At 44.2% G+C, this 230,686-nt stretch carries 234 protein-coding genes, 1 tRNA gene, 2 pseudogenes, 1 riboswitch and 4 other annotated features (1 of these 242 running past the window's edge); of the genes and pseudogenes, 40 read left to right on the plus strand and 197 right to left on the minus strand.

The features are described 5' to 3' along the window. Window positions 1-28 precede the first annotated feature (28 nt). The 15 genes from NST22_RS14420 to NST22_RS14490 form a co-directional block, all read right to left on the minus strand. Window positions 29-211, minus strand: a complete 183-nt coding sequence (locus tag NST22_RS14420; protein ID WP_195727778.1) for a hypothetical protein — start codon at window positions 209-211, stop codon at window positions 29-31. Window positions 212-222: 11 nt separating this feature from the next. Next, the gene (locus NST22_RS14425; protein WP_195727777.1) at window positions 223-585 is read right to left on the minus strand and encodes a hypothetical protein; all 363 of its coding nucleotides are present in this window, start codon (window positions 583-585) and stop codon (window positions 223-225) included. A 57-nt stretch (window positions 586-642) separates the two neighbouring features. Next, complete coding sequence (locus NST22_RS14430) at window positions 643-1,224, minus strand: major tail protein (protein ID WP_095374968.1); 582 nt, start codon at window positions 1,222-1,224, stop codon at window positions 643-645. A gap of 21 nt (window positions 1,225-1,245) precedes the next feature. Next, entirely contained in the window at window positions 1,246-1,635 is a 390-nt protein-coding gene (locus NST22_RS14435; RefSeq protein WP_195727776.1) for a hypothetical protein, read from the minus strand. Beyond that, window positions 1,632-2,015, minus strand: a complete 384-nt coding sequence (locus NST22_RS14440; RefSeq protein WP_163189825.1) for an HK97-gp10 family putative phage morphogenesis protein — start codon at window positions 2,013-2,015, stop codon at window positions 1,632-1,634. The genes NST22_RS14435 and NST22_RS14440 overlap by 4 nt, the downstream gene beginning before the upstream one ends. Next, a complete protein-coding gene (locus NST22_RS14445; protein WP_163189824.1) occupies window positions 2,015-2,341 on the minus strand; it encodes a phage head closure protein in 327 nt (108 codons plus the stop codon). Before NST22_RS14445 ends, NST22_RS14440 begins: the two co-directional genes overlap by 1 nt. Continuing rightward, window positions 2,331-2,624 (minus strand): head-tail connector protein, encoded by a 294-nt coding sequence (locus NST22_RS14450; protein WP_163189823.1) that lies wholly within the window; start codon window positions 2,622-2,624, stop codon window positions 2,331-2,333. Before NST22_RS14450 ends, NST22_RS14445 begins: the two co-directional genes overlap by 11 nt. A 54-nt stretch (window positions 2,625-2,678) precedes the next feature. Continuing rightward, window positions 2,679-3,071, minus strand: a complete 393-nt coding sequence (locus NST22_RS14455; protein ID WP_163189822.1) for a collagen-like protein — start codon at window positions 3,069-3,071, stop codon at window positions 2,679-2,681. 26 nt (window positions 3,072-3,097) lie between these two features. Continuing rightward, window positions 3,098-4,300, minus strand: coding sequence for a phage major capsid protein (locus NST22_RS14460; protein ID WP_163189821.1), 1,203 nt, complete (start codon window positions 4,298-4,300; stop codon window positions 3,098-3,100). A 48-nt stretch (window positions 4,301-4,348) separates the two neighbouring features. Then, complete coding sequence (locus NST22_RS14465) at window positions 4,349-4,945, minus strand: HK97 family phage prohead protease (protein WP_106611094.1); 597 nt, start codon at window positions 4,943-4,945, stop codon at window positions 4,349-4,351. Continuing rightward, window positions 4,938-6,164, minus strand: coding sequence for a phage portal protein (locus tag NST22_RS14470; RefSeq protein WP_195727775.1), 1,227 nt, complete (start codon window positions 6,162-6,164; stop codon window positions 4,938-4,940). The genes NST22_RS14465 and NST22_RS14470 overlap by 8 nt, the downstream gene beginning before the upstream one ends. Window positions 6,165-6,168: 4 nt before the next feature. Beyond that, complete coding sequence (locus NST22_RS14475) at window positions 6,169-6,375, minus strand: hypothetical protein (protein ID WP_085185852.1); 207 nt, start codon at window positions 6,373-6,375, stop codon at window positions 6,169-6,171. Window positions 6,376-6,391: 16 nt separating this feature from the next. Continuing rightward, window positions 6,392-8,125 carry a terminase TerL endonuclease subunit gene (locus NST22_RS14480; RefSeq protein WP_195727774.1) on the minus strand — a complete coding sequence of 578 codons (1,734 nt, stop codon included), beginning with the start codon at window positions 8,123-8,125 and terminating at the stop codon, window positions 6,392-6,394. After that, complete coding sequence (locus tag NST22_RS14485) at window positions 8,115-8,600, minus strand: phage terminase small subunit P27 family (RefSeq protein ID WP_014479865.1); 486 nt, start codon at window positions 8,598-8,600, stop codon at window positions 8,115-8,117. The genes NST22_RS14480 and NST22_RS14485 overlap by 11 nt, the downstream gene beginning before the upstream one ends. A 247-nt stretch (window positions 8,601-8,847) precedes the next feature. Next, a complete protein-coding gene (locus NST22_RS14490) occupies window positions 8,848-9,462 on the minus strand; it encodes a hypothetical protein (protein ID WP_195727773.1) in 615 nt (204 codons plus the stop codon). Window positions 9,463-9,960: 498 nt separating this feature from the next. On the opposite strand from NST22_RS14490, the gene NST22_RS14495 reads away from it, so the two are divergent. Then, complete coding sequence (locus NST22_RS14495) at window positions 9,961-10,185, plus strand: hypothetical protein (RefSeq protein WP_195727772.1); 225 nt, start codon at window positions 9,961-9,963, stop codon at window positions 10,183-10,185. 171 nt (window positions 10,186-10,356) lie between these two features. Here the strand turns inward: NST22_RS14495 and NST22_RS14500 are convergent, their stop codons facing one another. From NST22_RS14500 to NST22_RS14580, 17 genes are all read right to left on the minus strand, one after another. Further along, complete coding sequence (locus tag NST22_RS14500; protein ID WP_160245722.1) at window positions 10,357-10,632, minus strand: hypothetical protein; 276 nt, start codon at window positions 10,630-10,632, stop codon at window positions 10,357-10,359. A gap of 502 nt (window positions 10,633-11,134) precedes the next feature. After that, window positions 11,135-11,347 carry a DNA-binding protein gene (locus tag NST22_RS14505; RefSeq protein ID WP_195727771.1) on the minus strand — a complete coding sequence of 71 codons (213 nt, stop codon included), beginning with the start codon at window positions 11,345-11,347 and terminating at the stop codon, window positions 11,135-11,137. A 237-nt stretch (window positions 11,348-11,584) separates the two neighbouring features. Beyond that, window positions 11,585-11,734, minus strand: coding sequence for a hypothetical protein (locus NST22_RS14510; protein ID WP_195727770.1), 150 nt, complete (start codon window positions 11,732-11,734; stop codon window positions 11,585-11,587). A 483-nt stretch (window positions 11,735-12,217) separates the two neighbouring features. Further along, the gene (locus tag NST22_RS14515) at window positions 12,218-12,652 is read right to left on the minus strand and encodes a hypothetical protein (protein ID WP_182932269.1); all 435 of its coding nucleotides are present in this window, start codon (window positions 12,650-12,652) and stop codon (window positions 12,218-12,220) included. A gap of 92 nt (window positions 12,653-12,744) precedes the next feature. Further along, window positions 12,745-13,122, minus strand: a complete 378-nt coding sequence (locus NST22_RS14520; RefSeq protein ID WP_339232927.1) for an ArpU family phage packaging/lysis transcriptional regulator — start codon at window positions 13,120-13,122, stop codon at window positions 12,745-12,747. Window positions 13,123-13,411: 289 nt separating this feature from the next. Beyond that, entirely contained in the window at window positions 13,412-13,927 is a 516-nt protein-coding gene (locus NST22_RS14525; protein WP_019260090.1) for a putative metallopeptidase, read from the minus strand. A 33-nt stretch (window positions 13,928-13,960) separates the two neighbouring features. Then, window positions 13,961-14,500 (minus strand): ERCC4 domain-containing protein, encoded by a 540-nt coding sequence (locus tag NST22_RS14530; RefSeq protein WP_195727769.1) that lies wholly within the window; start codon window positions 14,498-14,500, stop codon window positions 13,961-13,963. Next, entirely contained in the window at window positions 14,497-14,934 is a 438-nt protein-coding gene (locus NST22_RS14535) for a hypothetical protein (RefSeq protein ID WP_195727768.1), read from the minus strand. The genes NST22_RS14530 and NST22_RS14535 overlap by 4 nt, the downstream gene beginning before the upstream one ends. Window positions 14,935-15,128: 194 nt before the next feature. Continuing rightward, window positions 15,129-17,537: a phage/plasmid primase, P4 family gene (locus tag NST22_RS14540; protein WP_195727767.1), complete on the minus strand. Its 2,409-nt coding sequence runs from the start codon at window positions 17,535-17,537 to the stop codon at window positions 15,129-15,131. Between the two features lie 60 nt (window positions 17,538-17,597). Beyond that, window positions 17,598-18,035, minus strand: coding sequence for a DUF669 domain-containing protein (locus NST22_RS14545; RefSeq protein ID WP_195727766.1), 438 nt, complete (start codon window positions 18,033-18,035; stop codon window positions 17,598-17,600). A 24-nt stretch (window positions 18,036-18,059) separates the two neighbouring features. Next, on the minus strand, window positions 18,060-18,257 hold the full coding sequence (locus tag NST22_RS14550; RefSeq protein WP_019260095.1) for a hypothetical protein: 198 nt from the start codon (window positions 18,255-18,257) through the stop codon (window positions 18,060-18,062). Next, entirely contained in the window at window positions 18,247-19,185 is a 939-nt protein-coding gene (locus NST22_RS14555) for an AAA family ATPase (RefSeq protein ID WP_195727765.1), read from the minus strand. The genes NST22_RS14550 and NST22_RS14555 overlap by 11 nt, the downstream gene beginning before the upstream one ends. Window positions 19,186-19,188: 3 nt before the next feature. Beyond that, the gene (locus tag NST22_RS14560; protein WP_195727764.1) at window positions 19,189-19,743 is read right to left on the minus strand and encodes a host-nuclease inhibitor Gam family protein; all 555 of its coding nucleotides are present in this window, start codon (window positions 19,741-19,743) and stop codon (window positions 19,189-19,191) included. 66 nt (window positions 19,744-19,809) lie between these two features. After that, entirely contained in the window at window positions 19,810-19,947 is a 138-nt protein-coding gene (locus NST22_RS14565) for a hypothetical protein (protein WP_195727763.1), read from the minus strand. After that, window positions 19,937-20,212: a YqaH family protein gene (locus tag NST22_RS14570; protein WP_195727762.1), complete on the minus strand. Its 276-nt coding sequence runs from the start codon at window positions 20,210-20,212 to the stop codon at window positions 19,937-19,939. Before NST22_RS14570 ends, NST22_RS14565 begins: the two co-directional genes overlap by 11 nt. Next, window positions 20,209-20,364, minus strand: coding sequence for a hypothetical protein (locus NST22_RS14575; RefSeq protein ID WP_166638362.1), 156 nt, complete (start codon window positions 20,362-20,364; stop codon window positions 20,209-20,211). The genes NST22_RS14570 and NST22_RS14575 overlap by 4 nt, the downstream gene beginning before the upstream one ends. A 68-nt stretch (window positions 20,365-20,432) precedes the next feature. Further along, window positions 20,433-20,705, minus strand: coding sequence for a helix-turn-helix transcriptional regulator (locus NST22_RS14580; protein ID WP_195727761.1), 273 nt, complete (start codon window positions 20,703-20,705; stop codon window positions 20,433-20,435). A gap of 279 nt (window positions 20,706-20,984) precedes the next feature. On the opposite strand from NST22_RS14580, the gene NST22_RS14585 reads away from it, so the two are divergent. Genes NST22_RS14585 through NST22_RS14595 form a run of 3 tightly spaced genes read left to right on the plus strand, consistent with a single transcriptional unit; the run spans window position 20,985 to window position 23,346 of the window. Then, window positions 20,985-21,419: a helix-turn-helix transcriptional regulator gene (locus tag NST22_RS14585; RefSeq protein ID WP_103330184.1), complete on the plus strand. Its 435-nt coding sequence runs from the start codon at window positions 20,985-20,987 to the stop codon at window positions 21,417-21,419. Between the two features lie 13 nt (window positions 21,420-21,432). After that, the gene (locus NST22_RS14590) at window positions 21,433-21,879 is read left to right on the plus strand and encodes an ImmA/IrrE family metallo-endopeptidase (protein ID WP_195727760.1); all 447 of its coding nucleotides are present in this window, start codon (window positions 21,433-21,435) and stop codon (window positions 21,877-21,879) included. A gap of 48 nt (window positions 21,880-21,927) precedes the next feature. Further along, window positions 21,928-23,346 carry a recombinase family protein gene (locus tag NST22_RS14595; protein ID WP_195727934.1) on the plus strand — a complete coding sequence of 473 codons (1,419 nt, stop codon included), beginning with the start codon at window positions 21,928-21,930 and terminating at the stop codon, window positions 23,344-23,346. Window positions 23,347-23,364: 18 nt separating this feature from the next. Here the strand turns inward: NST22_RS14595 and radC are convergent. The 6 genes and pseudogenes from radC to valS all read right to left on the minus strand — a co-directional run. Continuing rightward, window positions 23,365-23,766: pseudogene (radC, locus tag NST22_RS14600) on the minus strand (DNA repair protein RadC); the annotation flags it as partial. Between the two features lie 36 nt (window positions 23,767-23,802). After that, window positions 23,803-24,372: a Maf family nucleotide pyrophosphatase gene (locus NST22_RS14605; protein ID WP_004398496.1), complete on the minus strand. Its 570-nt coding sequence runs from the start codon at window positions 24,370-24,372 to the stop codon at window positions 23,803-23,805. Between the two features lie 152 nt (window positions 24,373-24,524). Beyond that, a complete protein-coding gene (gene spoIIB / locus NST22_RS14610; RefSeq protein ID WP_004398782.1) occupies window positions 24,525-25,523 on the minus strand; it encodes a stage II sporulation protein SpoIIB in 999 nt (332 codons plus the stop codon). 133 nt (window positions 25,524-25,656) lie between these two features. Further along, a complete protein-coding gene (locus tag NST22_RS14615; protein ID WP_010886586.1) occupies window positions 25,657-26,403 on the minus strand; it encodes an A24 family peptidase in 747 nt (248 codons plus the stop codon). Between the two features lie 139 nt (window positions 26,404-26,542). After that, on the minus strand, window positions 26,543-27,835 hold the full coding sequence (locus NST22_RS14620; RefSeq protein WP_003229640.1) for a folylpolyglutamate synthase/dihydrofolate synthase family protein: 1,293 nt from the start codon (window positions 27,833-27,835) through the stop codon (window positions 26,543-26,545). A gap of 59 nt (window positions 27,836-27,894) precedes the next feature. Further along, window positions 27,895-30,537 carry a valine--tRNA ligase gene (gene valS / locus NST22_RS14625; RefSeq protein ID WP_004398606.1) on the minus strand — a complete coding sequence of 881 codons (2,643 nt, stop codon included), beginning with the start codon at window positions 30,535-30,537 and terminating at the stop codon, window positions 27,895-27,897. Between the two features lie 59 nt (window positions 30,538-30,596). Then, window positions 30,597-30,819 (minus strand) — a binding site (T-box leader). 165 nt (window positions 30,820-30,984) lie between these two features. Between valS and NST22_RS14630 the strand changes: the two genes are divergently transcribed. Then, window positions 30,985-31,176, plus strand: a complete 192-nt coding sequence (locus NST22_RS14630) for a hypothetical protein (protein ID WP_003222590.1) — start codon at window positions 30,985-30,987, stop codon at window positions 31,174-31,176. Between the two features lie 18 nt (window positions 31,177-31,194). Here the strand turns inward: NST22_RS14630 and cotN are convergent, their stop codons facing one another. The 8 genes from cotN to hemA form a co-directional block, all read right to left on the minus strand. Further along, on the minus strand, window positions 31,195-32,220 hold the full coding sequence (cotN, locus tag NST22_RS14635) for a spore coat protein CotN (protein ID WP_004399056.1): 1,026 nt from the start codon (window positions 32,218-32,220) through the stop codon (window positions 31,195-31,197). 32 nt (window positions 32,221-32,252) lie between these two features. Then, on the minus strand, window positions 32,253-33,980 hold the full coding sequence (gene spoVID, locus NST22_RS14640) for a spore coat morphogenetic protein SpoVID (RefSeq protein ID WP_003246083.1): 1,728 nt from the start codon (window positions 33,978-33,980) through the stop codon (window positions 32,253-32,255). A 130-nt stretch (window positions 33,981-34,110) separates the two neighbouring features. Beyond that, window positions 34,111-35,403, minus strand: coding sequence for a glutamate-1-semialdehyde 2,1-aminomutase (gene hemL / locus NST22_RS14645; RefSeq protein WP_004398699.1), 1,293 nt, complete (start codon window positions 35,401-35,403; stop codon window positions 34,111-34,113). 29 nt (window positions 35,404-35,432) lie between these two features. Next, window positions 35,433-36,407, minus strand: coding sequence for a porphobilinogen synthase (hemB, locus tag NST22_RS14650; protein ID WP_003229631.1), 975 nt, complete (start codon window positions 36,405-36,407; stop codon window positions 35,433-35,435). After that, window positions 36,404-37,192 carry a uroporphyrinogen-III synthase gene (hemD, locus tag NST22_RS14655; protein ID WP_003229629.1) on the minus strand — a complete coding sequence of 263 codons (789 nt, stop codon included), beginning with the start codon at window positions 37,190-37,192 and terminating at the stop codon, window positions 36,404-36,406. Before hemD ends, hemB begins: the two co-directional genes overlap by 4 nt. Further along, window positions 37,182-38,126: a hydroxymethylbilane synthase gene (hemC, locus tag NST22_RS14660; protein ID WP_010886587.1), complete on the minus strand. Its 945-nt coding sequence runs from the start codon at window positions 38,124-38,126 to the stop codon at window positions 37,182-37,184. The genes hemD and hemC overlap by 11 nt, the downstream gene beginning before the upstream one ends. A gap of 32 nt (window positions 38,127-38,158) precedes the next feature. After that, window positions 38,159-38,989, minus strand: a complete 831-nt coding sequence (locus NST22_RS14665) for a cytochrome c biogenesis protein (protein WP_003222575.1) — start codon at window positions 38,987-38,989, stop codon at window positions 38,159-38,161. 7 nt (window positions 38,990-38,996) lie between these two features. Then, a complete protein-coding gene (hemA, locus tag NST22_RS14670) occupies window positions 38,997-40,364 on the minus strand; it encodes a glutamyl-tRNA reductase (RefSeq protein WP_004399038.1) in 1,368 nt (455 codons plus the stop codon). A 229-nt stretch (window positions 40,365-40,593) separates the two neighbouring features. Here hemA and NST22_RS14675 point away from each other — a divergent pair, with 229 nt between their 5' ends. After that, complete coding sequence (locus NST22_RS14675) at window positions 40,594-41,091, plus strand: hypothetical protein (RefSeq protein ID WP_003229624.1); 498 nt, start codon at window positions 40,594-40,596, stop codon at window positions 41,089-41,091. A 21-nt stretch (window positions 41,092-41,112) separates the two neighbouring features. Here NST22_RS14675 and yihA read toward each other — a convergent pair whose 3' ends face one another. The 13 genes from yihA to ilvB all read right to left on the minus strand — a co-directional run bounded on the left by yihA (window position 41,113) and on the right by ilvB (window position 58,203). After that, on the minus strand, window positions 41,113-41,700 hold the full coding sequence (gene yihA, locus NST22_RS14680) for a ribosome biogenesis GTP-binding protein YihA/YsxC (protein ID WP_003229621.1): 588 nt from the start codon (window positions 41,698-41,700) through the stop codon (window positions 41,113-41,115). Continuing rightward, window positions 41,697-44,021: an endopeptidase La gene (lon, locus tag NST22_RS14685; protein ID WP_003229618.1), complete on the minus strand. Its 2,325-nt coding sequence runs from the start codon at window positions 44,019-44,021 to the stop codon at window positions 41,697-41,699. The genes yihA and lon overlap by 4 nt, the downstream gene beginning before the upstream one ends. 180 nt (window positions 44,022-44,201) lie before the next feature. Continuing rightward, complete coding sequence (lonB, locus tag NST22_RS14690) at window positions 44,202-45,860, minus strand: ATP-dependent protease LonB (RefSeq protein ID WP_004398923.1); 1,659 nt, start codon at window positions 45,858-45,860, stop codon at window positions 44,202-44,204. A gap of 151 nt (window positions 45,861-46,011) precedes the next feature. After that, window positions 46,012-47,274 carry an ATP-dependent protease ATP-binding subunit ClpX gene (clpX, locus tag NST22_RS14695; RefSeq protein WP_003229613.1) on the minus strand — a complete coding sequence of 421 codons (1,263 nt, stop codon included), beginning with the start codon at window positions 47,272-47,274 and terminating at the stop codon, window positions 46,012-46,014. Between the two features lie 271 nt (window positions 47,275-47,545). Further along, window positions 47,546-48,820 carry a trigger factor gene (gene tig / locus NST22_RS14700; RefSeq protein ID WP_003229611.1) on the minus strand — a complete coding sequence of 425 codons (1,275 nt, stop codon included), beginning with the start codon at window positions 48,818-48,820 and terminating at the stop codon, window positions 47,546-47,548. A 227-nt stretch (window positions 48,821-49,047) separates the two neighbouring features. After that, the gene (gene ddcA, locus NST22_RS14705) at window positions 49,048-50,052 is read right to left on the minus strand and encodes a DNA damage checkpoint antagonist DdcA (protein ID WP_003229609.1); all 1,005 of its coding nucleotides are present in this window, start codon (window positions 50,050-50,052) and stop codon (window positions 49,048-49,050) included. A gap of 118 nt (window positions 50,053-50,170) precedes the next feature. Further along, entirely contained in the window at window positions 50,171-50,770 is a 600-nt protein-coding gene (gene leuD, locus NST22_RS14710; RefSeq protein ID WP_003229606.1) for a 3-isopropylmalate dehydratase small subunit, read from the minus strand. 12 nt (window positions 50,771-50,782) lie between these two features. After that, window positions 50,783-52,201, minus strand: coding sequence for a 3-isopropylmalate dehydratase large subunit (gene leuC, locus NST22_RS14715; protein ID WP_003229604.1), 1,419 nt, complete (start codon window positions 52,199-52,201; stop codon window positions 50,783-50,785). A gap of 49 nt (window positions 52,202-52,250) precedes the next feature. Continuing rightward, on the minus strand, window positions 52,251-53,348 hold the full coding sequence (gene leuB, locus NST22_RS14720) for a 3-isopropylmalate dehydrogenase (protein WP_004399139.1): 1,098 nt from the start codon (window positions 53,346-53,348) through the stop codon (window positions 52,251-52,253). Window positions 53,349-53,368: 20 nt separating this feature from the next. Then, the gene (locus NST22_RS14725) at window positions 53,369-54,925 is read right to left on the minus strand and encodes a 2-isopropylmalate synthase (RefSeq protein WP_009967929.1); all 1,557 of its coding nucleotides are present in this window, start codon (window positions 54,923-54,925) and stop codon (window positions 53,369-53,371) included. Further along, window positions 54,912-55,940: a ketol-acid reductoisomerase gene (gene ilvC, locus NST22_RS14730; protein ID WP_003222549.1), complete on the minus strand. Its 1,029-nt coding sequence runs from the start codon at window positions 55,938-55,940 to the stop codon at window positions 54,912-54,914. Before ilvC ends, NST22_RS14725 begins: the two co-directional genes overlap by 14 nt. A gap of 23 nt (window positions 55,941-55,963) precedes the next feature. After that, window positions 55,964-56,482 carry an acetolactate synthase small subunit gene (gene ilvN / locus NST22_RS14735; RefSeq protein ID WP_004399096.1) on the minus strand — a complete coding sequence of 173 codons (519 nt, stop codon included), beginning with the start codon at window positions 56,480-56,482 and terminating at the stop codon, window positions 55,964-55,966. Further along, window positions 56,479-58,203 (minus strand): acetolactate synthase large subunit, encoded by a 1,725-nt coding sequence (gene ilvB, locus NST22_RS14740; RefSeq protein ID WP_004398643.1) that lies wholly within the window; start codon window positions 58,201-58,203, stop codon window positions 56,479-56,481. Before ilvB ends, ilvN begins: the two co-directional genes overlap by 4 nt. 121 nt (window positions 58,204-58,324) lie before the next feature. Continuing rightward, window positions 58,325-58,571 (minus strand) — a binding site (T-box leader). Between the two features lie 447 nt (window positions 58,572-59,018). Between ilvB and cotQ the strand changes: the two genes are divergently transcribed. The 3 genes from cotQ (at window position 59,019) to NST22_RS14755 (ending at window position 60,983) form a co-directional block, all read left to right on the plus strand. After that, window positions 59,019-59,354 carry an inner spore coat protein CotQ gene (gene cotQ / locus NST22_RS14745; RefSeq protein WP_004398743.1) on the plus strand — a complete coding sequence of 112 codons (336 nt, stop codon included), beginning with the start codon at window positions 59,019-59,021 and terminating at the stop codon, window positions 59,352-59,354. 168 nt (window positions 59,355-59,522) lie between these two features. Continuing rightward, complete coding sequence (locus NST22_RS14750; protein ID WP_004399128.1) at window positions 59,523-59,978, plus strand: GNAT family N-acetyltransferase; 456 nt, start codon at window positions 59,523-59,525, stop codon at window positions 59,976-59,978. 183 nt (window positions 59,979-60,161) lie between these two features. After that, window positions 60,162-60,983, plus strand: coding sequence for a YsnF/AvaK domain-containing protein (locus NST22_RS14755; RefSeq protein WP_003229586.1), 822 nt, complete (start codon window positions 60,162-60,164; stop codon window positions 60,981-60,983). A gap of 63 nt (window positions 60,984-61,046) precedes the next feature. Here NST22_RS14755 and NST22_RS14760 read toward each other — a convergent pair. The 12 genes from NST22_RS14760 to sdhC all read right to left on the minus strand — a co-directional run bounded on the left by NST22_RS14760 (window position 61,047) and on the right by sdhC (window position 69,968). Then, window positions 61,047-61,120, minus strand: a tRNA-Arg gene (locus NST22_RS14760). Between the two features lie 130 nt (window positions 61,121-61,250). Beyond that, window positions 61,251-61,760, minus strand: coding sequence for a metallophosphoesterase (locus NST22_RS14765; RefSeq protein ID WP_003229585.1), 510 nt, complete (start codon window positions 61,758-61,760; stop codon window positions 61,251-61,253). A gap of 15 nt (window positions 61,761-61,775) precedes the next feature. Continuing rightward, window positions 61,776-62,372, minus strand: coding sequence for an XTP/dITP diphosphatase (locus NST22_RS14770; RefSeq protein WP_010886588.1), 597 nt, complete (start codon window positions 62,370-62,372; stop codon window positions 61,776-61,778). Window positions 62,373-62,384: 12 nt separating this feature from the next. After that, complete coding sequence (rph, locus tag NST22_RS14775) at window positions 62,385-63,122, minus strand: ribonuclease PH (protein ID WP_003246039.1); 738 nt, start codon at window positions 63,120-63,122, stop codon at window positions 62,385-62,387. Between the two features lie 110 nt (window positions 63,123-63,232). Then, window positions 63,233-64,333, minus strand: coding sequence for a spore germination protein GerM (gene gerM, locus NST22_RS14780; protein WP_003229578.1), 1,101 nt, complete (start codon window positions 64,331-64,333; stop codon window positions 63,233-63,235). A gap of 114 nt (window positions 64,334-64,447) precedes the next feature. After that, window positions 64,448-65,266: a glutamate racemase gene (gene racE, locus NST22_RS14785; protein ID WP_010886589.1), complete on the minus strand. Its 819-nt coding sequence runs from the start codon at window positions 65,264-65,266 to the stop codon at window positions 64,448-64,450. Window positions 65,267-65,273: 7 nt separating this feature from the next. Further along, window positions 65,274-65,714, minus strand: coding sequence for a MarR family transcriptional regulator (locus tag NST22_RS14790; RefSeq protein WP_003229573.1), 441 nt, complete (start codon window positions 65,712-65,714; stop codon window positions 65,274-65,276). A gap of 243 nt (window positions 65,715-65,957) precedes the next feature. Further along, window positions 65,958-66,182 (minus strand): spore germination transcription factor GerE, encoded by a 225-nt coding sequence (gerE, locus tag NST22_RS14795; protein WP_003184172.1) that lies wholly within the window; start codon window positions 66,180-66,182, stop codon window positions 65,958-65,960. A 115-nt stretch (window positions 66,183-66,297) separates the two neighbouring features. Further along, entirely contained in the window at window positions 66,298-66,741 is a 444-nt protein-coding gene (locus NST22_RS14800) for a thioesterase family protein (protein WP_003229571.1), read from the minus strand. A gap of 60 nt (window positions 66,742-66,801) precedes the next feature. After that, window positions 66,802-67,563 carry a succinate dehydrogenase iron-sulfur subunit gene (gene sdhB, locus NST22_RS14805; protein WP_003229569.1) on the minus strand — a complete coding sequence of 254 codons (762 nt, stop codon included), beginning with the start codon at window positions 67,561-67,563 and terminating at the stop codon, window positions 66,802-66,804. 2 nt (window positions 67,564-67,565) lie between these two features. Then, window positions 67,566-69,326 (minus strand): succinate dehydrogenase flavoprotein subunit, encoded by a 1,761-nt coding sequence (sdhA, locus tag NST22_RS14810; protein WP_003229567.1) that lies wholly within the window; start codon window positions 69,324-69,326, stop codon window positions 67,566-67,568. A gap of 33 nt (window positions 69,327-69,359) precedes the next feature. Continuing rightward, complete coding sequence (gene sdhC / locus NST22_RS14815) at window positions 69,360-69,968, minus strand: succinate dehydrogenase cytochrome B558 (protein WP_003222512.1); 609 nt, start codon at window positions 69,966-69,968, stop codon at window positions 69,360-69,362. A 292-nt stretch (window positions 69,969-70,260) separates the two neighbouring features. On the opposite strand from sdhC, the gene NST22_RS14820 reads away from it, so the two are divergent. After that, a complete protein-coding gene (locus tag NST22_RS14820) occupies window positions 70,261-70,707 on the plus strand; it encodes a YslB family protein (RefSeq protein WP_003222508.1) in 447 nt (148 codons plus the stop codon). A gap of 43 nt (window positions 70,708-70,750) precedes the next feature. Here NST22_RS14820 and NST22_RS14825 read toward each other — a convergent pair whose 3' ends face one another. The 14 genes from NST22_RS14825 to zapA all read right to left on the minus strand — a co-directional run bounded on the left by NST22_RS14825 (window position 70,751) and on the right by zapA (window position 87,126). Beyond that, window positions 70,751-71,977 carry an aspartate kinase gene (locus tag NST22_RS14825; RefSeq protein ID WP_003229564.1) on the minus strand — a complete coding sequence of 409 codons (1,227 nt, stop codon included), beginning with the start codon at window positions 71,975-71,977 and terminating at the stop codon, window positions 70,751-70,753. 125 nt (window positions 71,978-72,102) lie between these two features. Continuing rightward, window positions 72,103-72,282, minus strand: a riboswitch (Lysine riboswitch). 64 nt (window positions 72,283-72,346) lie between these two features. Further along, window positions 72,347-74,119: an excinuclease ABC subunit UvrC gene (uvrC, locus tag NST22_RS14830; protein WP_003229562.1), complete on the minus strand. Its 1,773-nt coding sequence runs from the start codon at window positions 74,117-74,119 to the stop codon at window positions 72,347-72,349. Window positions 74,120-74,254: 135 nt separating this feature from the next. After that, window positions 74,255-74,569: a thioredoxin gene (trxA, locus tag NST22_RS14835; protein WP_003222500.1), complete on the minus strand. Its 315-nt coding sequence runs from the start codon at window positions 74,567-74,569 to the stop codon at window positions 74,255-74,257. 322 nt (window positions 74,570-74,891) lie between these two features. Then, window positions 74,892-76,379, minus strand: a complete 1,488-nt coding sequence (abfB, locus tag NST22_RS14840) for an alpha-L-arabinofuranosidase AbfB (protein WP_026009861.1) — start codon at window positions 76,377-76,379, stop codon at window positions 74,892-74,894. 214 nt (window positions 76,380-76,593) lie between these two features. After that, window positions 76,594-77,571, minus strand: a complete 978-nt coding sequence (gene etfA / locus NST22_RS14845; RefSeq protein ID WP_003229553.1) for an electron transfer flavoprotein subunit alpha — start codon at window positions 77,569-77,571, stop codon at window positions 76,594-76,596. A 35-nt stretch (window positions 77,572-77,606) separates the two neighbouring features. Then, the gene (gene etfB, locus NST22_RS14850) at window positions 77,607-78,380 is read right to left on the minus strand and encodes an electron transfer flavoprotein subunit beta (RefSeq protein ID WP_014480500.1); all 774 of its coding nucleotides are present in this window, start codon (window positions 78,378-78,380) and stop codon (window positions 77,607-77,609) included. A 14-nt stretch (window positions 78,381-78,394) separates the two neighbouring features. Then, on the minus strand, window positions 78,395-79,171 hold the full coding sequence (locus NST22_RS14855; protein ID WP_003229549.1) for an enoyl-CoA hydratase: 777 nt from the start codon (window positions 79,169-79,171) through the stop codon (window positions 78,395-78,397). Between the two features lie 14 nt (window positions 79,172-79,185). Next, window positions 79,186-79,770 carry a fatty acid metabolism transcriptional regulator FadR gene (gene fadR / locus NST22_RS14860; RefSeq protein ID WP_003229547.1) on the minus strand — a complete coding sequence of 195 codons (585 nt, stop codon included), beginning with the start codon at window positions 79,768-79,770 and terminating at the stop codon, window positions 79,186-79,188. 104 nt (window positions 79,771-79,874) lie between these two features. Beyond that, window positions 79,875-81,557 carry a long-chain-fatty-acid--CoA ligase LcfA gene (gene lcfA, locus NST22_RS14865; RefSeq protein ID WP_004399166.1) on the minus strand — a complete coding sequence of 561 codons (1,683 nt, stop codon included), beginning with the start codon at window positions 81,555-81,557 and terminating at the stop codon, window positions 79,875-79,877. 188 nt (window positions 81,558-81,745) lie between these two features. Next, entirely contained in the window at window positions 81,746-82,150 is a 405-nt protein-coding gene (locus tag NST22_RS14870) for a DUF350 domain-containing protein (protein ID WP_003237674.1), read from the minus strand. Between the two features lie 14 nt (window positions 82,151-82,164). Next, window positions 82,165-84,522, minus strand: coding sequence for an endonuclease MutS2 (locus NST22_RS14875; protein ID WP_003229541.1), 2,358 nt, complete (start codon window positions 84,520-84,522; stop codon window positions 82,165-82,167). A 20-nt stretch (window positions 84,523-84,542) separates the two neighbouring features. After that, the gene (gene polX, locus NST22_RS14880) at window positions 84,543-86,255 is read right to left on the minus strand and encodes a DNA polymerase/3'-5' exonuclease PolX (RefSeq protein WP_003229538.1); all 1,713 of its coding nucleotides are present in this window, start codon (window positions 86,253-86,255) and stop codon (window positions 84,543-84,545) included. A 73-nt stretch (window positions 86,256-86,328) separates the two neighbouring features. Continuing rightward, entirely contained in the window at window positions 86,329-86,862 is a 534-nt protein-coding gene (locus NST22_RS14885) for a CvpA family protein (RefSeq protein WP_003229537.1), read from the minus strand. Window positions 86,863-86,868: 6 nt separating this feature from the next. Beyond that, entirely contained in the window at window positions 86,869-87,126 is a 258-nt protein-coding gene (gene zapA / locus NST22_RS14890; RefSeq protein ID WP_003229534.1) for a cell division protein ZapA, read from the minus strand. A gap of 133 nt (window positions 87,127-87,259) precedes the next feature. Here zapA and rnhC point away from each other — a divergent pair, with 133 nt between their 5' ends. Beyond that, the gene (gene rnhC, locus NST22_RS14895; protein ID WP_003245949.1) at window positions 87,260-88,201 is read left to right on the plus strand and encodes a ribonuclease HIII; all 942 of its coding nucleotides are present in this window, start codon (window positions 87,260-87,262) and stop codon (window positions 88,199-88,201) included. A gap of 35 nt (window positions 88,202-88,236) precedes the next feature. Here rnhC and pheT read toward each other — a convergent pair whose 3' ends face one another. Both pheT and pheS read right to left on the minus strand, forming a co-directional pair. Further along, a complete protein-coding gene (gene pheT / locus NST22_RS14900) occupies window positions 88,237-90,651 on the minus strand; it encodes a phenylalanine--tRNA ligase subunit beta (protein ID WP_019712909.1) in 2,415 nt (804 codons plus the stop codon). A gap of 15 nt (window positions 90,652-90,666) precedes the next feature. Next, a complete protein-coding gene (pheS, locus tag NST22_RS14905) occupies window positions 90,667-91,701 on the minus strand; it encodes a phenylalanine--tRNA ligase subunit alpha (RefSeq protein WP_004398818.1) in 1,035 nt (344 codons plus the stop codon). A gap of 81 nt (window positions 91,702-91,782) precedes the next feature. Between pheS and NST22_RS14910 the strand changes: the two genes are divergently transcribed. Continuing rightward, entirely contained in the window at window positions 91,783-91,989 is a 207-nt protein-coding gene (locus NST22_RS14910) for a hypothetical protein (RefSeq protein ID WP_004398812.1), read from the plus strand. A gap of 66 nt (window positions 91,990-92,055) precedes the next feature. Here NST22_RS14910 and NST22_RS14915 read toward each other — a convergent pair whose 3' ends face one another. Next, window positions 92,056-92,802, minus strand: coding sequence for an RNA methyltransferase (locus NST22_RS14915; RefSeq protein ID WP_003246182.1), 747 nt, complete (start codon window positions 92,800-92,802; stop codon window positions 92,056-92,058). 118 nt (window positions 92,803-92,920) lie between these two features. Here NST22_RS14915 and sspI point away from each other — a divergent pair, with 118 nt between their 5' ends. The 4 genes from sspI to NST22_RS14935 all read left to right on the plus strand — a co-directional run bounded on the left by sspI (window position 92,921) and on the right by NST22_RS14935 (window position 97,157). Continuing rightward, window positions 92,921-93,136: a small acid-soluble spore protein SspI gene (gene sspI / locus NST22_RS14920; protein ID WP_003229525.1), complete on the plus strand. Its 216-nt coding sequence runs from the start codon at window positions 92,921-92,923 to the stop codon at window positions 93,134-93,136. Window positions 93,137-93,204: 68 nt separating this feature from the next. Beyond that, entirely contained in the window at window positions 93,205-94,311 is a 1,107-nt protein-coding gene (locus NST22_RS14925; protein ID WP_004398908.1) for a CdaR family transcriptional regulator, read from the plus strand. A gap of 102 nt (window positions 94,312-94,413) precedes the next feature. Continuing rightward, window positions 94,414-95,826 carry a glycolate oxidase subunit GlcD gene (glcD, locus tag NST22_RS14930; protein WP_004398865.1) on the plus strand — a complete coding sequence of 471 codons (1,413 nt, stop codon included), beginning with the start codon at window positions 94,414-94,416 and terminating at the stop codon, window positions 95,824-95,826. Further along, window positions 95,823-97,157 carry a (Fe-S)-binding protein gene (locus NST22_RS14935; RefSeq protein ID WP_003229519.1) on the plus strand — a complete coding sequence of 445 codons (1,335 nt, stop codon included), beginning with the start codon at window positions 95,823-95,825 and terminating at the stop codon, window positions 97,155-97,157. Before glcD ends, NST22_RS14935 begins: the two co-directional genes overlap by 4 nt. Before the next feature lie 38 nt (window positions 97,158-97,195). On the opposite strand, the gene NST22_RS14940 is transcribed toward NST22_RS14935, so the two are convergent. The 14 genes from NST22_RS14940 to NST22_RS15005 all read right to left on the minus strand — a co-directional run bounded on the left by NST22_RS14940 (window position 97,196) and on the right by NST22_RS15005 (window position 112,535). Further along, on the minus strand, window positions 97,196-97,558 hold the full coding sequence (locus NST22_RS14940; protein ID WP_167552224.1) for a VOC family protein: 363 nt from the start codon (window positions 97,556-97,558) through the stop codon (window positions 97,196-97,198). Next, the gene (locus NST22_RS14945; protein ID WP_009967952.1) at window positions 97,498-97,668 is read right to left on the minus strand and encodes a hypothetical protein; all 171 of its coding nucleotides are present in this window, start codon (window positions 97,666-97,668) and stop codon (window positions 97,498-97,500) included. Before NST22_RS14945 ends, NST22_RS14940 begins: the two co-directional genes overlap by 61 nt. After that, on the minus strand, window positions 97,611-99,407 hold the full coding sequence (gene cstA / locus NST22_RS14950) for a carbon starvation protein CstA (protein ID WP_003229512.1): 1,797 nt from the start codon (window positions 99,405-99,407) through the stop codon (window positions 97,611-97,613). The genes NST22_RS14945 and cstA overlap by 58 nt, the downstream gene beginning before the upstream one ends. Window positions 99,408-99,558: 151 nt before the next feature. Next, complete coding sequence (gene abfA / locus NST22_RS14955; RefSeq protein ID WP_004398747.1) at window positions 99,559-101,061, minus strand: alpha-L-arabinofuranosidase AbfA; 1,503 nt, start codon at window positions 101,059-101,061, stop codon at window positions 99,559-99,561. Window positions 101,062-101,079: 18 nt separating this feature from the next. Then, window positions 101,080-101,925, minus strand: coding sequence for an arabinose ABC transporter permease AraQ (araQ, locus tag NST22_RS14960; RefSeq protein ID WP_003229508.1), 846 nt, complete (start codon window positions 101,923-101,925; stop codon window positions 101,080-101,082). Continuing rightward, window positions 101,926-102,867 (minus strand): sugar ABC transporter permease, encoded by a 942-nt coding sequence (locus NST22_RS14965; protein WP_003229507.1) that lies wholly within the window; start codon window positions 102,865-102,867, stop codon window positions 101,926-101,928. Window positions 102,868-102,902: 35 nt separating this feature from the next. After that, entirely contained in the window at window positions 102,903-104,204 is a 1,302-nt protein-coding gene (locus NST22_RS14970) for an ABC transporter substrate-binding protein (RefSeq protein WP_004399072.1), read from the minus strand. A gap of 30 nt (window positions 104,205-104,234) precedes the next feature. Then, complete coding sequence (gene egsA, locus NST22_RS14975; RefSeq protein WP_003229504.1) at window positions 104,235-105,419, minus strand: sn-glycerol-1-phosphate dehydrogenase; 1,185 nt, start codon at window positions 105,417-105,419, stop codon at window positions 104,235-104,237. After that, window positions 105,416-106,234, minus strand: coding sequence for a sugar-phosphatase AraL (gene araL / locus NST22_RS14980; RefSeq protein ID WP_010886590.1), 819 nt, complete (start codon window positions 106,232-106,234; stop codon window positions 105,416-105,418). The genes egsA and araL overlap by 4 nt, the downstream gene beginning before the upstream one ends. Further along, window positions 106,212-106,901, minus strand: a complete 690-nt coding sequence (araD, locus tag NST22_RS14985; RefSeq protein WP_003229501.1) for an L-ribulose-5-phosphate 4-epimerase — start codon at window positions 106,899-106,901, stop codon at window positions 106,212-106,214. The genes araL and araD overlap by 23 nt, the downstream gene beginning before the upstream one ends. A 16-nt stretch (window positions 106,902-106,917) precedes the next feature. Further along, entirely contained in the window at window positions 106,918-108,600 is a 1,683-nt protein-coding gene (araB, locus tag NST22_RS14990) for a ribulokinase (RefSeq protein ID WP_003229500.1), read from the minus strand. 13 nt (window positions 108,601-108,613) lie between these two features. Continuing rightward, window positions 108,614-110,104, minus strand: coding sequence for an L-arabinose isomerase (araA, locus tag NST22_RS14995; RefSeq protein WP_003229499.1), 1,491 nt, complete (start codon window positions 110,102-110,104; stop codon window positions 108,614-108,616). Between the two features lie 177 nt (window positions 110,105-110,281). After that, window positions 110,282-111,253, minus strand: a complete 972-nt coding sequence (abnA, locus tag NST22_RS15000; protein ID WP_003229496.1) for an arabinan endo-1,5-alpha-L-arabinosidase AbnA — start codon at window positions 111,251-111,253, stop codon at window positions 110,282-110,284. Window positions 111,254-111,449: 196 nt separating this feature from the next. Continuing rightward, on the minus strand, window positions 111,450-112,535 hold the full coding sequence (locus NST22_RS15005) for a M42 family metallopeptidase (protein WP_003229495.1): 1,086 nt from the start codon (window positions 112,533-112,535) through the stop codon (window positions 111,450-111,452). A 183-nt stretch (window positions 112,536-112,718) separates the two neighbouring features. Here NST22_RS15005 and ysdB point away from each other — a divergent pair, with 183 nt between their 5' ends. Then, window positions 112,719-113,111, plus strand: a complete 393-nt coding sequence (gene ysdB / locus NST22_RS15010) for a sigma W pathway protein YsdB (protein WP_003229493.1) — start codon at window positions 112,719-112,721, stop codon at window positions 113,109-113,111. Between the two features lie 15 nt (window positions 113,112-113,126). Here the strand turns inward: ysdB and NST22_RS15015 are convergent, their stop codons facing one another. Genes NST22_RS15015 through infC form a run of 4 tightly spaced genes read right to left on the minus strand, consistent with a single transcriptional unit; the run spans window position 113,127 to window position 114,578 of the window. After that, on the minus strand, window positions 113,127-113,396 hold the full coding sequence (locus tag NST22_RS15015) for a DUF1294 domain-containing protein (RefSeq protein WP_003229490.1): 270 nt from the start codon (window positions 113,394-113,396) through the stop codon (window positions 113,127-113,129). Between the two features lie 56 nt (window positions 113,397-113,452). Continuing rightward, entirely contained in the window at window positions 113,453-113,812 is a 360-nt protein-coding gene (gene rplT / locus NST22_RS15020; protein ID WP_003222420.1) for a 50S ribosomal protein L20, read from the minus strand. 31 nt (window positions 113,813-113,843) lie between these two features. Continuing rightward, window positions 113,844-114,044, minus strand: a complete 201-nt coding sequence (rpmI, locus tag NST22_RS15025) for a 50S ribosomal protein L35 (protein ID WP_003222418.1) — start codon at window positions 114,042-114,044, stop codon at window positions 113,844-113,846. 12 nt (window positions 114,045-114,056) lie between these two features. Then, the gene (gene infC / locus NST22_RS15030) at window positions 114,057-114,578 is read right to left on the minus strand and encodes a translation initiation factor IF-3 (RefSeq protein WP_010886591.1); all 522 of its coding nucleotides are present in this window, start codon (window positions 114,576-114,578) and stop codon (window positions 114,057-114,059) included. Window positions 114,579-114,636: 58 nt separating this feature from the next. After that, window positions 114,637-114,767, minus strand: a sequence feature (ribosomal protein L20 leader region). Window positions 114,768-115,023: 256 nt separating this feature from the next. Between infC and NST22_RS15035 the strand changes: the two genes are divergently transcribed. Beyond that, on the plus strand, window positions 115,024-115,689 hold the full coding sequence (locus NST22_RS15035) for a hypothetical protein (protein WP_003229484.1): 666 nt from the start codon (window positions 115,024-115,026) through the stop codon (window positions 115,687-115,689). 31 nt (window positions 115,690-115,720) lie between these two features. Here NST22_RS15035 and lrgB read toward each other — a convergent pair whose 3' ends face one another. The 4 genes from lrgB to lytS all read right to left on the minus strand — a co-directional run bounded on the left by lrgB (window position 115,721) and on the right by lytS (window position 119,496). Next, window positions 115,721-116,416, minus strand: coding sequence for an antiholin-like protein LrgB (gene lrgB, locus NST22_RS15040; RefSeq protein ID WP_003229482.1), 696 nt, complete (start codon window positions 116,414-116,416; stop codon window positions 115,721-115,723). A 21-nt stretch (window positions 116,417-116,437) separates the two neighbouring features. Beyond that, window positions 116,438-116,878, minus strand: coding sequence for an antiholin-like murein hydrolase modulator LrgA (gene lrgA, locus NST22_RS15045; protein WP_004399155.1), 441 nt, complete (start codon window positions 116,876-116,878; stop codon window positions 116,438-116,440). Between the two features lie 133 nt (window positions 116,879-117,011). After that, window positions 117,012-117,737, minus strand: a complete 726-nt coding sequence (gene lytT, locus NST22_RS15050) for a two-component system response regulator LytT (RefSeq protein WP_003229479.1) — start codon at window positions 117,735-117,737, stop codon at window positions 117,012-117,014. Beyond that, the gene (gene lytS, locus NST22_RS15055) at window positions 117,715-119,496 is read right to left on the minus strand and encodes a two-component system sensor histidine kinase LytS (protein WP_003229477.1); all 1,782 of its coding nucleotides are present in this window, start codon (window positions 119,494-119,496) and stop codon (window positions 117,715-117,717) included. Before lytS ends, lytT begins: the two co-directional genes overlap by 23 nt. A 166-nt stretch (window positions 119,497-119,662) precedes the next feature. On the opposite strand from lytS, the gene NST22_RS15060 reads away from it, so the two are divergent. Next, window positions 119,663-120,445: an HAD family hydrolase gene (locus tag NST22_RS15060; protein ID WP_004398978.1), complete on the plus strand. Its 783-nt coding sequence runs from the start codon at window positions 119,663-119,665 to the stop codon at window positions 120,443-120,445. A gap of 40 nt (window positions 120,446-120,485) precedes the next feature. On the opposite strand, the gene thrS is transcribed toward NST22_RS15060, so the two are convergent. The 9 genes from thrS to NST22_RS15105 form a co-directional block, all read right to left on the minus strand. Next, the gene (gene thrS, locus NST22_RS15065) at window positions 120,486-122,417 is read right to left on the minus strand and encodes a threonine--tRNA ligase (RefSeq protein ID WP_003229473.1); all 1,932 of its coding nucleotides are present in this window, start codon (window positions 122,415-122,417) and stop codon (window positions 120,486-120,488) included. Window positions 122,418-122,814: 397 nt separating this feature from the next. Then, window positions 122,815-123,660 (minus strand): putative sporulation protein YtxC, encoded by an 846-nt coding sequence (gene ytxC, locus NST22_RS15070; protein ID WP_003229471.1) that lies wholly within the window; start codon window positions 123,658-123,660, stop codon window positions 122,815-122,817. Between the two features lie 78 nt (window positions 123,661-123,738). Continuing rightward, entirely contained in the window at window positions 123,739-124,380 is a 642-nt protein-coding gene (locus NST22_RS15075; protein WP_003229468.1) for a TVP38/TMEM64 family protein, read from the minus strand. A gap of 33 nt (window positions 124,381-124,413) precedes the next feature. Continuing rightward, window positions 124,414-125,349 carry a primosomal protein DnaI gene (gene dnaI / locus NST22_RS15080; protein ID WP_003229466.1) on the minus strand — a complete coding sequence of 312 codons (936 nt, stop codon included), beginning with the start codon at window positions 125,347-125,349 and terminating at the stop codon, window positions 124,414-124,416. A 27-nt stretch (window positions 125,350-125,376) separates the two neighbouring features. Beyond that, window positions 125,377-126,795 carry a replication initiation membrane attachment protein DnaB gene (dnaB, locus tag NST22_RS15085; RefSeq protein WP_003229464.1) on the minus strand — a complete coding sequence of 473 codons (1,419 nt, stop codon included), beginning with the start codon at window positions 126,793-126,795 and terminating at the stop codon, window positions 125,377-125,379. Between the two features lie 114 nt (window positions 126,796-126,909). Then, window positions 126,910-127,368 (minus strand): transcriptional regulator NrdR, encoded by a 459-nt coding sequence (gene nrdR / locus NST22_RS15090; RefSeq protein WP_003223586.1) that lies wholly within the window; start codon window positions 127,366-127,368, stop codon window positions 126,910-126,912. Between the two features lie 273 nt (window positions 127,369-127,641). Next, window positions 127,642-128,022 (minus strand): adenosylmethionine decarboxylase, encoded by a 381-nt coding sequence (speD, locus tag NST22_RS15095; RefSeq protein ID WP_003223584.1) that lies wholly within the window; start codon window positions 128,020-128,022, stop codon window positions 127,642-127,644. Window positions 128,023-128,260: 238 nt separating this feature from the next. After that, the gene (locus NST22_RS15100) at window positions 128,261-129,283 is read right to left on the minus strand and encodes a glyceraldehyde-3-phosphate dehydrogenase (protein WP_003229459.1); all 1,023 of its coding nucleotides are present in this window, start codon (window positions 129,281-129,283) and stop codon (window positions 128,261-128,263) included. Between the two features lie 205 nt (window positions 129,284-129,488). After that, window positions 129,489-129,869 carry a winged helix-turn-helix transcriptional regulator gene (locus tag NST22_RS15105; RefSeq protein ID WP_003229458.1) on the minus strand — a complete coding sequence of 127 codons (381 nt, stop codon included), beginning with the start codon at window positions 129,867-129,869 and terminating at the stop codon, window positions 129,489-129,491. 183 nt (window positions 129,870-130,052) lie between these two features. Here NST22_RS15105 and NST22_RS15110 point away from each other — a divergent pair, with 183 nt between their 5' ends. Both NST22_RS15110 and ytbE read left to right on the plus strand, forming a co-directional pair. Beyond that, complete coding sequence (locus NST22_RS15110) at window positions 130,053-131,243, plus strand: MFS transporter (RefSeq protein ID WP_003229456.1); 1,191 nt, start codon at window positions 130,053-130,055, stop codon at window positions 131,241-131,243. Between the two features lie 23 nt (window positions 131,244-131,266). Further along, on the plus strand, window positions 131,267-132,109 hold the full coding sequence (gene ytbE / locus NST22_RS15115) for an aldo/keto reductase YtbE (RefSeq protein WP_003229455.1): 843 nt from the start codon (window positions 131,267-131,269) through the stop codon (window positions 132,107-132,109). Between the two features lie 41 nt (window positions 132,110-132,150). Here ytbE and coaE read toward each other — a convergent pair whose 3' ends face one another. From coaE to NST22_RS15165, 10 genes and pseudogenes are all read right to left on the minus strand, one after another. Beyond that, the gene (gene coaE, locus NST22_RS15120; RefSeq protein ID WP_004398928.1) at window positions 132,151-132,744 is read right to left on the minus strand and encodes a dephospho-CoA kinase; all 594 of its coding nucleotides are present in this window, start codon (window positions 132,742-132,744) and stop codon (window positions 132,151-132,153) included. A gap of 15 nt (window positions 132,745-132,759) precedes the next feature. Continuing rightward, window positions 132,760-133,410: pseudogene (gene ytaF, locus NST22_RS15125) on the minus strand (sporulation membrane protein YtaF); the annotation flags it as partial. A gap of 147 nt (window positions 133,411-133,557) precedes the next feature. Then, the gene (gene mutM / locus NST22_RS15130) at window positions 133,558-134,388 is read right to left on the minus strand and encodes a DNA-formamidopyrimidine glycosylase (protein WP_003246122.1); all 831 of its coding nucleotides are present in this window, start codon (window positions 134,386-134,388) and stop codon (window positions 133,558-133,560) included. Window positions 134,389-134,410: 22 nt separating this feature from the next. Next, window positions 134,411-137,053 (minus strand): DNA polymerase I, encoded by a 2,643-nt coding sequence (gene polA / locus NST22_RS15135; protein WP_004398870.1) that lies wholly within the window; start codon window positions 137,051-137,053, stop codon window positions 134,411-134,413. 243 nt (window positions 137,054-137,296) lie between these two features. Next, window positions 137,297-139,036, minus strand: coding sequence for a sensory box histidine kinase PhoR (phoR, locus tag NST22_RS15140; protein WP_004398493.1), 1,740 nt, complete (start codon window positions 139,034-139,036; stop codon window positions 137,297-137,299). Further along, window positions 139,029-139,751, minus strand: a complete 723-nt coding sequence (gene phoP / locus NST22_RS15145) for a two-component system response regulator PhoP (RefSeq protein WP_003229442.1) — start codon at window positions 139,749-139,751, stop codon at window positions 139,029-139,031. Before phoP ends, phoR begins: the two co-directional genes overlap by 8 nt. Before the next feature lie 211 nt (window positions 139,752-139,962). Then, on the minus strand, window positions 139,963-140,901 hold the full coding sequence (gene mdh / locus NST22_RS15150; RefSeq protein ID WP_003229437.1) for a malate dehydrogenase: 939 nt from the start codon (window positions 140,899-140,901) through the stop codon (window positions 139,963-139,965). 43 nt (window positions 140,902-140,944) lie between these two features. Continuing rightward, a complete protein-coding gene (gene icd, locus NST22_RS15155) occupies window positions 140,945-142,216 on the minus strand; it encodes an NADP-dependent isocitrate dehydrogenase (RefSeq protein ID WP_003229433.1) in 1,272 nt (423 codons plus the stop codon). Window positions 142,217-142,380: 164 nt separating this feature from the next. Then, entirely contained in the window at window positions 142,381-143,499 is a 1,119-nt protein-coding gene (gene citZ, locus NST22_RS15160) for a citrate synthase (protein WP_004398810.1), read from the minus strand. Between the two features lie 333 nt (window positions 143,500-143,832). Continuing rightward, window positions 143,833-144,297, minus strand: coding sequence for a DUF441 domain-containing protein (locus NST22_RS15165; RefSeq protein WP_004398695.1), 465 nt, complete (start codon window positions 144,295-144,297; stop codon window positions 143,833-143,835). A 96-nt stretch (window positions 144,298-144,393) separates the two neighbouring features. Here NST22_RS15165 and ytvI point away from each other — a divergent pair, with 96 nt between their 5' ends. Beyond that, window positions 144,394-145,509 carry a sporulation integral membrane protein YtvI gene (gene ytvI, locus NST22_RS15170; RefSeq protein ID WP_004399115.1) on the plus strand — a complete coding sequence of 372 codons (1,116 nt, stop codon included), beginning with the start codon at window positions 144,394-144,396 and terminating at the stop codon, window positions 145,507-145,509. 32 nt (window positions 145,510-145,541) lie between these two features. Here the strand turns inward: ytvI and NST22_RS15175 are convergent, their stop codons facing one another. The 7 genes from NST22_RS15175 to dnaE all read right to left on the minus strand — a co-directional run bounded on the left by NST22_RS15175 (window position 145,542) and on the right by dnaE (window position 155,846). Beyond that, complete coding sequence (locus tag NST22_RS15175; protein WP_003246085.1) at window positions 145,542-145,925, minus strand: FxsA family protein; 384 nt, start codon at window positions 145,923-145,925, stop codon at window positions 145,542-145,544. 92 nt (window positions 145,926-146,017) lie between these two features. Continuing rightward, window positions 146,018-147,775, minus strand: coding sequence for a pyruvate kinase (pyk, locus tag NST22_RS15180; protein ID WP_004398560.1), 1,758 nt, complete (start codon window positions 147,773-147,775; stop codon window positions 146,018-146,020). 42 nt (window positions 147,776-147,817) lie between these two features. Next, window positions 147,818-148,777: a 6-phosphofructokinase gene (pfkA, locus tag NST22_RS15185; protein ID WP_003229420.1), complete on the minus strand. Its 960-nt coding sequence runs from the start codon at window positions 148,775-148,777 to the stop codon at window positions 147,818-147,820. 183 nt (window positions 148,778-148,960) lie between these two features. Next, window positions 148,961-149,938, minus strand: a complete 978-nt coding sequence (gene accA / locus NST22_RS15190) for an acetyl-CoA carboxylase carboxyl transferase subunit alpha (RefSeq protein WP_003229417.1) — start codon at window positions 149,936-149,938, stop codon at window positions 148,961-148,963. Further along, a complete protein-coding gene (gene accD, locus NST22_RS15195; RefSeq protein ID WP_003223544.1) occupies window positions 149,923-150,795 on the minus strand; it encodes an acetyl-CoA carboxylase, carboxyltransferase subunit beta in 873 nt (290 codons plus the stop codon). The genes accA and accD overlap by 16 nt, the downstream gene beginning before the upstream one ends. A gap of 334 nt (window positions 150,796-151,129) precedes the next feature. Next, complete coding sequence (maeB, locus tag NST22_RS15200) at window positions 151,130-152,362, minus strand: NADP-dependent malic enzyme (protein WP_003229415.1); 1,233 nt, start codon at window positions 152,360-152,362, stop codon at window positions 151,130-151,132. 136 nt (window positions 152,363-152,498) lie between these two features. Then, window positions 152,499-155,846: a DNA polymerase III subunit alpha gene (gene dnaE, locus NST22_RS15205; protein ID WP_003229412.1), complete on the minus strand. Its 3,348-nt coding sequence runs from the start codon at window positions 155,844-155,846 to the stop codon at window positions 152,499-152,501. A gap of 139 nt (window positions 155,847-155,985) precedes the next feature. On the opposite strand from dnaE, the gene ytrH reads away from it, so the two are divergent. From ytrH to NST22_RS15220, 3 genes are all read left to right on the plus strand, one after another. Further along, on the plus strand, window positions 155,986-156,327 hold the full coding sequence (ytrH, locus tag NST22_RS15210) for a sporulation membrane protein YtrH (RefSeq protein WP_003229410.1): 342 nt from the start codon (window positions 155,986-155,988) through the stop codon (window positions 156,325-156,327). Beyond that, window positions 156,324-156,827, plus strand: a complete 504-nt coding sequence (ytrI, locus tag NST22_RS15215; RefSeq protein ID WP_003229408.1) for a sporulation membrane protein YtrI — start codon at window positions 156,324-156,326, stop codon at window positions 156,825-156,827. Before ytrH ends, ytrI begins: the two co-directional genes overlap by 4 nt. Window positions 156,828-156,928: 101 nt before the next feature. Beyond that, window positions 156,929-157,120: a hypothetical protein gene (locus tag NST22_RS15220; protein WP_003229407.1), complete on the plus strand. Its 192-nt coding sequence runs from the start codon at window positions 156,929-156,931 to the stop codon at window positions 157,118-157,120. Between the two features lie 17 nt (window positions 157,121-157,137). Here the strand turns inward: NST22_RS15220 and nrnA are convergent, their stop codons facing one another. Further along, the gene (gene nrnA / locus NST22_RS15225) at window positions 157,138-158,079 is read right to left on the minus strand and encodes a bifunctional oligoribonuclease/PAP phosphatase NrnA (RefSeq protein WP_004398971.1); all 942 of its coding nucleotides are present in this window, start codon (window positions 158,077-158,079) and stop codon (window positions 157,138-157,140) included. Window positions 158,080-158,209: 130 nt separating this feature from the next. Between nrnA and NST22_RS15230 the strand changes: the two genes are divergently transcribed. Then, a complete protein-coding gene (locus NST22_RS15230) occupies window positions 158,210-158,512 on the plus strand; it encodes a YtpI family protein (RefSeq protein WP_003229401.1) in 303 nt (100 codons plus the stop codon). Window positions 158,513-158,530: 18 nt separating this feature from the next. Here NST22_RS15230 and NST22_RS15235 read toward each other — a convergent pair whose 3' ends face one another. The 13 genes from NST22_RS15235 to snaA all read right to left on the minus strand — a co-directional run bounded on the left by NST22_RS15235 (window position 158,531) and on the right by snaA (window position 170,015). After that, window positions 158,531-159,850, minus strand: coding sequence for a CBS domain-containing protein (locus NST22_RS15235; protein ID WP_004398641.1), 1,320 nt, complete (start codon window positions 159,848-159,850; stop codon window positions 158,531-158,533). 175 nt (window positions 159,851-160,025) lie between these two features. Further along, window positions 160,026-160,928, minus strand: coding sequence for a sulfite exporter TauE/SafE family protein (locus NST22_RS15240; protein WP_003246070.1), 903 nt, complete (start codon window positions 160,926-160,928; stop codon window positions 160,026-160,028). Between the two features lie 18 nt (window positions 160,929-160,946). Beyond that, on the minus strand, window positions 160,947-162,197 hold the full coding sequence (sndA, locus tag NST22_RS15245; protein ID WP_003229395.1) for an S-alkyl-N-acetyl-metabolite deacetylase SndA: 1,251 nt from the start codon (window positions 162,195-162,197) through the stop codon (window positions 160,947-160,949). Between the two features lie 17 nt (window positions 162,198-162,214). Next, window positions 162,215-162,907: an RNA-binding riboflavin kinase RibR gene (ribR, locus tag NST22_RS15250; RefSeq protein ID WP_003229393.1), complete on the minus strand. Its 693-nt coding sequence runs from the start codon at window positions 162,905-162,907 to the stop codon at window positions 162,215-162,217. A 46-nt stretch (window positions 162,908-162,953) separates the two neighbouring features. Further along, the gene (locus NST22_RS15255) at window positions 162,954-164,282 is read right to left on the minus strand and encodes an LLM class flavin-dependent oxidoreductase (protein WP_004398733.1); all 1,329 of its coding nucleotides are present in this window, start codon (window positions 164,280-164,282) and stop codon (window positions 162,954-162,956) included. Beyond that, window positions 164,279-164,560: a glutaredoxin family protein gene (locus NST22_RS15260; RefSeq protein WP_004399148.1), complete on the minus strand. Its 282-nt coding sequence runs from the start codon at window positions 164,558-164,560 to the stop codon at window positions 164,279-164,281. Before NST22_RS15260 ends, NST22_RS15255 begins: the two co-directional genes overlap by 4 nt. Before the next feature lie 14 nt (window positions 164,561-164,574). Then, the gene (locus NST22_RS15265) at window positions 164,575-165,579 is read right to left on the minus strand and encodes an LLM class flavin-dependent oxidoreductase (RefSeq protein WP_004398798.1); all 1,005 of its coding nucleotides are present in this window, start codon (window positions 165,577-165,579) and stop codon (window positions 164,575-164,577) included. Beyond that, window positions 165,576-166,355, minus strand: coding sequence for a sulfur-containing amino-acid ABC transporter ATP-binding protein TcyN (gene tcyN, locus NST22_RS15270; RefSeq protein WP_004398701.1), 780 nt, complete (start codon window positions 166,353-166,355; stop codon window positions 165,576-165,578). Before tcyN ends, NST22_RS15265 begins: the two co-directional genes overlap by 4 nt. Further along, complete coding sequence (gene tcyM / locus NST22_RS15275) at window positions 166,352-167,059, minus strand: sulfur-containing amino acid ABC transporter permease TcyM (protein ID WP_004398678.1); 708 nt, start codon at window positions 167,057-167,059, stop codon at window positions 166,352-166,354. The genes tcyN and tcyM overlap by 4 nt, the downstream gene beginning before the upstream one ends. 29 nt (window positions 167,060-167,088) lie before the next feature. After that, entirely contained in the window at window positions 167,089-167,808 is a 720-nt protein-coding gene (gene tcyL, locus NST22_RS15280; RefSeq protein WP_004399112.1) for a sulfur-containing amino acid ABC transporter permease TcyL, read from the minus strand. A gap of 21 nt (window positions 167,809-167,829) precedes the next feature. Then, window positions 167,830-168,642: a sulfur-containing amino acid ABC transporter substrate-binding protein TcyK gene (tcyK, locus tag NST22_RS15285; RefSeq protein ID WP_004399116.1), complete on the minus strand. Its 813-nt coding sequence runs from the start codon at window positions 168,640-168,642 to the stop codon at window positions 167,830-167,832. A 13-nt stretch (window positions 168,643-168,655) separates the two neighbouring features. Beyond that, on the minus strand, window positions 168,656-169,465 hold the full coding sequence (gene tcyJ, locus NST22_RS15290; RefSeq protein ID WP_004399114.1) for a sulfur-containing amino acid ABC transporter substrate-binding protein TcyJ: 810 nt from the start codon (window positions 169,463-169,465) through the stop codon (window positions 168,656-168,658). Window positions 169,466-169,478: 13 nt separating this feature from the next. Continuing rightward, window positions 169,479-170,015, minus strand: coding sequence for an N-acetyltransferase SnaA (snaA, locus tag NST22_RS15295; protein WP_003245971.1), 537 nt, complete (start codon window positions 170,013-170,015; stop codon window positions 169,479-169,481). Window positions 170,016-170,167: 152 nt separating this feature from the next. Here snaA and ytlI point away from each other — a divergent pair, with 152 nt between their 5' ends. Beyond that, window positions 170,168-171,094 (plus strand): LysR family transcriptional regulator YtlI, encoded by a 927-nt coding sequence (ytlI, locus tag NST22_RS15300; protein ID WP_004398915.1) that lies wholly within the window; start codon window positions 170,168-170,170, stop codon window positions 171,092-171,094. 50 nt (window positions 171,095-171,144) lie between these two features. Here ytlI and NST22_RS15305 read toward each other — a convergent pair whose 3' ends face one another. The 14 genes from NST22_RS15305 to sppA all read right to left on the minus strand — a co-directional run bounded on the left by NST22_RS15305 (window position 171,145) and on the right by sppA (window position 182,277). Continuing rightward, window positions 171,145-171,828 (minus strand): metal-dependent hydrolase, encoded by a 684-nt coding sequence (locus NST22_RS15305; protein WP_003245964.1) that lies wholly within the window; start codon window positions 171,826-171,828, stop codon window positions 171,145-171,147. 62 nt (window positions 171,829-171,890) lie between these two features. Next, window positions 171,891-172,658, minus strand: coding sequence for an SDR family oxidoreductase (locus tag NST22_RS15310; RefSeq protein WP_004398521.1), 768 nt, complete (start codon window positions 172,656-172,658; stop codon window positions 171,891-171,893). A gap of 126 nt (window positions 172,659-172,784) precedes the next feature. Continuing rightward, window positions 172,785-172,919: a hypothetical protein gene (locus NST22_RS15315; protein WP_004399018.1), complete on the minus strand. Its 135-nt coding sequence runs from the start codon at window positions 172,917-172,919 to the stop codon at window positions 172,785-172,787. A gap of 61 nt (window positions 172,920-172,980) precedes the next feature. After that, complete coding sequence (gene argH, locus NST22_RS15320; protein WP_003246018.1) at window positions 172,981-174,366, minus strand: argininosuccinate lyase; 1,386 nt, start codon at window positions 174,364-174,366, stop codon at window positions 172,981-172,983. Next, complete coding sequence (locus NST22_RS15325; RefSeq protein WP_003229357.1) at window positions 174,363-175,574, minus strand: argininosuccinate synthase; 1,212 nt, start codon at window positions 175,572-175,574, stop codon at window positions 174,363-174,365. The genes argH and NST22_RS15325 overlap by 4 nt, the downstream gene beginning before the upstream one ends. Window positions 175,575-175,743: 169 nt before the next feature. After that, window positions 175,744-176,256 (minus strand): molybdenum cofactor biosynthesis protein B, encoded by a 513-nt coding sequence (locus NST22_RS15330; protein ID WP_004398479.1) that lies wholly within the window; start codon window positions 176,254-176,256, stop codon window positions 175,744-175,746. Window positions 176,257-176,340: 84 nt separating this feature from the next. After that, window positions 176,341-177,528: an acetate kinase gene (locus NST22_RS15335; protein WP_003223511.1), complete on the minus strand. Its 1,188-nt coding sequence runs from the start codon at window positions 177,526-177,528 to the stop codon at window positions 176,341-176,343. A 172-nt stretch (window positions 177,529-177,700) separates the two neighbouring features. After that, window positions 177,701-177,904 (minus strand): hypothetical protein, encoded by a 204-nt coding sequence (locus NST22_RS15340; protein ID WP_119123076.1) that lies wholly within the window; start codon window positions 177,902-177,904, stop codon window positions 177,701-177,703. Next, the gene (locus NST22_RS15345; RefSeq protein WP_003229346.1) at window positions 177,876-178,865 is read right to left on the minus strand and encodes an N-6 DNA methylase; all 990 of its coding nucleotides are present in this window, start codon (window positions 178,863-178,865) and stop codon (window positions 177,876-177,878) included. The genes NST22_RS15340 and NST22_RS15345 overlap by 29 nt, the downstream gene beginning before the upstream one ends. Before the next feature lie 60 nt (window positions 178,866-178,925). Then, a complete protein-coding gene (gene tpx / locus NST22_RS15350; RefSeq protein ID WP_003223506.1) occupies window positions 178,926-179,429 on the minus strand; it encodes a thiol peroxidase in 504 nt (167 codons plus the stop codon). A gap of 109 nt (window positions 179,430-179,538) precedes the next feature. Next, window positions 179,539-179,994: a GerW family sporulation protein gene (gene ytfJ / locus NST22_RS15355; protein WP_004398631.1), complete on the minus strand. Its 456-nt coding sequence runs from the start codon at window positions 179,992-179,994 to the stop codon at window positions 179,539-179,541. A 13-nt stretch (window positions 179,995-180,007) separates the two neighbouring features. Continuing rightward, window positions 180,008-180,688: a DUF2953 domain-containing protein gene (locus tag NST22_RS15360; protein ID WP_004399127.1), complete on the minus strand. Its 681-nt coding sequence runs from the start codon at window positions 180,686-180,688 to the stop codon at window positions 180,008-180,010. A 74-nt stretch (window positions 180,689-180,762) separates the two neighbouring features. Further along, window positions 180,763-181,257, minus strand: a complete 495-nt coding sequence (locus NST22_RS15365; protein WP_003229340.1) for an RDD family protein — start codon at window positions 181,255-181,257, stop codon at window positions 180,763-180,765. Window positions 181,258-181,269: 12 nt separating this feature from the next. Next, a complete protein-coding gene (gene sppA / locus NST22_RS15370; RefSeq protein WP_003229337.1) occupies window positions 181,270-182,277 on the minus strand; it encodes a signal peptide peptidase SppA in 1,008 nt (335 codons plus the stop codon). Window positions 182,278-182,462: 185 nt separating this feature from the next. Here sppA and NST22_RS15375 point away from each other — a divergent pair, with 185 nt between their 5' ends. Beyond that, window positions 182,463-183,266: an NAD kinase gene (locus tag NST22_RS15375; RefSeq protein WP_004399091.1), complete on the plus strand. Its 804-nt coding sequence runs from the start codon at window positions 182,463-182,465 to the stop codon at window positions 183,264-183,266. A gap of 31 nt (window positions 183,267-183,297) precedes the next feature. On the opposite strand, the gene NST22_RS15380 is transcribed toward NST22_RS15375, so the two are convergent. The 5 genes from NST22_RS15380 to NST22_RS15400 form a co-directional block, all read right to left on the minus strand. Beyond that, window positions 183,298-184,887: an amidohydrolase gene (locus NST22_RS15380; RefSeq protein ID WP_003229333.1), complete on the minus strand. Its 1,590-nt coding sequence runs from the start codon at window positions 184,885-184,887 to the stop codon at window positions 183,298-183,300. A gap of 19 nt (window positions 184,888-184,906) precedes the next feature. Further along, complete coding sequence (locus NST22_RS15385; protein ID WP_003229331.1) at window positions 184,907-186,496, minus strand: acyl--CoA ligase; 1,590 nt, start codon at window positions 186,494-186,496, stop codon at window positions 184,907-184,909. Window positions 186,497-186,674: 178 nt separating this feature from the next. Then, the gene (gene sspA / locus NST22_RS15390; RefSeq protein ID WP_003223491.1) at window positions 186,675-186,884 is read right to left on the minus strand and encodes an alpha type acid-soluble spore protein SspA; all 210 of its coding nucleotides are present in this window, start codon (window positions 186,882-186,884) and stop codon (window positions 186,675-186,677) included. A 93-nt stretch (window positions 186,885-186,977) separates the two neighbouring features. Next, a complete protein-coding gene (gene thiI, locus NST22_RS15395) occupies window positions 186,978-188,183 on the minus strand; it encodes a tRNA uracil 4-sulfurtransferase ThiI (RefSeq protein WP_003229326.1) in 1,206 nt (401 codons plus the stop codon). 3 nt (window positions 188,184-188,186) lie between these two features. After that, on the minus strand, window positions 188,187-189,332 hold the full coding sequence (locus NST22_RS15400) for a cysteine desulfurase family protein (RefSeq protein ID WP_004398687.1): 1,146 nt from the start codon (window positions 189,330-189,332) through the stop codon (window positions 188,187-188,189). A gap of 194 nt (window positions 189,333-189,526) precedes the next feature. Between NST22_RS15400 and brnQ the strand changes: the two genes are divergently transcribed. Beyond that, entirely contained in the window at window positions 189,527-190,864 is a 1,338-nt protein-coding gene (gene brnQ / locus NST22_RS15405; RefSeq protein WP_003229322.1) for a branched-chain amino acid transport system II carrier protein, read from the plus strand. Window positions 190,865-190,958: 94 nt separating this feature from the next. On the opposite strand, the gene ezrA is transcribed toward brnQ, so the two are convergent. Next, window positions 190,959-192,647, minus strand: a complete 1,689-nt coding sequence (ezrA, locus tag NST22_RS15410; protein WP_003229320.1) for a septation ring formation regulator EzrA — start codon at window positions 192,645-192,647, stop codon at window positions 190,959-190,961. Window positions 192,648-192,843: 196 nt separating this feature from the next. On the opposite strand from ezrA, the gene hisJ reads away from it, so the two are divergent. Next, on the plus strand, window positions 192,844-193,650 hold the full coding sequence (gene hisJ / locus NST22_RS15415; RefSeq protein ID WP_003229318.1) for a histidinol-phosphatase HisJ: 807 nt from the start codon (window positions 192,844-192,846) through the stop codon (window positions 193,648-193,650). On the opposite strand, the gene refZ is transcribed toward hisJ, so the two are convergent. Next, entirely contained in the window at window positions 193,647-194,270 is a 624-nt protein-coding gene (refZ, locus tag NST22_RS15420) for a transcriptional regulator RefZ (protein ID WP_003229313.1), read from the minus strand. The two genes, hisJ and refZ, sit on opposite strands and share 4 nt — an antisense overlap. A gap of 126 nt (window positions 194,271-194,396) precedes the next feature. Here refZ and NST22_RS15425 point away from each other — a divergent pair, with 126 nt between their 5' ends. Then, complete coding sequence (locus tag NST22_RS15425; protein ID WP_003229311.1) at window positions 194,397-194,888, plus strand: GAF domain-containing protein; 492 nt, start codon at window positions 194,397-194,399, stop codon at window positions 194,886-194,888. A gap of 37 nt (window positions 194,889-194,925) precedes the next feature. Here the strand turns inward: NST22_RS15425 and NST22_RS15430 are convergent, their stop codons facing one another. Beyond that, the gene (locus NST22_RS15430; protein ID WP_003229309.1) at window positions 194,926-196,665 is read right to left on the minus strand and encodes a diguanylate cyclase; all 1,740 of its coding nucleotides are present in this window, start codon (window positions 196,663-196,665) and stop codon (window positions 194,926-194,928) included. A gap of 294 nt (window positions 196,666-196,959) precedes the next feature. Between NST22_RS15430 and rpsD the strand changes: the two genes are divergently transcribed. Next, complete coding sequence (gene rpsD / locus NST22_RS15435; RefSeq protein ID WP_003229304.1) at window positions 196,960-197,562, plus strand: 30S ribosomal protein S4; 603 nt, start codon at window positions 196,960-196,962, stop codon at window positions 197,560-197,562. A gap of 270 nt (window positions 197,563-197,832) precedes the next feature. Here the strand turns inward: rpsD and tyrS are convergent, their stop codons facing one another. Next, window positions 197,833-199,101 (minus strand): tyrosine--tRNA ligase, encoded by a 1,269-nt coding sequence (gene tyrS / locus NST22_RS15440; protein ID WP_003229300.1) that lies wholly within the window; start codon window positions 199,099-199,101, stop codon window positions 197,833-197,835. Between the two features lie 50 nt (window positions 199,102-199,151). Then, window positions 199,152-199,388: a binding site (T-box leader), on the minus strand. Window positions 199,389-199,442: 54 nt separating this feature from the next. After that, window positions 199,443-201,161 (minus strand): acetate--CoA ligase, encoded by a 1,719-nt coding sequence (gene acsA, locus NST22_RS15445; protein WP_004399030.1) that lies wholly within the window; start codon window positions 201,159-201,161, stop codon window positions 199,443-199,445. 160 nt (window positions 201,162-201,321) lie between these two features. Here acsA and acuA point away from each other — a divergent pair, with 160 nt between their 5' ends. Genes acuA through NST22_RS15460 form a run of 3 tightly spaced genes read left to right on the plus strand, consistent with a single transcriptional unit; the run spans window position 201,322 to window position 203,785 of the window. Then, window positions 201,322-201,954, plus strand: a complete 633-nt coding sequence (acuA, locus tag NST22_RS15450; RefSeq protein ID WP_003229296.1) for an acetoin utilization protein acetyltransferase AcuA — start codon at window positions 201,322-201,324, stop codon at window positions 201,952-201,954. 26 nt (window positions 201,955-201,980) lie between these two features. After that, window positions 201,981-202,625 carry an acetoin utilization AcuB family protein gene (locus tag NST22_RS15455; protein ID WP_003229294.1) on the plus strand — a complete coding sequence of 215 codons (645 nt, stop codon included), beginning with the start codon at window positions 201,981-201,983 and terminating at the stop codon, window positions 202,623-202,625. Beyond that, window positions 202,622-203,785 (plus strand): acetoin utilization protein AcuC, encoded by a 1,164-nt coding sequence (locus tag NST22_RS15460; protein WP_004398517.1) that lies wholly within the window; start codon window positions 202,622-202,624, stop codon window positions 203,783-203,785. The genes NST22_RS15455 and NST22_RS15460 overlap by 4 nt, the downstream gene beginning before the upstream one ends. A gap of 10 nt (window positions 203,786-203,795) precedes the next feature. Here the strand turns inward: NST22_RS15460 and motS are convergent, their stop codons facing one another. The 13 genes from motS to NST22_RS15525 form a co-directional block, all read right to left on the minus strand. Then, window positions 203,796-204,524: a flagellar motor protein MotS gene (motS, locus tag NST22_RS15465; RefSeq protein ID WP_003229290.1), complete on the minus strand. Its 729-nt coding sequence runs from the start codon at window positions 204,522-204,524 to the stop codon at window positions 203,796-203,798. Continuing rightward, window positions 204,514-205,332, minus strand: coding sequence for a flagellar motor protein MotP (motP, locus tag NST22_RS15470; RefSeq protein WP_004398692.1), 819 nt, complete (start codon window positions 205,330-205,332; stop codon window positions 204,514-204,516). The genes motS and motP overlap by 11 nt, the downstream gene beginning before the upstream one ends. Before the next feature lie 62 nt (window positions 205,333-205,394). After that, window positions 205,395-206,399 (minus strand): catabolite control protein A, encoded by a 1,005-nt coding sequence (ccpA, locus tag NST22_RS15475; RefSeq protein WP_003229285.1) that lies wholly within the window; start codon window positions 206,397-206,399, stop codon window positions 205,395-205,397. Between the two features lie 275 nt (window positions 206,400-206,674). Further along, window positions 206,675-207,751 carry a bifunctional 3-deoxy-7-phosphoheptulonate synthase/chorismate mutase gene (locus tag NST22_RS15480; protein WP_003223454.1) on the minus strand — a complete coding sequence of 359 codons (1,077 nt, stop codon included), beginning with the start codon at window positions 207,749-207,751 and terminating at the stop codon, window positions 206,675-206,677. Window positions 207,752-207,986: 235 nt separating this feature from the next. After that, complete coding sequence (gene ytxJ / locus NST22_RS15485) at window positions 207,987-208,313, minus strand: bacillithiol system redox-active protein YtxJ (RefSeq protein ID WP_003229280.1); 327 nt, start codon at window positions 208,311-208,313, stop codon at window positions 207,987-207,989. Between the two features lie 23 nt (window positions 208,314-208,336). After that, window positions 208,337-208,792 (minus strand): YtxH domain-containing protein, encoded by a 456-nt coding sequence (locus NST22_RS15490; protein ID WP_004398549.1) that lies wholly within the window; start codon window positions 208,790-208,792, stop codon window positions 208,337-208,339. A 30-nt stretch (window positions 208,793-208,822) separates the two neighbouring features. After that, window positions 208,823-209,245, minus strand: a complete 423-nt coding sequence (locus tag NST22_RS15495) for a DUF948 domain-containing protein (RefSeq protein WP_003229276.1) — start codon at window positions 209,243-209,245, stop codon at window positions 208,823-208,825. Window positions 209,246-209,406: 161 nt separating this feature from the next. After that, entirely contained in the window at window positions 209,407-210,705 is a 1,299-nt protein-coding gene (gene murC / locus NST22_RS15500; RefSeq protein ID WP_003229274.1) for a UDP-N-acetylmuramate--L-alanine ligase, read from the minus strand. A gap of 249 nt (window positions 210,706-210,954) precedes the next feature. Then, window positions 210,955-213,813: a DNA translocase SftA gene (gene sftA, locus NST22_RS15505; RefSeq protein WP_003229272.1), complete on the minus strand. Its 2,859-nt coding sequence runs from the start codon at window positions 213,811-213,813 to the stop codon at window positions 210,955-210,957. A 159-nt stretch (window positions 213,814-213,972) separates the two neighbouring features. Then, a complete protein-coding gene (gene ytpR / locus NST22_RS15510) occupies window positions 213,973-214,578 on the minus strand; it encodes a YtpR family tRNA-binding protein (protein WP_003229269.1) in 606 nt (201 codons plus the stop codon). A 15-nt stretch (window positions 214,579-214,593) separates the two neighbouring features. Beyond that, the gene (locus NST22_RS15515) at window positions 214,594-215,403 is read right to left on the minus strand and encodes a DUF1444 domain-containing protein (protein WP_009967991.1); all 810 of its coding nucleotides are present in this window, start codon (window positions 215,401-215,403) and stop codon (window positions 214,594-214,596) included. A gap of 14 nt (window positions 215,404-215,417) precedes the next feature. Continuing rightward, a complete protein-coding gene (locus NST22_RS15520; RefSeq protein ID WP_003229265.1) occupies window positions 215,418-215,741 on the minus strand; it encodes a thioredoxin family protein in 324 nt (107 codons plus the stop codon). A 38-nt stretch (window positions 215,742-215,779) separates the two neighbouring features. Then, window positions 215,780-215,896, minus strand: coding sequence for a hypothetical protein (locus NST22_RS15525; RefSeq protein WP_004399150.1), 117 nt, complete (start codon window positions 215,894-215,896; stop codon window positions 215,780-215,782). Window positions 215,897-215,975: 79 nt separating this feature from the next. Here NST22_RS15525 and NST22_RS15530 point away from each other — a divergent pair, with 79 nt between their 5' ends. Then, window positions 215,976-216,422, plus strand: a complete 447-nt coding sequence (locus NST22_RS15530; RefSeq protein ID WP_003229263.1) for a YtoQ family protein — start codon at window positions 215,976-215,978, stop codon at window positions 216,420-216,422. A 54-nt stretch (window positions 216,423-216,476) separates the two neighbouring features. Here the strand turns inward: NST22_RS15530 and NST22_RS15535 are convergent, their stop codons facing one another. Beyond that, a complete protein-coding gene (locus NST22_RS15535) occupies window positions 216,477-217,550 on the minus strand; it encodes a M42 family metallopeptidase (protein ID WP_003229261.1) in 1,074 nt (357 codons plus the stop codon). A 158-nt stretch (window positions 217,551-217,708) separates the two neighbouring features. On the opposite strand from NST22_RS15535, the gene NST22_RS15540 reads away from it, so the two are divergent. Then, window positions 217,709-218,026 carry a PepSY domain-containing protein gene (locus tag NST22_RS15540; protein WP_003229259.1) on the plus strand — a complete coding sequence of 106 codons (318 nt, stop codon included), beginning with the start codon at window positions 217,709-217,711 and terminating at the stop codon, window positions 218,024-218,026. Window positions 218,027-218,078: 52 nt separating this feature from the next. Here the strand turns inward: NST22_RS15540 and NST22_RS15545 are convergent, their stop codons facing one another. The 3 genes from NST22_RS15545 to trmB all read right to left on the minus strand — a co-directional run bounded on the left by NST22_RS15545 (window position 218,079) and on the right by trmB (window position 221,418). Beyond that, a complete protein-coding gene (locus NST22_RS15545; RefSeq protein ID WP_003229258.1) occupies window positions 218,079-219,779 on the minus strand; it encodes an NAD-dependent malic enzyme in 1,701 nt (566 codons plus the stop codon). A gap of 81 nt (window positions 219,780-219,860) precedes the next feature. After that, window positions 219,861-220,706 carry an MBL fold metallo-hydrolase gene (locus tag NST22_RS15550; RefSeq protein ID WP_003246020.1) on the minus strand — a complete coding sequence of 282 codons (846 nt, stop codon included), beginning with the start codon at window positions 220,704-220,706 and terminating at the stop codon, window positions 219,861-219,863. 70 nt (window positions 220,707-220,776) lie between these two features. After that, a complete protein-coding gene (trmB, locus tag NST22_RS15555) occupies window positions 220,777-221,418 on the minus strand; it encodes a tRNA (guanosine(46)-N7)-methyltransferase TrmB (protein ID WP_004398646.1) in 642 nt (213 codons plus the stop codon). A gap of 206 nt (window positions 221,419-221,624) precedes the next feature. Here trmB and NST22_RS15560 point away from each other — a divergent pair, with 206 nt between their 5' ends. Beyond that, on the plus strand, window positions 221,625-221,903 hold the full coding sequence (locus NST22_RS15560) for a YtzH-like family protein (RefSeq protein ID WP_003237926.1): 279 nt from the start codon (window positions 221,625-221,627) through the stop codon (window positions 221,901-221,903). Here the strand turns inward: NST22_RS15560 and NST22_RS15565 are convergent, their stop codons facing one another. From NST22_RS15565 to thpR, 5 genes are all read right to left on the minus strand, one after another. Continuing rightward, a complete protein-coding gene (locus NST22_RS15565; RefSeq protein WP_009967993.1) occupies window positions 221,904-222,701 on the minus strand; it encodes a phosphotransferase family protein in 798 nt (265 codons plus the stop codon). A gap of 179 nt (window positions 222,702-222,880) precedes the next feature. Beyond that, complete coding sequence (pulA, locus tag NST22_RS15570) at window positions 222,881-225,037, minus strand: type I pullulanase (RefSeq protein ID WP_003229246.1); 2,157 nt, start codon at window positions 225,035-225,037, stop codon at window positions 222,881-222,883. A 25-nt stretch (window positions 225,038-225,062) separates the two neighbouring features. Further along, window positions 225,063-225,992, minus strand: coding sequence for a diacylglycerol kinase family lipid kinase (locus tag NST22_RS15575; RefSeq protein WP_003229243.1), 930 nt, complete (start codon window positions 225,990-225,992; stop codon window positions 225,063-225,065). Window positions 225,993-226,040: 48 nt separating this feature from the next. Then, window positions 226,041-226,955, minus strand: a complete 915-nt coding sequence (locus tag NST22_RS15580; protein ID WP_003229241.1) for a hypothetical protein — start codon at window positions 226,953-226,955, stop codon at window positions 226,041-226,043. A gap of 25 nt (window positions 226,956-226,980) precedes the next feature. Continuing rightward, window positions 226,981-227,532, minus strand: a complete 552-nt coding sequence (gene thpR / locus NST22_RS15585; RefSeq protein ID WP_003229239.1) for an RNA 2',3'-cyclic phosphodiesterase — start codon at window positions 227,530-227,532, stop codon at window positions 226,981-226,983. A 148-nt stretch (window positions 227,533-227,680) separates the two neighbouring features. On the opposite strand from thpR, the gene cysK reads away from it, so the two are divergent. Next, a complete protein-coding gene (cysK, locus tag NST22_RS15590; protein WP_003229237.1) occupies window positions 227,681-228,616 on the plus strand; it encodes a cysteine synthase A in 936 nt (311 codons plus the stop codon). 33 nt (window positions 228,617-228,649) lie between these two features. Here the strand turns inward: cysK and pepV are convergent, their stop codons facing one another. Further along, complete coding sequence (gene pepV / locus NST22_RS15595; RefSeq protein WP_004399126.1) at window positions 228,650-230,041, minus strand: dipeptidase PepV; 1,392 nt, start codon at window positions 230,039-230,041, stop codon at window positions 228,650-228,652. A 96-nt stretch (window positions 230,042-230,137) separates the two neighbouring features. Between pepV and pbuO the strand changes: the two genes are divergently transcribed. Next, on the plus strand, window positions 230,138-230,686 hold the start of the coding sequence (pbuO, locus tag NST22_RS15600) for a hypoxanthine/guanine permease PbuO (protein WP_003229234.1). 750 nt of this gene lie beyond the right edge of the window; the window shows 549 of its 1,299 coding nt (coding positions 1-549); its start codon is at window positions 230,138-230,140; its stop codon lies off the right edge, out of view.

Raw genomic sequence — 230,686 nt, forward strand, 5'->3', positions numbered from 1 at the left:
CAAAAAGAGCGCCTTTACAGACACCCTTTTACAAAGTTGCACCGAATATTTGATAAGCAGGGACAAGTTTGTTTTCTTCCTGATGCTTGTAAGTTGCAAGATCAAAAAAGCGTTGTACATCCATGTCATCTATTTCATGAAGCTTGTAACCATTTTCCATCAAGTCAAGATACATTTGCTTCATCCTGTTAAGATAGTCCCTGTAGGTCATTGGCTTCCCTGTTATTTTTGAGCTTTCTCGGCCTTCTTCTTCAATTGAGCCTTTTTTTTATCTTTAATCATAACCTGATCAATAATATCTCTGAGCCAGTCAAATAAATCATCAGATTGAACACCGTCTAGAATATCATCAAATGTAAATTGATTTTTGAATATGTCCAAAACAAGAGTCATCATGTCATCCATTACATCATGCTCTGTCATTCCAGATTCTTCATCCATTGCATTTGCATGTATTTCTAAAGCTCTATACGTATATCTTGCTGTAACAATTGGCTGAACAAATGTTTTTTCTGGAACAGATACAATTTCGCCGTTTTCATCTACTTCAGCTAGGGCATAATCTCTTAAAACTGCTTTAACCATTGTGAAACCCACCTTTTAATTTTTATAGAAAAAGCAGCCGCTGTCCGGCTGCCAGTTTTATTTCCCTAAATCTGCACTTACCTCTTCTGTTGTCATGCCATCTGGCAGCATCCCATAAGCACGTTCATAGAATTTTTCTAATGTGAATCCATCGTTTTGATCGTAACCAATCAGGAACACGAGCCCGTCCGATTTACGCGGCAAGAACTGTCCTTCGATCGTGTCTGTTTGATAGTCAATTTTATCTTCTTTCGTTTTCCCTTCCACAGAAGGGATGCCGAATTTTCCTTTTAACAGAGCGTAATACACATAGCCTTTCTCATGGTGTTTTTGACGCCATGTAATGCACACGTAAGGCGGCTCCATATCTTTGTGGTACTCTTCAATACCATCAACAACCTTCACACCTAAAAGAGTTCTTTTCATTTCGGTAGTAAGGTCTGCGACATTTAACTCAAGTTTTGTTTCACTGACTCCTGTACTTTTCACCGCAAAAATGCCGTCATCTGCATAAAGGGGTGATAGTTCAGAAGAAACATCCAGCTTCGCTTCAATTGCCCCAGGCATATCTACGATAGCAGAGGCTTTTTCATCAACAAGCTCGGCATATTTAATGCCGCTTAGTCCCGTCTTAGCCATTCATATCATCCTTTTCTATGTTTATTTTTGAATATCAATTAATTTGGTCGCTCTGTATCTCCGGGCGTACCGGTACAGAGCAATATCTGGGTCACGGTCAAAGGCTGACGCATATTGTTTGTAGTCGTTCTCTGCCATGATCTGATCAATCACAGGTTGAATAGCCTGGGCGTCCTTTATTGTTTTGGTCCATAAATCTATTTGAATATCAACCTCAAATGTTAGGGCCCTATCATCCGCATAGTCTTTTCTGTGGCTCTCAAGCTCGTTAATGCGAATCATTGGAGCCTTTTCTATGTCCTGATCTTCTTCTGGAACAAAGACAAGGAATATCCGGTCACTGTTCACAAGAGAAGTAAGTATTTCGTTTTCACTTAAAAGCTTTTCAACTTCCTGGATGGGAAGCATCATAGTCCCAGCTCCCTCATGTAAACTTGCTGTACAATCTGCAAAACCGTTTGCTCCATTTCGTTTGATGTCCTCTCAATGAAATGCTGCGGGGGCTGCTTGATCGTTCCAAAGTTAGAGAAGTGAAGGCGGGATGCTGTTTCTTTCCCATAACCCACACTTGCATATATCTCCCCGTCTTCCTTCGCCTTTGAATACACCACATTATCTTTCATGTGCATCTTGTGGCTGCTCTCTCTGCCTGGGGGTGTGTTACGTTCCAGCGCCTCAGCAAAAACCTGAGCGCCTGCCTGGACGGCTGCTTTGGCTGCCCTGGTATTTTTTCTTGCAAGCTTATCAAGCTCTTTTTCTATACCTCCGATACCGTCATCTTGCCGCGCCATCAGCTCACCTTTTCCGCAAAAACATTAATCAGGTTTTTGTCCTGAGAGTTTGGGAGAATGTCTTTTATTTCATAAAGCTCATCATCATGAAGAACATGCATGTTATTTGTCGCCTTCTTAATTTGCTGATAGCGAATAATGAACGTAATGCTGTTCTCTAAGAAGGTGCCAGCTGTCGTGAGCTTTTCCCGTAACTTCTGCTCTCTTATCTCAGCCCAGCAAGAAAATAAGGGTTCATTTACCACAATGTTCTCCCTGGTTTCCGGGTCCTTCCCGTTCTTCCGTGTAACAAAAGTGATGCGTGTATTGAGTCGGCTAAAGTCCATCTGTATACGCCCCTCTGAATTGCTGAATAAAGTTTGTTACGCCGAAAGGTATTTCTTGCAACGCTTTGTCCATTGAGGATACGCGCTGTTCATACCAGGCACCGACCAGGAACATGACAGCTGTATCAAATTTAGGGTTGTTTTGAAAGAAAGCATCCCTGTTTGGCGAAAGCGTTACGGCGTCCTTGATATAATCTTCCGCAGCATTTTTCAGCTGCTCGATGAACCCATCATCAAAGTTGTGATCTATCCGCATCGCAAGCTTTAATTCTTCCAGCGTCATCCCATCACTCCTTTACAAACAAAAAGGGACGCATGTAAGCGTCCCATTACGTCATTATTTTGCTTGTGCTGCTTGTTCCAGGGCTTCAATACGTTTAACAAGTTCATTGTATTGCTCTTCCGTCCCAAAGCCGTCTTTACCAGGATCGCCCTTGTCTCCTTTAGGACCTTGAGGGCCAGCTTCACCCTGAGGACCCTGGGCACCGGTCTTTCCTTGAGGGCCTTGTGGGCCCGTGTCTCCTTTCGGTCCCTGTTCGCCCGGATCGCCTTTAGGGCCTTGCGGACCTGCTGGACCTTGTGGTCCTTGTTCGCCCGGCATTCCCTTGATAAACAGGGGATTTTCTTCACTGTTTCCACCGAGGTAAACCCGTGTTATCGGCTTTCCGTCCGTGTCCTTTTCCGATGCTGTCCAAACGTTCCCGCTTTTATTTAGAAATTCTTCTCCCATTTTCAATCATCCTTTTAAATTATTTTTTATTGTCCCACGTCTACCGCTGACTGGTCTTCTGTGCTAGTTGTCGTTTGATTAATAGTGACAAAGTAACCGGCTTTCTCATCAGCCTTTTTCACGTCAAAACGAACTGCCAGAGAAAGGACCTGACCGTAAACGTCATTCTCTACCCATTTCGCCGTAGCCTCCACACGGTTTGCGAAGAAGACGGCTTTTTTCAAGTCTCCGATAAACATAACCGCATCGCCGGCTTTCTCGCCTAAAACAGTATCGTCCACAACATTGACCTGGCTGCCAAGCAGCATCTTTCCTGTTGGCGTAGAAATGTCCTGACGTAAAATGTACTGGCCGTTTTTATCTTTCAACGTATCAAGGAATTGAAACGCTGATGCAGTCGCAACAATATTTCTGGCGTATGCTTGCTTTAAATCAACATTTAAGATGCGTTTGATTTCGTCTGTACCTGTCACTGATTTGGCTGGGAATGACCGAAGAACCTCCGCCACTTTTGTATTTTTCGTGATACGTTTAACCTGCTGCAGATGATTTGCCACGATTGCAGTCAAATCCACACCCGAATCATCAATAGCCTCCTGTGAAATAGGCAGATGACCGCGATATGTTTCTACGGCCCAAGGTACTTTGTTGAACTTAGGTTTCGCCAATTCAGGGTTTTTCTCTAATTCCGCCACAGAGACTAGACCTGTATCAGCATTTGCTAGAACCGGATAACTACCGGAAGCAGTGGTCACATTCACGTTATTAACGATTGCGGCAAGGTCCACAACATCTTCCGGTTCCTGTTGGGGTTTGGTGATTACATCAATTGGAATAATCGCCTCAGCGCCATCAGATTTTAACCCGTCGCGTTTTTCTCCTTTTGATCGCAAAAACTCTTCAAAAGCTCTTACCTCTTCTGTTCTACCTGGTTTGATGATTGTACGGAATCCTCCGCCAGGCATTGATCTTTTCTCCTCGTCGTCTTCTTTACCGCCAGCTGGCGCTGGGTTCTCTGGCTTAAGTCCTGCTAACTCTTCATACTCCGCAAGCTTTTTTTGCAGGGCGTCAAGCTCTTCTTTCATGGAGGTAATTTCACCTTTCAGAGCTGTAGCTTCGTCCAGCTTGTCTTCCTCTGCTCGTTTTTGGGCATCTGTGATTTTTGTATTGATGGCCGTTTGTTTTCTAATAATCTGTGATCGTAGTTCCTTAATTTTTTCAGTTAACATTTGTTTGCTCCTTTTCAAATAAAATAAGCACCCGATTTTCGAGTGCTTTTACAATCCTATTTTTAATAAATCCAGCTGCAGCAGCAGCTTTTCTTTTTCCGGATTCCGGTTTCTTTCCTCGTACTGCTGTAAATTCCGTTTGGCAATTGTCACGTCAGTGTCTTCATAAGCCGGATAGGTAACGACTGACACATCTGTAAGCTTTGAAATGTTTCTCAAGCTCCGCAACGGCAAGCCGGTTTCCTGGTCACGAGTAAAACTGTCTCCATCTTTCCCCAGCATGAAGCCGAAAGAACAATTTGAGATATTGCCAACCCGTAGATTTTCGTATAAATCCGATGCGTACTGTGTATTCGGCAAAGTAACATCGAACCTTAAGCCAATGTCATCAACTTCAAGCTTAAGCGTGCCGGCAGACGTACGGCCAAGAATCTTGGACGGGTCATGGTCAATTAAAGCCCGCACATCGCTCATGTCTGTCTGATCCAGAGCCCTTTTATCAATCATCTCAATAAAACCGCCCAAATTGTGGCTTCGGGTGCCGAACTTTAAAGCATAGCCGCTAATTACTTTCGGGCCGTCATCGTCTGAATGAGCTTTTAACGCCCCTTCCTGCGATGTTCTAATCTCTACTTCCTTAGACATTCCCCTCACCTCCTTCACCTGCTGACGAGATCGGCAGGCTCTTTGCTTTTGCTTTCTGAATCTCGTCCATTGAATCAATGTTCACATAGTTCAAACTCATGTAACGCTTGTCTCCGTTTGGTATTGGCTCGTAACCATACTCAGCCAGGGCATTGTTGAGAGAGAAGATACCGTTTTGCAGCAAGGCAATAACGTTCTCGCGCTTTGTTTTCGCGTCTGTTTCTCTAAATCGCCGTGTGTCGAATTGAAATTTCCGCTGCAGGTTTAAAGGGTACGGCAGCATTTTGAAATTAAGCTCTGAGGCGATGGCCGCAAAATAGTTGGATAGTGTATTTGTCAGATAGTCCAAGTTAGCTTGTTCAAGTGACGTGTTGACCTGCTCAATACCCAGCTTGTGCGCCGGCAGCCCGAACACTTTGGCTATCTGTTTCGTTGAATGCGTGTAGTTATTCACGATCTCAAGCACTTTCGTATTAATTTCTAACTGGCTAAACTCCATATTTTCATCAAGTACAACAACGCGCTGCTGATTCTTTATGCCAGAGTTTGCTTTTTCAAATTCATTACGGATTTTGTCCTTTGCCTCAGGAGACAAATGGCCTTTTTTCATGTTTACAATACCGCTTAAATTAACGCCTCTTCTGAAAAAGTCTGTGACAAGGCGCTTCCCCGCCTCCTGGCTTTCAATCTCGTGCTTAAGACTAGAAAGGGGACTTATACCCGTTATTCCGTCCATGCTGAAAAATTTAATGTGCAGTACATTTTCAGGCTTCAAGACCCTTTCTTTGCTGCCAGACGGATAATACCGGTACAGTATTTCATTCCGGTCCTGCAGCTGCTCGGCATAGACTTCACTGTTCAATAAATGGATAAGCTCTAAGGGCGTGCCCTCTTTATCCCTGACTATTTCCGCATAAGACTGGCCGTTCATTAAAGCGTTAGCCACCAAGATAAATTTAAAAAAGTACCCCGAATAATAATCATTTGGCTTCTCATTCAGTAACCTGAACAGATCGGAATCCTTTTCCTCAACGCCATTTTGGTGAACCATAATTGGCGACGCTGCAATATCAGAGGCTAGGGTAAGAACTGCCGTGAACACATCGCTATTTTTGATCGCACTGACAGACGTGTAAGACAGTCCGTCCAATCCGAGAATGATTTCATTGAACTCTCGTGCTCCTGGGCTCTGCTTATCTAACGATCGAAAGAATGCCACTTAATCACCCCCCTCCCTCTTCTTTTGGATTCAGTAAGAAGGCAATAAGAACGAGAAAAAGACCTGCCACAATAAAGCCGGCTACTGGATGGAGAAAGAAAACCCCATAGTCGATAACAAACAAGCCGGCCAAAAATAAAAGAGTATGCAAGTTCAACTTAATAAACTGACATACTCCCAACAAAAAAGTATTTATTTTTCCGATTTTCATGGCGCCCCCTCCTTCCCTAAAGAGTAAATTCTTCGCTTTCGTAATAAGAGTTCCAATCAAATTCCTCTTGTTTGTAATGGTACATTGCGCCCGTGTGTGCGTTCATCATTGCCGCTGCAGGGTCGATCTTTTCCCTGTTCAGTGCTTTGTCAATTTGAATCGTATCATTTACTTTTTTGAGCATTGCATTGTGCATCGCCGTATCAAGCAATGGATTCTTACTGTGTATGATTTTCCCGTCGAATACATTCAAACGGAAATCTTTTGTTGGTTCAGATAATGTGCGAGGACCTTGACGAACTTCAATCAGCACATCCTCATATCCGTATTTCTCAATTTCATTTAAGAATAAAGAGATATTGTAAGGGTCAAAGAAGATTCCCTTTACTTGTAAATCAAATTCTTTAATATGATTGATCATATAATCCACAACCTGCTGCAGATTAATGATTCCGGATTTTTTGTCCGTAATTGTGCAGTATCCGGCTTTCGCAAGAGTGCGATAGTCCAGTTTGTCACGCTCAATTTTATTATCCAGTCCGCCTTTTGTTCCAACAAATGAATGGCTGTCTACATAAAATGTCTCATTCTCATCCTCTAACGGATAAATGAAGCCAAGGGCTGATAAATCATCAGTTCGTGATAAGTCAATCCCTATGTAAACCGGCTTCCCTGTAATGTCAGGCGCAGCATCCACACCGCGCTTTTTCCAATCGTTCCCGTTGATAAAGCTTTCAGAGGAAGCAGACTGCCATATATTAAAGTTTTTTACGAGTGTACCGTTTAGATCATCTTTATCAAGAGCCTCTTTCAATTTCTTGCGGAGGTTTTTCAAGATTTTCTTTTGTAAACCCTCCACCTCAAGTAGTGGATTACTTTTTATCCAAGTGCTTTCGTCGTAAATTTCCTCTTCGTCATCTTGTTCGTAGACAATTGCAAAATAGTTTTCGTTTTCCTTACGACCACTTAGAATATCATCAACATAAGGATACTCCTGCGAATACATTGGACCATTTAGCTTAAAACCAGCTGTACTAATGATTAAGATAAGGCCCTGGTCCTGCTGACCTTGGGAAGACTCTAGAACTTCCATCATTTTTGTGTTGGAGGCTGTATGATACTCGTCAAGAATCCCGATAAGAACGTTCAAACTGTCCAGGTTATCAGTATCCCTTGATAAAGGCATAATGACGCAGTCATCTTTCAGGTACCGGATTTCATTTTGTATAATCTTTGTCCATTTCCTCATGAATTTCGATTTACTTCGTATCTTCTTAAGCTGCATCGAAATCATTTTAAAGACGGTTTTCGCCTGGCCTCTTGAATTAGCTGTCGCATAAATTTGTCTGTCAAACTTAGGTGCTTCGCCGTAAATCAGCTCATACAATGATAGACCCGCTACAAGTACAGATTTACCGCCCTTTCTCGCCATGCTTATATACGCTTTGGTGAATCGCCGGAATCCGGTTTCTTTATTCCTCCAAGCATAGAGCATGTACACAATGAACTTTTGAAACAAAGCCAGCTTTGTGGGCTTTCCCGTTGATATATCTGGCAGCATTTCAAGAAACTTAATGACTTTTTTTGCTTTTTCAGGTCTGTATTCATATTCATAAGACGGGTCAGCTGCTCTTTCCAAATCTCTCAGGTGACGCTGACAGGCTTTTATGACTTTCTTACATGCCGTTATTTCTCCGCTGACAACCTTTTTCGCGTAAAGCGTGCCGGGGTCAAGATGTTCAATCGTCATCTATCGCCATTGCTCCAAACTCGTCATCTTCTTCGCTGTCGCTGTCGAGGCCGACGATTCGTAGGCGTGAATCCAGAGACAGACCAAGCTGGCCGGCGATGCCCCGGATCTCTTTAGACATGCTGTTCATTATGTCCACAGATGGATTTTTCTTTTTAACCGTCTCACCCCGGCTGTTTTTTTCAAACATGACTTGGCCGTCTTTGGCTATATCGGCCATCGCTTCTCGATACTGTGCATAGCTGTTGCAATAGATCGCAAGCAATGTGGAATCTAATTCAGAGATTGGCAAATTGATAATGTGCGGGTAGATGCGCCGCCATTCATTCTTCGCCATAGTGGACAACCAGTATGGCGGCTTTTCTTGCAAGGGCGAAAAATCTTTCAGTTTTTCTTCCTGCTGCAGACGCTCTTCCCGCTCTTCGTTGGTAATTTGTCCTTTTAACGTTTCCGTTAATTGTTTTCGTCTCGCCAATCAAAACCACCACCTTTCGTCCAAAATACATCACATAAATTTCGGTAAAATCAGCGAACGACAAAAACGCCGATCAACTCATACGAGATAAGGGATCGCGCGTAATATTCCAGTATTCAAAATCCGGCTAAAATAGCAAATTTCAAAATTTCATTTCAACATTTTTTACAAAGTTGAGGGGGCGCCGATGTCCAAGAATTTTTTTTGGTACCCCGTTTAAAGTTGGGGGGACTTAAATTCATTTTTACTAATTCATTTTATAAAGGTCTTTTAAAAATTTTTCTGCAATATTGATAAACTCATAGCAAAATTTTTCATTAAGTATTATCTTGTTATGTCTACCTTCAGAAACATTTTCTAACTCATTCACTGCATTCCTTATTTTTTTTGGAGTTTTAGCTTTCTCTATATCTCCACCACAATGAACAATGCAATTTCTTATTTGGTTAGCATTATTAATAAAGTGCCATTCCTTCGTATCATCAGGAAAATCATCTTTCTTAACTTTCTTAATAAACAAAGATGCTCTCTTTATACCATTACCCTGTAAGTCATCTAATTTGATACTAGTCTCATCTGGCTGATTACATAGATCAATAACCTTTTCCTCTAAAAAAGAATAAACGCTTATAAACAACGAGTTTCTCATAATCATAGGAAAATCATCTCGATATTGTGCTATCTCGTCATAATGCCAATTAACAAATTCTTCTTTTTCATCATCACTAAGTTCTTTCATAGACTCTTCAAACTCATATAGTTCTCTACCTAATATAGACTCAATATATTGGGCATACCCTTCAAACATTTCCAACTGACCTAGTACAAAGAAGCGAAAATTTAAATCTCTTATCTTTTTCATAATCATTTCTCCTTTGTACAAATTATAACCTTTCAGCTTCCAAATGTAATCTGATTATGATGATACTGACATAACACCTCAAGATTATTTAAGTCAGTACGTGCCTGATCATCGTTTAAAACGTCTCTAAGCTCTTTGAACTTGTGATGGACTACTAATCTATGAGACTTATTTAAACGTCCCTGTGAGGCACAGACGGCACAATGATAGTTACTTTCTCTTAGCTTCTGTTCACGAAGAAGCTTCCACTCTCTGGAATGGTAATAGGAATAGAGTTCATTGTTCTCCCTGTTGTACCTCACATCTTTGTTGTACTGCTTGTCAGCATAGCCCTTGTGCTTCTCACAATAGCGCTGTGTCCAGTCCACATAGTTGTGGCAGGCTGGCGCGTTACATCTTTTTAACGGCAGGTCTATCACTTCCTTTTCTTTAACCAACTAGTAAAATATTACACTCCACTTTCCATTTACGATATAATATATCCAGGAGGTGATAAATATGTCTGATATTACTACAAAACCAACCCCTATTCAGCGTAATTCACTAGATGTCGCAATTGAATTAACTCAATTACACGTAGAGCAGTTTGGTCTAGAAGGTAAAGATGATCTAGCTAATACATACGCAAAGTATTATGCAATAGCTAACACTTTAAAAAATAAAAACCTCGAGGCCTTAAAAAAATTTCTTCCTGAGGAAATCAAATCTAAGTTAAAAAAATAATGACCATGCCATCTATACCTTATGGTGTAGATGGATTCTTGTTTAAATTTATCTCTCCTATCATATTCTTTCTAAACCACCACCGCACTCAAGCCGTAAACCGCCAATAGTCTATCCTGAGATTTACCGGAAGCAGTTTACAGGGAACAAAAAAAGCACCCCGATGGATGCTTATAACATTCTATTTATTTCGAGATTCTTTATCTCTTCGTCTATAAGGTCTTGTACTTCTTGTTCATTCAAACCAAAAGGTATTAAAAATCCACGACTCGTCAACTTTGTTTCTTCTTGAGAACTAATTACTACATGGATACCTTCTGAGTCCTTAGAGAATTCATAAGGTGGAGACTTTAAATCCAATGTATAACCTTTTTTTCTTGCAAAATCCATTGAAATTTCTTGTAATCTTTCACTATTACAAAATGAATATACTTTATTTTTCTCCAACTTTATCACCTCCCTTTGATTATTAGTATGGACATAAAAAAATAAATATATACATAGGAGAATTGTATTTTTAGATAATAATTTATGTTTATTAACTATATAAAAAGCATTCCGGGCATTGTTCGATTATCCTTTTGAATTACGATATTCCCTCTGGCTCCTTTCCACAACTAGTTTTTGTATTTCTTGAAAATACTCATGAGAATCTAACTGAGTCCATCCAATTATTGTTCCCTTGATTTTCTCTTCTGCCATCCCAAAATAAGTAAAACCTTTACAAGCAATATAGACGTCCCAATTCCAAATATCCTTTACATTACCGGCGCAAGTCTCTTCAACCGGCATATAAAAATGGTTTATTACATTATAATATTCAATATTACTGATCTGTCTCACCTCCCACCATATTATCGGTGAAAGAGTATTACAAAGGAAGTATTTGCAAAATTTGTCGAACGAAAGTACCCTTCATAAAAAAAGCACCCTTTAGCTACGGGTGCAATCAACGTTTCTTTTTATAGCCTTCAATATCTTTTCTCAAGAATAGGCGATCTCTATTTGTTGTTTTAATCGGATTCAATGTCTTGTAATCAACCAGCTGCTTGAGATTCTGCCGGCTGCATCCGATAATCTCAATGGCTTCAGATGTCGTAATGACTTCTTTATCCATGAATTCTCTCAACTCGTCAATACTTTCAAAAACAAACCTAGTCATTCCGTGTGTTCCTCCATCTAAGGATAATATTAATAATAGTGATTACCAACCAACCAAGAGCCAAAACCATTGTAATGATATCCAATGTACTAAGATGATCATAATCAAAGTTTGCAAACACTGTCACGAACAGAACAAAGAATATTACCGTTGACCCGTCTACTAGTTTTTTCATATGCTTGAGCATGGAACACAAAGTGTTATAATAAGGTGAGGGGAATAAATCCCCTCGGTGACTTATTTGCGACGTTTCTTCTTGGCGGGAGAACGTCGTTTTTTGTTTTTGCTTTCCTTCATCTCCTTGATATTCTTGATCATGGTTGTGATTCCTGTAAGGATAGCAACCAGCCAAGCCAAGTCCCGAAGAATAAGCTCAACCATTTCCATGCTCTCTCAACACCTCCTTTCTATACTCTTATTATAACACTTATATTTACCACCGTCAATATAAAATTTGGTTTTATTTTCTTATATTCACTCCTTATGCTAATCGCTTTTTTAAGATTGATCTCACCCATACTCCGAGAGGAAGCCAAGTATAGCAAGATCGCACAATGAAACACGATATCACTATTCTCCCGATACGGACGCCTCAGACTAGCTGCTATCCAGGCTCAGAATGCTCCTCTCGTTTTGGCTTCATTCCTCAACACCTTTGTTCCGTATCCGAATTCGTCTTGATAAGGGAAAGACGCATCTCCCGTGTATTTCGATAAGTCTTATTTATCGTATTTCGTTGATAGGTTAAGTTTATCGGGATTTCAAACATAAATAGTCCCCCTTTTTGTCCCCTAAAATGTCCCCTGTTTTGTCGGGAATTTGTCGAAAAAAAAACGCCCTGCTAAAAACAGGGCGCAAAGAGGTATTTTATTAACGTGTTACTGTAAACTCAGACGTAAACCAGTCCCCATACCAAGTGTCATAATCACCATACTTGTAAGCTTTAAAGAGAACTTTAAATTTCCCACTTTTTCCTTTTCCCAAAAAATCACTAATCAATATCTTTCTATCAATGTTACCATTGGCATCAATCGTACCTCTTCTTTCTGCAAGTAACTCATGTTTGTTAACATCATTAATCATTAGTTGATAGGAGAGTTTCTTAGAATACTGGGTTTGAATGTTTATCCCGATATAAGTATCAGTTGAAGGATAATCACCTGAACGATCTGTAGTAATTTTAGCTTTTACTCCATTATGTGTCTCCCACCCGGAAGTTGCTGCAAAAGCCTGCCCAGGTTTAAAAATTCCTAAACCACCTAAAGTCAAAGCAAAAACAGCGAAAATCATCATAACTTTCTTCATGCTCCTCATCTCCTTTTTTTATTTACACTTTTATTAAACCAATTTTTTCTACAAATAACCATATTTTTCTTGTCAATTTAGTGAATATTTCGTCAAATAACCCCAAGTGCTGTGGCAATCCGCAGGATAGCACGCTGTTTTATTTCATAATAGGTATCCTTCTTCATGCCTAGTTCCATATATATATGAATGTCTTTTGTTTGGCTGGCGGTTAAGTATTTTTTCTCAATGATCATGCGTTCTTCATCGTCCAGGCTGTTTTTTAACGCCCTTTCCATCTGTTTTACTTTCAGTTCATTTAATATGAAAGAATCTCTGATAGAAGGAAACGGGCTGATGCCAGCGTCAACCGATTCCTTTTTATTCTCAAGCTGTACTTTCAAAGCTCGATAATCTTTGAGTTCTTTGATCACGATTTTTCGGACTGCCTTTAAATCCACAGGATGAAGGAATGAAAGTTGTTCTGTCACACCCGTCCTCCTTTCCTCTATTTTTCGCGTTCCCATTTTTGTATACAGCGTTCTGTAAAGCAAACCCATAAGGCAAGAGCCACTGAATTAATAACGAAGAGTGAGCCAATAAATATAATCATTTCGCTGTCCTTTCACTTTTCAAGCCGCATTCCAACGCATACAACATGGCTTTAAACTTGCTGTTATCATAAGGACCGTATATTTTATTTTTCATAATCAATACAAACTCACGTTCGGTTTCAATGCATGCAAAATCTCCTAGTATAAAGTTTCTAACTACCCCCATTTATTTCACCCTCGATAGACGCTGTACGTCTGAAATAGTCATTTGGTGATCAGCTTCACGTACTGCCTCGGCAAATGTTTCAATACCGGTATCCCATAAACCATGGCGCTCGATAATTTCAGAGAATTCCTCAACGTCATGTTCGCGAATTCCCCAGCTGTCTGGATCAGTTGCAGCGCCGTACACAGTCACCCATTTACTTTGGTCTTTCGGATCCGGTTCTTCCCATTCTTCTCGAGTAAAATGGCAAAGCTCATGATCTACTAGGGCAGCGCGTTGTTCCTCCGGCATCGTCTTCCATGCAGCTTTATTGATAAACACGAAAAGCATATAATCTGTCATATGACGTTCGAATGCTGTGCATTTTTTCGCCTTTCCTGCCCACTTGCTGTTCCCTTCCCGGAGATAGAAACCAATTTGCTGTTTAGCGTCTTTTAAATGTGGGTGATGCTCGTCAATTATGCTTTCAGCCAGCTGCCGTACTTCCTTCGATTCTTCAAAACCTACAAATGCCATGTTACTTCCTCCCTTTGATTGTTTTATTCAGATTTACACAAGCCCACCTTTCAGCAGTTCCCGGGCCATATAATGAAAGTGATGGTAAATGTAATTTCCGGTAGCGTTAGGGCTAAGAAAAACAGTTGAAAAGCCGTAGCGAACTTCAAATGTTTTCAAGCTGCCCAGCAGCGCTTTCGGTTCATACTTTGAACGATATTTTCCGTTTAGTATCTTTTGGTATCCTTCTAGGTCTTCCACGAGAAGGGTGAATGGATGCCTGGACGCCCTAATCAATTCATTTTCAAAACGAGAACGGTCTTTAATCGACTGCACCAGCTCGTCCACTCCATTTTTCCGTTCAATGGCTGCATTCAAATACATATCACGGCTGATTCCAAATTCATCATTCCTGGGAATCATGGCCGAGTAATCGCCAGTTTTCATTCCTTTGAATTTGATTGCCACTTTCTTTTTACGGAGATAATCAAGAACATGCTGATTCTTTTGCTCTCTCGTATCCACAATAATGATCATGCTGTCCAGAATCTTTTTTAACTCAGTTTCCGAATAGTTATAGTGAATAATTGTCATGCTTTCTTCCCCTTAAAATACGACATGGCCCGATCATAGATTTCTTTGGAAAGCTGGTCCGTTTCTTCACTTTCAAAGTTTGAAACGGACTCCTTTAGCTCCCTCCAGCCGTTCTCCCAAAAGAGAACAAGCAATTTCATCACCTTCATAACTGATTCATAATCATGATTGAACCAGTCATCTATTTTTCTATTTATATCTTGATCAATGCCCATGAAATAATTAATGATTTTATCTATGGTCTGTTTCACATTATGTTCATGATCCGAATATTCGCCTTTTAAATACCGGATAATTCGCTTTTTGTAAGATTGGACAAATGCCTCAAGTTCCGGATAGACTTTTTCAGGATTCTCAATATAAAGATCGTTTCCATCGAGAACCAAACGAGAGCCCAATAACTCTAAATCGGAACAAATTTGTTTTGGGTGCAATTTTCTCACCTCTTTATAAAAAGGGTTAGTGAGTTAGTTAGGGTTATATATTTTTGTATTAAAGCCCTATATATATATTTATTTTTTATTAATTAATTTTCATGTGAGAGGAACATATAAATTAACTAACCCATCCTAACCCTTCGTTAAATTTCTAATGAAAAAACATCATTTAAACCCTTATATACCAAGGCTTATAGCTTTTTCCTTGTCATCGGCGTTACGTTATTTTTTGCTGTTGATTCACTAACCCTTTTACTAACCCCATCATCAAAATTAAGATGACTTTGAAATTTTTGTAAGCCAACACCAAAGAAAAACAATTTATTTTTTGCTCCTACTTCCTTTTTAAAACCCCGAATCTCGAGCTGTCGATAAAATGCCCGATTTTTTAGCTCTACATCATCATTTTCGAAACACCAATTTTTGTATTCCTTATAAATCTCTTTCGACTCAATCTTTGCGGCCGGGTGAATAACACACCTCTCAGCAAGAAATGGTCCAAGGATGTCCATATCCTCCCGGTAACCTTCCGTAGCTTTTCGAATTACTTCCGGCTCCTTGAGCCCTTCCTTCTGCCACTTCAAGCAGCCTTCCACCGCCCACCTGAGAATGCCAGGCATTTCTGCAGCAAGTTTCTGCGGGAGCTTTTTGTCCACTTTTTCTTTCGGAATAGTAACAGTGAATGGAACAAGCCGGATACGGCGCCAGATACCCTCATCGCTGCCTTTTACAATTGGTTTATGGTTTGTCGTAAAGAACACTTTAAATTCTGGGGTAAACTCAAAATACTCCTGGCGTAAGAAACGCGCGGACATCTTTTCGCCCCCGGTGATCTGCTTCACCAAAGACTCAGACAGTTGCTGACCTTCTTCACTCTCTACAGCCGACACAAAGCGCGCCCCGTCGAGTCGGGCTATGTCATTGTTGATGCTGCTATCATTCTTCTTTTTTATGAATGTGTCGCTGTTCGTCTGCCGACCATAGTCACCCAGGAGCTGCTGGACTGTATTGATAAACGTTGATTTACCATTACGACCATTACCAAACAGAAAGAACATGACTTGTTCAGTAGTATCCCCGGTCAACGAATAACCGATAGCTTTCTGCATAAAATCAATAATTTCATAGTTTGGCTGCCCTTGTTCATCTATAAAAATACTTTCTAAAAATGCCTTCCAGTTTGGGCAGTCGGCATCCTTTTGATAAGCCACTGATGAAATTTTAGTAAACAGAAACTCACGATCATGCGGCAACAATTCACCAGTCTTTAAGTCGATCACACCATTCTCACAATTAAACAGATATTTATGAGAGTCGAGTTCTTGTTTTCTTACAGCAACCATCGGCCGGGTATCCAGTATAGTGTTCATTCGAATATTGCGACGCTCGCATTTTTTAGCCCAATCATTAAGCTGCTTTTTTCTATAGCTGTCTTCCATGGCTTTCGCTTCACCGTAAATAGCCCGGAGGGTTTGGGCAGTTAATGCCTCAATCTGCCTTTTGCTGTCTTCCTCCCACATTTTTCCGTTCCAGATTAACCAGTCAAGCTCGTTACAATATCTGATATTCTTGCCATGGTAATATACTAGTCTTTCAGCGTTTCCTAGCTCAGTCAGGTGAAAGACCGGCGGCGTGTCTATGATTTCCTCTGTGTCAGCAACCTGTGAGGCCGGCGGCTGCGAGAAATACACTTCATACGGCTGCTCTTGCTGCTCCATCAGGTCGGATATTGTGGGGCCGGTCGAGTAGATAGCTGCAGCAATTGTCATTTCTCCATATGTAGCCCCGTCTGCTGAATGCTGCCGATCCCACTTTTCGCGAAACAAATTTGATTCACGAAACATGGAATCCATTTTCGATGCGTCCTTATCCGTCCAGAATGCCAAGTGATTACATAAAGCCATATCTGTGGAAGAATGATCGCCATTAATCAGCTGGCCGTTAAAAAGGTCCTGAATGCTTTTTCCATTTTTACTGTTGAACATTCTTTCCCAAATTTCTTTATTTGAAAGATTACTCATATCGCTTCCTGATTGTGATCGGGCGCTGACTGATTTTGCTTCTTCCCTCTCTGTTAGATATTTATCAAAGATGGTTTTGATCTCTTCCGATCGTTCCTGCACAGGTCCAACATCAAGACTGTTTCCGGTGAACGTGAAATAACGGCCATGCCTGTATACTTCCAGGCCTTTATCTATATTTTTTCTCCCTGTGCCCGGTCCGCGTAATGGAAGCTTACCTTTCGCAATAATATGAACACCCTCACCACTCGGAGAGTATTCAGTATAGCTGCTGATCGTCTGGATAATCTCTTGAGCGAAAGGAGACAGAACACCATCATTTACACAGTGATCTATATCTATTCCGATGAAAGGATCATCTTTAGAAAACATGAAGCCGATACCGTCATACTCCTGTTCATTGAAAAACTTCATGATAGTTGCAAAGGTGGACCAGGTTCGCTTATTGCTTGATTGAGCCATGCTGCCATCAATCTGATATGGCACTTTCGTTTTTTTGCCGTTACGCTCTTCCGAACGCCATAGAATCCACTGAGGGGCGTTTTTTAGCTCTTGTGGTATATTTTTAAAGTCGTACATGTATTAACTCCCCTTTAAAAACGAGGGAGCTATACACTCCCTCAAATGTATTTCTTGTGATCAAAATGGTACATCTTCATCGCTCACTGTAATTGAGCAGTTATCCGGCGCCGGCGCTTCTGACAGCTTAAACGCTTTGACTTCTGGATATTTTTTGCCGTTATGCTCTCTTTCTCCGACAACTAGGCGGATCGGTTTATTGAGAAAAGCATTTGCCCATTCAATATGGTCCTTAAATTTCATTCCGTTCGGAAAGCCCGCGGCCTTTGATGCTTGATGAAATCTCCACATCGCATTATCTGTAACAGTGAAATTGTCGTATAGGATTTTCTGGCCCTGGCATGCCTGCTCAACGTCAGAGCGAATTTCATAATCTACGACAAGACGCTCATTACCAGATGCAGCCGTTTTTGCTTCAAAGTTAATAACCGTCGCCTCATATTCTCCTGGTTTAATTGGTTCAAATGCTTCGCCTTTGCTGTGGTCTACTGTGAACATATTTAATTCCTCCAATTTTTTGTTTTATTTGCCGTTTAGTACAGCTACAAGATTTTGAGTAATTGAATCCACTACATGCGGATCGGTGATGTCTTCATTTCGCAAATCATAAATTACACTGTCTATGCCACTATTCAATCTATCAATCTCTGAAATTAACCAGGGCACATCAGATATAGTCGCATGCCCCCGAATCTCTTCGAGCTTTGAATCATTTTTCACCTGGTTCACCTCCAAGTACGCTGTTTAATCTATCAATAGCAGCATTAGCAAGTTTGATATTCCATTGTTCAAGCTTCTGATTCGCTTTGATCTGGAACTCCTCAATCATTTGCGCAGCCTTTTCATTGCTCTCAATCATCATTTTGATGTGAGTAATCAACCCGATGCGTTCTGTTTCTTCCTCCGCCTTTACGTCAATACCGAGCTCAAGCCACTGATAAAGTTTGCGGCCGACTTCCGGGTTTAGCTTGATTGACGAGCCTTCAAACATTCGCGTATTGTCTTTTGAGGTCTCAGCCATATGATCAATGTCAATATTAAAGTTGAGCATAAACTCGTATTCCATTTCATCTTTCTGTACAGGTTTTGTCCCAACCTTACGAGGAGCCATTTTGCCGTTATTATCAGGCTCCACTACATACTCCGTTTTTGTTCTCAATGTCGCTAAGATGTGAACATCATTTTGCGTTAACGTCTTAATGAGCTTGGTTGTTTCCGGCGCAAGCTTGCCCCAGTTTTGAAAAGAGTTACCGGACATGCTGCCATGTGTTTCAACTATTCCGCCTTCACCCTGCCAATTGTGTGAGAGTGAATCAATTACGACAACCTCAGCACCGGCGTTCTTAATCGCTTCTACAGCCATTTGATAACGCTCAGTTGTATACGGCGGTGTAAAATCAATATGCTTAAAGCTACCGATGCGAATATCATCAAACTGTAAATTAGCGTACAGTTTTGCGCGTCGGTGCTCAGTATCAACGACACCGATCTTTGACCAGATTACCTCATCGCTTACTTCTGGGTATGCTTCACGCATCATTCCGTAAGCTACCAGTAGGGCGCCGGCTGTTTTACCGGAACCACTCGGACCGATAAAGCCGACAATTGCCTTTTCCTTTTCACGCTGTGCGTTTGTGACTTGAAACATCTATCACACCTCCACTTTGAAACTGACTTTTTCTGGCTGCACTTCTACGCCGGGGACAGCTTGTCCATTTGAATCAATTACGATCGGTTTACCTTCAAGCTCAGTGACAGTCAATGTCTTCTTAAGATCACCCCATGCCACAGACTCTTTTATAAACTCCTCCATACCGGCATCCTTCACATGCTGCAGAAGTTTTTCCTTGTCCACTTCTTTAGGCGCTGCTTTTGTGGTCCGGCTTTTAGATTTCCCATAAGGTGTGGAAAGCGTTTTTGCCTTCGGGTCTTCCTGCAGCTGCTTTGTATGATAGACACTCACCAGGTTTTCAAAGTATGAAAGACTGTCAGCTAAAGGCTTAAGTTCCTGCCTTTCCCATTCTTCAATACGTTGCTTTTCTGTGGCTGCCAGTGCTTTGATTTCCTTTTCCTGCGACTTAAGTGCAGCTATTTTCCGGAAAGCCCAGTTCAGGCTGTTCATATCAGTAATTTCAAATTGTGGACGGTTCCCCGGCAGTTCGCCGTTATTAATTTCATTTAGTTCAAAGTCCTCTAATGGATTCATATGAGACACCTTCCTCTATTTGATTTTGTTGAGAGTTCCATTTAAAATGAAGTTGCTTGTTTGTTTTTAGTCCACATTGCCGTGTGGGCTTTTTTTATTTATTTCTTCATCGGCATCCTCTTCCCGATCCCGGTCATACTGCAGATACTCTTTCGGATAGCCGTAACGGTTAATTTCTGTTATGATTGGATGCTCAAGATTCATATACTGGCCTCTTTACGATTGAGACATCAAGACCTTTACTAAGAAATTGAGTTGCAATTTCATGTAGCTGGACGACTTGTTCAGGATGATGCATCCGTTTGATTTCCTTGAACATTTCAGCAGCTGACAAACAGAGATCAATACATTCATCGAAATTGTTGTCCTCTATTTCATCTGGAAGCAATTCGTTCAGCAGAAACTGTGCGGATGCCAATTTACGTTTAGCTTTTTCCTTATCTGATTTAAGAAATTGATTTAGATTCATGCTTTTACTCCCTTCATTTCTAAATAGACATGACAACATTTGACCATTTGTTTGTTAGAGAAATGAGCAATTTTAAATCGGTTCTTTTTGATCATCTTCTGCTCAAATTCAGCGAAGAAGGCTGCAAGTTCAATTGCCTTTTCTTTCGTCATTTGATTTGTCTCCTTTCTCCAATGCCTCTTTTTCGAGAATCCTTGGAACCGATAACTTCATGAAAATTTCATAAAGCCTGGCTTCTACATGTGCTGGTAGCTCTATCATATCCACCCTCCTCAACTACTTGTATTTCCGTCATTTTTAACACGTTTAAATCCAGATTTATGAAAATCGCTATTCTGGAAAGTGTCTTTGTACTTGGCAGATATCTTCCGTTTTCAATGTCAGAAAGATAAGTCCTAGACAGGCCTAGTGCCTTCGCCATTTCTGTCTGTTTCAAGTGCTTTTCTTTCCGTTTGTCTTTAATTAAAGCCCCAAGCTTTTTCCCATCCAACACGTTTATCACCTCCCTTTAAGGTATGGCTAAATTGTACGGTATTCACGACATTTTGTAAAAGTCGAAATATGACGAAAATCAAGCATTTTAAAGATTTAGAGAGTATTCATCTTGTATTTCCGTCATTTTACTAAAAAATACTTGTATTTCCGTCATTCTTAGTATTGTATTTCCGACATTTGGGCACTATAATTGGGACATATCAAACGACTCGTGTAACCTCGTGTAAGCTCGTGTAATGCAGTGAGGTCCACTGTGTTGTAAAGGAGATAACCGATAATGACTGTAGGGCAAAGAATTAAAGCTATTAGGAAGGAACGGAAGTTAACTCAAGTACAACTGGCTGACAAAGCTAATCTTTCTCGTTCATACCTTGCAGATATTGAAAGAGATAGATATAACCCAAGCCTTTCCACCTTAGAATCTGTAGCAGGTGCACTCGGTGTGCAGGTCTCTGCAATTGTTGGTGAAGAAAACCTTATAAAAGAAGAGCCTGCAGAATATAACGCTAAAGAAGAAAAAGACATTGCAAAGCGTATGGAGGAAATAAGAAGGGACTTAGAAAACTCGGATGGACTAAGCTTCTCTGGCGAACCTATGAGCCCTGAAGCCATTGAGTCCCTCATGGAAGCAATGGAACACATCGTCCGTCAAACGCAAAGAATCAATAAGAAATACACTCCAAAGAAATACAGAAAAGACGATCAAGACTAGGGGGCCTTATACTTTGATAAAAGCAGCTGTGCAAAAACTGATTAAAAAGTATAAAACCAGTAATCCTTATGAACTTGCATCATATTTAAATATCAATGTTTTTCAATGGGACTTACACCATGAAATAATGGGGTTTTATAAATATGACAAAAGAAACAAATATATCGTTATCAATTCAAACTTAAGCCAAGGTGAAAAAACATTTGTCTGCTCTCATGAACTGGGGCACGCACAATTGCATCCTCGCGCTAATACCCCTTTCATGAAAGAACATACTCTTTTCTCAGTTGATAAGGTCGAAGTTGAGGCAAATACTTTTGCCGTTGAACTTCTCCTTCCTGACTGGGTTATAAGCCAGTATAAAACTACAAACTTTACCCTAAAAGACGTTGCTGTGATGAATGGGGTACCTGCAGAGCTAGCACATTTAAAGGATTTATCTGAGTTTAAAAATTTTTAACCTCGAAACAGAACATACGTTTCCGGAAAGGAGCTTCACTTGAATCTAATGGAAGAAAGCAGCCAAAAGAATGTAGGAATATACGTTAGAGTTTCTACAGAAGAACAAGCAAAAGAAGGTTATTCAATAGCTGCCCAAAAGGAGAAACTAAAAGCCTATTGCATTTCCCAAGGGTGGGCAAACTATAAGTTTTATATAGACGAAGGAAAATCAGCTAAAGATATACATAGGCCCTCACTTGAATTAATGCTCAGACACATAGAACAAGGCATCATTAACACAGTGCTAGTATATAGGCTCGACAGACTGACCCGGTCTGTTCGTGATCTTTATTCTCTTTTAGACTACTTTGACAAGTACAATGCCGTTTTCAGGTCCGCCACTGAGGTCTATGATACGGGGTCAGCAACTGGCCGGCTTTTTATCACGTTAGTTGCCGCTATGGCTCAATGGGAAAGAGAGAATTTAGGGGAACGTGTAAAAATGGGTCAAGTTGAAAAGGCTCGACAGGGACAATATAGCGCCCCTGCCCCCTTTGGTTTCACAAAAGAAGGTGAGTACCTGGTAAAGAATCCACAAGAGGGCGAAATTCTTTTAGATATGGTAGATAAGATAAAAAAAGGCTATTCACTTAGAGAGTTGGCAGACTATCTCGACGAATCAGATGCTATGCCACGAAGGGGTTATAAATGGCACATAGCCTCTATACTCGTAATGCTGAAAAATCCGGTACTGTACGGCGCTTTTCGGTGGGGTGATGAACTAATTGAAGATGCTTTTGAGGGCTATATCTCTAAAGAGGAATTTGAGCAGCTACAAAAAATATTGCATGATCGGCAAAATTTTAAAAAAAGAGAAACCTACTCAATTTTCATATTCCAAACAAAAATAATTTGTCCCAATTGCGGAAACCGGCTAACAAGTGAGCGTTCTAAGTATTTTCGGAAAAGAGATAATAAGCATGTAGAAAGTAATCACTATAGATGCCAAGCCTGTCTTTTGAATAAACGCCCTACCATCGGAGGCAGTGAGAAAAAATTCGAAAGAGCCTTAGTTGAGTATATGCAGAATGTAAAACCAAGACTCGAACCGAAAATACCGGAAGAGAAACAACAGGACTATGACAAGCTCCATCAAAAAATACTCAGTATTGAAAAACAAAGAAAAAAATATCAAAAAGCTTGGTCTATGGATTTAATGACAGATCAAGAATTTGAGCAGCTAATGGCAGAAACAAAAGAGGCTTTGCAGAAAGCGCAAACTGCCTTAGAACAAGAGCAAACTTTGCATAAACCTAAAAACCCTATTGATATAGAGCGTGCTAAAGAAATTGTAACTATGTTTAACAAAAGCTGGTCTGTCTTAACCAGCGAAGAGAAAAGACAAATAGTCCAAGAATTAATAAAGCAGATTGAGTTTGAGAAGAAAGATCGTAAAATCAAGATTTTAGACATCCTATTTTATTAGTGTTTATGTAAAGTATGAGCAGACAAAATGCTCCTGGGTTAAAAAGCGCATATCCTCCATGACAAGATTAGCGCCGTCTTCCGGGGAGCGAATAACGAAATGTTCTTCGTTGGCTAATTTATGAATCCGGCTTCCAAGCTCAACTGCTGCCAGTATTTGAATCGCTTTTACCATACCGATTCCCGGGATGCTTGACAGCTCTTCAACCGATGCTTCCTTGAGCAGGCGCAGCCCGTCAAATGAGCGCAGCAGCCGGTTTGACAGGTCCAAAACAGATTCGTGTTTAGTCCCTGTCCGCAATAATATAGCCAAAAGTTCATGATTCGCTAAGTTCTCGGCTCCGACTTTCAGGAGCCGTTCCCTTGGCTTTTCTTTCATTGGGAAATCTTTGAGTTTTAATGGCAGATCGTGTATGACCAAGCACTCCTTTTCTTTCCCTTCCCGTTTATAGAACCGTCATGCCCTTATATCAAAATGGCGAAGAGCTCTCATTGTTTTTGATATAGGAAGGCCCATGACTGAATAATAATCTCCGTCTATTTTCTTTACAAAAAGCGCGCCTCTTCCTTGGATGCCGTATGCACCTGCTTTATCCATCGGCTCTTTTGTTTCAATATATGTCCAAATCTCTTCTTCACTGAGGGACCAAAACGCAACTTCTGTCTTATCATAAAAAGTCTCGCTGTGATTTTCAGCTTGAATGCTGACCGCGGTTATTACTGAGTGACTTCGGCCTGAAAGCCTCCGCAGCATAGAAGCAGCTTCTTCTTGATCCTGCGGTTTGCCAAGACATTCGCCGTCAAGGCATACCATTGTATCAGCACCGATAACGATTGCATGCGGGTGGAGATCAGCTACAGCCTTAGCTTTTTGTTTTGCCAACCATTGGACGTTTTCTTCTGGTGAAAAGTTTCGATTTAATTTTTCTTCTACTTCACTGACAATAATGGAGTAGGGCAGCTGGAGAAGATCGAGGAGTTCTTTCCTGCGCGGAGATTGTGATGCAAGTATTAGCGGTTTTGTCATGTTCGTCATCCTTTCAGGGTTTGCTTAAGAAAAAAAGATACTCGTTTATCCTACCAAATCACGAGGCTTGTCACAATTTCAGAAAAATAACTTTTTCATGACAAAATAAAAAAAGCCTGTCACTAAAGGACGAAGGCTCAGGGCACTATCTCTTATTTTACGACGGCTAACAGCTCCTGCTGAGCCTTCCACCCGGCTTCAGCACTTGGATCCTCTAATTCCTTTAAAGCCTGCAAAATCGCTTTTTTCTCTCCTGTTTCTGACGCTTTTGTTTCACCAAGCGACTTTTCTATTTTCTCTACACTCGCTTTTGTAATGTCTTCGTCGAGAATCGCCTTTGCTGCAAGCTCCGCTGTTTCCTTAAAAGAATCTGTCATATCTGACTCTATTGATAAGGAAAGCTCCTTGCCTCCCCAGGCTTCAAAATCACTGTCGATTAAAACCTGTCCTAACTGCTGTGAGACCTCCTTTTCACTTGCTAAGCCTGCAATAACATACGTATACCCGTCATCCTTTGACAGTGACACGGCGGAATATCCTTTTTCGGTCAATTGTTCTGTTAACGTTTCGGCGCCCTTTTCATTTGAAAATTTTCCGGCTTGCACAGCGTATGTTTTGTATGTACCTTCAGTTTGTGCCGCTTGTTTTTCTGCGCCTGAGGTTTGTTTATCAGCAGAAGTATCCCCTGCTTTTGCCGTTTGGCTGCCTAAAGAATCCTCTAAAGAGGCCGGTGCTGACGCTTCTTTATTCCCCGATATGTTTAACGCGAATAACCCTAATCCAGTGCCAATGACAGCCGCGAAGGCAATCGTCGCGGCCACTCTTTTTACCGGTTTGGCAGCCCCGGTCTTTCCTTTTGCGTAAAGCTTTGTTTTTTTCTTTTGAAAAGGAGGAACAACTTTAGGGTCCTCTTTAAACACCTTGTCCTCCTCGGAATCCCAATTGAATTCATCTTCATCAGGGTGTTCCTGGGATGCCGCAACCTCTTGTTCTGCCTGTCTTTTTTCCTCCCAATTTGAAAATGTCATGCTTTTATTCGCCTCTGTCTCAGGCGTCTCTTGTTCGTAAACCGTCTCTTCTTTTCCATTAATCGTCACCTTGAGGGCTTTTTCTGCGGCTTTACTGTTTTTTTTATTCTTTCTTTTTTTCAATTCCGCTTCCTCCCTTCATTTGCTTGACCGTTCTTGTCGGCTTTTCATGCTACACACTTTAGCACAGGCAAAGAAAAAAAGAACAAGACTTTTGTCGCCTTGTCCAAAAAACGTTCGTCAAATTTTTCAGCAGTCAGCCCAATGCCATTTTGATATAAAAAGAAATGATAGAGTCACCGTATAAATAGGCTAAAATGCTCCCTGCGGCTATAGCGGGGGCGAAGGGAAGCGGCTGCCTTTTAGCGAGTCTACCAGTCAGAACAGCTGCCGCTCCATATAATGCACCTATCAAAACTGAAAAGAAAAAGGCAGCTGCCAGCATTTTCACACCAAGCACAAAGCCAATCACCGCAAATAATTTAATATCTCCTCCCCCTACTCCCCCATGGGTGATTGCGGCAATTACAGCCAGAAACAAAAATCCGGCTGCCGCACCTAACAGGCCTGCATACCAGGAATCAAGCGGAGAAATCAATCTCGCGGCCGCCAAAAAGGGAAGAAAGAAAATCAATATTCGATTTGGAATCAGCATAAAATGAATATCTGTCACTGCAACAATAATGAGAAGAGAGATAAACACCACAGCGGGAAACAGTTCCAGCGATATGCCAAAGCGTATTCCTGCGGCGGCAAATAAACACGCTGTCACAAGCTCTGCTGCGGGATACATAAAAGAAATCCTATGCCCGCAGCTTTTACATTTACCTTTTTGAAATAGGAATGACAGGATGGGAATTAATTCTGCAGGAGTTAATGTTCGCCGGCAAAACGGGCATGATGAACGGGGCGCAATAATAGATAGATGTAAGGGGATACGGCACCCGGCCGTATAGTAAAAAGAACCAAGGATAAGCCCGAAGATAAAAAGAATGGATAGCATAGACAACACACCTTTACTCATTGAGTTCTGGTATGGATTGTAGCAAAATGGACATCCTGAGCTCCAATTGGGAATATTCAATTTTACACATGAAAAAAACGGCAGAATCTTTTTTTGATTCTGCCGGAGCCGGATGCTTTTATTTCAACCTTTTTCGAATGTCAGAAATAAAGTAAAGAGATCCGGTAATCAGCACAATTTCATTTGAGCCCTTTTTACTTTCTATGAATTTGATTACATCGTCTGGATCTTCACTCCAGCTTTTATTGCTGATTTCACTTGCATCATAGAGATCTTTTGCAAGGGAAGCACGCGGGAAATCAAAAGAAGCAAAATGAATCGCATGAGCAATGGTTTCCAGTCTTTTAATCATGTTCTGATACGGTTTGTCCTTTAACGCGCTAAACACCACAGAAATGCGTGAATTGGCGAAACGCTGCTTCATCGTTTCCGCCAGCTTTTCAACACCTTCTTCGTTATGCGCACCGTCTAAATATACCGGAGGATGTTCCTGAACAAGCTCTAACCGTCCCGGCCAAGCAGCCTTCACAAGCCCGCTCCTTAACGCTTCGTCACTGATATGGGCGATATTCTCCTTATTGAGCCACTCCGCAGCCAAAATGGACAAAGCAGCATTTTGTCTTTGATGGGTGCCAATCAGAGATGTCCGAATATCTTCATAGCATTTCTCTTCCGTTTTGAATGAAAACTGTTCTCCTGCAGGCAGAGCCTCTTCATTGAAAATAACACATGCATCATGCAATGACTGGAACGGCGCAGCATGCCGTTCGGCTTCATGGCGGATGACCTGTAAAGCTTCCGGCTGGGTAACTGCTGTAACGATTGGAATACCTTCTTTAATAATGCCGGCCTTTTCTCCTGCAATTTCTTCAATGGTGTTTCCCAAAATGTTCATATGATCGTGTCCGATGCTTGTAATCACAGTTAAGAGCGGTTCAACCACATTAGTAGAATCGAATCTACCGCCCAGACCTGTTTCAAAAATAACAAAATCGACCTTATGAAACTCTGCAAAATATAAAAATGCACAAGCTGTCATAATTTCAAATTCTGTCGGCTGTCCGTATTCCGTTTGATCAAGGGCTTCAACGTGCGGTTTCATTTGATTGACGAGTGCTGTCCATTCCTCATCTGAAATCGGTATCCCGTTTACGCTGATCCGTTCATTAAACGTAATAATATAAGGCGATGTAAATGTTCCAACCGTATATCCGGCTTCCTGCAGCATAGAACGGATAAAAGCGACAGTTGATCCTTTACCGTTTGTTCCTGCGACGTGGAACGCTCGGATTTTTTTTTCAGGATGTCCTAACCGCGCCATCAGCTGTTTCATTCGACCAAGTCCGGGCTTCACCCCGAATTTCAGCCTCCCGTGAATCCAGCTGCGCGCATCTTGATATGCAGTAAACAATGATAATCCCCTCTTTTATAAGACAAGGCGGTTTCTCTAGAAACCGCCCCGGCTTTTCATTAACCCTTCAGCTCAGCCATTCGTTTTTGAACAGCGTCACGCTTCGCCACATAATCTTTTTCTTTTTCACGTTCTTCATCAATTACGTGTGCAGGCGCTTTTTTCATAAATCCTTCATTTCCAAGTTTCTTTTGGACACGCTCAACTTCTTTTGTCAGTTTATCAAATTCTTTTTGCAGACGGGCAATTTCTTCATCAATATTGATTAAGCCTTCAAGCGGAAGAATAACCTCTGCTCCTGAGACAACGGCCGTCATCGCCTTATCAACAGCCTCAATATCGGTGCCGATTTTAAGCACGCTCGGATTCGTAAAGCGTTCAACATATGAACGGTTCGCTTCGAGGCGGGACGCTATTTCGTCTGTGCTTGTTTTAATGTACAGTTCAACCTGCTTGCTCATTGGCGTATTGACTTCACTGCGGATATTGCGCACAGAACGGATCAGCTCAACAAGAAGCTTCATGTCAGCTGCCGCTTCAGTATCGGTATGCTCCGGCACTACTGCAGGCCATTGACTTACTGTAATCGATTCCCCTTGGTGAGGAAGGTGCTGCCAAATTTCCTCCGTTAAGAATGGCATAAACGGATGGAGCAGACGCATCGTTTGATCAAGTACGTAAGCAAGGATGGAACGGGTAGTTTTCTTAGCCGCTTCGTCTTCTCCATAAAGCGGAAGCTTCGCCATTTCAATATACCAATCACAGAAATCATCCCAAATAAAGTTATATAAATGGCGTCCTACTTCACCAAATTCATATCGGTCAGCAAGCTGGGTCACGTGCTCGATCGTTTCATTTAATCGCGTTAAAATCCACTTGTCAGCGACTGACTTTTCACCTGACAGATCAAGCTCATCGTACGTCATGCCATCCATATTCATTAATGCAAAACGGGAGGCGTTCCAAATTTTATTGGCAAAATTCCAGGTCGATTCCACTTTTTCATAGCTGAAGCGCAGATCCTGGCCAGGAGAGCTTCCAGTCGCAAGGAAATAACGCAGAGAATCGGCTCCGTACTTGTCAATCACATCCATCGGGTCGACACCGTTGCCAAGAGATTTACTCATTTTCCGGCCTTGCTCGTCACGGATTAAGCCGTGGATTAAAACATCTTTGAACGGGCGCTCGCCTGTAAATTCAATGCCTTGGAAAATCATGCGTGATACCCAGAAGAAAATGATATCGTACCCTGTCACGAGAACATCTGTCGGATAGTAGCGTTTAAAGTCTTCAGCCGTTACATCAGGCCAGCCCATTGTGGAGAAAGGCCATAGCGCAGAACTGAACCATGTATCCAGTACGTCTGTATCCTGTTCCCAATTTTCGCTGTCTTCCGGCGCTTCAAGTCCGACATATAGCTCGCCTGTTTCTTTATGATACCAGGCAGGAATACGATGGCCCCACCACAATTGACGGGAGATACACCAGTCGCGGATATTTTCCATCCAGTGTAAATACGTTTTTTCGAAACGGTCAGGCACAAAGTTGACCTTTTCTTCTTTTTTTTGCAGCTCAATCGCTGCATCAGCAAGCGGCTGCATGCGCACAAACCATTGTGTAGAAAGATAAGGCTCCACAACAGCCCCGCTTCGTTCACTATGGCCGACAGAGTGCATATGATCCTCGATCTTGAAGAGAACTCCCGCCTCCTGTAAATCTTTCACGAGCTTTTTGCGGCATTCAAAACGATCCATACCTTGATATTGGAGCGCATTTTCATTCATCGTGCCATCTTCATTCATGACAAGGATGCGTTCTAAATTGTGGCGGTTGCCAAGCTCGAAGTCGTTCGGATCATGAGCAGGCGTAATTTTCACGGCACCTGAACCAAATTCCATATCAACATAGTCATCACCGACAATCGGAATTTCACGATTTACAATCGGCAGGATCACCGTTTTTCCGATAAGGTGTTTATAGCGCTCGTCTTCAGGGTGAACGGCAACAGCTGTATCACCGAGCATTGTTTCAGGACGTGTCGTCGCAATTTCAATTGAGCCTGAACCGTCAGCAAGCGGATAGCTCATATGATAGAATGCGCCTTGAACATCCTTGTAAATCACCTCAATGTCGGATAGGGCTGTTTTTGTCGCTGGGTCCCAGTTAATAATATATTCGCCTCTGTAGATCAGGCCTTTTTCATAAAGCTTAACGAATACTTCCCTTACCGCTTTGCTCAAGCCTTCATCCAGCGTAAAACGTTCACGGGAATAATCTAGGCCAAGACCTAATTTCGCCCACTGGCTGCGAATAAAGTCAGCATATTCTTCCTTCCACTTCCACGTTTCTTCGAGGAATTTTTCACGGCCTAAATCGTAGCGGGATTTGCCTTCTTCACGAAGTTTCGCCTCCACTTTAGCCTGTGTCGCGATGCCGGCGTGGTCCATGCCAGGAAGCCACAGCACATCATAGCCCTGCATGCGTTTCATTCTTGTTACAATGTCTTGCAGCGTTGTGTCCCATGCGTGGCCAAGGTGAAGTCTCCCTGTTACGTTTGGCGGCGGGATGACAACAGAGTATGGCTCTTTTGTCTGGTCACTGCCCGCTTCAAAAAATTTGCCTTTTAGCCAAAAATCATATCGGTCTTTTTCAACCGCTGCCGGATCATATTTCGTCGGCATTGTTTGTTCATTCGTTTCCATCATAACCCTCCAGCATGTTTAAAAATGGCTGAGAACGAAAAAAGAGCTCTTCATCCCTGTAAAAGGACGAAAAGCTCTTTCGCGGTACCACCTTTTTTCATGAACTCAATCAGTTCATGCACTTATAACGGATAACGGGTGTTTCCCGAATTTCTCTACTCTTCTTTCAAGAAATTATGCTCCCGGGCGACCTTCCAATCAGACAACATAAGAAGCCTTTCAGCAAACGGCTTCTCTCTCTGCATGCGCCTTTTTTGTACTCTTCCCGTTCTAAGCAGGTGTATTTATCAGCTCATTGTATACATTATTTATGTTCTTTATTATAGTAAAAGTGTTTTTGATTCGTCAATCATCTTTTCCAAAAACACCGCTTTCTATACAGATGGGCAGGCACCTATTGCCCAAGTTTACATATGATGCTTGTAAATGCGTAGAGGAGGATGCACCGTGAAGAAACGTTTCAGCTCTTATTCGCTGCCGCCATGGGTAAGGCAAATTCGGCTTGTATCCGCACAAGTGATTATTCCCATTACGATTTTTCAAGGAATCAGAACCATTTTCTTTCCGACAACCTTTGATGTTTTGCTGCTCGCAATCCTAATCTTTTTAGCTTGCGCCCTTCATTTAGAATGGATATAAACAAACAAGTCCGCGCCATTAAGACGTGGACTCGTTTTCAGCCTGAAATTTTTTCTCTTGTTCAATCTGATGAATTTTCATCACAAACGGCTCTATGTTTTTCATTTGCCAATAAGCCTTTAATAATTGTGTACATTCCTCTTTTTCATGCTGTCTTTTCCCAGTTTGATAACCGTTCAGCACCTTGTACATGGCTGCCGGATATGCCATATAGCTGAGAAAAAGGCTGACTTCCGCTTCACGCAAAGGGAATGATTTCGTATATCCATAAAACCATTCGACGCATTCCGGACAAGCTTTCGGAAAGCCTCTGAACATTTTTGTATAAAAGCCGAGCAGGTCGTTTTGCGGCGGACCGACAGATGCTCTTTCGAAGTTTGTAAAATATCCGGTCCCGGCATCATTATACAGAAAATGGTGTATAGACAGGCTGCCGTGGTTCATTACAACCCTTGAAACGTCCTTTTCCTTTGCGGACTCATACCAGTCCTCCAGCCGTTCCAGCGCAAAGTTCACCGCGGAAATGGTTTCAGAAAAATAGGTTATGGCCTGGAGTTCAAAGGGAGAAAGGTACCATTCCTTCTCCGCTCTATCCACAAACTGCTCATAGAAAATTTTATCTTGTTCCCACTTTTTTTTCGTTTGCCCGTAATAACGTTCAATCTCATCACGTCTAACCTTTAGTTCCTGCGCGGTTCTCTCGTGAAGACGGGCTGTTTCTCTAAATAAATAAGCATGTTTTTGATCCCGTTCTTCCTCTTGGTCAAATTGGAGCCAAGGCATTAAATAGTAGATATCTCCGTATTGTATGCCTGCTGAGAAAAACTCACCGCTATTTGTTCTGTAAACGGGAACGAATGAACGAAAGCCTTTTTCCTCAATCGCCACCATATGATCTGTAAAATGCTTGCCGCGACCTTCTTTCAATTTTTTCAGGGCAAATATGCCGTAGTCTGTATACACTTTCCAAACAAGAGGACTGACAGGCTCAATAAATTGAGCAGTCAGTCCGTATTCCTGAAGAACCGATTGGGTATCTTCCATTTCATTCACCACATTTTCCGATCACTTACGGTTTACGCATGGCTATTTTTATATTGAGGAATATAGAGAATCTGTCCTGCTTTTAATTCATCATCCAAGGCTAAAGAATTCATCCTGATCAGCTGCTGGGATGTAATTTCATACCGTTCGCATAAACGCTCGATCGTATCTTCCTGCTGCACAATACAAATTTTCATTCTCGAAAACTCATCCGCTTCTTTTGTAAAGAGTTTTGTTAAATAAAGAGAATTATCACTTTCCTTTGTTTGAGGTTCCTTCGTTTCAGCAGCAGGAGCAACCCTAGGAACAGCATCCGTTTCCTTCCTTTCAGTCTCAGAAGATTCAGGCAGCTGGAAGGATTGAAAAGGTGTTTCTTCCTTAGGCTCTTCAGCTGATGGTGTTTTTCTCACTTCAATTTCGAAGCTCTCTTCCTCTTGTTCTTCCTCCTCCAGCAGCTTAGGCGCTGAATAAAAAGAATCCTCCTCTTCTTGTTCAGGCAGGAAGGTACGGTATGCCGGTTCAGGCAATTCTTCTTGAGATGCCTCCTCCGAGCTTGTTTTTTGATTGAAATGGAAATGTAAATCGGCATTGTCATTCTCCATATATACAGCTGAAGCTGTTTCTCTGCTATCTTCTATGGAGAGAGCGGCCTCTGATACACTCTCCAAAGCTTCATCCGGTTCCGCCTCTTCTTGGCAAAGCGCAGGATCAGCCTGATCCGATTGAGCTGCTTCTTCATTTTGAGCCTCTTGGCGCAGCGCATATTCATGATTAGGAGACACTGTTGTTTCCTCTTTTTCCTTTGCAATCACAGTCTCTGAATGAAGCTCAGCTTCCAAAGCAGGCGATTCTTCTGCTCCAACGTGTTCACGAAGCTCAGTCTCCGCTGGAGAGTCTGCTTCTTCACGAACATCCGCTATTGCAGCTGCCGGCTCTGCCGTTTCTTTTTTTGCTTTAACGATCTCTTGAATCTCTATTTCTGAAGGATCAGGTTCTGGCTCAGATTCTTCTGTTTCCGATTCAGCACGAACCTCCGTTTCCGGCACAGCAAGCTCTTCTGACTCTTCTTCCTCTTTCACATCTTCTCTGGCCTCTGGTTCTGAAGCAACCGATTCAGGCGGCTCAGATTCTGCTTTTTCTGTCTCCAGTTCTTCACGGAGCCCCGCTTTCGAGATAAAAAGTTCTGGCGGTTCGGCTGGCGGTTCATGCTGAAGAACTGCTTCCTCTGCCGATGATGCACCCGGTTCTTCTACTACACTATGTGCCGGCGGCTCTGAAAGCTCTTCCTCCCTGAATGCCGCAGGAGCTTCATATAAAGGTATCTCCGGCTCTTTGTCTTGCGTATCGTCCAAAAGCCCTTCGATCGCTAAATCAGCTTGAATTGTTAAAATGCGCGAATCCGTCAATTGATAGTCAAATGCGTCAATAAAGACGAAGACATCCTGTAAATGGCTCACTTTATTTTTCGGAATGGTAATATCCACAGGAAAACAGTGAGTCAGTTCCGCACTTCCATCCTCTCTCTTTCTGACTTGTTCAACAAACCGCTTATCTGTATAAATCTCTTCGGTATGTTTGTTTTGATCTATGTTGTACTCACCTGTAAGTTCAAGCGATCCTATGATTGATACATAATCATTTACTTCCTGAACCCTAATATCAGGATCTAATGAAATAGAAAGCAGTTCAGAAACTTCCTGTCCTTTTTGGAAACAGATCGATTCTTCTACAGAAAATTGCAATCGATGATTTTGCGGCAAGTTCATATCCTCCTTTCATCTAATCCTTAAAATTAGATGTCACTAAAGGTGTATGTATGAACTGGAGAAAATATGAGTGGGAGAGCACGAAAAAACCGGCACAAGGAGTCCTTGATACCGGTTTTCACTCTTATCTGCGGCTGATCTCAGCAAATACTTTCTCAGCTGCCTGGATTGTGTTTTCAATATCTTCATCAGTATGGGCCGTTGAGAGGAAAAGACCTTCGAATTGTGATGGCGGAAGGAATACCCCTTCATTTGCCATCCCTTTATAATAGCTTGCGAACAGCTTCAAATCAGATGATTTCGCTGTTTCATAATTGATGACTGGTTCGTTTGTAAAGAAGAAACCGATCATCGAACCTGCACGGTTAAAGGTATGCGGAATGCCATGAGCCCCGGCGGTTTTTGAAATTCCTTCTTCCAGTCTGTCGCCTTTTTTGATGAAATTCTTGTAGGATTCAGGTGTCAGCTGTTTCAATGTCTCTAAGCCAGCCGTCATCGCAAGCGGGTTGCCTGACAATGTACCAGCTTGATAGATCGGACCGCTTGGAGCGATCTGCTCCATGATTTCTGCCTTTCCGCCATAAGCGCCGACAGGAAGTCCGCCCCCGATTACTTTTCCTAAACAAGTCAGATCAGGCGTTACGCCGAAGTAGCCTTGAGCGCAGTTATAATCGACCCGGAAGCCAGTCATCACTTCATCAAAAATCAGCAGGGAGCCGTACTGCTCAGTGATATCACGCAGACCCTGAAGGAAACCTTCTTGCGGCGGAACAACACCCATATTTCCGGCAACTGGCTCTACAATGACTCCCGCAATGTCTTCACCGAATTGCTGGAAAGCAAGCTTTACACTTTCTAAATCATTGTACGGAACGGTGATGGTGTTTTTCGCAATGCCTTCAGGCACCCCCGGGCTGTCAGGCAGACCGAGAGTGGCAACACCTGAACCAGCTTTAATCAAGAGAGAATCGCCGTGTCCGTGGTAGCAGCCCTCAAATTTTAAAATCTTGTTGCGGCCCGTATAGCCCCTTGCCAAACGGAGGGCACTCATTGTAGCCTCTGTTCCGGAGCTTACCATTCGTACAATTTCTACAGATGGCACACGATCAATGACGAGCTTAGCCAGTTCATTTTCTACTTCAGTCGGAGCACCAAAGCTTGTCCCGTATTCAGCCACTTTTTTGAGGCTTTCTACGACGCGGTCATTTGTATGCCCTAAAATTAAAGGCCCCCATGACAAGACGTAGTCAATATATTCATTCCCGTCAATATCAAAGATTTTCGAGCCTTTTCCGCGCTCCATAAAAATCGGGTCCATGTCTACCGATTTAAATGCGCGAACGGGACTGTTCACACCGCCCGGCATGAGTTTTTGCGCTTCTTTAAAAGCCGTTTTTGATTTTTCATAGCTTCTCATCTGCCTCAACTCCTGTCAACTGAATAAAATTACTCCGCAAGCCATTTCGCTGCGTCTTTCGCATGATACGTAATAATCAGGTCGGCACCCGCGCGCTTCATGCTTGTCAAAATTTCCAACACAATTTCTTTTTCTTTGATCCAGCCGTTCTGCGCTGCAGCCTTCACCATTGAATACTCTCCGCTTACATTATAAGCGACGAGCGGCAAAGTAAACTCATTTTTTACGTCACGCATGATATCCATATAAGAAAGCGAAGGTTTGACAATCAAAAAGTCCGCGCCTTCCTCAACATCTGATTGTGCTTCGCGGAGTGCCTCCATACGGTTGGCAGGGTCCATCTGATATGTTTTGCGGTCTCCGAATTGCGGTGTGCTGTTTGCTGCATCACGGAACGGACCGTAAAACTCACTTGAATATTTAACAGCGTAAGACATGATGGGAATATTGACGAATCCTTCTTTATCAAGTGCTTCTCTGATCACTGTAACAAATCCGTCCATCATGTTTGATGGCGCAATGATATCCGCACCTGCTTTCGCTTGGCTGACAGCTGTCTGCGCCAAAAGCTCCAGCGATTCATCATTGAGAATGACTCCGTCTTTGACAAGTCCGCAATGGCCGTGGTCTGTATATTCGCACAGGCACGTGTCAGCGACAACAACCATTTCAGGGAAGTGTTCTTTAATTTCTGTGATGGCTTTTTGGACAATTCCGTGATCATGGTACGCTTGTGTTCCGCAATCATCTTTTTCTTCCGGGATGCCGAACACGATAACAGATTGAATGCCCAGTTTGACCAGCTCCGCTACTTCATCCTTCAATAAATCTAATGATACATGGTGAACATCAGGCATTGACGGAACAGCTTTTTTGCCTTCCAGCCCTTCAACGACAAAAATCGGATATATAAAATCTGATGGATGCAAACGTGTTTCCTTTACCATTTCTCTCATTGCTTTTGATGTCCGCAGGCGGCGGTGTCTATTAAATGATTGACTCATATTCTCTCTTCCTCTCTTGACATGCTGCACATTAACTCAAGCATGCCATCTATTGTAAATGTATCAGGCGTATGCGATGTGATGCCGTACGTCAGAAGGGCATCATTTGTTAAAGGCCCAATGCTGATACAGGCCGTCCCATTCGCCTTCCACTTTTTTAATTCTTCTCCCAAGACATGCATAAACGTATGTACGGTTGATGAACTCGTAAATGTTACATAGTCAAAGGAATATTGACCCGCAGCGTCTTTCAATGCCTCAATGCCTTCTTCATCCGGAATCGTTTCGTAGAGAACCCATTCCTTTACTTCAAAACCGAGCGGGACAAGCTCTTGTTTTATCACATCACGTGACAAATTCCCTTTCATCACGGTAATGGTCTCCCCCGGTTCAGCATGCTGCTTAAGAGCGTCAGCCAATTGTTCAGCAATATACTCCTGTGGCATCACATCAACCGATACGTTATGCATTTTTAAACGGCGCGCGGTTTTTTCACCGACGGCTGCAATTTTTTTATGCGCAGGGAGAATAAGCTGATTTTCCTTCAGATAAGAAAAAAAGAAGTCTGCCCCGTTCACACTTGTAAAAACAAGCCAGCCTGGCGCGGCAAGATCCTCTCTTACCTGTTCCGCAACATCATTCGGCAAAGCGCGGCGAAACGTAATCAAAGAGGTTAAAACCGCTTTACCGCCAAGCGCCTCCACTTTTTGCTGAAATGATGCTGCCTGTGCCTTATTCCGGGTGACAAGCACTGTTTTTCCTTTCAACGGAAAATCATTTTCCATCCTCGTCAAGCTCCCGTTTTACACGATCAATTAAATCTTTTGCTCCTTTGTCAGCCATAAGAGCGGCACAGCGCTTTCCTACTTCCTCCGGATCGTTTCCGGTGACGGTTTCTTTAAAAATGATTTTGCCGTCAGGTGAAGCGACAAGACCTGTCATTTCAATTTCATCCTGTCCATTTAACACGGAGTAGCCCGCGATCGGAACCTGGCAGCCGCCCTCCATCGCGTTTAAAAAAGCACGTTCCGCTAAGACAGTCCGTTTTGTATATTCATCTGTAAACTGAGAAAACAACGCCAACAGCTCTTCATCCGATTCTCGGCACTCAATCGCCAGGGCTCCCTGCCCCACAGCAGGCAAACAGCGCTCAGGCTCAAGGAATTCGGTTACGACATCTTGCTTCCAACCCATTCTGGAAAGGCCGGCAGCCGCTAAAATAATTGCGTCATAATCCTCTGTTTCCAGCTTTTGAAGTCTTGTATCTATATTACCTCTAATCCATTTAATTGTAAGGTCAGGGCGCTCAATCAAAAGCTGCGCGCTTCTTCTTAAACTGCTTGTGCCAATGACAGCACCTTTCTTCATTTCTGAAAGCTTTACGCGATTCTTTGAAATAAGGGCATCACGCGGGTCCTCCCGTTCAGGAATACAGCCGATCACAAGGCCTTCAGGCAAAACAGCAGGCATGTCCTTCATGCTGTGCACTGCCATATCAATCTCTTCGTTTAAAAGCGCCTGTTCAATTTCTTTGACAAAAAGCCCTTTTCCACCCACTTTTGAGAGTGTAACATCGACAATCCGGTCGCCCTTTGTCACGATCTCTTTAATTTCAAAAGCAAACGAAGGATTGATTTCCTTCAGTTTTTGAATAACCCATTTTGTTTGAGTCATAGCGAGTTTGCTCCGTCTGGAACCTACTTTAATCGTTCTCATCATTTCTTTCCTCCCGAATCTGCTTGGGACATCGTTTAACTGAACCAATGGAATTGCGACAGGCTTCCAAGCAGGAAATAATTGATCATCAGCACCAGAAAACAAGCCGTATTCCACAGTGCAGCGACCTTTCCTTGCAGCTCCTTAATCAGCCTGATATAAAGATAATAGCTGTACAGCAGCAGGACGACAAACGAACCAAGCACTTTGGCGTCAAACCAATACAGCGTTTCTAGTGAGACATACGCCCAAATGACGCCGAGAATCAAACTCAGCAGCAGCATCGGAACCCCAATGACATTTAAAACATACGCCATATAATCAAGCTTAGATAAATCTTCTATTCTCAACAGCCATTTTCCCCACTTTTTCTTTTTCAGCAGATGATATTGAAACATATATAGCACAGAAAAAACGAAAGAAAGGGAAAAAGCGCCGTATGAAAGAATCGCCATTGTAATATGAATCACCAAAAGCTCGGATACAAGCTGCCCGGAAAAAGCAGCTGACTGCTGCTCTGTCGGTGAAAATGTGTGAATGGCGATCATAGAAAATCCTATAACATTTGTAAAAAACACGATAAAGTCAACACGTAAAAGCTTTGTCAGTACAAGTGACAGCGTGACAAGCACCCAGGCATAAAAATAAAGTGCCTCTGTCACATTTAATACCGGAAACCGCCCCGTCACCCACATAAAATAGGCCAAATACACGGTTTGCAGAGTCCAGACAATAGAAAGCAACCAGAAGGCCATTTTTCCAGCCTTCCGGTTGTGTTGAAGAAAATCTATAAAATAAAAGAGTACACTTAACGCGTAAATGACGATTGTCCCCTCATTAAGTCTTGCCATTGCAGTATCAATCATTCAGCTTTCACTCACTTACAAGTGGGCTAAAGCCCGCTTTTGATTCAGCCTTCTTAAAAGAGTGGACCTTCTGGCTGCTTTCAACGGTTTTCATCATTTGACGGCCCGCAGCTTCTTCAATATCAAAAATCTGCATAAACAACGCGAGCTTTTCTTCAGAATCAGCATCTGCCGCAAGCTCTTTCACCTTTAAAATCGGATCACGAAGCATTTGGTTAATAATACTTTTGGTGTGTTTGTTCAACAGTTTTTTCTCTCTTGTGCTTAAGTGAGGCAGCTTACGCTCAATGCTGTCCATCGTTTCTGACTGGATGGCAAGCGCCTTTTCGCGCAATGCAGAAATAACAGGCACAACACCAAGTGTATTCATCCATTGTTTAAATTCCACAATGGTTTCTTCAATTAACAGTTCAACTTTTTCAGCTGTTTCTCTCCGCTCTTTCATGTTCGCTTCTACAATGCCTTCCAGATCGTCGATATCATAAAGAAAAACACCTTCAAGATCATTCAGCGCCGGATCAAGATCTCTAGGCACGGCAATGTCGACCATAAACAGCGGACGTCCCTTGCGAAGCTTATTCGCGTTTTCCATCATCTCTTTGGACACGACAAATTCACTTGCACCGGTTGAACTGATTAAAATATCAGCCTCCGCAAGCGCGCTTTCAAGCTGATTCAAGCTTCTCGCTTCACCTGAAAAACGGTCTGCAAGCTCCTTCGCTTTCAAGTATGTTCGGTTAATGACAGTGACCTTGCCGATTCCCTGTCCGTGCAGGTTTTCCGCAGCAAGCTCGCCCATTTTTCCCGCACCGAGAATCAATATGTGCTTGCTTGAAAGATTTCCGAAGATTTTTTTGGCAAGTTCAACTGCAGCATAGCTTACTGACACCGCATTTGAGCCAATGTCTGTTTCGGCGTGAGTCCGTTTGCCCACTGTAACTGCCTGCTTAAACAGCTCATTAAAAATAGTCCCGATCGTTTTTTCTTGCTGAGCTGTTTTAAAGCTGTCGCGTACCTGTCCGAGAATCTGCGTTTCGCCAATCACCATAGAATCAAGTCCGCAGGCTACACGGAATAAATGCTCAACAGCGGCATCGCTCTCATAAAACGTTAAGAACGGTGACAGCTCTTCTTTGCTTAATTGAAACCAATCAGCTAAAAACTTTTTTATATAATAACGGCCGGTATGAAGCTGGTCGACTACCGCATAAATTTCAGTGCGGTTGCAGGTTGAGACAATGATGTTTTCAAGAATGCTTTTCTCTTCTTTCAGCTGCACCATTGCTTCTGCCAGCTCATTCGGCTGAAAACTTACTTTTTCACGTATCTCAATAGGGGCGGATTTATAATCTACTCCCACAACAAGTATATGCATCGCTCTAATTACACCCCCAACACCCAATCTTAATTTATAATCATTCTAACATAGAACTCATTATTTATAATAATTATAACATAGTTTCTTTCACAAAATGTGAACAGATTTTAAAATTCTTATGCTATATTAGAAAAAGCTTCAGGGAAAAGAAGCATTCCTATTGACAATACCAAAAACAGCAGAAATTTACTACACATCAGCTCTAAAAAACAAGAAGGTGATATGCATGAAACAAAAATCAATTTTATTCCCTTGTCTGCTGCTTGCCGCTTCTGTATATGCATGGCTAGAAAGCGGCCAAGCCGAACTGTTTTCAGGGCAGGATCAATGGCCTGTTCTCCTCATGCTGTTAGGCGCAGCCTTTGTATATCAAGGAAAAAAAGAAGCCGTCACACCCCATTTTTTTATCGGTTTGCTTCTCTTCGGGATCGGTTTACACTTTTTTGCCAAGCCGAAATGGGTATGGTGGCCGGATGATTTTGAAATGCTCCTCTTTATGATCGGCTTCTCACTTCTCGTTTCAACCGTTCAAAAAAAAGAATATGTATATGAAGCTGTGTCGATGATTTGTTTTTCCCTGTTTTTGTACTTTTTCAAACAAATTATGGCATGGCTTGAGTCTGCGCATATTCCAACAGCGCTTCTGAAGGAGTATTGGCCGTTTGTCTTTATTGGAATCAGTTTATTGTTATTATTGATAAAACGAAAAAAATCTATACGATAAATAAAACCGGTAGAGGATCCTCTACCGGTTTATCATTTTTTTGATCGCTCCCCAAGCTTCGTCTTTTCCCTTTTTCGTTTCTGAAGAAAAGAGGATCAGCTCGTCTTCCGGATCAATATTTAATGTTTGTCGGACAACCTTCGCGTGTTTGTCCCATTTACCTTTCGGGATCTTATCCGCCTTTGTAGCGATAACAATAACAGGAATGCCGTAATACTTTAAAAATTCATACATCTGTACATCATCATTAGATGGCGCATGCCGCAAATCAACGATCTGCACCACAGCTTTTAATTCCTCGCGTGTCGTGATATAGGTTTCAATCATTCTGCCCCATGCTTCACGCTCAGACTTTGACACTTTGGCAAAACCGTAGCCCGGCACATCCACAAAATGCAGCTCATCATTGATAATGTAGAAATTAAGCGTTTGTGTTTTTCCCGGCTTTGATGACGTTCTCGCAAGATTTTTGCGATTGATTAATGAATTGATAAAAGACGATTTTCCTACGTTCGATCTTCCGGCCAATGCGATTTCCGGAAGCCCCCCTTCAGGGTACTGTTCCGGTTTTACTGCACTGATCACGATTTCTGACTTTGTGACTTTCATTTCTTCTCTCCTACTAAGGCATGTTCCAAAACCTCGTCTAAGTGGGACGCCAATATAAATGTCAGCCCCTCCCTGACGCTTTCCGGAATATCCTCTATATCTTTTTCATTATCTTTAGGCGCAATAATGGTCGTTAATCCCGCTCTATGTGCGCCAAGCGCTTTTTCCTTTAAGCCGCCGATCGGCAGCACGCGCCCGCGAAGCGTGATTTCCCCAGTCATGCCGACTTCACGCGAAACCGCCCGTCCCGTTAAAGCAGAAACAAGCGCTGTTGCCATCGTAATACCGGCTGACGGACCATCTTTTGGCACCGCACCCTCTGGTACATGTATATGAATATCATACTTCTCATGAAAGTCAGGTTCAATGCCAAGTTCTTCTGTTTTGGATCGCACATAGCTGAATGCAGCCTGAGCAGACTCTCTCATAACATCTCCGAGCTTTCCTGTCAGGATTAATTTCCCTTTTCCCGGTGAAAGCGATACTTCAATCGAAAGCGTATCTCCGCCAACGGTTGTATACGCAAGCCCTGTCACTACACCAACTTGATCCTCTGTTTCAGCTTGTCCATATCTGAAAATGCGTTTTCCGATAAAATCTTGAAGGTTCTTCTCAGTAACCGTAATTCGTTTTCGCTCTTCAGCAACAATGGCTTTTGCAGCTTTACGGCAAATTGCGGCAAGCTGGCGTTCAAGGCTTCTTACACCCGCTTCTCTCGTATAGTAACGAATAATATCAAGAATCGCCTGATCACGCAGCTGAAGATTGCTTTTCTTCAGCCCGTGTTCTTTGATTTGCTTTGGAAGCAAGTGATCCTTTACAATTTCAAGTTTTTCTATTTCTGTGTAGCCTGCGATATTAATAATTTCCATTCTGTCTCTGAGCGGGCCCGGGATTGTGGCCAAATTGTTCGCCGTTGCGATAAACAGCACTTTGGATAAATCAAAGGTTTCTTCAATATAGTGATCACTGAAGCTGCTGTTTTGCTCTGGATCAAGCACTTCAAGCATAGCGGATGATGGGTCTCCTCTAAAATCAGATGACATTTTGTCAATTTCGTCTAATAAGAAGACCGGATTCAGCTTGCCCGCTTTTTTCATCCCTTGAATAATACGTCCAGGCATTGCTCCGACATAGGTCCGTCTGTGTCCGCGTATCTCTGATTCATCCCGAACTCCTCCGAGTGAGATTCTGACGAATTTGCGTCCCAAGCTTTTTGCAATTGATTTGGCTAAAGACGTTTTTCCGACACCTGGAGGTCCTGCCAAACAGAGAATCGGGCCTTTCAGGGATTTTGTCAGCTTCTGGACAGCCAAATATTCTAAAATACGTTCTTTTACTTTTTCAAGCCCGTGGTGCTCTTCGTCCAAGAGACGTCCTGCTTCTTTCAAATCAAGCTTATCATCTGTTTCATCCGTCCACGGAAGAGCAACCAGCCAGTCGATATAGTTGCGGATCACAGAGCTTTCCGCAGAACTTGACGGAATTTTTTCATATCTGTTCAATTCTTTAAGCGCTGTTTCTTTCACATGATCAGGCATGCCTGCTTCTTCGATTTTTTCCGTCAGCGTCTGAACTTCGCCAGTTTTGCCTTCTTTATCGCCAAGCTCTTTTTGGATCGCCTTCATTTGTTCACGCAAGTAGTATTCCTTCTGCGTACGCTCCATCGAACGTTTGACGCGCTGGCCGATTTTTTTCTCAATCTCCAGCACTTCTTTTTCATTATTAATAAAATCAATGACCTTGTTCAGCCTGTCTTTGACATCAGCCGTTTCTAAAATATCCTGCTTATCCTTTAGTTTAAGGGGCAGATGAGAAGCAACGATGTCTGCCATTCTCCCCGGCTCTTCGATATCAGTAACCGCAGCGTACGTTTCGGCCGAGATTTTTTTAGAAATTTTTATGTACTGATCAAAGTGGTCTAGCAAAGTCCGCATCAATGCTTCGTCTTCTGTATCTTTTGAATCATCTTCATGAATAAGTTGAATGTCAACCGACGTGTAATCCTCGTGTTCATTGTATTTGACGATATGGGCGCGCTTGAGGCCCTCCACCAACACACGAATCGTACCGTTCGGAAGCTTCAGCATTTGCTTAATTTTTGTATAGGTGCCGACAGTGAAAATCTCGTCTTCACCAGGTTCGTCTATCGAAATATCCTGCTGAGTGGCTAAAAATATCATATGATCATGCATCATTGCCTGTTCAAGAGCCTGAACCGACTTGTCACGTCCTACATCTAAATGCAAAACCATCGTCGGGTACACTAATAAACCTCTTAAAGGGAGGAGCGGGATGCTGCGTTTTAATTCTTCTGCCATGTGACTGACACCTCCGTGACTTTAGTATGAACCATTATAATACAACTTTTTCATCCTTGTACAATAAACGGCATGGTTCCATTTTCTATAAAACAGTCTCCTCGTAGTATACCCTTTCTTTCTGATATGAAAAAGGAAAAGATGTCCTTCATGAAAAAAACCCTATTATCAAAATAGGGTTTAAACGGATTCTTTATTGATTTCGATATGAAACGGTTTTTGTTCCGTTGGCGGATTCACCAAAATTTCATCAAGCACTTCTTGGAACGTCTTCACTGCAATAATCTCGATCCCGTCAATCTGCTTTAAGATGGCCTGCTGATTTTCATATGGGATAATCACCTTTTTCGCACCGGACTGCTTGGCCGCTTTTATTTTCGGAATGACGCCTCCGATGGGTTTCACAAGACCGTTCAGGCTGATTTCGCCCGTCATCGCAACGGTATTGTCAATAGGAATTTTGTGTATCGCCGAGAAAATCCCCGCCGCCATCGCAATGCCTGCTGACGGCCCATCAATCGGAATCCCTCCTGGGAAATTGATGTGAATATCATAATCAGAAGGCTTCATTCCCATTGTCCGGAGCACGGTTAATACATTTTCAACCGAACCCTTCGCCATGCTTTTTCGCCTGATCGATTTTGATTGGCTGCCGATGCTTTCTTCTTCAGCTATTCCTGTGATGTTAATTGATCCTTTATCTTGAGCCGCGGTTACACTTACTTCGATTTCCAGAAGCGATCCGCTGTTAGGCCCATAGACTGCAAGCCCATTTACAATGCCAACCTGTGGTTCAACACCGATTTTTTGCTCGTGCTTTGGAGTAAGCTGACTGGAGTGAATGACCCATTCAATATCCTCAATCGTAATGTCCTTTCGATTCTCCGTTACAGCCATCCCCGCTGCGATTTGAATCATATTGACGGCTTCCCGCCCGTTCCGCGTGTAGCTGGTCAAAAGATCCAGTCCTTCTTCGGAGATATTTTTTTCAATTTTATCCGCTGCTGTTTTGGCAACCGTTTTCAGCTCGTCCTTTTCAAGCTCGCGGAAAAAAACCTCCAAACAGCGGGACCGGATAGCTGGCGGAATTTCGTTTGGCATTCTCGTGGTCGCGCCAATCAAGCGAAAATCAGCCGGCAGCCCATTTTGAAAAATATCATGAATATGATTCGGAATTTGTGTATTTTCCTCACTGTAATACGCACTGTCTAAAAAGACTTTTCTGTCCTCAAGCACCTTCAGCATTTTATTCATTTGAATAGGATGCAGCTCCCCTATTTCATCAATAAACAGCACACCGCCATGGGCATGGGTGACAGCTCCCTGCTTCGGCTGCGGAATCCCAGCCTGTCCCATCGCTCCGGCCCCTTGGTATATCGGGTCATGGACAGAGCCGATGAGCGGATCGGCAATTCCTCTTTCATCAAAACGGGCTGTTGTCGCATCGAGTTCCACAAAGACAGCCTGCTCTTTAAACGGTGATTGTTTATGTTTTTTTGCTTCTTCCAACACAAGCCGCGCAGCAGCCGTTTTCCCAACTCCCGGTGGCCCATAGACAATCACATGCTGAGGATTTGGCCCGCATAAAGCCGCCTTTAATGCTTTAATGCCGTCTTCCTGTCCGACGATATCTTTAAAGCTTTTGGGGCGGACCTTCTCAGATAATGGCTCGGACAAGCTGATAGCGCGCATTTTCCGAAGCTGCTCCATTTCCTTCTTTGATTCTTTATCTATCGTGACCTTTTGTGTCCTTTGATTTTTAAGCAAATTCCAAAAATACAAACCGATGATGATCCCAAAAAACAGCTGAATAAATAACGCGATCCCTGTCCAACTCATGGTGGTCCCTCCTGAAAAACAATTTATGTATCCAATTCATTCCTCTGATTGCTAGTATCTCCCATAGAAGACGGGAATAAACGTTTTTCCGGAAGAGTTGCATGCAAAAAAACCTCCTGAGTGTTACCACTCAGGAGGTTTGTGCTTATCTTTATGCAGATGTTTTATCTTGGCTTACCTCAGTGCCGTCTTTTAATAAGAGGCGAGGAGGCTCTCCGTGTGTCACAGTTGCCCCGGTGATTACACATTTTTCAATGTCATCACGAGAAGGCAGCTCAAACATCACATCAAGCATGATGCCTTCAATGATAGAACGGAGTCCGCGTGCTCCAGTCTTGCGTTCAATTGCTTTTTTAGCAATTTCAGAAAGCGCTTCTTCTTCAAACTCAAGCTCAACGTTGTCAAGCTCAAGCATTTTCTTGAATTGCTTAACAAGAGCGTTTTTCGGTTTTGTTAAGATCGCAACCAATGCTTCTTCGTCAAGCTTTTCAAGGCTTGCAATAACCGGAAGACGTCCGATAAATTCAGGAATTAACCCGAAACGGAGCAAATCTTCTGGAAGCACTTTTGAAAGAAGATCTTCTTTCTCAAGATCAGCAGCTTTATTGTCGGCACCGAATCCAATCACTTTTTGGCCTAAACGGCGTTTGATGATTTGTTCGATACCATCGAAAGCTCCGCCGCAAATGAACAAAATATTTGTTGTGTCAATTTGAATGAATTCTTGATGAGGATGCTTACGTCCACCTTGAGGCGGTACGCTTGCCACTGTACCCTCAAGAATTTTAAGCAATGCCTGCTGTACACCCTCACCTGACACATCACGTGTGATAGACGGGTTTTCAGATTTTCTAGCCACTTTATCGATTTCATCAATATAGATAATGCCTTTTTCGGCTTTTTCCACATCATAATCAGCAGCTTGGATGAGCTTCAAGAGAATATTCTCTACATCTTCACCCACGTATCCAGCTTCAGTCAAAGATGTAGCGTCCGCAATCGCAAACGGCACATTTAAAATGCGAGCCAATGTTTGCGCCAGAAGGGTTTTACCGCTTCCCGTAGGGCCGATTAATGAAATATTACTTTTTGAAAGCTCAACATCATCAACTTTGCTGTTGGAGTTAATGCGCTTATAGTGGTTATACACAGCAACAGCAAGTGATTTCTTCGCTTGATCTTGGCCGATGACATATTCATTCAAAATTTCGCGAATTTCCTGAGGCTTTGGTACGTCTTTAAATTCTACTTCTTCTTCTGTTCCGAGTTCTTCCTCTACAATTTCAGTGCAGAGTTCGATACATTCGTCACATATATATACACCAGGTCCAGCTACAAGCTTACGAACCTGATCTTGTGTTTTTCCACAGAACGAGCATTTTAATTGTCCTTTTTCCTCGTTAAATTTAAACATTCTTTCACCCCTTAATCTTGTCTCACTTTTTCTTTTACCGGCAGAGCAAAAGAAAATGATTCTTGAAACGAACGAGTATGTATTGCATTTTACCATACTTTCCAAAAAGACGGTAACAATGTGTTTCTGACTTGCACATTCTATATGTATGACAAAAAACAGCCCTGCATTAACTATATTGCCCCAAGAAAAAGAGATAACTCATAATTGTACAAAACAAGGCACGAATGATTCGCGCCCTGTTTTATTAGTACTATTATTATGCACCATATTAACGGTTTTCTACAAGAAAATCAATTGCTTTGCGAACTTTTAAATCTTCTTTCATCGCGTCAGTAGAACCGATGGCTTGTTTAATATTTTCAACAGGCATGTTGTATGCTTCAGCCATTTTTGTAAGCTCAGCATCAACTTCCTCATCTGATACTTCAAGGTTTTCCGCTTTCGCAATCGCCTCAAGAGTCAGGTTAGATTTTACGCGTTTTTCAGCATCTTCTTTCATTTGCTCTTTAAGCGCAGCTTCATCTTGGCCTGAGAATTGAGTGTAAAGCTCAAGGTTCATGCCTTGCATTTGCAGACGCTGTTCGAATTCTTTCAGCATGCGGTCAAGCTCAGTGTCGACCATTGCTTGAGGCACATCGATTTCAGCATTTTCAGAAGCTTTCAGAACAAGCTCTTCACGCAATTTAGCGTCAGCTTCGTTTTCTTTTGCTTCTTCTAAACGTTTCTTTGTTTTTTCAGTTAATTCAGCAAGTGTTTCCACTTCTTCATCGATATCTTTTGCGAATTCATCGTCAAGCTCAGGAAGCTCTTTCGCTTTGATTTCGTGAATTTTCACTTTAAACACAGCTGGTTTGCCTGCAAGATCTTCAGCGTGGTACTCCTCAGGGAATGTCACTTCAACATCCTTCTCAGCACCTGCTTCAAGGCCAACTAATTGATCTTCGAAGCCAGGGATGAATGAACCAGAACCTACTTCTAGAGAGTAGTTTTCAGCTTTTCCGCCTTCGAAAGCTTCGCCGTCAACGAATCCTTCGAAATCAAGAACAACTGTGTTTCCTTCTTCAACGGCGCCTTCTTCTTTTACAACAAGCTCAGCTTGACGCTCTTGAAGGGCTTTTAGTTCGTTTTGAACATCTTCGTCAGTTACAGTTGTGTCGTCTTTTTCAATGCCCAGGCCTTTGTATTCGCCAAGCTTCACTTCAGGTTTTACTGTTACTTTCGCAGTGAAGATTAAGCTTTCGCCTTTTTCGATTTTTTCAACATCGATTTCAGGACGGTCTACAGGCTCGATTCCAGCTTCTTCAACCGCTTTAGGGTATTCTACAGGAAGAAGAATATCCAAAGCATCTTGGTAAAGAGCTTCTACGCCAAAGCGCTGTTCGAATAATCCGCGAGGAATTTTACCTTTACGGAATCCAGGAATTGAAACTTGTTTTACTACTTTTTTAAATGCATCATCAAGTGCTGTTTTAAACGTTTCAGCATCAACTTCAACCGTTAAAACGCCTTCGTTGCCTTCTTGTTTTTCCCATTTTACAGACATGTGTTTCCCTCCAAAAATCTATTCAGGTTGTGTCGGTCTTCCATTCTAAAGCAATCATTCGGCTTCGTCCAACAAAAACAAAGCTGCCAAAGATCAGAATCATTATGTATAGATGTTAATAATGAACTGCAAAGCCTGTCCAACCGTATTTCTTATAACCCGTTATACACAAATACAACCACTATATTATAACATAACACATAGCGCTTTCAACTATATGGCGCGATTTACAAATAAGAAATTTCTTCAATATCTTTTAACATTGTGCAAGCTTCATCGAGTTCTCTGTCTGTAAATTCATACATCATATGAAGTTCTTCGCTTTCAATTTCAATCCCGTGCATCTCGTAACCGACTTTATGAAGGGCAGCCGCCCAAAGGTCAGCCGACAGCAATTTCGGCTGGAACGGATATAAAACGTACAAATGTCTTCTCCACAATTCTTCTACTGCTGCATATAAGGTTGGATTTTCATTTCCAAGTGTCTCATCTAGCACCCTGAGAACACGGTGAAGAATCGGCGCGGCATCAGGCGGAACAATCTCTGACGGTTCAATTGTCAACGACTCGCCAAATTTACTAATGTGTACAGGTTTACTGTACTCATGCTCAGCCAACAGCATGACAATCATCGTTTTGATAATCGGATGGGCTGAGGGGTCTTGGAGGATTGTTTTGAGCAATCCTGTATACTTTGCTACGTTACGGTCTTTTAAGGAATGAATGAGATTCATTTGCTCCTCAGGGCTTGCCAGCACTTTCTCGGTGTCAATTGTATCCTCATATTCTTCGGCCCAAGCCTCGTCCTCACGATCCGGATCGGTCATTTTCCGGCTGAAATCCAGCAGCTTATAAAATTGCTCGGCACTTTCTGCCGGCAGCTGATTTTCTTCCAAAACGGCTTCAATGGTGCTTTTGACTTCTTCGTACTTTTTGAGCTGAATTAAGATGGTCATGTACACCTGCAAAACCGTAAAATAATGGCCATAACCTTCTTTGAGCATCTTCTCGCACACGCTTTCTGCCTCTTCCAGCTCGCCCAGCTCTAAAAAGCAGATGGCCATCCCTAAGTGAAGATCGGATTCAGTATCATCATATTTCATCGCTTCTGAAAACAGTTCAAGCGCTTCTTGATACTTTTTTTCCTTGAGTGATGACATCCCTTTTTCCACAAGGCGGTCTTTCAGATGAGGAAAAGGAATAATTTTTGCGTTTTTCTTGTCATGCGTCATACCTATATTCCTTTCAGGCATTTATTTTGTTCAAGTGTATCAACACCTGTGAACAAAAACAAGAAATGAAAGGTTTCACCAGGCAAAAAAAGCCGCCGGACAAATACCGGCCGCTTTTTCAGGCTTGAAGCCAAGAGCTTCTTTGTGATTCAAATTGCTTGATTTCATCTTCCAGCAGCAGCGTTAATGAAATTTCATCATATCCGTTGATCAGCATCTCTTTCCAATGCGGATCAACTTCAAATGAAATTTGATTGCCTTCACTGTCATGAATCAGCTGATTTTCAAGGTCAACAGTCATTTGCAATGACTGGTTTTCATACTGGCCGACAAGCTGTTTCCAATTGTCATATGGCATGCGGATCGGAAGCATGCCGTTTTTAAAGCAGTTCTGATGGAAAATATCAGCGAATGACGGCGCAATGATAATTTTAAACCCATAATCATCAAGTGCCCACGGAGCGTGTTCACGCGATGACCCGCAGCCGAAGTTTTCTCCTGCTATTAAAATGGAAGCTCCTTGATAAACAGGCTGGTTTAATTCAAATTCAGGGTTCGGTTCACCATTCGCATCATATCTCCAGTCAAAGAATGCAAAACGTCCGTAGCCTGTTCTTTCAATCCTCTTCAAAAATTGCTTAGGAATAATCTGGTCTGTATCCACATTGATCCGATTTAATACGGCTGCTTTCCCCGTATGTGATTTCAAAGGTTCCATCTCGCGCACTCCTTACACAACTGTTTTTTCCTGATAAAACTTTCTGACATCAACGAAGTGTCCGTGAATGGCAGCCATCGCAGCCATTGCCGGGCTGACGAGATGTGTTCTTGCACCTTTTCCTTGTCTGCCCTCGAAGTTGCGGTTAGAGGTTGATGCACAGCGCTCTCCCTCAGGAACAACATCATTATTCATACTCAAACACATGCTGCAGCCTGACTCTCTCCATTCAAATCCAGCTTCCAAGAAAATCTGGTCAAGCCCTTCTTTTTCAGCCTGAAGCTTCACGCTTTGGGATCCGGGCACGACGATGGCCCTTACGCTGTCAGCTACCTTCTTCCCTTTGATCATGTCAGCAGCCTGTCGAAGGTCAGTCATGCGGGAATTTGTGCAGGAACCGATAAATACGTGCTCCACTTTAATGTCTTCAATTTTTTGGTGAGGAGTCAATCCCATATATTCATAAGCACGAATCGCTTCTTTTTTATCGTCTTCTGCAGAAAAGCTTTCCGGCGCAGGAACTTCAGAATCGACAGGAAGAACCATTCCCGGGTTAATGCCCCATGTCACCATAGGGGAAATTTTGTTGCCGTCAAGGACGATAGATTTATCGTAAACAGCGCCCGGGTCTGTGCGCAGCGCCTTCCATTCCTCTACGGCCTTGTCAAATTCTTCGCCTTTTGGCGTGTACTTGCGATTTTTGCAATATTCAAACGTCACCTCGTCAGGTGCAATCAAACCTGCTCTTGCTCCTGCTTCAATTGACATGTTACAAACAGTCATTCGTTCATCCATCGTCATATTTCTGAATACTTCCCCAGTGTATTCAATGACGTAGCCTGTGCCGAATTTCACACCGTATTTGCCGATGACAGCAAGGATGACATCCTTTGCCGTTACCCCTTTTTGAAGCGTTCCATCTACGCGCACTTCAAGTGTTTTTGGACGCTGCTGCCAAAGTGTCTGTGTGGAAAGGACATGTTCAACTTCACTCGTCCCGATTCCAAATGCAAGAGCGCCGAAAGCGCCATGTGTTGATGTATGACTGTCACCGCACACAATCGTTTTCCCTGGAAGCGTTAAGCCTAGTTCAGGTCCGACGACATGGACAATCCCTTGATCCACACTGTGAAGATCGGCAAGGCGCACGCCAAATTCCTCACAGTTTCTTTCAAGCGCCGTTACCTGGCGTTTCGCAACTTCATCCTTTATCTCAAAACGATTGACAGTCGGGATGTTGTGGTCCATTGTCGCAAATGTGTTTTGGGGTCTTCTGACCTTTCTTCCCTTTTGTCTCAAGCCTTCAAATGCCTGAGGAGACGTCACCTCATGAATGAGGTGCAAATCAATATAGAGAAGATCCGGCTTTCCCTCACCATGTTTTACAATATGCTGATCCCAAATCTTTTCGATGATTGTTCGAGGCATCATCTTTTATTTCCTCCCTCTACCTAGAGCTAAGACCGCTTAACGTAAGCTGTCACACATTAGAAATTGTATTTTCACTCATGATTGCTGCCTTAACTTCCTCTGTAATGGCCTGAGTGCTGCTGAACTCTTCACTCCGTGCCAAGTCTCTTGTTCTTTTTCCAGAAGCCAAGACTTTGTTTACCGCATCTTCTACAGCTTTCGCTTCCTCTTCAAGCCCGAAAGATGTTCTCAAAAGCATTGCCGCTGACAATATGGCTGCGAACGGATTTGCCATCCCTTTACCGGCAATATCAGGCGCGGAGCCATGAACAGGTTCAAACAGATGAAGGCCAGAGCTTGATAGGCTGGCTGACGGGAGCATTCCGAGCGAGCCTGTAAGCATGGACGCTTCATCGCTTAAAATATCACCGAACATATTTTCAGTCACCACGACATCAAATTGATTCGGTGCATAAATTAGCTGCATGGCCGCGTTATCCACAAGCATGTGCTCAAGCTTCACATCAGGAAATTCTTGTGCAACGTCCTCAGCCACTTCACGCCACAGCCGGCTTGATTCAAGAACATTCGCTTTATCTACAGAGGTCACTTTGCCTTTTCTGGCTGCCGCCATTTTGAAGCCCTCTCTGATCACTCGTTCAATTTCCGTTCGCTTATAAAACAGTGTATCTACTGCTTCCTGCTCACCTTCAGTGTTTACATAACGTTTGCTCGGCTGGCCGAAATACAAGCCGCCTGTGAGCTCACGAACGATAACGAAATCAACATTATCTATATATTCTTTTTTCAAAGGCGAAGCGTCAGAAAGGCTTTCAAATACCTTCACAGGCCGCAAATTCGCAAACAAATCAAGCTGTTTTCTGATGCTGAGCAGCCCTTTTTCCGGTCTCAGTTCCGAAGGATTTTGATCCCATTTCGGTCCGCCGACAGCACCAAGCAATATCGCGTCTGCATTTTTACAAGCAGCAACGGTTTCCTCCGGGAGGGGGTTATGATGTTCATCAATAGCCGCCCCTCCAATCAGGCCATATTCAAATTCAAATTCATGGTTAAAGCGTTCGGCAACACTTTTCAGTACGTCTGTCGCTGATTCTAATACTTCAGGGCCGATCCCGTCTCCGGGCAATAGAGCAATACGTTTCTTCAAGTTAACCGTTCTCCTTTCTTTTATGATCCGACAGCTGTGTGGTTTTTCAATCCGCTCATATTCGACTGGAAAACCAATTGACGGTTTACTGCGTTCAAATAGGCTTTCGCTGATGCTTCTAATACGTCTTGCGCTATGCCCCGCCCTGCTGATTCTTTTCCGTTCACCAAAACTCTTACATACACCTGGGCAAATGCATCTTCGCCTTTTCTATTAGACTGAATGCGGTAGTCTAAGAGCTCCACATCCTTATCGATGCAGCGCTCAAGCGTATTGTAGATTGCTTCCACGCTTCCAGCTCCAGTTGCAGCTTCCTGAATAAGCTGTGCGTTTTCTTGATTTTTCAAAGATAGAGTAGCCGTAGGGACCTGACTTGTTCCGTAATGTACTTGCAGAGAAAGAAATTCATACCCAATCTTGCGATCTGTTACTTTTTCTTCTAAAATAAGAGAAACAAGATCCTCATCAGTGATTTCTTTTTTCTTCTCAGTCAACTCTTTGAACATCGTAAAGAATTTATTAATCTCTTCACTGTCAAATTGGAATCCTAAAGCAGTCAGCCGGTCTTTAAATGCGTGGCGTCCGGAATGTTTACCTAGGACAAGCGCATCTGCGGTTACGCCGACAAGCTCCGGTGAAATAATTTCATAAGTCGATTTTTCCTTTAAAAAGCCGTCCTGATGGATGCCTGATTCATGAGCAAATGCATTATCTCCAACAACCGCTTTGTTGCGCGGGACAGCCATGCCTGTCAGTTTGCTTACTAAATCACTTGTTCTCTTAATCTCGTTCAGCGTAATACCTGTTTCGACTTGGTAGAAATCTTTTCTGGTATGGAGGGCTACGGCAATTTCCTCTAATGCCGCGTTTCCGGCTCTTTCACCGATCCCGTTCACAGCGCATTCGATTTGATCAGCGCCATTTTCAATCGCAGCAAGAGAGTTTGCGACTGCCATTCCCAAATCATCATGACAGTGGGCTGAAAGCTTTGCTTTGTGAATGTTCGGAACGTTTTCTTTCATATATTTAAAGATATTTCCGTATTCCGCCGGGGCCAGGTAGCCGACAGTGTCCGGAAGATTGATAACACTGGCGCCTGCGTCAATCACTTTCTCGACGATTTCTGCTAGAAACGGCAGTTCAGTGCGGCAGGCATCTTCAGCTGACCATTGCACAATCGGAAAACGTTCTTTTGCGTATTTCACCATTCCAACTGCTCTTTCAATGACTTGTTCACGTGTCATTTTCAGCTTGTGCTTCAAATGAATGTCCGATGTCGCGATAAATACATGAATTCTTGGTTGAGCGCCATCCTTTAACGCTTCCCAAGCAGCATCAATATCACCTTTTACACAACGGGCCAGACCAGTTACTGAACAATTTTTAATGGTTCTTGCGATTTCCTGAACAGCTAAAAAGTCACCTCGGGACGAAGCGGGAAATCCCGCTTCAATGATGTCTGCCCCGAGTCTTTCGAGCTGCTTAGCTATGGCAAGTTTCTCCTGTGTATTCAAGTTCACTCCAGGGGACTGTTCACCATCACGAAGCGTCGTATCGAAAAAATTAATTTTGCGCAACGGAGACCACCGCTTCCTTCTTCTTGCCTTGTTTCACAAACGGCATCATTTCACGAAGCTTTCTTCCCACTACTTCGATTTGATGTTCGTTCTCGCTTGCATTGATAGCGTTGAAACGAGGACGGTTTACTTGGTTTTCGACGATCCACTCTTTTGCGAATGTACCGTTTTGGATATCTTTTAATACTTCTTTCATAGATTCTTTTACTTTAGCGTCCACAACGCGAGGGCCTGATACGAAATCTCCCCACTGTGCTGTGTCAGAGATTGAATATCTCATTCCTGCAAGTCCTTCTTCGTACATAAGGTCTACGATTAATTTCAGCTCATGAAGACACTCGAAGTATGCAAGTTCAGGCTGATAACCTGCTTCAGTTAAGGTTTCAAATCCGGCTTTGACAAGCGCGCTTAATCCGCCGCAAAGAACTGCTTGCTCACCGAACAAATCTGTTTCTGTTTCTTCTTTAAATGTCGTTTCTAATACGCCCGCTCTTGCGCCGCCGATTCCTTTAGCATAAGCGAGGGCTTTGTCTCTTGCTTCTCCAGTCACATCTTGATAGATTGCGAACAATGCAGGTACGCCAGCTCCTTGCTCATATGTTCTTCTTACCAAGTGTCCCGGGCCTTTAGGGGCCACTAAGAATACATCTACATCCGCCGGAGGAACAATTTGATGGAAATGCACGTTAAATCCATGAGCGAATACTAATGATTTTCCTGCTGTCAATTCATCTTTGATTTCAGCTTCGTATACTTTTTGCTGCTGCTCATCCGGAAGCAGAACCATGATGATTTCGGCTTGGGCTGCCGCTTCTTTTACTGAAAATACTTTATGTCCGTCTTCTTGGGCTTGAGTGAAAGATTTTCCTTGTCTAACACCGACGATCACGTCTACTCCGCTTTCTTTAAGGTTCAGGGCATGTGCGTGGCCTTGCGAACCGTACCCGATAACCGCTACTGTTTTTCCAGCCAATACGTTCTCTTTGATATCACCGTTATAATATACTTTTACCATTTCAATCTCTCCCTTGTTATGTTTTATACAATAGATATTGTTTTATTGGATGACGCCTTTTGCTGGGTTCCCCTCGCAAAAGCCGTTGTACCTGTTCTCGCGATTTCTTTAATGCCATAAGGTTTTAATAACTCAATAAGCGCTTCAATTTTGTTAGATTCACCTGTCACCTGAACAACGATGCTGTCTCTGCTGACATCAACGACAGAGGCTCTAAACGGTTCTATGATTCCATTAATCTCTGTTCTTGTTGAAGGTGCGGAGACAACCTTGATTAAGGCCAGCTCCCTCTGGACAATCGATTGATTTGTGATGTCTGTGACTTTCAGCACATCAATCTGTTTGTTGAGCTGTTTCGTTAACTGTTCAACATCATTTTCACCTTCAACATGAACGACGAAGGTGATTCTGGAAACGCCGGCTGTTTCTGTGTGTCCAACTGTAATGCTTTCAATGTTGTAATGCCTTTTTGTGAATAGACCGGTGATCCGGTTTAACACCCCGGAGCGGTTCACCACAGTCAATGTGATAATTCTTTTCAAGGTTTCACCCCCACCATTTCATGCAGCCCTTTCCCCGGAGCCACCATCGGGAATACTTTTTCTTCGCTGGCAACCCGCACGTCAATGACAACAGGTTCTCTTGATGTTAATGCCTCTTCCAGCTTTTCCTTTGCTTCCGCTTCTGATGAAATTCTGATGCCTTTAATGCCGTATGCTTCGGACAATTTGACGAAGTCAGGCTGAGAAGCGAATTTAGATTCTGAATAACGTTCTTCATAGAAAATTTCCTGCCACTGTCTGACCATTCCGAGACAAGCGTTATTTAAAATCACTACCTTGACCGGAAGATTTAATTCGCGAATAACATCGAGTTCTTGAAGCGTCATTTGGAATCCGCCGTCTCCGACAACCGCGACAACAGTAGCATCTTTTTCGGCCAGCTGTGCGCCGATCGCCGCCGGAAGACCGAATCCCATCGTTCCAAGTCCGCCTGACGTGACCCATTTATCTGCTTTTTGGAACGGATAAAATTGCGCTGACCACATTTGATGCTGGCCTACATCCGTTGCGACAATGGCCTCTCCTTTTGTAAATTGATGAATATATTCAATCAATTTCTGAGGTTTAAAACCTTCTTCTTCATTATCTACATACCAGAGCGGATACTCTTCTTTCCATTCTGCGAGCTGTTTTTTCCATTCGCTTGAATCGCTTTGTTTGCCGTCTTGTTTGATCAGCTCCTGCAGGACAATTTTGCTGTCTCCGACTACAGGAATCTGTGTTTTCATGATTTTTCCGATTTCAGCTGGATCAATATCGATGTGGGCTATCTTTGCGTTTCTGGCAAAGTGTTTCAGGTTTCCTGTGACACGGTCATCAAAACGGGCGCCGATACTGATTAATAGATCACATTCATGAAGGGCCATATTGGCTGTATAAGTACCGTGCATTCCCGCCATCCCTAGGAAAAGCGGATGGTCAGCCGGGAAGCCTCCGAGCCCCAAAAGGGTGTGTGCCACAGGGATTTGCTGCTGTTCAGCATAATTTTTTAATTCTTCTGACGCTTTTCCGTGCAGTACGCCCGCACCCGCCAGGATCACCGGTTTTTTCGCACTGCTCACGGCTTCCACAAGCTTGCGGATCTGCAAATAATTCGGCTCTGTTGTCGGCTGGTATCCCGGGAGATTCATCTCATGATCGTAGCTGAATTCTCCTTCAATTGTTGCTACATCTTTCGGAATATCAATCAATACAGGTCCGGGTCTTCCAGTTGTTGCAATATGGAACGCTTCTTTAATGATGCGCGGCAGATCTTCCGGCTGGCGAACCTGGTAGCTGTGTTTTGTTACTGGCATCGTAATCCCTAAAATGTCTGCTTCCTGAAATGCATCGCTCCCGATTACAGAGGTTGCTACCTGCCCTGTAAAGACGACTAACGGCAATGAATCAATCATGGCATCAGCAAGGCCTGTAACAAGGTTTGTCGCTCCCGGCCCTGACGTGGCAATGACGACACCCGGTTTTCCGGAGACCCTTGCGTATCCCTCCGCTGCATGAATTGCTCCTTGTTCGTGACGGGGAAGGATATGTACCAACCCTGAATTGTATAGCTTATCGTAAATCGGAAGCACAGCCCCGCCCGGATAACCGAAGATCATTTCTACTTTCTCTTTTTTTAATGATTCAATCAGCATTAATGCTCCGCTCATCGTCTGTGTACATTCGGCAGATGCTGAATCCACCTGTACATTAGTCCCCATTTTAGTTCCTCCTTTTGGATTTTCATCCTTTAAAGATCATCTTTTCATTAGCTAGATAGCTGATTATTCAATAAAAAAAGCCCTTCCGCCCACAATCAGCCGCGCAGTAACTGCGATAGCTAAAAGGGGCGAAAAGGCTTTTCTTTCCGCGGTACCACCCTTGTTTACGGCCTGTTAATCGGCCGTCTCATGGATATTTCTATCCGCTTTAGTAACGAGTGAATCAAGTTCACCCGGCCAAGTCCTACTGTCATTTCAGACTGGCACTCTGAGGCGAGTTCACCTTGTAAAGCTTCGCCGGTTCTCAGCTAACCCGGTTCTCTGTGGAAAACTTTATCAAGGCTACTTATCCTCATCTGCGCTTTTCATATTCAGCCTTCGGAACGGCTTTCCAGCTGTTCAAGAAGGTCGTTTGTTTTTCATTTTTTTAGAATCATACTGCGATGATTTTCGCTTGTGAAGCTTGCATTTATCTTTTGTTGAACTCATATTACGCCGCTTTGGACGCAGTGTCAACAGCATTTTTTAAAATTATTAGACAATTTTGATTAATCAATCTATATTGTATACGCTTTCATTATTGGTACAAAAGGAATTGCAAATGTTAAAAGTTTTTATAATTTTTTTATTAATCTATCAAGAATACACCAGAATTATTTAATTTTATATAAACATGGAAGATTTTATAACACGATATGGTTCGTATATGGATTGAGTCTGACAGATCATCTTGCAATCCATTTCAATTTCGGATAGGCACTTCTCTTGTTCCCTCGGCATACATTAATGATATCTTGCAAAGAAAAGGTGATACGATGAATAAATCATTTGCAGACATGCAAGGATTTCCTGCGGGCTTTCCAAGCTTCCCCAACTTTCCGCAGCAGTACTATCCTGCTGTCCCTCCCTTTTACCAGCAAAGCCAGCAGCCATTTGGAGGCTACGGATACGGACAGCCGTTCAGTCAGGCATACAGCCCGTTAACCACTCCCTCTGGAATGTACTCCTCATTCCCATACGCTTCAGGATTTTACGGACAGCAATTTTCAGGTGCAGGCTTTAGCGGCCATGGCGGCAGCTTAAGTGCTCCAGCGATACATGCCGGCGGATTCAGCGGGGCGCCAGGCGTACACGGAGGCTTTAGATATTAAAGAATACCACAAGGGCCGAACATCTATTGCGGTCCTTTTATTGTTTTAAAACGACTTCACAAGTACAGTCACATTTTCTGTCTTTATATTTGGAAACAGGATGGAATATGATTAAGATGAATTGAACGATATTCTGCACAATCCGTAAGTTTTCGAGGAGGAATAAAATTGCATATAAAAATAGACGATTTAACTGGACGTCAGGTGGTTTCACTGGTGAATGAGCATTTACATAGCATGACGCTTATGTCCCCGCCAGAAAGCATTCATGCCTTAGGTCTAGAAAAACTAAGAGGGCCTGAAATAACATTTTGGAGCGCATGGGAAGGTGATGAACTAGCTGGCTGCGGAGCGCTAAAAGAACTGGACACCCGGCATGGAGAAATCAAATCAATGCGAACATCTGCATCACATTTAAGAAAAGGCGTTGCCAAACAAGTTCTCCAGCACATCATTGAAGAAGCCGAGAAGCGAGGCTATGAGCGGTTAAGCTTAGAAACGGGTTCAATGGCTTCATTTGAGCCGGCAAGAAAATTGTATGAAAGCTTCGGTTTCCAGTATTGTGAACCGTTTGCAGACTACGGTGAAGATCCAAACAGTGTGTTTATGACGAAGAAATTGTGAGACGGCTTTATAAGGATAGATAAGTGCAGGGGAAGGTCTGTCTTATCTATCTTTTTTTATATTCACACATTTTTCACCTTTATGATACACGCCAATGTTTTCAATTTTGTTTAATTCAAAGAACAGCGGGAATTACAAACGACATGAACGATATCATGCAAATTCATAAAGGAGGAGATTGATATGAAAAGCATAGTTGGTGTATATGAAACTCCGCAGGAAACCATCGCAGCGATTGAAGGCTTACTTACAAAAGGCTATGATTCTGATGACATTTCTGTTGTGACAAGCCGGCGAGATACAGATTATTTGGAGTCACGTACAGGAACAGAAGTCAATCAAGCTATCGATGCACATCAGGACGAATCTGAATCTTTTTTCGATAAACTGAAAGATTATTTCACAATGGATGATACTGCTACACACAGCAAAGCATTATCCGACTTGGATATTAAAACTGATGAAATAGACAAGTATCAAGAAGATTTGGATGACGGAAAACTTCTGGTAGCCGTCGATACAGATGCAGATGTAATTGCTCCTATTGATAACGGCAATGCCCTTTCAGGCGGCTTTTCAAGCACAAATGAATTGGATTATACAACGAAAGAAGAAAAAACGATGCCGCTCCGGGAAGAACAGCTGAAGGTCGATAAGGAAGACGTTCAAACCGGCGAAGTAGAAATAGGAAAAGAAGTGAAAACAGAAAAAAGAGATATGGACATTCCGGTGAGACATGATGAAATTTATGTCGAACGCCGTCCAGTGGATGAAAATAAAACGGACGCTGCTCCCGTCAACGATTCGGAAGAGATCAGAGTTCCAATCGTTGAGGAAAAGCTGGAAGTGACTAAAAAACCGGTTGTCACTGATGAAGTGGTTGTCGGCAAACGCACTGTTGAAGAAAATGAACATATTTCTGAAACTGTGAAAAAAGAAGAACCTCGTCTGAATAAAGAAGGAAAAGTTGACGGCTTGGATGATGATCCGTTAAATAACAAATGAAAATCATAGACCGACAACAAAAAACCTCAAATCCTAAATGGATTTGAGGTTTTTCTTTTGGTACGTCCCAGGAGAGATTCGAACTCCCGACCGACGGCTTAGAAGGCCGTTGCTCTATCCAGCTGAGCTACTGGGACACGTTTTGTTTTTTTGTTTTTCGCTTTAACTATCAGCGACAAGATTTATTATATATGGGATGCAATAATAAGTCAACGGTTTTTTAGAATTTTTTTCATGAGGAAGAAAATTTTCTTCCTCATGACATTTTCATAGTGTGACTCGATTTTGCAGATCCTCAATTTCATTGCCTGCTTGGTCGTAAAAACGGACTGTCGCAGCATCATTTTCTAATGTCAGTATAGCATAGCTTTCTGTCCTGCGCACCCTCGGAAGCCGGATGCTGCCTGGGTTAATCATCAGTTTTCCGCGCAGCACTTCGCTTCCCGCGATGTGCGAATGCCCGAAGCAGATAACATCCGCCCCGAGCTCCTCTGCACGATAGTATACGTTTAACAAGGTCTGTTTTATACCGTGAAGGTGGCCGTGTGTGACTAGTATTTTTCTTGAGCCGGCAGTCAGAAGAAGCTCGTCCTTAAAATCGCCGGCAAAATCGCAATTGCCTTTTACAACCGCATAAGGCTCCAATGCAGGATGCCTCGTCTCAAGCTCAGAGTCCCCGCAATGAATCATGAGATCAACTTCTGCCTCATGCCGTTTCGCAATGGTTTGGAGTTCTTCTTCAAGCCCATGGCTGTCACTGATAATCAGCACGTTCATGTACAAGCTTCCTCCTTATGCCTCCAAAAGCTTAGACAGCTTTTTAAGCGCGTCAGCCCTATGGCTGATTTTATTTTTTTCATCACTTGTCAGTTCAGCCATCGTCTTATCTTTATCTTTCACGATAAAAATTGGGTCATAGCCAAAGCCATATTCTCCTCTCGGTTCTTCAGCAATATACCCTTCAACATGGCCTTCGACTGTTTTTGTTTCCTCTCCGGGAATACTCACGGCCAGTGCGCAGCGGAAACGGGCGGTGCGCTGTTCTTTTTCGATACCTTTCAGCTCGCTGAGCACTTTTTCGATATTTGCCTGGTCGTCTTTCTGTTCCCCTGCATAGCGGGCTGAATAAACCCCGGGTCTGCCGCCAAGATTATCGATGGATAGTCCGGAGTCATCCGCAATCACCATTTTGTTCACTGCTTTGGCAACAGCTTCCGCTTTCATAATGGCATTTTCTTCAAATGTATGGCCTGTTTCTTCAATTTCCTCTGTGAATCCAATTTCAGCTAAAGATTTGACATCATAGCCTCTTGGCTCAAGAATTTCTTTGAATTCCTTCACTTTTCCCGGATTATGTGTTGCAATAATTGCTTCTTTCATGATGATCAAGCCTTTCTGTCTTTATTTCAGTTCTGGCAGAGAATCACCCAGCACTTCTTTTTGCTTGTCAATCAGCTCTTGGATTCCTTTTTCCGCAAGACCCAGAAGACCGTTCAGATCCTCTCTAGAAAAAGTTGCCTCTTCCCCGGTTCCCTGCAATTCCACAAAACGGCCGCTGCCTGTCATGATGACATTCATGTCAACTTCAGCAGAGGAATCTTCTTCATAATTTAAATCTAACAAAATTCCCTGTTCCTTATCAATTCCAACAGAGATTGCAGCAAGAAAATCAGTGATCGGATTTGTCTTGATTGTTCCTGCTTTGATCAGCTTGCCAATCGCAATCGCCATAGCAAGAAATGCGCCTGTAATGGAAGCTGTTCTAGTTCCTCCATCAGCTTGAATGACATCACAGTCAATCCAAATCGTCCGTTCACCGAGCTTTTCCAGATCTACAACAGCTCGAAGCGCGCGGCCGATCAGGCGTTGGATCTCCATTGTTCTGCCGGAAATTTTCCCCTTAGAAGATTCTCTGATTGTTCTTTGGTTTGTTGCCCGCGGCAGCATGCTGTACTCTGCTGTAATCCAGCCTTTCCCTCCGCCCCGCAAAAACGGCGGTACGCGGTCCTCAACAGACGCGTTGCAGATTACCTTTGTATTTCCCGCTGTTATTAGAACAGAACCTTCCGGATGGCTGATAAAATCCAAATCGAATGTGATTGGACGCAGCTCATCGTGTTGTCTTCCGTCATGTCTCATGTTTTACCTCCGATTGTATGTACATAAACCATTTTTGTCCCGGAATTGAATAAAGAAAGAGGCAGCCGGAACGCTAACCTCTTTCTTCCTAGTATATCAAAAATCCCAATTTAAAAACTACCCGTATTCACTTGAGATGGTCTGGAGACCGGTTCTGTGAGCTTTTCGCCTTTTTCATTTACCAGCTCTGATTTTCCGTTCACTTTAACAGAGACGCTTTTTACATCCGGCTGCTCCGTTAACGTCAGCACAATGCTGTTCAGCACTTCTGAAGAAATCATTTTCGTCTTCTCATCGGCGCTGCCGAATATAGATTGATTGAAATCCAACGTCACGCGCCCGTCTTTGATTTTCGGTTTGCTGACCAGCTTTACATCTTCACTGAAGTCTGTTAACAGCCCGCTCACCTTGCTCGGCCCTTTAGCCAATTCATTAATGGCTGCTGTGATGTCGTCTTTTTCCGAATTGTCGATTCGTTTGGTCACCGGCACGTAGTATTCACTGTCTTCATTTTCCGCCAAATAGTAGACTGTCAGCGGATGGGTAGCAGTGAGATCATTTACACCGGCTGTTTCCAAATTAATGCCGTCTTTGCGGCTTAAATCATCTGAGATCGGCGTCCCTCCTACAGGCATCTCCTTCAGTTCATGCCCGTTTATTCTCAGCTTCACTTTATCTATCGAACTAAATTGCGTCAGCGTCCACGTCACAGATTGAACGATTTTCTGTTCGTCTTCTTTCTTATAATTTTTGAACTCATTAGAGAAATCAGCTATCGCCGTTCCATCTTTTTTGATGTCAACGTTAACGGTGGTGTCAGCCGGCAATACAGCTCTGAAGCCATTCGGAAGAATTTCAGACACAGGCCCGCCCTGTACGAGGTATTCAAGCGCCTGCTTAGCCGTGCTCTCACTTTTAGGAAGAGGCAGCGTTTGCGCAACAACATACCCGTTTTTATCAATGAGATAAAGCTCCCTCATAACAGTAGATGAGGCTTGATCCGCTTTTGCGGTATCGCTTTTTTCACTTTCTGTTTTTTTGGCTGCTGTTGTATTTGAATTGGCACCCGCTTCATCGTTCACGAATGTAACGTCTTGAGGCGGATCAATTTCCTCGGCTGCCTTATCAGATTGAAACAAACCGCATCCGGATAAAAGCAAGGCAGAGGTGAGACAAGTGGCACCAATGACTGCAGGTCCTTTTTTCAGCATACTTTTCCCTCCTAAGGATGTTTGTACTATTATGTATACGAGCCTCTTTAGGAAATAGACCGAAGAATTCCGGCAAAACAGAAAAAAACCCGCAACATACCGTTGCGGGGAAAACTATCTTTTAATCGGTTCTTGCAGTGAGATACATTCCACATGCCCGACTTCATGGCCAAACCAATCGTCTGCGATTTTTGCAAACTGATCACGCGCCCCTGTTGTCAGGAACTGATGATCCGGGGCAATCGGAGACTGGTTCAGCAGCCCTTTATAAGAGAGAATTGTGCTGACTTCCCGGGCTGTTTCATCGCCGGACGAAATAATGTTTACGTGCTCTCCCATATATCTTTGAATGGCTTCTTTTAAAATAGGGTAATGGGTGCAGCCTAAAATCAGCGAATCAATTGATGTGTCTTTTAACGGATACAGCGAGGTTTTAACAATCTCGTCTGCTGTTTTGTCGAGAAACTTCCCGCTTTCCACAAAAGGCACAAGCAGCGGGCAGGCAAGGTTTTCAACCTTCAAATCAGGGTTTAATGCCAAAAGCGCTTCTTCGTATGCATTGCTCTTAATCGTATTCTCTGTGCCGATGACACCGATATGCTGATTATCCGTCACTTTTATCGCTGCTCTCGCACCAGGCTGGATGACTCCGACCACCGGTATACCGACGCTGCGCTGGATGTCATCCAAAGCGATCGCTGTTGCTGTATTACAGGCGATCACGAGCATTTTGATGTGGTGGTTTTCGAGTAAATAATTCGTCAGCTCCCACGTATATTGAAGCACCTCTTCTTCAGGGCGCGGCCCGTAAGGACACCGTTTCGTATCCCCGACGTAGATAATATTTTCTTTAGGTAGCTGTCTCATGATTTCCTTCGCAACGGTTAAACCGCCAACCCCGGAATCAATGACTCCTATTGGTTGTTCCAACAAAATCGCCTCATTTTCTCTTCATTTCATGCTGCAGTTTCATCAAAGATTTTTCGAAGATGGCTATTTCTTCATCTGTAAACGATTCGAACATATCACGCAGATATTCCTGTCTTTTTGTAATGACCTCTTGGATAATCCGTTCTCCTTCAGGCAGCAGATGTATCCTGACAACACGTCTGTCCGCCGGGTCCTTGACCCGCTCAACAAGCTCATTTTTTTGCATGCGGTCGATTAAGTCCGTTGTCGTGCTGCATGCCAGATACATTTTGCCCGATAATTCACCGATTGTCATATCTCCTAATTCATAAAGCCATTGCAAGCCGACAAATTGCGGCGGCGTAATCGCATATTGGTTAAGGATTTCTCGTCCTTTTTGCTTAATGATCGCGGCAATGTGGCGGAGTGACTTTTCAATATCCGCAACATGCTCCAAAGGTTTTGATGTCATTTGTCCATCCCTCACTCAAGGATCTCTTACGCACAAAAGCGTTCCGTGTCTATTTTCCTTCTTTTTTGAAGAAAATGCAAGACTCGCAGGAGAGAAATAGAGGACTTTAGTCAAACAACATCAAGAAATAAAATTTAATTTATGACTTGCCTACGTTTTGCACAGCATTCCAAATATGGTTTCGAATGTTCCAAACAAACAGCAATAACCGGCTCCTTCCAAAAGAAGGAATACCGGCAAGGATTAAAGCTCTAGCTCACCCATTCTAAGAAGCTCAACAACGGCTTGCGAACGCCCTTTCACACCCAATTTCTGCATGGCATTTGAAATATGGTTTCGAACGGTTTTCTCACTGATAAATAGCTCGCTTGCAATCTCCTTTGTTGTCTTATCTTGAACGAGCAATTCGAACACTTCTCTTTCTCTTTTCGTTAGCAGCGGCTTCGATTGAAATTCTTTCTCCTTCAAGTATTGTAACCCTCCTTGCTAAGGTGAGAGCGAATCAGAAACGAATGGGTTTTGATATAGTCGAGATATCATATGTAAGAAGGGCGCAGGAGGTGACGTTTACAAGATAATTAGTTTATCGTGTATGAAGAAGCGTTTCTTTCTCCTCATCCGTCCAGCTGACAGCCTTGCCGCTTTCCTTTGAGACTTGAACCATCACGACTGCCCCGGTGAAGCAGGGTTCGCCTTCGAGGTTCTCTCCGAGATAGTGCAAGGTAAGAGATGAACTGCCGACTGCGCTTATTTTCACATAGATGCGCAATTCTTCATAAGGCATGACTTGGCGCAAATAATCGCATTGCTGGCTTGCCACGACTGTCATGGTCTGTTTGTTTTCACTCATCATATTCAGCTTTTTAAAATAAGAAATCCGCGCCTCCTCAAAATATATAAAAGGGGTTACATTATTCATATGCCCAAACATGTCTGTCTCGGAAAATCTTACGGATACCTCATTAACAAAAGAAAAGGATGTTTTCCATTCTTGAAACGGCATATCAATATAAGCGGGAAGCTTCATCTTTTTTCATCTCCTTATTGTTTAAAAAAACCTCTCCCATGCGGAAGAGGTTTTTTCTTCTTATACTCTGTCGCTTCCGAAGAAATTGCGGAACGCTTGTAAGTTTGTATCTCTATTCAAGGCTGCAATCGAAGTGGTAAGCGGAATCCCCTTCGGACAGGATTGAACACAGTTTTGCGAGTTGCCGCAATCTGCAAGGCCGCCTTCATCCATTAATGCTTCTAATCGTTCAGATTTATTCATGGCGCCTGTCGGATGCGCGTTAAACAGGCGGACTTGCGACATCGGTGCAGGCCCCATGAACTTCGATTTGCTGTTCACATTCGGGCAAGCTTCGAGGCAGACGCCGCATGTCATGCATTTTGATAATTCATATGCCCATTGACGGCGTTTTTCCGGCATTCTCGGCCCCGGTCCTAAATCGTACGTACCGTCAATCGGTATCCACGCTTTTACTTTTTTCAATGAATCAAACATTCTGCTGCGATCAACCTGCAAATCACGAACAACTGGGAATGTTTTCATTGGTTTTAAACGGATCGGCTGTTCAAGCTGGTCGATAAGCGCCGTGCAAGACTGGCGGGGTTTTCCGTTTATGACCATTGAACATGCGCCGCATACTTCCTCAAGACAGTTCATATCCCATGTGACAGGGGTTGTCTTCTCACCTTTGACATTAACCGGATTCCGGCGGATTTCCATCAGAGCGGAAATGACGTTCAGATTCGGGCGGTATGGAATCTCAAATTCTTCATCGTAAGGCGTGCTGTCGGCTGTATCTTGACGTGTGATAATAAATCGTATGGTTTTTTGTTCACTCATGATTATTTCGCCACCTTCTTCTTCGAGTAATCCCGTTTCCGAGGCGTTATCAGTGATACATCGACATCCTGATACTCAAATTCCGGCGCTTCATACGGGCTTACATGTTTAGCCATTGTTGTTTTGAGCCATTCGTCATCATTACGTTCAGGATAATCCGGTTTATAATGGGCGCCCCGGCTTTCATTACGGTTGTATGCGCCAAGGGTAATCACCCTCGCAAGCTGAAGCATGTTCGAGAACTGGCGTGTGAACATCGCTCCCTGGTTGCTCCATTTTGTCGTGTCATTGATGTTGATCTTTTTGAAGCGCTCCATTAACTCCTGAATTTTGTCATCCGTTTTCAAAAGCTTGTCATTATGGCGGACAACCGTTACGTTCGCCGTCATCCACTCACCGAGCTCTTTGTGAAGAACATAGGCATTTTCGGTTCCGTCCATACTCATAATATCAGCCCATTTTTCTTCTTCTTTCTTAACGTGAGCGTCGAATAAAGATGAAGACATGTCTTCCGCTGAAGATTCTAAGCCGTTTACATATTTCACCGCATTCGGACCGGCCACCATGCCTCCGTAAATCGCAGACAGCAGGGAGTTCGCTCCCAAGCGGTTGCCGCCGTGCATAGAATAATCACATTCCCCAGCCGCAAACAGTCCAGGGATGTTTGTCATTTGATCGTAATCTACCCATAAACCGCCCATAGAATAATGGACCGCCGGGAAGATTTTCATTGGGAGCTTACGCGGGTCGTCTCCCATGAATTTCTCATAAATCTCAATGATGCCGCCAAGCTTAATATCAAGCTCTTTCGGATCTTTATGAGACAGATCGAGATATACCATGTTTTCACCGTTAATGCCGAGCTTCTGGTTCACACACACATCAAATATTTCGCGTGTCGCAATATCACGCGGCACCAGGTTTCCGTATGCCGGATATTTTTCCTCCAGGAAATACCATGGTTTGCCGTCTTTATATGTCCACACGCGCCCGCCTTCACCACGCGCTGATTCACTCATCAGTCTTAATTTGTCATCGCCCGGTATGGCTGTCGGGTGGATTTGAATGAATTCTCCGTTTGCATAATACGCTCCCTGCTGATAAACGATTGATGCAGCAGATCCTGTATTAATCATGGAGTTCGTTGATTTTCCAAAGATGATTCCCGGTCCGCCCGTCGCCATAATGACAGCGTCTGAACGGAAGGATTCAATTTGCATGTTTGTCAGGTTTTGTGCAACAATTCCACGGCAGGTTCTGTCATCATCTAAAACAGCGCCAAGGAATTCCCAGCCTTCGTATTTTGTGACCAGACCCGCAACTTCGTATCTGCGCACTTGCTCGTCCAGTGCGTAAAGCAGCTGCTGTCCCGTCGTCGCACCAGCATAAGCAGTTCTGTGGTGCTGTGTACCCCCGAATCGGCGGAAATCAAGCAGGCCTTCAGGCGTCCGGTTAAACATGACGCCCATCCGGTCTAATAAGTGGATGATTGAAGGCGCCGCTTCACACATCGCCTTGACCGGCGGCTGGTTGGCAAGAAAGTCTCCCCCGTATACCGTGTCATCAAAATGTTCCCACGGAGAGTCACCTTCCCCTTTTGTATTGACCGCTCCGTTTATGCCGCCTTGCGCACAAACCGAATGAGAACGTTTGACAGGAACGATGGAAAACAACTTAACCGCCATTCCTGATTCCGCTGCTTTAATTGTCGCCATGAGGCCGGCAAGACCCCCGCCGACTACGATAATGCTTGATTGACTCATGATAGCCCCTCTCCCTCTAGTAATCTAGTACTCTTAAACAAATGCGAAAATCGCTTTTAAGCCTACGTATGACAGTGCAACAAAAATAATCAGCGTAACGTATGTCGAAATTCTTTGAGAACGAGGCGTTACCGTGATGCCCCATGTAACAGCGAAAGACCATAAACCGTTCGAGAAGTGGAAAATTGTTGATAAAACACCGACAATGTAAAAACCAAGCATAGCCGGAGAGCTCAAAATATTCGCCATCATGTCGAAATTGACCTCAGCGCCCATTTGTGCGGCAATGCGGGTTTCCCACACGTGCCAGCTGACGAAAATGAGGGTGATGATACCGGTTACACGCTGCAGGACGAATAGCCAGTTTCTCATGTAGCTGTATTGACCTGCGTTATTTTTCGCAGTAAACGCTATGTACACACCATAAACTGCATGATAAATTAATGGTAAGAAGATAATAAAAATTTCCAAGGCATACCTGAAAGGCAGACTATCCATAAAATGAGCAGCGCTATTGAATGCTTCAGCGCCCCTTGCGGCAAACTGGTTGACGACTAAATGCTGAATAAGAAAGATGCCGACCGGTATGACGCCAAGCAAGGAATGCAATCTTCGAAAATAAAACTCTCTGTTCCCAGACATTACTTTACCCCCTGTTTGATAAGTGCGAAATGTGCTAAATCTCTTCCCCCACTTCTTTCAATTGTAAGCACTTTATTAAGATTTATTGACAATTTCATTTTACTCCTCCCTCAAAAGGGCGTCAAGAAAACGCGTACATAAATTATAATTTTCCGAATTGGTTAGTTGATTGAAAAATTTTATTTTATCAATATATATTTCTTACTTAATTTTTCATAAGAATTACAGGATCATTCTGTAATCCTCCCCCCTGTTTGAGCTATAATATACGCAGGAGAGAGGGGAGACAGATATGAAGTCTAAATTTGAAGCATCTATTGACAACCTAAAAGAAATTGAAATGAACGCCTATGCCTACGAACTAATACGAGAGATCGTTCTCCCAGATATGCTTGGCCAAGATTACTCTTCCATGATGTATTGGGCAGGAAAACATCTCGCCCGTAAGTTTCCTCTTGAATCATGGGAGGAATTTCCGGCCTTCTTTGAAGAAGCGGGCTGGGGAACCCTCACCAACGTAAGCGCTAAAAAACAGGAGCTTGAATTTGAACTTGAAGGGCCGATCATTTCCAACCGGCTTAAACATCAGAAAGAACCTTGCTTTCAGCTGGAGGCTGGTTTTATCGCTGAACAAATTCAATTGATGAATGATCAGATTGCCGAATCATATGAACAAGTGAAAAAGAGAGCCGATAAAGTGGTTCTGACTGTGAAATGGGATATGAAAGACCCAGTGTAATCAAAAAGGCGGTGACTGCATAGTCCCGCCTTTTTGATTGTCATTACACAGCTGAAGGGTGTTTTGAAAGCTCAAATGCATCGTGAAGCGACTCGACTGCTTTCACCATGTCATTTTCGCTTACGACTGTTGACACTTTGATTTCAGATGTGCTGACCATTTTGATTAAAATGTTTTTTTGCGCCAGTACAGCAAACATTTCAGCCGCTACACCGGGATTTGAGACCATGCCGGATCCAACAATAGATACTTTAGCCAATTTGCTTTCTGTCTCGATTTTCTCAAATTCCAGCGCGTCTTTATACTCTTCAAGCACCGCAACGGTTTGGTCTGCATCTTCTGTTTTGACAGAGAAGGAAATTCCAGTCTTGTCCTCGGCCTGCGTTTGGATAATGATATCCACGTTTATGTTTCTTTTGGCAAGTGTTGTAAAAATAGTAGACAAAGTTGTCAGGCCGCTAGTCAGCCCGTAAATGGTTACTCTTGTGATTTGATCTTCAAATGCAATGCCTCTGACAATTAAATTCTGTTCCATGGATGATTCCTCCTCAATTAATGTTCCCGCTTCGGTTTCTGTACTTGAACGCACTTCTAACGGCACTTGGTAATTTTTCGCGAACTCAACTGCTCTCGGATGAAGAACACCGGCGCCTAAATTGGCAAGTTCAAGCATTTCATCGTATGAGATGCCCTCAAGTTTTCTCGCTGATTTCACATAGCGCGGATCGGTTGTAAACACGCCTGGCACGTCTGTGTATATGTCACATTTATCAGCTTTTAAAGCGGCAGCCAAAGCAACTGCTGTTGTATCTGAACCGCCCCGGCCCAATGTCGTAATTTCACAATCCTCTGTCATGCCTTGGAATCCTGCAACAATGACAATTTTTCCTTTTTCAAGCTGGTCTGCTAAAACCGAAGTGTCGATATCTGTAATTCTGGCGTTTCCGTGAATGGCCTCCGTACGGATTCCCGCCTGCCAGCCAGTATAAGACACAGCGTCATAGCCTTTTTCCTGCAATGCCATTGAAAGGAGTGAAATCGTGACCTGCTCGCCTGTCGCCAGCAGCATATCCATTTCGCGTTTGCTCGGCTGGTCAGAAATAGCTTTTGCAAGGCTGACCAATTCGTCAGTGGATTTTCCCATTGCTGAAACGACGACAACGACTTGATGGCCTTTCTGTTTTTCTGCAATTGCGCGGTTTGCCGCATTTTGAATTTTTTCGACTGAGCCGACGGAAGTGCCTCCGAATTTTTGTACAATAAGACCCATGTATTACCACCCTTTACATTTTGGTTCGTGCGGGTGAGGAGAAAGAGCGCTTTGTCCACAATAAAAAAAGCAATGAGAGGAATACTCTCATTGCTTATCAATTAATCATCATAAATGATTATGAACAACGAGATAGCCCTCCAAGAAAATGATTTCTTGACAGCCTTACATTTATTCAATGCACGGCCAGCAAATAATACCGATGGGGTTTTATTTGCTTCGGCGACGCTCCCCTTTCAGCCTTTTTCACAGAATCCATCTTTCTCCAAAGGCATACTCTTGAAGTTCGCACCTCTATCTTCACCATATAACACGATCTAACTATGAAATTAGTTCACATTTTATCAGATCTTATTTAAAAGGACAACATTATTTTTGCAATTTGTCGTAAAGGAGCTGAGCCGCCGCTGTGGGAACACCGGCTTTTTTGATGTCCTCAAGGCTTGCTTCCTTCATTTTTTTAACGGAACCGAAATGCTTTAACAGCATTTTCTTTCTTTTCTCTCCGATACCCGGGATGTCGTCCAAAACGGATTGAAACGCGCTTTTTCCGCGGATTTGCCTGTGAAAACTGATTGCAAAACGGTGCACCTCGTCCTGAATGCGCTGCAGGAGGTAAAATTCCTGGCTGTTTCGTTCCAGATACACCACCTCCAGCGGATCACCGATCAGTAAATTTGAGGTTCTGTGTTTTTCATCTTTCGCTAAACCGGCGATCGGGATATCCAAGCCGAGTTCATTTTCAATGACATCCCTTGCTGCGTTGATCTGCCCTTTTCCTCCGTCAATGATGATCAGATCGGGCAGCGGCAGATTCTCACGAAGCACTCTCGTATAGCGTCTTCTGACAACCTCTCTCATAGAACCGTAATCATCCGGCCCTGTAACAGTTTTGATTTTATATTTGCGGTATTCCTTTTTGTATGGTTTGCCATCGATAAACACAATCATCGCGGAAACCGGGTTTGTCCCCTGTATATTTGAGTTATCAAACGCTTCAATTCTGTGCGGCGTATAAATATTTAATGCCTCACCTAGTTTCTGCACTGCCCCGATTGAACGCTCCTCGTCCCGTTCGATTAAAGAGAATTTTTCTTTCAATGCGATTTTCGCATTTTTATGGGCAAGCATGAGCAGTTCTTTTTTCGGGCCTTTTTTCGGCTGGTGAACGTTTGTTTCCAGCAGCTGCTCGATCATAGATTGATCTACGCTGTCCGGAACTAAAATCTCCTTCGGAAGGAAGTGGTTGTTTTTTGAATAGAACTGCCCGATGAACGTGAGGAACTCTTCATCTGCTTCCTGATAAAGCGGGAACATGCTGACATCGCGTTCAATGAGCTTTCCTTGGCGGATGAAAAAGACCTGCACGCACATCCAGCCCTTATCGTACGCGTACGCGAACACATCACGGTCGACTAGATCGTTCATCGTCATTTTTTGTTTTTCCATCGTTGATTCAATATGGGCCATTTGGTCACGAAGCTCTTTTGCTCGTTCAAACTCAAGATTCTCAGCAGCTTCATGCATTTTCTCTTCAAGCTCTTTTTTGACCTCATTATAGCCGCCCCTTAAGAAACGTGTAATGCTTTCAACCAGCTCTCTGTTCGTCTCTTCGGAAATATCCTTTACACACGGAGCGAGGCATTGGCCCAGATGATAGTAAAGGCACACTCTGTCCGGGAGCTTGGAGCATTTTCTGAGAGGATACAGACGGTCGAGCAGTTTTTTTGTTTCCCTTGCTGCCTGTACATTCGGATACGGCCCGAAATAGCGCCCTTTGTCTTTTTTGACATTGCGGGTGACAATCAGCCTTGGGTGGCGTTCATGGGTGAGTTTTATGAAAGGATAGGTTTTGTCGTCTTTGAGCATGACGTTGTATTTCGGATCATGCTTTTTGATCAGATTCATTTCTAAAATAAGCGCTTCAAGATTGGAGGACGTCACGATATATTCAAAATCCTCGATTTCCGTCACAAGCCTTTGGGTTTTCGCGTCGTGAGAACCGGTGAAGTAGGAGCGCACTCTGTTTTTCAGCACTTTTGCTTTCCCTACGTAGATCACAGTCTGCTGCCGGTCCTTCATGAGATAACAACCCGGTTGATCAGGAAGGAGAGCGAGTTTTTCTTTCAGTTGTTTGTTCATATGTTACCCTTCCTTATGTTTAATCCTTTATTTCCAGTTTAACACGAACGTTTGTTTTTCTCTATGGTTCACAATTGGCGAATAAAAAAAGCGATCCCTCAATCGGAATCGCTCTGGCATGTAAGCAGCGGAAAATTAAAGATGTTTGTTTACAAGCTCTTGAAGCGCTTCTTTTGGTTTGAAGCCGACTGAAGTTTCAACTACTTCGCCGTCTTTTAACACAAGAAGAGTCGGGATGCTCATAACGCCGTATTTTCCGGCAGTTTCTTGGTTTTCGTCTACATCGATTTTTACGATTTTCAGTTTGTCTCCCATTTCTTGATCCAATTCTTCAAGAACAGGTGCAATCATTTTACAAGGTCCGCACCAAGGAGCCCAGAAGTCTGCCAGTACGACGCCTTCGCTTGTTTCAGCTGAGAAAGATTGATCAGTTGCTTTTACGATAGCCATTATTGAATTCCTCCAATGTGAAATGATGATTTTTAGTATAGCATCTCCCATTCGTTCACGCTATTTTAATGCTTACAAATTATTTTTTCCTGATCACAGCCGGTTTACTCATTTTTATATGGTTGAATGGGATATGCTCTTTTTTTAAAACACAAATCTGATAATGGCCCCGATCACTACAATTGCCCCAATAATCATTAAAATGGTACGAAGCATAAGATCACATCTCCTCTTCACTGTCATGTACTTTACCATGCCCTGCCGGAGCTGTTTTAAAACCTGAAAAAGAGCGCCGGCATGAAGCTCCGGCGCTCTTGCGCGATTAAGAATCAGCACGCAGCGTAAGTAAGACGACTGACATTGGCGGGAGTTTTACTTTCAGTTTGTTTTTGCTGAGCGTGTATTGTCTGAAGGATTCCGGTTTGACATGATGAGGATCGTCAAACGTGTTATGCGCATTCATTTTTTCTGCCGTAAGAATGACTCCGGAATGGTCCGCTGCCTTGTGTAGGCCTCTCAGCTCGATTTCCGCCTCCGCTTTGTTTTGGTGATCGATGTTGCAAATAGTGATATTGATATCACCTTCAGCTTGTTTCGACGCTGAAATGCTGATTTGCGGAAGCGTTTCACCCTTCCATTCATAGTCGGCAGACATTGTCTCTGTTGCTAAAAGAGAAGCGTCCTGGTGCACCTTAAACATATTGAATACATGGTACGTCGGTGTCAAAAGCATCCGCTCGCCCTCAGTCAAAATCATCGCTTGTAGAACGTTTACTGTTTGGGCGATGTTGGCCATTTGCACCCGGCGGCAATGCTGATGGAAAATGTGGAAATGAGAAGCCGCCACCAGTGCATCACGAATGGTGTTTTGCTGATATAAGAAACCGGGATTCGTGCCTGGCTCGGGATCAAACCAAGTGCCCCATTCATCAATAATCAGCCCGACCCGCTGCTCCGGATCGTACCGGTCCATGATCGTGCCGTGTTTTTGAATCAATTCATCGATGTATTTGGCTTTTTTCATCGTAATAAACCACTCATCTTCCGTGAATTCTGTGGCTGATCCTTTGCCCTTCCAGAAATCCCCCGGAATCGTGTAATAATGAAGACTCAACCCGTCCATCAGGCCAGCGGCTTTTTTCATAAGCACGTCCGTCCAATTAAAATCATCCACATTTGCGCCGCCTGCAATTTTATAAATGTCATTCCCGCTGTAATTGCGGACATAAGTCTGAAAACGCCGGTACAGATCTGCGTAGTATTCGGGATGCATGTTGCCGCCGCAGCCCCAGTTTTCATTGCCCACGCCGAAATATTTCAGCTTCCAAGGCTCTTCTCTTCCATTTTGCTTTCTCCAGTCTGACATCGGCGTGCCTTCTTCAAATGTCATATACTCAATCCACTCCGACATTTCCTGAACGGTTCCGCTTCCGACATTGCCGCAAATATATGGCTCGCATTCAAGCAGCTCGCAAAGCATCATAAATTCATGCGTTCCGAATTCATTTGATTCAATTGTACCGCCCCAGTGAGTGTTCAGCATTGTCTTACGGTCACCGACACCGTTTGCCCAATGGTATTCGTCCGCAAAACACCCGCCCGGCCACCTGAGGACAGGAATGTGCAGCTGTTTGAGCGCCTCCAGCACGTCCTTTCGTATCCCGTTGATATTGGGGATGTCTGAGTCCGTTCCAACCCAGATCCCCTCATAAATCCCTCTTCCTAAATGCTCAGCAAAATGACCGTATATATTTTTGTTAATGGTTCCTTTTACGATATCTGTTTGAATCACTGCTTGATGTTCAGACATGCCTCTGATCATTCCTTTCATACGGATATGAAAAGCACCACAGTCAAATATGTGATCTGTCTTTTGCCTGAGGAGTCAGCATGAATGTAAGCGCTTTTAAAGTAACCATATTATATATGTTCGTACATGTCAACGACATTTTCTATCTCATTTATATTTGTACGTATGTATTTACAAATATAAAAACCCGGACTTTTAAAGTCCGGGATTTCCTTTATGAGTGTATATTCAACTGTTTGAATTCCTCAGTTAATAACGGGACAACTTCAAATAAATCACCGACGATGCCGTAATCCGCTATTTTAAAGATATCGGCTTCGGGATCTTTATTGATGGCGACGATCACCTTGCTGTTTGACATGCCGGCCAAATGCTGGATGGCACCGGAAATGCCGCATGCAATGTACAAATCCGGAGTGACGACTTTCCCCGTCTGCCCGATTTGAAGAGCGTAATCGCAATAATCAGCGTCACATGCCCCGCGAGAAGCCCCGACTGCGGCCCCTAGCACCTCTGCAAGCTCCTGCAGAGGCTGAAATCCCTCCTTGCTTTTGACTCCTCGGCCGCCCGCAACGATAATTTTCGCTTCGGAGAGATCAACACCGTCCGCCGTTTTTTTCACGACCTCTTGAATCACGGTGCGAAGGTCAGTAAGAGAGACATTTATGCTTTCGATGCTTCCCGACCTGCTGGTGTCTTTTTCTGAAGCTTGAATGTTATTGGGGCGAATTGTTGCAAAGATCATCGGATCGGTTGAAATGACACGTTCAAAAGCTTTCCCCGAGTAAATCGGCCGTGTGAACACAACATTTCCTCCGGTAACGCTTACATCTATAGCATCAGAAATTAAGCCTGTTTGCAGCCGGGCAGCAAGCTTCGGTGAAAGATCCTTGCCCATTGCCGTATGCCCGAAGATGACTGAATCAGGATTTTCTTGCTCGATAACACCTCTCATGACCTGGCTGTACCCGTCTGCCGTGTATGTTTTCAGCTTCGGGTCCTCAGCGGTAAGAACTTTATCTGCTCCGTAATGAATAAGCTCTTGTGCAATGCTTTGTACATTTTCACCGATGAGAACACCGATGACTTCCCCATCTCCTGAAATGGTTCTTCCTGCAGCTATTGCTTCAAAGGTGACATTTCGCAATTCCCCATCGCGTATTTCTCCAAGCACGATCACTTTTTTTCCCATTCTAACATCCCCCTGTTTCTTTGAATGTCCAAGTTTTAAATGACTTTAGCTTCGCTGCGGAGCAATGAAACAAGCTCTTTTGCCTGTTCAGCAGGCTCACCTTGGAGAAGCTTCCCGGCTTCTTTTTTCGGCGGCAGAAAACGTTCAATGGTTTTCAGCTTTGGTTCAGCATCCTCTTCGTCCAGATCAAGATCATCAAGTTCAAGCTCTTCAAGCGGCTTTTTCTTAGCCTTCATAATTCCCGGAAGCGATGGATAGCGCGGCTCGTTTAAGCCCTGCTGAGCTGTGACAAGCAATGGGAGCGTCGTTTTGATTTTTTCAACATCCCCTTCGACGTCCCTTTCTGCTTCTGCATCAGTGCCGTTGATTTCGAGTTTGGTGATCGTAGTGATACACGGAATGTCCAGTAGCTCGGCAAGCCGAGGCGCCACTTGTCCTGATCCTCCGTCAATGGCAACATTTCCGCCGAGAATCAAATCAAACTCCTGATCCTTCATATAGTGGTATAAAACTTGAGAAATGGAATATTGGTCGGGTTCTTCAAGATCATCTTCTATGTTGATTAAAACAGCTTGGTCACAACCCATGGCAAGCGCCGTACGCAATTCTTTCTCCGCTTCTTCACCGCCGACCGTGACAGCGGTGATCGTGCCGCCATGCTTTTCCTTCAGCTGGATGGCTTCTTCTATCGCGTACTCATCATATGGATTAATGATCCATTCCGCTCCGTCATCCTGAATCTTTCCTGTTTCAATGACGATTTTTTCTTCTGTGTCAAACGTCCGTTTCATCAGTACAAATAGATTCATGATCATATCCCCTTTTATTCGCCTTTGAACTGAGGCTTTCTTTTTTCGAGAAATGCCTGGATGCCTTCCTTGGCGTCCTCTGACTCAAATGCTTCCCCAAATCGCTTTGCTTCAAGCTTTAAGCTGCCTTCATAGGAATACACCTTGTTGGAATAAAGAAGTTCAAGCAAAGATGCCAGCGTTTGCGGGCTTTTCTCTGCAAACTTAGCGGCAAGTGCTTTTGCTTTTTCAATCACTTCTGCCTCATCTTTCGCTCCAATTGAGACAAGTCCGAGATCAAGCGCTTCTTTTCCGGATATCGGTTCTCCTGATCCGATGAGCTCCAGTGCTTTGGCTGTACCGACATATCTCGGAAGGCGCTGTGTCCCCGCAAAACCTGGAATGATACCGAGATTAAGCTCCGGGAGCCCCAGCTTAGCATCTTCTGCCGCGATTCTGATGTGACAGGCCATTGCAAGCTCCAGCCCGCCTCCGAGAGCAGCGCCGTGAATCGCTGCGATAATCGGTTTTGGAAAACTTTCGATTCTCTCCATTAACTGCTGGCCGCGCTCAGCGAGCAATGAGGAATCCTCATTGCCTTTAAGCGATGTAAATTCTTTAATATCAGCGCCGGCTGAGAAAAATCTTCCCTCGCCGTGAATGATAATGCTTCGTACGCCTGCATCTGTCTCACATTGATCAAGACAGGAAGACAGCTCTTCTAATATCCGGCTTGAAAGCGCGTTTGCCGGCGGATTGTGAATCGTCAAGACTGCCACAAATTGATCAACCGCAAGTGAAATTGCATTCATAGGACAGAACTCCTTTACTTATTGTGAATTCCGGATACCAATAATTCTAAAACGCTGTTTGAAAGCGCAACGAGATCGTACTTTTGGTCATTCATCACCCAAGTTGTCACAGTTTCGTCAATCGTTCCAAAAATCATCTGCCGGGCGAGGCGGACATCGAGGCCTTCTTTTATTTCGCCTGATTGTATACCTTCCGTCAAAATGCCATCCAAAATATTTAAGTAGCCTTTTAATATTTCGTTGATTTTTTGGCGCAGCTCCAAGTTGGATTGGCGGAGCTCAAGCTGCGTGACAATGGCGAGATTATGGTCACCCGCTAAAAGGGAAAAATGCTTTGAAATCACAAGCGCCAATTTCTCTTTCGCTGTTGCTTTTTCTTTAATGTCCTCTTCCATCCGCTCAATAAATTGACCCATTTTTTCTTTGAAAAGAGAAATTAAAATATCTTCTTTGTTTTTAAAATAGAGATAGATGGTGCCGTCCGCTACCCCGGCTTGTTTGGCAATTTTGGATACCTGTGACTGGTGGTAGCCGTTTTCTGCAATGACTTCTACTGCTGCATCAATAATCTGCATATACTTTGGCCGTTTTTGCTTCAATGTTCATCGTTCCTTCCTATAGAAATGAATGACTATTCATTCATAATTTCATGATAAGAAGGATTTTCAGGTTTGTCAAGTTTATTCATAGGCGTTCTCTTTTTTTATTTGATATGATGATTTTCGGTTTCTTCTTCAAGTAAACGCCTTCTTAAAATTTTTCCCACCGCCGTTTTCGGCAGCTCCTTTCTGAACTCATAGGCTTTGGGCACCTTATAGGGAGCTAGACGTGATCTCGCAAAAGCGTCCAGTTCTTCTGTATCGGCTTTTGCGCCTTTCTTTAATACGACAAATGCTTTTACTGTTTCTCCCCTGTAGGAATCGGGAACGCCTGCGACAACAATTTCCTGGATGGCTTCATGTTCATAAAGCGCTTCTTCTACCTCACGCGGGTAAATATTGTAACCGCCGGCAATGATGATATCCTTCTTCCTGTCAGCAATATAGAAAAAGCCTTCTTCATCCATATAGCCCATGTCCCCGGTGAACAGCCAGCCATCTCTCAGCACTGCGGCGGTTTCCTCTGGTTTATTCCAGTATCCTTTCATGACTTGCGGACCTTTTACAATGATTTCTCCATGCTCATACGGAGCGGCAAGCTCACCCGTCTCTTCAGAATAGATCGCAGCGTCCGTACTCGGCCAAGGACAGCCGATACTGCCCGGCTTGTTTTTTCCCCAGATAAAGTTGGCGTGCGTCACTGGGGATGCCTCAGACAAACCATAGCCTTCCACAAGCTTTCCACCAGTCACCTTTTCAAATTTCTGCTTTACCTCCACGGGGAGCGCGGCTGATCCGCTAAGACAGCTTTTAATGGATGACAGATCATAATGCTGCAATTCAGGGTGATGCAAAAGGCCAATGTAAATTGTCGGTGCGCCAGGAAAGAGCGTCGGTTTGTGTTTGTCGATGATTTTAAGTGTTTCGAGCGGATCAAACTTAGGAAGAAGAATCATTTCGAAGCCTAGTTTAATCGAATAGTTCATGACTGCCGTCAGTCCGTAGACATGAAAAAATGGAACGATGCCCAGCACTTTTTCAGCGCCTTCTTTCACGTCATACATCCAAGCGGCGCACATTTCAGTATTTGCCAAAATATTTTGGTGCGTGAGCATGACCCCTTTTGGAGCTCCGGTTGTTCCTCCGGTATACTGGAGGACAGCGATATCATGCTCAGGATCGATCTTCGGGATTGTCAGGAGTTCAGTTTTTTCCTGCTTCATACAGGAAGCGAACGTGTGAATGTTAGCTGTTTTGTCAAAGTCGATATGCACTTTTTGTTTTTGCGTCAGCGGGTAAAGAATATTTTTCGGAAAAGGCAAATAGTCTTTTACACTGGTTATCAAAATCTGGTCGACTATTGATAACGTTTTCATTTTTATTGCCTTCGGGAAAAGCAAATCTAAGGTGATGATTACACTTACCTGAGCATCTCTAAGCTGGTATTCAAGCTCATGCTCGGTATAAAGCGGATTCGTCTGCACCACGATGCCACCGGCAAACAAGACGCCATAATAAGAAATCACTGTTTGCGGGCAATTGGGCAGCATAACAGCCACTCTGTCTCCTTTTTGCAGGCCATTGCACTGCAAAAAAGCTGCAAGTTTAAGAGCATCCGTCAGAATGTCATGAAAGGTGAGTTTTTTTCCATAAAACGATATTGCGGTTTTATCAGGGAATCGTGCGGCGGAGTCTGTCAGGATGGATTGCAGGGTTTTATTCGGCAACGGAAGCTCATGCGGGATATCGTTGGGATACTCGGCAAGCCACGGCTTTTGAGACTGCATAAAACCTCCCCTTTCGATTTTAGAGATCCACCTTATCATTATAGCAGATGGACGGCAAAAAAAAGAAAAAGAAAGGTAAATCTTTCTTTTTCTCATAATATGAACAGATATATAAGACCAATTAACAAAAAGATTCCCGCTGCGGCGAGCAGTATTTTCGCAAGCTTTTCCATCTATTCTCCGTCCCCTTATATTCCGGCTGCCACCACAAAAGAAAGCCCGACAGAAATGACAAATGAAATAAAGCCGACAGCCCGGTTATCATTTTCGATTTCCTGATCAATTTTAAACCGCGGAGTCAAAAACTCAAAAATAAAGTAGCTGATCAGAAGCATAACAAACCCGTAAACGCCCCAGCCGATCATTTGCAGCAGCGAATTATGCTGGGAGATGGAATGCTGAAATACGTTTGCGATTCCCAAAATTTTTCCGCCGGTCGCCATTGCCACCGCAAGATTTCCTTTTTGAATCTCTTCCCAGTTTTTATAAGCCGTCACCAGCTCAAACACAGTCAAAAAGAGGACGAGGCAGAGAACCGCGACACTGTAATATGCCGCGATTTCCACAAGCTCGTTTTCCCAAAAATCACTCATGGCCATACTCCCTTTTATTTTAGTTCAACAACCGTAACGCCTGATCCTCCCTCACCTGCTTCACCGAAACGGGAACTTTTGACGCTGCGGTGGTTTTTCAGAAGATCCTGTACGCCTTTTCTTAAAGCGCCGGTTCCTTTTCCGTGGATGATTGACACTCTTGGATATCCGGCTAACACCGCATCATCCAAGTATTTTTCAACCCGGCTGAGGGCATTTTCATAGCGTTCGCCGCGAAGATCAAGTTCAAGCGATACGTGATAGTCCTTTCCTTTGACCGCTGTAATCATTTTTTCTTTTTTTGGCTCCGGAGCTGATTTGATAAACTCCAGATCTTTTTCTTTTACTTTCATCTTTAAAATACCGATTTGAACGTTCCATTCATTGCCGCCTGTTTTTTCGAGCAATGTTCCTTTTTGCCCGAAAGTGAGGACTTTCACCTCGTCGCCAGGCTTAAAGTCGCGTTTTTGCGTTTTCGGCTTTTCCGGTTTCTTGGACTTTTCAAAAGCAGGCATAGCGCCTTCTAACCGTTTCTTCGCGTTAATCAGCTCGTGATCCTTGAAGGATTTGTGTTCTTCTTTTATGGTGCGCAATTCATGAATAATGTCCTCGGCTTCTTTCATTGCCGCTTTTACTTTTTCAGCAGCCTGCTGTTCTGCCTCTTCAAGCATTTTGTCTTTTTTGCTGTTAAGCTCGATGATTTGCTGCTGCAGCTCTTTATGCAGTTTTTCCGCTTCTTTTCTGATTGATTCTGTCTCAGAAAGCTCTTCTTCCGCACGTTTTTTGCTTTGTTCCAGCGACGCAATCATCGTATCGACTTCGTTATGCTCGGCCGTCATTTCTGACTTCGCCTGCCCGATGATATGGTCCGGGAGCCCGAGGCGTTTTGAAATTTCGAAAGCATTGCTTCGACCCGGCACACCAATTAAAAGTTTATAGGTCGGTGACAGCGTTTCGATGTCAAATTCAACGCTGGCATTCATGACGCCTTCTCTGTTATAGCCGTACGCCTTCAATTCCGGATAATGCGTCGTAGCTAACACTCGTGCATTGGTGCGATGCACGTCATCCAAGATGCTCATGGCGAGGGCCGCCCCCTCCTGCGGATCTGTCCCTGCACCAAGTTCATCGAAAAGCACAAGGCTGTTTTCATTGACCTGTTCTAAAATGCCGACAATATTCACCATATGGGATGAGAACGTACTTAAACTTTGCTCAATCGACTGTTCATCACCGATATCAGCGAATACGTGCTCAAATACTGCCGCTTCTGACCCTTCATCTGCCGGGATATGAAGACCTGACTGCGCCATTAAGGTTAGCAGGCCTAACGTTTTAAGGGTGACTGTTTTCCCCCCGGTGTTTGGCCCTGTGATGACAATGGTTGAAAAATCGCGGCCAAGCTCGATGTCATTGGCAACAACCTGATCAGGCGGAAGCAATGGATGGCGGGCTTTTTTCAAACGGATAAAGCCGGTGTCGTTCATAATCGGTTTTGTCGCTTTAACCGCTTTTGCATATCTAGCTTTTGCAAAAATAAAGTCAAGCGTCTGCAGCACTTGCAAATCTAGAAATAGCTCCTCTGTATACTCTGCCGTTTTCTCTGTCAGCACACGCAAAATCCGTTCAATTTCTTGCTTTTCTTTCACTTTCGCCTGCTGAAGGGAATTGTTCATATCTACAATCGCCTGCGGTTCAATGAATAGTGTCGCACCAGAGGATGAGGTGTCGTGCACAATTCCTCCATAGCTGGATCTGTACTCCTGTTTGACCGGGATCACAAAGCGGTCATTCCGAATCGTAACAATCGTATCAGACAGCATTTTCGATGCGGAAGAGGAACGCAGCATCGACTCTAACCGGTCTCTGACTCTTGATTCGAGTGTTCTGAGCTGTGTGCGGATTCCTCTTAATGTTTCCGATGCATGATCAAGCACTTCTCCGTGATCATCAATGCAGGAATTAATGTCCCGCTCTAAATCGGACAGCGTGATAAGCTGTTCAGCATGCTGATGGATCAGCGGAATGTCGACACCGTCTTCAGCCATTTGCGTGATAAAATGTTTCATTTGTTTAACTGCATAAAGCAGGCCTGAGATTTCAGTGAATTCAGAAGGACTGAGAACGCTGCCGATTTCCGCCCGTCTTAACGCTCCTCTGATATCTACAAGGCCGCCAAATGGCGCTTGGCCTCTCAGCCGGATAATGTCAGAAGCTTCGTCTACTTCATCCAGCTGTTTTTTGATTTCGTCTATAGAAGCAGAAGGCTTAAGCTCGAGAAGCATTTCTTTTCCGAGCGATGAAGCGGCATGCCCAATAACCTGTTCTTTCACTTTATGAAATTCAAGAGCTGATAATACTTTTTGCTGCACGATTGTGTGAGCCTCCTTACTTAATCGTTGCGCTTCAGAAATGCCTCTACGTCTTTAAGCGACCGGGCATTCAGAACGTTTTTCGTTTCCGTCCATCCTTTGCGCGCGGCAGTAACGCCAGTTTTCATATCGTCTAACATCTCAATATTATGGGCATCAGTATTAATCACCAATGTAACCCCTTGTTCGTTTGCTTTCATTAAATGCTCTGTGCGCAGATCAAGGCGCGCAGGGTTGGCATTGAGTTCAAGCGCCGTATTTGTTTTCCTCGCAAGCTCAATCAGCTGATCAATATCGATTTCGTAACCGGCCCGTCTGCCGATAAGGCGCCCGGTCGGGTGTGCGATAATGTCAACATGCTTGTTTGTCAGTGCCGTCTCAAGCCGTTTCATAATCACGTGTTCCGGCTGATTAAAACTGGAATGAATCGATGCAATAACGATATCCATTTCCGCAAGCACATCGTCATCATAATCGAGCGTACCGTCAGGCAGGATATCCATCTCAACGCCTTTCAAAATACGGAAGTTTTCAAACTCTGCATTCAGCGCGTCAATTTCTTTTGCCTGCTGCTTAAGTCTTTCTGCAGTAAGCCCGTTGGCGACCTTTAAATATTGTGAGTGATCGGTGATCGCCATGTATTGATAGCCTTTTTTGATGCAGGCTTCAGCCATCTCTCTGATCGAAAATGCGCCATCGCTCCACGTTGAGTGCATGTGGAGATCACCTTTGATTTGCCCGAGCTCTATCAGTTCAATGCTGTCGCTGTAGGTTTCCACTTCCTGTCCGCTTTCACGAATTTCCGGCGGAATCAGCGGCAGGCCGAAGTGCGCATAAAATTCACGTTCACTCGGAAATGTTTTGATCTCTCCGGTTTCAACTGTCTCAACGCCGTATTCACTGATCCGCTCGCCGCGTTCTTTGGCGATTTGGCGCATCTTAATATTGTGATCCTTTGATCCCGTAAAATGATGGAGTGTTGTCGGAAACTGCTCTTCCGTCACAAGACGGAAATCGACGCTTGTTTCATATTCAAAGGAAAGGATGACGGACACCTTCGTATCTCCGCTTGCGATCACGCTTTTGATGTTTGGCAGCTCAAGAAGCTGCTCTCTTACTTCAGCCGGATGATCTGTAGCAATGATATAATCCAGATCCTTCACCGTTTCCCGCGCTCTGCGGAGACTTCCGGCACGAGAAAATTTGATGATATGCGTAAATTGAGAAAGATGCTCCTCAATTTCCCGCGCGATCCGGAGGGCGTAGCCGATCGGGAACCGTTCAGGCTGTTTTCCGGCTTCCCCGAGCGCCTGTAATATTTTTTCTTCCGATTTTTTGCCGAAGCCCGCAAGACCCTGGACCTTTTGCTGCTCACAGGCTTCCTTCAGAGATTCTGCATCGTGTACGCCGAGCTCTTTATACAGCTTTGCGATTTTTTTGCCGCCGAGCCCCGGCAGCTTCAATAAAGGCACGAGTCCTTCCGGCACTTCTTTCTGAAGCGATTCGAGCGTGCTTGACTTTCCTTCATCTATATACTCTTTAATGACGCTGTACGTTCCTTTTCCAATGCCGGACAGCGACATCATATCGTCCATTTCTGATAAGCTTCGGTCGTCCTGTTCCAGAGCTGCCGCCGCTTTTCGGAAGGCGGATACTTTAAACGGGTTGTCCCCTTTGAGTTCCATATAGACTGCAATGGTTTCAAGCAGCCGGATAATATCTTTTTTATGCATATCATAACCCCCAGACGTTCACATATGTTTCCATCATACTTGAAAAAAACTTCTCCGGACAAGAGAAGTTTTTTTATGCCCCGTACTGTGTCCACAGCTCTTGTAAAAGCCCTGACAAGTACGGTGTATGGTTAATGATCACATTTGCGAGAGACGATTGCCCCATCATTTGCTGCAACGCGTCTACCGGCAGAACGGATGCGACATACAGCAGCACAAATGTAAATAAATAGACTTCTAGAAAACCGAGAACGGCTCCCAGCATCTGGTTGATTTGTTTAATCACCGGAATGCCGGCTACAATACTCAGGAACGAGCCGATGATTCTCAGTAAGATTTTAGCAATGATAAATAAAACGATAAACGCAATCGCATTATAGTACGCTGCTTCCAAATTCCCCGTAAAAAAAGAAAGAGCCGGCTGTCCCGCTGAAAAATCGGGTGCGGGAATCCAATGTAAATGCGGTGCCACGTTTTTATAGAATAAAGCCGCAAAGGCAATTGATAAAATAAAGCTCGTCAAGCGGATAAACTGCAGGATAAAACCGCGTTTTAACCCCAGTAAAGTCCCCATCAGGAGCAAGATTAAGATGATGATATCTAGCATAGTTGTTCAATCCTTTTCTTTAAGCTGACGCTCCAGTTTTTCACATTTCTCTTGTAATTTGACATAATCGTGCACCACATTTACCGCTGTCAGCACTGCAAGTTTATTTATATCAAGGTATGGATTTTTTTCATTGATTTCTCTCATTTTATCATCAACAATTCCGGCGACATACCTCATATGGGCTCTGCTTTCTTCACCGACAATCGTGAAGTGCTGGCCGTAAATGTCAACGGTTGTTTTTGTTTTTTTGCCGTCAGACAACGTTTCTCCTCCATTCCGCGAGAATCCTAGTTCTTATCATAACACGTTTATTAAATGAATGGAAAGACGAGCCTCCCGCTGTTATGATACACTGGTATATACAGCGAAAAGTGTAAAAAAAGGAGATTATTACGTGTCCCATTCAGTGATAAAAGTATCGTTGTCTGCTATTGACCAAATGAAAATGACGTACAGCGGTTCACTTACAGCCTCTGTTCCGCAGGGAGCCGTTTTTCAGGCAAAACCGCCCGGCTGTACCATTACAGCATATCAATCAGGTAAGGTCTTGTTTCAAGGAAAAAACGCTGCGGCAGAATCCGCGCGCTGGGGAACAGCAGAGCCTCAGGAAAAGAAGAAAACGGCCAAAAAGCCGGCTGATCCCCGCTATGCCCCTCCGGCAGATATCGCCGGAATGTCTGTTATCGGTTCTGACGAAGTCGGAACCGGAGATTACTTTGGCCCAATGACGGTTGTATGCGCGTACGTCGACAAAACCATGCTTCCTTTAATGAAGGAACTCGGTGTTAAGGATTCTAAAGATTTAAAAGATCCGCAAATCATCGAGATTGCCCGAAACCTGATCAAAACTATTCCATATAGCCTCCTGGTTTTAAAAAATGAAAAGTATAACAGCATGCAGGAAAAAGGCATGAGCCAAGGGAAAATGAAAGCTTTGCTGCACAATCAGGCGATCACACATTTATTAAGAAAATTGGATGGAGTAAAGCCTGAAGCCATTTTGATTGACCAATTCGCTGAGCCAGGCGTCTACTTCAATCATTTAAAGGGCAGAGACATTGTGAAGGAGCGGACCTATTTTAGCACAAAAGCTGAAGGCATTCACCTGGCTGTCGCCGCTGCTTCAATCATTGCAAGATATTCGTTTTTAATGGAAATGGATAAACTATCACGCGCGGCAGGAATGACGCTTCCAAAAGGCGCCGGTCCGCACGTCGATGAAGCGGCCGCCAAGCTAATCCTCAAAAAAGGGGCATCTGCACTCAGAACCTTTACAAAACTCCATTTCGCCAATACGCAAAAAGCGCAGCGCCTTGCTGATAAAAAACGCTCATAGAAAAAAGCTTGCAGATTTCTCTGCAAGCTTTTTTATCAGCCTCTTAAAACAGCTTGATATGTGTCTTCTAACGCTTTCAGCACTTTGCTGTGCGCCTTTGTCACTTCTTCTTCAGTCAGTGTTTGTTCAGGGTTGACATACTGGAGTGAGAAAGCGACTGACTTCTTGCCTTCCTCCATATGCTCTCCTTCGTATACGTCAAATACGGTTACCTCTTTCAGAAGCTTGCCCCCGGCCTCTTTAATAACGCTCTCGAGCTGTCCGCTTGTGACGGTTTTATCTGTTACAAGAGCAATATCACGTGTCACAGACGGATATTTCGGAATCGCCGTGTAAACAAGAGGTGCTGTTTCTGCCGCGAGCAACGCATGAAGATCGAGCTCAAATACGTATGTTTCCTTTATATCCAGTTCTTTTTCCAATGAAGGATGGACTTGGCCGATGAAGCCGATCAGAGAACCATTCAATAAAATGTTCGCTGTTCTGCCCGGATGCAGCTGTTTGCGTTCAGACTGTACAAATTCAATGCTGTCTAGGACGTTGAGTTTGTCTAACAGCCCTTCGACAATACCTTTGACAACAAAGAAATCAACTGGTTTCTTCTCACCCTGCCATAGCTGCTTGCGCCATAATCCGGTAACAGCTCCTGCCACGCGTTCTGTTTCAACAGGTTTTGTGTCCTCTTCCTTCGTCAGGAAAACGGAACCGACTTCGTACAGTGCAACTGAGTCAGTCTGTCTCGCGAGGTTGTAAGAAACAGAATCAAGCAGATTCGGAACAAGACTGTGTCTGAGAATGCTTCTTTCTTCACTCATAGGAAGCGCAAGCACAGTGTTCAGTGATTTTTCAATCGCAAACGCTGCCGCTTTCTTCTCGTTTGTCAGTGAGTAAGTGATGGCTTGTGATAAGCCTGCGCCTTCAAGGAAGCGTCTGACTTTACGGCGTTTTGCCTGATATGGCGTTAATCCGCCTGTAGTTCCCGCTGTCTCAGGAAGCGTAGACAGAATGTTATCGTAGCCGTACAGTCTTGCCGCTTCTTCGATTAAATCCTCTTCTATTGTAATGTCGCCGCGGCGTGATGGGACAGTCACAACGAGAAGTTCACCCGCTTCACCGACCGTAAAACCGAGACGTTTATAAATGCTGATCAGTTCTTCCTTGCTGATCGTCATGCCTAGAACGCTGCTCACTCTGTCAGCAGACACGTGAATGTTATTTGCTTCGATTGTCAAGTGATCTTCCTCAACTGTTCCAGCAAGCACCTCACCGCCGGCATACAGATGGATCAGCTGTGCAGCCCGTTCTGCTGCAAGACGCACGCGCGCAGGATCAATTCCTTTTTCAAACCTTACGCTTGATTCACTTCTCAAACCAAGGTCTTTGGAAGCCTTGCGAACCGTCTGCCCGTTGAAATACGCAGCCTCAAGCAAAATCGTTTTCGTATCTTCCTGAACCTCTGACTCTGCTCCTCCCATGACACCCGCAACGGCCTGCGCTTTCGTTCCGTTTGTAATGACAAGGTGATCGGCGGACAGCTTACGTTCTTGATCATCAAGAGTGACGATCATTTCATTCTCAGCTGCTTTTCTTACTACCACTTCCTTAGAGCCAAATCTGTCATAATCAAACGCATGAAGCGGCTGTCCGTATTCCAACAGGACAAAATTTGTGATGTCAACGACGTTGTTGTGCGGACGAATGCCTGCATTCATCAGCTTTGTCTGCATCCAAAGCGGTGACGGAGCAATCGTGACATTTTTAATGATTTTTGCAGTGTAAAGCGGGTTCGCTTCTTGATCTTCAATTTTGACTGAAATGTAATCAGACGCTTGTTCTGAAGCAGCCGGGTAATCCGTTTGCGGAAGCTTTACCTCAGTATCTAAAATCGCGGCAACCTCGTAAGCAACACCAAGCATGTTCATGGCATCCGCGCGGTTTGGCGTTAAACCCAGCTCAAGAATCGCATCGTCAAGCTGTAAAGCCGCTAATACATCGCTTCCTGTTTCAGCGTCATTCGGGAATACGAAAATGCCTTCTGCATACTCCTTCGCCACAAGTTTGCTTTCAATACCAAGCTCCTGTAAGGAACAGATCATGCCGTTTGATTCTTCACCGCGAAGCTTAGCTTTTTTGATTTTGAAATTGCCCGGCAGCACCGCTCCGACTGTTGCAACTGCGACTTTTTGTCCCTTATCCACATTCGGCGCACCGCAAATGATTTGTACAGGGGCTTCAGCTCCGATATCCACAAGGCACTTATTCAGCTTATCAGCATTCGGGTGCTGCTCGCGCTCCAGCACATGGCCGATGACAACGCCTTTGATGCCTTCTCCTTTGTATTCAATTCCTTCAACCTCAATACCGGCTCTTGTAATTTTTTCAGCAAGAACAGCCGGGTCCATGCCTTTTAAATCAACATAATCCTCTAACCATTTATAAGAAACAAACATCCTTGCATCCTCCTCTTACGCCTGTTTAAACTGCGAAATAAATCTGACATCGTTTGTATAGAAGTGGCGGATATCATCAATGCCGTATTTCAGCATCGCGATGCGCTCAACACCCATTCCGAATGCGAAGCCCTGATATTCCTTCGGATCAAAGCCAGCCATTTTAAGCACGTTCGGGTGAACCATGCCGGCGCCGAGGATTTCAATCCAGCCTGTTCCTTTACAGACTGAGCAGCCGTTCCCACCGCATTTAAAGCATGTCACATCCACTTCTACTGAAGGCTCAGTAAACGGAAAGAAGCTTGGACGGAGTCTGATTTCGCGGTCTTGCCCGAACATTTTTTTCGCAACGAGTTCAAGCGTTCCTTTTAAATCACTCATGCTGATGTTTTTGTCAACGACAAGCCCTTCAATTTGCATAAATTGGTGAGAGTGCGTCGCATCATCGTTATCACGGCGATATACTTTACCCGGGCAAATGATTTTAACGGGACCTTTGCCTTCATGCTTTTCCATCGTACGTGTTTGGACAGGAGAAGTTTGCGTTCTCATCAAAGTTTCCTCTGTGATGTAAAAGCTGTCCTGCATATCGCGCGCTGGGTGTTCTTTCGGAAGATTGAGCGATTCGAAGTTGTAGTAATCCGTTTCAACCTCTGGCCCTTCCTCGACTGTGTAGCCCATACCGATAAATAAATCTTCAATTTCTTCAATGACAACAGTGAGCGGATGGCGGCCGCCGACTGCAACAGGGTTCCCCGGCAGCGTGACGTCAATTGTCTGTCCTGCAAGCTTCTGTTTCATTTCCTCTTCTTCAAGCTTCTCGTTTTTGTCAGCAATCGCATTGGCAATACGCTCCCTTACTTCGTTCGCGAGCGCCCCCATTTTTGGACGTTCCTCAGCAGAAAGCTTGCCCATTCCGCGCAGCACTTCTGTAATCGGCCCTTTTTTTCCGAGATATTGCACCCGAATATCATTGACAACCTTCAATGAGCTTGCCGCTTCTACTTGTTCTAAAGCTTCTTGTTCCAGCTGTTTTAGCTTTTCTTCCATTTTGCATCCTCCTTTTATGTAAACAAACCGGCATATGTCTTTGGAAAATAAAAAAAACCCGTCCCTTGTACAAGGGACGAGTTGTGGCCGCGGTACCACCCTTATTTCAGACAGACTGATGCTGTCGTCAGCTTCATTGACATAACGGAATCAGATTCCGGTTCACCTTTACGCGCAGTGTACGCGGTCCCGGCGACAACTCAAGAGGTGAAGCCAATTTCCGGCTGCGTTAAAAATGCTCTCAGTCAGCGGCATTTTCTCCCTGGAAAGCAGTTGATCAGAAATTGAGGTCCTCTGTCACGGTTTTTGAAATATTATGTTCTATTATAGAGAAATCCAACGCTTGGCGCAACACTATCCTCGCAAGTGATACACGAGGATGGCAGCCGCAACCGCAACGTTTAGTGATTCAGCCTGTCCGTAAAGCGGCACGTACAGGTTCAAATCCGTTTTTTCCAGCAATGCAGCATCCACCCCTGCACCTTCATTTCCTACAATGAGCGCAAAGGATTCAGACTGAGGAATCTCCTGGTAAGGCGCTCCGTTTTGCAGCGCCGTGCCGTATACTTTTACGCCCTCTGCCTTCAATTCGTCCACATATGAAGGCAGGTTTCTTCTCACAACAGGAATATGGAAGTGAGATCCTTGAGCAGATCGCAGTGTTTTTCCGTTAAAGGCGTCCGCCGTGCCGTCACCGAGTACAACCGCATCCAAACCGGCCGCATCAGCCGTTCGAATCATTGTGCCAAGGTTTCCCGGATCTTGAACAGCGTCAATCAGCAGCACCTTGCGTGCCGTTGCCAGCTTTTCTTCAGGCATATGGCACACAGCGGCAATCTGCTGCGGCGTTTCGGTTTCAGTCACAGCTGAAAACGCATCTTCACTCAGCATATAGCACTGGATACCAGTCTCAAGATCTGAAGGAATCCTCGTTTCATCCTTTACAAGGATTTCTTTCACAATGCCCGGGCTTTTCAACGCCTCTTCAACGAGGTGTTCTCCCTCTATCAGAAATGTATTTGTTTTTGTTCGTTCTTTTTTTGTGTGAAGCTTTTTCCAATCCTTCACTTTTTGGTTTTTTGCCGATTCTATTTGTTTCACTGTCTATGTGGCGCTCCTTTTTTTAACATGATGTTATTATATCGCAAGAACAGCACATAATAAACCAGGTGCAGGGTTAGAATATACGTATTACATTTTAGAAAAAGGAGCGTTTTACATGGATCTTAATTTACGTCATGCCGTCATTGCCAATGTCACCGGCAATAATCAGGAGCAGCTTGAGCATACAATCGTAGATGCGATTCAAAGCGGTGAAGAAAAAATGCTTCCAGGGCTCGGCGTTTTATTCGAAGTCATTTGGCAGCACGCATCCGAAAGTGAGAAAAACGAAATGCTGAAAACGCTTGAAGGCGGATTAAAACCCGCCGAATAAGACATGAAACCGGGTGACAGCGCCCGGTTTTTTTCTTATATAATAAAAACATGATGAGGGGGAACGCCATGTTTTTACAGCCGTTATTAGCGAAAAAAATTATTGCTGAAGTTAAAAAAATGTACGAACGTGAAGTCATTATTGTAAACACGGACGGTCTTATTATGGCAGGCACAAACGATGAGCGTGTCGGACAATTTCATGAGGGAGCGCTTATCTGCGCAAAAGAAAGACGCAGCGTGATTATTACAAAAGAAGATGAAACAAGGTTAAAAGGAGTGAAAGCAGGCATAAACCTCCCTGTATTTTTTGACCATGATGTGATTGCCGTCTTCGGGCTGACAGGTGAGCCTGCAGAGATTCAGCCATTCGGAGAACTGCTTCGAAAAATGACAGAACTGTTCATTAAGGAATCGCGGCACTTAGAGCAATCCCAGTGGCGTGAGAGAATGCTGGAGTCCTTTATGATCGATTGGCTGCAATTAAAGGAGTGGTCTCCCAGTTTTCTTGAGAAAGCTCAGCTTCTTGGTGTTGACCTTTCTTCCCGGCGCCAAATGATTCTTATTCAGGGGTATGAGTGGTCACCTCATGATATTGAACAAATGGCACGCAGCTGGAAATCCTCGTACCCTGCGGATTTGTTCATCAGGTGGGGAAATGAACGGATTTTGATTAATCATGAAGTGCCGCAGCATGAACAAAGGGATCGGCTTTTGCGGAAAATCCTTCACATTTGTTCGTTTGCCAATACCGCAAGCAGCCAATATACAGCAGCTGGCGCCGGAAGGGCTGTCGCAAGCTCCAGCCTGACAGATTCATACGAGCAAGCGGAAAAAGCGCTGGCTGTCAGCCTTAAGCGAAAAACGCCCATATTTGAAGAGGATCTGAAGCTTGATATGTGTCTGACGGAGATCAGCCCGGGAACCCGAAACGAATTTCCGCAAAGAGTATTAGGAAAGGCGCTAGAGCATCAGGAACTTATGAATACGATACGGACTTTCTTTCATCACGATTTGTCTTTGAAACAAACCGCTGAAGACATGCATATACACATCAATACATTGCGTTATCGTCTGGCTAAGGCTGAACAGCTGACGGGATTACGTTTTGACCGTACCGAGGACGTCGTCACGATGTACGTCGCACTCTATTTTTTAGATCAAGATACAAAATAGAGAGAGTTTCAGTTTCATTTTTTGTATGTTTCTCCATGGAAGGCTTTGCTTTTTTTCTTTTACAATAGATTGAAAGCGTTTTTTGACAGGGGGATGGGTGAAATGATCACCAAGGATGTAAAGGAGCAGCTGATTCAGGTCTCCGGACCAGAAAACTTTGATGACTCGAATGCCGGCCGTCTCGTCTATTCATATGATGCGACGCCTCAGTATCAGTCTATGCCTGATGCCGTGATTGCTCCGAGGAATACTGATGAAATATCACGCATTTTAACAATTTGCAGCGAACATCGAGTGCCGATCGTTCCAAGAGGATCAGGGACAAACCTGTGCGGCGGCACGTGCCCGACTGAAGGCGGACTTGTGCTTCTCTTTAAGCACATGAACCAGATTCTTGAAATTGATGAAGAAAATTTAACTGCCACAGTTCAGCCGGGCGTCATTACGTTGGATATGATCCGGGCAGTTGAAAGCAAAGGTTTATTTTATCCGCCTGACCCGAGTTCTATGAAAATATCAACTATCGGGGGCAACATCAATGAAAATTCCGGCGGGCTACGCGGATTAAAATACGGTGTCACCCGCGACTATGTTATTGGACTGGAGGTTGTTCTCGCAAATGGTGACATCATCCGCACCGGCGGAAAACTCGCAAAGGATGTGGCCGGATACGATCTCACACGTCTTTTTGTCGGCTCAGAAGGAACACTCGGCATTGTGACAGAGGCAATCGTCAAACTCGTTCCAAAGCCGGAAACAAAGAAGACGCTGCTTGCCCTTTATGAAAACATCGATGCCGCTGCTCAAACGGTATCGGACATTATTGCCGCAAAAATTATACCCGCTACGCTTGAATTTCTCGATCAGCCTACACTATTGGTGATTGAGGATTATGCCAAAATCGGACTTCCGACAAGCGCAAAAGCAGTTCTGTTAATTGAACAAGACGGGCCATTTGAAACTGTTGAACGGGATATGGAAAAGATTGAGGCGATCTGCAAAAAAGGCGACGCCGTATCCGTTCAGACCGCACAAACAGAGGAGGAAGCGTTTGCCCTGACTGAAGCCCGGCGTTCTGCACTTTCTGCCCTAGCCCGCCTCAAACCGACGACGATTTTAGAGGATGCGACCGTTCCTCGCTCAGAAATCGCCAATATGGTTAAAGCGATTAATGATATTGCTGCTAAATATGATATTTCCATCTGCACCTTTGGTCATGCGGGAGACGGGAACCTTCACCCGACATGCACGACAGACATAAGAAATAAGGATGAAATGGAACGTGTCGAACAGGCTTTTGCCGAGATTTTTGAGAAAGCGATTGAACTTGGCGGGACGATAACCGGAGAGCACGGAGTCGGGGAAATGAAAGCGCCTTACTTGGAAATGAAGCTGAAAAAAGAAGGCATTGATGCGATGAAAGCGTTGAAAGCGGCATTTGACCCCCGGAACATATTAAATCCCGGCAAAATGTTTGCGAAAGATGCCAGAAAACGTGTGGTGGCGGAAAGATGACAACAGAAAAAGAAATGAAACAGATCCAAAATGAATTTAAAGAGCGTATGGATGAAGGAGAGTTATTAAATTGTATGCGCTGCGGCTTCTGTCTTCCTTCCTGTCCGACCTATATCGAATCGGGATTTCAGGAAACACACTCTCCGCGTGGGCGCATCGCCTTAATGAAAGCCGTAGCCGACGGTATGATTGAACCGGATGAAGATGTCGAACGGTCGCTGTCACTTTGCCTCGGCTGCCGCGCCTGTGAGCCTGTATGCCCGTCTGGCGTGAAATACGGGCAGCTGCTTGAGGAAGCCAGAGATATTATCCACCAAAATAAAAAACACTCTCTTGGTGAACGTGTCATGCGAAAGACGGCTTTTCACGAGCTGTTTCCGCATCAAAACCGCATGCGCTCAGCTGTAAGCCTTATCGGTTTGTATCAGCGTTCAGGACTGCAAACCGCTGTGCGAAAATCAGGCATGCTTCGGGTCCTGCCTGAGCATTTGCGGACGATGGAAGCTGTTCTTCCTGATGTTCCAAAAAGCAAAGACATGAAACATCGGCCGCGTTTCCTGCCTTCCATTGGCCCCATGAAAAAACGGGTCGCCTTTTTTTCGGGCTGCTTAATGGATACAATGTTTTTACCGACCAATAACGCCACATTGAAGCTTTTACAGCTGGCAGGCTGCGACATTGTCATTCCGCCTGAACAGGCTTGCTGCGGGGCGCTTCATGGACACAGCGGTGAAAAAAACACAGGGAAAGAGCTCGCGAAACAAAATATCGCTGCTTTCGAAGCATTAGACGTGGATGCAGTCATTACAAACGCAGGAGGATGCGGAGCCTTTCTCACTGAATATGATCATTTGCTGAAGGATGACCCTGAGTGGTCGGAACGGGCTGCCGCTTTTGTTCAAAAGCTGAAGGATTTTTCTTCTGTTTTGGTTGAACTCGATTTCCATCAAATGGATCTAGCACTCGAGACGCCTCAGGTCGTTACCTACCAAGATTCATGTCATCTAAGAAATGTGATGCATACGTCACTCGAGCCCCGCCAGCTTCTTAAAAGCATCAAAGGGGCGGAATTCAAAGAAATGGAGAAAGCAGACAGCTGCTGCGGGTCAGCGGGAATTTACAACATCGTCGAAGTTGAAATGTCTATGAAAATACTGGACAGCAAAATGGCTGCCGTCAAAGCAACCGAAGCGATCCTCATTGTAACAGCAAATCCTGGCTGCCTGCTGCAGATGAAGCTCGGCATTGAACGCGAAGGACTAAGCGGTAAAGTCAGAGCCGTTCACCTGGCTGATTTGCTATTAGAAGCAGCCGGGCACAAAACATCATGAGAAAGCCCAAAACAGACATTGTTTTGGGCTTTTGTGCGTTATTCCATCGGACTGCAAATTTCGATATAATGTCCATCCGGATCAGCGATATAGGCGACCGTCTGCCCCCATGGTTTCACTTTCGGCTCCCCGATAATCGATACGCCTTGTTCTCTCATCCTTTTGATGACCGCTTCTACATTTTCAGTAACAAACCCGATTTCAAATGTGTTTGAAGCAGATGTATCCGGAATGTCCAGCGCCGTGATGTCTCTGGCGCTTTCCCGGGTATTAAGCGCCAATATCGTAGACCCTGTATCAAATTCGACATACGTGCCGTGTTCAGCACGAATCGGCAGTCCTAAAATATCCCGGTAAAAAATGAATAGCCCGCTTGCTGTCCGATACGTATAGAATAAGATATTTCATTGATAGATTCATTGCCAACCCCTCTCAGCATTTTCAATAGTCCTTCTAGCCCGGTATAGATGCTTCCATCCTTAAGCTCGGATCTTTCCACATCTGCGCCCATTTTTTCACAGCCGCCACGATAATGATGAAGCCTAACACCAGCATGATGATAGATAATACGCCATTCAATACACTATATCCTGCTGCTTCAGGATTGAGATACACATTGCGCACCATCCAATAGCCCGCATAATTGACAGTGACATATAAATAGGCAAGCGGGATAAGGCAAGTCAGAATGTACCGGCGTTTATCGGCGATTTTCAGCACGATCGTCGCTCCGATAATCAGCCCCACTGAAGCCATCAGCTGATTAGAAACGCCGAAGAGCGCCCAAATGGAACCGATATCTCCTGAATACAGCAAGTACCCCCACATCAAACAGGCAAGCGCGCTGGCAAATACAGAGCCCGGAATCCAGTCTGTTTTCTTCAGCGGCTTATACACCTCCCCGAAGAAGTCCTGGATCAAATAACGGGCGACACGTGTGCCGGCGTCAATCGCTGTTAAAATAAAGACCGCTTCAAACATAATGACAAATTGGAAAAAGTATGAGGCCAAATGGCTGAAAAACGGCATTCCGGTAAAAATATAAGTCATCCCTACCGCAAGCGTGACGGCTCCCCCTGTTCTTCCTTCTAAGTCCAAACCGATTTCCCCGCTCAATTCAGGCAAATGTACGACATTCATGCCAAGCGTACGGAAAACCTCAGGCGTGCTGTTAATCGCAAAGTAATCAGCAGGCTGTAAAGCGGTCGCTGCAATCAGCGCCATGATACCGACAAGACACTCAACAAGCATTGCGCCAAACGCAACCGGCTTCATATCACTCCATTTATTCAGCATTTTCGGTGTCGTTCCTGAGCCGACAAAGGCATGGAACCCAGAGATCGCCCCGCAGGCGATGGTTATTGAGATGAACGGCCAGACAGGTCCTGCCAGCACCGGCCCTCCGCCTTTTACGAATTCTGTAAACGCAGGGAACGGAATGGACGGATTGACGACAAACACACCAACAATCAAAGCGATAAAAACACCGATTTTCATAAAGCTGCTTAAATAATCACGCGGAGCCAGAAGCAGCCAAACGGGAAGCGCAGCCGCAAAAAACGCATAAACAGGAAGCGCGATTGCAAGCGTTTTCGTATCTAGCGTTAAAAAGTCACCGAGCGCGGTAGTCTGTACCCATGGACCGATAAAGACTCCTGCCATTAAAAAGAGAAAGCCGACCGTTGAAGCGAGCTTTAAATTTCCCGTTTTCTTATAAAATAAGCCCACACCCATCGCAATCGGAATCGTAATCCCCACCGCAAATGTTCCCCATGGATTACGTTCAAGCGCATGCAAGACAACCATCGACAGGCCCGCCATTGTGATCGTGATGATAAACAGCATGGACAGTCCTGTACAAAATCCTGCAACAGGGCCAAGCTCATCCTTCGCCACTTCCGACAGCGATTTTCCGTTTTTGCGCATCGATGCAAACAACACCACAATATCATGGACGGCTCCCCCAATTACCGCCCCGATTAACAGCCACAATAATCCCGGCAAATAGCCAAACTGCGCCGCCAGAATTGGTCCGACCAGCGGCCCGGCCGCTGCGATCGCGGCAAAGTGGTGGCCGAACGAAACCCATTTATTTGTAGGCACATAGTCTTTCCCATCCTCAAGCGCATGAGCAGGTGTTGGCTTGTCATCATTCACTTTGAGAACCTTCACCATCATAAATGTTCCGTATAAACGATAGGCAATAGCCAAAATACACATTGATGCTATCACAATTGTAACCGCATTCATTTTCTCCCATCCCCTTTTCTGTTTTTCATAAATATATCATAATTTCATGGTGAAAAGCGGTCATTTTTTCCTATACAAAAAGCCGGCTGGAATGGGCCGGCTCGTGGCAGTTGAAAGACAAGCCGGAGAGAAATCTCCGGCTTTGCTATTCTTATGACTGTTTTTTCAGGCGGATCACATTCCAGGAAAGCGGCGTGAAATGAGCAGTTAAGCCGTTTTCGCTGACAGACGATGATCCGTTGGAATGCGGAACGACATTTTTTCTGTTATGCTGGTTTGTTGCTTTGATATCCTGATGCTCAAGTACGATGTGCTCTGCGATTTGGTAGGATTCAAAGCCTCTGAGCGAAATCTCCGTCTCCATCTGATCCTCAGCCTTGTTTACCGCAAAAATAGTGAGTGTTTCTTCCTCTTCAGAGTACACAACAGCAGCATCAACATATGGCACATCAGTGAAATCAGAACAATCGTACTTAGGAGAAGAAATAAGCGGTTTCAGTGACTCGCCCCTTCCGTAAACAGAAGCATGCATGTATGGATAGAAAATCGGCTGTCTCCATGCTTCTCCGCCTTTTTCCGTCATGATCGGCGCGATGACATTAACAAGCTGTGCAAGACACGCAATTTTCACACGGTCTGCGTGCTGCAGCATCGTAATGAGCAGAGAGCCGACTAATAAGGCATCTTCAAAATTGTAAATATCCTCTAAAATCGGACGCGCAGTGATCCACGGCTCGACTTTTTTATCAGCCTCATTTGAGTGGTACCAGACGTTCCATTCATCCAGAGAGAGATTGATAGTTTTCTTGCTGCGTGTTTTTGCTTTTACATAGTCACAGGTCGCAGCGACTGATTTGATAAAATGATCCAAATCCATAGAACGTGCCAAGTAGTTTGGCAGATTGTTATCCCGGTTTCCGTAGTAAGTGTGAAGAGAGATATAGTCGACATGCTCATACGTATGCTCAAGCACCTTCGCTTCCCAATCGATAAAGGTCGGCATACCGCTGTTTGAGCTGCCGCAGGCAACGAGTTCAATTGATGGGTCAACCCACTTCATGACCTTTGCTGTCTCTGCGGCAAGCCGTCCGTATTCATCAGCTGTTTTGTGGCCGATCTGCCATGGTCCATCCATTTCGTTTCCTAAGCACCATGTTTTGATGCCATACGGCTGTTCATAGCCATGCGATCTTCTTAAATCACTCCAGTAAGAGCCTTTCGGATGGTTGCAATATTCAACGAGATTACGGGCGGCATCTATGCCTCTTGTGCCAAGGTTGACGGCCATATTGACCTCAGTGTTCACCTTTTTTGCCCAAGATAAAAATTCATTTGTTCCCACTTCATTGGTTTCTGTCGTTTGCCATGCCAAGTCAAGCCGTCTCGGGCGGTTTTCGACTGGTCCGACACCGTCCTCCCAGTTGTATCCGGATAAAAAGTTTCCGCCCGGATAGCGGATGATGGGAACCTGTAATTCTTTGATCAGCGACTGGACATCTTTTCTAAATCCATCTTCATCCGCTTCAGGGTGATCAGGCTCGTATATGCCTTCATATACCGCACGACCCATATGTTCGATAAACGAGCCATAAATCCGTTTATCTACTTCACCGATTTTATATTCTTTGTCTACAATCATTCGCGCTTTTTTCATCACACGTTTCCTCCTTCATTAACCTTTGACTCCCCCTACCGTCAGGCCGGAGATAAAGTACTTTTGGAAAAACAAGAAAATGATAATCACCGGCAAAATCGCAAATACTGAGCCGGATATAAGCATGTCGTAATTATTTCCATAAGGGCTCAGCAAGCTGGACAGCCCTATTGGAAGCGTAAACATTTCTTTCGACCGAAGCACAATCAGCGGCCACAAGAAGTTGTTCCAGCTGTTTAAGGACTGAAGGATAATCATCGCACCGAAAGCCGGTTTCATCAGCGGTGCCATAATCCTGAAAAAGATGCCGAATTCCGTACAGCCGTCCATCCTTGCAGAGTCCAGCAGATCTCTTGGAAGGCCAAGAGCATATTGCCTGAAAAAGAAAACAGCAACAGGTGAAACGATAAACGGCAATATGACACCCGTATATGAATCGATCAAGTGCAGTCCGACAGTAAGTTTAAACAGAGGAAGCATCATCACTTCCAGCGGAACCATCATAATAATCAGCACAAGAACAAAGATGATATTTCTGCCCTTAAAATCATAAACCGCAAGCCCGTACCCGATCATCGAAGAAAAAAACAGAGTGAGCACAGTCGTAAAAAGTCCGAGTACAAGACTGTTAAAAAACCATTTGAAATAAATGCTGCCGCCATTAAACAGAAATGTGTAGTTATCAAAACTCATCACTTTTGGATCAATATCAAGATTCAGCCCCACACGCAAAAGCTCAGATGACGGCTTTAATGATCCTAAAAGCAAACAGAAAATCGGAAAAAGATACAATAGGCTCAGCATCATAAAAAACAGGGTCAGCGCAATTCTATAAACGCTAAACTGAGGACTGTGCCGCAACATTTATCCCTCCCCCTTAAACGAGCCTGACAGCTTTAATGAAATCAGGCTGACAACAAGGATCACAATCAAAAGCACAATGCCGATGGCCGCTCCGTATCCCATTTCATTGTAGGCAAGTCCCTGCTGATACAAATATCCGACAAGCGTCAGACCAATATTACCCGGGGAATTATTCTGCCAAAGGACGTAGCTTTCCTCAAACATCCTGAAGCCGCCGATGATGCTGATGGTCAGCACATATACGGTTACAGGCTTGAGAAACGGCAGCGTGATGTGCAGAAATTTTTTCATTGTATTCGCGCCGTCTATATCAGCGGCTTCGTACAGCTCTTTCGGCACATTTTGCAAACCTGCTAAAAAGTAAAGGATGTTGATTCCCATCCATCTCCATGAAGCAAGCAGCACCATCAAAAACATGCCGGTATGTTCATTGTTCATCCAGTTCTGAGGTGAAAAGCCGAGTTTAAGTAGGATGGAATTGGCCAGAGACGTTTCCATTTCTCCGAAGATCAGCCGAAAAATGATCCCCGCGACAATGGTTGAGGTCAATGCCGGGATAAATAATGCTGATTTAAATATATTTCTAAATTTGACCAGCTTTGAATTCAGGAATATGGCCAGAAGCAATGGAACAGGAATCAGCACGATCAGCGTCCAAAAGGTGTATTCCAGCGTATTCCAAAGGGCGGTATAGAACGTCGGGTTGTTTAGCGCTGTATAATTAGACAATCCGACAAAGGACACCTCTCCCGGCAAAATTCTTTGGAAGCTCATGATGAAGACACTAATGATGGGGTATAGAAAAAATACGAGAAAGGATAAAACGAATGGCGCTGTAAACAGATAGGGCGCCGCTTTTTTTGAATAAAACAGATCTCGCCAGCCTGATTGTTTCGCAGCTGAAGGAACGGGATGAACCGTTCCCGTTTTCACAGGTTTCATGAGAACCTCCCCGCTTTCACTTTTTGAATGGGATTCTATTTCTGTTTCAGTTCACCTGCCGCTCTGTCCAAGGCTTGTTTAGGCGTTTTTTGCTGAGATTTAAGCGCGTCGAACAATACGCTTCTGTTGACAAGGTCTGAAGCCTTGGCAAAATCCTCATGTAAATAAATTGGATTGATTTCATCCTTGATATCGAGCAGCACAGAAAAAATGCCTGTTCCGTTTTGGAAGTAATCCGTGTATTTGTTTTTCTCTTTCAATTCCTTGGAGCTCCAAACATCCCAGCGAAGCGGGTCAAAGCCGAGTACGCTCCAGAGTTTTTTATTTCCTTCTTCAGAGCCCTTCGCAAAGGCCAAAAACTCTTTTGCTAACTCAACATGCTTGGATTGCTTCGGTACAACAGTTGCCGTACCGCCCAAACCTGCCGAGCGGTCGCCCCCCTCTTTCCATGCCGGGAGCGGTCTGATGGCAATCTTCCCTTTCAGATCAGGCATATAATCGATAAATCTTCCCATATACCAAATCGGCATGAGAACTGAAGCAGCTCCTCCTTGGTTCATAAAGCCGTAGTATTCTTCACTGTGATGCCCGCCGCCCGGCGCAGGAATCATCGTTTTATCATTGATCATGTCTTTTAAATATTGAAGTGTTTTTACGTTGGTGTCATTATTGAGGATCAGCTTGCCGTTTTTATCAAAATAGCCTGAGTTTTGCTGTGAAATCATAGATAAGAACGTTGCGGAATCATTTGTTTCCACCGTTCCCATCGGCTTCCCGGTCACTTTGCGCACTTTCTGTCCGGCTTTATGGTAATCATCCCATGTTTTAATATCGTCAGGATTGACGCCGGCTTTTTTCATCACATCCATGTTATAAAACATGACCGTTGTCCCTACATGTGTATCGAGTCCGTAAAGCTTTCCGTTTTTGCTGTACAATGTCAGCCGCGCCTCAACGAATTTATCGCGATCCTTTTCAATCAGCGGAGTCAAGTCGGCAAGCGGTATGTCAGAGCCCTTCAAAAAGTTTGAAAAACGGGCCAATTCGACATCTGCAATATCAGGAACGCCTTCTCCCGCTATTAGGGAGATAGATAAGTTATCGTGCATTTGTCCATATGGATAAACGACCGTATTCAGCTTAATTTTGCGGTCAGGATATTTTTTGTTCCATTCCTTCACCATTTCCACATAGAACTGCTCATGAAGCCCGTTAAATGTCCAAAAGGTCAGCTCAGTTTCACCCGATTTGCCGGATGATTTTTCTGCTGAACACCCGGCAATGACTAATGTCAGCAACATCATGAGCACAAGAAAACAGACAGTCATTTTTTTCATCTGCGTTACCCCTTCCATTCGAGGTGCGGGCTATTCATATAGACCATGGTTGATCAGCGTTTTGTTTTCATTGATGATTCTTAATCCGGTGCATCGGTCTCTTAAGGTGTGCGCGTGTCTGAAGGCATTTTTGACGGAATCCTGCCCGACACCGATTTCGTCAAAATACGCAGGGCCTCCGGCTGATCTCAGCCAATCAGCCAGCACTTCTCCTCTCGGGAGTGTTTGATAAGCCGATTGGATGGCTTCCCGGCGGCTTGGTGAAAATTCGTTCAGCCCGTCATCCTGAGCGAGCTTTCTGTATGTGTCAGTTAATAAAACAGCGGCACAGCCCACCTTTGCCCCATGAAGAATCTGAGGCCGTTTTTTCTCCATTAACTCCATTTCAATCCAATGTGAAATATGATGCTCGCCGCCTGATGCCGGTCGGGAATGATCTAATGCCAGCATGACAAGCCCCGATACAAGTAAAGACTCCATCAAAACCCGTATGCCAGTTTCCGTTTTCATCGCAATGTCTTCTGTGTGTTCAATGCAGGCAGCAAGCGCCTCCTGAACGATCTTAGCTCCTGCAGGCGAATAAGGCTCACCGGCAAGATGCCGGGATATTTCCCAATCTGCTAAAGACGTGATTTTACCGAGCATGTCACCAAAGCCAGCCGCCACCATTGACTGCGGTGCCGCTTTTAATAGATCCAGATCAGCGAACAGCGCAGATGGGGCCTTCGTTTGAATGGTTGTTTTCGTGCCGTATAAAATAATCGGCGCACCGGCTGATGTAAAACCGTCTACAGATGGAGCAGTCGGATAAGAAATAAACGGCAAATCTCTTTGAAACGCCGCAAAGCGGACGATATCATGAATCGTGCCCGAACCGACTGCGATCATGACATCCGTTGGTTGTTTCGTATGGATCAGCACATGAATGAGCGATCGTTCATCAGCTGTCACATCTCCGGCTTCATTTTCTGGAATGATCAGGCACTCGGCCTGAAATCCTTCTTGATTCAGTCGGTTTTCTAAATCAATTCCTGCAATGCGGTGTGTATTCGCGTCGCAGACAAGGACAATATGTTGATTGTTTTTTCGTTTTACATAATCCAAAAGCGAATCAGCTGCTTGCTTACCGAGAACAATTTCTTCAACTTTTATAGGCAACGTCTTTTCTCCGGCGTTTTCAAAAGCACGCTGAACGTCAGCTGCGATACGATTCATATCAGAATCCCCTCCTCAGCCAATTTGGTTACATCCTTAATAGAATCCAGCACATAATCCGGCGTGTACAAACGCTGTTCACCCTGTTTCGCAGAACCAGTTAGCACTAAGGCGCTTTTCATGCCATAAAGCTTCCCCATCGCAATGTCAGATTCAATGCTGTCTCCTATAATCATGCATTCATGTGCGGACAGCCCCATTGCTGTACAGGCAGCCTCCGCCATCAGCCATGACGGTTTTCCGACAACAAGTTCAGTCTTCGCTTGTGCAGAAGTCTCAATTGCCCCGATCATTCCGGCCACATCAATGGCATTTCCGTCTTCGTTCGGAAAAGAGCGGTCTTTGTTTGTAGCGATAATACGAGCGCCGCCGGCAGCCGCTTGAAAGGCTTGATTTAAATCGTCGTACGTGAGCGTTTCATGAAGGGAGATCACGAGCCAATCCGCTTCCTTCGGTTCGCTCGCGTTCTGCACACCGGCCAGCCTCAGCTCGTCAACCAAGCCTTGCTCCCCAAGCACCCATACCTTTGAAAAACGATAATGTTTTTTCAGAAAAGCCGCTGTCACGCTTGATGACAGAACAATGTCGTTTACGTCCGTTTCAATCCCCGCGCCAAGAAGTTTTTTTCTGCACATGGCACGGGAGATATTCCCCCGGTTGCTTAAAAAGACGATTTTCTTTCCCATTCTCCTAAGCGTTTTGATCGCTTCTCTTGCTCCTTCGATCAACTCATTTCCTCTGAATACAGTACCGTCCAAGTCAATCAGAATGCCAGCCGGTGACACAGGCGTATCATGACTGGCCATAATACGCATTTGCTCCGTGTTTTCGATAAAAATGCTTTTCATGCAGGACTGTATTGATTGGGGTTACATCCTTGTTCAGCATAATGGAGTGATAGGCCATTTCGGCAACCGTTTCTAATACAACTGCGTTATGAATGGCATTTAAGGCGTCAGTGCCCCAGCAGAACGGTCCGTGATTATTCACGAGCACACCCGGCACCTGTTCGTAATTATGATGCTGAAAGGTTTCCGCTATGACTTTTCCTGTATTCAGTTCGTAGTCATGAATGATTTCTTCATCGTACATTTCTCGAGTACATGGAATCGCACTGTCAAAATAATCAGCATGGGTCGTGCCTAACGGAGGGATGTCTCTGCCCGATTGCGCCCAGCTTGTCGCCCATTGAGAATGGGTATGGACAATTCCCCCGATATTCGGAAAGGCTTTATATAGATAAACATGGGTAGGTGTATCTGAAGAAGGTTTAAGCGAGCCTTCGACGACCTCTCCATCAAGGTTCAAAACAACCAAGTCATCGGCTGTCAGGTCGCTGTATTCGACTCCGCTAGGTTTGATGACAATTCTTTCTTTTTCACGGTCAATGCCGCTGACATTTCCCCACGTAAAGGTTACCAGCTGATGCTCTTGAAGCTTCAGGTTGGCAGCCAGCACTTCTTTTTTTAATGTTTCAAGCATGCTCCATCACCCTTTATCAATTCTTTTTGGCGGCAGATGAAAATTGAAGATTTTTGATCGTTTTCAGACGCTTCATGACATGGTTTTCTTTTCCGAAATAATGAACCAGCTCTTTATATTCAGCGTACAATTTTTCATAAACCGCGGCGTTTTCGGCATTTGGCGTATAAGTTATATCTTTCAGTTTTCCCATGTTCGCCGCTGCCTTTTTGATATCATCGTAGCCGCCTTTTTCTTTGCCTGCTGCAAGCGCGCCGAAAATGGCAGATCCTAAGGCTGGGGCTTGCGGTGAACCAGAGATTTTAATGTCCATGTTTGTCACATCCGCATAAATCTGCATGACAAACGGGTTTTTCTCAGCTATTCCGCCGGCTGCGAACAGTTCCTCAATCGGAACACCGCTTTCTTTGAATGTTTCGATAATCATCCGGGTTCCGTAAGCTGTCGCTTCAACTAACGCTCTATAAATCTCTTCAGGCTTCGTCAGCAGTGTCATGCCAAGCAGCATCCCTGTTAAATCTGCATCAACAAGAGTTGAACGGTTTCCATTCCACCAATCTAAAGCAAGCAAGCCGCTTTCACCAGGCGCTTGATGGTTTGCTTTCTCACTCAGCAGCTCATGAACGCCAATGTTTTTTTCCTTTGCTTCCTCTTGATAAGCTGGCGGGACACATGTTTTCACAAACCAGTCAAAATGATCGCCGACACAGGACTGCCCGGCTTCATATCCCGCATAGCCCGGGAGAATTCCGTTGTCCACAACGCCGCACATTCCTGGAACGATATGCACCTCTTCACCAAGTAGAACATGGCACGTCGAGGTTCCCATAATCATCAGCATTTTCCCTGGCTCTGTAATGCCGACCGCCGGTACCGAAACATGAGCGTCCACATTGGCAACCGCAACAGCCGTTCCCGGGAGAAGCCCTGTCAGCTTTGCCATTTTTTCAGTCAGACTGCCGGCTTTTTCTCCTACTGAATGAATAGAACCTGACAATTTGTCCTTTGTAATCGTTTTCATTGAAGGATTTAATTTCTCAAAGAAATCATCTGACGGATACCCCGCTTTTTCACTCCACATCGCTTTATACCCTGCGGTACAATTGCTTCGCTTGAGCGAGCCGCACAGCTGGTACACGATCCAGTCCGCAGCCTCGATGATCCGGTCAGCCGCTTCATAAATGTGAGGCGCTTCCTCGGCAATTTGCATGACCTTTGGAATCATCCATTCTGATGAAATTTTTCCTCCGTACCGCTGTAAAAAAGCCTCTCCTTCTTCTTCCGCGATTTGATTGAGCCGATCAGCATGTTTTTGGGCCGCATGATGCTTCCAGAGCTTCACATAGCTGTGCGGCTCCTCTTCATATTCAGGCAGCATGCATAACGGCTGCCCGCTGCTGTCAATAGGAAGGATCGTACATGCCGTGAAATCAATTCCAATCCCGATAATGTCTTTCGGGTCAACGCCCGTCTGTTCGAGTAAAGACGGAATGGTTGTTTCCAAGACTTCGAGGTAATCAGCAGGGTGCTGCAGCGCCCAGTCACGCGGCAGCTTTTGACCCGTTTTTGGAAGGACGGTATCAATGACAGCATGCCTGTATTCTTTTACAGCAGCCGCAAGTTCCTCCCCTGTTTGGACATGAACGAGCACTGCTCTTCCTGATAAAGTTCCAAAATCAACCCCTATTGTGTAAGCCATGTGACATCCCCCTCTACTTTTGAAGCCGGTAAAGCGCCTCGTTCCATTTTAACTCGTGTTTCAGTTTATGAATTGTCGTATCACGGGAAATGAGAACACTTTCGATTCCCGCCATTTCCGCCCAATCAAGCATTTGCTCCGCTGTCAGTTCATAAGACAGGCAGGTATGGTGTGCACCGCCGGCTAAAATCCATGCCTCCGCTGCTGTTTTCAATGACGGCTCCGGCTTCCAGAGAACACGGGCAACCGGTAAATTCGGCATGTCTTTTTCAATTTCCTGGCCGTTGACTTCATTCAGCACAAGGCGGAAACGCCCGCCAATATCAACAATGCTAGCTTGAATGGCAGAACCGCTGATGCCGTTAAATACCAAACGCGCAGGGTCCTCTTTGCCGCCAATCGAAAGCGAATGAACCTCGATTTTCGGCTGATCCAAAGCGACAGTCGGACACACTTCAAGCATGTGAGAGCCCAGAATCATTTCATTTCCCGGTTCAAAATGGTACGTGTAATCTTCCATGAAGGAAGTTCTTTTTCCTTTAGCCATGATTTTCATCATCCGTACAAGGGCCGCTGTCTTCCAATCTCCTTCACCGGCAAACCCATAGCCTTTCTCCATCAGGCGCTGAACGGCAAGTCCCGGCAGCTGTTTCATTCCGTGCAGCACTTCAAACGATGTCGTAAACGCTGTGTATCCGCCTTGCTCAAGAAAAGCGGTTAATCCAAGTTCAATTTTCGCCTGTTCTTTAATGGACGCTACCTTTGCTTCGTCACGTTTTGTTTCCTCACTGATCACATATAGTCTGTCATACTCGGCATAAAGCGTGTCAACCTCGTCGTCCGTAATGCGATCCATCACTTCAACGAGATCCCCGATGCCATATCCGTCAACCTGCCAGCCAAATTGAATATGCGCTCCCACCTTGTCTCCGTCCGTTACCGCGACATGACGCATGTTATCTCCAAATCTGGCAACCTTAATATGTCTGCTTTCATTTAATGCAGCCGCCGTATCCATCCACTGGGACATTTCTTTTTTCACTTCTTCATCATCCCAATAGCCGGCAATGACTTTTCGGCTAAGCCCCATTCTCGAGTTGATGTAACCGTACTCTCGATCGCCATGCGCGGATTGGTTGCTGTTCATAAAATCCATGTCAATCGTACCCCACGGGATATCGCGATTATATTGGGTATGCAAATGCATAAGCGGTTTTTGATAAGAGGAAAGGCCTTCTATCCACATTTTTGCAGGGGAAAATGTGTGCATCCATGTAATGATGCCAGCACATGTCTCACTGTACTCCGCTTCTCTTAACAGCTCTCTAATGGTTTCCGGTGAAGTGACGACGGGCTTATGAGTGATTTTATATCTGGAAGAAATCCCGCTGAGCCCCTCACAAATGCTTTTAGCATGCTGATCTACGAGTTCCAGCGTCTCTTCCCCGTATAGGTGCTGGCTTCCTGTCACAAACCAGAATTCATAATCCTTTGTCTGAAGCATGTAAACTGCCCCTTTCTCATAAAATAAAACGCTTTCAAATACAAAAGATACGTACTAATGATAGAAAATAAACCTATAAATAAATATTTGTACGAACAATTTTATTATAGTAATTGACTATTATACTGTCAATCTTTTCTTTTAAAAAAAGCCGGGGGCAGAGCCCGGCTTTTTAATTCAATAGGACGGCCAGCCCGAGCTCCAATTCAAATCATTGATGAGAAGCTTTGGAATGCCGTTGTCATTGGCATCATAGGCATGGCGAACAAGAATGTTTCCGTTCACAATATCCTGGCCTCCAGGTCCTTTCCATTGGTCATTGCCCGAATCCAAAATGGTGCCTCCGCCTTCAAGCATGCTTTTTCCGCTTTTATCAAGATAAGGGCCTGTAATGCTTTTGGATCTTCCGTAAGCAATTTTGTACGTACTGTTTACCCCGTCACAGCATTTATCAAATGAAACCATTAAATAGTAATATCCATTTTGATACGTAAGAGTAGGAGCTTCTAAGGCACCTCCATTATTCGGTCTAGCTGCAATCGAATAGAGCGAGCCTGTAGGCTTCATTGTACTCTTATCGAGCTTAGTCAGCTTAATGCCGCTCCAAAACGAGCCGAATGCAAGCCACGGGTTGCCATCCTTATCGAATGTCAGCTCCGGATCAATGGCGTTATAATTATTTGAGCTTGTCGAACGGATCACCAAGCCCTCGTCCTTCCAGCCCCCCGAACTGATGCTTGTTGAAGATGCCAGGCCAATGGCAGATGTATTGCTTCCAAAAGAAGAAACGGAATAATATAGCCAGTACTTGCCGTTATAGTATTGGATGTCCGGCGCCCACTGGTTTTGGCCATAATTCGGCACATAATTGGACCACCACGATAGCGGTGTAGTGAAAATGGATTTTTGTACGGTCCAATTTTTAGCGTCTGAAGACTTCAAAACCCGCAGTCCCCGTTCTTCAGTAAGCCCTGTTCCGAGCGCATACCATGAGCTCCCCTCTTTAATCATAGTCGGGTCATGAAGCAGCTCATTGGATGCACCCCAAAACGCTGCCTCTGCGGGAGCAGCAGAAGTGAATATCAAACCTGCAGCCAGAGCTGCACTCGAAAAGTGTAAGAAGCGTTTCCATGTTTTTTTCTTTTTCAATTTTGTTCAACCTCCTTTATTTTAGAAAGCGCTTACAAATTAGATTATTTATCCTCCCTTCCTGTCAAATCGACTGCGTATCGTATATCGTCATGTTCAGGAAATTTTCGGTATCCCCTTTATTGTAGTCACTATGCTGTAATTTGTACAGACAAAAAAATAGAATCCACCTCAATAGGCGGATTCTTCCGTATCTTTATTGGTACGTAATTTCGTCAACCGTTTTTCGGTCTAACTTCTTAATGACTTCTGTAATTAACTTTACCGCGTTTTCATAATCATCACGATGCAGCATGGCCGCGTGCGTATGAATGTAGCGGGTTGCAATGGTAATGGACAGCGCAGGAACGCCATTTGCCGTCAAATGGATGGCACCCGAATCAGTTCCGCCGCCGGCAATGGCATCAAATTGGTACGGAATGCCGGCTTCCTCCGCAGTGGCTACAACTGCATCGCGCAAACCTTTGTGAGAGACCATGGATGCATCGTAAACGATAATCTGCGGGCCTTTGCCCATTTTGCTCTGCGCTTCCTTCTCGGAAATGCCAGGCGTGTCTCCTGCTATCCCTACATCAACACCAAACGCAATATCAGGCTGAATGGTGTGTGCAGCCGTTTTCGCTCCCCTCAGCCCGACTTCCTCCTGCACGGTTCCGACGCCATACACTATATTTGGATGATCTGTGTTTTGTAAGTTTCTTAACACATCAATAGCAATCGCACAGCCGATGCGGTTGTCCCAGGCCTTTGCGAGTAGGAATTTTTCATTGTTCATGACCGTAAATTCAAAATGCGGAACGATCATATCTCCCGGAAGTACACCCCACTCCAAGGCTTCTTCCCGGCTTGAAGCTCCAATATCAATAAACATGTCTTTTATTTCCACTGATTTTTTTCTTGCTTCAGGAGACAAAATATGAGGCGGCTTAGATCCGATAACCCCTGTGATTTCTCCTTTTTTTGTGACAATGGTGACGCGCTGAGCAAGCATAACCTGAGCCCACCAGCCGCCAACGGTTTGAAAACGGATAAAGCCTTTATCTGTGATTTGTGTCACCATAAAGCCGACTTCATCCAAATGTCCGGCGATCATAATTTTCGGGCCGTTTTCTGCACCAGTTTTTTTGGCAATTAAACTGCCCAGGCGATCTGTTGTCACCTCATCAGCAAATGGTTCTATGTATGATTTCATCACTTGCCTTACTTCTCTTTCATTGCCCGGTATGCCTTTTGCATCTGTTAAATCTTTCAGCATGGTCAATGTTTCATCTAATTTTGCCATGTTCCAAACCCTCCTTCATCAGTCCTGCATTCTTATTATACAAAACATGGCGCTAACCATACGACTATTTCACTTGAAAATCGGGTATATGTTTTTACAGCTTTCTTTTAGAAAAAGTGAAACCTTTTTCTATGCTTTTCGTATTACATCAGATCATCACCATAAGGGAGGTGCCTTCACACAATGTTTGTCATGGTTCTAAGGATTATTTTGCTTGCACTTTTTGCTTATTGTATTTATGCCGTGGTCAAATATGTCGCGAATCCTAAGAGAAGGCTTAAGCTGGCCCAATCAAAAGAACATTTTTATATTATTGATGAACAAAACAATACCCGGAAGAATTTTCAGCTGACGTATAAAGGCGTGCTTTTTGAGGGAGAAAAGCATATTCCTTCCAAGGATCATCCGCTGTTTATTCACACGATCTTTGTCTGGACAGAATCTCCTGAGAAGCTGAAACATTTCTCTGCAAAAGATTTTGAGAACATTGAAGAAAAAGTGCTGGAACGATATCCAAATTGTAAGATTGACTGGGACCAGCCCATTAAACTCGCAAAAAAAGCAGAAGAGCGTTAAACGCTTTTCTGCTTTTTATAAATCAAACGGGCTGTAGTAAATAGCGATGAGAATCGCTTCTATTACCAGAAGAAGCGGTACTCCGTACTTAAAAGAAGCGTGTTTCGTTTTATGTCTGAAGGTTTGCATGCCAAGCCAGACACCGAGCGCTCCAAACACGATGGCTATCAGCCACAGCCGGTCTTCAGAAATTCTCCACTTGTGCTGCTGCGCTTTGCGTTTGTCAATGCCCATCACCCAAAAACCGCACAGATTAATCAACACCAAATAAGCAGCAATAATCATGTTGCCTCATCCTTTATATAGAAAAAGCCGCTCTGCTGGAGAGCGGCTCTATATGATTACTTGTTTAATTGAGCTTTAGCAGCATCAGCAAGCTGATTGAATGCAGTAAGATCGTTTACAGCAAGATCAGCAAGCATTTTACGGTTTACTTCGATACCAGAAAGCTTAAGACCGTGCATTAAACGGCTGTAAGAAAGGCCGTTCATGCGAGCAGCTGCGTTGATACGAGTGATCCAAAGTTTACGGAAATCACGTTTTTTCTGACGACGGTCACGGAAAGCATAGTTTCCAGATTTCATGACCTGCTGGTTAGCTACTTTGTATAATGTATGTTTTGAACCGAAATAACCTTTTGCTAATTTAAGAACCTTTTTACGACGCTTACGTGTAACAGTTCCGCCTTTTACTCTTGGCATTGAATTTCCCTCCTAATTGTTCCTTATCCGATTACTTGATGTTAGCAAGCATTTGTTTGATACGTTTGAAGTCTCCTGCGCTTACAACAGCACTCTTGCGAAGCTTACGCTTTTGCTTTTGAGATTTGTTGGCGAATAAGTGACTTGTGTACGCGTGAGAACGTTTTAACTTCCCAGAACCTGTCTTTTTAAAACGTTTAGCAGATCCGCGGTGAGTTTTCATTTTTGGCATGGGATTTCCTCCTTATTGCTTTTCGTTTTTCGGTGCGAGCATTAAGAACATGCTGCGGCCGTCCATTTTTGGTTTTGTTTCGACTGTCGCAACCTCAGCACATGCTTCGGAGAAACGGTCTAATACACGCTGACCGATTTCTTTATGAGTGATTGCGCGTCCTTTAAAGCGGATAGAAGCTTTCACTTTATCGCCTTTTTCAAGGAATTTAATCGCATTGCGCAATTTCGTGTTAAAGTCATGCTCATCGATTGTCGGACTTAACCGAACTTCTTTTAAGTTAATGATTTTTTGATTCTTGCGTGCTTCTTTTTCCTTTTTCTGCTGCTCAAATCGGAACTTACCGTAGTCCATGATTCGGCAGACAGGCGGTTTTGCATTCGCTGCAACTAACACAAGGTCAAGATTTGCGCGGCCGGCGATTTCAAGTGCTTCCTGACGGGACTTGATTCCAAGCTGGTCGCCATTTTGTCCGATTAAACGGACCTCACGTGCACGGATACCCTCATTAACCAATTGATCTTTGCTAATAATGAGCCACCTCCATAGTTTCTTCGAATTGATTCACAACTCATTTTGAATGCATTTTGCAGGCAAACAAAAAGTGTGGGCATTATAAAACACCCACACTACGAACATCTGTATCAATAAAAATGTACGGTCAACCTGCCAACTACATGCATGTGTCAATCAGGTGAGAAGCGGGTGCTTCTGCTTGTGATTTATATTCAATTCAATAACTATTCTACACAATACCGGATCTTTAGTCAAGGACGACTTATCCGGAACAACTTTTACATTGTAACATGGGTTTTCTATGAGCGCAAGAGAGAAAAAGAAAATCTTTCATCCCCACCCAGAATACAAAGAACCAACAATTCCCCCTTATTACGCAATTTACAACAAAACCACCGACAGGAAGAAATGTAAAACAAAGTTAATCTCTGACCGATATAAGGAGCAGAAGGGAGCCTGACACATGAACAAACTGATACAGCTTGCTTTATTTTTCACATTGATGTTAACCGGTTGCTCGAATAGCAGCACATCTTCCGAATCAAAAGTCGAAACCACTGTTAAGACAACGGCAGCATTTCCTCAAAAGGAGCTGGAGAAAGAGCTAAAAAAACTAAAACCCGTTTCATTGGACATGAAGTTCGAGAGTCCACTCGCTACCGAGTTAGGAAAGCGGAAGGCAAAAGAGGAAGCTGAAAAGCAAAGACAAATCGCCGCTGAGAAAAAGCTTGAAAAAGAGCGGGAGGCGAAACGAAAGAAACAGCAGGAGGAAAAAGCGGAGAGACAGCGATTAGCAGAGCAGCAGGCTGCAGAGAGACAGCGATTAGCCGAAGCGGAAAGACAAGCTGAACTTGAAAGACAGCGGCAGGCAGCAATCCAAAAAGAGCAGAAAGCGAACGCTGAGAAAAAGCGGCAATCGCAGGCACAACGGCAGCAGACTGAGGCACCCTCATCTAATAGTCAAGATCCACCATCTTCCTCGAGTCAGACAGATAAAACCATTCAACAGCCAGCTTCAGAGCTTCCTGATGACGATGGTTATGGTTATGAAGAACGAAAAAAGTGGCATGACGATCAAGTAGAATGGGGCATTAAACAAGGGTATATCGATCCCGAAGACGCACCATAAAATAAAAAAAGCCAAGGCATTCAGCCTTGGCTTATCCTCCGATCAGCTGCACGAACACAGGGATGACCAGAACCGTTACCACTCCTACTACGACAACAGCAATACTTGCCATCGCAGCTTCAACTTCTCCCATCTCAATCCCGACCGCTACACCAAGTGCATGTCCGGATGTTCCAAGAGCCAATCCTTTAGAAATCGGATTTTTCACTTTAAACACCTTCAAGAACAATGCTCCGAGCGCATATACGATGACAGCGTTAAAGATGACCGCAAAGGCTGTGATGTCGCTGATGCCCCCGATGCCTTTTGATAAAGGAAGCGCAATTGCCGTTGTAGCCGCCTGCGGAAGCATGCTTTTCATTACGGCCGAATCGAGATGAATGCCTTTAGCGAGCAGATAAACAATCGTGACAGAGCAGATAGAGCCGGCAATAATGGAGGCCATGATTTGCCACCAGTACTTTTTAAGCTTATCTCTTTGTTTGTACAAAGGAATTGCAAATGCGATCGTTGCCGGTTCAAGAAAAAACTTAATGATCTCTCCCCCGTTATTATAATCCGCGTAGGAAAAACCGCCGATTTTTAAAAATGCGATCCCCAGCACCATGGCAACAAACAAAGGAGTGAAAAGGAAGAAGCCTTTCGTTTTCTTAAATAAAAAGGTGCCGATGCCGAATGCAGCAAGTGATACGACAATCCCAAAATAAGGACTCATTGTGCTTTCCATGTGAAGAACCTCCTGTTTCCCTTAATGGTGAACGAGTTCGTTATTGTTCTGCGGGCTTTGCACTGTTTTTGTTTTCATGTCCGCTTCGGTTTTGCGTTTTCCGCTCAGCGACAGAATCAGCTGAGAAAACAATCCCGTAGCCCCCAGCAAAATAATCGTTGCGAGCAGAATGACAAGAACAATTTGCAGGCCGTATTGCTGCATCACACCAAGCGAATTCATAACAGATATACCTGATGGAACAAATAAAAATCCGATCAGAGAGGTTAAAGACGTTCCGAGCGTCTCCACTTGTTCCAGTTTAATGACTTTCAAACATAATAGGAGAAATAATAAGACCAACCCTACAACCGATGCCGGGATAGGTATTGGGACAATAGCGGCAATCATATTTGAAACCAGCATAATGACGGCAAAAATAAATGCTTGTGTTAAAAACCCGTACACTTTTTTAGCACTCATTTTCTTCACCTCTTTCTCTTTGGTACCCTCATTATAAATAAGAATTCCCTGTTATAAAGCGCTTACAAGATAACATGCCGTATAGCGGGTCTGAGTTGCAGAATCAAATGGCTGAAATGCAAAAAGCCGCCCATCAAATATGGAGCAGCTTTTTCAATTCCTTCGCATATGTCCGGCTGACCGGTATTTTCGATCCGTCTTTCATGATCAGATTATACGTTGAATTAAACCATGGCTGAATTTCTTTAATATATTCAGTATTCACGACAAAGCTCCGATGGACGCGGATAAAATCAGAATCCGGCAGCTTTTTCTCAATCACAACGAGTGTATCGCTGACCGTATAAGAATGATCGAAGGTTTTTACATTGACATGACCATCTTCTGTTCCGGCATAGATAATGTCCTTCGTATCCACAATCACAATCGATTCCCCCACAGATAGCGCGAGCTTGTGCTGGCCGGCATGGCTGTTTTGCTCTGTTTCTACAATATCCCGATTGACTTTTTTATATTTTTTCAGCGTTTGCTGAATTCTTTCTTCATCGAAAGGCTTGGTTAAATAATCAAGAGCGTCCACCTCAAACGCTTTGAGCGCATACTGGTCATACGCTGTCGCAAACACAATAGCAGGAGGATGCTTCATTTTCTTCAATCGCTTTGCGATATCAAAACCGTTTTCTCCGGATAAATCAACGTCTAAAAACAGCAAATCAGGTTTTTGATCCATCATTTGGTCAAAAGCGGATTCGATATTTTCCGCTTCATTGATTTCCATTTCATCATTGGTCCGCTTAAGCAAGTAAGCCAGTTCATCCCTTGCCAGCATCTCATCATCAACTATTAACACCCTGAGCATGTTCTTCTCCCTCTTTCATCTGTTGCATTGGCACTTGAAAGGAAACCTCTGTCCCTTTATGAACCTCACTGCTGATATGCAGTGCAGCCTGCTGTCCGAATAAACCGATCAGCCGCTGATTTAGGTTATAAAGCGCTGTACCGGTTCCCTCCTTAGACGGAAACGGTTTCTTCCCCAGTTCCGGCAAGACGTCCGGCGGAATTCCGCGTCCGTTATCCGCCACCTTCATATAGACGGATGCATCATCAGATAAGACACAGACTGTAACCTTGCATATGTCTTGTTTTTTCGGAAACGCGTGCCGAAGCGCGTTCTCGACAAGCACCTGCAAAACAAACGGAGGGATTTCAATCTGCTCCAGTCTGCTGTCGATATTAAGCTCAATTTTATATTTCCCGGGAAAACGCGCCTGTTCTAATGACAAATAGGCGTTAAGATGGTTCAGCTCCTTTGAGAGCGGAATCAGCAGCTGTCTCGCTCCTTGAAGGTTTGAACGAAAATAAACACTGAGCTGCAATAGGAGCTTACGGGTTTTTTCAACATCTGTACGGCATAACGCAGAAATCGTGTTGATCGCATTAAATAAAAAATGCGGATTCACCTGTGCTTGAAGCGCTTTAATTTCAGCATCCTTGAGAAGTTTGCTTTGCAGCTCTGCTTCCCCAAGCTCAAGCTGTGTCGAAAACAGCATGGCCAGCCCCTCGGCAAGTTCCTCCTCTACCTGACTCAGGCCTGCCGGGCTTTTAAAGTACATTTTTAAGGTGCCGATTGTATTGCCGTTCGATGTCAGCGGTAGGACAATTGCAGCGTGCAAAGGGCATTCAGCATGCGTGCATTCAATCTCTTCCTGCGAAATCGCCTTCATAATATGCCCTGTTTTAATCACCTTTTTGGACAGGCCGGTGATCAAGCTTTTCGATGGGATGTGGTGATCCATTCCCGCACCGACATGCGCAAGGATCTTTTCTTTGTCAGTGAGAGACACCGCATCTGTTCCTGTCAGCTTATGGATAATAGCCGCTACACTTTTACAGGAGTTTTCATTTAATCCTTGGCGGAAAAATGGAAGTGTCTGATCAGCAATCGTAAGCACTCGATGCGTTTCGAGAGCCCTTGCCTGTTCTTCCTTGCGAATGATCGCTTGAATAATAGACAGAAAAATAAAACTGCCTGTTCCATTGATGAGTATCATCGGAATTCCGATCATGCTGACAAGCTCCCAAGCGTCACTGAACGGCTTTGCCATCAGCAAAATAATGATCATTTGCAGTGACTCCATGCCGATTCCCACAAGAGCGGCGATGCGCGGTGTCGGCATTCGATATCGCTTCGTAAAATACCTGCCGATCAAGCCTGCAAGAACACCCGCTAAAATAGATGAGACGGCACAGCTTAAGGCCGTGCTGCCACCGAGTGAAAAACGATGCAGGCCCGCAAGTATGCCGATCCCAGCCCCTACAAAAGGACCTCCGAGAAGGCCCCCGATTTCCACGCCCAAAATACGGGTATTCGCGATAGAGCCCGATGGATCTATCGTAAACACCCAGTCATTGTTTACAATCATATTTCTTTGAATTTCGATGCCTGTATAATTGCTGATGATGCTGAAAAGAGAAAAAATAGAAATTAAAATCGCTTTTCCTTTATAGCCGTCCTGATTCTGAAGAGCTTGTCTGAAAAGTTTCGTATGGGCGAGAATGAACCCTAATATAACAATAATCCCCACTCTCTCCAGCATCATAATCATTAAATGAATCATTCATGTCACCTGTTCTTTCCGTTTTCATTCTAGCATGTTTTCGTTTTGCGGCTGACTGTTTTTTTAAAATCGTCTGAAAACATATTTCACAAGGCTTTTATCTATTGTAAAATAAAACATGAGCCTTTTGGCAGAAAGATTTGAATCTGAAGCAGAGGAGAAGATCATGAAAGCCGTATTTTTTGATTTAGATGATACACTACTTTGGGACGAAAAAAGCGTCAGAACAACATTTGCAGAAACTTGCTTACAGGCGGAGAAAAAATATGGCCTTGCCCCTGAGGAATTCGAAGCAGCTGTTCGCGAAGCGGCGAGAGAATTGTACATGTCATATGAGACGTATCCATATACAGTGATGATCGGCATTAACCCGTTTGAAGGACTGTGGTCCAATTTCTCAGAGCCAATCAGTGAAGGCTTTCAAAAGCTGAACAAGATTGTGCCGGAGTACAGAAGAAATGCATGGACCAACGGACTGAAAGCGCTTGGGATCGATGATCCTGCATATGGCGAATACTTGGGAGAGTTTTTTGCGGCAGAGCGCAGAAAGCGCCCGTTTGTATATGATGAAACTTTTGCTGTACTCGATCAATTAAAAGGCAAGTATGAATTATTGCTTTTGACAAATGGCGATCCTAGTCTGCAAAAGGAGAAGCTTGCCGGCGTGCCTGAGCTCGCTCCTTACTTCAATGAAATCGTCATCTCGGGCGCATTCGGCAAGGGCAAGCCGGATGTTTCAATTTTTGAACACTGCCTTAAGCTGATGAATATTGAAAAAGACGATGCCATCATGGTCGGCGATAATTTGAATACTGATATTTTAGGCGCTTCAAGAGCCGGAATCAAAACCGTTTGGATCAACCGGACTGATAAGAAAAACGAAACTGACGTAAAGCCTGATTACATCATCAGCAGCCTTCATGATTTGTTTCCTATATTAGAGAAATAAAAAAAGCATGATCTCTTCAATGAGATCATGCTTTTTTATTTTATTTTTTCGCTTCAGCTACTGCCTTTTTCACAAACTCATCAAGTGAAATGGTTTCAGAGTTCTGTTCTCCGTATTTACGCACGTTTACCGCTCCGTTTTCTGCTTCTTGGTCACCGACCACCAGCATGTACGGGATTTTTTGCATTTGCGCTTCACGGATTTTGTAGCCGATTTTTTCATCGCGGCTGTCGACTTCAACACGCAGGCCTTCACATTGCAGGCGTTCCTGCACTTTTTTCGCGTAGTCTAAATGCACAGCCGGAGAAACCGGGATGACTTGGAACTGAACCGGTGCAAGCCATGTCGGCAGCGCGCCTTTGTGTTCTTCGATTAAGAAAGCAACAAAGCGTTCCATTGTTGAAACGACACCTCTGTGAATGACAACCGGACGGTGCTGCTTGCCGTCCTCACCGATGTATGTCAGGTCGAAACGTTCCGGCAATAAGAAATCAAGCTGAACCGTAGACAGTGTTTCTTCTTTTCCGATCGCAGTTTTCACCTGAACATCAAGTTTAGGTCCGTAGAATGCCGCTTCACCTTCTGCTTCGTAATAGTCGTGGCCGATTTCGTCCATTGCCTCTTTCAGCATGGATTGCGCTTTGTTCCACATTTCATCGTCATCAAAATATTTCTCTGTATCTTCCGGATCGCGGTAAGACAGACGGAATGTGTAATCACTTAAACCGAAGTCTTCATAAACATCCTGGATTAAACGGACTGTACGGATAAACTCATCCTTAATTTGATCCGGGCGCACAAAGATGTGTGCATCATTTAACGTCATTCCGCGTACCCGTTGAAGTCCTGACAGCGCACCTGACATTTCATAGCGGTGCATCGTTCCAAGCTCTGCAATACGAATCGGAAGCTCGCGGTAACTGTGAATGTCTTGTTTGTAAATCATCATATGGTGCGGACAGTTCATCGGACGCAATACAAGTGTTTCATTGTCCATTTCCATCGGAGGGAACATGCCTTCCTGATAATGATCCCAGTGTCCTGATGTTTCATACAGCTCTTTGCTGCCTAGCACAGGTGTGTATACGTGCTCATAGCCGAGGCTGATTTCTTTATCGACAATGTAGCGCTCGATGACGCGGCGGATTGTTGCGCCTTTTGGCAGCCAAAGCGGCAGGCCTTGTCCGACTTTTTGAGAGTTCGCGAACAGCTTTAATTCTTTGCCAAGCTTTCTGTGGTCGCGTTCTTTCGCTTCTTCTAGCATACGAAGATGCTCTTCAAGATCAGCTTTTTTGAAGAAAGCTGTACCATATACGCGCTGAAGCATTTGGTTTTTGCTGTCACCGCGCCAGTATGCGCCTGCAAGGCTTAACAGCTTAAATTCTTTGATTTTTCCGGTTGAAGGAACATGGACGCCGCGGCACAGGTCAAAGAATTCGCCTTGCTCATAGATCGAAACGGTTTCTCCTTCAGGAATCGCATCCAATAGTTCAAGCTTCAGGTCGTCGCCGATTTCCGCAAAACGGGCTTTCGCTTCTTCACGGCTGACTTCTTTTCGAACGATCGGAAGGTTCGCATTAACGATTTTTTTCATTTCTTTCTCGATTTTCGGCAGATCCTCCGGTGTAATCGCTTCGTCCATTTCTACATCGTAGTAAAAACCGTTTTCGATAACCGGACCGACGCCGAATTTAACATCCTTGTAGATGCGTTTAATCGCTTGAGCCAGCAAGTGAGCCGCACTGTGGCGCATAATTTGAAGACCTTCTTCTGAGCCTTCTGTAATGATTTCCACTGTACCGTCTTCATTGATCGGCGTTCTCAAATCGATTTCTTTTCCGTTCAGTTTTCCGGCTAATGACTTTTTCTTTAATCCCGGACTGATGGATGCCGCGATATCTTCTGTTGTTGTTCCTTTCGCAAACTCCTTGACTGCTCCATCAGGAAATGTGATTTTTACCATATCTGACATCTTTGTCACTCCTTTTTTTGCATATAAAAACCCCGCCCCCTATGAAAGGGACGAGGTTGAATAAACGGAATCGTGGTTCCACCCTTTTTTCCGCAAAGCCAATACACGGCACCTGCGGCTCTAAGCTCTGTAACGGGAGTTCCCGTCAGCCATTACTGTTCCTTTTCAAGAGGTTCACAGCTGAAGTTCAAAGGCGGTAAAGCGAATGGTCCTTAGCTGGGAAGCTTGCAGCCAGGGCTTCCCTCTCTTTGAGCCGGTATCATTCCTTCGTGTCCTTATCAATACGTGTGTCTTTCTTAATCTCCTATGTATTATAAATTGTTCAATCCAAAAAATCAACACGATCGCGTTTCCTTTTTTTTAAACCGACAGCCTTAAATAGACAGGCTGCCGGCCCTCATCCTTCCGAGTGCTTCACCGGTATTTCTGCATCTGTAAAAGCATGCAGCGGGAGCATTTCCACTCTCTCTTGAAATACGTTTTGAATGGTCCTTGCCATCATGTGCTCGGGCTGGTCGGTATAAAGCACGACTTCATCAGGCGCAATGGAAATCAGCGGCGCGAGCAAATGAGAATCAATATACATAGGATGATCCCGGACAAATCTTCTGTCTATGTATTTCATTTTTTCCCGTTCCGGCACATAGCGCAGCTCCCATAATGTAAAGGAACCATCATGGACAATATGCACTTTTTTGATTCGCGGCTGTTTGGCGTCCACATAGTCTCTGAGTGTTTGAATAAAGTTTTGATATTCCTGTTCCATCTTATATTCATCAATCGCTGCTTCTGTAATATCTCTCAGCTGCTTATAGTATGATCCAAGTCGGAAGGTCTGAAAGGAGCGAATGTAAAATACTCCTTCCTCTAAACAGATCGTTTGGAGTTCATCCAAAATTGATTGTTTCCGTGAAAGCTTCAGCGGCTCAAACGGAAGATCGTCTGCTTCACCTTCAATAATACTGTGTGCGAGCTGAAGGATTTGCTGCTGTTCATCCTGGTCCGTGAAACAATACGTTTCCTCAATCAATGACAGCATATGCTCGTCTTCTTTGCATTCCAAAAAAAATTTGACCAGAATCGGCTCCATAAAACGCTGAATAGGAAAAGCCGGATTCGCTTTTTCAATCCCGATTTTTCGTATGCCTTCACGGACAATGATATTGTTCCGATCGTCCGAATGCTGAATGAGATGTAAAAAAGCGGCTGCATCATGGTCATCTTCAAAGATTATTTCAAGCATGTTTGTCCCCCCTTACGGCATCTGTTACAAGTATATGGGGGATGTTTTTAAAATAGACGTAAAGGTCATTGGCAAATCTTAATTTGATTCTTGGAACAAGTTTTGCATTTTCTTTCTGAAGATGAACGGCAATGAGATAAACACGATATACAAAGCGAGCACCATAAAGAAAGCGGGCAGATTGCCAGCCAAAAAGCTCGCACCCAGCACATTAAGCGCAATCGTCCCAGGGATGATTCCCACAGCCGTTGCGGCAAAATACGGCAGCGCTTTGACATTGGAAAGGCCTGCCGCATAGCTGACGAAATCAAAATTGATCGGCAGGATTCTCAAAAGAAAGATATAGAAAAATCCGTTATCCTCCATTTGCTTCTGTATGGCTTCAAGCCTTTCGTAATGCCCGTTCTTTTTCGCCGAAAACAAACCAGCCGCAAAAAACGAAACAGCTGAAGCGCACATCGAACCGAATAACGTATAAAGCGTGCCGAGAAGCGGGCCAAACGCAAGTCCGCCAGCTATTGAAATAACAGACACCGGAAATAAAACAAGTGGCCTGACGATGGATATCCCGATAAACATCAGAGGTGCAAAGACTCCGAACGACAATACCCATACCCTGATTTCTTTCGGCGATACATTCAAATACGTTTTATTTCCCCAATAGAGTAAACCAGCACCTGCAAGCACTGCCAGCCATTTGACAGCCGTTTTTCGTTTCATACCCTCAGTTCCTTCCCCTTTGAACCACAGCAATTATGGATGTCGGCGGTTTTCTCCGTCAAGGCGGATCGGAGCAGCCAAATATAATATCCGCTCCATTAATCTTGCAGCTTTTACTTCTTCTTTTTCTCCCCTCTGCGAATACGTAAAATGATGCTTCAGCTCGTCAGGTGAGAAATTAGAAGAAAAGAACGTTGGCAGCTGCTGGGACATTCTGTGCTGAAGCACCGTTCCGATGACCTCATCCCTTACCCAGCTTGTCATTGATTCTGCTCCGATGTCATCAAGCATTAATACGGGTGTGGTCTTTACCATATTGAGCTTCTCTTCCAATGTCTGGTCTTGCAGCGAATTCTTAAGCTCTCTCACAAATTCAGGCACATAAACAATCATGGAGGAATACTCTTTTTCCGCCAGCTCATTGGCAATTGCAGCGAGCATAAACGTTTTTCCTACCCCAAATTTCCCGTATAAATATAATCCTTTCCCTTTTCCCGTCTCATTATAGCTTTTCAGGAAGTCTGTAACATGCTGAAACATCGCGAGTCTGCTTGGGTCACTGATATCAACTTGCTGGAACGTCGCTCCAAGAAGATCCTGCTGGATATACATGCTTTTCATAAGAGACTGTTGTTTCTTCTGCTGGTCGAGCTTCCGTTTGACTGGACATTCGTAATACTCGATATCAATAGACCTCCCATTGACAACAAGCTTCGGATGGTAGCCCTCCAACAAATTGTTGCAGTTTTCATCTTCCGAACAATAGGAGCAATTCTTGCTTTGTTCGATATATTCATAAAGCTTATTTAAGCTCTTTTCGATCATTTTTTGGTCAATCACTTCTTCGTTTTCCTTCAAAAATGCTTGAACATCTTGATCTTTCATGACTTTTTCCTTCATTTGTTCAAGACGTTTTTGGAAATCCGGCCTGCCGGTTACGCCCTGCAGGGAACGGCCGATTGGTTCCATCTATTCCTTCACCCCGCATCTCTGTCTTTAATAGGCAGAGTATTTTTTCAGTTTTTGCATTTCTTCCATCATCTTTTTCTTCTGTTCTTCCAAATCCTGCGGATGCAGCTTCTGCTGTCCGGATTCTGAATCGGACGCTGTTTCCTTTTCTGTCATCCAATCAGGAAGCTTTTCTTCACGAATCACTTTTTGGTTTCGTTTCGAAGACTTTGTTTTTCCCTCAGCCCATTCAAGATACTGGCGGTTTTCTTCTATTGCGAGCTTCATCGCTTCCCTGACCGTTTTCACCTTTTTGCGTGCCCAATGCGAAGCGATTTTTTGGATATAGTTTTTCGACAGCTTCATGTCGGTTTTCAGCATGACATAATAAATTAACACATTTGTGACGCCTGGCTCGAGCTTCTGTTCGAACATAATTTCTTCTATGATCTTCAGATCAGCTTTTGACGGCTCTGTTCCGTCAGCAATGTCCTGCAGAAGCTTCTTCGGGGAAATCGCCTCCAGCAATGCAATCAGCTTCCCATCCAGAGAATCCTCTTCTGCCGGTTGTTCGCCTTCACGCAGATGCACCGGCTGTGTTTTTTCCACCAAATCGGGCAGCTGTCCGTTTCTTTCAATTTGATACCAGTCGCTCGCCGCTTTTCTTAATGCCTCCGTCGTAATGACGTCACGCTCATCAATTGCGCTCATCACAACATTTTGCATTTGCAAAGGGTCAATTCCGTACAGATAAGAAAGCTTTTTGATTGTGTCCCGCACCTGCTGGGTCATCGCTTTTCTCGGTATCATCGTCTCAGAAAGTCCCGCTAAAAACAAATCAAAATCAAACACATCCTCCGTTATGGTGTAGGACGGAGACTGTCCGACAGAAGTATACTCGGACCCCTCGGCAAGCCTTACCGTTTCCTCCATATCGGATGTGAGCTTCCATTCACTCGGCTGCAGCGATTCAAACGCATGATTAAACGGACGCGTAATGTCCTTCGCATCTTCTGAAATGGCCGGGTGCGTAAAAAATTGTTTTAATTGCTGATATTTCGTTTTTCCGACCCTATTATACAGAAAAACATTCAGCATTCCGTCTTCAAAAAATTCATTTGGTCTGAGCGGCGGAAGGAGTTCATATATAAAGAGGCGCTCCTGCCGCTCGGATTCTTTCATATATACTTTCAGCAATCCGATGCCCTCGAGCTTCCCCTGTTCCTGATGGATCGTTTTTAAGTTGGACTGTGTCATCCCCATCAGCTGTCTATGTGTGGACTCTCCGCCCCACAGACGGTTTTGTTCAAGCTCTCCCCACAATGTCATATAAAGAGAGAATGCAACAGGGCCGATTAAGGGCTGGTACAGTTGTGTAATAATTTGTCTGTCAATATCCTGCAGCATCGATCTGCTTTTAACCACATACGGGTCTACAGGCAGTACATCTTTCCAATAGTCAGCCATACATTCTCAAACCTTCCGAATTTGTTTCTACCTTTCATTTTACACCGTTTCTTATATCTATCAAATGCCAATTTTGCACATGAGAAAAGAGCTAGAAGAATCCTCTTAGCTCTTTTAACGCTCTTTCTTTATTAAGTCTTTTAATTCATCGATAAAGACGTTTATATCTTTAAACTGCCGATAGACGGACGCGAACCGCACATATGCGACTTCGTCAATCTTAGCCAGCCGGTCCATGACCATTTCTCCGACGAGCTCACTCTTCACCTCGGAGCAGCCTTGATTGCGAAGTTCTTTTTCAATATCAAAGCACATGTCTTCAAGCGTTTTGAGTGAAACAGGCCTTTTTTCACATGCTTTTATGAGGCCGCGCAGCATTTTTTCTCTGCTGAATTCCTCACGCACACCTTCTTTTTTCACAACGATGAGCGGGGTTTCCTCCACTTTCTCAAAGGTCGTAAACCGGTAGTGGCAGGATTCGCACTCGCGTCTTCGGCGAATCGACTTTCCGTCATCCACAGGCCGTGAATCAAGGACTCGTGTTCCGTTATGCTGGCATGAAGGACATTTCAATAAAATCAGCTCCCAACTATATCGTTCCCTGCAATGTATTTTCGGCAGCCTCCGCCTTTTAAAAATAGATGTGACAGCATCTGTCGGGAGAGCCGTTGTTAAATTTGTTTCTATAGCATTAGGTGGTTTGTGAAAATCTCCTTCTTATTTTACAAAAAAAATGAAAAAAGAAAAAGCTGACACTCTCGTTTCTTTATAAAAATAAAAGGAGCATAAGCTAAAAAGCGCATAATGGCTTTCTAGCTTCAGCTCCCTTTGTGTTCGCAATTTACTTTATAGTACTTTCGCTTGCGCCTGTTTAATTTGCACAGGCCCCATTCCTCTTGGTATTTCAATGTTTTCTCTTGTATCAGCATGTAATGCCTCTGCAATGTAATCAGCAGCGACATTAGGATCTAAGTCTCCACAAGTATAAACATCAATGCTCGCATATCCGTGCTCAGGAAAACTGTGAATCGTTAAGTGTGATTCAGAAATAATCACAACTCCGCTTACGCCTTGCGGTGCAAATTTGTGAAATGCAACCTCGCGCACCTCAGCACCTGATTTTAGAGCAGCATTTACAAACGTTTTTTCAATAAAATCCATGTCATTCAGCTTATCAAAATCGCATCCCCATAGCTCGGAGATAACGTGACGCCCCATTGTTTCCATAGTCATGGACCCCCCTTAACAAGAATTAAAAAGTGAAATTCCAACAACTGGGTCGGCCATTTACCACGGGGGAAAGTTAGTCCGGAGAGGTCCTAACCCTTTAAGTAATTCCGAAACAGTCTCAAGCAAGAAGTTCACGAAAAATAGTATACTGTGTTTAAGTCTAATTTGCAAGGTGCGTTTTTTCAGAAATATGCTGTTAAGGGTTTTTTCTTTAAAATGTGTCCATGACCTTATTTTATACAGCAGACGGATGTTTCATTCGTGCCGCTACATGGCGGATTAGATCAACAACTCTGCAGGAGTAGCCCCATTCGTTGTCATACCACGCCAGCACCTTTACTTTCCTGTCTTCCATTACCATTGTTGTAAGCCCGTCAATGACCGCTGAATGCGGATTCGTATTATAATCAGTCGAAACGAGCGGTTCATCTGAGTAATCAAGTACACCGTACATCGACGTTTTGGCAGCGCGTTTAAATGCCTCGTTTACTTCTTCAGCCGTAACATCCGTTTTCAGATCAACAACGAGATCAACCAATGAGACGTTCGGAACAGGGACACGCAAGGCGAGGCCGTGAAGTTTTCCTTTCAGATGCGGCAGCACAAGCGAAAGCGCCTTTGCCGCTCCTGTTGTTGTTGGAATGATGGATTCACCGCAAGCCCGCGCCCGGCGCAAATCTTTGTGCGGGTTATCAATATTTTTTTGGTCATTCGTATACGCATGAACTGTAGTCATCAGACCGCTCTCAATGCCAAACTCTTCATCCAGCACTTTTACAACAGGCGCAAGGCAATTTGTCGTGCATGACGCATTTGAAATAATGACATGGCGCTCAGCGTCGAATTGGTCCTCATTTACGCCCATCACAATGGTAACGTCTTCATTTTTTCCCGGAGCGGTCAAAATCACTTTTTTTGCACCTGCTTCTATATGGCCCATCGCTTTATCTTTAGCATTAAACTTCCCTGTTGCTTCGACGACTATGTCAATATCATATTCCCGCCAAGGCAGCTGTTTTGGATCACGGCTGTTTAACAAAAGCACTTTCTTTCCATTTACGATCAGGCTATCTTCACCAGCCACAACCTCTTTGTCGTATCTGCCGTGAATTGTGTCATACTTTATTAAATGAGCCAGCGTTTCTGCGGAATAGCTGGCGTTAATGGCCACTACTTGAATTTGATCGTCTAACATCGCTTTTCTAAAAACCATTCTTCCGATTCTTCCAAACCCGTTGATCGCTACTTTTACCTTCATGTTGGACACCCCTTATCAATTATGCCATCCTAATTTGTTACTATCTAAAATTAGTATAACACATTAAAACAAATTCGCCAGTACATATTGATAAAAATCAACGATTATAACGCTAATTTATGATGCATCTTATGTTTTCTTGCACAGAATATCAGGCGTAAGAACCAAAAAGCAGCCAGCGCTCCGCACTGACTGCCCTCATGCTTTATGATTCCTGTTTTAACTTATCATTGAGCACACTTTCTTCTAGCACAGAAAATGTATCCCCGTACACTCTGTTAATATGATTCGCTCCCCAAGCACACAGCATATCTAAAATCCCTTCTAAGCTGCGGCCGTATTCGCTGAGCTCGTATTCCACTTTGGGAGGAACTTGATTATATACGATTCGGTTAATGACACCGTCCGCTTCCAGCTCGCGCAGCTGCTGAGTCAGCATTTTTTGCGTGATATTGGGCATTAGGCGTTTTAATTCACTTGTGCGTTTTTTTCCGTGCGTCAGATGGCATAAAATGACGCATTTCCATTTCCCACCGATCACTTCAAGAGTCGCTTCAACAGAAATGTTATATTTTTTCTTCTCCATACAATCCATTCTCCTCACAGGCACCAAAAAGTGACTATAGCACTTCAAAGTACGTACTTTTATTTCTTAACGATATGTTTCATAATCACATTTGCCGGCTGATTTGAATCTGCTCTTTTTTATTTATATAGCTTACTCGGCAGAATTTCAATCATACAACACATCTTACAAAGGAGGAACATCATGACTTCAGCCAATAAAAGCAATATTCCTGCACTACTGGCTTTGGCCGTAAGTGCATTCGCAATAGGGACAACTGAATTTATCAGTGTCGGCCTTTTGCCGCTCATTGCTGATGACCTGGATATTCCCGTCACGACAGCAGGATTGACCGTTTCCCTTTATGCGCTCGGCGTTACATTTGGGGCACCTATATTAACTTCATTGACCTCAAGCATGTCACGTAAGACACTATTGCTTTGGATCATGTTTATTTTTATTGCCGGTAATACGATGGCAGCAACCGCTTCAAGCATCGGGATTTTACTAGCAGCACGTGTGATATCGGCATTTTCGCACGGTGTGTTTATGTCGATCGGTTCGACAATCGCAGCGGATATTGTCCCGGAGGATAAAAGGGCTAGCGCGATTTCAATTATGTTTACTGGCCTCACTGTGGCAACTGTAACCGGAGTTCCTTTTGGGACATTTATCGGCCAGCAGTTCGGCTGGCGTTTCGCCTTTATGGTCATTATCGCCGTCGGAATCATTGCTTTCATTACAAATGGCATTCTTGTACCGTCCAAATTACGAAAAGGGACGAAAACAACGATGCGGGATCAATTGAAGCTTGTGACAAACAGCCGGTTATTGCTTTTATTTGTCATTACAGCGCTTGGATACGGAGGAACATTCGTTGTGTTCACGTATCTGTCTCCCCTGCTTCAGGAAGTAACAGGCTTCAAAGCCGGGACTGTTGCAGTGATTCTGCTCGGATACGGAATAGCTATTGCTATCGGCAATATGATTGGCGGAAAGCTGTCAAACCGAAATCCGATTGCCGCTTTATTCTATATGTTTATCGTACAGGCAATCGTTCTATTCGTACTGACATTTACAGCCCCGTATCAAGCAGCAGGGCTCATTACCATTCTCTGTATGGGATTGCTGGCCTTTATGAACGTGCCCGGCCTTCAGGTGTATGTCGTCATGCTGGCTGAGCGTTTTGTCCCGAGTGCAGTTGACGTCGCATCCGCGATGAATATCGCTGCCTTTAATGCAGGGATCGCGCTTGGGTCATACCTTGGCGGTGTGATCACCGATTCAATCGGATTGATTCATACCGCTTGGATAGGCGGATTAATGGTGGTCGGTGCAGTCATTTTAACAGGCTGGAGCCGCTTGATGGAAAAACGAGATCGGCAGGAAGCCTGACAATTTTAAAGGAGGAAATAAACATGACAACACATTTACAAGCAAAAGCAACACTTCATAATGGGGTAGAAATGCCTTGGTTCGGCCTCGGCGTGTTCCAAGTGGAAGAAGGATCTGAACTGGTAAACGCAGTTAAAACTGCCATTGTTCACGGGTACCGCAGTATTGATACTGCAGCAATCTATGGAAATGAAGCTGGAGTCGGAGAAGGGATTCGGGAAGGCATTGAAGAAGCAGGCATTTCAAGAGAGGATCTGTTTATCACATCGAAAGTATGGAATGCGGATTTAGGCTACGAAGAAACACTCGCCGCGTTTGAAACAAGTCTGTCCAAACTCGGTCTGGATTATTTGGATCTATACCTCATCCACTGGCCTGTAGAAGGAAAGTATAAAGAAGCTTGGAGAGCGCTTGAAACGCTGTATAAAGAAGGCCGTATCAAAGCGATTGGCGTAAGCAACTTCCAAATTCACCATCTTGAAGATCTGATGACGGCAGCTGAAATTAAGCCTATGATTAACCAAGTGGAATTTCACCCGCGCCTCACACAAAAAGAGTTGATAAGATACTGCCAAAATCAGGGCATCCAGATGGAGGCTTGGTCACCTTTAATGCAGGGACAGCTGCTGGATCACCCTGTATTGGCTGACATCGCTCAAACATATAATAAATCTGTCGCACAAATTATTTTGCGCTGGGATCTGCAGCATGGCATTATAACGATTCCTAAATCAACGAAGGAACACCGCATTAAAGAAAATGCAAGCGTATTTGACTTTGAATTAACGCAGGATGACATGAACCGAATCGATGCACTGAATGAAAACTTGCGCGTCGGTCCTGATCCGGACAACTTTGATTTTTAATGGCCAAAAAACACCGTTCAATATGAACGGTGTTTTTTGTATTATGCCCAGCTGTTCATGATTTCATCAAGCTGCCTTTTGGTCTCTTCAAGCGTGCCGCTGTTATCAATGACTTGATCTGCTCTTGCTGTTTTTTCCTCTAAGGGCATTTGAGAGCGGATACGGCTGACTGCTTCTTCTTCTGTCAGCTGATTGCGCTTCATCAGACGTTCCAGTTGAAGCTCTTTTGTCACACTGACCACAATAATTTTATCAACCAATGATTCCAATTTGCTTTCGAACAATAGCGGGATATCCAATACAACAAATGCCTCCCGATTTGCAACGGCTTCATCACGGCGATTGAGCATTTCCTGCCTGACTGCGGGATGAACAATTGCATTTAAAGCGAGACGTTTTTGTTCATTTGTAAATACCAGCGCTCCAAGCTTTTTTCTATCTATATCGCCATTTGAGAGCAGTATGTCTTCACCGAATTCGTCAATGATTTGCCGGTAGGCCGGCATCCCTTTTTCTACCGCTTGTTTTGCAATGATATCTGCATCTATAACTGTTATTCCTTTTTCAATCAGCATATTGGCTACCGTGCTTTTGCCGCTAGCTATTCCTCCCGTTAAACCAATGACTAAGGTCAAGAGATCCACTCCTTTTTACAATTTCCAGAGCCCAATCGTGATTAATAGAAGCCCCGGCAAAAACGCCATTTTATCGATCCATTTCCACTTAGACAGAAAATGGCCGGCATTGATTCCAATTGATACAAACAGCGAGCTCATGATTGCCACGGCGATGCTCATCACAATCGGCGAAAAACCGAGAATGGCTGCGCCTATACCTGCTCCAAAGGCATCAATCGATAAGGCAAATCCCAATAAGACCGCCTCAATTCCGTTGATCACACCCGATTTGTCGATATCCGCACTCATGGGTTTTCTCAAAATATGAATCACAATTCCTAATGACCGAACCTCTAGATTAAGCAGTGTTTTTTCATGCAATAGGTATTCTTTATCTTTTGCCGGTTTGAAAAATTGATACAGAACCCACGCACCGATTCCAACCAATATCAAACCGCCAAGCTTCTCCGTCACATATACAGGAAAAAACTTCGTGAGAAAGCTTCCGATCAGCATGGATATAAACATGACAGCACCGGAACAGCAGGCGATAACCAAAATCGCTTTAAACGGTATTTTCATTTTTCTCAATCCGTACGTAAATCCGACTGAAAAACTGTCCAAGCTGACAGCCAACGCCAGCAGCAGTATAGAAACCATTTGCATATCCGTTTCTTCCTTTCTGTTGGTGCTCTTGTATCAGATGTGAAATGCCCGGGATTCATCACAATCATATATATGGGAAAGTGAAAAATCCGTGTTTCGAAAATGGCATCCTTAATCCAGAGTTACTGATATATGCACCGACAGCTTGGACAATGAAGCATTATGCTACTTTTTTGTCTGGCACTTTGCGCAAAAATGCGTGCCTCTTCCTCCAACGACAATTTTCGAAATCATCGTTCCGCAATTTTTGCATGGCTCGTCTTTTTTTCCGTACACAAAATGCTGCAGCTGGAACATTCCGATTTCCCCTTGGGAGTTGATATATGAACGGACTGTGCTTCCGCCCGCATCAATCGCCTCCTGCAGAGTGTTTTTGATTTCAGCGTGAAGGGTTTTGATTGTTTTATCTGATAATTGATTTGCTTTTGTCTCGGGATGGACACCCGCTCTGAAAAGAGCCTCATCCACATAAATGTTCCCGAGTCCAACTACCGTTTTTTGATCCAGTAGGGCAGTTTTGACAGCGCGGTTTGTTTTCGCAAGCCGGTCTTTTAAATACGCACTTGTAAATTCTTCTGCATCCGGCTCCGGCCCTAACTGAGAAAGCGGGAGCTCGCCCGCTTCTTCTCCCGGTTTAAATAAGTGCATGGTTCCAAATTTCCGCACATCCCTGTACCGGAGCTGGGTTCCATCCGTCATCGTGAATATGACATGCACGTGTTTATCGTCAGGCTCCTCGGCTTGATGAAGACCGTATTTTCCTTCCATTCGAAGGTGAGAAACCATAACATAATGATCTAAATGAAACAGTAAAAACTTTCCCCGTCTTCCGATGGACTGTATCGTTTCTCCTGCTAGTTTTCGCGCAAATTCCTCCGGTTCGGCAGGCCGTTTGATGATATTCGGCCATCTGATCTCTACCGATTTGATTGTTTTTCCCTTTACAAGCCCGGTCAGAGTGCGCCGGACCGTCTCAACCTCTGGTAATTCCGGCACATCCATCACTTCCTATCTCTGTTTATTTCGCATCGTACCAAGATGGGCCTGATGCAAAGTCCACCTTTAACGGCACATCTAATGCAAGCGCATGCTCCATCACTTCAGGAACAAGCTTTTCAAGAATTTCAATTTCTTCCTTTGGCGCCTCAAAAATCAATTCATCGTGTACTTGAAGCAGAAGCCTTGCTTTCAACTGTTTTTCTTTCAGCTTGGCAGCCATGTCAATCATGGCTTTTTTGATAATATCAGCGGCGCTTCCTTGAATCGGCGTATTCATGGCCGTCCGCTCCGCAAAACTTCGGATATTAAAGTTCCGGCTCGTCAGCTCAGGGATGTAGCGGCGGCGATGCATAAGCGTTGTTACGTATCCTTTTTGTTTCGCTTCCTGTACTGAATCTTCCATGTACGCTTTTACGCCTTGGAAGCTTTCCAGATAGCGGTCGATAAATGCTCCCGCTTCCTTCCGGGTAATGCCGAGGTTCTGTGACAGACCGTAATCGCTGATCCCGTAAACAATGCCAAAGTTGACCGCTTTCGCCTGGCGTCTCATCGCAGATGTCACTTCATCCTTAGCGACATGGAACACATCCATTGCCGTTTTCGTGTGAATATCCATATCATTAGTAAAAGCTTCGATCAGATTTTCATCCTTTGAAATATGGGCAAGCACCCGCAGCTCGATTTGTGAATAATCGGCTGCAAAAATGAGCCAGTCTTTTTCAGACGGCACAAAAGCTTGGCGAATTTTCCGCCCTTCCTCAAGCCTGATCGGAATGTTTTGCAGGTTCGGATCAGTCGAGCTGAGACGGCCAGTTTGCGTTAAGGCCTGGTTAAATCGCGTGTGCACTTTATGCGAATCCGGTCTCGTCACCTTTAAAAGCCCTTCGATATATGTTGATTGAAGCTTGCCAATTTGTCTGTACTGTAAAATATAGTCGACAATATCATGCTTGTCAGCCAGCTTTTCAAGCACATCGGCAGACGTAGAATAGCCTGTTTTCGTTTTCTTTACGACAGGAAGGCCGATCTTTTCAAATAAGATGACGCCTAGCTGTTTCGGAGAATTGATGTTAAACGGCTCTCCCGCAATCTCATGGATTTTTTCTTCATATTCCTTCAGCTTCGCACCCAGTTCTTCACCCATCCGTTTTAAACGGTCAACATCGACCTTGACGCCAGTTGATTCCATTTCGCCAAGAATAAGCGCAAGAGGCATTTCCAGCTCTTCAAACAGTTCAAGCTGGTCGTTGTTTTCCAGCTCTTGAACGAGCTTTTCCCGAAGGCTTTGAATCGCTAACGCTTTTCGGCCAAGGTGCTCAGACAGTACGTCTTCTGACGGCACTGCCCGTTTTGCTCCTTTTCCATAAACTGATTCATCACTTGAAACGATATGCAGGCCGTAATCCTTAGCCACACTCGCAACGTCGTCATATGAATTGCCCGGGTTGATGATATAAGCCGCAAGGAGCGTATCAAACTCGGCTCCTTTCAGCTCAATGCCCTGCCAGCGCAAAGCGACAACGGCCCGCTTGCTGTCGAAGACCCATTTCTTCTGCTCGTCATTTTCCACCCATTCTTTAAACACCTCAGACTCAACGGCAATGTCTTTCGGAATGAAATAAGCTCCCGTTTCATTTACGATCGAAAATCCGAGGATCGGCTCTTCATGATAATTATCGCCAATCTGTTCAACGACAAATGCGGATGGAGAAACCAATATATCGCTTGTCACGTCTGTGACTGTTTTGACATTAATGTCTTCCAACGATTGATCCTGTTCTGCTTCTGCACTGTCTTCTCCAAGCCGTTCAAGAAGCGTGTTGAAGCCAAGATCTTTAAAGATGGCAATGACCTGTTCACGATTAAAGCCTTGATATTCCAGGCCGGAAACAGATACCTCAATCGGAGCATCCGTCATAATTGTCGCAAGCTCCTTGCTCATCAATGCCTGATCCTTAAACTCCTCAAGCTTTTCCTTCAATTTCTTTCCGCTCACCTCGTCAATGGACTCCAGCAGCTTTTCAACGGAATCAAATTGTTTTAAAAGCTTAATCGCAGTCTTTTCTCCGACGCCGGGCACACCCGGAATATTATCTGAGGAATCGCCCATCAGACCCTTCATGTCAATGATTTGTTCAGGCGTAAGCCCATATTTCTCTTTGACATGCTCCGGTGTGTAAAATTCAACATCGGTAATTCCCTTTCTCGTAATGGCAACTGTCGTTTTGTCCGTTGCCAGCTGGGTTAAATCCTTATCTCCTGAGAAAACCTTAACTTCAAATCCGTCTTTTTCAGCCGATTTGGCCAGTGTGCCGATAATATCATCCGCTTCATATTGTTCCAGTTCATAGCGGCTGATCTGGTAGGCATCCAGCAGCTCGCGGATAAACGGCATTTGTTCGGAAAGCTCAGGCGGGGTTTTCTGTCTGCCGCCTTTATATTCTTTAAATGTGCCGTGACGAAATGTTGTTTTCCCGGCATCAAACGCAACCAGCATGTGCGTCGGTTTTTCATCCTCAAGCATTTTCATCAAAATCATCGCAAAGCCGTATACAGCATTCGTATGAACACCTTTATCATTGCTTAACAGCGGCAATGCAAAAAACGCCCGGTAAGCCAGACTGTTTCCGTCTACAAGCACTAATTTTTTTCGTTCCGTCATTCAATTTCCTCCTAAGAAGCCTCAGGCTTCCATTCATCTCTTACATAGTCATTAGCTCCTCTTATTTTAACAAAGTTCAATTTGAAAGGAAAATACGTGAACTATAAGAGAAGACACAAAAAAGGACGGGAACACAAATAGGTTCCCGCCGTCAAAATTGGCTCCTTGGATGAAGGGGTTCTACTACATCCTACCAGCATAGGTTTAACAGTGCATGAAGATATTGTTAAACCTTTGTAAACATTAGGCGGACTTTTCAGCGGCCCGTTTCAGCGTCACGGTAAAGACAGTTCCCCGTCCAAGCTCGCTTGTGACATCAATTTTCCCTTCATGAGCCTCTATTAAATGCTTGACAATCGCTAGGCCCAGCCCGGTTCCGCCCGAATTTCTGCTTCTGTCTTTATCTACACGGTAAAAGCGTTCAAAGATGCGCGGAATTTCTTCTTTCTGAATTCCGATTCCAGAATCGGCAACCTCAATCTGAATGTCTTTTTCTCTGGGCTTTACATTGATAGCCACGGAGCCCCCCTCAGGCGTGTAGGTTAATGCATTGTTTACGAGATTAAGAAATACCTGTTTCAGCCTGTACGGGTCACCAGATACATATTGAGGGTCTTTCGGGACATTCAGGTGCAAGGAGATGCCTTTCTCATCCGCCTTATGCTTCAGAAGCGTTTCAATCTCACCAAGCATTTTGGCCGGCTCAAACGTTTCGATACTGAGCGTGAAATTTTGCTGCTCGATTTTTGAGAGATCGAGCAAATCCTGAACCAAAGACTGAAGCCTTTCGCTTTCCTTAAGAATAATAGAGAGAAATTCAGAAAGCGCCTCTTTGTCTTCCATCGCCCCGTCCAATAACGTCTCCGTAAACCCTTTTATGGACGTAATCGGTGTTTTCAGCTCATGAGAAACATTGGCCACAAAATCCTTCCTCATCTGCTCTAATTTCTTCGTTTCCGTCATGTCATGGAAAACGAGCACAATTCCTTTCCATTCATCGTCCGGCCCCATAATCGGAACGCCGTCCACTTCAAAATAACGCCGTTCTATTTTGATCGGCAGTCTTAACAGCTTGCATTTCTTTGTCTCCGTCATAAAAATGTCTTCGACAAGCTGGATCACTTCTTCATGTTCAAATGCATCGTGATAAAGACGGCGCAGCATATGATTCGGATTGATATGAAACTGCTTGGCGTAAGACCTGTTTACGAGATTAATAAAGCCTCTTCCGTCGATCATAATCAGCCCGGAGCCAATGTTTTCAATGACTGTCAGCAGCCGATCCCGCTGCATTTCCTGCGTTCGCGTCATTTCCATCAGATCAATGGCAAGGCTGTTCATCGCATGTCCTAGCTTATCAGAACGCCTAATATAGCCGCCGTACGTCCGTGCATCGTAGTTGCCCTTAGAGAGTTCTGTGGCTACATTTGTCGCTGACTCAATTGACCTTTTATAACGTGAGGTCATGCTGGAATAAAAATAAACAATGACGATAAATGCGGTACAAAGACTGGCCGTCAGCATCCCCCACAATTCGCCTTTTAAGCCGTCGCTTTTTTCAGAGGCGGAAAGCAGCACATATCCTGTTTTTTCACCTTCGCTTCTAAGTGAAAGTCCGTAATAAAGCTTGTTATCTGTTGTTGACAGAATACCCTCATGGCCAGAAACAAGCGCCTGCACCTTTTGGGAATCAGCCGATCTACCGTTTGACCCATACAGCACCTTACCGTCTGTATCGATAACGGATGCGCTCACATCAAGCGCGCCGCCTGCATCTTTAATGATTTTCTCATTTGCTTGATTATTCAGATTGCCGGCATCAAGAAGCGAAGCCAAGTATTTTGCTTCTTTTTCAATGTGTTCCTCTGCTTTCCTTTGATCAGATGTTTCAAAAAGCTGCTGTAAAAACAGCCCGAGGACACAAAACACCAGAATCATACAGACAACGAATACAGAAAAAAGGCGCACACGGTATTTATTCATTCATTTTTGGCTCCTCCAGTTTATACCCCAATCCCCTAATCGTTTTAATGTAGATCGGTTTTTTGGTATTGTTTTCAATTTTGTCGCGAAGATGGCTGATGTGCACATCAACAATTCTCGTATCTCCGGCAAAATCATAATTCCAGACTGCGCTCAGCAGCAGGTCTCTTGTCAGAACTCTGCCTTTATGTCTGCCTAAATAGAGCAGCAGTTCGAATTCTTTCGGTGTCAGTTCAAGCTGACTTTCTTTAAAGTACGCTTCATAATGATCAGGCAGGATTTTCAGATCGCCGATTACGATCTGGCCTTCCATTTCATCGTTCTTCATCTCACTAGAGGGCGCAGCTATTTCCGAACGCCTTAAAATCGCTTTGACTCTCGCATTTACTTCCCTTGGACTGAACGGCTTGGTCATATAATCATCAGCACCGAGCTCCAGCCCTAATACTTTGTCGAATTCCTCATCCTTCGCTGTCAGCATTAAAATGGGAAACATCAGTTTTTGCTGTCTCAGCTGCTTGCATACTTCGATTCCGTCCAATTTTGGAAGCATCACATCAAGCACAATCAAATCAGGTTTCTCTGTTTCCGCTTTTTTGAGTGCTTCTTCCCCATCCGAGGCGGTAATGACATCATAGCCTGACCGTTCCAAATTGTACTGTAAAAGAGTAACAATAGATTCTTCATCATCCACAACTAAAATTTTCTTGTTCATGCTGTGCCTCCAGTATTATAATTCCCCGACATCCTATTTCTCTATTTTATGTCATCTTAACATGTTTCATGATTTTATTTTAGCGAAAGCAGGACATTCCGACAATTCGCCTTTTACATCATTTTTAAAAGAAATAAAGACGTTTATGATAGCGCTTTCATTTATAGTAAAAAGAGAAAGGCTGTATTAAGCAAGCCTTTCTCTCTTTTTATTAGGATAATACTTTCATGACATTTTTGACAGATTCAACTGATTTATTCAGCTGCGCTCTTTCATAGTCTGTCAGTTCAAGTTCAATGATTTGCTCAAGACCGTTGCCGCCTACAATTGTAGGAACACCAAGGTAGATGCCTTCATAGCCGTATTCCCCTTCAAGATAAGCAATTGTAGGAAGGACGCGGCGCTGATCTTTCAAGATCGCTTCGACCATTTCTGTCAGAGAAGCCGCAGGCGCATAATACGCGCTTCCGTTTCCAAGAAGATTCACGATTTCGCCTCCGCCTTTTCTAGTGCGCTCCACAATTGCGTCAATCCGTTCTTTCGGAATAAGAGTTTCAAGCGGGATACCGCCAGCATAAGAATAACGCACAAGCGGAACCATATCGTCACCGTGTCCGCCGAGTACGAAACCAGTCACATCTTTCACTGACAGGTTTAATTCCTCTGCCACAAATGTTCTGAATCTTGCCGTATCAAGCACACCTGACTGGCCGATTACACGCTCTTTAGGGAAGCCTGATTCTTTGTACACCGCGTATGTCATTGCATCAACAGGATTTGTCAGCACCACAATAATAGAGTCAGGAGAATATTTCACGATTTCCTGCGTAACGCTTCTCATAATCTTTTCGTTTGTAGAGACCAGATCATCTCTGCTCATACCAGGTTTTCTTGCGATACCGGCTGTAATGACAACAATGTCAGAGCCGGCTGTATCCTCGTAATTGGATGTTCCCGTAATTTTTGCGTCAAAGCCTTGAACCGGGCTTGCTTCAAGCATATCAAGCGCTTTTCCCTTTGTCGGGTTCTCCAATTGCGGAATGTCAACAAGAACAACGTCTGCCAGCTCTTTTTGAGCGATTAAAAATGCAGTTGTAGCTCCGGTAAAACCTGCTCCGATAACAGAAACTTTTTTACGAGTATTTCCCATGTCTCTCTTCTCCTTTATGGCTAGTTTTAGGCTTTTTCCTTGCTTAGTCCATGTTTTTGATCAGTTCTTCTCCGAACTCTGAACATTTCACTTCAGTCGCCCCGTCCATTAATCTGGCAAAATCGTAAGTTACGACTTTAGAAGCGATTGTTTTTTCCATAGATTTGATAACCAAATCAGCCGCTTCGTTCCATCCTAAATGCTCAAGAAGCAGAACGCCTGAAAGAATAACTGAAGATGGGTTTACTTTATCAAGGCCTGCATATTTAGGAGCCGTTCCGTGCGTCGCCTCGAAAATCGCATGTCCTGTTTCGTAGTTGATGTTCGCTCCAGGAGCAATGCCGATTCCGCCGACTTGCGCAGCAAGAGCATCAGAAATGTAATCTCCGTTCAAGTTCATTGTCGCAACGACATCAAACTCGTTTGGACGCGTTAAGATCTGCTGAAGGAAAATGTCAGCAATGCTGTCTTTGATAATGATTTTTCCTGCTGCTTCCGCTTCGCTTTGCGCTTTGTTGGCAGCGTCTTTTCCTTGTTCTTCAGCAATGCGGTCATATTGAGCCCATGTGAAGACTTTATCTCCGTATTCTTTTTCAGCAAGTTCATAGCCCCAGTTTTTGAAGGCGCCTTCTGTGAACTTCATGATGTTTCCTTTGTGAACAAGTGTTACAGATTTGCGGCCATGCTCGATCGCATAATCAATGGCAGCTCTGACCAAGCGGCTTGTTCCTTCTTCTGAAACAGGCTTAATGCCGATACCTGATGTCTCAGGGAAACGGATTTTATTGACGTTTAACTCATTTTGAAGGAAGCTGATAAGCTTTTGCACTTCTTCAGAGCCTTTTGCATACTCGATGCCTGCGTAAATATCTTCTGTATTTTCACGGAAGATGACCATATCAGTATCTTCAGGGCGTTTTACCGGTGACGGCACTCCAGTAAAGTATCTTACAGGTCTTAAGCAGACGAATAGGTCAAGCTCTTGTCTGAGCGCTACGTTCAAAGAACGGATACCGCCGCCGACAGGTGTCGTTAACGGGCCTTTAATCGCGATGAAATATTCGCGGATCACATCTAATGTTTCAGCAGGGAGCCACTCACCTGTTTTATTATAAGCCTTTTCTCCGGCGTAAACTTCTTTCCATGTAATTTTCTTTTCGCCTTTGTATGCTTTTTCTACTGCTGCTTCCAAAACCTTCGAAGCCGCGTTCCAAATATCAGGACCGGTTCCGTCTCCTTCGATAAATGGGATAATCGGGTTGTTTGGTACGTTTAATACTCCGTTAGAGACTGTAATTTTTTCACCTTGTGCCACAATAAAAACCTCCCAGTATGTAATTCATATTTAGAAAACATTTTATTTTTCTTATATAGAAAATAAAATGATTTTTCCTAACATTCAATTTAAAGTGTAACCCAATTTTGATGTTCTGAACAAGAGGCTAACCTCATTGACGCAAGCCAGCCTCCAATGGTTCTTTAGGCTCTTTCTTCAATCGGAACGAATTTTTGTTTGTCAGGGCCTGTGTAATCTGCCCGCGGGCGGATCAGACGGTTGTTGTCATACTGCTCAAGAATATGAGCGAGCCAGCCGGACATTCTGCTTACAGCAAAAATCGGTGTAAACAAATCATGGTCAATACCGAGGCTGTGATATACAGAAGCCGAATAGAAATCAACGTTAGGCGGAAGCTTTTTCTCTGATGTGACGATGTCTTCTATACGAATCGACATCTCATACCATTTGCTTTCGCCTGTCAGGTTGGTCAGGCGCTTGCTCATTTCTTTCAGATGCTTCGCGCGCGGATCACCATGCTTATACACACGGTGGCCGAATCCCATGATTTTTTCTTTCTTTTCAAGTTTAGCGCGGATGTACGGCTCAGCGTTTTCCACTTCACCGATTTCTGTCAGCATTTTCATAACGCCTTCATTCGCTCCGCCGTGAAGAGGCCCTTTCAGCGCGCCGATTGCTGCAGTAATGCCTGAATAGATGTCAGAAAGTGTTGCGACGCAGACCCTCGCTGTGAACGTTGACGCGTTCAGCTCATGGTCAGCATGTAAAATCAATGCTTTGTTGAAGGCTTCAACTTCAATTGGTGAAGGCTCTTCACCGTTTAATGTGTAAAGAAAATTCTCCGCAATACCGTAATCTTCTCTCGGTTCAACAGGCTCAAGACCCTTGCGAATTCTGGAAAACGCTGCAACCAGGCCAGGCACCTTTGCCTGAAGGCGGATCGCCTTTCTGTAGTTGGCTTCCGGGTTCATGGTATCAGCCTCGCTGTCAAGCAGGCCTAGTAATGAAATTGCTGTCCGAAGAGCAGCCATGGGATGAACATTTTCGAGGGAATAAGATTTGAAGTGCTCAATAATTTCTTGCGGAACGGCAGCTTCCTTTGCAAGCTGCTGCTTTAACTCTTCAAGCTCTTTTTTGTTTGGCAGCCTTAGATGCCAAAGCAAGTAGATGATTTCTTCAAAACTTGCATTCTCTGTCAAATCATCGATATCATACCCCACATATGTAAGGGTATCATCAATAATAGAACTAACAGATGATGTTGTTGCTACAACCCCTTCAAGACCGCGTGTCGCTGTCATATATAACATCTCCTTTTCAATAAATTTCCCCTTTAAGAGTGTTGTAAAAACATGAGGCTTACTTAAAAAGCACGATGCAAGTATTTCTCTCCCCCAAAAAGAAAATGCTTACATTTTACTGGCTGCTGGAACTAAAACCCTTTGCTTATGAAAGAACATAACAAATTCTTATAAGCTTATTTAAGTTTAAGCCTATTCTCATTATAAACAATAATCAGACATTTGTTAAATGTTTACCTATAATTTTTTTTTTCCATTCTGTGATTTCCCCGAAAAAACGCCTTTATTTGCGGGTTTTTGCATAAAAAAAAGCGGCTTTAAGGCCGCTTTTTTTTATGAAGTGAACAGTTTTACGATCTGCATGGCTAAATAAGCAATCCCCGCTCCGATCAGCGGCCCCACCGCAACTCCTCCAAAAAGCGCGACTGCAAGAATGGTCCCGATCACGAGAGCAGTTGTAATATGCGGATCATTTTCAAGCAGGGTCAGGCCGTTTTTTGCAATCAGCGCCACTGCGATCCCCGCTCCAAGGGCGATCCATGCGTAGGAAGACCGCATTGCTTCTCCAAGCTGCTTAAATCCGATTTCTCCCGTGGCAATCGGGACAAGAACGGCGATGGTAATAATGGTCACACCCCAGTTAATGCCTTTTGACTGGATGGTCGGAAATAATTTCTGATCAAGCCCAACGATTTTGATGATCAAAAGGACGGATACAGCAAAGAGCAATGATTGGTTTTTTGCGATAAGTGCGATAGCCAAGAGTAAAATTAAAAATAAATTCGCTTGTGTAAACACATGCCATCCCTCCTTTAAGATGAATGTATTCATATTCAGCCGCAGCGTGAATACATATAAAAAATAGGACATGCTGACGAGAGGAGGACCGTTTTTGTGAATCAATCTTATATCACTATTTTTTTCAGAACCCTCTTTGTCATATCAATGACCGCAGGGTCGATAGCTGCGGCCTATTATTCGTTTCCGTTAACTTATCCGTTCCTGATCGCCCTTATTCTATCTTCAGTGATTCATCCTGTTGTCGATTATTTGGACAAAGTGACAGGATTCCCCCGAACGATAAATGTTCTGGGCGTTCTTGCTTTTTTTCTGCTCGCAGCCTTCGGCGTGCTCACCATTCTGGTAGCCGAAATCGTAACGGGAACAGCCTATCTAGCAAAAACGCTGCCTCCGCATATCAGCACGTTTATTTCATATTGCGAAAAATTGTTTACCACTCATATTCAGCCGCTCTATAACGAGTTAACTCTTTTGTTTCAAGAATTGGAAACGAACCAGCAGGCTTCCATCGTCACTCATATCCAGACACTCGGTGATTCTGCCGCTAAAAATGCCGGGCTCCTGCTGTCCCACATTCTAGAGATGATCCCGAGATTTTTCGCTCTTCTTCCCAATACGGCGGCGGTTCTGATTTTTTCTCTTCTGGCAACCTTTTTTATGACAAAGGATTGGCATAAGCTGAAAGCCATGCTTGTTTTAATTCTGCCGGATCGTGTGACAGCTAACAGCAAAGCAATCAGCAGCGAATTAAAAAAAGCAATGACTGGTTTTATCAAAGCACAAGCCGTCCTCGTTTTCATCACGATGGTGATTGTATTTATCGGCCTTTCTCTCTTAAAGGTTGAACACGCCGCAACAATTGCTTTTTTAATCGGGCTTGTAGATCTTCTCCCTTACTTAGGTGCCGGCTCCGTATTTGTGCCCTGGATTTTGTATTTATCGATTACGGGCCAGCTGCCCCAAGCAATCGGAATTGGTATCCTGTACCTCGTCGTTCTTATTCAGCGGCAGCTGACAGAGCCCAAGATACTAAGTAAATCTATCGGGATCGATCCGCTGGCAACACTCATCGCCCTGTTTGCCGGCTTTAAATTATTCGGGTTTTTAGGACTGATTGCGGGACCGGCTGTACTCGTCATCATCCAAGCTTTCATCACAACAGGCGCATTAAAAGAAATATGGTCCTATATCACCGTTCAGCAAAAATAAAACGGCAGCCGTTTTTTCATGGCTGCCGTTTTTTATTTGATGATGATCCGCTTATTCTTCGACATTCCTCTCAGCCATTTGAACAGAATCGGCTTACACCAGCCGCGGGTAAACGGGATAAGAAGACAGGCGCCGGCCAAATCTGATAAAAAGCCCGGAAGCATCAGCAATAGACCGCCAATGAAAATGCACAGACCGTCAGCAATCGCTTCTCCCGGCATTTTGCCATATTGAAGATCACGCTGAACCTTATAATACACTTCGGTTCCTTGTTTTTTTGCAGCTGCTGCGCCGATAATGCCAGTCAGAATCATGAATAGAACTGTCGGCAAAATACCAATCAGATTTCCTAAAAATAGGAATATACCGATTTCTATTGCCGGAAACACAATAAAAAGCAAAAACAAAAATCTCATATCCAAGCCCCCCACACGTGTAACACGTTCTGTTCAACAAAAGGCATGATAAAGAGAAAAGGAAGGGATTCCCCTTCCATTTTCACCTGTAATTAAAGAACGCTCGCACGGCCTTGATAGACTGCGCCTCTGGAAGCGTCAACTGTAATATCCTGGCCATCTGTCAAAATAGATGTCGCATTTTCCAGACCCACGATAACCGGGATGCCAAGGCTTAATCCGACTACCGCAGCATGGCTAGTCAAACCGCCTTCTTCTGTAATAAGAGCAGACGCTTTTTCAAGGGATGCAATCATATCACGGTCAGTGCTTTTGGTAACAAGTACCGCACCGTCAGTCATTTTTTGCTCAGCTTCTTTTGCATTTTGTGCAACGACAACCGGACCGTAAGCTGATTTGCGTCCAATGCCTTGGCCTTTAGCGATGATATCGCCGACAGTATGAACCTTCATTAAGTTCGTAGTGCCGGACTCACCGACAGTGCCAGCTGTAATAACGATAAGATCGCCGTGTTTTACAATTCCGCTGTTCAATGATTTTTGGACAGCATCCTCAAGCATCTCATCTGTTGAGCTCGCATTTTGGCCGCTTTCCGCGAATACGCCAGATACGAGGGCAAGCTTTCTGGAAATAGAGTCATTTACAGTAACCGCAACAATCGGAGCCTGCGGACGGTATTTTGCAATCATACGTGCTGTATGGCCGCTTTCTGTCGGCGTTACGATCGCAGCAGCATTCAGGTTAATCGCCGTATGTGCGACAGATTGTCCAATTGCGTCTGTAATTGTCATGCCCACTTGGTCTCTGCGTTTTGAGAGAATTTCTTTATAATTTAATGCTTCTTCAGAACGGGACGCGATGTTATGCATTGTTTGAACTGCTTCAACCGGGTAACTTCCGGCAGCAGTTTCACCAGAAAGCATGATCGCATCTGTTCCGTCGAAGATCGCGTTTGCAACGTCACTTGCTTCCGCACGAGTCGGACGCGGGTTGCGCTGCATGCTGTCAAGCATTTGTGTCGCTGTAATAACAGGTTTGCCCAGCGCGTTGCATTTTTTGATCAGTTCTTTTTGCACAAGCGGCACTTCTTCAGCTGGAATTTCCACACCTAAGTCTCCGCGTGCAACCATTAAGCCGTCAGACACTTCGAGAATCGCATCGATGTTGTCAACGCCCTCTTGGTTTTCGATTTTAGGGATGATTTGAATATCCTGAGCGTTGTGCTCTTCAAGAAGCTCACGGATTTCGAGCACATCCGTAGAACGTCGAATGAAAGATGGTGCGATGAAGTCTACTCCTTGCTCAATACCGAAAACGATGTCTCGCGCATCCTTTTCAGTAATCCCCGGAAGATTGACACTTACGCCCGGTACGTTAACACCTTTTTTATTTTTGAGTGTTCCGTTGTTTAATACTTTTGTTTTGATTTCGCGTTTAGCGGCATCTACATCAAGTACCTCAAGACCGATAAGGCCGTCATCTAACAGAATCGTTGAACCTTGTTCAACGTCATGGACTAAACCTTCATATGTCACTGAAATTTTATCTGTTGTTCCTACAACCTCGTCCATTGAAATAATGAGCTCTTTGCCTGTTTCAAGCTCAATACCGCCGTTTTCCATTGTATGTGTGCGGATTTCAGGACCTTTTGTATCAAGCAGAATTCCAACGTTCTTGCCAAGTTTTTTACTTGCTTCGCGGATATTTTTAATTCTTGCACCGTGCTCCTCAAAATCTCCGTGAGAAAAGTTTAATCGAGCCACGTTCATTCCTGACTCCATTAATTTCGTAAGCATTTCAATACTTTCACTTGCCGGACCGATGGTACAAACAATTTTAGTTTTTCTCATTTGGTTCACTTCCTTCTGAAATCTTCAGCCTTCAGCTGTACATTAGATAGACAGTTCTTTTGAAAGCTGATACATGTTTTGCTCAACTGTGTGTTTTGTCTCAAGTATTTCTATAATATCATGGTCTACAAGCTTATTGTTTTGTATACCTACACAGCGTCCGCCTTTTCCTTCAAGCAGCAGTTCAACTGCATATGCGCCGAGACGGCTTGCCAACACACGGTCAGCAGCACTCGGAGAACCTCCGCGCTGGATATGGCCCAATACAGATACCCTAGTTTCAAGATTTGTTTCTTCTTCAATGCGTTTCCCGAATTCAACACCGCTGCCTACACCTTCGGCAACAATAATAATACTGTGCTTCTTGCCGCGTTCGTGGCCGCGTTTTAAGCGGGCAATGATTTCGTGCATGTCATAGTCTGCCTCAGGGATTAAGATCGATTCTGCGCCCCCTGCAAGACCGGCCCACAATGCGATATCGCCGGCATGACGGCCCATTACTTCGATTACATATGTACGTTCATGAGAAGTCGCTGTATCGCGAATCTTATCAATTGCGTCAATTACTGTATTTAAAGCTGTATCGAAACCGATTGTAAAATCAGTGCCCGGAATGTCATTATCAATTGTACCCGGTACACCTACACATGGAAACCCGTGTTCCGTTAATTTTTTCGCACCCATATAGGAACCGTCTCCACCGATAACAACAAGGCCTTCAATACCAAGCTTCTTCAAGTTTGCTATCCCTTTTTCACGGCCTTCAACTGTTTTGAATTCAGGACATCTCGCCGTATAAAGCTTAGTCCCTCCACGATGTATAATATCGCCTACTGATCCGAGTTCAAGCTTTTCAATCTTTCCGCTGATCAATCCCGCGTATCCGTTGTAAATACCGTAAACTTCAACGTCATGATAGATCGCTTTTCTGACTACTGCGCGAACTGCTGCGTTCATTCCCGGGGAATCCCCGCCGCTCGTTAATACCCCTATTCGTTTCATTCTCCATTCACCTCAGCAACATATATGATTAAACATAACATGATCATTGCCCTAAAAACAATGAAAAGGGATCTCCATCCTCCCTATGAAACCTTACCTATTATACAATTAAATAAATTGTTTTTAAATAAAATTTAAGGAATGTCACAAAAAATAAACGTGAGCCAAAGGCTTCACGTTTATTTAGTTTACCCCGATATATTGATCTTCAACCGAGACTTTGCCAATTGCTTTATATTTTTCATAACGCTGCTGAACTAATTCTTCTTCGCTCAGCTTCAGTAAAGTTTTTAACGATTGTTTAAGGGTTTCGTCCATATAGCTTGCCTGCAGCTTCACATCATGGTGCGCTCCGCCTTTTACTTCTTTAATCATATGATCTATAATACCTAATTCTTTTAAATCCGGCGCAGTGATTTTCATTGTTTCTGCTGCTTTTTTAGCAAGACTGGAGTCCTTCCATAAAAGTGCCGCGGCACCTTCCGGAGAAATAACAGAATAAGTAGAGTTTTCCAGCATATGCAAGTGATTGCCTACACCCAGACCAAGGGCTCCGCCGCTTCCGCCTTCACCAATGACGATGCAGATAACAGGCACTCGAAGGCCGGCCATCTCAAACAGGTTTTTGGCAATAGCTTCACTTTGTCCTCTTTCTTCAGCTGCTCGTCCAGGGTATGCCCCCTTCGTATCAATAAAACAGATAATTGGTCTGTTAAATTTGTCAGCCTGTTTCATCAGACGAAGCGCTTTTCTGTAGCCTTCTGGATGCGGCATCCCAAAATTGCGGACTAGGTTTTCCTTCGTGTCTTTGCCGCGCTGATGCCCGATTACCGTTACAGGGAGGCCGTGGAACTTCGCAATCCCGCCGACAATGGCTTCATCGTCCCCGTACGCTCTGTCTCCGTGACATTCAAAAAAGTCGGTAAACAGGTGTTCGATATAATCAAGAGTTGTCGGACGGTCCGCCAGACGCGCGATTTGAACCCGGTCCCACGGCTTCAAATTTTTGTAAATATCATCCTGAAGCTTAGCGAGACGGTCTTCGAGCCGTTCGATTTCCGCACTTAGATCCATATCGGAATCTTGGGTGAATTTTTTTAGTTCGGCGATTTTGGTTTGCAGTTCAATCACCGGTTTTTCAAATTCTAATCTTGGAGCCACTCAATGTCACCTCCTGTTTGATGCATATCCAGCAGATTTTCTAACGTTTTTTTCATATCGTCGCGATGAATAACCGCATCAAGCTGTCCATGTTTTAATAAAAACTCAGCCGTTTGGAAGTCCTCAGGCAGTTTTTCTCCTATTGTCTGTTCAATAATCCGTCTTCCGGCAAAACCGATCAGCGCGCCAGGCTCAGCGAAATTGTAATCGCCAAGGGATGCAAAGCTTGCTGATACGCCCCCGGTAGTCGGATGCGTCATTACTGAAATAATAAGACCCTGTTCTTCACTGAACAGTTTTAACGCAGAGCTTGTCTTTGCCATCTGCATCAAACTTAATACGCCTTCCTGCATTCTAGCACCGCCTGAAGCCGTAAAAATAATAAACGGAACTTTATCAGCTTTTGCTTTTTCAATCGCAAGCGTGATTTTTTCACCGACGACTGAACCCATGCTGCCCATTCTGAATGAAGAGTCCATGACGGCGACAACAGCCGGGTGTCCGCCGATGGTGCCCTTGCCTGTCACAACAGCCTCGTTTAAGGATGTTTTCTCGCGATCTTTTTCAAGCTTTTCCAGATATCCCGGGAAACCAAGCGGATTTTCCGAGAGCATTCCCTGATTAAATTCCTCAAAGGATTGTTCATCCATCAAGCTTTCGATACGCTGTTTTGCGTTCATTGGGAAATGATAATCGCAGTTCATGCATACCCGCATATTTTTATCCAACTCTTTAGTGAGCATGATTTTTTTACACTTAGGACATTTTGTCATAATGCCTTCCGGAACATCGTGCTTCGCTTGATCAGACGGTACGGAAGCATACTTTTTCTTTTTCGTGAATATATCCTTTAACAAATGATTACCTCCCTTTTGTGAAGGGTTCTCTTCACCGCATGTCATCAAACAGATAGACTTGCTAATAACTTTACCGAAACTATTGTACTTTTTTTGTCAAACGCTGTCATCCTCAATTCGACAACTTTTTATTCGATGACGTGCTCGGAAAGGCTTGTATGAAATCAGATAAGGTGTTGAAACGACAAGGTTGACAGCGCATTCAAAAATAATGTTAAACCCGGCTGAAATTTTTTTAAGGCTAACCCCCTAAAAAAATTTCAGCCGTCAGTTTAACTTGAGAACAGCGCGCCGGTCTCCGCCAACGCGCTGCCATTTTTGGAATGAATTAAAATTATTCACCAATAATCGTAAGTTTTCTTGTTTTTTCTGCGACTTCCTCAGGGTCAACAGTGATTCTTGCAACACCTGTTTCCATCGCAGCTTTTGCCACAGCCTTCGCAACAGCAGGCGCAACACGTTTATCAAACGGTGCAGGGATGACATAGTCTGCGCTAAGCTCATCTTCTGAAACCAGTGAAGCAATGGCTTCAACCGCTGCGATTTTCATTTCCTCGTTAATATGAGTGGCACGCACATCAAGCGCTCCGCGGAAAATACCAGGGAATGCAAGAACATTGTTTACTTGGTTCGGGAAGTCAGAACGGCCAGTTCCGACAACGCTTGCTCCGGCTTCACGCGCATCTTCCGGCATGATTTCCGGATTTGGATTTGCCATTGCAAAGATAATCGGATCTTTTGCCATGCTTTGAACCATTTCTTTTGTTAACGCGCCTGCTACAGAGACACCGATAAATACGTCAGCATCAACGATAACATCTTTCAGAGAACCGTCTTTGCGATCTTGGTTCGTGAACTTCGCCACTTCATTTTTGACATCGTTCATGCCGTTCGGGCGCCCTTCATAAATGGCCCCTTTGGAATCGCACATCACAATGTCGCGAACGCCATAATGATGAAGAAGCTTGATAATCGCAATGCCAGCCGCACCCGCGCCGTTTGCGACAACTTTAATGGATGACATGGATTTTCCAGACAGTTTCAGCGCGTTCACAAGACCTGCTACGGTTACAATGGCAGTACCGTGCTGATCATCATGGAAAACCGGGATGTTTGTTTCTTTTTTGAGGCGCTCTTCAATGATAAAGCAGTTTGGCGCTGCAATATCTTCAAGGTTGACGCCGCCAAATGTCGGTTCCAGCAATTTTACAGTTTCAACGATTTTATCAACATCGTTTGTGTTTAAAGCAATCGGGAACGCATCTACGCCCGCAAAGCTTTTGAAAAGAACTGCTTTCCCTTCCATAACAGGAAGCGCCGCTTCAGGGCCGATGTTTCCAAGGCCAAGCACAGCTGTACCGTCAGTTACAACTGCTACCATGTTCCCCTTCATTGTATAATCATATACTTTGTTAATGTCTTCATGAATATCCTTACACGGTTCTGCAACACCCGGAGAATACGCGAGGCTTAAATCTTTCGCATTTCTGACCTCTACTTTTGATTTAGACTCCAGTTTCCCCTGGTTGACTTTATGCAGGTGTAATGCTTCTTCTCTTAATGACATTCTCCTAAACACTCCTTATGGATATTTTTTGATTCGTATACTGCTGCGTTGATTGCTGCATTCTGCGGAGTAAATCTATCTGAATATTTAAACAGGATCACATAATTGCTCCAATTGTATAACAAAAAGCGAATCGTTACCACTGTTTTAAAACGACGTTTTTTTGACCCAACAGCTCTTTTAAGCGATATAACACCTGGTGATCTGCATTGATATGGAACGACTCAGGTAGCTTAATCGTCTGTTTTTGCCTTTCATAATAGAGATAAACGCCTGTTTCCCCTTTATGCTCCAGCAAAATGCGCTTAATCTTTGCCAGGATCTCCTGGCTGTGCTGACTGCTTTCTATTTTTATATAAACCGATGGCGCTTTTTCTGCATCCATATCTTCTAATAATTCTGCCCGGGACATGATGAATTGGATCTTATCTTGTCTAACTTCACATTTCCCCGCAGTGAACAAAAGAGCGCCTTCTCTTAAAACGGGAGAAAGCTGTCTGAATTGTTCAGGGAAGACTACGGCTTCCATCTCGCCGGTTTCATCACTGAGCGTTAAAAACGCCATGTTTTGACCTGTTTTCGTCCGAATCGTTTTGATCTTCGACAGCAGAACGCCTAGTGAAAGCTGCCTTTTGACTGCCCGCTGAGCCTGCAGAATGGAGACTGCTCCTTGCGCAGTGAGCTGTTTTCGGAAGGCGGAGAGGGGATGATTTGAAAAATAAATGCCAAGCGTTTCCTTTTCAAACGCAAGTAAATCCACCAGAGGAAGCTCCTCCGTCTCCACATACTTCGGCTTAATTGAAAACGATTCATCTAAAAACAATCCCATTTGGTCATCGTCCGCGGCGAATAGCTCAGCATGTTCCAAAGCAACATCAATGGATGCGAGCAGCGTGGCCCGGTTTTGGCCGAATTCGTCCATCGCACCAGAAAAGATAAGTGCTTCAAGCATTTTGCGATTTACGCTTTTTGACGGCACGCGAAAGCAGAAATCGAAAAGATCTTCAAATGGTTTCTCTTTTCTTGCTTTATATATATCTTTGACTGCTGAGACGCCTACACTTTTTATCGCGCGGAGGCTGTATCTGACAGATCCGTTTTCAACTGTAAACGGAAAACTGCTTTTATTCACTGACGGAGGAAGGATACGAATCCCGCTCCCCTTTGCTTCGTAAAGATATTGAGAGATTTTATCCTCATTGCCAATGACGCTTGTCAGCAATCCGCACATAAAATATAACGGATAATGAGCTTTCAAATACGCAAGCTGGCACCCGATCATGCTGTATGCCACCGCATGGCTTCTGTTAAAGCCATAGTTTGCGAATTTGACGATTAAATCGTAGACCTCATTTGCAGTGTCTACAGAATACTCCTTTTTTAAGCACCCTTCAACAAAATGGCTTCGCTCTCTGTCCAGGATTTCTTTTTTCTTTTTGCTGACCGCCCTTCTCAATAGGTCCGCTTCGCCTAAAGAAAACCCCGCCATACGGGAAGCAATCATCATAATTTGTTCCTGATACACAATGACGCCATATGTATCTTCCAAAATGCTCCTTAAATCTTCATGAGGATAGTGAACAGGCGCCCGACCGTGTTTACGGTCGATAAATAACGGAATATTTTCCATCGGACCCGGCCGGTACAGTGCATTGACCGCCACAATATCTTCTAGGCCCGAAGGTTTCAGCCGTTTCAAGACGCTTCTCATCCCTGCAGATTCAAGCTGGAAAATGCCTGTCGTATCCCCTTTTGACAGCAAGGAGAACGTTTTGTCATCGCTGTAGGAAATACTTGAAAGGTCTATTTTAATATTTTCTTCTTTTTCAATCATTGAAGTGATGGATTCAATAAGTGTCAGATTCCTCAAACCTAAGAAATCCATTTTTAAAAGGCCCAAGTCTTCAAGATGGTCCATCGCGTATTGCGTTAAATAGATCCCTTCATGCCCTTCTTGAAGCGGAACAACATCTGTTAACGGTTCTTCACTCAGGACAACGCCCGCTGCGTGGGTTGATGCATGCCTTGGCAGCCCTTCTATTTTCCGGGCAATTGAATAGACTTGCTGAAGCAGGCTTGACTCCCGAAGCCGCTTATCCAGCTGCGGTGACTGCTGTCTCGCTTCATCCAGCGTCATTCCCGGTCTTGAAGGAATGAGTTTTGCAAGCTGATCTGCCTCCTTCGGGCTGACGCCGAATACTCTGCCGACGTCCCGGAGCGCCGCCTTTGCCGCAAGTGTTCCAAAGGTGATAATCTGTGCGACGTGCATTGCACCGTATTTCTGCTGAACATATTGAATGACTTCATCCCTTCTAGTATCGGGAAAGTCAATATCAATATCCGGCATGCTGACGCGTTCGGGATTTAAAAATCTTTCAAACAGAAGGTGATGCTTAATCGGGTCAACATCTGTGATATACAGCACATATGCCACAAGAGAACCCGCCGCAGAACCCCTTCCCGGTCCTGTAACAATCCCTTTTTCATGGGCGTGCTTCATAAAATCCCACACGATCAGAAAGTAATCGCTGAACTTCATCCGCTTGATGACATCAAGCTCATATTGAAGACGGCGAAGGTATCGTTCATCAGGCTTGCCGAAACGGCTGCGGAGTCCCTCCATACAGATATCCGTTAAATAATCATCAGCGGACGTTCCGTCTGGGGTCGGAAAAGACGGTAGACGGGTCTGCCCGAGACTGACGTCAACCCGGCATTGTTCCGCGATCTCTACAGAAGCTTGCAGTGCCTCGGGATGCTCTCGATAAATGTTTTGCATTTCTTCGAGTGGTTTCAAATCGAGATCAGGCAAATCTTCAGCGGGTGCATCCGTCAGTTTTTCCCCCGCTTTAATCGCTTTCAAACAACGGTAGGCAGCCTTATCTTCCTTCCTTATGTAATGCACATCGCCTGTGGCCGTAACAGGGATACCCGTTTCTTCTGACAGCTTTAGAATCTGCTCAGACAAGACTTGATTCCCTTTAAAAGGCTGATAGGAGAAATAAAAAGCTCCCTTTCCGAATATAGACTGAAATTCCAGCGAGGCTTGAGCAGCCTGTTCGAACAGCCCTCCTTCAAGAAGCGTTTCAATATATCCTTTTTCGCCGGGCGTTATTGCGATAATCCCTTCTCGATAACTGTGAAGCCATTTCGGCTTCAGTCCGCCTTTTGATTTAGATTGCAGAACGCTGCTGATTTTCAGCAGGTTTTGATAGCCTGTATTCGATTTTGCCAGCAGGACGAGCGGGTATGCTTCAAGCTCGCTGTCATCTGTAAAAACAGAAGCCGTCAAACCGATTATTGGGTTGATCCCTCTCGCCTTGCAAGCTTTATAAAATTGAATAGCTCCGTACATGACATGATCATCTGTCAGCGCCAAAGACGCATATCCGAGCCTGTCAGCTTCACTGACGAGTTCTTCCACAGCCGCGGCGCTGTTTAGCAGGCTATACCCGCTATGCACTTGCAGGTGAACAAAAGACATGCTATCACCTCTTTCTCATTACGATCCATTTCTTCCTTCATTATAAGGCCGGTTTCCAAAAGAAACAAATGTTCTTTTTTGACTCATCATCATACTTGTCCTGAAAGCTCAATATGATATAAAAGGTGAGGTGATAAAGATGGATCAGGAAGCAGGATTTATGGTGAATTTTATCAATAGCTACTTCATTGCGTTAGGGGTGCTGATCGGGGGCGCACTCATCGGAGGGCTCGGAGCATACTTGGCAGGCGAACCCCCGCTTACAGCCATTACAAAGCTTGCCAACCGGTTAAAAATATGGGCGCTTGTCGCAGCTATCGGAGGCACCTTTGATGCGGTATACAGCTTTGAACGCGGCATACTCGAAGGCAATACGAGAGATATCTTTAAACAGCTTCTTTTAATTATTTCGGCCATGGGGGGCGCGCAAAGCGGCTGGCTTATTATATCATGGCTGACCCAGGAGCATCTTTCTTCATGAGGGTCCCCCAGCATTACAAAAAACCGGGATGGCAGCGTTTTTTCGCGGGAATGATGTGCGGAGCCGTAATCAGCTGGTTCTTTTTCCTGTTTACTTACGGAACATTCCAAGAGGAGCAGGTCAGCCTCATCGAAAAGCAAAAAGAGCATGTAAAAGACTTGAACAATCAAATTTCGATCTATCAGGAAGACCTCCATAAACTGAATGAAGATAATAAAAGAAAACTGCTGATTCAAAGCGTCAGCGTCAAATTGCTGAATGGGGATAAATATAAAATATCACAGCCGGATAAAACGAAATTCGAGGAGCATGTAAAGGATGATATTTCAGAGGTGATTACAAAAGACATAGAGAGCGTCTATCAAACAAAGGATCTCTTGAAGCGGACAATTGAAAATAAAGTCTATATGATCAATGAAAAAAAATACGAGGCAACCGTCAGAGAATTGATTATTTATACGAGGCTGACAGTGGAACTTGAAATTTCTTTCGCCACATAATTATGGATTTTTTTTAAATTCTCCAAACTTCTGTCGCTTTTTCCCATTCTTTTTTATAAACTATATGTGAGGCTTAATGGCGAAAGGAAGGAGGAAGGGAAATGGAGGTTTACAGTGACCGTCAGTTAGCAAAAGATCAAGCAGCCCGTCTCAGACAAGGTTTTTCTGCATATGCCGAAACAAACTCACTCGCTTCCCTCATCAAAAAAGAACTTCAATCACACAATCTCCAAGTCTACGAGGACCTTACTGATTTCGGCTGCTGGTTCATCCCCGTCACAGATGAACACTAAGAGAGAGGGTCTCCCCTCTACTCGTGTTCTTTACATAATGTTTCCAGATCAGCTAAAATACGATCAGCTTCATCCCAGCTGTAAATAGAGGCGCCTGAAGCTAACGGATGCCCTCCGCCGTTATATTTCCGGGCAAGTCCGTTAATGACAGGCCCCTTCGAACGGAATCTGACTCTGATTTGATCGTCTTCTTCTACGAAAAACACCCAGGCGCGAATACCTGAGATATTGCCAAGCGTCCCGACAAGCTGCGACGCTTCAGAAGCCGTTGTGCCGAATTTTTCAAGCGTATCCTTTTTGATGAAAACAGAAGCCGCCCCGTTTTCGGACAAAGACACATTTTGAAAGATAAAGCCGTTAAGCTTCACCACATTCAGTTTTGTTTCATACAATTGATTAAATAACTCTGAGGAAGAGAATGGATACTGAATGAGCTCGCCTGCATATTTTAGTGTTTTTTCCGTGGTATTCGGAAATAAAAAGCGTCCGGTATCTCCAACAATGCCGGCGTAGATCAGCTCTGCCGCTTTCGTATTCAGCTTCCAGCCGTGCTCTTTTCCTTCTAAATACAGCTCGTAAATCATTTCACTTACTGAGCTGGCGCTTGTATCGACCCAGAGAAGGTCACCGTATGGATCTTCGTTCGGATGGTGGTCGATTTTCATTAGTTTGGCGCCTGAAGGATAACGCTGATCGTCGATTCTTTCCTGATTTGCCGTATCGCAGACAATGACAAGTGCGCCTTCATATGTTTCATTGTCCACCTCATCAAGGGAATATAAGAAAGAGAGGGACGGTTCAGGCGTGCCGACCGCAAAAATATTTTTTTCAGGATATGTTTCACGCAGGATTTCCGTAAGCCCACACTGTGATCCGTAGGCATCCGGATCAGGACGCACATGTCTATGTAAGATAATCGTGTCATATAATGATATGGTTCTGATCAATTCTGTTTTCATTTGATACTCCTTTATTGTTTTTATTCATTAAATCACATTCTCTGCCGACGGAAAAGAAAAATAACGTCAAAACCAAGCCCGTTTTTGTATAAAATGGGGTTGTAAACTTTTACGATGGAGGATTTCATTTATGCTGGTTCTTGTTTTTTTGATTGGGCTTTCAGCCTGCTTTTATGTGTACTATAAAGTAAAAGGCGTACGGGCAAAGCCATCTTTGGCAAAAGAAATATGTTCAGCAAAATCAAGCATGGCCTTAGGGTCACTAGTCCTGTTCTACGGGCTTAACCAAATGATATTATTCCATTCAGTATTAACGTTAGTAATCGGCGGTATCTTTATCGTCATAGGAGCAGGAAGCGCTTGGGCAGGTTATAAAGCCTTCAGGCATTACAATCCCCTTCACGCCAAAGAAGCTGAAAGAGATCACGCGTAAGGGGCGCCTGAACGTCCCTTAGCTTCTTTCCATCAGCTGAACCATCAGCATCGCTTTAGACACGATATGACCTTGGCTGTGCACTTCCACTTCCATTTTCCCAAACTTTCTGCCGGCCTCCAAGATGCGAGGTTTGACTTCGATGACTGATTCCATCTGCACAGGCTTCAAAAAGAAGATGGTGATGCTCTCTATGACGAGTTCGCCGCGTTTTTTCGAGCGCAAAAATCGGTTTGCCGCTTGCGTCAAAATGGTCGTAAATACGCCATAAGAAATGGTTCCAAGCTGATTTGTCATTTGCGGCGTGACTTCATACTCGTAAACCGTTTGATCTTCTTTATCATCACCCTCATCTTTAAACCCCCTTGAAACGATATCATCAAGCTTCTCCCCGACCTGCGGCTGCTTTTGAATCATTTGAAGAGCTTTCAATACGTCTTGGCGGCTGATCATGCCGATGAGTTTTTGGTGGCCGTCAGTGACGGGAAGCACTTCGATCCCTTCCCATACCATCATTTGCGCAGCTGAAGCGACAGATGTTTTCCCAATAACCGTGACGGGATTTTTGGTCATGACTTTTTCTATAGATGCATTTCGGTCATGGCCAGCAATATCTTTTGATGTCAGAATGCCATGGATTTTCATTTGATCGTCGACAACCGGGAAGCGGCCGTGCCCCGTTTCAAAATTTTTCTCATACCATTTTTCAAGTTTATCCTTAGGCGAAAGATATACCGTGCGGTCAGCAGGTGTTAGGATGTCCTCCACCAAAACAATTTCTTTTTTGATCAGCTGGTCATATATTGCCCGGTTAATCATCGCGGCAACTGTAAAGGTGTCATAGCTCGTGGATAAAATCGGCAGTTCAAGCTCATCTGCCAGCTGCACAATGCTGTCATCCGTGTTAAAGCCCCCGGTCACCAATACGGCCGCGCCCGCTTCAAGCGCCTGCCTGTGTGCATTGATTCTGTTTCCGACAATCAAAAGATTCCCCGCTGCGGTGTAACGCATCATCGCGTCAAGCTCCATCGCGCCGATGACGAATTTATTCAATGTCTTATGGAGCCCTGCCCTGCCTCCGAGCACTTGTCCGTCTATAACATTTACAACCTCTGCATAGGTAAGCTTTTCAATGTTCTCTTTTTTCTTTTGTTCAATTCTGATTGTGCCCACACGTTCAATCGTGCTGACAAACCCTTTATTCTCTGCTTCCTTGATCGCTCTGTACGCGGTTCCTTCGCTTACTTTCATTTCCTTTGCAATTCTTCGGACAGAAATTTTTTCACCGACAGGCAGTGAATCGATATACGTTAAAATTTGTTCATGCTTCGTTGCCAAGCCTTTCACCTCTAAGGACAGTCTTCTTGTTTTTATTATAAGGTTTCAAAGGATTTATACGCAATGAGGCTGGAAAATAAAAAAGAAGCCCGACCGGCTTCTTACAGCGTTGATTTCGTTCCAGTCAAACGCAAGGACCACGTGATTCCTTTTACATCGTAAAGCGGAAAAACCTTTATTTTTCTTTTAAATGGACATCAACCGCTGTCTTAACAATATTTCGATTCCCTATTTTAGATAAAACAAATAAAACTGCGGATAGCCATATCGCCCCTATGGCCGTATAGATCAATGGATGAACAGCTGTGTTTGCGATCCATTCATTTATTAATGTTCTGGCATTTACCAGAATAATAAATCCTCCTACAAGCACACCCATCAATTGCGGATGAAACTTCTGCACCAGCCATGCTGCGATAGGGGCAGCGATAATTCCGCCGGCCATTAGTGAAAACACCCATAACCAATTGACGTCCTCCCATCCTAATGAAATAAGAAAACCGGCGGTTGCAGATACGGCGATGGCAAATTCACTTGTGTCTACAGTCCCGACAACTTTCCTCGGGCTCAAGCCTTTGCGGGATAATAAAATCGGAGTGGTCACCGGTCCCCAGCCGCCTCCGCCTGTGGCATCTGCAAAACCAGCGATCACTCCCAATGGGATGGATTGTTTTCGGTTTAACGGCACATGCTTCTTCTCAAGAGCCGGCTTATATTGAAATAAAAACCTGATCAATACATATCCGCCCAGAAGGAGCAAAAACAAAGAAATATAGGGTTTCGCCACATCTCCAGGTAATTGGCTGAGGAATGCCGCGCCTAAAAAAGCGCCTATAGAGCCGGGAATGACAAGCTGATAAACGGTTTGTTTGTCAACATTGCCAAATTTAATATGCGACACTCCCGATGCGGCAGTCGTTACGACTTCCGCTAAATGGACAGAAGCCGAAGCCACAGCAGGTGTGATGCCAAACGCCAATAACAAAGAAGTTGAGGTAACCCCATAAGCCATACCTAACGAACCGTCTATTAACTGCGACAATAAACCAATAAATGCAAAAACGATTAATTTCTTCATCAGAACACCCCATCTATATCAATCAGATATTTTTGACTCTTCATTCGAATCTAACAATCTCTTGGCGCTTTCATATAAAAAATAAGAGGCTTTGATAATTGCAGTTTCATCTATTGTAAATGCAGGGTGGTGCCAATCATGATCACCGTCTGTTCCAAAAAACGCAAAGGATCCCGGAATATGCTCAAGATAATAAGCAAAATCTTCCCCCGCGGTTGATGGGGCGGGATCAATGACTTGAAGTTTCGCTTTATGTGCAGCGTCTCGCACCAGCCCCGTAATTGCCTCATCATTACAAAGCGGCGGCGGTCCGGAATGCCACTTCACATTTGCCTTTAACGAGAAAGCGGCAGAAATCTGCTCTGTGACTGCAAAAAAACGCTGTTTCACTTGATTACGAACCTCTGAATCAAATGTACGAACAGTGCCCTCAATGACCACTGTATCCGGAATGACATTCCAAGTGCTGCCGCCGTTGATTTTCCCTACGGTTAAAATCGCGCTTTGCAGCGGGTTTACATTTCTGCTTACAATCGTTTGCAGGGCGACAATAAGCTGAGAGGCGCCGATAATTGGATCAAAACCATTATGCGGCAATGCTGCATGAGCACCTTTCCCTTCTATCTCTACTTTAAATCGGTCAACAGCAGCCATAAGCGGGCCTGTTTTTAACCCTACAGTCCCAACCGCGATATCCGGTTTATTGTGAAGGCCAATAACCGCATCAATGCCATCCAGTTGGCCGTCCTCTATCACTTTTGTAGCGCCTGCACCCGCTTCCTCTGCTGGCTGAAATAATAAACGAATCTTTCCTTTCAGACTGTCTTGATTTTCCTTCAATAAAAAGGCCGCACCAAGAAGCGCTGCCGTATGAAAATCATGACCGCACGCATGCATGATCCCTTTATGTTTAGACGCATAAGGCAATCCTGTTTTTTCTTCAATTGGCAAGGCGTCAATATCAGCCCTCAAAGCAATCGCCGGACCTTCTGACTCCCCTGCTATGTCTGCGAACACACCCGTTTTTAGAGCAGTAGGGCGAATCTGTATCCCCTTTTCTTTAAGGCATTTTTTTATAAAAGCAGTTGTTTCAAATTCTTCTTTTGACAGTTCAGGATATTGGTGCAGGTGCCGGCGAATGCCGATGAGCTGCTTTTCTAGCGTTGAGAGATTTACGGGATTAGACTCCTCTTTCAACGTCAGGATGTCATTTCCTGTAGTCTGATATGGATAGGAGCCTTCTATATTTCTCCAATAATCCAAAGACATATGTTCCGCTCCTTTCCCTATCCCAATATATTTTCTTCAGACTCTTCAACATAAGATGAAATAAATCGGTTCAATTTATCAGCAAGACCGCCCGCCCCAAATCTTATATACTTGCTGGAAACTTTCGGATTATCTTCTTTCAAAAAGCTTAAAAAAGATAAAATATAAATGCGCCTGTAAGCTACTTGTGTAATTCCGTACTCAAAAAACCAGTTATCAATGACATTGTATACGCCTCGGTTGACGCCATATAGGTTATTACATTTCTTGTAAAAGCAGAGATCCGGAAGATTTAACTCCTGATGGGAAAGAAGGCTTTCTTTTTTGTTTGGTGCCATAATCCCAATCAGCTCAAAGCGTTTTGCAACGCACGAAATATCCTTTTTAATTTGCTTTGTTAAAGACTCCAAAGAATCAAACCTTCTTTCTTCTCTAATTTTAAAGAGAATGCTGCATTCGATTTTTTCTCCATAAATGTCTCTATGAAAGTCAAACAAAAAAATCTCCAATGTCTTTTCAAGGTTAGAGCCCACCGTCGGTTTCACACCGATATTCATAACCCCTAAATGAAATTGATGATTGACTGTCGCCAGAACCCCATAAACTCCATTACGCAGCCCATGTATTTTTGCATCTACATTTGCCGTGGGGAATCCAAGCTTTCTGCCTAATTGTTTTCCTTTCACAACCGTACCGGCAATGATCGTCAAAAAAGTCAGCCTCCTCTCTCAGCTTCCGCATTCGATCAGACGAAACCTAATGATGTGATGAATGTAAAACGGATTGATGCTGCGGAATGCCAAGACCGAGATTTTCCCGCAATGTCCCGCCGCGATAATCTTGACGATAAAGCCCTCTTTCTTGAAGAATCGGAATCACCTTTTCTACAAAAGCATCAAGTGTTCCCGGTATATCCGACCCAACGATAAACCCATCCGCCGCCTCAGCGTTGAACCAAGTTTCAATTAAGGATGCGACACGCTCTGGTGTTCCGATGAATAGAGTCCGTGGAAAAGCCATTTCCTGTGCTACCTCCCGCAATGTCAGATTTCTGGCTTTTGCTTCTCTCTTAATCCGGTCTGTTGTGCTTTGAAACGCATTCTTTCCCACATCGCCAATATCGGGAAATGGCTCATCCAACGGGTAAACACTCAGATCATAATCATCAAAAAAACGGGCCAAATAAGTAACAGCATTTTCAATCGGTATCAATTCTGCAAATTCACGATACTTCTTTTCCGCCTCTTCTTCCGTATCTGCCACAATCGGGCTGATCCCTGGAAAAATCCGCACACTTGAAGGATCACGCCCTTCATCAGCAGCTCGGCTTTTCACATCCGCATAAAACGCTTTTGTCTCTTCTAATGAATTGGAATGGGTAAAAATCGCATCCGCATTTTTAGCAGCAAACTGCCGGCCTGTTTCTGATGAACCCGCTTGAAACACTACAGGCTCTCCCTGCTTAGAGCGCCCGATATTCAAGGGCCCCTCTACTTGAAAATACTTTCCTTTATGATTCAGGCGATGAAGCTTCGCCTGATCGAAAAACTGCCCTGTTTTCTTATTGTGTATAAATGCGTCATGCTCCCAGGAATTCCACAGCCCGCGCACAACATCCAAATGCTCTTGTGCGATCTCGTAACGTTCAGTGTGTTCTGGCAAATTAGACTTACTATGGTTGCGCGCCGCTCCTTCCTGCGGCGAAGTAACCAGATTCCAGCCGGCCCTGCCCCCGCTGATATGGTCCAGCGACATCAATTGTCTGGAGATAGTGAATGGCTCAGTAAAAGATGTAGAGAACGTCCCTACTAAACCAATATTTTTGGTAACCGATGCCAGCGCAGATAAAATGGTGATCGGTTCAAAACGGTTTAAAAAATGAGGAATCGATTTTTCAGAAATAAATAAGCCGTCTGCAATGAAAATAAAACTAAACAAACCTTTTTCAGCTGTTTGCGCCTTTTTCATGTAAAATTCAATATTCGTGCTGGCCGAGGGATCAACATCGGGATGACGCCAGCCGTCAGTTGTTCCCCCGACACCGTGAATCATGGCTCCAAACTGAATAAAATCTGCACGTGTCATCTTTTTGCCTCCTTTATCTGTGCATGATTAGCAAGTGCAAGATCAAGGTGTTCAATGCCGATTTCAGTTATCCCTTGATACTGATTGCCGCGCCCGATTTCGACCACAGGCACATGGCGCACCCCATATTTCACCTGTAAAATATCCCGAAGCTTTTCTTTCTCTGAAACATCGATATTTTGGAACGGGAACCCTTTTTCATTCAAATAATTCTTGACTTCCTCACAATACGAACAGCCTTTTTTACTCCAAACCACAATGTTCACAACATCACTCATTCTTCTGTCCCTCCTTAACGTTTTGCAGCTAAAACTGCATCGCTCAGCAGCTGATAAGACAGCTGTTTTTCTACAGCATTTTTGATCGGTGTAAAAATAACAAAATCATTGATTTTGTATGTGCCTGATAAACGTGTTAATTCTTCTGCCACTTCTTCCTTTGTTCCGGCAATAATCCCGGTTTTTTGCACGATGATGTCATAGGGCTCTGTGACGTTTTCCAGATAGGCCTCAGCCTGTTCGCGGGAACCGACGTTGACCTTACGCCCGTCTTTCAAAACCACTTTTATCGATTCACGCGACACAATATGTTTTTCCGCTTCTTCTTTTGTATGTGCCGCAAAAACAGCGGGGGCAAGATGAAATTCAGCCTCAGATCCTGGCGGGAGATGCGCGTCAAATGCTCGGCGGGCTTCCTTCAGCACTTCCTCTTCACCGTTAATAAAGTAAGCAAAGACAAAAGAGATTCCCAGTTTTGCAGCAGAAATGGCACTCTCTGTGCTTCCTCCCAATAGAAAAATACCCGGCTTCCGATCAACCTGCGGCCTAGGACGCAATGCGGCATAGCGGTGGGTATCAGGAAAATCATCCCGAACGAAATGAGTAAGCTCCTCCAGTTTTTCATCAAACTGACGCACCGGTTTTTTATATTCGGCCTGCAGCGCGTCTGTGGACAGCTGAAACCCGCCGGGCGCTTTGCCCACTCCAAGATCTATACGGCCGGGAGCTAACGCTGATAGAAGATGGAATTGCTCCGCTACTTTATAAGAGCTGTAATGCTGCAGCATCACTCCGCCTGATGCTAAACGAATTTTTCTTGTGCTTGCAGCAAGATAGCCTAAAAGAACCTCGGGTGCAGACCCTGCAATCTCATCATTGTTGTGATGTTCGGCCACCCAAAATCGGTGATATCCACATTCTTCAGCCATTTGTGCCAATTTCACTGTATGCTGTAATGTATCAGCTGCTGTCTCCCCTTCACCAATCAAGCTTTGGTCTAAAATACTTAAGCGGATCATATCACCGGCTCCTTTATGTGTTCTTTTGGTTCAAATAAATATTCCGGCGAAACACGGCGGAGAAACTGCCTCGTTCTGTCTTTTTTGGTATGGCGGAAGACTTCCTCCGGGGTTCCTTGTTCAACAATGACTCCTTCATCCATAAAAACAACTTGATCAGAGACCCTTCTTGCAAACTCCATTTCATGTGTAACAACAATCATGGTGGCTCCGGTTTTCACGATTTCCAGCATTACCTCAAGCACTTCACCGACCAGCTCCGGGTCAAGCGCTGCCGTCGGCTCATCGAACAGCAGCACATCAGGATGAATGGCAAGCGCCCTTGCTATCCCTACCCTCTGCTTTTGTCCTCCCGATAACTGACTCGGATAAGCGTTCAATTTATCTTGAAGCCCGACCTTTCTCAGTTCATTTTCCGCTACGGCATACGCGTCTTGTTTTCTCATTTTCCGGGCAATCGTCAAGCCCTCCATGACATTTTCAATCACCGTTTTGTGAGCAAACAGGTGGTATTGCTGAAATACCATTGCCGTCTGTTTTCTGAGCCAGTGAACCTCTTTTTTGGACGGAAAGCGGCAATTAATCACTTTGTCATGTATAGAAATGATCCCTTCGTCTGGACGTTCTAATAAATTCAGGCACCGTAAAAAGGTGGTTTTCCCTGATCCGCTCGGCCCGATAATCGTCACAACTTCTCCCTTGCGTACCGTGAGATTTATCCCTTTTAATACATGGTGGATGCCAAACTGTTTATGGATATTTTTAATCTCAATCATAAAGTGCCTCCTTGAAATCTGGCTGCCTTTCTCTCTAATACTCCATTTGCGGATTCTAGGATTAGAGTCAGCACCCAATAGATAATCGCTGCTCCGATAAACGCTTCTAAAAATGCATAATTATCAGAAGCAACGATAGTCGCCGTCCCTGTAATCTCTGGGACAGCCACTATAGCCGCGATAGAGGTGGTATGCAAAAAGCCGATACCCAAATTTGTGAAGTTTGGGATGGAAACCTTCAGCGCCTGCGGCAATATTACACGCCGAAAGGTTTGGCTGTATGTCAAGCCGATTGAATAAGCCGCTTCGACCTGTCCGGTATCCATCGCCAGAATGCCCGACCGGATGATTTCTGTGAGATAAGCTCCGGCAGTTAAAGACAAGGCCATGATGACAAACATGGAGACCGGTATCTCATTAGCGGACCAGCCGAGATGAAAAAAACTGCTGACTTGATCTGCAACAGGCGGTATCCCTAAATAAATCAACATAATGTGAAGAATTGCAGGTGTACTTCGAAAGAAAGACACATAAAACCTTGAGCAAGCCACCAAGCCCTTAATTCTAAAAATTCTAACAATTATATTTCCAAGAGCCACGAGAAATCCAAACACAATCGGCAAAACAGCCATCATCAATGTCAGAGGAATGGTCTTTACCATTTCTTTCATGGCGGAAACGATAAATGGAAAGTCAAATTGCAATCTTCTCCCCCCTCATCCGAAGAAATATATCAATGTATGTTCATGTCAAAAACAGTAACAATCCTTGTTTGATTCTTCTTGATTCGTTTTTCTGCCACTCGAAAGAACCATTCGAATAAAACCGCTACAGCATAATAAACAATCGATAGCGCAATGTAAACTTCAAGAGAATGGTTGCTTGAGGTAATCAGTGTTTGGCCCCTTCCGGACATATCCATAACACCTATTGAAAAGGCTAGAGACGTATCTTTTAAAGAACTGATCACCATGTTTCCCATATTCGGAAACGCCTGGACAAGTGCCTGGGGCAGAACGATTCGCCTGAAGGCCTGACTACCGCTTAAGCCAATACTGTACGCCGCTTCCGTTTGGCCTTTATCTACACTGCCCACCCCCGCTCGAATGATTTCTGCGGCTGCCGCTGCATTGCTTAACGCGTAGGTTGCGACAGCAGCATAAAACGGGTCCATTTTTGATGTATCAATCCCGATAAGCCCCGTAAGCGCCGGGATCCCGTAAAACACGATGAAAAGCTGCACCATGATAGGCGTTCCCCTGAAAAACGAGATATACACTTTTGCCAATTGATTTACAATTGGAATATTATAGATGCGGGGCAGTGCCAGAAAGAGTCCTAATACAAAACCGAAAAGCAAGGACAGTGTTAAAATGTATAATGTAACCGGTAAATAAGCGGTTAACGTCGGCACAAAATCTCCAATCATGTTCATATCAAACGCTTTTTCCATCACTGCTCCCTCTCTTTTTACCTAATACTGCTCTTTGGAATAGTCGTCACCAAGCCATTTCAAACTGAGCCTTTTCAACGTTCCGTCATCAATGATTTCCTGTAAGGCTTTATCAATATCGTCACTTAACGTTTGTTCATTTTTGTTAAACATAAAATACACTTTGGCATTTGAAAGCACATTACCGACGGTTTTTTCTTTAATAGTGCTCGTCTTGTTTTGAAAGTCTACTGCAAAAGGCGTTGAGATCGTTGCGTCCGCACGCCCCGATTTCAGCTGATTCGCAGTCTCATTTGCGCCTTGGCCCTCATAGGCAATCTCAAACGGCCGTCCATTATCCTCATTCCATTTTTTCAGTACAAGCGCTCCGTTGGAGGTTGCACTCGTAATCACCCGTTTTCCTTTTAAGTCTTCAATTCCACGGATCGTATCGTTATTTTGAAGCACAGTAATTTTTAAAGGAAAATGGTTGTAAGCAACCTTGTTAAACAGAAATTTTTTCTCACGCTCTTTGCTTTTCTCCATTTGATGTGCCACGATATCGACTTTATGCTGTCCGAGGCTGACAAGCAGGTTGGAAAATTCCATCGTTTTAAATGTGAATTTATAATGTGGCAGGCGCTTATCAAGCTCTTTGATCAGTTCGACATCATAACCGGTTAAATCGCCTTTTTCATCGATAAAGCAAATATTCGGAAATTGGGTTCCAGTTCCGACCGTGATCGTCTGTACCTTCTTTTGCCCGGCTCCCGTCGTTTGACTGCCTGCACCGCAAGCTGACAGAACTGTTATAAGCGAAAATAATATTGCCATGAATGCTGTTTTCGTTTTCATCTCATCGCCCCATTTATTTTTCAAAACTTGATTTTGAATAATCTGCCCCGAGCCATTTTCGGCTTAGTTTTTTTAGCGTTCCGTTTTTCTCCAGCTTTTTAATCGCTTGATCCGTGTCATCCGCCAAGGTTTGGCTGCCTTTATTAAACATAAAGTACACCTCGGTATCTAATAACACGTCACCGACTGTCTTTTGGCGGAAGGCGTGCGTTTTATTCTGAAAATCGACGGCAAACGGTGTAGCTATCGTTGCATCTGCGCGCCCGGTTTCAATTTGATTGGCGGTATCATTGCTTCCCTGTCCCGCATATTTCAAATGAATTGGGCTGCCGTGCGTTTTGTTGTACTTTGTAATATAATCTGCCGCATTTGACGTGGCGCCAACTATGACTGTTTTTCCGTGTAAGTCTTTTAATGTATGAATCTTGTGATTATCCTCTTTCACCGTGATGTACATCGGCGAGTAGTTATATGGGACTTTATGATACAAAAAACGCTTTTCTCGTTCTTTATTTTTGGCCATATTGTGCGCAATCACATCAATTTTTTTATTTCCGAGACTCGTCAGCAAATTTGAGAAATCCATCGTTTTAAATTCAAATGTATATTGAGGCAACTCCTTATCGATGGCTTTCATCACTTCAATGTCATACCCGGTCAATTCACCTTTTTCATTTAAAAACGCAATATTCGGAAAATCTGTTCCAGTGCCGACTATGACCGTTTGAGCCTGACGATCTGTTTTGTTATTTGTTTGCGAACATCCCCCGCCAAGTAATGCAAACACTGACAGCAGCAAAACCAATCCTTTACGCTTATTCATAGGCTGCCTCACATCATGCCCAGCTGGGCGCACCTAAAAGCGTTGGGTTAAATCGTTCCGGAATCAGAACCTTGTGCATCATCACACCTATGTCCCCGTCTTTTTCCTGCTCAAAATACACTTCATACCCTCTCCTTCTGTACATGTCAGCAAGCCAAGGATGCTTGCGCGCCGATGTGCCGAGTGTCAGCGCAGGAGCCTTCAGCATATCTCGAAGCACTTTTTCTTCAACATACGTAAGCAGCTTACTTCCGGCGCCTTGCCCTTTATATTCCGGCAGTGTCGCAAACCACCACACAAATGGATATTTTGAAGGAGGCGTCTCACTCTCCCACGGGAACCTGATTGTAATCGTTGAAATCAGCTTCCCATCCCGCTCCAGCACAATCGCTGAATGATGTTCAATATTTTCTGATACCATTTGGATATCAGCTCTCGTGGATGGCCAATCAATATCCAGCTGCCGAATGGGCTGAAATGCGCTGTTAACCAGTTTCAACAGCTCCGATGCATCTTCAACAGTTGCCAGTCGAAAAATATCATCACTCATTTTTGTCACTCCTCTTCACAAAATATATAATTCCTATTTGTTTACTAAGCTTTTATTGTTTATACTATAAAGCATACTCTGATCTTTGACTAATCAAAAAAAGTAAACCTTCACTTCAGTAATTTTAATGATGAAAAACAGGAGGGAGCACATTGGAGTTACGCTCAATCAAAACGTTTCATACGATTGTAAAATTTGGAAGCTTCTATAAAGCTGCAGAAATACTCAACTACTCGCAGCCGACGATATCGATGCGTATGAAGCAATTGGAGCAGGATTTAGGCGTACTGCTGTTTGAAAGAGGAAAAAGCCTGCAGTTGACAAAAGCAGGGAAGCTTTTTTATGAACGAACAGGAGATCTTTTGATGCAATACGAGGCGCTTAAACACAACCTCTCCGACTTAAAGGAAGAAGAGGCAGGCATTATCAACATAGGGGTTTCAGAGCCAACCGCCAGTCTGATATTCCCCGAGATTTTAAAGGATTTCTTAATGGATTACCCAAAGATAACGGTTAATATCAAGGTTGATGACGCCAATACCTGCAGTCAAAAGCTCTTAGACGGGACGATTGATTTTGCAGTCTGCGGCGAGCCGGAGCTGATTCTTGAAAATTACTACCATCCATTTTTTTATGACACATTAAATGTGATTGTATCTGATCAACATCCGCTCGCTGAGAAGAAGGCTGTCCATTTGTCTGATTTAGCAGAAGAGCGCTTCATATTTACGCCCGCCAATTGCCCCATTCGCTTACAAATTGAACAGCATTTACATAGAGAACTCGGGAATCGCTACAAAAAAATGGAGCTCACAAGCAGCATGTCACATGAATATTACGTACGTGAAAACATCGGAATTTCAATCTTTACCAGCACCGCACATTCTAAACCGTTCAACGGCACTAAAGTCATTCCAATTCTGAACCTGGATATCACCCCGCCCATAGGGCTGTTGACAAATCAAAAAGAAGTTCATTTTGACCGCGCCACGAAGGACTTGATCGCCCGGATAACCAAACGTTTTCAGCAGCGCAGCAAAGAATTGGAAGGAACCTCTGATAAGACCATTACAGGATAACTGAAAAAATAAAAACCACCTCCTGATTCATCAGGAGATGGTTTCACGGTTTAAAGCTCGATCGTCTCACCGACCGACATGACTTTGCCGACTCCGCCCGGCAGGCTGTCAGCGAATGCTTCTGGGTCTTGTTCGATGACCGGGAATGTATTGTAATGCACCGGCACGACCTGTTTTGCGCGCAGCCATTCAGCAGCAAGCTTGGCGTCTTCAGGCCCCATTGTAAAGTTATCGCCAATCGGAAGGAAAGCAAGGTCGATATGATTCAATTCGCCAATGAGTTTCATATCAGAGAAAAGTGCCGTATCGCCCGCGTGGAAAATCGTTTTATCTTCTACAGTCAGCAAAATACCGGCAGGCATGCCTGTGTAAGTGATCGTTTTGTTTTCTTCATCTGTGATGGCTGATCCATGAAAGGCCTGTGTGAGCTTCACTTTTCCAAAATCGAACTGGCGGGAGCCGCCAATATGCATTGGATGAACATTCAAGCCTTTCCAGCCTAAGTACACAGCGAGCTCGTTCGGGGCTATAACCAGCGCGTTATTTTGCTTGGCGATTTGTTCAGTATCACCGACATGGTCATTGTGGCCGTGCGTTAGTAAGATGACATCCGCTTTTACATCCTCCGGCTTTATATCCGTTAATGAATTCCCTGTTAAAAACGGATCAAAAATAATATGATGGTCCTTCGTTTCCACTGTGATTACAGAATGTCCGTGATATGTCACTTTCATTTCTTTCACCTCGTCACATGATTTTGTTTTTTTTATTTTCCCTTTTTAAAAAGCTGAAAAACTTATGTTGTTTGATTCTTGTTAATGACATTGAGGCCTCCGGTGGCTTCAATGACAGTCCCTGTCACAAGGTCTGAGTTCTCCTCACACAAGAAAGCGATAATCCTGGCAATATCCTCGCCTGTACCGGATCTTCCTATCGGCGTTTTTTCTTTGCCGATTCGCATTCTGGCTTCCTCTATCGATGCTTCTTTCATGTCGCCGACAATGTCTCCTGGGCAAACCATGTTGGCGGTTATGCCGAATTCGGCTTCTTCAATGGCAATTGTCTTCGTCAAAGAAGCCAAGCCCACTTTCGCAGCGCCAAATGCCGATCGGTGAAGCCAGCCGGGCGCGTGAGCCGCACCTTGGAATCCGTACGTAATAATGCGTCCAAATTGCTGTTTTCTCATAATAGGAATAACCGCTTTGAATAAATGAAAGACGGCGCTTAAATTTCCTTCCAGCATGCCATACCATTCATCATCAGTATAATCGGCTAACTTTTTACGTTCAAATATGTATGGTCCAGCGTTGTTAATCAAAAAGTCGATCCTTCCGAAGCGGTTTAAGGCAGCCTCTGCAATACGCAGCAGATCTTCTTTTTTGGTGACATCACCTTTTACAAATTGCAGCCGGTCAAGACAATCGGGACAGGCTTCCTTCAGGCGGCTGACTGCCTCCTCATCCTGTCTGTAATTGACTGTTACTGAATACCCCTTTGCAAGCAACGTTTCAGTCACTTTGCGGCCTAAACCCTTCGAACCGGCAGTAATTAAAGCATGTCGCACATGAATACCTCCCAAAGCAACGTCGCCGCTTTCAATAAAGTGTTTCTTCTTCTACTTTACTATAAAAGGCTTGCAATATCACTTTTTACACTTTGGCATACAAAAAAAGCTGCCTGTACAGACAGCTTATTCTGCAGGAGATGAAGACTCCTGATCAGGCATATCGACATAACCGCTTTGATATGCTTCTGAAATGAGCCTTGTTGTCTCCTGGCTTTCTTGTTCATCATAAATATAGCGTTCCGGTTCTTTTTTCATCATTCTGCCTCCCATCATTATAGAGGTAGGTTGGCTATAATGACGGGATTTTATGAAGGAAATTTTAACAAACTCCTGCTGCCACGCAAGCTTTCGCTTTTTCAAGCGCCTGTTCCACCTGTTTGAATCCGGTGCCCCCGGCGCTCATTCTTTTTTCAACTGCGTAGTAAGGGTCTAACACAGTGTAAATATCTTCTTCAAATAGTGTGCTCGCCTGCTGAAACTCGCCAAACGGCATATCGCTTAAATAGATCCCTCTTTCGATGCATGTGTACACAAGTTTCCCGACCACTTCATGCGCTTCTCTGAACGGCATTCCTTTTTTAGCTAAATAATCGGCCAGTTCCGTCGCGTTTGAAAAGTCTTGTTTTGTTGCTTGCTTCATGACGTCTTTGTTTACAGTCATTGTTTGGATCATGCCTGTGAAGATTTGCAGGCTGCCCTCCACCGTTTTCACCGTGTCAAACATGCCCTCTTTGTCTTCCTGCAGATCTTTGTTGTAAGCGAGCGGAAGTCCTTTCATGATCGTAAACAGCCCCATCATATCGCCGTATACGCGTCCTGTTTTGCCGCGGATCAGCTCCGCCATATCAGGGTTTTTCTTTTGCGGCATCATGCTGCTTCCTGTTGCGTACGTATCGTCAAGCTCGATGAATTTAAACTCCTGCGAGCACCATAAAATGATTTCTTCAGAGAAACGGGATAGGTGCATCATCAGCATACTGCTGTTGCTTAAAAACTCCAAAATGAAGTCTCTGTCGCTGACGCCGTCCAAGCTGTTTTCATAAATGGCATCAAAGCCGAGCAGTTCCGCTGAATAATCACGGTCAATTGGGAAGGTTGTTCCCGCGAGCGCCCCGCAGCCGAGCGGAGATTTGTTAATCCGCTTCATTGAATCCTGAAAACGCTCCTTGTCGCGCTCAAGCATCCAGAAATACGCAAGCAGATGGTGAGCGAATGAAATCGGCTGGGCGCGCTGCAAATGTGTGTAGCCCGGCAGAATCGTTTCAACGTTCGCTTCCGCCTTTTCAATCAGCGCACTTTGGAATGCCTCAATCAGCTCGATGATGTGGCCGACATGATTCTTCAAGTATAAATGCATGTCAGTCGCCACCTGGTCATTCCGGCTTCTGCCGGTATGCAGCTTGCCGCCAAGAGGACCGATTTCGTCAATGAGCATTTTCTCAATGTTCAAATGAATATCCTCATAATCGACTGAGAATTCCAATGCTCCCTCCTCTGCTTTTTGCAAAAGGGTATTCAGGCCCTCTCGGATTTTCAACTCTTCTTCTGCTGTCAGAATACCGCATTTTTTCAGCATGGCAGCATGTGCGAGAGACCCTGTAATGTCTTCAGCAACTAAATTTTGGTCAAATGATATGGACGCGCCGAACTCGTCGACCCATTTTTCCGGTGTTTTTTGAAATCGGCCTCCCCAAAGCTTCTTCATGCTTTAATCTGCTCCTTCTTTTTCACGATGCTGTTCACTTTTGTCGGAAGTCCCCAAAGCTCGATAAATCCGATTGCTGCATGGTGATCAAATGCATCGTCTTTTGTATATGTTGCAAGTTTTTCATCATATAGAGAGTATTCCGATTTACGTCCTTCTACAATTGCATGGCCTTTAAACAGCTTCACGCGGACAATGCCTGTGACATGCTTTTGCGTTTCTTTTAAGAAAGCGTGCAGCGCGTCTTTTAACGGTGAGAACCATAAGCCGTTGTAAATGATTTCTGACATTTTTTGCTCGATGATCGGTTTAAAGTGGGCTACCTCTTTCACCAGTGTCAAATCTTCTAATTCTTTATGCGCTTTGATCAGTGTCATCGCACCAGGGCATTCGTATACTTCCCGGGATTTAATGCCGACGAGGCGGTTTTCCACGTGGTCGATACGTCCGACACCGTGCGCGCCCGCCATTTCATTCAGCTTCAAGATCAGCTCAGAAAGCGAGTAGGAAACACCGTCAATGGAGACAGGCACGCCCTGTTCAAATGCAATTTCAATCACTTCCGGCGTGTCCGGCGTTTTTTCCAGCGGAGCTGTTAAATCGTATGCACCTTCTGGCGGCGCCGCCCATGGATCTTCTAAAATGCCGCACTCATTGGCGCGTCCCCAGAGGTTTTGGTCGATAGAATACGGGCTGTCAAGATTGATCGGAATCGGAATGCCGCGGCTAGCCGCATATTCAATTTCTTCTTCACGTGACCACTGCCATTCGCGAACCGGCGCGATGACTTCTAGGTCAGGGTTTAATGATTTAATGGAGACTTCGAAACGAACCTGGTCATTTCCTTTCCCTGTGCATCCGTGGGCAATCGCCTGTGCATCTTCTTTTTCCGCAATTTCAACCAGTTTTTTCGCGATCAGCGGTCGAGATAATGCCGAAACAAGCGGGTATTTTCCTTCATACATTGTGTGGGCCTGCAAAGAGATAAGCGCGTAATCCTGTGCAAATTCTTCTTTTGCATCGATCACGTAGGAGTTTGTCGCGCCGACTTCAAGCGCTTTCTGCTGAACAAATGCCAAATCTTTGCCCTCACCGACATCCAGGCAGCAGGCGATTACATTATATCCTTGCTCCTGAAGCCATTTTATTGCGACGGAAGTATCAAGACCTCCTGAGTATGCTAATACGACTTTTTTCTGTTCTGACATGATAAAAATCCCCTCTCAACCGTGTTTCTATTTTGTATAAAAATAAATTATATTTAATAAAAATACATTTTGTATGTATACACTTTAACAAGTACGTTTCGTTTTTTCAAGCCTTTTATAAAAAAAACTTCACCTAAATTTCAGGTGAAGTTTCATAGTATTTATTCATTTACTTGTCTTTTCTGATTTCTCTGACCACATGCGCAAGTTCGGGAATAATCAGCTTATTCATTGCCAGCTTTACTGCGCCGCTTGAGCCTGGCGTTGAGAAAACAGCGGTATGCTGAATGACGCCGGCAGTTGCTCTCGACATGATTGCGGCAGAGCCGATATCCTCTGTATAACTCAGCATCCTGAATATTTCTCCAAAGCCGGGCAGTTCTTTCGAAAACAGCGGCGTTATGGCTTCAATTGTGACATCCCGATCTGCTATGCCTGTCCCTCCGTTTAAGAGTACCGCGTCTGTCTGTTCATCCATGCAGCCCGCAAGCACTGACCGTTGCAAAGCATCCTTTTCGTCTTTTACAATTTCATATGCGGCAATATGATGACCGGCTTCTTCTAAAAATGAGATCATCAGCTTGCCGCTTTTATCGGTTTCATCTGTCCTCGTGTCACTGACAGTAATCACTTTGCACCGAACGATATCGGGAGCTTCTTGTTTATGCTCTTGAACGCTCATTGGCCCACCTCTTTTATGTTTTCTGTCTGTCACTATCATGCATCAACAAAAAAGCACATTCAAGAGAATGTGCTTTCATGCGATTTATTTTGCTAAACGAACAACGTCGCGCGCAATCATGACTTCTTCATCAGTCGGGATGATCATGACTTTTACTGGAGAATGCGGATAGCTGATGAAAGCTTCCTCGCCGCGCACGTTATTAAGCGCAGGGTCCCAGTATACGCCCATGAATTCTAAACCGCGAAGAACGCGTTCTCTGACTTCCACACTGTTTTCACCGATACCGGCAGTAAAGATGATCGCATCTACACCGCTCATTCTTGCAGCGTAAGAACCGATGTATTTGTGGATTCTGCTTGCGAATACTTCAAGAGCCGTTTCCGCGCGCTCATTTCCTTCTTTCGTAGCTTCAACGATGTCACGAAGATCGCTTGAGAAACCGGAAATGCCGAGCAGTCCGCTTTTTTTGTTTAATGTATTCAGTACTTCGTCAGCCGTTTGGCCTGTTTTCTCCATGATGTATGGGATCAGGGCAGGGTCGATGTTTCCAGAGCGTGTGCCCATTGCTACACCGGCAAGCGGCGTAAAGCCCATGGATGTGTCAATAGATTTTCCGCCTTCAACAGCGGCAATACTTGCTCCGTTTCCAAGGTGGCAGGAAATCAGGCGCAAGTCTTTTAACGGACGGCCGAGAAGCTCTGCCGCACGCTCAGTTACATATTTATGTGAAGTGCCGTGGAAGCCGTATTTACGGATGCCGAATTTTTCATAGTATTCATACGGCAAGCTGTAAAGGTAAGACTGCTCAGGCATTGTTTGGTGGAATGCTGTATCAAATACAGCTACCGCAGGAACATTTGGAAGCACTTCTTTGAACGCTTTAATTCCAACGATATTTGCCGGATTGTGAAGCGGTGCCAATTCAGAAATATCTTCGATTTCCTTAATGGTTTCATCCGTTAATAAAACAGAATCGCTGAATTTTTCTCCGCCGTGAACGACACGATGGCCAATTCCGTCAATTTCATTCAAGTCTTTAATAATGCCGAATTCCGTTAACTTATTCAGCAGCATTTTAACAGCTACCGCATGATCTGGAATATCAGTTACTTCTGTATTTTTTTCGCCGTTCACAGAAATTGTGAATACGCTGTCGGCGATACCGATTCGTTCAACTAAACCCTTCGTTAAAACGGTTTCTGAAGGCATTTCGAAAAGCTGAAATTTCAAAGACGAGCTTCCTGCGTTAATTGCAATAATTTTGGACATGATTGACGCTCCTTTATACTCTGTATCAACAACTTCGTTTTTCGTACTTTTTTCCCGGTGAATATCAACATCTTCTCCGAAAAATATCTGACTTTTCCATTTAAACATTGTCATGTCGGCTTTTCAAGTCAACTTGCGTATTGATAACGCTTACAATAAGAAGTCGTTATTTTCAGACACATTCACTATAGGTTTTGTATTGATGAACGCTTACAATTTGCGGTTTTTCCCTCTGTATTTTGTGTTTCAAAGCTGGATTCAATTCGTCAAGTCCGGTCTTCAAAAGCATAAATAAAAGCAGCTTAGGCATCGACCTCATACGGCTGTCTAAGCTGCTTTTAAAACACTTACTTTTCTTTTTTAAACCATTCATCAAATTGAGCCATCATATCAAGCATCGCCTTTTGATTGGAGAAAGACGGAAGATTCGCAAGCAGAATTTGCCCCGGCGCTTTCGTATTCTCTCCTTGTTTCTGAAGCACAAGGATGCTTTTGGCATGAGCTTCGTCTTTAAAAATAGATTTTGGCAGCTGCAACAGTGCGTTGATATGAACCTTATCTTTGAAAAACTGTTTCAGCTTGCCGCTTTGGGAGCTCTCAAACAAATGATTCGGAATCATAAAAAATAAGTAGCCGCCCGGTTTGGTATGCTTGACGCTCTGTTCAATAAACAGATGATGAGCGAAGGAATGGCCTTCGTCAGCTTTGAGCTCAAACGCTTCTGCTCCTTCGTCATTCGGATAATAGCCGACTGGCAGATCACAAATGACCGTGTCAACTGGATCGATAAACAACGGCTCAAGGCTGTCCTGGTGGAAAAGCTCAAGCTCTTTTTTCAGAAGGTTCGCTTGGGCATAGGCGATCTTCAAGAGCACATCATCAATTTCAATGCCAAAGCTGTTTGCCGTTTTTTCAGACAGCTGGTTCAGCACGGTAAACAGAAGGTTCCCAGTTCCCAGGGCTGGATCAAGAATGGTCAGTTCCTTTTTGTCCGCCATAAATTTATTCACCAAATAGCTGATGAAAAGCCCGATCGTATCCGGCGTCATTTGTCTGTTTGGATGCGAGATATCTTTCATTCCTTTAAGGACGGCAAGCTGAAAAGCCTTGCGTACCCACTCATGCTCATACGTGCCGAATTCCGCTTTTTCAAGCAGAGCCTGAAGTTGTTTGGTTTTCTGATCAGCAGGCAGTTTCAGCTGATCCGTTTTTTCAAGAAAATACATTTCTCCTGCTTCGGCCAGCGCCTCTATATATGAAATCTGCAATTCATTCTTTATCATAATCGCGGCTTCGTTTAACAGCTCATACACCGCACCTACATGGTCTTTTTGCATATTGTGTTCCTCCTTGCCATGAAAAAAGCTCCGGCGGCAGCCTGGAGCTTTTTTCCCTGCTTACTTTACTAATGCCTTAGCAGCCTCAATTGGCTTTTCATAGTTCGGGTGGTTTGTTGCTTCGCTTACATATTCAGCGTAAACGACTTTTCCGTTCTCATCAAGGACAAATACGGAACGCGCAAGCAGACGAAGTTCTTTAATATACACACCGAACGCTTCGCCAAATGACATATCTCTGTGGTCAGACAGTGTTTCCACTTTGTCAATTCCGTTAGCGCCGCACCAGCGCGCTTGCGCGAATGGAAGGTCTGCACTGATTGTGTAGACGTTGACATCTCCAAGCTTTGCAGCTTCTTCGTTAAAACGGCGTGTTTGTGCATCACAAACACCTGTATCAATTGAAGGGATAACAGAAATAATCGTTACCTTTCCTTTCATGTCAGCTAACGATTTTTCTTCAAGGCTGTTAGTCAGCACTGTGAAATCAGGAGCTTGATCTCCTACCTTCACTTCTTGTCCGACAAGTGTAACCGGACCGCCTTTGAATGTAATTTCAGCCATTATAATTCCTCCCTTTTGTATGTATGTCTCTATCATAGTAAAGTTTCCTGCAAACTGCAAAGTTTATGCCAAAAAAAAGTTAACTGCGGCCAGCGCAGTTAACCTTTTTTTAATAATTCATATTGTTCATTTGGTTTTGATTTTGGCCTTGGCTTTGGTTTTTGTTATTTTTCTTGAACATTTGCTGGATGCGCTCGAGTGTTTGAGGGGCTGCGTCTAAAATTTTCTCTATTAAATGGGTATTTTCATCTAAATGAAGCATTCTGATGCCTGTCGATCCGACAATTAAAAACGCGATCGGCGTAATGGACACACCGCCCCCGCTTCCGCCTCCGAAAGGAAGTTTCTGTTCTCTTGTCTCATCGTCTTCCGATTTCTTTTCGGCCGGCTTTCCGCCAAACTCGCTTCCGCCTGCGGCGAATCCGAATCCAACTTTAGAAACAGTTAAAATCACACTTCCATCAGGCGTTTCCACTGGATCTCCGATGATGGTGTTAACATCAATCATTTCCTTCAAGTTTTCCATTGCGGTTTTCATTAAACCTTGGATGGGATGGTCTGCCATATACGCTTCCTCCTTAAACTGATGAATCATTCTTTGAAGTCATTCTAGCCGACGGATTCTTCTTTAATACGGATAGCTCCCGTCCGTATTTGACGAATTTGAAAGCTGCAAGCATAGCATGTCCAAAGCGAAAAAAGAATATACACTGAAAATGGGTCTTGGAAACAGGGACTTGAAACGACGGGATCACCTCATAGACAGGTTTATTCACAAAGTCCAGGTGGTCGTAGAGCATTGCTGCGATACCGCCCTTCACGCCCCATACAGCACCGGTTAACACACCTGTCACTGCCGCGTCCTGAATTCCGATTACTGTAACCCATTCTAGTTTTGTGATATGTAAATGCGCGAGAAAAGACGCGCTGATTTTCCGCAGTCTGGTGACCTGATGCAAAAGCATTTCGATTTTATTAATGCTTTGCTGCACATCGTTTTGTGTAATTTTTTTCTTTCCGCTGCTTTTTTTCATTTTGGATTCAGTTTTTTGTTTGATATCCACTGTTCCGTCTTCTTTGTTCACCTTAATCGCCGGGATTGTTTTTTTGATCCTTATAAGGCCAAACAGCGCCGTAATCTTCAAGGTCAATTTGTCATTATCATCGGCATGAAGATACTCCAGCGCGACATGGATTTTCATTCTGAGAAGCAGTACGATCCCTATGAGAATAAGAATGGCTGTCAGTACATACACCATATTCTTCACTTCCTCTAGGAGCATTATCGCCAATTCCTAAAAAAATAAACCCGGACGGAAGTCCGGGTTATCGGTTATTTGCGGTATAATTTTTCATGCACCACGGTGGTATCCGCGATGTAATCATGAATCCCTTGTTTTGTAGGTGAAAAGGCAACAACGATATATAAAATCCAAATCTTATCAATATACCGTCCAACCACTTCACGAAAAATCACTGTACTCCATGTCAGCTTGCTATCTTGCTTCACAGAAACCACTTTGAGGCCGAACACCATTTTACCAAGCGTCTGCCTGAAGTATTTTGTCATGAGTGCGAAATAGGCAAGATACACAATAAGCGTTGTCACACTGTAGGCCGAGAAGGTAAACATGCCGGATGTTTTCGGCAGATCCAATACGGTAAAGAGGGGAGAAACGAGCAAATGGTTTAATCCCCATATCACGAGCCAATCAAGCAGGAAAGCCCAGAAACGAACCCAAAAGCCAGCATAGGCATGTGTCAGCAGCTCCGCTTCTTGCGGGCCTTTGATGTCATTGCGCTCTAACTCTTCATATGTCGCGTCCATTATTGTTCCCTCCTACTTCGCATAGAGATACATCATTCTCGGCGAACCGGATTGCGATAGAATTTCTCTCATATTCAAAAAATCAATTTCACTTTTAAACATTTTGTTCGCGCCCATGGAAAACAGTGAGCCTAATCCGAAGCTTTCCTCATAAGAAATGACAGAGGCGTTTTTCAAATCCTTGTGATCCTTTTTCATGGCCGTAATGGTATCGTCATAAAAACCAAGCTCATCAACGAGGTTCAGTTTTTTCGCCTGCCGTCCGTCATACACGCGGCCGTCCGCAATTTTCTTTACCTCTGCTTTCGGCATGCCGCGCCCTTTTGAAATGACATCAACAAAGCCTTCATACGAATTATCAACCATCGATTGCATGATGTTTTTTTCTTCTTTCGTCATCTCACGGGAAGGAGACATAATGTCCTTATGGGCCCCGCTCTTAATCGTTTCAAAAGAAATGCCAAGCTTGTCGGCAAGCTTTGAATAATTGACGCTTTCCATAATGACGCCGAGTGACCCGGTCAGGGTTTCCGGTGTCGCAAAAATCTTATCAGCCGCTGTTGAGATGTAATAGCCTCCTGATGCTGCCATCGAACCCATTGACACGTAAATCGGTTTTTTCGTTTCTTTCTTGATTTCTTCCAGTTTCTTATGTATTTCAGCACTTTCATACACTCCGCCACCCGGAGAATTCACCTTCAGAACGATACCTTTGACCGTCTTGTCATCTTTTGCGCGCTCAAGGTTTTTTAAGAACGTTCTGTGGTTATATCCGTCTGCACCAAGCAGACTGCTTGAGTCCCCATTATCCTGAATGGTGCCGCTGACCTCTAATACGGCAATTTTACTTGAGGGACTGCCGTTTTCCAGCGTCTTCTCCTGCGATTCATCCGTCAGTGATGTGAGATCCGTTTGAGCGCCTTTGACGCTTTCAAAGAAACTCATAGAGATGCTGACGATAATAGACACGCCGAAAATCCCCAGAGCAATCACTAATGCAATCCATCTTTTTGCATTCATTTTTTCTCCTCCTTTTTCCTAAACTCTCTCATTATACGATTCAATATGAAAAATGTTTCACTTCATGAGAAAGCTCCGGCTTAACGGGCTGCCGGCAAACGTGGTACACTTATGGCCAAAGGTATTTTATCACAAATACTGGATGGCAGAAAAACTTAAATATGACAGCAAAGGGGAAATGGGATATGACCGATCAACGCCGTAATGTTTATTTTTTTCACAAACAGGATCAGGAAACGAACGAACAAGCCCGCTCGTTAACACAATTAGCGGAAGAGCATGGATTTACCGTTGTGAACCAGCACTCAGACGCCAATATTATCGCTAGCATTGGCGGGGACGGCACATTTTTGCAGGCAGTCAGAAAGACGAATTTTCGTGACGACTGCTTGTACGTCGGCATTACCAAAAAGGGGAAAGCTCATTTATATTGCGACTTTCATAGTGATGAGCGAGAAAAAATGGTCGATGCAATGACGTTTGAACAAATTGAAGTGAGAAAATACCCGCTGATTGAAGTGACAGTGGATCAAGCCAGTCCTTTTCACTGCTTAAACGAGGTATCCATCCGCTCAAGCATCATCAAAACCTTTGTGATGGACGTGCTGATTGACGATCTGCACTTTGAAACGTTTAGAGGTGACGGAATGATTATCTCAACGCCTACAGGGAGCACCGCCTATAACAAGTCTGTTGCAGGAGCTGTTGTTGATCCATTGCTTCCATGCATGCAGGTATCAGAGCTTGCATCCCTTAACAATAATACCTACCGGACACTCGGCTCGCCATTTGTCCTCAGCTCTGACCGAAAGCTGACCCTTCGTGTGGTGCAGGACGGCAACGAACACCCAATCATCGGCTTGGACAATGAAGCACTCAGCACGAGAAATGTGAAAACGATCGAAATCAAACTGTCTAATAAGAAAATCAAAACAGTCAAACTAAAGGACAATTCATTTTGGGAAAAAGTGAAGCGTACTTTTTTATAGAAAATAAAAGGACAGGCTGCTGCCTGTCCTTTTATGATTTCTCATATACAATCTGGCCGTTAATCACGGTTTTTTTAATCTCTAAAAGATGAAGCTGTGCGGGGTCAATGGCAAACGGATCACCACTGAGAACTGTAAAATCCGCGTCATAGCCTTCCGCAATTTTTCCGCGTGACTTCTCTTTATAAATGATACCGGCGCTACCTTCTGTATAAAGCTTTATCGCTTCATATACAGGTAAACATTCACTTTCATTATAGCTTGGCCCGTTTTGCTCATGACTGCTTTTCCGGAGGACCGCGGACTGGATCCCTAGAAGCGGGTCAACAGGCTCAATCGGGGCGTCTGAACCGCCCGCGCATAAAATGCCTTTAGATATGAGGGTTTTCCAGGCAAATGCAGTCTTCATCCGGTCTTTTCCGAGACGGTCAATGACCCACGGAAAGTCGCTTGCAACGAAGTGCGGCTGAAGGTCAAGTGCGATCGGCATGCGTGCTGCTCTCTCGATTAATTCGTTATCAAGCACTTGAGCATGAATAAGCCGATCATGCCGGCCGTTTTTGGGCGGATGCTTTTCTATTGCGTTCAGCACTTTTTCAAAAGCAAGATCGCCGATTGCATGAACAGCAACCTCCATCCCTTTTTCTCTCGCTTTGCGAATGAGCCGGCCAAGGGTTTCGTCATCGTGAACCTGAACACCATTTGTTGATGGATCATCCTGATATGGTTCTTTCAATAAAGCCGTTCTCCCGCCAAGCGCCCCGTCCGCAAAGATTTTCATAGCACCGAACTCCACATACGGGCCGGACAGCTTCTCCAGCTGCTCCCATCGATCGACAGCTTCATGATGAACGAGCAAATGGCAGCGAAACGGATACTTTCCGCCAGCGGCAGCTTTCTCATAAGCTTTCATCGGCACCGAAACATCACCATAATAGGACAAGTCTTCCGAATGACCGCCCGTCAGGCCTTTTGTCCAGCAATCCTTTATTGCAGCCGTTAATGCCTCATCAACATAGTGCTGGGAGACTGGCGGGACAGCCTTCAGAATCAAATCCTGCGCCTTATCAAACAGGAGTCCGGTCGGCTCGCCATTTGCATCTTTTACGATGACTCCGCCGTCAGGATCAGGAGTATTTCTTGAAATTCCCGCTGCTTGAAGAGCCGCAGAATTGACAGCTATTGCATGCCGGCATATACGCTTGAGCAAGACGGGCCTGTCAGGAAACAGGCGATCAAGATCATGCTTAGTCAAGTAGTCAGGTGTCTCAAACTGATTTTCATTCCAGCCTTCTCCAATGAGCCAATCGTTTTTAGGAAGCTGCCGCTCTCTTTCCTTCGCAGCCTGTAAAATTGAATCTTTCGACGTCAGTGCGGACAGATCGAGCTGAAGCTGTTTCTCACCGTGGCCGATCAAATGTAGATGGCTGTCAACAAAACCGGGGAACATCACTGCTCCGTTCAGGCTGATTTCTTCTGTTTCCGGCGACCCGTACTTTTCCTTCAAACGTTCATAGCTGCCGGTGCCTTTTATAACACCATCCTCAACATAAACTGCCTCAGTCCGATCGCCTTCTTCGAGCATCGTATAAATGAAACCGCCGTGCCATATCGCCTTCATTCACGTTCACTCTCTTTCTTTACGCCTTTTTATTGGCTTTGAGCTGTTCTTCACGTTTTCTTAATTCCACTCGTCTGATTTTTGCAGAAGCCGTTTTCGGCAGGCTTTCCACAAATTCAATTTCTCTAGGATATTTGTATGGAGCGGTAATCGTCTTCACATGGTTTTGCAGCATTTTGACAAGCTCATCACTGCGTTTTTCATGATTTTGCAGGACAACATATGCCTTTACGATGGAGCCTCTGATTTCATCAGGGCTTGCGACAACAGCACATTCTTTTACTTCTGGGTGCTTAACAAGCGCGTCTTCCACCTCGAAAGGCCCGATCGTATAGCCGGAGCTGATAATAATATCGTCATTTCGGCTTTCAAACCAGAAGTAACCTTCCTCATCTTTTCTTGCTCTGTCTCCCGTTAGGAAATAATCGCCGCGAATTTGTGTTTTCATTCTTTCCGGATCTTTAAAATACTCTTTAAAGAGCGCAGGCGTACTGAGGTGAACAGCGATATCGCCAACCTCACCAGGTTTGCAGATTTCACCGTCTTCATTTATGATCTCCACCTGATTTCCCGGTGTCGGTTTTCCCATGCTTCCCGGTTTAATAGGCGTATCTTTCAAAACACCAACCAAAAGCGTGCTTTCTGTTTGGCCATATCCGTCCCGTACCTTAATGCCAAAGTGCTTTTGGAAAACATCAATGACTTCACGGTTGAGCGGCTCACCTGCGGAAACAGCGCTGTGCAGGGCAGAAAGATCAAAGCGTTTCAAGCCTTCAACCTTCGCCATTAAGCGGTATTCTGTCGGAGTGCAGCAGAAAACATTGATTTTGTAGCGATTTAAAAGCTCTAGATATTTTTCTGCTTTGAATCTGCCGTGGTACACAAAACCGGTTGCTCCGCTGCCAAGCACCGCTAAAAACGGACTCCATACCCACTTTTGCCAGCCAGGGGCAGCAGTTGCCCAGACGATATCCTTTTCAGAAATGTCAAGCCAAGCGCCGGCAGAAGTTTTTAAATGAGCAAATGCCCATCCATGTGTATGTACAACACCTTTCGGCTGACCTGTTGTCCCGGATGTATAAGATAAGAAAGCCATATCATCTCTTGTTGTGTCAGCTGTTTTAAATTGGCTTCCGTCCGCTTCAATTGATAAGAGGTTTTTCCAGCCGGCATCATTTTCACCAATAGACAGTGTAATCAGTTTGTCAGCCGTACTGACATCCCGGAAAGCGCCAATAAATTCGGAGTAGACGATAGCGCCTTTTACCTCTGCATGTTCAATCCGGTATTCAAGATCTTTCGCGCGAAGCATTTCGGAGCACGGAATGACAACCATTCCTGATTTCAGGATAGCCAAATAAACAGCATAGGCTTCAAGCACCCGCGGAACCATTACAATCAGCTTGTCTCCCTTTTTAAATCCAAGATCAGCTAAGGCCGCTCCGATTTTATTTGTTTCTTCCATCAGCTTTTCATACGACCAAGATTCTTGCTTGCCCGACTCGTCCTCCCAAAGAAGAGCGGTTTTTTGTCCAGCAGCACTGAACTTTTCCATTTCATTCACTAAATTATATTGCACAGGGGCAATTAAATCTTCACGTTTTAACACGAACAACTCCTCACTTTCTCCACCCATTATACATAAATACAGGCTCTTTCCGTAAGGATATGCCTAAAAGCAACCTCTGTAAACATAGATTTTATAGGCCGCTGGTCCTTTTTTATATGTAAAAAATGAAAAAGAGTGGGGATACCCCCACTCCTAAGCCATTATGTGAAATTGTAAATTAGAATTGTCCTCCGCCCATGTTTTGTTGAGCAAAAGATACAAGACGTTTTGTGATCTCTCCTCCAACAGAACCGTTAGCGCGAGAAGTTGTGTCTGCTCCAAGGTTTACACCGAATTCAGAAGCGATTTCTAATTTCATTTGGTCGATCGCTTGAGCAGCTCCTGGTACTAAAAGGTTGTTGCTGTTACCTGAGTTATTGTTAGCCATGTGTCTCACCTCCTTGTGAGTATAGAATGTGTCAAAACACATGGCTTCATTCAGAAAAACTTTGGTAATTGTATACAGGAGCTGAAAATTGATTTAAAAGAGTTCAGCGAATTTATCGTTAGCTTCTTGTTCGCTATAAAGGGTCATTGTCTCAATGTTATCTACCGCTTCTTGAATATACGGCTCGAAATCAACAAAGCTTTCAAAGTGTTCAATTTTCTCTTTTTTAGGGCGTGTTTTCGGGCTTGGCGGTGTAAAGATCGTGCAGCAGTCTTCAAACGGCTGAATACTTGTCTCATATGTGCCAATTTCCCGTGATTTTTCGATGATTTCTGTTTTGTCCATGGCGATTAGCGGACGCAAAATCGGTGTTGACGTCACCGCATTAATTGCATACATGCTTTCAAGCGTTTGGCTCGCTACCTGACCGAGGCTTTCTCCCGTAATAATGGCAAGCCCGTTTCTCTTTTCTCTGATTCTGTCGGCTATCTGAAGCATGAGGCGGCGGGTTGCCGTCATTGTGTAATTTTCAGGAATTTGTTTTTGGATGAGCTCTTGCGTTTTTGTAAATGGAACAATATGAAGTGTCATGCTTCCCCCAAAACGGGACAGACATTTCGCCAGATCCATTACCTTTTGCTTTGCGCGCTCGCTTGTGTATGGCGGGCTGAAGAAATGAACAGCTTCTACCGACAATCCCCGTTTCATCGCATAAAAACCGGCCACAGGGCTGTCAAAACCGCCAGAAAGCATCAGCATCGCTTTTCCTGCTGAACCAACTGGCAGCCCGCCTGCACCTTTTTCATCACGAATTGTCAAAAATGTTGCTTCTTCCCTGATTTCGATTCTGAGCGGGATGTCTGGGTTGCGAACATCGACCGTCAATCCTTCTGTATTTCGCAAAATATGGCCGCCGATTTCAGCGTTCATCTGGTTTGTATCTAATTCAAATTGCTTATACGCTCTCTTTGTCGCGACTTTAAACGTATCACCTGGTTTATACTGATCTTTGATAGCCTTTAGTGCGGTTGCCTTAATATCATCAAGGCGGCTGTCACACTTAATTGCCAGGCTGAAGCTTTGAATCCCAAACACTTGCTTTAAATGAGGAAAAAGAGCCTCAGGATCCTCTCCATTTAATGTAATCGTCATACGATCCCTGTTGGAAAAGTATTTTAAATTCGGATAGTCTTTCAAAACGAGTCTGATGTTTTGTTTTAAGCGCTCAATAAAGCTTTTTCTGTTTTTGCCTTTGGTCGAAATTTCCCCAAAACGAATTAATATATGATCGTAATTCATGTTCTACCTCATCATTTCCCTTAATTTTTTGATGCCAGGACGAAGCGCGTTCATAAACGGTTCTGCCACATCGCTTGTCTGGCTGTAATTTAAACTGATTCTGATGCTGCTTCCGGCAATCTGCTCTCCTTTGCCCATCTCTAAGAGAACCTTGCTGGGCTTATGTTCTTTTGCCGAGCAAGCCGATGTTGTGGAGACGAATATATCCTGTTCCTCAAGCATGTGTAAAAGCACTTCCGCTTTAATCCCCGGTACAGAGAAATTAATAATGTGCGGCGCGCTATTCATTTGAGGCGTGTTGATAACGACGCCCTCAATTTCACTCAGCCTATTCATAAACAATTCCTTTACGGCAGTCATCGTGTCAAGCCGTGTGTCAAAATCAGCAGAGGCCAGATTAATGGCCTTGGCAAGCGAAACCGCACCAGCAGTATGTTCTGTTCCGGCCCGTATGCCTTTTTGCTGAGAGCCTCCCGTTATGAGCGGAATAAGGCGTGTTCCTTCTTTTACAATAAGTGCGCCTGTCCCCTTTAGGCCGTGAAATTTATGCCCCGAAATTGAACATAGATCAATGCCGGCCTTTTCAATTGCCAAGGGCACTTTATAGATGCCCTGCACATAATCGACGTGAAACAAAATGTTCGAATGCTCTTTCAGCACTTCTCCTGCCGCTTCAATCGGCTGCACGGAACCGACTTCATTGTTCACATGCATCATGCTGACAAGCACGGTATCGGGACGGATGGCTGCTTTTAGATCTTCAATAGAAACAAATCCGTCTTCATTCACAGAAAGATAAGTGATATCAAACCCGAACAACTCTTTCAGCTGTTCTAACGATTCCGTAACGGATGGATGTTCAATAGAAGTGGCAATGATATGTTTGCCTGTTTTTATCTTTGACAAAGCCGCTCCTTTTAAAGCCGCATTATTGGCTTCTGTGGCGCCTGACGTAAATACAATATCATATTTTTTTAGGCCTAAGGACCTTTTGATTTGATTTTTGGCTGCTTGAAGCAGCTGTTCCGTTTCGGCTCCATATCGGTGCAAAGATGAAGGATTGCCAAAGTATCGGCTGCTCGTCTGTTCATATACGTTCAAGACTTCATCGTAAGGCTTCGTCGTTGAACTATTATCTAAATATATCATCTTTTTTACTCCTTTATGAAAGCGGTACAAGGTATGATATTTATGTTACCATAACAAAATTTAATAGAAAATTACGAAAAACTAGTATTGACTTCTAATTTTTTTACCATATAATAAGATTTGTTCGTTTCGTCATATTATCTGACAATTAATTGACAGAATATTTTAACATAATTATTAGGAGGATTTTTTTCATGAAACACTCACTGCCTGTCAAAGATACCATTATTATTGGTTTCATGCTATTTGCGTTATTCTTTGGAGCAGGAAATATGATTTATCCGCCGGAACTTGGACAAGCAGCCGGACACAACGTCTGGAAGGCCATCGGCGGATTTTTACTGACAGGGGTAGGCCTGCCGCTTCTCGGCATTATCGCCATCGCATTAACCGGTAAGGACGCTAAAGGCCTTGCTGACAAAGCGCACCCTGTTTTCGGCACAATCTTTACTGTCGTGCTTTATTTATCAATCGGACCATTATTCGCCATCCCGAGAACAGGAACTGTTTCATATGAAATTGGCGCTGTTCCGTTTTTGACTGGTGTACCAGAAAGACTTTCTTTATTAATATTTACACTTATCTTTTTCGGCGTTACGTACTATTTAGCGTTAAACCCATCTAAGGTTGTGGATCGAGTCGGAAAAATTCTGACTCCCATCAAATTCACAATTATTTTAATCATTGTTCTCAAAGCCATCTTCACGCCGATGGGCGGATTGGGCGCCGTGACAGAAGCATATAAAGGAACACCGGTTTTTAAAGGATTTTTAGAAGGCTATAAAACAATGGACGCACTTGCTTCAATTGTATTTGGCGTTGTCGTTGTAAATGCTGTAAAAAGCAAAGGCGTTACACAGTCTAAAGCTCTTGCTGCAGCCTGCATTAAAGCAGGTGTGATTGCCGCTTTAGGCCTGACTTTCATTTATGTATCCCTTGCTTATTTAGGTGCAACAAGCACAAATGCCATTGGTCCTGTTGGTGAAGGAGCTAAAATTTTATCTGCGTCTTCCCATTATTTATTCGGTTCATTGGGCAACATCGTACTCGGAGCAGCGATTACAGTCGCATGTTTAACAACAAGCATCGGCCTTGTCACATCTTGCGGCCAATATTTTTCAAAACTTATTCCGGCATTATCATATAAAATTGTCGTTACGATTGTCACGTTATTCAGCTTGATCATTGCGAATTTCGGACTCGCGCAAATTATCGCGTTTTCTGTTCCTATTTTATCAGCTATCTATCCGCTTGCCATTGTCATTATCGTTCTTTCCTTCATCGATAAGATCTTTAAAGAAAGACGCGAAGTGTACATCGCATGCTTGATCGGTACAGGACTTTTCAGTATTTTAGACGGTATCAAAGCAGCCGGTTTTTCACTTGGATCTTTAGATGTGTTTCTAAATGCGAATCTTCCTCTTTACAGCCTCGGCATCGGCTGGGTGCTTCCAGGAATCGTCGGAGCGGTTATCGGCTATGTGCTGACCTTATTCATCGGACCATCCAAACAGCTTAATGAAATAAGTTAATGTCACAGAACGCCTGCGTTATTGCGCAGGCGTTTTGTAATAAAAAAAGAGCCTGCTCATTACACTGCGGGCTCTTTTTCATGGTCGTGATTATCTAAGCGGATATGTCAGCTTTGATTTTTTCAACTGCACCTGGCGCAGCCTTTTCTACAGCGGCAGCGGCAATTTCATAAGAGTCGTCATAATCAAAAGCATAAAAACGTCTTTCCGCTTCTTTCAGCTGTTCAGATAAAATATGATTCTGGCTTCTGAACCGGTTTCCGAACTGAATGATTTTTTCAATGAGGATGACCTGCTCGACAAGTTCCTCTGATTCCCGGCTTGCCCTGTTGACGATATCTTCTGCTTGTTTCAAATGGGCTCCGGCTTCTTCCATATTTAATGGAAGTTCGTTTAGTTGATTGACCGTTTCTTGAATATGATGATGCGCGTTCTCCAGCATCTCTTGAATATGGCTCGGAATGCCTGGAATGTTGCTAGTCTTCAGCAGTCTTGCTGTCTCAGAAATTGTTTTTTTCAAATTGCTGAGCGTCTCCCTCGCCTGAAGCTCTTCTTTTCTCAGCGCTTGCAGATTTTCACGATACTCGGCATGCTCTTTTTTCACTTCTTCAATTTGCTTCTCTATTGAAGCAACTTCTTCTACTAAAAGTGAGTAGGCGACATGCTCTGCATCAAGCTTATCTTTAACGGATGATAGCAGCTTTCCAATTTCATCAAGGCGCTTTTCAAAAGCCTGCTGTTTGCCGAGCTCACCGGCTGTCAGCCTGTAGCTTTCCTTCACCAGCTCAGTTTCCGCTTTCGTATGCTCTTTCTCTTCTTTAAGCTTGTCGTAAGCAATAATCAATTCAGGCATTTTGCTTAGTACGGATTGACCGGCTTCAACTTCGCCCTCCAGCTGCTGATAAACAGATTGAATATTTTCGTCAATGAGCTGCAGGATTGCGGACGCTTCATCAATATCCAGTTCAGTCATCAGGACATGTTCCGCTCGTTTCAGCTGGTTTGACAGATTTTCTAATTCCTTATCAAGCTGGATATGCTCAAGCTTGTACCCTTTTTCTTTCATTTCGCCATAGCCATCCTTGAGCTTTGCAATCTGTCCGGGCACCGTCTGTTTACAGTCAGCTAACAGCTTCGGCACATCATCTATGTATGACTGAAGCCGTTCAAGATTGCGGTCCTGCTCAAGCAGTACTTTTCGTGCAGTAATATAGTTTCCGCCTTCTGTTTCTTCTTCAAATTGTTTGATGCCGCTCCAAATTTCGTCCAGATCCTTTTCAAGGCTGTCATAAAGCTCCCCGTAAAGGTGGCTGTAAGCCAGCAGGTTTTTTCGAGATTTCGAATAGCGCTCCCTCACCTGTTCAATCTCTTCACGGCTCTTTTCCTCACTTGTGACAAGATCGCTGATTTCCCGAAGAATCTTTTCAATGCTTGATTCAGCCGCTGTCAGCAGGTCGTCGATATGAACGAGCACTTGATTGGCCTTTTTAAACCGGTATTTGTCTGCATTTTCCTCGGCATCATAAAGGAGCTCTTCAACTTTCGGCATGTGGGCTGTGACAATCTCATCCCATTCTTCACGCCACTTCTCAAAGAACTCTTCTGTCTGACCCGTCATTTTTAAATGTTTTATTTTAGACATTTCTTCCACGATCGACCGATTCAGAATTTCAATCTTCCACGATTCCAGCCGGTCGATTTCGGCGTAGATTTTTTTCCTGAAAAAGTAGCCTGCCGCAAACAGCGCAAGCAGTACAATTAATAATCCAATGACAAACTCCATAATGAGCCCCCTTGCTGTTTACCTTAATCTGTCAGGGTGTTTTATTTATTCAGAAAGATTTCAGGATATGTATTGAGAAAAACTGTCGTTTTCATTGTTATTATGATACCATGTAACAAACATTTTTTGACCAGAAATCAAAAACTTTTTGTGCAAAATCGGCAGGATTTGACTATTTTTTCATGGGGTGACATCAATGCAAAAGCGAGACGGACATATTCACACACCATTTTGCCCTCACGGCTCCAATGACACACTCAGACAATATGCAGAAGAAGCCTTAAAAAAAGGGTTCGAATCGATTACTTTTACCGAACACGCCCCATTGCCGCCATCTTTTACCGATCCCACGCCGCTGAAAGACAGCGCGATGGCGCAAGCTTCTTTGGAACGCTATATTCATGAAATTTCCGGATTAAAAAAAGAATATCGCGGACAGCTTAGCATACGGACAGGGCTTGAAGTCGATTATATCGCTGAATTTGAAGACGAAATTACATTATTCCTAGACACATACGGGCCATATTTAGATGACAGCATCTTATCCGTTCATTTTTTGCGCACAGACTCTTCCTATCTATGCCTTGATTATGACGAGCATACCTTCAAAGAGCTGATTTCAGCCTGCGGAAGCATTGAAGCGGTATATGAACAATATTACCGGAGTATCTATTCTTCCATTGTAGCATCTCTCGGCGTTTATAAGCCAAAAAGAGTCGGTCACATCACACTCGTCCAAAAATTCATCAAGCTGTTTCCATACAGCATGTCAGAGCATATTCGCGGCCTCGTTTCTCTGTGCCTGAATGCCATTGAAGAAAACGGAATGGAGCTCGACTTCAATACTTCCGGCTTAAGAAAAACTTACGCTGGCGGTATTTATATCGAGGATTGGATGCTGAATGAAGCGAAGCAAAAGAAGATCCCGCTTGTGTTTGGGTCTGATGCCCATCAAGCGGGAGATGTCGGATATGCGTATGAGGCGTTTTTGGAACGGTGCTAGTTGGTGAGCGCCACGTCTCCTGTCCGGAAGACGCTTCTGATCCAAATCTTGATTTCTTCAAAATACATTTTATAAAAATACGGCTCGTGCGGCTGCATGTAGAGTACTTCTGAAATATATTGAGGCTGGAGATAGGGCATCATCAAGAGAGATTTTAATTGGAGAATAAAATGAGGCAGCGGCAGCGTTAAATATTCACGCTGTTTTTCTCCTTCCTCAATGATCAGCTGGAAGATATACTTTTCCTTCATTAGATATGTCGACATAATTTCCCTGATTAATGTGGAGTCAATTGTGACTTCCCGGTAGACAAAACGAGTTAATTGACGATGATTATGCTGATAGGATAAAATATCGAAAACCAATTGAAGAAGCTGTTCCTGCGTGCTTTGAGTAGAGATATTGCTTGCCGCTGTTTCAAGCGTTTTGCTGTAGCCTTCGTAAAACTCTGAAACTAAGTGTTCCATCAAGCCTCCTTTGCCTTTAAAATAGTAGGAGATGTGCGCAACATTTACATCAGCTGACTTTGCGATTTCACGGACAGACGTGCCAGAAAATCCTTTTTGGTTAAAAAGCATGACAGCAGATTCAATAATTTTGTCTTTGGTGCTTACTTTCATACGGCTCACTCCTTCCTCTTGATACTATTCAAGCAGAAAGCCGCTGTTCCTGTAAGAACTTATCGACAAATGCCGGCAGAAAAGCCGGAACTTTGTTTTATATTATAGAAAAAGTGAGGGTTTTCCATGTTCCATGTCGAAAAACAATCTGGAGATAAAGAAAAAGACTATCAGCTTCTGCTAAAACAGCTCGAAGCCATGACCGAAGACGAAACAGACCAAATAGCTAACTATGCAAATGCCTCAGCACTGCTGTATCATTCGCTGCCTGAAGTCAACTGGGCGGGTTTCTATTTTGCCAAAGAAGAGGATGGACAGCTTGTGTTAGGTCCGTTCCAAGGCCTGCCGGCATGTGTTCGGATTCCTTTCGGCAGAGGGGTTTGCGGCACAGCGTACGCAAACGGAAAAGTGGAACGTATTGAGGATGTAAACGCGTTTCCGGGACATATCGCCTGCGATGCAGCGTCTCAATCAGAAATTGTGCTTCCGATTCGTGTAGACGGAAAAATTGTCGGCGTCTTGGACATCGACAGCCCAGTGAAAAACCGTTTCGACGAAATTGATGAAAAATACTTAACTCAATTTGCCGAAACGCTAGAAAAAGCGTTAGCGCAGTAATATAAAAGCCCAAAACTGATATCGTTTTGGGCTTTTTTTATTTTATTGAGTCATGAATCATCAAGCGGTTTTTCCCGCTCCGTTTCGCGCTGTAGAGCGCTTCATCTGCCTCATGCACAAGCTCTTTCAGCGACTTTTTTGTTTCTGTCGTCCAGCAGGAGATACCGCAGGAAATGGTTACCTCGGGTTTCGTATTTTTTCTGACCGCGTAAACCAGTCGCTCGGTAATCCGTTTCCCCACTGCAACCGGCACATTTGGCAAATAAATCGCCAGCTCCTCTCCTCCCCAGCGGGCACCGACATCATGCTTTCGGATGTTGCTTTTAATCACTGAAGCGACTTGAATTAAAATCTCGTCCCCAGTCTGATGGCCGTACGTATCATTTACATTTTTAAAATTATCAATATCAACAAGAATAAAAACACCCTTTTGATGGATTTTCATGCTGTATTGAATTTTTTCATCTAAATACGCTCGTGAATACAGTTCAGTCAGCTGATCTGTTTTCACGAGATGCTCAAGGCGGTCGCGAAGCATTGAATTGGTTACAGCCAGTGTCGCGTGATGAATCAGCGCCTGAAACAGCTTGTACATTTCAAATGTAAAAGCGTACAGCTCCTGTTTCAATAAAACCGCAAAGCCTAAAAGCCGGTCGTTTTGAATCATCGGAGCAGCCATCAGCGAGCCGTACCCCGCCTTCCCAAAAACAGACTGGCCATTCCCGATGAAAACCCCTTTTTCACCTTCATACAGCTTTTCTTTCAGCTCATTATAAAAATCTGACGGCTTCGCTTCTTTAAAAAATGCTGTGCTGCCTGGGAGCAATGTTAGGTTTTCAAAATGGTCTATATGAAAAAATCCCACTTCTTCTGCCTGAAACGATTCTGCCATTCTCACAGCCAGATCATTCATTGTATCAGTCAATGTCAGCCGCTGATTCAGGCGTCGTGATGTTTCATTAATCAATTCCAAATTTGCGATGCTTGCTTTGGATTGTTCGTAGAGCTGGGCATTTTCAAACGCTTTTCCCGCGGCGTTTGCTAACAGCGACATTTCATCAAGGCAGGCATCAGTAAGAAAGCTGTCACCCGTTCCTTCAGCCTTCAACACCCCGTATGTGCCCTGCTGTCCTTTGATCGGAATATAGGCGACAGATTCATTTTTCCGCAAAATGTCTCCGGACAAATACACTTTGAGCGCAAAGGAATCGGATTTTTCCCCTTCCATATACAGCTCTTTTGCAGGAATCCCTAAACATTGGTCTTGATCGTGCGATATAAATAAAGAAAACTCAAAAAGAGAAAATGTGCTTGTCAAGCTTTCTAAAAGCTGCTTCAGCACATCTGTCTGATCAAGCAGTGAATGGAACAGCTCTGTCATTTTGTATATCTTTTTTTGGTAGATCGTTTTGTTATAGAGTCTTTCCTGTTTCATCGACTGGTTTAAAAATGAAGCAACCACGTCCGGAAGCCCTTCAGGAATCTCTTCATCCTGCCTGCACGCAAGATGGAAACGCCTGCCGGAGCCGTCCTCAATCAGATAACATGAAGCGTTTATTTTTGAAGCGGAAAAACGCGCTTCACCATCTGCCAGTTTTGTCACAAAGTCTGATGGTGACGGTGTAAGCGAAACACAAAGGGTTGAAAAATAGGTTTGAATAGCCGAAGTCAGCCATATGAAAGAGTCGGTGAATGTGACTTTTTCAGATTTGGTTAATAAAAAATCGAGCATATGATAATGAAAGGCGGATAATTGATCTTTAGTTTGTTCTACCATGTTTTTATCACCTAAAAGTTTACCACTAATTTTTGTTTATTATATCATAAACGGTGAAGCAATAATGGAGGAATGGTTGACTTCAAAACAAATAAATTATATAATGACCTTTGTGTGAAATATTGCAGCCTTTTTGTTCAGCTTCTATGTTTTCATTTTGTTCCTTATCAATAAGGTGTATCGTGTAACTCTCTGCTGCTGGAGCGAGGATACATGAAAACAAAATGTGCATGGTCGAATAGAGCAGACGGTTTTTATTTTCCACAAAAATAAAACCAAAGGAGGAGTCACATTATGGCTCGCTATACAGGTCCATCTTGGAAACTGTCCCGCCGTCTAGGAATCTCTCTTAGCGGTACAGGAAAAGAATTAGAAAAACGCCCTTACGCTCCAGGTCCACACGGCCCAGGACAACGTAAAAAATTATCAGAATACGGTTTGCAATTGCAAGAAAAGCAAAAGCTTCGTCACATGTACGGTGTAAACGAACGTCAATTCCGCACTTTGTTTGACAAAGCTGGCAAACTAGCTGGTAAACACGGTGAAAACTTCATGATTCTTTTAGATTCTCGTCTTGATAACGTTGTGTACAAGCTAGGTTTAGCACGTACTCGCCGTCAAGCTCGCCAATTGGTTAACCACGGTCACATTCTTGTAGACGGAAGCCGCGTTGACATCCCGTCTTACCTAGTGAAACCTGGTCAAACAATCGGTGTTCGCGAAAAATCAAGAAACCTTTCTATCATCAAAGAATCTGTTGAAGTGAACAACTTCGTTCCTGAATACCTTACTTTCGACGCTGAAAAGCTTGAAGGTACTTTCACTCGTCTTCCTGAGCGTTCTGAACTTGCTCCGGAAATTAACGAAGCGCTTATCGTTGAGTTCTACTCTCGTTAATCGTTTTAAAAACCCCTGCCGCTATGCGGTCGGGGTTTTTTTATCGGCTTTCGCCTCTTGCTGGCCAACACTATCTTGCGCCTGCTGCTCCCAATGATCCCGCTGCAGCCGTTCTTTTGCAATCGTACACATGAGATTCACGCTTTAGCGCTCCTTTCATTTAAAAGGTGGTGATTGGTCGTGTTTGCCCTATCTAATATACTCTTTTCCTTTCATTCCTATGCGGTAAACAAAAAGATCCTTTGCCTTCAGTGGCAAAGGATCTTTTTCTTATTTATACGTCACAAGGAAGTATTTTTTCTTCCCGCGGCGCAGAACAGTAAATTGGTTTTCGATGCGGTCTTCACCTGATAGGGTATAATTTATTTCCGTCTGGCGTTCACCGTTAATGTAAACAGCTCCGTTTTGGATGTCTTCACGCGCTTGGCGTTTAGAAGGAGATAATTTAGATTGCACCAACACATCTACAAGTGAAAGCTCTTGGGTGCTGTCAACTTCCATAGAAGGAACATCTTTAAAGCCTACTTTTACGTCTTGAGCAGAAAGCTCTTTAATATTGCCGCTGAACAGCGCTTGGGAGATGTTGATGGCTTGCTCCAGCGCCTCGCGTCCGTGAACAAGTGATGTCACTTCTTCTGCCAGGCGTTTTTGCGCTTCACGTTTTTCTGGCGCCGTTTCTGTTTTTTCAGCGTATGCTTCAATTTCCTCTTTTGAAAGGAACGTGAAGTATTTCAAGTATTTGACAACGTCACGGTCGTCTGTGTTGATCCAGAATTGATAGAATTCATATGGCGATGTTTTTTCTTTATCAAGCCAGATCGCGCCGCCTTCCGTTTTTCCGAACTTCGTGCCGTCTGCTTTTGTGACAAGCGGAATCGTTAGGCCAAACGCTTTTGCTCCTTCTTCTTCTGATTTTCTGATCAGTTCAAGACCCGCTGTGATGTTGCCCCACTGATCGCTTCCGCCGATTTGCAGTTTACAGTTTTTGTCTCTGTAAAGATTTAAGAAATCATAAGATTGAAGAATCATGTAGCTGAATTCCGTGTACGAGATGCCGGATTCAATTCTTGAGCTGACCGTATCTTTTGCCAGCATGTAATTGATGCCGAAATTTTTACCAACGTCACGAAGGAAATCGATCACATTCATTTTGCCGATCCAGTCAAAGTTGTTCGCGATGACAGCTGGGTTTTCTGCTGCTTCAAAATCTAGAAATCTGGACAGCTGGTTTTTGATTTTTTGGGACCATTCGGATACGATGTCAGCAGTGTTTAATGTACGCTCTGCTTTTTTTCCGCTTGGATCACCGATGAGGCCCGTCGCGCCGCCCACAAGCGCAATCGGATGATGCCCTGCAAGCTGAAAACGGCGAAGTGTTAAAATAGGCAGCAGGTGTCCGATATGCAAGCTGTCTGCTGTAGGGTCAAAGCCTGAGTACAAGCGGATTTTTTCTTCATTCAGCTGTTTATTTAACCCTTCTTCATCTGTCATTTGCTGAATCAATCCGCGGAAGGATAAGTCTTCAAGTAAGTTAGTCATAAGATAAAGCTCCTTTTTTAATTAAAATAAAAAACGCCCCTTCGTTTACACGAAGGGACGATTGATTATCGCGGTACCACCCTACTAATAAGAGAATGCAAACATTCGTCTTATCACTTTGCCTGATAACGGATCAGGTCCGTTCTTTCACTACTGAAAGCCTGGCCGGCTTTGTTTGCAAAAGCGGTTCATGAGTGTATTCGATATATCCGTCTGTGCTGATTTTCACCGGCCATCAGCTCTCTGGAACGTAAGGATATTCTACTTGTCTCAATCTTTACCTTTTCATATGAAGCTATATCATTTTTAACATAAATAAAATCCTGTGTCAACGCCGCCTTTTAATCCTCCATTGTTGACAGATCTCCAGCCGGCAGATTAAGCTCCCATGCCTTCAGCACGCGCCTCATGATCTTTCCGCTTCTGGTTTTCGGAAGCTTATCTTTAAATTCGATCTCACGCGGAGCCGCATGGGCTGCAAGACCCTGCTTTACAAATAGGCGGATCTCTTCTTTCAGTTTATCAGACGGCTCAAATCCTTCCCTGAGTGCAATAAAGGCTTTAATGATTTCTCCACGCACCGGGTCAGGCTTTCCGATAACGCCTGCTTCTGCAATAGCCGGATGTTCGACAAGCTTGCTTTCCACTTCAAATGGGCCGACGCGCTCACCGGAGGTCATGATGACGTCATCAACTCTGCCTTGGAACCAAAAGTATCCCTCTTCATCCATGTAAGCAGAATCCCCAGACACATACCAGCCGCCCGGCATGAAATACGATTCATACTTTTCAGGGTTATTCCAAATGGTATGCATCATGGAAGGCCAGCCCTTTTTGATGGCGAGATTGCCCATTCGGTACGGCGGTAGCTCGTTGCCTTGATTGTCAACGATCGCTGCCTCCACTCCTGGAATCGGCTTACCCATTGAACCCGGTTTAATATCCATGCAAGGATAGTTGCAGATGAGCTGACTGCCCGTTTCGGTCATCCACCAGGTATCATGGATTCGTTTGTTAAAAACTTTATGTCCCCATCTGATGACTTCCGGATTTAGCGGCTCACCGACACTGAGCACATGCCGGAGTGAAGTTAGATCATATTTCGCAGCCATTTCATCTCCCGCTCCCATCAGCATCCGAAAAGCTGTCGGCGCGCTGTACCAGACATTGACGCCAAGCTGTTCAATCGTTCCATACCAGCTTTCCGGGCTGAAACGTCCGCCGACGATGACATTTGTCGCTCCGTTCAGCCACGGTGCAAAAATGCCGTATACCGTACCTGTCACCCAGCCTGGATCAGCCGTGCACCAATAAATGTCTTCTTCCTTTAAATCAAGGACCCACTTTCCTGTTTGATATTGCTGAATCATCGCTTCATGGACATGCAACACGCCCTTTGGCGTACCAGTGGAACCTGATGTATAGTGAAGCAGAAAGCCGTCTTTTTTATCCATCCATTCGATATCCAATCTTGTGCTTTCCTGTTTCGCTGCTTCATCATAATTGATGATATTCGTGCCGCTCTCAGCCTCTCCCCCGACTACGAAGACATGCTGCAAGTGAGGCAGTTTGTCTACCGGTATTCTCTCCAGCAGCTCAGGCGTTGTGACAACAACCTTTGCCTCACTGTTTTCAAGCCGGTCTTTCACCGCTCCCTCCATAAATGCTTCGAACAGCGGCCCGGCGATGGCGCCAATTTTGATTGCGCCAAGCATAATAAAATAAAGCTCGGGTGATCTCGGCATAAAAATAAAAACGCGGTCCCCTTTTTCCACATTTCCATACCGTCTCAGCACATTCCCGGCTCTGTTTGATTCTTCCTTCATTTCTTTAAATGTGTATTTTTCATCCCTTTTTGCGTCTTTATAATAAAGCGCTACTTTGTTTTTTCGAAACGATTCGGCATGGCGGTCAATCGCTTCATACGCCGCATTCAGTTTCCCTGTCTCATGCCAAGAGAAATGTTTCTCTGCCTCGGCCCAATCAAAATGCCGGTACGTTTCTTCATAGTTTTTTAAGTTATGATCCCCCTCTATTGCTGGTAACGCTTTCAAGTTCATGCCCAAACATCCCCCTTTGCTGAAGTTGTCACAATTATTATAGTATATATTCATATTCTTCTCAATTTTTAAAATATAAACCATGTTGAAAACGCTTTATAATTTGGTATTCTTAAAGAAGGCATGTATTTTTGATAAGAATTGATGGGACGGTGAATTAGTGGAACATCATAAAACATACCATTCAGCAAACATCAAAACAGCAACCGGCTCTTTACTGATAGAAGGGCCTGTCTCTCCAGAGGATTTGGCAGGTTATGAGTTTCATAAAGATTTAACCGCATTTCGCCCGCCTCGCGAGCAGCATGAAGCGCTAGTCGACATTGCAGGCCTTCCCGAAGGGCGCATTATTATTGCCAGAGACGGCCGAACCATTGTCGGCTATGTCACGTATTTATATCCTGACCCGCTCGAAAGATGGTCTGAAGGAAATATGGAGGATTTGATTGAGCTCGGAGCCATCGAAGTAGCGCCGGACTATCGGGGATGCGCTGTCGGAAAGACGCTCCTGACCGTCAGCATGATGGATGAACAAATGGAAAACTACATTGTGATGACGACAGAATATTACTGGCATTGGGATTTAAAAGGGATGAAAAAAGATGTGTGGGAATACAGAAAGATCATGGAAAAGATGATGAATGCAGGCGGATTGGTCTGGTTTGCAACGGATGAGCCGGAGATCAGCTCCCACCCTGCAAACTGTCTGATGGCCCGCATTGGAAAAAACGTCAGCCAAGAATCAATTGAGCAATTTGACAGGCTCCGTTTTTATCATCGTTATATGTATTAACTGACACTGACAAAGGGGAAAAAATAATGATTGTTGAGCAAATCATGAAAAGAGATGTCATTACATTAACGAAGACGGATACGCTTGAAACAGCAATATGCAAACTGAAGGAATTCCATATCAGGCATCTGCCTGTTGTAGATGAAGAACGACACGTGATCGGCATGATTACAGACAGGGACATGAAACAGGCCAGCCCGAGTATTTTTGAAGAAAACAAACGAAGCCTATTTCTCACACGAAGCGTAGATTCAATTATGAAAAAGGATGTTGTCTGCGCCCACCCGTTAGATTTTGTCGAAGAAATATCAGCCGTGTTCTACGAGCATGGCATCGGCTGCCTACCAGTGGTACACCATCAAAAATTAATAGGCATTTTAACAAAAACCGATTTGCTGCGGACGTTTGTCAAATTGACAGGCGCTGACCAGCCGGGCTCGCAAATTGAGATAAAAGTAAACGACATCACCAAAAGCCTCGCTGAGATCAGCAGTCTTTGCCAAGACCTTCAAGTGAAAATATTAAGCGTGCTTGTTTATCCGCATGACGATCCCGGTGTAAAAGTGCTTGTCTTCCGTGTAAAAACGATGAATCCGCTGCCGTTTTTGCAGGCATTACAAAGAAATGGACACCACGTCGTATGGCCGTCAGAGCAAAGGGATCTGCTATGAGAGACAGTGTATTTATCTATTCTCCATCCTACCAAACCTATATGTTTCATCAGGAGCATCCCTTTAATCAGCAGCGGGTTCTGTTAACATATGATTTGCTTAAGACGATCAATGCCTTTGATGATGGAGACATTGTCACCCCCAGACTCGCTTCAGAAGAGGAGCTTTCCCTTGTCCACACGGACGATTACATTCAGGCCGTAAAGCTTGCGGGCGCCGGAAAGCTCCCCGCTGAAGAAGGAGAAAGCTACGGGCTCGGCACTGAAGACACACCCGTCTTTGCCGGCATGCACGAAGCGGCATCACTCTTGGTCGGCGGCACTTTAACGGCCGCAGACTGGGTCATGTCAGGACAAGCCCTGCATGCGGCAAACCTTGGCGGAGGGCTTCATCACGGCTTTCGCGGGAGAGCATCAGGATTCTGCATATACAACGACAGCGCTGTGGCTATTCAATATATCCAGAAAAAATATAGCGCCAGAGTGCTTTATATTGATACGGACGCCCACCACGGGGACGGTGTGCAATTTACATTTTACGATAATCCTGACGTATGCACGCTGTCCATTCATGAAACAGGAAGGTATTTATTCCCTGGAACCGGTCAGATCCAAGAAAAAGGAAGCGGAAAAGGATATGGCTATTCCTTTAATATTCCGCTTGACGCTTTTACAGAGGATGATTCTTTTCTTGAGGCTTACCGGACAGCAGCTTCAGAAGTCGCCGCGTATTTCGAGCCCGATGTCATTATCAGCCAAAACGGCGCCGATGCCCATTACTACGACCCGCTGACGCATTTATCAGCAACAATCAATATATACGAAGAAATCCCCCGTCTTGCACACACTTTGGCTCATCAATATTGCGGAGGGAAATGGATTGCAGTCGGAGGCGGCGGATATGATATTTGGCGTGTCGTGCCCCGCGCCTGGGCCAGAATATGGCTTGAAATGAAGGGAATTGACCCGGGTCACGAGATCCCGCCGGAATGGATTGTTAAATGGCAAAAACAATGCCCCGTGGCCCTTCCGTCGAGCTGGAGCGATCCGGCTGATTTATATCCTCCGATTCCCCGCAAGCCTGAAATTACAGAAAAAAATGCCCAAACTGTCAGCAAAGCATTATATGCGATACGTTCTGAACAGCAAAGAACAAAGTAAAAAACGACCTTTACGAAGAGGTCGTTTTTGATTTTTTAATCACTATTTCCACACGCCGATTTTCCTTCATGTGTTCATTTGTCTTGTTATCCTTTACTGGCTTTGTATCCGCATAACCGACAGCAATAAAGCGCTTGGAGGGAAGCTTCTCTTTAGACGTGAAGTATTGAATCACTCCACTTGCCCGTGCTGCTGATAGCTCCCAGTTCGACGGGTATCGGTATGTCGAAATGTTTCGGCTGTCTGTATGTCCCTCAACCTGAATGTCATTTGGAATTGTTTGAAGAAGAACGGCAATTTGGTGAAGAAGTGTTTCGGCATTTTTCAGCACCTTTGCCTCACCTGTATCAAACAGCACAGCCTCCTGAAGAACGAGCACGACACCGCGTTCATCCCGTTTGGCTGTCATTTGGGCCTTCAAATGATTGTCTTTTATATATGTATTTACTTTCTTGAGAAGCTGATCCTGCTGATCCTCTTGCTTCTTCGTATCAGATGGGGATGTATTCTTTTTTTCTATGGATGTTTGGTCCGGCTGAAGCCCGTTGCCTTCCTTCTGGATCGAGTCCACTGCCGCTTTGAATTTTTGCAGATCGATTTGGGACATCGAAAAGAGTAAAATAAAGAACACAAGGATCAAGGTGATCAGATCTGTAAAGGTTACCATCCAGCTGGATGAAGATTGACTGTTTTTTCCGCTTCCATTCCTTCTTTCAAAACGTTCTCTTCTAAGCTTCATGTACAGATCCCTTTTTTGTTTTTACTTGTTTTGGCTGCTTCTGCCATTCTTCCCGTGAGCTGAAAACGACCAGCTGGCTTTCAAGGTTGCGCGGGTTTTTTCCGGATTGAACACCGATAATCCCTTCCACCATTACCTGCTTGATGAAAATTTCACTTTCTGTTTTCTCTTCAAGCTTAGCCGCGATCGGGTTGAAGACCATATTTGCCAGTAATGAACCATATAAAGTCGTCAGAAGCGCAATGGCCATGTTTGGTCCGAGCATATGCGGGTCGTTTAAGTTTTTGAGCATCAGCACAAGCCCGACGAGTGTTCCGATCATTCCCCATGCCGGAGCGAATTCTCCCGCTTTTTCAAAAACTCGCCGCCCTTTTCGGTGCCGTTCCTCCATTGCTGCGATTTCTGAATCCATGACGAGCCGAATCGTTTCTTCATCCCAGCCGTCAATCGCTAAAAGCAGCCCTTTTTTCAAGAATGGATCTTTGATTTCCCGAGCCTGATCATCCAATGATAAAAGCCCGTGTTTTCGCGCGTGATCGGAAAGGGAAACAAAGGTTTTCACAAGATCTTTCACATTGTCTTCCTGGCGGATGAATGCCTGCTTTAACACAGAGGGCGCTTTTTTCAGCTCACTTGGCGGAAAACTGATAAAAACAGCGGCGCAAAGTCCCCCTGTTACGATGAAGAAAGAGGTCAGATCAAGAAAAGAGCGGAAACCGCTTACTCCCGATCCTGAAATAATCCCGATAACAATAATAATCGTTCCTAACACAAATCCAACAGGTGTAAGATAATCAAAACGTTTCATCATTTCTCCCCATGAAAAAAGCAAGAATTCACCATAAAGGTGAAGCTTGCTCTTTGTTTTTCTTATGACTTGGTTGACTTTCTAAGCTCTATACGGTGCGGCAGTTCGACGATATGCTCTTCAACCGGCTCTTTATTCATGAGCTTCGTCAGCAGTCTCATCGCAACGGCGCCGATATCATATGTCGGCTGAACAACTGTTGAAAGCTGAGGACGAACCATGAGGCTTAATCTTGTATTATCAAAACCGATAATGTCGAGATCCTCCGGAATGGATAAGCCCTGATCCTGAGCGGCATGGATAATGCCGAGTGCCATTTCATCAGTTGCAGAAAGAATGGCTGTCGGTTTTTTATCCAGGCTCATCAGATGCTGCAGTGCTTCGAGTCCGGAATCATATGTGTAATCCCCTTCAGCTACAAATTGTTCATTAAACGGAAGGTTCGCTTCTTCAAGCGCACGTTTGTAGCCTTGGAGTTTTTTCGAACGGTTGATCGGTTCTGCCATTGGTCCGGAAACGAACGCGATGTCTGTATGTCCTTTATCAACCAAAAGCTTCACGGCATCATAAATCGCCTGTTCGTAATCGATAGCGACTGACGGTGTTTCCTCCTGCTCTTCTACAGAAGCGGCAAGTACAATCGGCACTGGAGAACGCTTAAATTCCGCCACATGCTCGTCCGTAATGTTTCCGCCCATAAACACGATGCCGTCCACTTGTTTGCCGAGCATTGTGTTTAACAAGTGCAGCTCTTTCTCCATGTTTTGGTCAGAGTTGCTCAAAATAATATTGTATTTATACATTGTCGCGATATCTTCAATTCCGCGCGCAAGCTCTGAATAGAAAATGCTTGAGATATCGGGAATGATGACACCTACAGTTGTTGTTTTTTTACTTGCCAGCCCTCTTGCCACCGCGTTTGGACGGTAACCGAGACGTTCAATGGCTTCCAAGACTTTTTTCCTCGTTGTCGGTTTTACATTCGGGTTGCCGTTCACGACACGGGAAACGGTTGCCATGCTTACATTAGCTTCTCTCGCTACATCGTAGATCGTAATATTGCTCATCCTAAAACCACTCCTTTTACTGGATACACTTATCCTTATCTATAGCATAAACACTTTATGTAGAGAAATGTCATAATGTCCGAATTTATGTCGTTTATGATTTGTAAGCGTAAGTCAGTAGTGTACATTATTTTTCATTATTCATCAAATTTAATTACTTCTCATGAAATTATACACGTTTTTATAGATGATGAAAACGTATACTTGGTTTTTATAACTAAATAAACGAGAAAGCATAAAAAAAGGCCGCAGGCGCGGCCTTTTGGATTGTTCAATTAAGCGTTGACTTTCACCATTGGCTTCAGTTCATTCAGCCATTTTTCGAATTCAGGAATCGCCATTTGCTGAGCAGAGTCAGAAAGTGCGACTGACGGATCAGGGTGAACCTCAGCCATTACGCCATCAGCACCGATCGCTAAAGCGGCTTTAGCTGTCGGAAGCAAGAGGTCACGGCGGCCTGTTGAATGCGTAACATCAACAAAGACTGGCAAATGCGTTTCTTGTTTCAAAATCGGCACAGCTGAAATATCCAGCGTGTTTCTCGTTGCTGTTTCATATGTTCTGATTCCGCGCTCACAAAGGATAATTTGGTCATTTCCTTGTGACATGATGTATTCAGCAGCATTGATGAATTCAGAGATCGTTGCAGCAAGACCGCGCTTCAGAAGCACTGGCTTTTTCACGGCGCCGGCCGCTTTCAGCAATTCGAAGTTTTGCATGTTGCGCGCTCCGATTTGAATGACATCAATGTAGTCCAGCGCTTCTTCGATATGAGCCGGAGTTACGATTTCACTGATAACCGCCAGATCAAATTCATCCGCTACACGTTTTAAAATTTGAAGGCCTTCAACACCAAGCCCTTGGAAATCGTATGGGCTCGTACGAGGCTTAAAGGCTCCACCGCGCAAAATTTTAATCCCTTGTTTTTTCGCAGCTGCAGCGACTTCAGCTACCTGCTCATAGCTCTCTACCGCACATGGGCCGACAATGAATCTTTGCTGGCCGTCTCCGATTTTTTCGCCTTTGATATCAACAATTGTATCTTCAGGTTTTTTCTTGCGGGAGACAAGCAGCGCTTTGCTGTGATCTTCTTCCTGAAGCTCTAAACCGGCTTTGAATATCTCTTTAAAAATGTGCTGGATGGTTGAATTTTCGAACGGCCCGTCATTGTTTTCAATGATATTGTTTAACATTGTGCGTTCTCTGACAGGGTCAAATCGGTTGACACCCTGTGCTTCCTTCGCTTTACCGATCTCTTTTACAACATTGCCGCGTTCGTTGATTAATTTTAAAATTTGTAGGTTTAATTCGTCTGCTTTCTGCCTTAAAAGCTCTAACTCTGTGTTGCTCATTTTTTTCATCCTTTCCCTGCACATTCATTTTTTATTTTGTAGTTATCATGCATCTTACTATAAGTAATTCCAAATGGAAATACTGAAATACAAAAAATTTTATAAAAACTCTACTTTATTACCCAAACGCTTTTAAGTGATAAAGTAATCTATGAAGCTATCCTACATGATGTGAGGGCAATGTTCAAGGGTTTTTTACAAAAAAAAGCGCCAGATGATATCTGGACGCTTTTTTCTATGACAAATGCTGCTCAATAGCGGCTTCTGTAATTTGTGAATGTGAGGTATGCCATTTCACTTCACCGTTCTGGATGATGAATATCTGAGGGCTTTCATGCTTGACCCCATATGTTTCTGCAATGAAATTGGACAGCGGCCGGGCTTCTTGTACTTGAAGATAGTAAGCCGGCACATCCTCATGCTGATTTGCAAAGGCATCAAACTCATGAAATGCTGCCTGGCTGATCGGGCATGTGGTGCTGTGTTTCAAGAAGACGAAAACGCCTTCCTGTTCTGCAATCCGTTTAAATTCTTCCTCAGATTGAATAAGCTGTTTAGCCATGACTCAAGCTCTTCCTTCCCTGCTCAGCGATTCAACTGCTCAGCCTGTTTTTGTGCATCTTTCAGTTCGTCTTTTACATCTTCTTTCGTCTGGAGGACTTGATCTTTTGTTTCATCAGCTGCCTGCATCGCTTCTTCCCTCATATCTTGCATTGCAGTCGATGAATCCGTTTTGTCAGATTTGGAACGGTCTCTCAAATCCTTTACCTTGTTCATGATCTGTCCAGACTGATCCGCTACAAGCTGTGTGATGTTGGAAGTTTTGTCTTTTGCGATGCTGACATATTGCGTGCCTTTTTCCTTCGCATCTGCCGTCATTTTATCAGTTTTGTCCCGTAAGGCAACAGCCTGGCTGCCGAGATCGTCGCGAAGTTCTTTGCCTGATTTAGGCGCTAGAAAAAGAGCTGTAGTGGCACCGATGATTCCCCCGATTAAAGTTCCGATTAAAAAATCTTTACTATTAATTCCATCTTTGCTCATCATTATTCCTCCTCTTAGTATTTTTTTCTCTTACAGGGCTGATTTTTTCTTTTGCTTCCATTTCTCCCAAATTTCCATTGCTGCTTGACTCCAAGTGACAACTTGATTGATCTTATCTTGATTCTCTCTAACTGATGCCGATACAGACCCTGCCGCTTGTTTCATGGATGTATTGAACTGCTGTACAGAAGCTCCCACTCCTTGAACAGCATGAACGACCGTGTTCAGCTTTTCTGATTTTTCCTGAATATCTTCAGCCAGGCGGTTGGTCTTATGTAAAAGCTCGGCTGTTTCAGTTGTGATGCCCTTCATTTGTCCCTCCAGCCCTTCAAGAGTGGATGCGACGTTTTTTAGTGTCAGCTGCAGTGACTTCAATGTTTTAGACAAGTAGATCACTAATACGAGAAATGCAACTGCGATGAGTGCAACGCTCAAATAAAGAATAATAATCATCTCAAACCTCCTTGCTGCAGGATATACTGCTGTTTACCCGTTTTCTTCAATCATAAACATGTGTACTGGGCTGTATACATACTATTCTCCGTTATGTAAGAAAATCCTTTAATAAGCTTTCCCATCAGATAAATAAAAAGCAGTGAGATCACTGCTTTTTATTATGCCATGACGTTTTCGTAGGCTCTCATATATTTTTGGATATCTCCTGCTCCCATGAAGATGAGAACGGCTTTATCATGAGCTTTTAAAACAGATGTGTCATCTTCTTCAATCAGCTTGGCATTATGAATTTTTCCCTGGAGATCACCGATCGTCAGCTTTCCGGCATTCTCACGGGCTGAGCCGAAAATATCGCATAAATACACACAGTCGGCGCCGCTCAGGCTTTCTGCAAATTCGTCAAGGAACTGCTGCGTCCGGGTAAATGTATGAGGCTGGAATACCGCGACAATTTCCCGATCAGGATACTTCTGTCTTGCCGCCTCGATTGTCACTTTTATTTCTGTCGGATGATGGGCATAGTCATCAATCAGCACTTGATCCCCAAGCTGCTTCTCATTGAATCTGCGTTTGACGCCCCCAAAGGATTTGAGAGCATGCTTAATGATGCTGGAATCAATTTCTTCATAATGGCATAACGCAATGACCGCCAATGAGTTTAATACATTGTGGTGGCCGTACGCAGGAATATAAAACGTATCATAGAACGTATTGCGGACAAAGACATCAAAAGTTGTCCCTTCCGTGCTTTTTACGATGTTTCTGGCTTGAAAATCATTTTCTTCCCCCGTGCCATAATACACAACCGGGACGTTCGCATGGATTTTCGGCAGATGCTCATCGTCTCCGCAGGCAATAATGCCTTTGTTGACTTGAAGAGCCATCTCTTGGAAAGCGTCAAATACATCGTCAATGCTTGAGAAGTAATCAGGGTGATCAAAATCAATATTCGTCATAATCGCATAATCTGGCTGATAGCTTAAGAAATGGCGGCGGTATTCGCACGCTTCAAACACAAAGTATTCGCTGTTTTCATTTCCCTGGCCTGTTCCGTCTCCGATTAAGAAAGACGTCGGTTTTGCGTTTTGGATCACGTGAGCCAGCAGACCCGTAGTCGACGTTTTGCCGTGTGCGCCCGTAACGGCAACACTCGTGAATTTTTTCATGTAGTCGCCTAAAAACTTATGATAACGTATCACCGGAATTCCCTCAGACATCGCTTTTTCTATTTCAGGATGCGTGTCTGGGAATGCGTTTCCGGCGATGACTGTCATGCCGGGTTTAATATTTTCCGCGCTAAAAGGAAGAATCGTAATATTTCTTTTTTCAAGCGCTGTTTGCGTAAAAATAAATTTTTCGATATCCGATCCTTGGACAGTATATCCATTATCATGAAGTATTTGGGCAAGCGGACTCATACCGGTCCCTTTTATTCCAACAAAATGATAAACAGTCATAATTGTACCTCCAACAAACGTCTATCTGTTCCCCAGTATATGACGCTCATTTCAATTTGCGACCGCGGCGGCTGAAAAGCCTCCCTTAGCGGCGTATTTTATATGTTTTGTTATGTTTAGTATCAGGTTATTTCTTTCCGATTAAACCCAGATATCAAGATTTGTCTATGCACAGCTGCTGTAAAGCGGCATAGCTGTTAAATGCTCTAAACACTATCATACCATGTTTGGTGTGAAAATGAACCCATATTATTCGTTTATTAAATCACTTGCTGTGATCAGCACCTCTCGAGGCTTGCTTCCTTTTGCCTCAGAGATCATGCCTTCCGCTTCCATCATGTCGATCAGCCTTGCCGCACGATTGTAACCGATTCTGAATCTTCTTTGCAGGCTTGAAGTGCTCGCACTGTTTTGCTCTACAACAAACTCACACGCTTCGTAAAACAGTTCGTCCTCTTCTTTCAGGGCAGATCCTTGTCTTACGAGCTCTTCTTGTTCAAATAAATAGGTCGGCGGCATTTGGCTTCTGACGTGGGAAACGACGCGGTCGATTTCCCGGTCTGACACAAAGTTACCTTGCAGACGAACCGGTTTTCCCGAGCCGTTTTCCAAAAAGAGCATATCCCCTTTTCCGAGAAGCTTTTCTGCACCGGCTATATCAATAATTGTTCGGGAATCAACCTGGCTTGAGACAGAAAAGGCGATTCTCGTTGGGATATTCGCCTTAATCAGACCTGTAATGACATCGACTGACGGACGCTGAGTTGCGACGAGAAGATGGATACCGCACGCTCTGGCTTTTTGGGCGATCCGCGCAATGCTTTCTTCCACATCGTTTGGAGCCACCATCATCAAATCTGCAAGCTCATCAATAATGACAACTAAATACGGCAGCTTTTCACCCATTTGGTGTTCAGCGGTTAATTGATTAAAGCGGTCAATGTCGCGGACACCTGAATGGGCAAAAAGCTCATAGCGGCGCTCCATTTCCTCAACGACCCATTTCAAAGCAGCCGTAGCCGCTTTAGCATCAGTAATGACCGGGCTGACGAGGTGAGGAATTTTATTGTAAGGGGCCAGCTCTACCATTTTCGGATCAATCAGCAGCACCTTTACCTCACTCGGGTCAGCTTTATAAAGCAGGCTTACTAATATTGTATTGATGCATACGCTTTTTCCGGAGCCTGTAGCGCCGGCAATCAAGCCATGCGGCATTTTCTTCAAGTCGATAACAACAGGATTTCCCGAAATATCTAATCCCAGCGCAGCTGTGAGCGGTGACTTGCTTGTCCTGAAAGCTGAGCTGCGAATCATTTGGCGCAAATCAACCACCTTGCTCGTGCGGTTCGGCACTTCAATTCCGATCGTGTTTTTCCCCGGAATCGGCGCTTCAATCCGAATATCTTTAGCTGAGAGACTGAGTTTAATATCATCGGACAAGTTGGTGATTTTATTCACCTTTACACCCGGTTCAGGATGCACTTCAAATCTCGTGACAGACGGACCCTGGGTTACATGGACCACATTGGCGCGGACATTGAAATTTTTCAAGGTCAAATCAAGAAGCTGACGCTGTTCTTCGATCCACGCAGTATCATCTTGAACCTGCGCTGGCGGGACATCAAGCAGTGCAACATTCGGAAATACATAGCTGCCGCGGCGCTCCTCTGCTTTTTGCTGTTTATGCGTATCTCTTTTCAGCATCATCACATTAAAAGGAACGGATGGCCCTTTTTGAGAAGATGCGCTTTGTTCAGTCCTTTTCTCCTGTACACCAGGCCTTTTTTTCGGCTCTTCTGAAGCTTCGCGAGGTTTGTCTGCGCGAATTTCCTGCCGGTTTTCAAGAGTTGCAGTAGACGATTTGGAACCCTGCTCCATGTGTTCAGTTTTCTCAAGCTCTGTATGGCTGTCTGGCTGAACATCTATCTTCGTTTCCTGAGCCTCTCCCAGGGTGTCATAATGATTATTTATTATGCTTTCTGATGGCTCTTCTGATTCTTTTGCCACAGTTTCTGCTTGAGCCAGAGCCTCTGATGAATACTCATGATCAGTAAATAAAGGCTCTTCCTGACGAATGTCCATTTGTTCTTCTTGAACGAACGGGGACTCAGCACCTTCTGCCGCGTTTTCATGATGATTGTATACTGGGCTGTCTGACGGCTCTTTTGCTTTTTCATCCTCAGATACTGCCTCTGTCTGAGATTCAGGAGCTGTTTGCTCTTCATCAAGTTCAGCGGAGAAAACAGGCTCTTCAAATTTCTCTGGCTGCTGCTCCCTTTGTTCTTCCTCAGCCGTTGCAGGCTCTTCGCGGCCTACTTCACTGTCTGAAAGCCCTTCAGCCGCCGTATCTGTGAGCATCTCAGGCGGTGTTTGCTCTTCGGCTTGTTCAGCTGGGAAGAAAGGCTCCTCTTTTTCCGGCTGTTGAACGCCTGACTCAAATGGCACTTTGTTACCTGACGGCTCGGCTGGCCGTTTCGCCAGCGCCTCATCATGCTCCGTATCCTTTCTGTTTAAAACGCCAGAAGGCTGTTTTTCAAATTGGGTATCCGGGAAGAAAGGACTTTCTATTTTGGAATGCGCCTGTGTGTCTGAAGCAGGATAGCCGCGTTCACGTTCGATCTCTTCTGACAGCAGTGTTACCTTCTCTTTTACCGATTTATCCGGTTCGTTCAATGTTTCAGAAGGCTTTTTCGGCACATCCTTTTTAACAGATGGTTTTTGATTGAATCCATAGACAGGCGAAGGGATATTTGTCGGTTTAAACGGTTTCTTCGCCGGCTCTGCTGCTTGATATGTATGCTGCTCTTCTTCATTTCTGGGACGCTCTCTGTAAGGTGCAGCACTTGGACGAGGCGCGGATTTCGGTTCGTCCGATGGTGTGCGGCGCCTTCTCAGGTCATGATTTTTGTATCCGTCAGGCACGACTGGAAAACGGAATTTGCCTTTTGGATATTCATAATATATTTTAGGATCTTCCAATCTTTTTAATTGTCCTTCAGGATGATGTACTTCTTGTTGCTGCGGAATTTGAGCGGGTTTTGTCTCCCGTTCAGCATCCTCTTCGCTTTCGCCTAAAAACAAATCAAAAAATTTATGAAGCCAACTCATAATTTATCTCTAACTCCCTTATAGTTTTCTGGGACGGTTTTTAGTATACCACTGCTGGTCGGCCCAGAAAAGATTAAGCTATCAGCAGAAACAAAGCCGCTAAACAAGGGCTTAGCGGCTTTTCACATGATTCGTTTTTTTTGGCGGATTTATGGGAGTCTAAAACTGAAATGCGTCTCCCGCCTCATAGTCTCCTTCTAACACAAGGATTCCTTTTTCAGCAGGGGCATCCGGCAAATCAAGCTCTTTCGCTGAGCAGATCATCCCGCTTGACGGAACGCCACGAAGCTCTGCATCCTTAATGACAAGTCCGCTAGGCATCACAGCACCGACTTTGGCAACGACAACTTTTTGGCCTTGGTCAACGTTAGGCGCGCCGCAGACGATCTGAAGCGTTTCTTCTCCTACGTTGACTTTACATACGCTTAATTTATCCGCATTCGGATGTTTTTCTTTTGATTCTACATAACCCACAACAAACTTCGGAGATAAATCAACGACTAATGTTTCTTCAACGCCGTTTCTGTTTAAAATCTCATTCACATCTTGCACGAATGTTTCTGAGAGCGCAACAGGGCCGTTTTCATCAATGGTCAAGTAAGAAGACGCATTGAAAATGTTGAAGCCCGTTGTTTCTTTTGTTTCGTTATTGAAAATTTTGACGACGTCGCCGTGTTTTTCATAGCCTAATTGTTCGCGTGTCACATCTTGAAGAGAGATCAGGAGCGTGTCTCCCACACCTTCTTTATTATAAAAAGCGTTCATAAGTAAAAATCCTTTCTAATCCTTTTTCGGACGGCTTTTCGCCAGGATAAACACCGGTTCCAGCTTTCCTTCATTGTACAAAAATGATAGGGCGGTAATCGGGACGGTGCCGCCTGCAAAGAAGCTCATCGACATTTGTCCTAGAATATCATACCCCGATTCATTCCGGATGTCAGCAAGAATCAAAACGTCCTGATGAGGAACAGAGATCGCCAGCTCACCTTCTGCATGCTGCTTATACTCATTTAAGATCGCTTCGTTCAAAATCCGGCTTGCGTCGTATCCGTCGTTTGCCCTGAAGAAATAAAAGTAATTGCCGGCAACCGTATCCTCTTTGACAACCGTCGGCAGGGAACGGAGATTAAATGCGGCCGTCTCTCTGATCCGCTCTTTTGTCCAGTTTTCTTTCTCAAGCATGCGCTGGTCAATTAAACGGTAGGTTTTCCCGAGATCTAGCGCGTAATAAATTCTTGTCTCTGCGGTATGATCGTCATAAATGAGCGGGATATCTTCGCTGGACTTGTCCGGGAAGGAAGTCGAGCGGATGACCGGATAAATGCGAGTTTCTTTCCCGGTCATTTCCTGAGCCTTCCCTTCCATTGCCGTCATCGCTTCGGAGACATAGTACACGATCTCATCAATGGCTTCGTCTTTTTTCAGTTCCCATTTTGCAATAATCGGCGGCAAATCGAGTGTAATCCCTTTTTTAGTCGTTTGATCCTCAACACGGAGGGTGTCTTTTTCTCTGTCAAACAGAAAGGAGCGATTCTCGTGCTGAAGGCGCTGCTTCAGTATATCTGACAGCTTCCTTGAGGTCATTTTCAAACCGATGTCCTCCTTTACGCTTTAGCGAGAGAGTCTGTTAAAAACTGTTCAATTTCTTCTTTTGTTTTGCGGTCTTTGCTCACAAAACGATTTACTTCTTTTCCTTCATTAAACACCACAAAGCTTGGGATTCCGTAAATTTCCCACTCTGCACATGTATCAATGAATTTGTCACGGTCTACGTAGTAGTAGGTGAATTCAGGGAAATTCGCTTCCAGTTCAGGCAGGAAAGGCTCTACAAAACGGCAATCCGGGCACCAATCGGCCGAAAACATAAATACAGACCAATCATCCTTTACCGCTTTTTCCAGCTCTTGAGTTGATTCAATTTTTTTCATTTCATATCCCTCCAGTTGTTTATGTTCTTACATGTTTTTTATCGATACTCGTCCATTTGGATCATACCAAACTGCTTGAGGCAAAACCACTTATATGCAACGAATGAATATGTAAGATTGGCTTTCCCATTATCATTATCATATTTTATTTGCATTATCAAGCTCGTTTCGTTTAACATCGTGTACATGAGGGTGAAATTTACAGATGGATATACATAAGGAGGGATTTTTATTATGGAGTTTATCGTCTATTTAGCAGGAGAAATCCACAGCAATTGGCGCGAGGAAATTAAAGAAAAAACAAAATCACTGAAGCTCCCGATTACGTTTGTTGGCCCGATGGAGAATCATGACCGCTCAGACAATATTGGTGAAGAAATTATGGGCGTACAGCCAAATGCCGTTTTAAAGGATGACAAAGCCTCTGACATCAACAACTTCAGAACCGCCGTCCTGATGAATAAAGCAGACTTTGTGATCGCCCTGTTTGGCGAAAAGTACAAACAGTGGAACACGGCAATGGATGCATCATATGCGATCGCAAAAGGAAAACCCCTGATTATCATCCGGCCGGAATCGCTCCACCATCCTTTAAAAGAGCTTTCCAATAAAGCGAATATTACGGTTGAAACCGTTAACCAAGCCATTAAGGCCCTTTCCTATCTATTTGAAACAGAATAAGAAAAAAGCTTGTCGATCCGGGCTTACTGCTCGTTCAACAAGCTTTTATGAAACCTACATATTTTCTTTAATCGCATCCACTGTCTGCTTATCGCAGGCTGTTACAAGTTTGATGAGCATTTCTTTAGCAGCAGCATAATCATCAATATGAATGATAGTAGCGTTTGTATGAATATAGCGGGAACATATTCCGATAACCGCTGACGGCACACCGCTGTTCGAAATATGAACCTTGCCTGCGTCTGTTCCCCCGCCGGATACAAAATATTGATATGGAATATCATGCGTTTCAGCCATATCAAGAACGAATTCCCTCATTCCGCGATGCATGACTGTCGTTCTGTCAAGAATGCGCAGCAAAAAGCCTTTTCCAAGCTGGCCGAATTCATTTTTGTCTCCGCTCATATCGTTTGCCGGGCTGGCGTCAAGGGCGAAAAACAAGTCCGGTTTAATCATATGAGAAGCCGTCTGCGCGCCCCTTAGCCCTACTTCTTCCTGAACCGTTGCACCCGCATAGAGTGTATTCGGAAGCTCTTTACCGTGTAATTCCTTCAGAAGTTCAATGCTTAAGCCGCATCCATATCTGTTATCCCATGCTTTTGATAAAATTTTCTTTTCATTCGCCATCGTCGTAAACGGACAAACAGGCACGATCTGCTGTCCCGGTCTAATGCCGATTTTGATGGCGTCTTCCTTATCATCCGCTCCAATGTCGATCATCATGTTTTTGATATCCATCGGTCGGTTTCGCTGCGCATCTGTCAATAAATGCGGCGGTATGCTTGAAATCACACCCGGAACCGGCCCGTTATCTGTTTGAATTTCAACCCGCTGCGCAAGCAAAACTTGGCTCCACCAGCCTCCGAGCGTCTGGAATCTGAGCAGCCCGTTGTCTGTAATGGATGTCACCATGAAGCCGACTTCGTCCATGTGCCCGGCTACCATAATTCTCGGTGCGTCCTCTGCGCCTCGTCTGACTCCGAAAACACTTCCCAGTCTGTCCTGAACGATGTCATCTGCATATTTGGCTAGCTCCTGCTTCATAAAAGCACGAACCTGATGCTCATTGCCCGGCGCGCCGGGAAGCTGCGTCAGTGTTTGGAAAAGCGCTTTCGTTTCTTGATTCATGTTTTCCCCTCATTTCTATGTAGTCCTTTTATTTTATTAGAAACAATGAAGTTTTCCAAGCACTCTGACCCAATCTGCTCGATCAGCCGCGTATTGCTTAACAGGATTTGGCTGTTTCTGTATAATGAAAAGTACGATCAACCAGGAGGTGCTTTATTTTGAAATTGCGTCATCTTCTTTTAGGAGCAGGACTTGGAATTTGTACGGCTGTCGTTGTGAGACAATATGTGATGAAGCCTTATATTTCTTCAGAAAAAGCGCTTCGAATTGTAAAATCTGCTTTTAAGCAGCGGGGCCCGATTGACGGATCATGGATTTACACCCAGCCGGAGCCCTACAATATTAACGGAGAAACGGTACAGGTATACAAAACCGGCATTACACGATCAGCTTTCGGAGAATTAGAACAGTATGAAGTCATGGTGGATGCGAAAACGGGAGAAATTGTTGATGTCATTGATACAATCGCCTCTTAACACCGGACAAGCAAAAAATAGAAGCCGCTGCCTATGCAGCGGCTCTTTTTTATTATATCGCGCGAATCGGTTTGTATACCGGATACCACATCGCATCCTGCACTGCCTGTATAATGTCTTCAGGCTCTTCCGTAGCGACGCCTTCCTTCATTGCGGTTTTTGCAACTTCAACAGCAACGGTTGCCGAAACAGTGCGCAAATCTTCAACTTTTGGAAGCATCGGCGCCCCAGGCACCCCGACATTGACCATACCTGCGATTGCCCGGGCACATGCTTCAAACATGCCGTCGGTAATTAATTTTGATTTTGTAACAATCGTTCCAAGACCGAGACCAGGGAAGACAAGCGCGTTGTTTGCCTGCCCGATATGATACGTAACTCCGTTATATTCAACTGGCGGGAACGGGCTTCCTGTCGTGATCAGCGCACGGCCTTCTGTCCATTCGATTAAATCCTCCGGCTTTGCTTCAGAAAGAGTTGTCGGATTTGACATTGGCAAAATCGCCGGCCGTTTCACATGTGACGCCATTTCTTTTACAATTTCTTCAGTGAAAGCGCCGGAAACCGTAGATGTGCCGATCAGGATCGTCGGTTTCGCCTGCCGAACCACTTCAAGAAGATCAATGCCTCCGCCGTCTCCGTTCCGCTGATAATCCTTCACTTCATCAGCCGAACGGGCATACGGCTTTTGGAAATCAAGAAGCTGATCCATATCATCTGTTAACAGCCCGTTCCTGTCTATGCACCAGAAGCGCTTGTATGATTCTTCTTCACTCAGTCCCTCGCGCACCAATGCTTCCCGCAGCTGTTCGGCAATTCCGATTCCTGCCGTTCCCGCTCCGAATATAACAACTCTGTGATCTCTCAGCGGAACTTTAGACGCTTTTGCACAGGATAAGACTGCGGCCAAAGAAACAGCGCCAGTTCCTTGGATATCATCATTGAAGGTACACACTTTATCTTTATAGCGTTTCAAAATGCTTCGCGCGTTTTTCGCCCCGAAATCCTCCCAATGCAGCAATGCATTCGGAAATGTTTCTCTCGCCAGCGCAACGTAGTCGTCAATAAATTGGTCATAACGTTCCCCGCGCACTCTGGAATGCTGGTTGCCGACATAAAGCGGGTCGTTCAAGAGGCTCTCCTGATTTGTCCCCGCATCTAAAACAACAGCCAGCACTCTGCTCGGATCAATGCCCGCAGCCGCTGTATAAACCGCCAGCTTGCCAATAGAAATTGCGATTCCTCCGACGCCCCAGTCACCGATTCCTAAAATTCCTTCCGCATCAGTTGCAACAATTAAATCGATCGTATCGCTTTGATCTTTATACTGTTTAAAAGCTTCTTTCATACCGTCCGGGTCATCGATTGACAGATAGAGCCCTCGTGGTTTTCTGTATTCATGGCTGTATCTCTGAATTGCCGTTCCGACTGTCGGTGTGTAGACAATCGGGAGCATTTCCCCTAAATGGTCATTTAACAGGCGGTAAAACAGCGTTTCATTCCGATCGTGCAGCGCCGTTAAATAGACATTTTTGCTCAAATCGTCAGGCTGTGCGGAATATTGTTCATACGCTCTTTTCGCCTGATCATCAATTGTTAATACCTTGGGCGGCAGAAAGCCTTTTAAACCAAGTTCTTTTCTTTCTTCCTCAGTAAAAGCAACACCTTTGTTCAAAAAAGGAACAGAGAGCACTTCAAGGCCTCTTAATGTTGTTTGAATGTCTCCTTCGTTTGTTACTCTGAATTGTTTCACCCTGCCTCTTCCTTTCTGAGCATAATAGTACTAGGTTTGCATTATTAGCCGGAAAACATGCAGGGTAAACATAAAAATATGCTATCGCTTCATTCGCTTAACTGACTTTTTGATGCTTCCGTCCTCCTCCCATTGAAGGGCGCGATACTCGGCATCATGGTAAAAAATAAACCAAGCATCTTTTTCTGCTGCGAACGCCTGCCATTTCTGCTTTTGCGGGATAGAGGTCATCGGATAATCATCGTAAGCCAGCACCCATAGCGGATTGCGGTGGGCATGTGTCGGCATCAGATCTGCCATATGTACGGCAGTTTCACCCGCATCCTCGCATATCAGGACACTGTGTCCGTCGCTATGGCCTCCGGTGTGATGCATTGTAATACCCTCTGTGATCGTTAAGGTGTCTTCAAAGGTTTTGACTTGGCCAGCTACAGCCTCCCAATTTTCTTTCCAATACGTATTTTTCGACCTGATATTCGGATGGCGCATTTCGTCCCATTCAACAGCTGATGTATAAATCACTGCATTCGGAAAGACAGAGACGAGCCGTTCACCTTCATATTCCGTTAAACCGCATGCATGATCAAAATGAAGGTGTGTCATTGCGATCACATCTATATCGGCAACCGTTAATCCGAGTGCAGCTAATGAGGGTTTCACATTCGACTCTTGTGTCACGCCATAGTTTCGTTTTTGTTTATCAGTCAGCTTGCCGTACCCAATTCCGGCGTCAATGATGATATTGAGCCCATCCTTTTGAATCAAAATAGGGTCTGTTCTTAGTTCAATCTGGTTTTTTTCATTGACTGGATATTTTTTAGACCAAAGCGGCTTTGGCACAACGCCGAACATGGCGCCTCCGTCCATATGCGTCACGCCTCCGTCAAGCCAGGTCAACGTGATGTTTCCAATTTTCATTGTTTCCATTTTCACCCCCCCCTATCATCATGGTAGCAAACGGCCCATAAAAAAAACAGACTCCTGTCAGAGTCTGTCTTTACGTTCTCCATTCAACCTCAGCCCGATAGATCGGCTGGCCGAGTGCAGAGAATTTTTCTTCATATTCTGTCATAATATTGCCTTCCAGATTGCTGTTATGCAAATCGAGACTGACGTATGTCAGCAGGAGGCCGTACTCAGAGAAGCTCTTCAAAGAGTACTCAAATAAACCTCGGTTGTCCGTTTTAAAATGAATCGATCCGCCTTTGCCCATTACTTCTTCATATTTTTTGAGGAAGTGGGAATATGTCAGGCGGCGTTTTTCATGCCGTTTCTTCGGCCAAGGATCAGAAAAGTTCAAGTAGACCCGTTTCACTTCCCCCGGCTCAAACACATCCGTCAGCGTGTCCGCATCTATATTCAGAAGCTTTACATTCTGCGCTTCGCTGTCTTTTACTTTTTGGACGGCTGTCACGATGACGCTTTTAAATAACTCAATACCAATATAATTGATGTCGGGATTTTGTTTGGCCATACCAGAAATAAATTGGCCTTTTCCTGTACCAACCTCGATATGGATCGGATTGTCGTTGCCAAACACTGTGTTCCATTTCCCTTTATAATCAGCAGGATTGCTGATGGCAATATCTGCGTTTTCAGCCAAAAAGTCATCAGCCCAAGGCTTGTGGCGCATTCTCATATGATTGACACCTCTATCTATTATTTCGACTAACAACATACCATGAATTAAAAAGACCCGCAAGCTCGTTTTTCCAGTGTATCTCTCTTAAGGCCGAGCGCATAAAAAAAGAGGGTCCCGTCTGCTGGAACACTCCTTTCCCATGTATAAAAACGCTCTGTTTTGAACAATTTAACCCGTATGATACTGAAGGGATGTGTACCGTTATGGGTTTACATTATGAGCATCAAGTTCATTTATTGAAGGATATATTGACTGACCATCAATTGGACTGCTGCGGAACAGTCGCAGAGTACGAGCAGCTTGAGCGTGTGATTAAATCACTGATGGCAAACACCGAGCTTGATTCAAATTTCAAAAACGTGCTTGAAGATGTTTACCGCTACAGCCAATCAGGAATATCGTCCAAATCCATCGACTCACACATACAAGAGCATCAGAACAGCCTGTCTCAATGGGTAGAGCAAATGGATTCGTATTCCTGATTAATCAACAATTCGTTTCATGAGGATATGCAGCTCTTCCATTGCATCATGAAATTCCTTATCATTGCCTTTTGCTTTATGCCAGGCAATGAAAGTAATTGTTTCAGATAACACATACCAAGCCATTCGCAACCGAAGGCTTTCTGTCAGCTCTATGCCGTACATGCTCAGCCAGCTCTCCCAAGCTGGCTTTTCGACGTAGTGGTACAGCAAAGGCCCGAGGTCCATCGCCGGATCAGCGATCATGGCGCCGTCCCAGTCAATTAAATACAGCTGGTTGTCTTCAGACAATAGCCAGTTATTATGATTGACATCACAATGGCAAACGACTTTCTCACCGAAATGCACTTCATGCAGGTGTTCTTCCAAATACTTGATCCCTTCTTGAATCAGCGGCGAAGATTGCTGCACAGCAAATACAGCCTGCTTCAGCTGAGACAAAAGAGCCCCCGGGTTCAGCGGTTCTTTTCCAAGTCTCTTCAGCATGTCCAGCAAGGCTTTTGATGTGTGTATTTTACGAAGCAATTCAGCAACGGGCCGTCCGCTCATGTCTTTAGGCTTCAGCTCTCTGCCGGTCATCCAGTGCTGGGCCGTAATGACGTCCCCATTTTCCATCCGTTTTGTCCAAACCAGCTTCGGAACAATGCCTTCGGCGGATAAAACAGCTAAAAAAGGTGAGCTATTACGTTTTAAAAAAAGCTGCTGCCCGTTATGTTTCGCATAATATGCATCTCCTGTAGCTCCTCCGGCGGGGAAGATCTCCCAATCGCTACCTAGTAATTGTCCCAACCAGTTCATATCAATGTTCAACCCATCATTTCTTAAAATATTTTAGAATTAAGGCTAATCGTTTCTAGTCTATCCAGCGAATGCCTTTTTCGTACGAATCGTATAAAAATAAAAAAGACAGCTATTGAGAGTCTCATATGCTAATCAATAGCCGTCCTTTAAATTTTAGCGCTATAGCACAAACTTCGTCAAGCAAAACTCTTAAGATCTGATGCTAAATATAAGATAACCGTTCCGATGCCGTTTACTGCAACCGTTTTCTTGATTTCTGTTGGGTCTTCCTGAAATCCTGATGGATCACATAAAAGCCGATAAGGTATGTCGTTTGGCAGCCTCCACTCGACGGAGTCTGGACTCGCGTGATGGATAACAATGATATCTTTCCATTCGTCAACCTCGTCAAGATCATAAAGCCTGTATGCGATAAGGTGTTCTTTTAGCGTCAAGCATTCAAGATGGCGCTGGATGTCTGCAGCGGACCTAAGACGGAATGCAGGATGCGCTTTTCTCAGCGAGATCAGCCTGCGGATATAGTGAACATCTTCTTTGAATGTTTCACGGCGATCCCAGTCGAGCTGGTTGATGCTGTCACTGGATTGATAGCTGTTTTCCACTCCCTGCTTCGTCCGGAAAAATTCCTGGCCGCTGTGAATAAACGGCACCCCTTGGGCAAGCAAAATAATCGCGGCTGCAAGCCTTTGCCTGCTTCGCTTTCGGCTGTCATTTTCTTGAGGAAGCGCAAAGCTCATTTTATCCCAAAAGGTGTGATTGTCGTGTGATTCGACATAATTGATGGACTGGCTTGGTTCCGGAACAATCGGTGCTAATGCCTTCCATCCGGAAGACCCGGCAATTCCATGCATCACAGCTTGTGCTGATTCACCGTTGCCGAGCGCAAACCCTGTTGCCTTAAGGTGAAAGGTGTTCCCTTTTACAGCGTCACGAAACATATCATTAAAAAAGCCGATGCCCGGCATTCTTGGCGCGTTCGCCAAAGCAGCTTTCTGTTCATGCGGCAGCGGTGTAGCCAGGTCCCACCCTTCTCCAAAAAGCAGGATTCCGGGCTTTGCCTTAGTTGCTTTCTCTTTCATATAAAGCACGGTGTCAATATCTAAAATCCCGAGGAGATCAAAGCGGAAGCCGTCAACATTGTATTCTTCAAGCCAATAGACCACGCAATCCGCAATGAATTTTCTTGCCATCCTTCTTTCTGATGCAATATCATTGCCAACGCCGGTGCCGTTTGATGGCATCCCACATTCGTCGTGCCGGAAAAAATAACCGGGCACTGTCTTTTCAAAGGGGGAATTCTCCCTCTTATACACATGGTTAAAAACAACATCCAGAATGACTCGCAGACCGTGCTGATGCAGGGTATTGATCATTTGTTTCAGCTCTGTTTTTCTCGTTTGAGGATCATGAGGATTTGAGGCATAGCTTCCCTCCGGGGCAAAGAAATGAAGCGGGTTATATCCCCAATTGTATGCATCAAGCGGCTTCTCTTCATCAACTCCGGCAAAATCATTCACCGGCAGAAGCTCCACATGTGTCACACCAAGCTCTTTTACATACGCTAATCCCGAAGAACTGCCATTTGCGGTTTGTGTATCAGTTTCCGTCAGCGCTAAGTATTTTCCCTTGTTTATCATGCCGCTGTTTTCATGGATGGAGAAGTCGCGAAGATGCGTCTCATAGATGACGGCATCCACAGGGTGTGAGAATGGTTTAAGAGGAGCAGTCCATTTCATTTGATCCGGGCGCAAGACGACGCCCTTCTCTCCATTTACAGTCACAGCCTTGGCATACTGGTCAACTGTTTCCATCCATTCTGAATTGTTGCAGATGCAAAACAAATACTCATATCCGTGAAGGTCACCTGTGACCGTAACGGCATAGACGCCTTTTTCCAAGCGAGTCATTTGGAATGTGCGCCCGCTTTTATTGGGGTGTGAAAGCTTGACAGCAGCTGAGGTTGCAGCAGGCGCCCATACTTTAAATACGGTATGATCCGCGGTATAAACGGCGCCCAGCTCTCCGTCATAATAAAATTCGTCATCAAACGCTGCCGTCCGGATGACCGCGCCAATTTGGAGATCCGTTTTGTGGCCGCTGGATGCTCTGACGCAATGGATTTTTCCAAATGTCACAGGATGGTCGGATACGCAGACGTACTTGTATTTTGCTTCAAGGGAGTATTCCTCCCTGACAGCCAGAGGAAAATCTGTTATTTCTGTCTCAAGCCGAAACGGCGGTGTCATGATTTCCTTTTGTTCAGCAGGAATCAGAACAGTAATGATATTCATGTCATCGACATACGCTTCGAAGCTGCGGCGGATGCTGACCATCGGAAGCTCTCTCCTCCAAACACGTTTATGTTTTGATTCTTAGGGGTGAAGGACTAGATGCCAGACGAAACGGGGTAGTGCCCATGATTTCTCCGTCAGCATGGAACGGGATTTTGTCCTTCGTGTAAAATGTAATGTCCTTCGCTTTAAACATCGTAACGCCATCCATCTTTGTATGTTTTCCAAATGCCATGAGACATAAAAGCCAATATTTTTTCAAAAACGGCTGGTTTTCAACGATTACGATATCAAATGTCTTCTCGCGCGGATTTGCTAGGGGCGCCGCCTTCATGCCTCCCCCGTAAAACGGATGGTTGGATACAACGGCAAACCAGACATCATGAAATTCGCGCGTCTCGTCTTCCGTCGTACAAGCTAATGTAAACGGCTTAAAGGTTGCCGAAGCGTGCAAATGAGAAAGCGGATACACAAGAAATCGAAGGCGGAGAAAAAGAAAAACCCGTCTCAACGGAAATTCCATCGCCTTTTTATTGACATATGCGTCAAACCCGATCCCGATATGATTCATAAAATAAAGAATCTGTGATTTATCCTGAAGGAAATTGACGCTCCCTAAATGAAAGGTTCTTGTTAACGGGCGCTTTACCTTCTTGATTTCCTGTATCAGATCGATTTTTTTAATAGAGAACCCTCGCGAAAAATCATTATACGCGCCCGCCGGCACAAAGCTCAGCTCAATATCGTCAACATCTTTCAGCCCGTTGACAACTTCATGCATGGTTCCGTCTCCGCCAATGACGATCAGGCGCTTCAGCTTATATTCCTGTATCGTTGAAATCTGTCTGGCGAGCACCTCGGCGTGTCCCGGATGTTCAGTTAAAAATGAACGGTGCTCAACCTTTCGTTTGATCAATTCTTTTTGAATGGACTTCCAAACACGCAGGCCGTTTCGATGTCCTGCTGTCGGATTAATAATAAAAAACCAATGGCTCATCTTTCTCACCTGCTTATGTTATGAGAAAACCGCTCAAATCGTTCTCTTTTACTCCAGCCACTCCTGTCTGCGATAGGAGTCAGACATGCAGTAAGACAATAGAGCCTTTGCAGCCTTTACCTGATGATGTTTGATCGGAGCAGTGTTTTTCTTCTGCCGCTCAATCCATTCTTCCGCGCTCCGCTTATCCGCTATTTCTAAGCCGTATGGCGGCTCCGGGTAATCGATGTACGACGTTCTGCTCAGAAGCAATTTTCGAACCGGAATCTCAGCCTGTTTTTCCTTTACGATCTTTGACACAACCGAGTCCGTACGAAACAGGCTAAGCCCTGGATTTAACACTGATGCAGTCTGAGAGGCTGTTTTCTTGTCCCAAAAACGATTTTTAGACCCTATGTAGACACTGTCTTCCTCAGCCTCTAAAAAAGAAACGCAATAAATTTCCAGAGGAGAAATAATCACAATGCTTAATTCAACCGCCGCCTGCTGAATTTTCAGCACAGGCTTATACATAATAAAATAAGAATCAGGCAGCTGCTGGGTCAGATAACGCAAAATGCGGTCCTGCTTCACTTGGTTTGAGAGTTGAGATATTTCTGAAAGAGTAGAGCTTGCCCATTTGAGCTGAAAATCATATAAATGCCTTTTATAAAAAGAAGCAAGCGCCACCCTGCTCTTCGGGAGCCTTACATGAATATCTTCTTCGTCCTCAAACCATTGGTGTCTCTCTTCTTGTATATCGGCTTTTATCTCTTCTTTTCTTCTTTTCAATGAAAATTTTTTTCGTTTCTGCACCGGTTCCGGTTCTTCAGCACTGGCTTGCCTTTCTTCATGCTGGCGCTCCGCTGCTTCTACTAGTGAAAGCCAGCGCTCTTTTTTCAAACGTACAAACTGGTTGATATAATGGTACGGATCAAGCTCATATCTCGATATATAATCATGAATTTTGATGATTTGTGCCATGTTTGTTTCTCCACTCCGCAATGAATTAAGATAATTGAAATTTGAATATTTCCTCGTATTTTGGTGATTGGTTCAAGTGTATTTGAAAGAGCGAAAATCGTTCAGCCATCATCGAAACCTCGCCGCTTTCAAACGGAACATGAGCTGGAAATCCATCTTCGCCTGTCCATTTTCTTGCCAGCGTCATATGAGGATGATACGGTCTTTTTTCCACTTGAAAGCCGGCCTGAAGTACAGCCTGCTTCGTATGTTCCCGCAGTCTATCAAGCGTTTTGTTTTTCTTTGGCTCCAGATGTAAAACGCGCGGCTTTCTGCGGTCGCCGAATACATCTATCTTGCCAAACTTAATTGAAAATGGATCAATTTCTGAAGCAATCTCTGCTAGCGAACCTTCAAGCTTCTTTATTTGTGTCTCATCCGCCGCTCCGAGAAAAATTAACGTGATATGATAGTCAAGCGGGTGCACCCATTTTTGAAACGTCAATATCGGTTCGTTTTTCGCAGCCTGGTAGATCGGATTTGCAATTCCCTCAGGTATGGGAACGCCGATGAAATAATGAGGCCGTATATCTGGCATCCGTCTGACACTCCCTTCTTTGACAGCTATTATTTTATCAATAAAGAGGCTGTGCGGATAGAGGAACAGTGTATGAAAACACTCTCGCACAAACGTTTATTATGTTAGGATATTATATGACACTTGTTTTATTCAGAAAGGAATGACAATGTTGAAAATCGTTGCAAACACAGCTGATCTGATAGGAGATACACCGCTAGTGAGATTGAATCGGCTTCAGCCGGAAAATGCGGCACAAGTCTATTTAAAGCTTGAATTTTTCAATCCGAGCGGCAGTGTGAAAGACAGAGCCGCTTATCAAATGATCATAGAAGCTGAACAAAACGGTTTACTCAAGCCGGGATCAGTTATTATAGAGCCGACAAGCGGAAATACCGGCATCGGGCTCGCCATGAATGCGGCAGCACGCGGATATAAAGCAATCTTAGTTATGCCTGATACGATGACGAAGGAACGGATCAACCTACTTAAAGCTTACGGTGCAGAGGTTGTATTAACTCCCGGAGAGGAAAGAATGCCGGGCAGCATCAAAAAAGCGAAGGAGCTTGCCGAACAAATTCCGAACAGCTATATTCCAATGCAGTTCGATAACACTGCTAATCCTGATGCGCACCGAAAAACAACAGCGCCTGAAATCGCCCGGGCAATAGAGGAAATCGGAAAACCGCTCGGCGCTTTTGTAGCCTCCTCTGGAACGGGCGGAACCATTACCGGAACAGGTGAGGCGCTCAAAGAGCTTTTTCCGGATATCACGGTTCATGTTGTTGAGCCAGCGGGTTCGCCTGTATTATCCGGCGGAAAACCTGGCGCGCATAAACTTGTAGGAACGAGCCCAGGCTTTATACCGCCGATTTTAAATGAAGACGTTTATGATGAAATTATCAAAATCTCTGATGAAGACGCGTATACGACGACAAGACGGCTTGCTGCTGAAGAAGGAATTCTTGTCGGTCCTTCATCAGGCGCTGCCTGCTTCGCGGCAATCGAAACAGCGAAACGCCTCTCTCCTGACAAAGTTGTGGTCTGCATGACAGCTGATACAGGAGAACGGTACTTATCAACTGATTTATGGTCATTTATTTAAAAAAAGGACTGGCTTCAGCAGAAGCCGGTCCTTTTATTTTGCAAGCTCGTAAATGGCCTGAGCATATAACGCTGTCGATCTCAGCAGGTCATCAATTTCGATATATTCATCCTTTTGGTGTGCGCTGTCAGGGCGTCCGGGGAACAGCGGGCCGAACGCGACACCGGCTTTTAAGGATCTCGCATAAGTCCCCCCGCCGATTGAGATTAAATCAGCTTTTTTACCCAGCTGGCCTTCATAAACCTTTTGCAGGGTTTTGACTAACGGATGATCTGCGGACACGTGATGCGGCTTGCTGTCTTTGAATTCTCCCAGCTCAAATTCAGATGCGCTTTCGAATGTATCGCGGATCACTTTGCTTTCTGCTGTCACAGGATAGCGGATATTGATCCCGAGCTCGCCTCCTTGCCCTTCTTTATAGCGCAGTGTTCCGACATTTAATGTCAGCTCTCCGCTGATTTCATCCTCACAGTCGATGTCCAGTTTTTTTCCTCTTGTATCACCTGAGAACTTATCTGTCACAACTTGCACAAACCGCTTTCCTGCATCGTCAAGCTCAGTCTGCTGGAGAAATTCGCACAATAAAATGCCGGCATTGATCCCATTGTTCGGTTCCATCGCATGGCAGGAAAGACCGTACATACGCAAAATGAGCTGTCCGTTCTCTATTGCAGCTTCCCCTTTTTGGTCCGTCGTGCGGAGCATGTCTTTAAATGAAGACAGAATCTCTTCATTTTTCGGCCCTTCAATGACAGCTTCCGCAGCGTCGGGCACCATGTTTAAGCGAAGGCCTGATTGAAACGAGACAAGCACTGCCTTTGGTTCAGCTTGATTTGGGCGGTGCGGAATAAGTAAAGAAGCATCGATGATCCCTTTTTCCGCATTAATGATCGGAAAATCGGCGTCAGGCGCAAAGCCCATTGTTGGCATTTCTTCATGCTTGAAATAATGCTCTACGCATCTCCAATCACTTTCTTCATCTGTTCCGATAATCATTCTGACTCGCTTGGACAGGGGCAAATTCATGTCTTTCACGATTTTCAGCGCGTAGAATGCCGCCATTGTCGGGCCTTTGTCATCAATGGCGCCCCTTGCATAAATCCGTCCGTTGCGGATTTCAGCTGAAAATGGATCACTCGTCCACCCATCTCCCGGCGGCACGACGTCAACATGGCAAAGTACGCCGATAATGTCATCGCCCTCCCCCCATTCAATATGACCTGCGAAGCCGTCAAGATTTTTTGTTGTAAAGCCTTCTTTTTCTCCAAGCTCCAGCAATGAAGTCAGGCTGGCATTTACCCCTTCTCCAAACGGTTTACCGGGTCCGGCGGTTGTTTCGTCCATGACACTGTTGATTCTCAAAAATTCCTGTGTATCACGAATTAAATCCTCTTTTTTTCTGATCACTTCAACTTCCCAGTTCATAATGATCCCCTTTCCGCAAGAAATGACTTGCAAAAACCAAATAAAACGAATAATATTAATGGTGTTTTGTTAAAACGTTCGTAATTGGAGGATACTATGTTTCATCTAAAAGAGCAGCAAACATCCATAAAGCAAGAAATCATAGCAGGGCTGACGACCTTTTTCACAATGGTCTATATCGTCGTGGTCAATCCGGTCATTCTGGCTAACGCCGGGGTTCCTTTCGACCAGGTTTTCACCGCAACGATTATTGCCTCCATTGTCGGAACGCTGTGGATGGCCCTGGCAGCAAATTATCCGATTGCTATTGCGCCCGGCATGGGCTTGAACGCTTATTTAGCCTTTCATGTCGTAAGCGCAAGCGATGGCGGCATCACGTACGCAACAGCTTTCAGCGCAGTATTTACAGCAGGGGTTCTCTTCATTATTCTATCGTTAACGCCTTTAAGAAAACAACTTATAGAAGCGATTCCAAACAATTTAAAATACGGGATCACAACAGGGATCGGGCTGTTTATTGCTTTTATCGGTTTGCGTCAAGCGGGAATTGTGGCAGCTGATGAGTCAAACCTGGTCACTCTCGGCAATCTGCATTCACCTGGTGTTATCTTAACGCTGGTCGGCCTTTTGATCAGCGTGGTCCTG

Origin of the sequence: Bacillus sp. PS237 (assembly GCF_037963345.1) — a bacterium.
Lineage (GTDB): Bacteria > Bacillota > Bacilli > Bacillales > Bacillaceae > Bacillus > Bacillus subtilis.

What these genes read in the sequence shown, in the direction of transcription:
- NST22_RS14420 (WP_195727778.1), bottom strand. Translation starts at nt 211, where the DNA reads ATGACCTACAGGGACTATCTTAACAGGATGAAGCAAATGTATCTTGAC.
- NST22_RS14425 (WP_195727777.1), bottom strand. Translation starts at nt 585, where the DNA reads ATGGTTAAAGCAGTTTTAAGAGATTATGCCCTAGCTGAAGTAGATGAA.
- NST22_RS14430 (WP_095374968.1), bottom strand. Translation starts at nt 1,224, where the DNA reads ATGGCTAAGACGGGACTAAGCGGCATTAAATATGCCGAGCTTGTTGAT.
- NST22_RS14435 (WP_195727776.1), bottom strand. Translation starts at nt 1,635, where the DNA reads ATGATGCTTCCCATCCAGGAAGTTGAAAAGCTTTTAAGTGAAAACGAA.
- NST22_RS14440 (WP_163189825.1), bottom strand. Translation starts at nt 2,015, where the DNA reads ATGGCGCGGCAAGATGACGGTATCGGAGGTATAGAAAAAGAGCTTGAT.
- NST22_RS14445 (WP_163189824.1), bottom strand. Translation starts at nt 2,341, where the DNA reads ATGGACTTTAGCCGACTCAATACACGCATCACTTTTGTTACACGGAAG.
- NST22_RS14450 (WP_163189823.1), bottom strand. Translation starts at nt 2,624, where the DNA reads ATGACGCTGGAAGAATTAAAGCTTGCGATGCGGATAGATCACAACTTT.
- NST22_RS14455 (WP_163189822.1), bottom strand. Translation starts at nt 3,071, where the DNA reads ATGGGAGAAGAATTTCTAAATAAAAGCGGGAACGTTTGGACAGCATCG.
- NST22_RS14460 (WP_163189821.1), bottom strand. Translation starts at nt 4,300, where the DNA reads ATGTTAACTGAAAAAATTAAGGAACTACGATCACAGATTATTAGAAAA.
- NST22_RS14465 (WP_106611094.1), bottom strand. Translation starts at nt 4,945, where the DNA reads ATGTCTAAGGAAGTAGAGATTAGAACATCGCAGGAAGGGGCGTTAAAA.
- NST22_RS14475 (WP_085185852.1), bottom strand. Translation starts at nt 6,375, where the DNA reads ATGAAAATCGGAAAAATAAATACTTTTTTGTTGGGAGTATGTCAGTTT.
- NST22_RS14480 (WP_195727774.1), bottom strand. Translation starts at nt 8,125, where the DNA reads ATGACGATTGAACATCTTGACCCCGGCACGCTTTACGCGAAAAAGGTT.
- NST22_RS14490 (WP_195727773.1), bottom strand. Translation starts at nt 9,462, where the DNA reads ATGAAAAAGATAAGAGATTTAAATTTTCGCTTCTTTGTACTAGGTCAG.
- NST22_RS14495 (WP_195727772.1), top strand. Translation starts at nt 9,961, where the DNA reads ATGTCTGATATTACTACAAAACCAACCCCTATTCAGCGTAATTCACTA.
- NST22_RS14505 (WP_195727771.1), bottom strand. Translation starts at nt 11,347, where the DNA reads ATGACTAGGTTTGTTTTTGAAAGTATTGACGAGTTGAGAGAATTCATG.
- NST22_RS14510 (WP_195727770.1), bottom strand. Translation starts at nt 11,734, where the DNA reads ATGGAAATGGTTGAGCTTATTCTTCGGGACTTGGCTTGGCTGGTTGCT.
- NST22_RS14515 (WP_182932269.1), bottom strand. Translation starts at nt 12,652, where the DNA reads ATGAAGAAAGTTATGATGATTTTCGCTGTTTTTGCTTTGACTTTAGGT.
- NST22_RS14525 (WP_019260090.1), bottom strand. Translation starts at nt 13,927, where the DNA reads ATGGCATTTGTAGGTTTTGAAGAATCGAAGGAAGTACGGCAGCTGGCT.
- NST22_RS14530 (WP_195727769.1), bottom strand. Translation starts at nt 14,500, where the DNA reads ATGACAATTATTCACTATAACTATTCGGAAACTGAGTTAAAAAAGATT.
- NST22_RS14540 (WP_195727767.1), bottom strand. Translation starts at nt 17,537, where the DNA reads ATGTACGACTTTAAAAATATACCACAAGAGCTAAAAAACGCCCCTCAG.
- NST22_RS14545 (WP_195727766.1), bottom strand. Translation starts at nt 18,035, where the DNA reads ATGTTCACAGTAGACCACAGCAAAGGCGAAGCATTTGAACCAATTAAA.
- NST22_RS14555 (WP_195727765.1), bottom strand. Translation starts at nt 19,185, where the DNA reads ATGTTTCAAGTCACAAACGCACAGCGTGAAAAGGAAAAGGCAATTGTC.
- NST22_RS14560 (WP_195727764.1), bottom strand. Translation starts at nt 19,743, where the DNA reads ATGAATCCATTAGAGGACTTTGAACTAAATGAAATTAATAACGGCGAA.
- NST22_RS14565 (WP_195727763.1), bottom strand. Translation starts at nt 19,947, where the DNA reads ATGAATCTTGAGCATCCAATCATAACAGAAATTAACCGTTACGGCTAT.
- NST22_RS14570 (WP_195727762.1), bottom strand. Translation starts at nt 20,212, where the DNA reads ATGAATCTAAATCAATTTCTTAAATCAGATAAGGAAAAAGCTAAACGT.
- NST22_RS14575 (WP_166638362.1), bottom strand. Translation starts at nt 20,364, where the DNA reads ATGACGAAAGAAAAGGCAATTGAACTTGCAGCCTTCTTCGCTGAATTT.
- NST22_RS14585 (WP_103330184.1), top strand. Translation starts at nt 20,985, where the DNA reads ATGACTGTAGGGCAAAGAATTAAAGCTATTAGGAAGGAACGGAAGTTA.
- NST22_RS14595 (WP_195727934.1), top strand. Translation starts at nt 21,928, where the DNA reads ATGGAAGAAAGCAGCCAAAAGAATGTAGGAATATACGTTAGAGTTTCT.
- NST22_RS14605 (WP_004398496.1), bottom strand. Translation starts at nt 24,372, where the DNA reads ATGACAAAACCGCTAATACTTGCATCACAATCTCCGCGCAGGAAAGAA.
- NST22_RS14615 (WP_010886586.1), bottom strand. Translation starts at nt 26,403, where the DNA reads ATGCTATCCATTCTTTTTATCTTCGGGCTTATCCTTGGTTCTTTTTAC.
- valS (WP_004398606.1), bottom strand. Translation starts at nt 30,537, where the DNA reads ATGGAAACGAATGAACAAACAATGCCGACGAAATATGATCCGGCAGCG.
- cotN (WP_004399056.1), bottom strand. Translation starts at nt 32,220, where the DNA reads ATGGAAGATACCCAATCGGTTCTTCAGGAATACGGACTGACTGCTCAA.
- hemL (WP_004398699.1), bottom strand. Translation starts at nt 35,403, where the DNA reads ATGAGAAGCTATGAAAAATCAAAAACGGCTTTTAAAGAAGCGCAAAAA.
- hemB (WP_003229631.1), bottom strand. Translation starts at nt 36,407, where the DNA reads ATGAGTCAATCATTTAATAGACACCGCCGCCTGCGGACATCAAAAGCA.
- hemD (WP_003229629.1), bottom strand. Translation starts at nt 37,192, where the DNA reads ATGGAAAATGATTTTCCGTTGAAAGGAAAAACAGTGCTTGTCACCCGG.
- hemC (WP_010886587.1), bottom strand. Translation starts at nt 38,126, where the DNA reads ATGATGAGAACGATTAAAGTAGGTTCCAGACGGAGCAAACTCGCTATG.
- NST22_RS14665 (WP_003222575.1), bottom strand. Translation starts at nt 38,989, where the DNA reads ATGATTGATACTGCAATGGCAAGACTTAATGAGGGGACAATCGTCATT.
- hemA (WP_004399038.1), bottom strand. Translation starts at nt 40,364, where the DNA reads ATGCATATACTTGTTGTGGGAGTAGATTATAAATCCGCCCCTATTGAG.
- NST22_RS14675 (WP_003229624.1), top strand. Translation starts at nt 40,594, where the DNA reads ATGAAACAAAAATCAATTTTATTCCCTTGTCTGCTGCTTGCCGCTTCT.
- yihA (WP_003229621.1), bottom strand. Translation starts at nt 41,700, where the DNA reads ATGAAAGTCACAAAGTCAGAAATCGTGATCAGTGCAGTAAAACCGGAA.
- lon (WP_003229618.1), bottom strand. Translation starts at nt 44,021, where the DNA reads ATGGCAGAAGAATTAAAACGCAGCATCCCGCTCCTCCCTTTAAGAGGT.
- lonB (WP_004398923.1), bottom strand. Translation starts at nt 45,860, where the DNA reads ATGAGTTGGACAGGGATCGCGTTATTTATTCAGCTGTTTTTTGGGATC.
- clpX (WP_003229613.1), bottom strand. Translation starts at nt 47,274, where the DNA reads ATGTTTAAATTTAACGAGGAAAAAGGACAATTAAAATGCTCGTTCTGT.
- tig (WP_003229611.1), bottom strand. Translation starts at nt 48,820, where the DNA reads ATGTCTGTAAAATGGGAAAAACAAGAAGGCAACGAAGGCGTTTTAACG.
- ddcA (WP_003229609.1), bottom strand. Translation starts at nt 50,052, where the DNA reads ATGACGCATGACAAGAAAAACGCAAAAATTATTCCTTTTCCTCATCTG.
- leuD (WP_003229606.1), bottom strand. Translation starts at nt 50,770, where the DNA reads ATGGAACCTTTGAAATCACATACGGGGAAAGCAGCCGTATTAAATCGG.
- leuC (WP_003229604.1), bottom strand. Translation starts at nt 52,201, where the DNA reads ATGATGCCTCGAACAATCATCGAAAAGATTTGGGATCAGCATATTGTA.
- ilvC (WP_003222549.1), bottom strand. Translation starts at nt 55,940, where the DNA reads ATGGTAAAAGTATATTATAACGGTGATATCAAAGAGAACGTATTGGCT.
- ilvB (WP_004398643.1), bottom strand. Translation starts at nt 58,203, where the DNA reads ATGGGGACTAATGTACAGGTGGATTCAGCATCTGCCGAATGTACACAG.
- cotQ (WP_004398743.1), top strand. Translation starts at nt 59,019, where the DNA reads ATGAATAAATCATTTGCAGACATGCAAGGATTTCCTGCGGGCTTTCCA.
- NST22_RS14755 (WP_003229586.1), top strand. Translation starts at nt 60,162, where the DNA reads ATGAAAAGCATAGTTGGTGTATATGAAACTCCGCAGGAAACCATCGCA.
- NST22_RS14765 (WP_003229585.1), bottom strand. Translation starts at nt 61,760, where the DNA reads ATGAACGTGCTGATTATCAGTGACAGCCATGGGCTTGAAGAAGAACTC.
- rph (WP_003246039.1), bottom strand. Translation starts at nt 63,122, where the DNA reads ATGAGACATGACGGAAGACAACACGATGAGCTGCGTCCAATCACATTC.
- gerM (WP_003229578.1), bottom strand. Translation starts at nt 64,333, where the DNA reads ATGCTGAAAAAAGGACCTGCAGTCATTGGTGCCACTTGTCTCACCTCT.
- NST22_RS14790 (WP_003229573.1), bottom strand. Translation starts at nt 65,714, where the DNA reads ATGACATCAAAACCTTTGGAGCATGTTGCGGATATTGAAAAGTCACTC.
- NST22_RS14800 (WP_003229571.1), bottom strand. Translation starts at nt 66,741, where the DNA reads ATGAAGCTTCCCGCTTATATTGATATGCCGTTTCAAGAATGGAAAACA.
- sdhB (WP_003229569.1), bottom strand. Translation starts at nt 67,563, where the DNA reads ATGAGTGAACAAAAAACCATACGATTTATTATCACACGTCAAGATACA.
- sdhA (WP_003229567.1), bottom strand. Translation starts at nt 69,326, where the DNA reads ATGAGTCAATCAAGCATTATCGTAGTCGGCGGGGGTCTTGCCGGCCTC.
- sdhC (WP_003222512.1), bottom strand. Translation starts at nt 69,968, where the DNA reads ATGTCTGGGAACAGAGAGTTTTATTTTCGAAGATTGCATTCCTTGCTT.
- NST22_RS14820 (WP_003222508.1), top strand. Translation starts at nt 70,261, where the DNA reads ATGAAGTCTAAATTTGAAGCATCTATTGACAACCTAAAAGAAATTGAA.
- NST22_RS14825 (WP_003229564.1), bottom strand. Translation starts at nt 71,977, where the DNA reads ATGGGTCTTATTGTACAAAAATTCGGAGGCACTTCCGTCGGCTCAGTC.
- uvrC (WP_003229562.1), bottom strand. Translation starts at nt 74,119, where the DNA reads ATGAACAAACAACTGAAAGAAAAACTCGCTCTCCTTCCTGATCAACCG.
- trxA (WP_003222500.1), bottom strand. Translation starts at nt 74,569, where the DNA reads ATGGCTATCGTAAAAGCAACTGATCAATCTTTCTCAGCTGAAACAAGC.
- abfB (WP_026009861.1), bottom strand. Translation starts at nt 76,379, where the DNA reads ATGTCTGAACATCAAGCAGTGATTCAAACAGATATCGTAAAAGGAACC.
- etfA (WP_003229553.1), bottom strand. Translation starts at nt 77,571, where the DNA reads ATGGGAAAAAAAGTGATCGTGCTTGGAGAAATACGCGATGGGGAATTG.
- etfB (WP_014480500.1), bottom strand. Translation starts at nt 78,380, where the DNA reads ATGAATCTATTTGTACTGATGAAACGGACGTTTGACACAGAAGAAAAA.
- NST22_RS14855 (WP_003229549.1), bottom strand. Translation starts at nt 79,171, where the DNA reads ATGAATGCAATTTCACTTGCGGTTGATCAATTTGTGGCAGTCTTGACG.
- lcfA (WP_004399166.1), bottom strand. Translation starts at nt 81,557, where the DNA reads ATGCAGTCTCAAAAGCCGTGGCTTGCCGAGTATCCCAACGATATCCCG.
- NST22_RS14870 (WP_003237674.1), bottom strand. Translation starts at nt 82,150, where the DNA reads ATGAGTGATTTTTGGGAAAACGAGCTTGTGGAAATCGCGGCATATTAC.
- polX (WP_003229538.1), bottom strand. Translation starts at nt 86,255, where the DNA reads ATGCATAAAAAAGATATTATCCGGCTGCTTGAAACCATTGCAGTCTAT.
- NST22_RS14885 (WP_003229537.1), bottom strand. Translation starts at nt 86,862, where the DNA reads ATGCTAGATATCATCATCTTAATCTTGCTCCTGATGGGGACTTTACTG.
- pheT (WP_019712909.1), bottom strand. Translation starts at nt 90,651, where the DNA reads ATGTTTGTTTCTTATAAATGGTTAGAGGATTATGTTGATTTAAAAGGC.
- pheS (WP_004398818.1), bottom strand. Translation starts at nt 91,701, where the DNA reads ATGGAAGAAAAGCTAAAACAGCTGGAACAAGAAGCTTTAGAACAAGTA.
- sspI (WP_003229525.1), top strand. Translation starts at nt 92,921, where the DNA reads ATGGATCTTAATTTACGTCATGCCGTCATTGCCAATGTCACCGGCAAT.
- NST22_RS14925 (WP_004398908.1), top strand. Translation starts at nt 93,205, where the DNA reads ATGTTTTTACAGCCGTTATTAGCGAAAAAAATTATTGCTGAAGTTAAA.
- glcD (WP_004398865.1), top strand. Translation starts at nt 94,414, where the DNA reads ATGATCACCAAGGATGTAAAGGAGCAGCTGATTCAGGTCTCCGGACCA.
- NST22_RS14935 (WP_003229519.1), top strand. Translation starts at nt 95,823, where the DNA reads ATGACAACAGAAAAAGAAATGAAACAGATCCAAAATGAATTTAAAGAG.
- NST22_RS14945 (WP_009967952.1), bottom strand. Translation starts at nt 97,668, where the DNA reads ATGGGCGCAGATGTGGAAAGATCCGAGCTTAAGGATGGAAGCATCTAT.
- cstA (WP_003229512.1), bottom strand. Translation starts at nt 99,407, where the DNA reads ATGAATGCGGTTACAATTGTGATAGCATCAATGTGTATTTTGGCTATT.
- abfA (WP_004398747.1), bottom strand. Translation starts at nt 101,061, where the DNA reads ATGAAAAAAGCGCGAATGATTGTAGACAAAGAATATAAAATCGGTGAA.
- araQ (WP_003229508.1), bottom strand. Translation starts at nt 101,925, where the DNA reads ATGTTGCGGCACAGTCCTCAGTTTAGCGTTTATAGAATTGCGCTGACC.
- NST22_RS14965 (WP_003229507.1), bottom strand. Translation starts at nt 102,867, where the DNA reads ATGAAACCTGTGAAAACGGGAACGGTTCATCCCGTTCCTTCAGCTGCG.
- NST22_RS14970 (WP_004399072.1), bottom strand. Translation starts at nt 104,204, where the DNA reads ATGAAAAAAATGACTGTCTGTTTTCTTGTGCTCATGATGTTGCTGACA.
- egsA (WP_003229504.1), bottom strand. Translation starts at nt 105,419, where the DNA reads ATGAATCGTATCGCAGCTGACGTTCAGCGTGCTTTTGAAAACGCCGGA.
- araL (WP_010886590.1), bottom strand. Translation starts at nt 106,234, where the DNA reads ATGCGTATTATGGCCAGTCATGATACGCCTGTGTCACCGGCTGGCATT.
- araD (WP_003229501.1), bottom strand. Translation starts at nt 106,901, where the DNA reads ATGCTTGAAACATTAAAAAAAGAAGTGCTGGCTGCCAACCTGAAGCTT.
- araB (WP_003229500.1), bottom strand. Translation starts at nt 108,600, where the DNA reads ATGGCTTACACAATAGGGGTTGATTTTGGAACTTTATCAGGAAGAGCA.
- araA (WP_003229499.1), bottom strand. Translation starts at nt 110,104, where the DNA reads ATGCTTCAGACAAAGGATTATGAATTCTGGTTTGTGACAGGAAGCCAG.
- NST22_RS15005 (WP_003229495.1), bottom strand. Translation starts at nt 112,535, where the DNA reads ATGGCAAAATTAGATGAAACATTGACCATGCTGAAAGATTTAACAGAT.
- ysdB (WP_003229493.1), top strand. Translation starts at nt 112,719, where the DNA reads ATGTTTGTCATGGTTCTAAGGATTATTTTGCTTGCACTTTTTGCTTAT.
- NST22_RS15015 (WP_003229490.1), bottom strand. Translation starts at nt 113,396, where the DNA reads ATGATTATTGCTGCTTATTTGGTGTTGATTAATCTGTGCGGTTTTTGG.
- rplT (WP_003222420.1), bottom strand. Translation starts at nt 113,812, where the DNA reads ATGCCAAGAGTAAAAGGCGGAACTGTTACACGTAAGCGTCGTAAAAAG.
- rpmI (WP_003222418.1), bottom strand. Translation starts at nt 114,044, where the DNA reads ATGCCAAAAATGAAAACTCACCGCGGATCTGCTAAACGTTTTAAAAAG.
- NST22_RS15035 (WP_003229484.1), top strand. Translation starts at nt 115,024, where the DNA reads ATGAACAAACTGATACAGCTTGCTTTATTTTTCACATTGATGTTAACC.
- lrgB (WP_003229482.1), bottom strand. Translation starts at nt 116,416, where the DNA reads ATGGAAAGCACAATGAGTCCTTATTTTGGGATTGTCGTATCACTTGCT.
- lrgA (WP_004399155.1), bottom strand. Translation starts at nt 116,878, where the DNA reads ATGAGTGCTAAAAAAGTGTACGGGTTTTTAACACAAGCATTTATTTTT.
- lytT (WP_003229479.1), bottom strand. Translation starts at nt 117,737, where the DNA reads ATGCTCAGGGTGTTAATAGTTGATGATGAGATGCTGGCAAGGGATGAA.
- lytS (WP_003229477.1), bottom strand. Translation starts at nt 119,496, where the DNA reads ATGATTCATTTAATGATTATGATGCTGGAGAGAGTGGGGATTATTGTT.
- NST22_RS15060 (WP_004398978.1), top strand. Translation starts at nt 119,663, where the DNA reads ATGAAAGCCGTATTTTTTGATTTAGATGATACACTACTTTGGGACGAA.
- thrS (WP_003229473.1), bottom strand. Translation starts at nt 122,417, where the DNA reads ATGTCAGATATGGTAAAAATCACATTTCCTGATGGAGCAGTCAAGGAG.
- ytxC (WP_003229471.1), bottom strand. Translation starts at nt 123,660, where the DNA reads ATGCTTGAAATAATCTTTGAAGATGACCATGATGCAGCCGCTTTTTTA.
- NST22_RS15075 (WP_003229468.1), bottom strand. Translation starts at nt 124,380, where the DNA reads ATGAAACGAAAAACGGCTGTCAAATGGCTGGCAGTGCTTGCAGGTGCT.
- dnaI (WP_003229466.1), bottom strand. Translation starts at nt 125,349, where the DNA reads ATGGAACCAATCGGCCGTTCCCTGCAGGGCGTAACCGGCAGGCCGGAT.
- dnaB (WP_003229464.1), bottom strand. Translation starts at nt 126,795, where the DNA reads ATGGCTGACTATTGGAAAGATGTACTGCCTGTAGACCCGTATGTGGTT.
- speD (WP_003223584.1), bottom strand. Translation starts at nt 128,022, where the DNA reads ATGGAAACAATGGGGCGTCACGTTATCTCCGAGCTATGGGGATGCGAT.
- NST22_RS15100 (WP_003229459.1), bottom strand. Translation starts at nt 129,283, where the DNA reads ATGAAGGTAAAAGTAGCGATCAACGGGTTTGGAAGAATCGGAAGAATG.
- NST22_RS15105 (WP_003229458.1), bottom strand. Translation starts at nt 129,869, where the DNA reads ATGGAGAAGAAAAAATATAACATTTCTGTTGAAGCGACTCTTGAAGTG.
- NST22_RS15110 (WP_003229456.1), top strand. Translation starts at nt 130,053, where the DNA reads ATGACTTCAGCCAATAAAAGCAATATTCCTGCACTACTGGCTTTGGCC.
- ytbE (WP_003229455.1), top strand. Translation starts at nt 131,267, where the DNA reads ATGACAACACATTTACAAGCAAAAGCAACACTTCATAATGGGGTAGAA.
- polA (WP_004398870.1), bottom strand. Translation starts at nt 137,053, where the DNA reads ATGACGGAACGAAAAAAATTAGTGCTTGTAGACGGAAACAGTCTGGCT.
- phoR (WP_004398493.1), bottom strand. Translation starts at nt 139,036, where the DNA reads ATGAATAAATACCGTGTGCGCCTTTTTTCTGTATTCGTTGTCTGTATG.
- phoP (WP_003229442.1), bottom strand. Translation starts at nt 139,751, where the DNA reads ATGAACAAGAAAATTTTAGTTGTGGATGATGAAGAATCTATTGTTACT.
- mdh (WP_003229437.1), bottom strand. Translation starts at nt 140,901, where the DNA reads ATGGGAAATACTCGTAAAAAAGTTTCTGTTATCGGAGCAGGTTTTACC.
- citZ (WP_004398810.1), bottom strand. Translation starts at nt 143,499, where the DNA reads ATGACAGCGACACGCGGTCTTGAAGGGGTTGTAGCAACAACATCATCT.
- NST22_RS15175 (WP_003246085.1), bottom strand. Translation starts at nt 145,925, where the DNA reads ATGAGATTTTTGTTTTTGCTTTTTATTGTGTTTCCGGCAATAGAAATC.
- pyk (WP_004398560.1), bottom strand. Translation starts at nt 147,775, where the DNA reads ATGAGAAAAACTAAAATTGTTTGTACCATCGGTCCGGCAAGTGAAAGT.
- pfkA (WP_003229420.1), bottom strand. Translation starts at nt 148,777, where the DNA reads ATGAAACGAATAGGGGTATTAACGAGCGGCGGGGATTCCCCGGGAATG.
- maeB (WP_003229415.1), bottom strand. Translation starts at nt 152,362, where the DNA reads ATGTCATTAAGAGAAGAAGCATTACACCTGCATAAAGTCAACCAGGGG.
- dnaE (WP_003229412.1), bottom strand. Translation starts at nt 155,846, where the DNA reads ATGTCTTTTGTTCACCTGCAAGTGCATAGCGGGTATAGCCTGCTAAAC.
- ytrH (WP_003229410.1), top strand. Translation starts at nt 155,986, where the DNA reads ATGGATCAGGAAGCAGGATTTATGGTGAATTTTATCAATAGCTACTTC.
- ytrI (WP_003229408.1), top strand. Translation starts at nt 156,324, where the DNA reads ATGAGGGTCCCCCAGCATTACAAAAAACCGGGATGGCAGCGTTTTTTC.
- NST22_RS15220 (WP_003229407.1), top strand. Translation starts at nt 156,929, where the DNA reads ATGGAGGTTTACAGTGACCGTCAGTTAGCAAAAGATCAAGCAGCCCGT.
- nrnA (WP_004398971.1), bottom strand. Translation starts at nt 158,079, where the DNA reads ATGAAAACAGAATTGATCAGAACCATATCATTATATGACACGATTATC.
- NST22_RS15230 (WP_003229401.1), top strand. Translation starts at nt 158,210, where the DNA reads ATGCTGGTTCTTGTTTTTTTGATTGGGCTTTCAGCCTGCTTTTATGTG.
- NST22_RS15240 (WP_003246070.1), bottom strand. Translation starts at nt 160,928, where the DNA reads ATGAAGAAATTAATCGTTTTTGCATTTATTGGTTTATTGTCGCAGTTA.
- sndA (WP_003229395.1), bottom strand. Translation starts at nt 162,197, where the DNA reads ATGTCTTTGGATTATTGGAGAAATATAGAAGGCTCCTATCCATATCAG.
- NST22_RS15255 (WP_004398733.1), bottom strand. Translation starts at nt 164,282, where the DNA reads ATGACACGTGCAGATTTTATTCAGTTTGGAGCCATGATTCACGGTGTC.
- NST22_RS15260 (WP_004399148.1), bottom strand. Translation starts at nt 164,560, where the DNA reads ATGAGTGATGTTGTGAACATTGTGGTTTGGAGTAAAAAAGGCTGTTCG.
- NST22_RS15265 (WP_004398798.1), bottom strand. Translation starts at nt 165,579, where the DNA reads ATGATCCGCTTAAGTATTTTAGACCAAAGCTTGATTGGTGAAGGGGAG.
- tcyN (WP_004398701.1), bottom strand. Translation starts at nt 166,355, where the DNA reads ATGATTGAGATTAAAAATATCCATAAACAGTTTGGCATCCACCATGTA.
- tcyL (WP_004399112.1), bottom strand. Translation starts at nt 167,808, where the DNA reads ATGGAAAAAGCGTTTGATATGAACATGATTGGAGATTTTGTGCCGACG.
- tcyK (WP_004399116.1), bottom strand. Translation starts at nt 168,642, where the DNA reads ATGAAAACGAAAACAGCATTCATGGCAATATTATTTTCGCTTATAACA.
- tcyJ (WP_004399114.1), bottom strand. Translation starts at nt 169,465, where the DNA reads ATGAATAAGCGTAAAGGATTGGTTTTGCTGCTGTCAGTGTTTGCATTA.
- snaA (WP_003245971.1), bottom strand. Translation starts at nt 170,015, where the DNA reads ATGAGTGATGATATTTTTCGACTGGCAACTGTTGAAGATGCATCGGAG.
- NST22_RS15305 (WP_003245964.1), bottom strand. Translation starts at nt 171,828, where the DNA reads ATGAAAGTGACATATCACGGACATTCTGTAATCACAGTGGAAACGAAG.
- NST22_RS15315 (WP_004399018.1), bottom strand. Translation starts at nt 172,919, where the DNA reads ATGATGAAAAAAGAACCGGAACGCTATATTTATGATGAACAAGAAAGC.
- argH (WP_003246018.1), bottom strand. Translation starts at nt 174,366, where the DNA reads ATGAAGAAGCTTTGGGGAGGCCGATTTCAAAAAACACCGGAAAAATGG.
- NST22_RS15325 (WP_003229357.1), bottom strand. Translation starts at nt 175,574, where the DNA reads ATGTCAGAACAGAAAAAAGTCGTATTAGCATACTCAGGAGGTCTTGAT.
- NST22_RS15330 (WP_004398479.1), bottom strand. Translation starts at nt 176,256, where the DNA reads ATGAGCGTTCAAGAGCATAAACAAGAAGCTCCCGATATCGTTCGGTGC.
- NST22_RS15335 (WP_003223511.1), bottom strand. Translation starts at nt 177,528, where the DNA reads ATGTCCAAAATTATTGCAATTAACGCAGGAAGCTCGTCTTTGAAATTT.
- NST22_RS15345 (WP_003229346.1), bottom strand. Translation starts at nt 178,865, where the DNA reads ATGCAAAAAGACCATGTAGGTGCGGTGTATGAGCTGTTAAACGAAGCC.
- tpx (WP_003223506.1), bottom strand. Translation starts at nt 179,429, where the DNA reads ATGGCTGAAATTACATTCAAAGGCGGTCCGGTTACACTTGTCGGACAA.
- ytfJ (WP_004398631.1), bottom strand. Translation starts at nt 179,994, where the DNA reads ATGGCAGACCATCCCATCCAAGGTTTAATGAAAACCGCAATGGAAAAC.
- NST22_RS15360 (WP_004399127.1), bottom strand. Translation starts at nt 180,688, where the DNA reads ATGGTGTATGTACTGACAGCCATTCTTATTCTCATAGGGATCGTACTG.
- NST22_RS15365 (WP_003229340.1), bottom strand. Translation starts at nt 181,257, where the DNA reads ATGGACGCGACATATGAAGAGTTAGAGCGCAATGACATCAAAGGCCCG.
- sppA (WP_003229337.1), bottom strand. Translation starts at nt 182,277, where the DNA reads ATGAATGCAAAAAGATGGATTGCATTAGTGATTGCTCTGGGGATTTTC.
- NST22_RS15375 (WP_004399091.1), top strand. Translation starts at nt 182,463, where the DNA reads ATGACCGATCAACGCCGTAATGTTTATTTTTTTCACAAACAGGATCAG.
- NST22_RS15380 (WP_003229333.1), bottom strand. Translation starts at nt 184,887, where the DNA reads ATGAAGGCGATATGGCACGGCGGTTTCATTTATACGATGCTCGAAGAA.
- sspA (WP_003223491.1), bottom strand. Translation starts at nt 186,884, where the DNA reads ATGGCTAACAATAACTCAGGTAACAGCAACAACCTTTTAGTACCAGGA.
- thiI (WP_003229326.1), bottom strand. Translation starts at nt 188,183, where the DNA reads ATGAATTACGATCATATATTAATTCGTTTTGGGGAAATTTCGACCAAA.
- NST22_RS15400 (WP_004398687.1), bottom strand. Translation starts at nt 189,332, where the DNA reads ATGATATATTTAGATAATAGTTCAACGACGAAGCCTTACGATGAAGTC.
- brnQ (WP_003229322.1), top strand. Translation starts at nt 189,527, where the DNA reads ATGAAACACTCACTGCCTGTCAAAGATACCATTATTATTGGTTTCATG.
- ezrA (WP_003229320.1), bottom strand. Translation starts at nt 192,647, where the DNA reads ATGGAGTTTGTCATTGGATTATTAATTGTACTGCTTGCGCTGTTTGCG.
- hisJ (WP_003229318.1), top strand. Translation starts at nt 192,844, where the DNA reads ATGCAAAAGCGAGACGGACATATTCACACACCATTTTGCCCTCACGGC.
- refZ (WP_003229313.1), bottom strand. Translation starts at nt 194,270, where the DNA reads ATGAAAGTAAGCACCAAAGACAAAATTATTGAATCTGCTGTCATGCTT.
- NST22_RS15425 (WP_003229311.1), top strand. Translation starts at nt 194,397, where the DNA reads ATGTTCCATGTCGAAAAACAATCTGGAGATAAAGAAAAAGACTATCAG.
- NST22_RS15430 (WP_003229309.1), bottom strand. Translation starts at nt 196,665, where the DNA reads ATGGTAGAACAAACTAAAGATCAATTATCCGCCTTTCATTATCATATG.
- rpsD (WP_003229304.1), top strand. Translation starts at nt 196,960, where the DNA reads ATGGCTCGCTATACAGGTCCATCTTGGAAACTGTCCCGCCGTCTAGGA.
- tyrS (WP_003229300.1), bottom strand. Translation starts at nt 199,101, where the DNA reads ATGACTAACTTACTTGAAGACTTATCCTTCCGCGGATTGATTCAGCAA.
- acsA (WP_004399030.1), bottom strand. Translation starts at nt 201,161, where the DNA reads ATGAACTTGAAAGCGTTACCAGCAATAGAGGGGGATCATAACTTAAAA.
- NST22_RS15455 (WP_003229294.1), top strand. Translation starts at nt 201,981, where the DNA reads ATGATTGTTGAGCAAATCATGAAAAGAGATGTCATTACATTAACGAAG.
- NST22_RS15460 (WP_004398517.1), top strand. Translation starts at nt 202,622, where the DNA reads ATGAGAGACAGTGTATTTATCTATTCTCCATCCTACCAAACCTATATG.
- motS (WP_003229290.1), bottom strand. Translation starts at nt 204,524, where the DNA reads ATGAAGCTTAGAAGAGAACGTTTTGAAAGAAGGAATGGAAGCGGAAAA.
- motP (WP_004398692.1), bottom strand. Translation starts at nt 205,332, where the DNA reads ATGAAACGTTTTGATTATCTTACACCTGTTGGATTTGTGTTAGGAACG.
- ccpA (WP_003229285.1), bottom strand. Translation starts at nt 206,399, where the DNA reads ATGAGCAATATTACGATCTACGATGTAGCGAGAGAAGCTAATGTAAGC.
- NST22_RS15480 (WP_003223454.1), bottom strand. Translation starts at nt 207,751, where the DNA reads ATGAGCAACACAGAGTTAGAGCTTTTAAGGCAGAAAGCAGACGAATTA.
- ytxJ (WP_003229280.1), bottom strand. Translation starts at nt 208,313, where the DNA reads ATGGCTAAACAGCTTATTCAATCTGAGGAAGAATTTAAACGGATTGCA.
- NST22_RS15490 (WP_004398549.1), bottom strand. Translation starts at nt 208,792, where the DNA reads ATGAGCAAAGATGGAATTAATAGTAAAGATTTTTTAATCGGAACTTTA.
- NST22_RS15495 (WP_003229276.1), bottom strand. Translation starts at nt 209,245, where the DNA reads ATGATTATTATTCTTTATTTGAGCGTTGCACTCATCGCAGTTGCATTT.
- murC (WP_003229274.1), bottom strand. Translation starts at nt 210,705, where the DNA reads ATGACTGTTTATCATTTTGTTGGAATAAAAGGGACCGGTATGAGTCCG.
- sftA (WP_003229272.1), bottom strand. Translation starts at nt 213,813, where the DNA reads ATGAGTTGGCTTCATAAATTTTTTGATTTGTTTTTAGGCGAAAGCGAA.
- ytpR (WP_003229269.1), bottom strand. Translation starts at nt 214,578, where the DNA reads ATGAACGCTTTTTATAATAAAGAAGGTGTGGGAGACACGCTCCTGATC.
- NST22_RS15520 (WP_003229265.1), bottom strand. Translation starts at nt 215,741, where the DNA reads ATGAAAAAAATTGAATCAACTCAAGAGCTGGAAAAAGCGGTAAAGGAT.
- NST22_RS15525 (WP_004399150.1), bottom strand. Translation starts at nt 215,896, where the DNA reads ATGCAAATAAAATATGATAATGATAATGGGAAAGCCAATCTTACATAT.
- NST22_RS15530 (WP_003229263.1), top strand. Translation starts at nt 215,976, where the DNA reads ATGGAGTTTATCGTCTATTTAGCAGGAGAAATCCACAGCAATTGGCGC.
- NST22_RS15535 (WP_003229261.1), bottom strand. Translation starts at nt 217,550, where the DNA reads ATGAATCAAGAAACGAAAGCGCTTTTCCAAACACTGACGCAGCTTCCC.
- NST22_RS15550 (WP_003246020.1), bottom strand. Translation starts at nt 220,706, where the DNA reads ATGGAAACAATGAAAATTGGAAACATCACGTTGACCTGGCTTGACGGA.
- trmB (WP_004398646.1), bottom strand. Translation starts at nt 221,418, where the DNA reads ATGAGAATGCGCCACAAGCCTTGGGCTGATGACTTTTTGGCTGAAAAC.
- NST22_RS15560 (WP_003237926.1), top strand. Translation starts at nt 221,625, where the DNA reads ATGGGTTTACATTATGAGCATCAAGTTCATTTATTGAAGGATATATTG.
- NST22_RS15565 (WP_009967993.1), bottom strand. Translation starts at nt 222,701, where the DNA reads ATGAACTGGTTGGGACAATTACTAGGTAGCGATTGGGAGATCTTCCCC.
- pulA (WP_003229246.1), bottom strand. Translation starts at nt 225,037, where the DNA reads ATGGTCAGCATCCGCCGCAGCTTCGAAGCGTATGTCGATGACATGAAT.
- NST22_RS15575 (WP_003229243.1), bottom strand. Translation starts at nt 225,992, where the DNA reads ATGAGCCATTGGTTTTTTATTATTAATCCGACAGCAGGACATCGAAAC.
- NST22_RS15580 (WP_003229241.1), bottom strand. Translation starts at nt 226,955, where the DNA reads ATGGCACAAATCATCAAAATTCATGATTATATATCGAGATATGAGCTT.
- thpR (WP_003229239.1), bottom strand. Translation starts at nt 227,532, where the DNA reads ATGCCAGATATACGGCCTCATTATTTCATCGGCGTTCCCATACCTGAG.
- cysK (WP_003229237.1), top strand. Translation starts at nt 227,681, where the DNA reads ATGTTGAAAATCGTTGCAAACACAGCTGATCTGATAGGAGATACACCG.
- pepV (WP_004399126.1), bottom strand. Translation starts at nt 230,041, where the DNA reads ATGAACTGGGAAGTTGAAGTGATCAGAAAAAAAGAGGATTTAATTCGT.